The following is a 165,435-nucleotide window of genomic DNA, read 5'->3' on the forward strand; positions in this document are numbered from 1 at the left end:
CAGCGCAAGGGCTTGTGGGTCGCGAGCGGATGCCGCCACGCCGAGGCCACGAAGCGGTCTCCCCACGGCCCGAAAATGCGTTACCATGGCTTCAGCGCGCATCAGTCGTGCATGGTCAAAGGGTGAGGAAACGAGATGAGGAAGACGATCGGTCATGCGATCGCCGGGGTGGCGGCGCTTGCGGTGGCGGGAATGGCTCTGATGGCGGCTTTTGCGCCGACTTGGGCGCATGGCCCAACCCGGCAAAAGGTGCGGGAATCCATCGAGATCAACGCGCCGCCGGCCAAGGTCTGGGCTGTGATCGGCAATTTCCAGGACATGAGCTGGCTCGCGCCCGTGACCAAGACCGCGGGCGAGAAGGGTAACGAGATCGGTGCGACGCGGCGGCTGACGCTGACCGGCGGCGGCATCGTCGACGAGGAACTCTACAAGTTCGACTCGGCCGCCATGACCTATTCCTACCGGATCACCGCCGTCGATGTGAAGGTGCTGCCGGTCAACAACTACTCCTCGACGCTGACGGTGACGCCGAGTGCCGACGGCAAGGGCACGACGCTGGAATGGGCCGGCGCGTTCTATCGCGGCTTCCCCAACAACGATCCGCCGCCGGAGCTGAGCGATGAAGCATCGGTCAAGGCGGTGAAGGGGCTTTATCAGACCGGACTCGAGGCGCTGAAGAAGAAGATCGAGAGCGGAAGCTAAGCGTGCGGATCCTGGTCCTGGCGGCGCTCGCCGCCGGCATCGCGAACGCCTCTGCCGAAGAGGCGTTCGTCACCAACCAGCTCAGCGACGATTTGATTGTCGTGGACCTCGCCACGGCGCGCGCGATCGCAACCATCCCGATCGGCGGCAAGCCGGCAGGCGTGGCCGTCAGCGCGGACGGTCGCTTTGCCTATGTCACGAGCCCGGACGCCAAGGCGGTGACGGTGGTGGACGCCGCGGCGCGGCAGGTCGCCGGCCGCATCGAGGTCGGCGGCGGGCCGCTGGGGATTGCCGTCACGCCCGACGGCAAGACGGTCTATGTTGCCGACTGGTACGCGGCCGCGGTGCGGGTGATCGATGCGGCGTCGCGCAGTGTCACCGCCAGCATCGCGGTCGGCGCCTCGCCGTCGGGCCTCGCGGTGACGCCGGATGGCAAGCTGCTGCTCTCGGCGGACCGCGACGACGACAGCGTCTCGGTGGTGGATACCGCGACGCGCGAGCGCAAGGCGGTCATCAAGGTCGGCACCCGCCCGTTCGGCGTCACCATCGATGCCGACGGCAAGCGCGCCTACACCGCCAATGTCGGCTCCAACGACGTCTCGGTGATCGACATCACCGCCGGCGCCGAGATCGGCCGCGTCCCGGTCGGGATGCGGCCCTATGCGGTGGCGCTGACGCTCGGCCGCGGCTTCGTCACCGACCAGTATGGCGGCACCGTCAGCGTGTTCGATGTCACGACGCTGAAGCCGGTCAAGCGCATCAACGTCGGCGACTATCCCGAAGGCATCAATGCGACCGCCGACGGCAAGCGCATCATCGTCGCCTGCTGGGAGAGCAACACGCTCGATATCATCGATGCCGCCGAGCTGAAGGTGATCGGCGAGGTCAAGACCGGCGACGGCCCGCGCGCGTTCGGGATGTTTTTGCGGAGGACGGAGTAGGGGGCGCTATTTCGTCGCGGCGAAATCCCGCAGCTTCACGAAAAAATCTTTCAGGATCGGGTTGCGATCCACATAGGTCACGTAGCGGATCGGATGCCGCCGGCGGTCGACGCTCCAGGTCATCTGATCGGTGAGAACCGGGGCAGGGATGATCACGCTCGGTGCCCACATCGGATTGAGCAGCCAGCCGATCGGCGCCATGTCCCAGATCTCCTTGGCCCAGCCCATGTGATCCGACGAATACTCCTTGAATCTCTGAGCGAGGAACGCGCCGATGCTGCCGTGCGGCTCGACGTAGCGCTCGATCTCCGGCACCGTCGAGTGAAGGCGCGAGGTGACGCCCCTGCACGGCACGAGGACGAGCGGCACGCCGCAGTCGAGCAGCACCTGCGCGCCGCCGACATCCTGCTTGAGGTTGAACTCGATGGTATCGGGCCATTCCAGCGCATGGCCGCCAAGCCAGACCACGACGATGCGGTCGATGATGTCGGGCGCCCTGAGCAGCGCCGAGGCGACATTGCTGATGGCGCCGATGGCGATGACATAGAGCGGCTTGTCAGGCGAGCCCGCGCGCGCCCGGGCGACGAGGTCGTCGACGGCGGGGGCTGGCTGCGCCGCCTTGGCCGAGCCGACATAGTCGGTGACGCCGCGATGAACCAGGCCCTCGGCTGCGACGTTCAGGCGCTCCAGCAGGCGCAGGATTTCCTGATAGCTCAGCTCCATGCCGTGGCTGGGACTGTCTGCGCGCGCATTAAAGAACGGCGCGGCGTAGATCGCCTCGACGTCAAAACGCTCCGGCGACAGCAGCATCTGCACCAGCGCGAACTGGTCGTCGATCTCGTTGTAGGTGTCGGTGTCGAGCACGACGCGGATCTTGCCGATGGGCGGCTCGAGGAGCTTGAGGCGGGCGGCGTCCGTGAGTGTCATCACCGTCTCCTTGGGGCGGGGCGATTGCGGGATCAGGCTTTTGCCGGCGTGCGGCAAACGGCATCCGCGATCTCATCCATCTGCGTGAACATGTGATCGGGCGCAAGCGCCTGCAACGCGGCCGGTGCCGCATAGCCCCAACTGACTGCGCCGCAGGCGATGCCCACCGCACGCGCCGCCTCGATGTCGCGAACCTCGTCGCCGATGGAAATGACCTTGCTTGGCTCTATGCCGGCGCGCCGGATCACACGGCGGAATTTCGCGGGCTTGCCGAACACCGAAGCCGCGCAGTCGAAATACTGGAACAGCGACGCCGCGTCGCCAAGCTTCGCCCGCGCATTGTCCTCGCTGTCCGATGTCACCAGCGCGAGTTGCACGCCGTTTTCGGTCAGCGTCTGCAGCATCGCCTCGGCGCCCGCAAACAGCGAAATCTCCGCCGCTGCTTCGCCCTTCAGCCGCCGTGCATAGCGCGCGATTGCCGGCAGCCTCCATACGGGCACTTCGAGCCGGCTGAGGATCTCGCGTGTCGAGGCATGCCGCAACCCCTCGACATCCTCGTCGCTGACGCGCCGAAAGCCGAAACGGTCGGCGACGTCGTTGATGGTGCGCAGGAACCACGGAAAACTGTCGACGAGCGTGCCGTCGAGATCGAAGATGGCGAGGGAGTAGGGCATGGAACAGAAATTACGCCGCTAGGCTTTCCAAACGGTCTCTTCGGTCCATCCAAGCTCCGCGAACTCGGCGGCCCTCAGCGGTGCTTCTCCCTCGGCGAAGAACTCATCGAGCTGAGGCGGCGCGACGCTGGTTTCGGACAGCATCGCGTGGGCCTGGCCGCGGTGATGGATTTGGTGCTGGAACAGATGCATCAGCAGCCGGTCGCGGCGTTCGGTCTGGACGCGCGTGTCGCGATTGATGCGGACAACGCCGTCGAGAAGCTCAGGTGTCAGCGCGTCGCAGACGGCGAGCAAGCGTTTGTCGATGGCGGCCTGGGCCGGCTTCAGCTCGGCAAGTGAGGGGTATGGCACCTCGTTGGCCCAGGCGCGTGGTCCGAGCCAGCCGCCCTCCAGCGCATCGATGTAGAAGAGGTCGACGACGTAGATGTGGTTCAGCGTGCGTTGAAGGCTCGGGAAGAAGCCGGTTCGCCGGGCCTCGAACTCGGCCTGGCTGAGACCGGCGCAGGCGGAGAGCAGGCGATGGTTCGCCCAGGCATTGTTGTGGGCGAAGGCGCGGTAGGTTTGCATGATGTCAGCGGACATGTCGGTTCTCCTCCGAGATCAGCGCCAATCCGCCTGCACGTTTTGATCCTACAAGCTCTTGCTGGATCGAAGTAGCCACAAGACCCGGTCACGGTATTGGGCGGGAAACACGATCGAAAGCGGATGTTGCTTCGATTTCGACATCTTGCGGGTGGCGCTGTTCAGTATGGCAACGTAGACAATTGCGTTCCGCACATCGTCAACGAGCGGCAGGTCGTCGTGCTTCACGAGTACCAGCCCGGTTGGCAACCAGGATAGATCACAGATGCACTCCTCGAGCGCATCCCAATTTCCTCCAAAATAATCCGGAAATCTGAGCTGTGCCGCGAGTGTGGCTATAAGCGCCGTCTTGTGCGCGATGTTCCGAGGGACGTTGGCATGTACGGCAGCGTCAGGAGATGCGCCATCACCAAATTCGAAACCGTACTGCATTGCGTCGTCTACTCCGCCGCCTCGCTCGTGCTCCGCCGCTTCGGCTTCCTTGCCTTCTTCAGCACCGGCTCCAAAAACTTGCCCGTATAGCTCCGTTGCGCCTTCACGATGTCTTCCGGCGGGCCCCAGGCGACGATCTCGCCGCCGCCGTCACCGCCTTCGGGGCCGAGGTCGATGACCCAGTCTGCGGTCTTGATGACTTCGAGATTGTGCTCGATGACGACGACCGTGTTGCCCTGCGCGACCAGCTCGTGCAGCACCTCCAAGAGCTTCTTGACGTCGTGGAAGTGCAGGCCGGTCGTCGGCTCGTCCAGGATGTAGAGCGTGCGGCCGGTGGCGCGCTTCGACAGCTCTTTTGCCAGCTTGACGCGTTGCGCTTCGCCGCCGGATAGCGTCGTCGCCTGCTGGCCGACATGGATGTAGTCGAGGCCGACGCGGTGCAGCGTCTGGAAGGTCTCGCGCACGCGCGGCACCGCCTTGAAGAACTCGGCGGCTTCCTCGACGGTCATGTCGAGAACGTCGGCGATGCTCTTGCCCTTGAACAGCACCTCCAGCGTTTCGCGGTTGTAGCGCTTGCCCTTGCAAACGTCGCAGGTGACGTAGACGTCGGGCAGGAAGTGCATCTCGATCTTGATGACGCCGTCGCCCTGGCAGGCTTCGCAGCGACCGCCCTTGACGTTGAAGGAGAAGCGGCCGGGCTCGTAGCCGCGTGCCTTGGCTTCGGGCAGGCCGGCGAACCATTCGCGGATCGGCGTGAAAGCGCCGGTATAGGTCGCCGGATTCGAGCGCGGCGTGCGGCCGATCGGCGACTGGTCGATGTCGATGATCTTGTCGATATGCTCGAGGCCCTCGATGCGATCATGCGGCGCAGCGCCTTCGCTCGCGTTGTTCAGCTTGCGCGCGATCGCCTTGTAGAGCGTGTCGATCAGCAGCGTCGACTTGCCGCCGCCGGAGACGCCGGTGACTGCGGTGAACAGGCCGAGCGGAATCTCGGCCGTGACGTTCTTGAGGTTATTGCCGCGCGCGTTCACCACCTTGATGGTGCGGCGATGGTTCGGCGGACGCCGTTCCGGCACCTCGACCTCGAGCTCGCCGGTGAGATATTTGCCGGTGAGCGATTTCGGGTTGCGCATGATCTCGGCGGGCGTGCCTTCGGCGATGATGTTGCCGCCATGCATGCCGGCGCCGGGGCCGATGTCGAGGACGTGGTCGGCGAGCAGAATGGCGTCCTCGTCATGCTCGACCACGATCACGGTGTTGCCGAGGTCGCGCAGCCGCTTCAGCGTGTCAAGCAGGCGCGCGTTGTCGCGCTGGTGCAGGCCGATCGAGGGCTCGTCCAGCACGTAGAGCACCCCCGTCAGGCCCGAGCCGATCTGCGAGGCCAGGCGGATGCGCTGGCTCTCGCCGCCGGACAGCGTTCCGGAGGAGCGGGAGAGGGTGAGGTAGTTGAGGCCGACGTCGAGCAGGAAGGTGAGGCGTTCGCGGATCTCCTTGAGGATGCGTCCGGCGATCTCGTTCTGCTGCGCGTTCAGCGCCGCCGGCACGGTCTCGAACCACGCGCCGGCATTCTTGACCGACAGCTCCGAGATCTCGCCGATATGCTTGCTGCCGATCTTGACGCAGAGCGCCTCGGGCTTCAGCCGAAAACCGTTGCAGGCGCCGCAGGGCACGTCGTGGAAATATTTTGCGAGCTCCTCGCGCGCCCACTCGCTCTCGGTTTCGCGGTAGCGGCGGTTGATGTTGGTGATGACGCCTTCGAACGGCTTCTTGGTGTCGTAGGAGCGGACGCCGTCCTCGTAGGAGAACTTGATCTCGTCCTCGCCGGAGCCATGGAGGATCGCGTCTCTCGTCTTCTTCGGCAGATCCTTCCACTTGGTGGTCAGCGTGAACTTGTAGTGCTTGCCGAGCGCGGTCAGCGTCTGCACGTAGTAGGGCGACGACGATTTGGCCCAAGGGGCGATCGCGCCCTTGCCGATCGCAAGCTCCTTGTCGGGGATGACGAGGTCTTCGTCGACATGCTGCTCGACGCCGAGGCCGCCGCAGGCCGGGCAGGCGCCGTAGGGATTGTTGAACGAGAACAGGCGCGGCTCGATCTCGGGAATGGTGAAGCCGGAGACCGGGCAGGCGAATTTTTCCGAGAACAGGATGCGCTCTGGCCCGCTCTTGTCGTGGATCTTCGCGGTCTTCTTTTTCTCTTTCTCTTCGGCGGGCGCCGCAGCAGCCGGCGCATCGGCATACTCGACCACGGCCAGGCCTTCGGCGAGCTTCAATGCGGTCTCGAAACTTTCGGCGAGGCGCTGGCCGATGTCGGCGCGCACCACGATGCGGTCGACGACGACGTCGATGTCATGCGGGAATTTCTTGTCGAGCGTCGGGGCTTCCGCGAGCTCGTAGAAGGTGCCGTCGATCTTGACGCGCTGAAAGCCCTTCTTGAGCCATTCGGCGAGCTCTTTCCGATACTCGCCCTTGCGGCCGCGCACCACCGGCGCGAGCAGATAGAGGCGGGTGCCTTCGGGAAGCGCCAGCACGCGGTCGACCATCTGCGAGACGGTCTGGCTTTCGATCGGCAGTCCCGTGGCCGGCGAATAGGGCACGCCGACGCGTGCCCAGAGCAGGCGCATGTAGTCGTAGATTTCGGTCACCGTGCCGACGGTCGAGCGCGGGTTCTTCGACGTCGTCTTCTGCTCGATCGAGATCGCCGGCGACAGGCCGTCGATCTGGTCGACGTCCGGCTTCTGCATCATCTCCAGGAACTGGCGGGCATAGGCCGAGAGCGACTCGACATAGCGGCGCTGGCCTTCCGCGTAGATCGTGTCGAAGGCGAGCGAGGATTTGCCGGAGCCGGACAGGCCGGTGAACACCACGAGCTTGTCGCGGGGAATCTCGACGTCGATGTTCTTGAGGTTGTGCTCGCGTGCGCCACGGATCGTAATTGCGTGCAGGCTGGAGCCCGCGTTCTGCTGTTGGCGCTTCGCCTTGATCACTTCATCCATCCGAGTTGCCCTCAAGGAATCCCAAAGGTACGCGATCGCGCCGACGTAAAGGGCGCGCTTCGCCCGGAACCGGGATCGGCGCCAATGGGGTTGTAAGCGAACGTAGGAAGAACGGGGACGGATTTCCAGTGGGACTTGCGAATCGTCAACGGATTGTTGGCGCGCTGGCGGGACTTGGCAGCAGCCCCCGATCGAGAGCGGCGGAATAACAAAAAGGCCGGCACAAGGCCGGCCTTTCGTAACGCGATGGCGTTGGAGACGAAGCTCCGTACTGAACTCAGTACTTGGCGACGACCGGGCCGCTGAAGTGATAGTTCACGCCGAACTGCACGGTGTGGAAGTTGAGCGTGCCGGTCGGCAGGGCGCCGGCGAAATAGGTCTCGCCGCCGAGGCTGCGATAGAGATACTCACCCTTGATCGACCACTGCGGAGCGATGAAGGCTTCGACGCCCGCACCAACGGTCCAGCCCGAGTGCCACTTGCTGTCCGACGCGGTCAGGCCGAGCGCGGAGAGGGAGATCTTGTTGTCGATCCAGGCGTAGCCGCCCGTGCCGTAGAACAGGACGTTGTTGACGGCGTAGCCGATGCGGCCGCGCACGGTGCCCATCGCATCGGTCTTGGAGGTCGCGGTCGCGGTCAGGACGCCGAAGCCGGGGACGACGGTCGCGCCGGTCACAGAGGCGTTGACGTCAGCCCAGGCGCCATCGGCCTCGACACCGAACACGACATTGCCGGTCTGCCAGTTGTAGCCGGCGGTGCCGCCGACGAAGCCGCCCTGCATCCGCGGGCTGCCCGAGTCTTCCCAGGCGCCGCCGCCGACGATACCGAGGTAGAAGCCGGTCCAGTTGTAGACCGAAGCCACGGCCACCGGAGCCTTGGTGTAGGGGCGAGCCGCCAGGTCGGCAGCCGAAGCGGCGCCAGTGAGGGCGAGCAGACAGGCCGAAGCCAAGAAAATCTTCTTCATATTCAACTAATCCCAGTCCCAGTTTCTGTTTTTGGACTTCCGTGCGTCGGAAGCAGCATCGGACGCTGTGGTCCAACTGACGTCGGCTTACACCACTGAAGCCGCAAGTTGTGTCTCTCAAAAGTCACAACGGACACAAAATGTAATGGTTCCTGACCTATGGTTCCCCCGGGGGAACCCGCAGCAAAAAGGCCGGCGCGAGGCCGGCCTTCGAAAGCGCGCGTCGGCAAGGTCAGTATTTGGCGACGAGAGGAGTACCCCAGTTGAAGTGGTAGTTCACACCGGCCTTGATGGTGTGAATCGTGTCAGTCCACTCAGAGCGATTCGCTGGCACGGGCGAGAACTGGATCGTGCTCTTGCCGAGGTCGATGTAGTTATACTCGACCTTCGCAGACCAGTTCGGGGCGAACATGTACTCGACGCCGGTGCCGAGGGTCCAACCCCAACGCCAGTCGTTCTGCGCGAAAGAGTTCGCGGCGCCGCCATTGAGCGCAGCGTCATAACGATGCTGGATATCGCCGACTGCCGCACCGCCGCTGACAAACCAGAGGGCCGGCCCCCAGGCGTAACCGACGCGGCCCTTGATGTCCCCGAAGCCGCGCAACCTGGTGAAGTAGCTGTCGCCGAGGTTCGGCGGACCGACATTGACCACTGCTGAACGACCGTTGATGTCGGCCCAGTGATAATCGCCCTCAAGGCCAACGACGAAGGCGCCCATCTGCCAATTGTAACCGGCAACGCCGCCGACAAAGCCTCCGCTGGTATCGTACTTCTGCGTTCCTACGAAGGCGGGCGTGTTGGGGAGAAGGAAGAACGTTTCGTTGCTTCGGCCCCAGCCACCGCCACCCTGAATACCAAGATAAAATCCGGTCCAGGTGTAGATCGGTGCGGGCGGCGCAATCGGCGCCTTCGTGTAGGGACGCGCCGCAATATCTGCAGCACTTGCGGGGGCCGACAGGCCCAAAGCAACTGTACCAATCGTAGCAAACAGAATTTTCTTCATTGCAGTCTCCCCAGTGTCGTCCGCTCCAGGGGTCCCCGAGCGGTCAATCAGGCGCGACGCCCATGTGAACCAATTCCGAAGTCAGCCTAGTCCAATCGGGAGGCAGAATCCGTCTCCGGAATGCAACAGTCGCGGGGGAATTGATGCTCATGTAACCTAATGAATGTTAAGGATTTTTCGTTCCAGACGGGAACTCGTTTGGGTTCCAATTCATCGCACAGTGAATAACGGCAAAGATGCCGGAGAGGACGCAAAGTCGCCGTCAAATTGGACCGGAACAAATCTGGAACAAATTCTGGATCGATGCTATATATGGGGATAACCGATGGCGTAGCAGGTCGATCGATGCTCGTAAGCGTATAGGGTCGGCCCAACAGGCGGCCGCGCGGGGGCGCGAGCCCGACCTTTTGAAATTCAGTGGCATTTGGAGTGGAGAGCGGCGATGGCGGGAAGCGTCAACAAGGTCATTCTGGTTGGAAATCTCGGCAAGGATCCGGAAATCCGCCGCACCCAGGACGGGCGGCCGATCGCGAATCTGAGCATCGCCACCTCGGAGACCTGGCGCGACAAGAACAGCGGCGAACGCAAGGAAAAAACCGAGTGGCATCGCGTCGTGATCTTCAATGAAGGGCTCTGCAAGGTCGCCGAGCAGTATCTGAAGAAGGGCGCCAAGGTTTACATCGAGGGCGCGCTCCAGACCCGCAAATGGACCGACCAGCAGGGCGCGGAGAAGTATTCCACCGAGGTTGTGCTGCAGGGCTTCAACTCGACCCTGACGATGCTCGACGGCCGCGGTGGTGGCGGGGGAGGCGGCAGCTTCGGCGACGAGCCGGGCGGCGATTTCGGCTCCTCCGGTCCCGTCAGCAGCGCGCCGCGCCGTGCCGTGCCCGCCGGCGGCAGCGGTGGCCGCAACAACGACATGGACGACGATATTCCGTTCTGAGGCGAGGGCTCGGTCCCGACCTTGCTGGGGTCACCCAAGGCGGCAGGATTTCCTACCAATTGACGGGCCAAGCTCGGCTTTTCGAGGCCGGCCTCATGTGCAATCTCAAGCCTTTGACGGGCTGAGATGTGAATGGTATTAACTTTATGTTAATCCCATTCACATGGTCGGTCCGACCAGAGGACGCGTCACATGAGCCTCGCGCCGCTGCTTGATTCCGCCCCGGCGATCCCGCTGCACGCCTTCGCGGCGATGGCGGCCTTCGTGCTTGGCATCGTCCAGCTCGCTGCGACCAAGGGCACGCTGCCCCATCGGACGGTCGGCTGGATCTGGGTGACGCTGATGGCTGTGGTGGCGGCGTCGTCGTTCTGGATCCACCAGATCCGCATGGTCGGGCCGTTCAGCCCAATCCACCTGCTGTCGATCTTCACGCTGGTGATGCTGCCGCTGGCGGTGTGGCGGGCCCACACGCATCGCGTTGCCGGTCACCGTCGCATCATGATCCTGCTCTTCACGGGTGCGTTGGTCGTGGCGGGACTGTTCACCCTGGTGCCCGGGCGCATCATGCATCAGGTGCTTTTCGGGGCATAATTGGCGGTTCCGGGCAGCTTGTTCCGGTGCCGCCGGCAACAGTGGTGAGAAGCGCGTAAGTCTCTGGAAAAACAAACGGAAAAACCGCTTCCCAAGGGCTTGCAAGGGTGGTTATCAGGACCTCGATGCGCTATATGATTCCCAGATAAAAACTCACCGGATTCCCCCTTGGCCGACGACGACAACAAGAAGCCCGGCGACGAGCCGGAGCGCTCGGATATTCGCCCCGTCTCCATCTTCGAGGAGATGAAGAAGTCGTATCTCGACTACGCCATGAGCGTGATCGTGGCGCGCGCTCTACCCGATGCCCGCGACGGCCTGAAGCCGGTGCATCGCCGCATCCTGTACTCGATGAACGAGCAGGGGCACACGCCGGACAAGAAGTACGTCAAATCCGCCCGCGTGGTTGGCGACGTCATCGGTAAGTATCACCCGCACGGCGACCAGTCGATCTACGACGCCATGGTCCGCATGGCGCAGGACTTCTCGATGCGCGTGCCGCTGATCGACGGCCAGGGCAATTTCGGCTCGGTCGACGGCGATCCCCCGGCGGCCTATCGTTACACCGAAGCGCGCCTGACCAAGGCAGCGCTGGCCTTGCTGGCCGATATCGACAAGGACACCGTCGACTTCCAGCCGAACTACGACAACAACGAGACCGAACCCTCGGTCCTGCCGGCCAAGTTCCCGAACCTTCTCGTCAACGGCGCCGGTGGCATCGCGGTCGGCATGGCGACCAACATCCCGCCGCACAATCTCGGCGAGGTCATCGACGCCTGCGTCGCGTTGATCGACAATCCCGCGCTGACCATCGACGAACTCATCAACATCGTGCCGGGACCGGATTTCCCGACCGGCGGCGTGATCCTCGGGCGCCAGGGTATCCGCAGCGCCTACCACCTCGGCCGCGGCTCGATCGTGATGCGCGGCAAGGTCGAGTTCGAGACCATCCGCAAGGATCGCGAGGCGATCATCGTCAGCGAGATTCCATATCAGGTGAACAAGGCGACGATGGTCGAGCGCATCGCCGAGCTGGTCAAGGAAAAGAAGATCGAAGGCATCGGCGACCTGCGCGATGAATCGGACCGGGATGGCTACCGCGTCGTCATCGAATTGAAGCGCGATGCCGTGCCGGATGTGGTGCTGAACCAGCTGTACAGATTCACGCCGCTGCAGACGAGTTTCGGCGTCAACATGGTGGCGCTCGACAGCGGCCGTCCGCGGATCATGCATCTGAAGGACCTGCTGACCATCTTCGTCGACTTCCGTGAGCGGGTCGTCACCCGGCGCACCAAGTACCTGCTCGCCAAGGCGCGCGATCGCGCGCATGTTTTGGTCGGTCTGGCGATTGCGGTCGCCAATATCGACGAGATGATCCGCGTCATCCGGACCTCGCCCGATCCGACCACCGCGCGCGACACCCTGATGTCGCGCGACTGGCCGGCCCGGGACGTCGAGGACATGCTGACGCTGATCGACGATCCGCGCCACCGCATCAGCGAGGACGGCACGATCCGGCTGTCGATGGAACAGGCGAGGGCCATTCTCGACCTGCGCCTTCAGCGCCTCACCGCACTCGGTCGTGACGAAATCCGCGACGAGCTCGACAAGCTCGCCGGCGAAATCGCCGATTATCTCGACATCCTGCGCTCGCGCGAGCGCGTGCTTGATATCATCAAGACCGAACTCGCCGAGGTGAAGGCCGAATTCGCCACGCCGCGCCGCACCGTGATCATGGAGCAGGAAGGCGAGGTCGAGGACGAGGACCTGATCCAGCGCGAGGACATGGTCGTGACCGTCTCCCACGCCGGCTACGTCAAGCGCGTGCCGCTGTCGGCCTATCGCGCCCAGCGCCGCGGCGGCAAGGGCCGCGCCGGCATGCAGACCCGCGACGAGGATTTCGTCAGCCGCCTGTTCGTGGCCTCCACGCACACGCCGGTCCTGTTCTTCTCGTCACGTGGCCAGGTCTACAAGGAGAAGGTCTGGCGGCTGCCGATGGCCGCGCCGAACGCGCGCGGCAAGGCGCTGATCAACATCCTGCCGCTGGAGCAGGGCGAGCGCATCACCACCATCATGCCGTTGCCCGAGGATGAATCGACCTGGGGCAATCTCGACGTGATGTTCGCGACCACCGGCGGCAACGTCCGGCGCAACAAGCTGTCCGACTTCGTCGATGTCCGCCGCTCAGGCATCATCGCGATGAAGCTCGACGAGAATGAAGCGATCGTCGATGTGCAGATCTGCACCGAGCGCGACGACGTGCTGCTCACCGGCGCCGGCGGCCAGTGCATACGCTTCCCCGTCACCGACGTGCGCGTGTTCACCGGGCGCACCTCGATGGGCGTGCGCGGCATTGCGCTTGGCGAGGGCGACAAGGTGATTTCGCTGGCGATCCTGCGTCACGTCGAGACCAGTTCGGACGAGCGTTCGGCCTATCTGAAGATGCGCCGCGCTGTTGCCGGCGAAGCCGCGGCTGAAGAGCCGGCGGTGGATGCCGAGGCCGAGGAGACCTCCGGCAGCTTCCAGCTCGCGCAGGAGCGCTATGCCGAGATGTCGGCGGCCGAGCAGGTCGTGCTCACCGTCTCGGTCAACGGCTTTGGCAAGCGGACCTCGTCCTACGAGTACCGCACCACGGGCCGCGGCGGCAAAGGCATCGTCGCCATGAGTGTCAACAACCGCAACGGCAACCTGGTGGCGTCGTTCCCGGTCGAGGACGCCGACCAAATCATGCTGGTCACCGACAAGGGCCAGCTGATCCGCTGCCCGGTCGAAGGCATCCGTATCGCCGGCCGCTCAACCCAGGGCGTGATCGTGTTCGACACCGCCGAGGACGAGCACGTCGTCTCGGTCGAGCACATCACGGAAGAGGCCGAGAGCGGGAATGGGGCGAATGGGGAGCAGGCGAATGGCGAATAGGGAGTAGCGAATAGGGTTTGCTGCTCTATTCGCTATTCGCCACTTGCTATTCGCTAGGCAGCGGCAGGGCGTGTCTTGCTGATCTAGGGTGCGGTGGCCCTCATCGCTCAGGACGATGATGACGACGATCTCGCCGGATCGCAGGCGTCCTGCGGCATTCAGTCCGCGCCTAGCGACAAGCCAGTCTTCGCCCGCTACCGCAACACCACCATTCCGCTCCAGAACTGATAGCTGCCACCTGTCTCGACATCATAGGAGCGTGCGAACGCGAGCTTGCCATCGGTACCGACCCGATAGGCGGCGAGCGTGGCCGGCTGCAGTCGCACTTGATCTCCGTCACGCACCGATCGCGGCGTGATGTTGGCGACGACCAGCATGCGTCCGCTCGGGTCAAGGGCGAAAGTCCGCGGATGGAACCCGTGCGAGTCCACGGTCTGAATAAGCGTCGGCTCGCCCGTGCCGGCGTCGATGGCAAATACGGCGATGTTGTTCTCTCCACCGAGGTAAACCTTCCTGCCTTGGAAGTCGGTCATGGCGTCTGAACGATTGGCCACATAGACAGATCGTCCGTCCGGGTGCACATGAACCGTTCCAGCGAGCTGGCGGGGCCGGATATTGCCCGGTTCGGCCAAAGTATCCTTGCTGAAGATTGGCTGCGGATCGAGGCTGTCGTTCTGCAGCTTGAAGACATCGAGCTTGTTCTGGCGCTCGAGCGAGACGTACGCCCAGAGCTGTGCGGGATGAAAGTCGAGATGTCGCGGCCCGAAGCCGTAGCCGCCCCCCGGAGCGATCGACGCCCGGTTCGTGAGCTGGCCGTCCTCGAAACCGAAAATCTTGAGCGCACCGGGATCTTCCGGTTTGCCGGCAGCGGGATCGTTGCCGCGCGTGACGAGAATCGCCGCCTTGCCGGAAGGCATTACGCGGATTTGGTGCGCAAAGATTCCAACGTCCAGAGCCGTTTCCTGTTTCACCTCGTCTCCGATGGTTCCATCCTGATTGATCCGATGTACGGTGATGCCGCTCGGATCGTTGTAGGCGATCAGCGCATACGTGCCGGACCTGTCGATACTGATGTGCAGCGGGCGCGATCGCAGCGTAGGAGAAGGTCCGTGCGGCTGCAGCGCTCCGGTACGGGGGTCGATGCTCAACGCGCTCGCACCGTGCTTGTCGCCGGCCACTCCAGGACCGCCGTCGCTGCGTAGAGAATGTGAGCCGAGGGATGGGGCCAAGCATATTGCACATTCGCGGGCAGCGTTAGCGAACCCTGCTTGGCGAGTTCACTGCCGTCGATGTCTACGTGGTAGAGAGTGAGCAAAGGCCCGACGCTGGCATAGAAAACGGCTGCGCCTGTCCTTGGTTGAGCCCATGAGGCCCGGGGCGCTGCGAGCATGCCAGCGAGGAAGGCACCGAACGTCCGACGATTGATCATGGGGACCTCCCCAATGCTGAGAAGTACGCCACGTCACACCACCATATCATAGATCGTCTGATGCTCACCCCCCAACATCGAGTAACCGCTCAGACACGGCTATCAGCCGCCTGTCGAGGTCCGAATTGGGTCCATTCGCGACTGGGGCGAGCCGGCAGCGAGTCCGGTCAAGTCCGCTGCGCCGCCGAAGCGGGAGTCAATTCAAAGCGTTAGCGACATGGAGACGGGGCATTGCGGGTTGATGGCGCTGCCCAAGACGTAATTCACGCTCCGAACCGGTGCTTCGAATCATGCGCTACGAACTCAGCGACTATGAATGGACCGCCGTCAAACCTATGCTGCCGGACAAGCCGCGTGGTGTTCGGCGTGTAAATGACCGTCGCGTGCTCAATGGCATCTTTTGGGTCCTGCGTTCAGGTGCGCCATGGCGCGACCTGCCGGAGAACTACGGTCCCCGCACCACCTGTTATAATCGCTTCGTTCGGTGGCGACGGGCTGGCGTCTGGGACCACATCGTGGACGGCACTGGCTGCCGGTCATGACGCGGCGGCGCAAATGATCGATACCTCCATTGTGCGCGTGCATCAGCACGGAGCCTGTATCGCGGACAACAATCAGGAAGATATGGGTCGCTCACGAGGTAGCCTGACCAGCAAGATTCACGCGGTGGTGGACACCAACGGCCTGCCGGTCCATCTCGCCCTCACGCCCGGTGAGGCGCATGACGACCGGCTGTGTTCGGTTCTGCTCAGCGCTTTGCTTCCCAAGACGACGTTGCTCGCGGATCGAGGCTGCGACGCCGACTGGATCAGGGAGCTTGCCCGCCAGCAAGGCGCATGGGCGAACATTCCGCCGAAACGGAATCGCAAAGACCCGATCTGCTTCAGTCCGTATCTGTATCGCGCACGCAATTTGATTGAACGGTTCTTCAACAAGATCAAGCAATGTCGGCGTGTCGCGACCCGATACGACAAACTCGCAGCCAACTATCTTGCGTTCGTCAAACTCGCATCAATCGGAATTTGGCTGCGTGCTGATGAGTCCACGCCCTAGGTCAAATCTCCAACTCGGTCCCGAACTCCACGACCTGCTTGGTCGGCACCCCGAAGAAAGCCGCCGAACGTTCGGCGTTGCGCTGGAGGAAGGCGAACAGGCCTTCACGCCAGACCCACATGCCCGGGATGTCTTCGCTCGGGATGATGGTCTCGCGGCCGACGTAATAGGTGATGTCGGAAAGATCGATGCCCGGCAGCTTGCTCTGGCGACAGGCGAGCGTCAGGCCTTCGTAGATCGTCGGGTTCTGCATGAAACCGTAGTGCAGCACCACGCGGGTGATGCCGGGAATGATCTCGATCACCTCGGCTCGGTCCTGGTCGGCAACGTGAGGCAGCTCCTCGATCAGCACGGTGACCAGGATGATGCGTTCGTGCAGCACGTGGTTGTGCTTGACGAATTGCGTCAGCGCCAGCGGCACGCCGTTCGGCGCGGATGCCAGGAACACCGCCGTCCCGGGCAGCCTTGCGCTGCACTTGTTCACCGCCGTCTCGATCAAGTCTTCCTCGGGTTGACGCAGCTTTCCGCGCGCGGCCTCGACCAGCTTCACGCCGCTGCGCCAGGTCAGCATCAGGAAGGCGACGAAGGCGGCGAGCAGCAGCGGAAACCATCCGCCTTCGAACAGCTTGATCGAGTTGGCGGAGAAGAAGATCACGTCGATCACGAAGAAGAATCCATTCACGGCGATCACGATCCACGGCGAATAGCCCCACTGGATCGCGACGAGGGCTGCGAGCAGCGTGGTGATCGCCATCAGCAGCGAGACCGCGATACCGTAGGCGCCGGCCAGCGCGTCCGAGGTGCCGAAGCTCACCACCGCGCCGAGGGTAGCTGCAGCGAGCAGCCAGTTCACCAGCGGTACGTAGATCTGGCCGATCGCATCACTGGTGGTGTGGCGGATCTGCATGCGCGGCAGGAAGCCGAGCTGGATCGATTGCTGGGTCAGCGAGAACACGCCGGAGATGATCGCCTGTGAGGCGATCACGGTCGCAACGGCCGAGAACGCGACCAGTCCGTAATGCAGCACGTCCGGGCAGAGCTGGAAGAACGGATTCTCGATCATGCCGGGATCGGTGATCAAGAGCGCGGCCTGGCCGAAATAATTCAGCACCAGTGCCGGCAGGCAGATCGCGAACCACGCGAGCCGGATCGGCACACGCCCGAAATGCCCCATGTCGGCATACATGGCTTCGCCGCCGGTCACGGCGAGGAAGGCCGCGCCGAGGATCGCGAAGGAGACATGGAAGTCCTGATGGATCAGGAAGTCGAAGGCGTAGAGCGGGCTCAGCGCCGCCAGCACCGCCGGCGCCTTGACGATGCCGTGGATGCCGAGTGCGGCCAGCACGAAGAACCAGGCTAGCATCACCGGTCCGAAGATGCGGCCGATGAAGCCGGTGCCCTGCTTCTGCATCATGAACAGGCCGACCAGGATGACAATGGTGATGGGCACCACTGCCGGCGCGAGCGAAGGGGCGTCGACCTTGAGGCCCTCGATGGCTGACAGCACCGAGATTGCCGGCGTGATCGCGCCATCGCCATAGAGCAGCGCCGCGCCGATCAGGCCGACCACCAGGAGATGCGCGCGCCAGGTGCCCGGCTGGGCGTGGCGGGCATGCAGCAGCGCCAGTAGCGCGACGATGCCGCCTTCGCCGCGGTTATCCGCGCGCAGGATCAGCAGCGCATATTTGAGTGAGATGATCAGTAGCAGCGCCCACAAGATCAGAGAGGCAACGCCCAGGACAGCCTCGGGAGTCACTGTGCCGCCATGTGCGGCCGCCTTGGCGGCTTCCTTCAGGGCGTAGAGGGGGCTGGTGCCGATATCGCCATAGACCACCCCAAGGGCGCCCATGGTCATGGCAATCGGCAGAGGGTTGGGGTGATGGCCGGAAGCGACTGCGGGCGTGCTGGACAAATGCGACCCCTTAATGGGACCGCGCCCATCGGGCCATCCCGAGGGGCGCGAGCGTCACACAGTCTGCGACGAGACGCCGCAAATATCCATGGGGTTTATCGCGAGGTTTATGACGCCGAGCTGACAGGCCGCCTACGGGGTGCGGTCCGCCGTGACGAGGCGCGCGACGCGAACGTCAGCCTTGGTGCCGGCGCGGCGCAGGCAAGACGCCTCGAAATTCGGCCAGGCCTGCTGCGAGCAATCCCGGCCGATGGTCTTGATGTCGAGCCGGTCGCTCTTGGCAAGCGGCTGCGGCACGCTGGCTTCAACGGTGGGAGCAAAGCCGGGCAGGAGGGTGAGGGCGGTAGCAACACACGCAGCAATAGCGATCGCTGAAAGAGCCTTGATCATTGACGGTCCCCTGTGATGCGGCCGCTGCGCCTTGTTTGCGGCCCGTCATTCGTTGGGCGGATTAGTAACCATGGCCAGTTTCCGGACGTCTTCGCCAATGCCCGAAATGGTTTCGTTCGCGCGCCGTTTTGTTTCGTGGACGCCCCGAGGACGAAACAATCCGGGGGCATTTCGACACGGACTGGCGGAAAAACCGGCAGGGAATGGACAAGGAACCTGTCCGGCTTGCCGGACCGCGCCGGGCGCGGTAGGACGGGGCCATGCCGCGCATTGCCTTCTATCCGGGTTCCTTCGACCCCATCACCAACGGCCATCTGGACGTGGTCCGGAACAGTGTTCCGCTGTGCGACCGGCTGGTGGTCGCGATCGGGGTCCATCCGGGCAAGAAGCCGCTGTTCTCGACCGAGGAGCGGCTCAAGATGCTCCACGACGTTTGCGGGCCGGTGGCGGCCCAGGCTGGCTGCACGCTCGAGGCCGTGACCTATGACGATCTCGCGGTCACCGCGGCGCGCAAGCACGGCGCGACCATCATGATTCGGGGGCTGCGCGACGGTACCGACCTCGATTACGAGATGCAGCTCGCCGGCATGAACGGCGCCATGGCGCCCGACGTGCAAACCGTCTTCCTGCCGGCCTCCCCGGTGGTCCGCCCGATTACCGGCACATTGGTGCGCCAGATCGCCGCCATGGGCGGAGACATCTCGGCCTTCGTCCCGCCGCTCGTTGCGTTCCAGCTCAAGGCAAAATTCGCCGGATAACGGCGCGCTTTTTCATCTCACCTGATCCGGAGTTTCCATGATCCGTCGTCTCGCAATTCTTGCCACGATGTTCGTCGCGCTGATTGGCGCAGTCCCGGCAATGGCGCAGCAGCTGCCGGCCAATCTCGACAAGGCCAATGCGCTCGTCATCGACACCACCAAGGGCCGCATCGTCATCAAGCTCAGGACCGACCTTGCGCCGCAGCACGCCGAGCGCCTTAAGCAGCTCGCGCGCGAGGGCTATTACAACAACGTTCCGTTCCACCGCGTGATGGACGGCTTCATGGCGCAGACCGGCGACGGCCAGAACTTCAACGGCACCGGCGGCTCGAAATATCCGAACCTGAAGCAGGAGTTCTCCAAGGTTCATTTCGCCCGCGGCATCGTCGGCATGGCCCGGCGCGGCGACAGCGTCGATACCGCCAACTCGCAGTTCTTCATCATGTTCGCCGACGGTGGCAGTCTCGACAACCAGTATACCGTGGTCGGCGAGGTCGTGCAGGGCATGGACGTGGTCGACAAGCTGAAGAAGGCGCCTGCCGGCTCGCCGAGCGGCACCGTCACCGATCCCGACAAGATGGTGAAGGTGCAGGTCGCCTCCGACATCAAGTAGGAGTGGCTGATGGCGCGCCGCGGCGACAGGCTCCTGTTCGCTGCAGCAGTGCTGCTGCTGTTCGGCATCACCAGTGCGGCCGCCGAGGACGCACAGGTCAACACCATCCAGGACATCTTCCAGCACCTGCGGACCTGCTGGAAGCCGCCGCCACCCAGCAAGGCTCGCCCACTCGACATCACCGTCGTCGTGAGCTTTAACCGGGCCGGAAACATTCTGGGCCATCCGAGGATTACCTATGAATCCGCGGAGGCCTCCGACAGTGACCGGCTGCAATACCGGATCGCGGTGATGGAGGCGTTGCAACGTTGCACGCCGATGCCATTTACCGATGCAATGGCCGGCGCAGCCGCGGGACGTCCATTCGCGATCCAGTTCCGCAACCGCAAAAATTCACCTGACAAGACTTCACCCCCAACGCAAGAGAGACGAGCATGAGTGCCACCGAAAACACATTGATCCTCGAGACCACGCAGGGCCCCGTCACCATCGAGATGCGGCCTGACCTCGCGCCCGGCCATGTCGCGCGCATCAAGGAGCTGGTCCGCGAAGGCTTCTACGACGGCATCGTGTTCCATCGCGTGATCGACGGCTTCATGGCGCAGACCGGCTGCCCGCACGGCACCGGCACCGGCGGCTCGGGCCAGAAGCTGAAGGCCGAGTTCAACAAGGAGCCGCATGTGCGCGGCGTCACCTCGATGGCGCGTGCGGCGAGCCCCGATTCCGCCGACAGCCAGTTCTTCATCGTGTTCGACGATGCCCGCTTCCTCGACAACCAGTACACGGTGTGGGGCAAGGTCACCGAGGGCATGGAGAACGTCGACAAGATCAAGCGCGGCGAGCCGGTGCAGAACCCCGACAAGATCGTCAAGGCGCGGATGGCGGCCGACAAGGAGTAAGCTTCTCATTCCAGGGGCGCGCATTGGCGCGCTCCTGGTGGCAAGCCACGAATGCGCACCGACCTCTTCGATTTCGACCTGCCGCCCGAGCGCATCGCGTTGCGCCCGGCGAGCCCGCGCGACTCCGCCAGGATGCTGGTCGTGGAGAACGGCGCGTTGCGCGACCAGACCATTGCCGATCTGCCGCACTGGCTGAAGCCGGGCGACCAGCTCGTCGTCAACGACACCAAGGTGATTGCGGCGCAACTGAAGGGCCGCCGCATCGGCCGCGAGACCGAGCCGAAGATCGAGGCGACGCTGATCAAGCGGCTCGATGGCTCGCGCTGGCAGGCGCTGGTGAAGCCCGCGAAGAAGCTGGCCGCTGGCGATCGCATCCGTTTCGGCAATGAGGGCAAGGTTTGCCTGCTCGGTCATCTCGATGCCGAGGTCGAGGCCAAAGGTGCGGAAGGCGAGGTGACGCTGTCATTCTCGTTCCACGGGCCGACGCTCGACCAGGCGATCGCCGATCTCGGCAGTCCGCCGCTGCCGCCGTATATCGCCTCAAAGCGCACACCGGACGACCAGGATCTCGCCGACTACCAGACCATGTTCGCGGTCAATGAAGGCGCGGTCGCCGCGCCCACCGCGGGGCTCCACTTCACGCCGGCGCTGGAGCAGGCGCTCGGCGTGCGCGGCGTCGGCATCAACCGCATCACGCTGCATGTCGGGGCAGGGACCTTCCTGCCGGTGAAAGTCGATGACACTGACGGTCACAAGATGCATGCGGAGTGGGGCACGATCTCGTCCGAGACCGCGGACCGGCTCAACGCCGCGCGACAGAATGGCGGCCGCATCATCGCCGTCGGCACCACGTCATTGCGGCTGCTGGAAAGCGCCGCCAGCGAGGACGGCACCATCCAGCCGTTCACGGCCGAGACCTCGATCTTCATTACGCCCGGCTATCGCTTCCGCGCGGTCGATATTTTGATGACGAACTTCCATTTGCCGAAGTCGACGCTCTTCATGCTGGTGTCGGCTTTCGCTGGTCTCGATACGATGAAGCACGCCTATGCGCATGCCATCGCGACCGGGTACCGGTTCTATTCGTACGGGGATGCCTGTTTGCTGTTTCGGGCAGTGCCGTAGGGTGGGCAAAGCGACTTGTCCGCCATAGCTCGAAGAGCGACGGCGGAAGCGTGCCCACCATCTTTCTTGAGCGTGCGGTAAGACTGGTGGGCACGGCGCTTGCGCGCCTTTGCCCACCCTACGCACCATCCGTTACGCCATCACCCGCTGCGGCAACAGCTCCGCGATCTGCACAGCGTTGAGCGCGGCGCCCTTGAGCAGCTGGTCGGCCGCCACGAACATCGAGATCGAATGTCCTGAGGGATCGCTGAGGTCCTTGCGGATGCGGCCGACCAGGACGTCGTCCTGGCCCGAGGCGTCGATCGGCATCGGGAAGTAGTTCTTCACGCGATCGTCGACGACCTTCACGCCCGGGGCCTGCGCCATGATGGCGCGGACCTGGTCCTCGGTAATCTCCCTTTCGCATTCGAAGGTGATGGCCTCGCAATGGGCGCGCAGCACCGGCACGCGGACGCAGGTGACGCCGATTGCGATCTTCTCGTCCTCGAAGATCTTGCGGGTTTCCTTGATGACCTTGGTTTCTTCGTCGTTGTAACCGGTCTCGGGGTCGACGGCGGTGTTGTGGTTGAAGAGGTTGAACGCGTAGGGGTGCGGCATCACCTTGGGCGTATAGACCTGCCCGTTGAGATTGGCGCGGGTGGACTCGACGAGCTCGTCCATTGCAGCGGCGCCGGCGCCGGAGGCTGCCTGATACGTCGAGATGATCACGCGCTTGATGCGGTTCTTCTGATGGATCGGCCAGAGCGGCACCAGCGCGGTGATCGCCGCGCAGTTCGGGTTGGCAATGATGCCCTTGTGGTCGCGGATGCGATTGCCGTTGACCTCGGGGATCACCAGCGGCACGTTCGGGTCCATCCGGAACGCGGAGGAGTTGTCGACGACGACGGCGCCGGCCTTGACCGCGATCGGCGCGAACTTCTTGGAGATGCCGCTGCCGGCCGAGAACAGCGCGATGTCGACGCCCTCGAGGGCGCGCTCGGTCAGCTCCTCGATGACGACATCCTTGCCACGGAACGACACCGTCTTGCCGGCCGAGCGGGCGCTCGCGAGCGCCTTGAGCTTGCCGACGCGAAAGCCGCGCTTATCCATGGTGGCGATGAATTCGGCGCCCACCGCACCGGTGACGCCGACAATCGCGACGACGGGATCGTTACTCACTGTGTCCTCCATTGAGATCGATTTAGACAACAAAAAAGCCCCGGGCCATCTTGGGCGGGGCTTCGGTAGAGCTGATTGCGTTCTAGTCGACGACTATGCGCGCACGCCTCCCCGGGCCCCGAAGGCCGTGGTGGTTTTGCTCGCGCATTTGATGGTCGTGGACATGGCGGCGACTTATGCGGGAGAGTCTGGCGCCCGTCAATGGCTTTTGGGCGGGATTGTGGCCTGCGTTACTTGCCTCGGGCGCCCGGCGGCTCGAGGATGACCTCCTTGAGGTCGTCGCCGCTGATAACGACGATCGCGAAATTGAGCCGGCCGCGTTCGCGCACCAATCCGCCACTGATGGCCTTGCCGGACGCCGCCTGCTCGGCGACGCGCACCGCATCCGCCAGGCGGTGCCTGATGGTGCCGAGCGCGGCGAGATTGCTGCGATCCTCACGGTCCAGCTCCGCCAGGGGCAGGGCGGCTTCGCCGCCCATGAGCTCGCCGGTCGCGGCATTGATGGTGTGCCGCCAGATCCGGTCGTTGTGCAGGGTCTTGACCCGGTACACCGGTACGCCCGCGCCGCCGTCGAAGCTGACATCCGCAGTCGTCGCGCCGGCATGACGGGCTTCCGCAATGGCCATGGCCTGGCTGATCGAGATCGACGAGCTGCGGAAGCGTTCGATCTCGCGACTGACGGCCTGGCGGTCCGCCGCGGCGTCACCATCTGTCTCACCGTGAAGGGCAGTAGGTGTATTGCCGGCCGAGACAATCGCGCGGGCCGGCGCTGCGACAAGCAGGCCCGACAGGGCGATCGCCAGCAACGGCCAGGTGCGTCGTCGTGCTGCCTTCATGTTCGGAACCCTCGCCCGGCGAGTGTGCCGGATAATCGTAAAGAAGTCGCGGCCGACCACGGGCAATGGCCGGCCGCTGATTGTCGCGACGGGCTGTACCCGCCGCGGCGATCAAAGCGGTACGGACCTCTTTTGGGGCTGGTGAAAAAAGCGGCCCGCACCACTCAATAACAAAACAATACCGTATCGTTTTATTTTGGTCAACGGAAACACCCTCGTCCGCAGGGGACAGGCGGGCAGTCTCACGGAAATGTCAGCGTGGCGGGCGGCGTCGTCGAGGTCCCTTGGCGACGCTTGGGACGCGATCGGCAGGTCCGAGCGCGCCGGCCAGGAATAGCTTGATCGCCGCGCGCATCCGCTTCTCGGCGGCCTTGAGTTCCATCGGCGTGCCGAACGTTGCCATGCGGTGAGTGTGGCCAACGACGACATCGAGGAACACTTCGGCCGCGATCGTGGTGTCGTCGACATCGAGCGCGGCTTGCGCCACCAGATGGTCGAAGAAACGTGTGGTAGTGGCGACGGCTTTGAGCCAGCCTTCTTCCTTGCCGAGCTTGGCAATGTCGGGAAAGTTGATGGCCTGTGACGTCATCATACGGCTGAACGCCATGGCGTCGGGCCCGCAGGTGAAATTGAGCATTTCGCGCCCGATCTCCACGAGCCGCTGCTCGACCGAAATGTCGGACGAACTGCCGAGCTGCGTCTCGGCCGCTGCTGACAGCGGCGCAAGCCAGCGCGCGATCTCGCGCCTCAGCACCGCCGTGAACAGCCCGCGCTTGTCGCCGTAACGGGAATAGACCGTCGGCTTGCTCACGCGAGCGGCCTCCGCCACCGCGTCGAGCGAGGTCGCATCGAAACCGCGATCGAGGAACAGGCGGGTGGCGACCTCGATCAGCCGCTGATCGCGCTCGATCGCAGCACTCTTGGTCGGCCGGCCACCGCGCGATTTCGAGGCCTCGCGGCGCGGTGCAGCCGTTCTTGTCTTGGTCGCAGCCAATCCCATGCCCAATGATATGCCCAATGATTCTTGCGCGGTCGTGCCAGGGTGCATTGCTGTATAACGCGCAGCAACCGGGGCGTCATCGCGAATCTGGCCGAATTGGCCGTATCGTCAACGATCCCGGTACGATGCCGTTCCGCAATGCGGACCTCACGGCATCCGCGAGGTCCAGGCCTGGCCGCCGGCCGCTTTCTCATATCCGTATTGGTACAGCGCCCGCATATAGCCGGTGTCGAACCCTTCGGACGTCGGCGCCGGATAGTCGCGCTCGATGTAGGAGAGATGGAAGCCGAGGTGGTTGCGCTGGGCGAAATCATAGGTCGAGAAGATGATCGAGCGTGTCTGCGATTGCGTGATCGAGGACAGGCTGCGTGAGGCGACATCGATCGTGCTGTTGGCGACGAGCTCGAAATTGCGTTCGATCTTCTTGTTGACGAGGATGTAGATGTCCATCTTCGCGTTGCCGGGCAGGCGTCCCTGGAACAGCAGGGCCTCCGGCAGGGTCAGCACGGGCGCCGTCACGCCGCCGTCGACATGCATCTCCTGAAACCTCTGACCCCTGCCTTCAGCCTCGATCAGGATCGGCGGAAACACCAAGGGGATGCTGGCGGACGCCGCCATCACGTCGCGAAACAGCTTGAGCGCCTCGGGCGTACCGACCGCGGCGATCTTGCCCATGTCCCAGATTGCGGTGCGCTGGGTGTCGAGATCGGTGGTGACCACCAGCAGCCGGCGGCCCTTGGCATTCTCGCGGGCGACCTGCGCCATGATCTCCGGTCCGACATAGCGCGCGACGAGCTCGCGCAGCCGCGTATTGCCGAACAGGCCGGAGCCGAACAGCACGCGCATGATGCTGGGATCGTTCAGCAGGCTCTCGGCGATGCCGCTGGTATAGAGCTCCCGCAACGTGTCGTCATATTGCGATCCGAGGAAGGCAAAGGGCGCGATCAGGCCGCCGGTGCTCACGCCCGAGACGACGGAGAAGGTCGGGCGGTTACGAGCCGCGGTCCAGCCGTTCAGTACGCCGACGCCGTAGGCGCCATCGGCACCGCCGCCTGACAGCGCCAGGTAGGTTTTGCTGCCCGTCGCCTTGTCCTGTTCGAAGCTGAACTTGGTGATGGGCTCATCGGCATAGCGCCGCAGGCCGTCGATATCGAGCACGCGCGAGTTGCTCGCATCCGCCGCCGTATAGGGCGTGCGGGGGAGCGAGGTGCAGGCGGCGAGCGCCAGGCTGCACGCGAGTGCCAGCGACCTGAGCAGGCGGGTGCCTGTCCGCTTCGTCCAGCCATCGGGGAGGGCGGACATCTCAGTCGCATAATTGGGAAGGGGCATCGGTCGGCGGCTGACGATCACGCATCTACAGCCGCTGGCAATTTGCCGCGGCGTCTCGTCCGGCCCCCGCTATTAAACTATACTGTATCGTTTTATTTATCAAGCGTGACCGATATCACGTCCGCGTCAGCGGTGTCCCAGTCTGGGGCATCGCGGCCCGGGCGGGTTGATCGACATGTCCCGACACGCAATAAGCACCGCCATGAATCTTCCTGATACCGGTCTACCCAATCATTTCGAACTGCTCGCCAGCGATCGCTCAGCGCGCACCGGCCGCCTGACCACACCTCATGGGGTGGTACGCACGCCCGCTTTCATGCCGGTCGGTACCGCCGGTGCCATGAAGGGCATGCACTGGCGCGAGGTGCGCGACGCCGGCGCCGACATCGTGCTCGGCAATACCTATCATCTGATGCTGCGTCCCGGCGCTGAGCGCATCAACGCACTCGGTGGTCTGCAGAGATTTACCGGATGGAACGGGCCGATGCTGACGGATTCCGGCGGCTTCCAGGTGATGTCGCTGTCGGACCTGCGCAAGATCAGCGAGCACGCTGTCACCTTCCGGTCGCATATCGACGGCGCCAAGATCGAACTGTCGCCGGAGCGCTCGATCGAGGTGCAACGCCTGCTCGGCTCCGACATCGCGATGCAGATGGACGAATGCGTGCGGCTGCCGGCGGAGCGCGACGACATCGACCGCGCGATGCGGCTTTCGCTGCGCTGGGCCGAGCGAAGCAAGCGGGCCTTCGAGAGCGCGCCCGACGGCTACATGCTGTTCGGTATCGTCCAGGGCGGCGACATTCCTCAGCTGCGCCATGCCAGCGCGGAAGGCCTGGTCGCGATCGGCTTCCATGGCTATGCGATCGGCGGCCTTGCTGTTGGCGAGCCGCAGGCGGTGATGCTGGCGATGATCGACGAGACCGCGCCGGCGCTGCCGACTGACCGCCCGCGTTACCTGATGGGCGTCGGCACGCCCGACGACATTCTCGAGGCGGTGAAGCGCGGCATCGACATGTTCGACTGCGTGATGCCGACCCGCAATGGCCGCCACGGCGTCGCCTTCACGCGCTTCGGCCAGGTCAATCTGCGCAACGCGCGCCACTCCGACGATCCACGTCCGCTCGACGAAGAGAGCTCATGGCCGTCGGCGCGCAATTACGCGCGCGCTTACCTGCACCATCTCGTCAAGGCCGGCGAGACGCTGGGGGCGATGCTGCTGTCTGAAATCAATATCGCTTACTACCAGTTCCTGATGCAGGGCATCAGGGACGCGATCGCACACGGAACGTTCGACGAGTTCTACCAGCGCACGCGCGAGGACTGGGCGAGGGGCGATATCGCCCCGCGCTAGTTGCAAACGATCCGTTGCTTGACGGCGTGCTTGGTGACGAAGCCGTAGCCGCAGGTGTCGCAGGTCCAGAGATAGCTGATCACGTGGTCCGAGACGTAGGCGGATGCTTCGGCGGCGACCATGGAGTCGGCGCAAACGGGACAGGTGGGCAACTCGCTGCAACGCGGATCGCGCTTCATCACTACGGTCGACAACACTTCAGCGACTGCTGACATTGTGGTGACCTCCCTGCTTGAGACTTAGGTCTAACATAAGCAGAATCAGTTGACGAGGTCGCAACACAAATGCGTTGATTTTTCGTAATTGCTTCTGCTTGGCACTTTCTCTGCTTTGGTTCCGCCTCTATCGCAATGCAAACAACAGTGTGCGTTGCGACAGGTTGGATGACATTCCGTTGATGGATGTCGTGTCAGGCCGCTCAGGGCGCTTGGACCTGCACCGGTTTTCCAACTTCGGTCATGGAGCCAGGTGCGATGACGAGATAGCGACGCGCGTCTGGTGTGTCGCTCTGCACAATCTGACGGATCGGACCCAGGGCGTTCACGATCGCCGATCCGGCTGGGTTCGTCATGAAGCCGGCCAGGGGGTCGAGCTTGCCGATGCGGTCGGGATACGTGGCGAGCGCCAGCACGTCGGCGTGCTTCGGTTCGAGGCTTGTTGCTGCAGCCTGCCGACCGGAATTGTGGCGACCTTGGTGAAGTCGTCGGTGCGGGAGACCTGGATCTCGTTGAGCCCGCCAACCGTGATGTAGGCGAACTGTCCGTTCGCGTTACGGGCGATGTTCATGCGGAGAGTGGACGACCTTGACGGCGGCGGCGCCGGATCAAACGCAAGGCGCATGACGGCGATCTCCTGCTGCTCATCGACAATCTGCGGTCGCACAGAGGCACCTGAAAAAATGTCTGCAACCGATTGAAAATCCGCGCGAATGTGAAATCGACATCGTTGATGGAAGTCGATCGCGCGTGTTGCTATTGTGATTGCGCAGACGTTGACGGTCATGCGATCCAGACGCACGGGAACGCCGCGAATCGTCGCAACAGGGAGTTGATCATGGACGCATCGTCCAAGACGGGTGCAGGACACCAACCCGGCCGCGGCCGGATCTATGACTCGATCGTCGAGGCTTTCGGCGACACGCCGACCGTGCGCCTGCGCCGGCTGCCCGGCATGCACGGCGTCAACGCGACCATTCTGGCAAAGCTTGAATATTTCAATCCGGCCGCGAGCGTGAAGGACCGCATCGGCGCGGCCATGGTCATCGCCATGGAAAAGGCTGGCATCATCAAGCCCGACACCGTGCTGATCGAGCCGACCTCCGGCAATACCGGCATCGCGCTCGCCTTTGTCGCGGCCTCGCGCGGCTATCGGCTGAAGCTGGTGATGCCGGAGTCCATGTCGATCGAACGGCGCAAGATGCTGGCGTTCCTCGGTGCCGAGCTGGTGCTGACGCCGGCCGCGCAAGGCATGAAAGGCGCGATCGCCGCGGCCGAAGAACTTCTGAAGACGACGCCGAACTCGGTGATGCCGCAGCAGTTCAAGAACCTCGCCAATCCCGAGGTGCATCGCCGCACCACGGCGGAGGAGATCTGGAACGACACCGCGGGTAATATCGACTTCTTCGTCGCCGGCGTTGGCACCGGCGGCACCATCACCGGTGTCGGTCAGGTCCTCAAGCCGCGCAAGGCGTCGTTGCGCGTGGTTGCGGTCGAGCCGGAGGAGAGCCCGGTGCTGTCAGGCGGCCAGCACACGCCGCACAAGATCCAGGGCATCGGCGCTGGCTTCGTGCCCGATATTCTCGACCGCTCCGTGATCGATGAGATCGTGAAGGTCAACTCGACCGCGGCGATAGAGACCTCGCGGGCACTGGCGCGGCACGAGGGTATTCCGGGCGGCATCTCCTCAGGCGCGGCGATCGCCGCAGCGCTTGAGATCGGCAAGCGGCCGGAAGCTGCGGGAAAAACCATCCTGGCTATAGTGCCGTCCTTCTCCGAGCGGTATCTTTCGACAGTTCTGTTTGAAGGAATCTGAGAGATGGCGGATCAACCGAGACGGCCGCGCACACTTGGCGATGCGCGGTCGGAGGCCGAGGCAGCGTTCAAGAAGGTGACCGCCAAGGTCGCCGTGGCGCCGCCGAAGCCGAACGTGGCGCCGGGGATCAAGGAGCAGGTCACCCTGCGCATTGATCAGGACGTGCTGGAGTTCTTCCAGGGGGGCGGTCCGGGCTGGCAGGACCGCATCAACGAGGCGCTGCGCAAGGCGGCGGGGAAGTAGCGCCAGCGCCAGATCGGGGCGCCCAAAACCGGCGCAGCTGCGCATTCAGAGGACCTGCGACAGGAACCGCTGGGTTCGCTCGTCCTTGGCCGCCGTGAACAATGTCTCCGGAGGGCCGTGCTCGACGATCACGCCGCGATCGGTGAAGTAGACGTGGTCGGCGACGTCGCGAGCGAAGTTCATTTCGTGGGTGACGAGGATGCAGGTCATCCCATCCTCGGCCAGCTCCCGGATGGTGACCAGGACCTCCTTGACCGTTTCCGGGTCGAGTGCGGCGGTCACTTCGTCGAACAGCATGATGTCCGGTCGCATCGCCAGTGAGCGGGCAATCGCGACGCGCTGCTGTTGTCCGCCCGAGAGTTCGCCGGGATAGCTGTCCTCCTTCCCTGCGAGCCGGACCTTGGCGAGCAGCGCCCGGGCGCGCGCTTCGACCTCGGCGCGATCCTGGCGGAGAACATGGATCGGCGCCATCATCACGTTCTGCAGCGCAGTCTTGTGCGGGAACAGATTGTACTGCTGAAATACCATCCCGACCTTGCGGCGAAGCGCCAGCTTGTCGAGCCTGGGATCGGTGACCTCGATGCCTTCGATTTGAATGCTGCCGGACGTGATCGGCTGAAGTGCATTGATGCAGCGGATCAGTGTGGATTTCCCCGATCCCGACGGGCCGATGATGCAGATCACCTCGCCCTTCCGGACCGAAAAGCTGATGCCTTTCAGGACTTCGAGCGCGCCAAAGGATTTTCTGACGTCGACGCATTCAACGATGGGCTGATCCGGAGTCCAGCTCGTGGCCATGCTCTTCTCCCTCAGCGCACGCGGAACCGACGCTCGAGACGAGCGGTCCAGAGGTTGATCGGATAACAGTACAGAAAGAAGCACAGCAGCGCGAAACCGTAGAGCGGCGCGAACAGTTCCGGTCTGCCGCCCTCGGCAGCGTGCACCTGCGCCGTCAGCGTCAGCATCTCCGAAACACCGACGATCGATGCGAGGACCGTCGACATCGCGACGAGGGCATAGACATTCATCCAGGGCGGCAGCATTCGCTTGATACATTGCGGCAGCATGATCAGCCACATCGTCTGGCGCCGCGTGAATGAGAGCGATTCCGCCGCCTCCCACTGCGTCGACGGAATGGAGCGAACGGCGCCACGCACGACCTCGGCGACGTTTGCCATGACGGGCAAGGCGAAGCCGACCGTCGCCTTGATCCAGTCCGGCAAGGGGATGGTCGTCTTGAATATGATGATCTGGAAAGGCACCAGAAACATCACGAAGAACAGCAGCACCAGCCAAGGCGCGTTGCGGAAGAATTGGGTGATGAGCCAGCTGACGGCGGCGAGGGGTCGGAACTCCGACAACAAGGCCAGGCCCAGGCCGAGCCCGGCGATGGTCCCCAGCAGCATTGCCAGGAGCGAGATCAGGATGTTGAAGGCGAAACCCCGCAGGAGGAGCGGCGACCATTTCAGGATGACCTGCAGCGGCGACAGCATCGTCGGTCCGCTCTGCGCCCACGCGGTGGATGCAGCCATAATGGCGCAGAAACAGAGGATCGCAGCGGACAGCGGGCCGATCCGAACGGAGAACCGGGTCGGCGCGAGACGATACGGCAGAAGTACGGCAAGCCTGTGCCCGGACTCGGCGTTGCTCATCGCGCATATCCGGGAATGCGCATCGCCCGCTCCCAGCGATGCATCAACCAGACGAGGATGCCGACAAGGATGCCGTAGGTCGCAAGCAGAACCATCATCATCTCGAAGACGTTCTGTGATTCCGACCAGATCTGCTTAACCGCGTACAGTGTTTCGGGAACGGCGATCGCGTAGGCCAGCGTGGTCGTCTTGAGCAGATTGACGAGGTTGTTGTTCAGTGCTGGAAGGCAGACGCGAATAGCCAGCGGGAAGACGATATGAATGTACGCTCTGAAACGCGTGTATCCGAGCGCCTCCGCGGCTTCCAATGTCGTTCTCGGCACCGCCTCGATGCCGGAGCGGAAGATTTCGACGTTGAAGGCGGCCGCAAACAGTGACAGCGAGATGATCGCCCACTGCACGTTGTTCAGCAGTGGAACGCGCATGCCCGCCGTCTCGACGGCCGGGAGCATGGTGCCGAGGCCGAAATAGAAGAAGAAAAGCTGGACCAGCGGCGGCGTGTTGCGGAACACCACGACGAACGCATTGACGCAGAGTCGCAACAACCGGGACGGACTGCCCTGGATCAAGGCGCCGAGAGCGCCGATGATGAGGCTCAGCAGAATGGTCGTGACGCTCAAGAGCAGCGTCATCTTGAGCCCCGCGAAATAGCGGTCCCAGTCGTAGGCGTCGTAGAAGATTGAAAAATTCAGCCCTGTCGTCTCATAGAGCCGCTGAAACCAGTTGCCGATTGCTTGCATGTTGCGCGACACCGAGCTGTTGAGGCGATGCCTCGTATCAGTGCATTGGCTCGAGCTGTTCGGAGCGCCGGACTGATCCGGCGCTCCGCCTCGTCCGTCTATTTGTCCTTGTACTGCTCGTGCATGGAAACCGAATACTCGGTCGGAGCAATGCCCCATTTCTTTTCCGCGTCCACGATGAACCCGGTCTTCATCCAGTCCTTCGTCGTGTCTTCGAGCAGCTTCTGAAGACTGGTGTTATCAAGCGCGACGGCGATCATCCATGGCGAAGGCAGGACACCCTTCAGAGGCAAGGCATAATCCGCCCTCCACTCGTCCTCGAGCAGTTTGCCCTGCAGGAAGGTCTGATCGTAGACATAGCCGATGCAGTTGCCCTGCTTCATCGCGAACAGAGGCTTCTCCGAGCCGTCAAACGCAACAATTTCGGGGCCGTAGGATTTGGCGATATCCTTGTTGTACCAGGCCCCCGAGGTTGCACACACCGGCTTCCCCTTGAGGTCGGCCCAATCCTTAATGCCGGCCTTCTTGTTGACAAGTATGTTCACGTAGTCGGAGTAATAAAGCGGCTCGATGGCTTGAACAACGCGGCGGCGTTCCGGCCTGTCCGACATGGTCGCAATCAGCAGATCAATCTTTCCCTGCTGAAGAAACTCGATTCTGTTCGAGGCCGCGACAGGGACGAGCTCGAGTTTGACGCCGAGGCGCTTGGCAATGTCCGCGGCAAGATCAGGTTCGATGCCGACGATAGTCCCCGTGGGATCGCGGTATCCGAACGGCTTGTAGTCGGCCTTGACGCCGACGTTCAGCGTGCCGCGCTGCTTGATGGCATCGACGCCGTCAGCGGCCTGAGCGCTGCCAAGCATCAGCAGCGTCGCCGCGCCTGTCACCATGGAACGGACCAAATTTCTCATCGGATGACACCTCCAGGATTGCAGTCACGATACGTGTCGCGCGTAGTTCTTTCCCGTTACAAGGTTCGTGCCATGCGTCACGAAAATCGGGATACGGAGAAGGGAGTAGGGTCGATCGAGCTTCGGCCGTCGGTCACCATCCCGGCCACGAGGTTTCCAATCCCCGCTGAGTGCTTGAAGCCATGCCCCGAGCACGCGGAGACCACATGGACCCTGTCTTGCCCGGGATGCCGGTCGATGATGAAGCCCCGATCGGGTGTCACAGTGTAGTGACAGGCGGCTGTGTGCGCGACACGGGGCGTAGCGCCGGCGAGCCGCCCTTTGACGTGCTTGCTGTACATCGTGGCCGACTCGTTCGGATCGACGGTGCGATCGATGGTATCGGCTGTCGTACTGGTCTCATACTGCTCGGTCGCGACCTTGAGGCGACGATCGCCGGGCAGGGGCGGGAAGCCGTAGAGATAGTCAACATCCGTCGCGCCATGCATCCAGATGAACACAGGGGCGTTGGCGCGATACGCGCTGGTATCCTCGAGTTCGTACCAATGGAGCACCTGGCGCTTCACTGTGAGCAGACGATCGAAGGGCGCGCCGAGCAGGTGGGCATTCCAGCCGCCGGCCGTCACGACCACTTGGGCCGCCTCGAATGTACCTGAGGACGTTTCCACCCGAACGACCGAGCCAGTCTGCGCGAGCGAGAGAACTTCGACCCCCGTTCGGATCACCGCTCCAAGCTGCTCCGCGCGCGTCAATTGCGTCTTGATGCAGCGCTCCGGAAAAACGTATCCGCCGCCGGGCTCGTAATAGGCCTTCTCGTTACCGTCGAGATTCAAGAACTGCGGGAAGCGACGAGCCACCTCTTGCCCGTCAATCACCTCGTGCGCGATGCCGAAGTCACGGGCAGCCCCGATCGAACGTGCGACGAAATCCGGCTTGCCGTGGTGCGACGTCTCGCCAACGCCGGGTGCTATGACGACAAGGCCACACGGATTCAGGAGCCGCTCGGGTGTCTCGGCTTCGAGCTCGCGCCAGATCCGATGCGAATCCAGAACCAGAGGTACGTAATCGCGGCCTTCACCGACGGCCTGCCGGGTAATACGGGTTTCGCCGTGGCTGGACCCCATCATGTGGGGAGGGGCAAAGCGATCGAGTCCGACCGCCTTCACCCCTCGCTTGGCCAGTTGATAGAGCGTCGCGCTGCCCATCGCACCGAGGCCGATCACCAGAATGTCCGCTCGCTCGCTCATGACGGAGACTGCTCAATTATTGGAACTGCACGGAGCTTGCCCTTCAGATCGGCGGTCCGACAAGTATAATTCATATAGTGAAGCAGATTTGCATGTTCACATGACTTTTGCTTAAGTTACGGAAATGACGACTGCCCCTCCGGACTTGCGAAGCCTCCAGATTGTTGCCGCTGTCGCGGACTCCGGCAGCATGCTGGAAGCATCTCGCCAATTCGGAATGACGCAATCGGCGGTGTCTCAGGCCGTGCGACGTGCCGAAGCCGCGGTCGGTGTCGCGTTCTTCAATCGTAGCCGCCGGCCACTCACGCCGACCCGGGCGGGACGCATCCTTGCAGATCGCGTTCTTGATTTGAACCGAGACTTTGAAACTCTGCTCAGCACGCTCCGCGCTGCGGCGGAGCAGTCTGAACGTGTTGATCTCCGGCTCGGCCTCGTCGATTCCTACGCGGGCACCGTTGGTGCGCACCTCGTCAAGGAGCTGATGACGGGGTCGATCGCGCTAAGCCTGTCGGCATGGTCGGGTCTTGCCCACTCTCATGCGGAAGCGTTGGTGCGACGCATGATCGATGCGGCGATCACCTGCGATGCCATGGACGATCTGTATGACGTCGAGCGCTTTCCGTTCTACCGCGAGCCGTATCTGCTCGTCGTGCCACGCGGACTGGAAGCCGAATTTGCCGATCTTGATTTGCGAGAAATCCTCGCCCGGCATCGCCTGGTCCGGTACAGCGAGCGCTCCTATGTGGGCGCTCAGGTCGAGCGCCATTTGAGCCGTATGGGAATTCGTCCGCCACGGGCCTTCGAGTTCGACACCTCGGACAGCCTGGTCGCGATGGTCGCGACGGGTATGGGCGTGGCGATCACCACACCGCTGTGTCTGTTGCAGGGGCTGGCTCATGCGGCCCAAGTCAGTGCTCTCCCGCTGCCGGGGCCTGGATTTTTTCGCGAGCTGCTGTTGGTGACCCGCCGCGGAGATATCTCCTCGCTGGCGCCGCGCATCGCGGAGATGGCTCGGACAACCATTACAATGCAGGCGATGCCGCGCATCCGGACGCTCGTGCCCTGGTTCACCCAAGACTATTAGCAAGACTATTAGCAAGACTATTAGCAAGACTATTAGAACGAAAAAGCCCGGCGTGAGCCGGGCTTTTTGTTTACGATCTGGTCTTGCGTCAGCGACGGAACATGCCGCCCATCATGCCGCCGACCACGCCGCCCATGAAGGCCGCGCCGGCATCGCCGCCGCCACCACCGCCACCGCCGCGATGCTGAACCGGTGCGCTCTGCGCCGGAGCAGCACGACGGGCCGGCTTCGGGCTGTCATCGCTGGCGGTTGTCGTCGACGCCACGATCTCCGACAGCAGGGCCTTGTGCTGCAGCTTGTTGAGGAAGCCCGTCGACGGATAGCCGCGGGCCGCCTGCCAGCGCTTGAGCACCGTGCGGGTCTCGTCGGTGAACGCGCCGGTCACCTTGGTGTCGAAGCCGAGCCCGTTGAGGCGGCGCTGCACGTCGCGGCGCTGACCCTTGTCGAGGCCGATCTGGTCCTCGGTGAGCTGGCTGGCGTCATCGGTGAAGGTGGCGGGATCGACCCCGGCATTGAGGTTGCGGGTGGTCGTCGACGGACCGTTCTGAATCGCAGCGAGCCGCGCCAGCGCCAGCGCCTTGAACTGGCCGTTCGGATAAGCGGAGAGGTAAGCGTTGAGCTCTTCCGGCTTGTTGGTTTCCTTCACCGAGCGCCAATATTCGAGCTCGACACCGTCGGAGCTGCTGCTGGCCGAAGCCGCCGGCGCGCTGCTCGAGGCCGTCGGTGCCGCGTTAGCCACCTGCTGGGTCTGCTGCGCCGGATTGAGATAGACGGCGCCGATCAAATTAGTGTGGCCCCAGGGCAGCTGGCCCTTGTGGGTCTCCTCGTTGACCTGGGCGCGCACCGAGGTCATCGCCTGCTGGATCTCGACGCCGGGTTTGGTGATGTTGTCGATCAGTGCGCGGGTGAACGGGCTGTTGTTGCCCTCTTGACCGTCGAGCGCGGTCTGGCCCGGACCGGTCGCGAACGCGATCAGCGTGCCTTCGCCGGATTTCATCTCGGCAAGACCGCTCTGCACGTTCACGCTGCGGGTCGCCGAATTCGACTTGATCTTGGCGGCGAAGGGATTGTCGCGGCAGGCATCGAGGAAGACCAGCTTGACCTTGGCGTCGCCCATGGTCTGGTCGAGCGTCAGGTCGATGTTGATGGCGGCGCCCAACTTGACGTCCATCTCCGACTTGATGTCGGCATCGACGGGCAGGAGATAGTTGCTGCCGCCGACGGCGATGCCGTGACCGGCATAATAGAACACTGCGACGTCGGAGCCCTGCGCCTTCCGGCCGAAATCCAGGAGCTTCTCGGTCATCTGGTCACGGGAGAGATTGGATCCTTCGATCACTTCGAAACCGACATTGCGCAGCGTCGATGCCATCGCCCTGGCGTCGATCGGCGGGTTCGGCAATTGCGCGACGTTCTTGTAGGCGCCGTTGCCGACGACGAAAGCGACGCGGCGGTCGGCCTTGGCGGCGCTGACCGACAGCGCCATGCACATCAGCGAAGCGATGATGGTGAGAGTGCGCATCTGAAATCCCCAACAGAATCGAATGACAGGCAGCAACAAATTGGCGTCGAACCTACACGAAAGCGCCCGGCCTCGCGCTAGCAAAACGACGATTCACCCAACTGACCCAACCTGTTGCCCTGTGACCGAGCGTGCACGATGCAGGTGCTCCCTCAACGTGATCCAAATCACGCTCGACCACTTTGATTTGTCGCCTCAGGCCGTGCGCCGGTTCACTGTGCGCGAGCAGGAACCGGCGCGGCCGGCTTCAAATTCAGGAGATTGCCGAACAGGATCAGGGCCGCGCCGAGTACGGTCCAGGCATCGAGCCGCTCGGAATAGAGCAGCCAGCCGGCGGTGGCGGTGAGGGGGACCCGCAGGAAGTCCATGGGGACCACGATGGTCGCGTCCGCATAACGCAGCGCGCTGGCGAGGCAGTAGTGCGAGAAAGTGCCGCAGACCCCGATGACGAAGAGCCAGCCCCAGAGGGTGGCTGACGGCCAGGTCCAGACATAGAGCGTCGGCAGCAGGCCGACGACCATCTGGACGATGATCATCCAGAACAGGATCGACAAGGGGCTCTCGGTCCGGGTCAGCGATTTCGCCAGGATCATGGAGATGCTGAAGCCGATCGCGGCGCCGAGCGCGATCAATTGGCCTGGGTTGATCTCGCCGGTGGCCGGTCGCACGATCATGGCGACGCCGACGACGCCGAGTGCGACAGCCGCGATCTTCCAGACGGTCATGCGCTCGGCCAGGAACGTTGCAGCCAACAACGCGGTCCAGATTGGCATCGTGAATTCGATCGCGACGACCTGGCCGATCCCGATCAGCGTCAGTGCGTAGAACCAGCCGAGCTGCGCGAAATAATGGACCCCGTTGCGGGCAAGGTGCTGGGGCAAGCGTTTGGTCGCGACCGCCTTGAAGCCGCCGGAGCGATAGATGATCGGCAGCAGCAGCGTGAAGCCGATCAGCGAGCGCACTTCCATGATTTGGAAGACATTCAAATCGCGTGTGGTCTCGCGCCCGGCGACCGCCATGACCAGCATCAGCGACAGCCAGCCGGCCATCCATAGTGCTGCCATCGTTTTTGACGGTGTCGGTGTCATCGGGGCGCGGGAGATCGAATTCGAGGGGAGGCCGGTATCGGCGACATCGTCGCTGTTTGCAACGGCCAAATCTGCCGGTGCAGCGATGCGTGGCGCCGTGCTAAGCCAAGCACAGATCAACAAGAAAATCGGGAGATATCCGCTCATGCGTATCTTGCAGCCGGCTGAATGGAAGAAACCGCGCGGCTTCTCACATGGCGTGGTGGCGGAAGGGCCGGGCCAATGGGTCGTGCTGGCCGGGCAGACCGGCGGCGACGAGGCCGGCAATTACGAGCCCGACATGGCCGCCCAGGTCGCGACTGCGCTGAAGCGGATCATCAAGCTTCTCGCGGAGGCCGGCGCCGGCCCCGAGCACATCGTACGCCTGACCTGGTATCTGACCAGCCGCAGCGAATATGAGGCCGCAGGCGCCGGCATCGGTGCGGCCTGGAAGGAGACGCTCGGGCGCAATTTCCCGCCTTCGACGCTGCTTTACATCGGCGGCCTCGTCGACGATCGGGCCAAGGTGGAGATCGAAGTCACCGCTTTCGTGCCGGGCGCATAAAAAAGATCCGGCGCGAGCGCCGGATCGATCGTCGTGTTACTGCTATGCCTTACTTCGACAGCGAGATGTCGGCGCCGCGGAACTGGCTGTCCGCGCGCATCCTGACGCTCTGCTTGTTGCCGGACGTCCGCAGCGAGATACTGGCATTGAAGCCGGCGGCCGAGGCCACCAGCTCGTAGGTTCCGCCGCTACCCTTGCCCTGCAGCGAACCGCTGATGTTGCGGCTGGTCTCACTCCAGTTGCCGACGATGGCGCCGCCCTCGGCCTTCACGTTGGCGCCGAGGTTGAACTTGTAGGCGTCGCTGGCGCAGGTCAGCGACATCTCTAGGGTCGGGCCGACCGGAGCGTATTTGGCGCGGCAGCGGATCCGCTCGGTCGAGCCGTCGTCCAGGGTGACCGTGCCGACGCCGCTCCAGCTTCCCGCCAGCGGCGCGAAGGGGCCGGACTGAGCCTTGCTCTCCGAGCTGGCAACAGCTGTCACAAACAAAACGGCGGCCGCCACGAGCAGCCGCCGGTTGAGGAGGTTAGTCCCGAATAGTCTATTGGCGCGATGCTTCCCACCGCCCGCTGCACGGTATGCCTGCAGATGCTCCATTCCACTTCCCCGATCCGGCGTTGCCGCTGAGTTGACCGTTGGCATATGCACCATTGATCGAAACTTTCACAAGTCCCCCACTGCCGATGGTGCCGGAAACGTTAGCGCCGGGAGCAGTGATTCTGCCGTCGGCAACCGTCAGCATGGAGCTTGCGGTCGGTTCGCAGGTGCCGGTCTTGGTCACGATCGTAACCTGCCAGTTGCCGTCATAGGGGGTCTGGGCGATGGCGGGGGCGGCGAGGGTGGCAGCAATAATTGAAGCGGCACAGAACGCCGCGATGCGGTCAAAACGCATGAATTCCGTCCTTGAATCTGTCTGATATGCTGTCGTTATTCAGACCAAATGTGACGGAAATTTGATGCGATGCAAGGTCGAAAATTGTTCCTATGGAAACAATGGTTTATTTGCGTTTCCGGTTCCAATTTTCGAAGCAGAATCAATGCGGCTTCGCGTTAATTGTTAACGCGAGGGGGACTCACGAAAGACTCGGTGCCGACGTCGCGAACTGTTCGTCCTGAACTTTCGACGGCAGGGCCTTGTGGACCTTGGCGTAATCGATCACGTCGGCCAGCAGCTTGAGGCCGAGCGGAGCCAGCGCACGCTCCCAGAGCTCGCGTGCGGTCTCGCCCTTCTTGACGAAGCACCAGTCCTGGGCGGCGATGGCGCCGGCGTCCATACGGTCGGCGAGGTGATAGATGGTGCCGCCTGCGATCGGATCGCCTTCCTTGATGGTCCATTCCACTGCGGCCTTGCCGCGATGGCGCGGCAGCAGTGATGGGTGATAGCCGATCCCGCCGAGCTTCGCTGCGGCCAGCGCGTCCTTGCCAATCCGGGCGTGGCTGTGGGCGGTGATGATCAGATCGGTGTCGGGGGCGATCTCGGAGGCCACCACCAGCTTCGGATTGGCCTGCACCGCCACCTCGATGCCGGCGGCCTTGGCGGTCGCGGCCAGACGGTCATCGGCGTCGGCCACCACGACCCGCACGATCCCGACGCCGTGCTCGCGGAGCATGTTCAGGGTGGTCACGCCGAAATGGCGGGAGCCAACGAGGGTAATGCGCATGGGTGTCCGATCCGTCTCGCAGCTGCGTCATCCCCCGATAACACGTCAGGCCGTCCTGTCACCACCCGCGCGGCGTTTGCGCCGGTTATCAACAACGCGCAGGGCACGTGGGGAGGATGAACTCGGCGATTGCGCCGTCGGTCGTTCCGGTGCTTCCATGGGGGATATTGCGACCTGCCCGGAGCGAGCACATGCGGTGCGCTTGGTTTGTCCTTCTCGCTGTCCTGATTGCGGCCGCTCCGGCTCGTGCGGGTGGGCCGTACCCGGCCGTTCCGCCCGAGAACGGGGTGGCGCCCTTCATCGGACCGACCTGGGATGCCTATCGGTGCGCTGAAGGCACGATCTACAATTTCTACCACGACGCCTATTACGGCGAGGAGCCGCCGGCGCTCTACCGCGGCTATGCCTACAGGCCGTATTACCGCTACAGCGCCTATCGCAAATGGCCGCGCAAATATTTCTGCGTCACGGACTAAGCGTTGCCGCTGGGCACCAGCGCGCTGCCATCATCACGAAATCATCAAACGGTAACGTGTTCTCAACCTCGCCGTCGTATCGACGAATCCGTCGCGGATTTGTATTGCGTACCGCGACACCAAAAATGTCCCTCCGGCGTGGGTGCGCCGCGCGGGCATTTTTGCCGGGACCGATTTTCATGCCGAACGCCATTGAGCAGATCGTGGACGCCTATGTGCGGCTGAAGAACCGCCGTGGCCTCGACGAGCTGATGATGCACAGGCAACGGCTCGCGGTCGATCTGAAGAGCAGGTCAGGCCGCTACGATTTCAGCGTGCCGATCAGCAAGATCGACGAAGAGATCGCGGTCATCGAAGCCGGACTGGCGAGGCTCGCGGCGGATGCGCCCGAGCCTGGTTCGACGCGGTTCCGCTAACAGTGCTCAGTCGCGCCGGCCGCCGTCGATGACGGTGAACAGCGGCCGCGCCGGGGTTGGCTCCTCCAACAATTCCTCGACCAGCGCCGTTGCCGCATCGACATATTTGCGCGTCGGCTTGTCGAGCTCGCGCTTCGCCTCGTCGTCGAGTGCGACTTTGGCGGCTTCGACCAGCTTGCGCATGCGCCCCGCGTGGTCGTCGCCGGCCGTCAGCGTCGCGCGCGCCAGCGAGCGCAGCACGAACAGCTCGCCTTCGAGGCGAAGCAGACGGTCGTTGAGCCTGGTGATGACTGCGTTGAGGTCGGCCATAGCTTGCTGTTCGTTGCAGGGGATCCCGACCCGTCTAGCGGTGATCGGTGAACGGAGTGCAAACGCCGAAGGTGCAATTGGGCCGATCTGTCGCGTCCCTGATCACGCCAGTTTCGGCGGCGGCTGCGCTTTACGCCGACGTCCGCGCCAGATAGTCGCGGGCGAAGGCGAGATACCAGTCGAGGCAGGCGGGATTGGCCATCGCCTCCTTGTTGATGACCTTCTCCACGGGCTGGCCGAGCAACAGCTTCTTGATCGGCAGCTCCTGCTTCTTGCCCGACAGCGTGCGCGGAATCTCGGCGACGGCAAAAATCTCATTCGGCAGGAAGCGGCGTGACAGGCCGGCCTCGATCGCCTTGTTGATCCTGGTCTGCATCGCGCCGTCGAAGGCCACGCCCTCGCGCAGCACCACGAACAGCGGCATGTAGCTGTCGCGGCCGAGATATTCGAGGTCGACGACGAGGCTATCGAGCACTTCCGGCAACGCCTCGATCGCGGAATAAAGCTCGCTCGTGCCCATCCGCAGCCCGTGCCGGTTGATGGTGGCATCGCTGCGGCCGTAGATCACGCATGAGCCGTCCGGATTGACCTTGAGCCAGTCGCCGTGCCGCCACACCGGCCCGCGGCCGCTGCCGTCGAAATTGTCCGGATAGGTCTCGAAATAGCTCGCCAGATAGCGCGCGTTGGCCTTGTCGTTCCAGAAATACAGCGGCATCGACGGCATCGGCTCGGTGCAGACGAGCTCGCCGACCTCGTCGATCACGGCGCGGCCTTGTTCGCTGAAGGCTTCGACGGCGGCTCCCAGCAGGCGGCACTGCATCGCGCCCGGCGTCTGCGGCAATTCGCGGTTTCCCCCGATGAAGGCGCCGGCGAAATCGGTGCCGCCGGAGATGTTCGCCCACCAGATGTCGGCCTGCGCTTTGCTGCCGTTGATCTTCGACAAGCCAGCGAAGCGGTCGTTGAACCAGGCTTGCGTGTCGGCGCTGAGCGGCGAGCCGGTCGAGCCGAGGCAGCGCAGTCGTGACAGATCGCCGGCGCCGGTGAGATCGACCTCGGCCTTGGCGCAGTTGGCGAAGAACGCAGCACCGGCGCCGAAGAAGGTCGCTTTCGATTGCGCGACGAAGCGCCACGACGTGGTCCAGTCCGGCTTGTCCTTGGTGCCGCCGGGGCTGCCGTCGAAAATGCAGCAGGTGGTGCCGCTAAGCAGGCCGCCGACCTGCGAATTCCACATGATCCAGCCGGTCGAAGAGTACCAGTGATAGCGTTCGCCGAACGAGTTCTGGTGATACGAGCAGCCGATGTCATTGTGCAGGCCGAGCAGCGCCAGCACCACGATGACGATGCCACCATGGCCGTGCACGATCGGCTTCGGCAGGCCGGTGGTGCCGCTGGAATAGACGATCCAGAGCGGATGATCGAACGGCAGCCACATCGGTTCGAACGCGTCGATCGCAGCGCCCGTCTTCGCGGTGATGTCGGAGAGCAGGCCGTCCGGCGCCGCGGGCGCTGCGGCGTCGCTGTGCAGAATGACATGCTCGACGCTCGGCAGCGATCGCCGCAGCTCGGCAACGACGTCCTTGCGATCATGCCTGCGCCCGGCATAGGTGACGGCATCGCAGGCGATCAGCACCTTTGGCTCGATCTGCTTGAAGCGGTCGATCACGGCGGGCGCGGCCATGTCGGGCGCGCAGACGCTCCAGACCGCGCCGAGGCTGGCGCTGGCGAGAAACGCGATGATGGTCTCGGCGATGTTGGGCAGATAGGCCGCGATGCGGTCGCCGGGCTTGATCCCCTTGTCCTTCAGATGCAGCGCGAGCGCGGCCGCCTTGCGTTTGAGCTCCGGCCAGCTGGTCTCACGAACCTTGCCGTCCTCGCCGCCGCTGACGATCGCGGGCAGGCCGGCGGCATGCGCAGCGTCGACATGCCGGAACACCTGCCGCGCATAGTTCACCTGCGCGCCGGGAAACCAGACCGCGCCAGGCATCTTGCGCTCGGTGATGACGGCCGCAAACGGCGTCGGCGATTGCAGATCGTAATAATCCCAGATGCTGCGCCAGAACCCGTCGAGATCGCGCACTGACCATTGCCGCAGCTCCTCGTAATTCGCGAAGGTGAGGCCGCGCTGCGCGGCGAGCCAGTTGCGATAGAGGGCGATCTGGGGAACGAAGGGAGCGGTCATTGCGTATCGGATTCGGTTGCGGGGAAGGGGAATGTAGCTGGTGTCGCAGCGTAGCAGAAGACGTAGTTCGCGCAGATTGCGTTGACCGAGAGTTGGATCTGCCTGCACTGTAAGGCTTTGGGGACGCGACTATTTCCACGAATTCGTCATTGCGAGCGCAGCGAAGCAATCCAGAGTCCCTCCGCGGAACGATTCTGGATTGCTTCGCTGCGCTCGCAATGACGGTGGATGGAGAGCCGTTGGAGATCATCAACTTACATTTCCGTCGCAAGACACACCTTCGCATTCTCGCGGCGCGTTCGCCCGAGTCTTGCGTCGTCCTTTTGCCCCTGTCGAAACAAGGGCGCAGGGAAGGCCGGGCGCCGGCGGCACCCGCGATCCGTGCGCCATAAAATGCACACGGGGTGGACCACAGGCTCAGCCGAACGCCCGGCCTTCCCTGCGCGATGGTTTACGGCGTACTTCGTGCTCTCCCCGGGGAGCGATGCACTATTGCCCCCGTCGCCCTGCGGATGGCTGATGCGGCTACCCGGTTGGGCCGCACACATCACCACAGGACTTGACGCACAGACTCCGGGCGTCAGGACCACACGACTTGGCCGTCCGCGCACGTCCTCGCTGGGACTTCGAGCGCTGGCGTGTACTCACGCCCGAAGCCATGCGAAGACGCTGTCAGCGTCGTGTCGTGCGCGTGATGGTGGTCGCTCACGGCGAAAGCCGCCCTGCAATTCCGATCAAGCCCGACGCCGTCGCGTCCATCGCTGCCAGTCCCGCGGTTCGTGACGATCGCGATCCGCCCCTTGTCTCGGGTCTGGGTGTTTCGCTTGTACGACAAATCCGAATTTCGGTAAAGTGGAATATATTTGTGCGGGAGGATTGACAAGCAAGGCCGAGAATTTGCGCGAGGTGTTTTGCCTCGACGGGAGGACGGTTCTCTGGACGCAGGTCTTTGCTCCAATCGGTGTCTTAGGCACGATCAGCAAGCAGCATTGCCCCGGCTTTGATGACACGGGATCGTTTGCCCGAGGAACGCCATGCGGCTTGTTCGGCTGTATCGGCTTGATGGCAGTCGGCGAGTTCGTAGCGCATGATTCAAGCCACGGGTATGCGAGCTTGAATCACGGGAGGGCTGGCCAGACGTAACGCTCCTGGCGCTTTTGGACAGAAGCGGACATCGACCAACCGACAAACTAAGCCGAAACGGTCGAGGATGACCCAAAGCGGACATCGTTCGTCCAAGCGTCTTGCGCGACCCGTTAGTGTCACTTCATCGTTTCGATGTCGCCAGGCTTCCAGCTCTTGTTCAAGGCGGCTTCGGTTGGGCCGTAGAGCCTGAGGATGGCGAAGTACCCCCTGCCGGGCACCGTGGCGAGCCAGTTGCCTTGTTTGCCTGCCGGTGCTTGAGGGGAAAGGTAGATATCCGTACTACCGTCAGGATTTTGCGCCGGCTTGTCGCGCGAGCCGAACGAGGGGAAAGGCTGGCCGTTGGCGAGACCCGAGGAGTTCGCTGCATCGTAGAGCGTCACCGACCAGAAGATGGCAGCCGGGATGTTGGCCGGCAGCCTTAGACGATAGTTGCTGCCGCCCGACAAGGGTGTGCCCTCGCCATCGGTAAACGCCATCAAGTAGTTGGCGCCCTTGCCGGGCGTGATGGACACCATGCCAGGGCTAACCGAGTAGTAGTTGGTGAAGAAGTTGATCCGGGCGTCGAGTGCCAGATACTCCCCGGCTGTGTTTATCCAGGACAGGTTCAATGGCCCGAAGGGCTTCGATGGCGTGCCGTCGGCGAAAGGATTGGTCCAGTGACGGTCCGGATAAATCCGGTAGGAGCGGCCGCCTACGACGTCTTCAAAGCCAAGGACCCGGCTCATCTTGTACGCGGTCTTCGCGGCCCGATCGAGAACCTCCCGCGCCTGCGCATCGGGTGTGAACGGCTGGCCCTTGACGATGCCGATCGCCGCCAGCATGCCGAGCCAATCGGGGCCGGCAAGACTGTCGCCCTCGCGGTCCACGAGAAGCTTGAGTTGATCGAAGGCGCCGCCGTCGCTGATCGGCAGCATGTTGACCGGGACACCGGAGGCGTCCGGGAATTTCATCGGCTTGGCGGAAGCCTCCCCATTCAGCGGATATATCTTCGTCAGTTCAAGGTGCGCGACGGCCGGCGTCAGATTTTTCGGGTCTTCATAGAACCCGCGCAGGAAGATGAAGACGTTGTTTGTCCCGGAGCGGTAGACGAAATGTCCTTCCGGCACCGCTCCCTTGTGGTCGGGTGGCAACAGCAGAAACTTTCCGCCCTTGCCAGCGTCCGGTCCAGCAAGGCCGACATCACCCGCGAACTTGCCACCATCAACCGGAATTGGGCGCTGCCAGTAGTCGAGCAGGATGCCTTGCAGCCCAGGCGGCGCTTCCATCACAAGCGGACCATCCTTGCCCAAGTCAACGTAGCTCATGGCATAGAGGACGTCGGAGTTGGGGGTGGTGACTTGGGTCTTTGCGTCGAGGCGCTTTTTCCAGATCGGCAGGACATTGTAGCCAGCGCCGAACGTCTTTTCGGACCCGACCTGCATGCCTAGCGTGTTGATCAAGGGCAACGCCCAGAGATAGGTCTGCGTCGCTCGTTGGAACAGCAACTCGTCGCGCAGGGTCTGCGCGGTCTCCTTCGTGGGCCGGCCTTCCGCGAACGGGAGGTTGGCGAGTTTATCGAAGCCCGTCTCCTGAGCGAGGGCCTGCGTTGCAAGTCCGCCCGTTGCAAGCACGCCAAGGAGTGCAGCGGCCATGAAGCTCTGGGTGCGTTTGGTGTCCATCGTTGCCTCCGCTCTTCGATTTGTCGCCTCACTTCACCTTCTCGACGTTCGGTGGCATCCAGCTTGCGTCGAGGACAGGTTTGTCAGCCCAGTAGGCGCGAAGGTAGAGCGAGAACGTTCCGTTGGGAGCCGGCACCCAGTTGGCTTCCTTGTCTTTGCCGGGAGACGCCGCGCCGAAGTGCAACGTGAGCGAACCGTCCTGGTTGTATTGCAGCGCTTTGTTCTTCGTGCCGAGCGAGTAGCGGTTGAGCGCGTTCGGATGGAACAAGTGGTACTGATCGTATAGCGTCAGCGACCAGAAGCCTTTGACCGGCGGCAGTTGCCCTTTCGGGAAGGTGACTGTGTAGCTGCTCTGACCATCGAGTTGCTGGCCCTGGCTGTCGAAGTCCCGATAGATGTACTTCGTCTCGTTGGGTCTGTTGTCGTACATGTTGGACTTGGCAGTGCCCGTCCGATTAAGATAGTCGGTGCCCCACTGCGCATTGTTCACAGGCGAGTTCCAGCCGTTGCCGGCAGACTTGCCGTTGTAGCGCCAGTGGAAAAACGGAGAAATCAACTCATCCTCCGCAGTGACAGCTGTTTCCTTGAGGGTCTGCTTGAATGTCGGATCTTTGTCGGCGGCCTCCAATACGCTGCCGATCCACCTGTAGAGTGCTTCCTCGCCGGGAAGCGGTGGCACCTCCTTCATCACTTCGGGAAGCTGATCAAAGAAGGCCTCCGGCACGACCCACTTCGTCTCGCCTTTTTCTGACGTGTTCGGCACCGGGAAGTTTGGAATTTTGCTCCAGTCCTTGGTCTTCATCTTCCCGTCGAACTGGCTGATCGGATAAAACATGATCTGGTTAAGCACCGGCTGGATGGCCTTGGTGTCCTCGACGGTGTCGTCCTTGAAAATGCGCGGGGCGGCAAAGGCGAGGTCCGTGGAAGACCGCACCACGGCGTTGATGCCCGCCGGTGTCGCGCCTTTCCAGTTCGGCCCGACGATCAAATAGAAGCCGGGCTTCGTGCCGTAAGCCTTGCCAATTTCGCCGAACTCGTCGGTGCGTCCGTCATAAAGTGCGTACACCCAGAAGCGGTCACCGAAATCCGGCACCTGAAACACGACCGGCTCGTTGTCGAGCGCAAAGTAGCCACCGCCATACACCACGTCCTGATTGGGACAGGTGATGAACGATTGGTCCGGTTTGATGTAATCGGTCAACATCGTGACCTGGCCAATGGGCGCAACGGGCACGACGCCTCCAAGGAGGCCTTGTTCAGGTGCCTTCCCGAAGGCCACACGACGGTTATGCGAATTGACCAGTGGCCATCCCCAGAGGTAGGCCATCCGGCCGACCATCTGAACATACTCCTTGGTCATAGCGGTGCCGGGCGGCGGCCCGGGGACTTCGGCGGCAGTTGTGGGAAGCGGCACCTGCTGCGCCTGAGCACACATGGTCCCCAAGCCGAACGCGAGAGCGACAACGGTTTGGATGGCAACACCGGTGATTTTCATGACCGACCTCCGCAAGATAGTGGATCGAGAAGGTTCCAAAAGCAGACTTGCGGAGTGCTGCGGCAATTAGAGCAACTGTGAAGCGGCCTCGTCCGCGTAGCCACGTCTGCAGCAGAAATCATGAAGGGCTTCGAGACGGGCCTCAATTGATCCAGATCAATAGAAATAGATTGGATCAGCCCGTGGAATAGCGGCTCAAGCCCCCGTTAGTCGGCAAGGGGCCGATTTCCGTTTGTGGCCCCAAGCCGAACAGCATTCAAGCCATTGGGATGTCGGCTGCGGGAGGTAGAGCATCGAGTAGACGCTGGGGCCGCACCGGCGTTCACCGCAGCTTATGACCCAAAGTGGGTGTCTCGAAGTTTTTTGAGCACTGCCGCCCAGGTTGCTGCGATCTTATTCTCAAGAATGCTACATCTAAGAAATCAGCCCAATTTGGGAGAGTTGCCGTGTTGCGACGCACCTTCCTCGGAATAATTTGCGCGGGACCGCTCAGTGCGCCGCGAATTGCTGATGCTCAATCCGGAAAGATTTGGCGAATTCGCTTGGCATAACTTTTACAGATAGCCTGATTGCGCAGGCTGACACGGTCATCGAGTAGGGAAGAGGTCGGCTATCGGCCCATCGCGACATTCGCTGTGGTCGTGCAAAGGCGGTCGGAATGGGAGCAAAAGCGGACATCGCGATGCGCCGAAGAGCTGGGTCATGCCCGAGCTTGATCGAGGGGAAACGGCCAGCGCTTAGCTCTTGCCTTGCCTCGATCTACCACCCGACCCCGGCCCATCGCCGCCCGAACACCGGCGGCTTGGTCTTCACCGCCGACCAGCCGAAGAAATGATGATTGCCGGACCAGCTGTGCACCACGCCGCTGCAGATGCTGCATTTGAACTGGCCTGAATGGGGCTCGGCATGCTCTTCCCTTGTCGCAGTGTAATTCATGCTGCAACCGGGACAGGTGAATTCTTCGATCGTCCAGAGACTGTTGGCCATCGCACCGCAAGTGTTTTTGGGACCTGAAGCAAAGCCTAGGGGTAGGCCTTTGCATCGGCGTAAACCGGCCGGCTGAAATCCGGTTAATCGTCGTTAGCCAAACCGCCTCCGACAGCGGACACTGCAGCATTTTCCCGGTATTCGCAGCGCCGACCAGTCCAAATCGCGCCGCCGGTCGGTCCAAGCGCGCCTTTGATCGGGCAGCTAGATTTCACCCCATCGCCCTGATCGGGGAGGGCAAAGGTCATTGGGGGATGAGATCATGGGCAAGAAACTGATTTTGACGGCTGCGTTGTTGTCGCTGGCAACGCCGGCCTTTGCGGCTGACATCATCAAACCTGCGCCTGTCGTCAAGGCGCCGATCGCGCCGGCTCCGATATTCAGCTGGACCGGCTTCTATATCGGCGCCCATGGCGGTGGCGCCTGGAGCAAGTGGAGCGGCATGGATCCGACCGACCCGGCGGCGGGCTGGAGCTCGGTGACGGCCAGCGGCGGCGTGGTTGGCGGGCAGATCGGCGGCAATTACCAGATCGGCAATTTCGTGGTGGGCCTCGAGGGCACCGGCGCCTGGTCCAGCGTCACGCTCAACGCCGGCGGCCCGTTCGGCGGCGGCGCCGGCTTCAACCTGTCGCTGAAGAACGACTACATCGCAACGGTTGCCGGGCGCTTCGGCGTCGCCTTCGATCGCGTGCTGCTCTACGCCAAGGGCGGCGCGGCCTTCACCCGCGACAAGTACAGCGCCAATAATGGCCTGGCCGGCGCGCTCGCCGGTTCGGCCAACGGCAGCTTCAACCGCACCGGCTGGCTAGCCGGCGGCGGCGCTGAATGGATGTTCATGCCAAACTGGTCGGTGCGGGCCGAATACAACTACATGGGCTTTGCCGCGATCAACGAGCAGCCGGTGACGACGGGCAATCTGGTGGCCTCGCCGGCAAACGTAAAGCTGAACATCCAGACCGGCACGGTGGGCGTCAACTATCACTTCTGAAGGCGCGCGTCCGGGCGCCTTCATCACAGCGGTTTCATCTTGAAGCACGACGCGGCCGGTCCCCGAGGGGCCGGGCGCGCCCGGTCGTCTTGACGCCCGGCTCTTGGCTGGCAATAACCCTAGCCCGCGCAAGTACCGGAACCCGCGTTGATGCCGCAAGGAAAGCCGTGCCTGTGAAAAGTCTGCGTCAGCTTCTGACGGGCGATGACGTCATCCAGCTCGTGATCCGGCTCGGCCTGCTGGCACTCCTGATCCTGTGGACGCTCTACATCATCCGGCCGTTCGTCCCGATCCTGGCCTGGAGCGGCGTGCTCGCGGTCGCGTTCTATCCAGCCTTCAGCTGGGTCGCCAAGATCCTGGGCGGCAGGCCCAAGACCGCGGCTGTAATCCTCACCCTGATCACGCTCGGCATCGTGCTCGGCCCGGCCACGTGGCTCGGCGTGAGTGCCGTGGACGGGGGCAGGGAGCTGGCGCACGAGCTCGGCACCGGCGACCTCGCGCTCCAGACGGCGCCGGAATCGATCAAGTCATGGCCGGTGATCGGCCCGACGCTCTACGAGCTCTGGGATCAGGCCTACACCAATATCCGCGCCGTGCTGCGCGAGGTCGCGCCCTATCTGCAGCCGCTGGCGGGACCGCTGTTGTCGCTCGCGGGTGATGCCAGCCTCGGCACGCTCCAGTTCCTGGTTTCGGTGTTCGTGGCCGGTTTCCTGTTTCCGCACGGGCCCCGGCTGGTTGCGGCCGGACGCGGTTTCCTGTCGCGCATCGTGCCCGAGCAGAGCGAGCATTTTCTCGAGCTGGGCGGCGCCACCATCCGCGCCGTTGCGCAAGGCGTGATCGGCGTCGCCATCGTGCAGGCGCTGCTTGCCGGCATCGGTTTCAAGCTCGCCGCCGTGCCGAGCGCCGGCCTGCTCGCCTTCATCGTGCTGCTGCTGTCGATCGTGCAGATTGGCGCCTTCCTCGTGCTGCTGCCGGTGATCATCTGGATCTGGACCGCCAAGGACGTCACCACTGCGTTGCTGTTCACCGTGTTCTTCGTCCTTGTCGGCTTCCTCGACACCATGCTGAAGCCGCTCGTGATGGGACGCGGTCTCAACACGCCGACCATCGTGATCTTCGTCGGCGTGATCGGCGGCACGCTCGCCCACGGCATCGTCGGCCTGTTCATCGGGCCGATCATCCTGTCGGTGGCGTGGGAGGTGGCGGCGGCGTGGATTCGGACCGAGGACCGAGCCGCGGCTGCGAAGCCGAATGCGCTCCCGCCGGCCGACGAGGTTCGCTAGCCGGGCAGCCCCGGCGGGTTGCCCGGGCGTTCACCGCACCTCGCATGCGTGTGGACAACGATGGACGCCGACGGTATCCGGGGAGGTCGCCGAACTTGTCTAATGAAATAGACAAGTTACCATGGCGCGATTCTGTTTTCAGTTTGCGACAGTTGTAATGGCGAAGTCTTCCAAGCTGGTTGCCGCCAGGCGCGGCAAGGTCCTGTTGGTCAGGCGACGGTCGGATGGCCTGTGGATGTTCCCCGGCGGCCGCAAGCGCGCGCGCGAGTCCGACAAGGACTGTCTGCGCCGAGAGATCAAGGAAGAGCTGCCCAAGCTGAAGCTTGGCCGGATCAGCCTCTGGAAGGAAGTGACGGCCAAGAACAAGCGTTCGGGCCGCAAGATGAGCGACGCGATCTTCATCGCCAAGAGCGCCAAGGGCCGGCTTGCGATCGGCGACAAGAAGGAGCTCGACCGCGCCGCCTGGCAGAAGCCGCGTGGGATCCGCCTGACCGCAACCTCGCGCTACATCCGCGATCGCCTGTTTCCAAGGAAGCCACGCCGGACGTGAGCCGCCATGGTGTGACAAATCGCCCGATCATTCCGCGCGGCATGTGTGAACCAGTTCACAAGCTGCCGCGGAGAGGGCTGCTATAAGGGCGTCATTGCCTTACCAATCCATTTTCCTTGAAACGCCCCAGTGTCTCCGCGCACTGGGGTTTTTCGCGTCGGGCGCCCGTCTGCTCAGCCTTGCCGCCGCAAAAAGCCGGTGATCGTGACCTTCTCCCAGATGCCGGCCGCCGCGAACGGATCGGCGCGATTGAAGGCCTCGACCTCGGCACGGCTGGGCGCCTCGATCAGGAACAGGCTGCCGATCATCGTAGCGCCGTCGTCGGAGACCAGCGGTCCCGACATCACGATCTTGACGCCGACGCGCGAAGTGTCACTGAGAAACGCCTTGTGGGCATCGTAATTGGCAAGCCGCGTCGGCAGTGCGCCGGCGCGGTCGATGGCATGGATGGCAAATAGCATGATGTCTCCGGGAGTTTTCTTGGGGACGGCTGTCATCCCAGCCGTCCCGGTGTTGAATACGCTGAGGTTATTTCGCGCCGAGCTTGCTGGCCTCTTCGAAGGTCGGGCAGGTGCGCTGCTCGAGCGGCTGGTCGAACGGCTGGTAATTGTCCTTGGTGATGACGGTCGGCTTCAGCACGATCTCACTGATGATCGGCTGGTTACGCAGGCTGCGGACCGCCATCATGGTGCCGAGGCAGCCTTGGTAAAAGCCGTTGTAGTCGCCGCTGGCGAGCAGCTTGCCGGACTTGATCGCGTCGATCGCCTCCTTGGTGCCGTTGATACCGATCACCTGGGCCTTGCGGTTGGCGCCGTCGAGCGCCTCGATGGCACCGACCGCCATGGCGTCGTTGGCCGCGAGCACGCCGTCGATCTGCGCATTCGACTGCATCAAATTCTCCATGACCTGGAGCGCCTGGAGCCGCTGATAGTTGCCGGGCTGCGAGGCCAGCAATTTGGCGCCCGGATTTTCCTTCAGCGCGTCGTTGAAGCCGCGGACGCGATCGACATTGGTCAGCGAGCCCTTGACGCCCTCGATGATGACGATGTTGCCCTTGCCGCCGAGCGTCTTGAGCAGGAAACGCGCGGTCTCGAGCCCGAGGCTGTAATCGTCGGCGCCGACGAAGGAGAGGAATTTTCCGCCGGCGGAGCGGTCGGTGATGTTGACGACGGGAATCTTGGCGTCGTTGATCTTCTCGACGCCGGGCACCATCGCCTTGTAGTCGACCGGCGTGAACACGATCGCGCTCGGCTTCTTCACCACGACGTCCTCGATCTGGCTGAGCTGCTCGGGGATCGAGTCCGGCTTGGTCGGAATGTACTGCAGCGTCTTGGCGTTCAGCGTCTTCGCCATGTTGTCGGCGCCGACCCGCACCGTCTGGAAGAACGGGTTGGTCTGATTCTTGGTGAACACGGCGATGGTCTCGCCGTCGGCGCGCGCCTGCGTCGTGAGCGCAGCCGCCATTACGAGCGGCAGTGCGAGATAGCCCAGTCTCTGTTTCATGTCGTCTCCATCCCCATTTTGGTTTGTTGGATTGCTTGAGAACTCATTGCGCGCGGCGGCGGGTCTTCATGTCGAGCCAGACCGCGAGAATGACGATGATGCCGGTAACGAGCGGCTGCCAATTGGCGCTGACCGAGAGCAGGTTCATGCCGTTCAGCACCAGCGTCAGGATCAGCGCGCCGATGAAGGTCCCGAACACGGTGCCGACGCCGCCGAACAGCGAGGTGCCGCCGATCAGCACGGCCGCGATCGCCGGTAGCGTCAGGCTTTCGCCGATGTCGGCTTCGGCGGAGTTGAGCCGGGACAGGAAGATGATCGAGGCGAGCCCCGCCATCGTGCCGGAGACGGCGTAGACGAGCAGAAGCCGCCGCGTGACCGGAATGCCGGAGAGGCGGGCGGCGACCGGATTGGCGCCGATCGCATAGATCTCCTGGCCCCAGATCGTGCGCTGGGCAAACACCGTTCCGATCCCGAGGAACACCAGCAGCAGATAGACCGGGATCGGGAGCCCGAACAGATAGCCGCTGCCGATCTGGCGGAAGCCCGCCGGAAAGCCGTGCAGCGTCTCGCCCGCCATGTACCAATAGGTCAGGCCGTTCAGCACCCACAGCATGCCGTAGGTGGCGATGAAGGAGGGGATGCGCAGCGCCGTCACCATGATGCCGTTGAGGAGGCCGACGACGCCGCCGCAGGCAAGCCCGGTCAGGATGCCGAGAACAGGCGATCCCGTGGTGTGGATCACGGTCCCGGCGACGCACGCGGACAGGGCGACATTGGCGCCAACCGAGAGATCGAGACCGGCGGTGAGCACCACCAGCGTCAGGCCCGAGGCGATGAAGAAGGTGAGGCTTGCCTGGCGCAGCACGTTGAGGATGTTGCCGAGGCTGAGGAAGGAGTCGTTCAGCACCGCCAGCACGGCGCAGATCAGGAACACGGCGAGCAGCCGATAGAACAGCTGGATCGCGTCCTGGGACAGGAACGAACGTGGCGGCGACAGGGTCTCCTTGGTGATGTCGGTCATGTGCGGCTCCGCAAGCCGTCGAGGAACAGCGCGACGATGACGAGGACGCCGACGCTCGCCACCTGCACCGAGGACGGCAGCGAGATCAGGTTCAGCCCGTTGCGCAGCACGCCGACGGCGATGACGCCAAGGAGGGTGCCGAGCAGCCAGCCATTGCCGCGCTCGAACGAGGTGCCGCCGACGGCGACCGCGGCGATCGCATCGAATTCGAGCCCGAGGCCCGCGGTCGGATGGCCCGAATTCATCCGGGCGGTCATCAGCAGGCCGGCGATGCCGGCCATGGTGCCGCCGATCGCGTAGACCGCGATCAGCAGCTTGTTGGGCGAAAGGCCGGCATAGCGGAGTGCCTCGCGATTGCCGCCGAGCGCGAACACGTAGCTGCCGAAGCGGGTGTGATAGAGCAGGCCGTGAAAGGCGGCGTAGGTCACGAGCGCGATCACGATCGGCACGGGAATGCCGAGCAGTGTCGCCGAATAAATGTCGCGGACGCTGTGGGGAATGCCGACCACGCTCTGGCCGTCGGAGACGATCAGCGACAGGCCCTGTGCCATGCCCAGCGTGCCGAGCGTCGCCACGAAGGGCGGAATGCCCAGGATCGCGACCAGCCAACCATTGACGGTGCCGAAGGCCGCGCCGACCAGCACGCCTGCGCCGAGGCCGAGCAGCATCGACTTGGTCGCAAGCGAGACGATGGCGACGCAGAGCGAGGTCAGCGTCAGCACCGCACCCATCGAGAGGTCCAGCCCCTCGGTCATGATGATCAGCGTCATCGGCAGCGCGAGCATGGTCAGGATGGTCGACTGCACCAGCACGTTGGAGAGGTTGGCCGGGGTGAGAAAGCCGGGCGCGATCGCGCCGAACAGCACGATCAGGGCGCCCAGCACGATGGCGACGCCGGGAATGCGCTGCAGCGGATTGGGTTGTGATACGACCGCGGCCTCACGCATGATGCATCCCCAATCGCACGATGTTCTCCTCGGTCAGCTCGTTGCGTGCCAGGTGTCCGGCGACGCGGCCCTCGCGCATCACATAGGCGCGATCGCAGACATGGCAGATCTCGACTTGCTCGGACGAGATCATCAGGGCGGCCGCGCCCTCGGCGACCAGCCGGTCGATCAGCGCGAAGATCTCGGACTTTGCGCCGACATCGATGCCGCGCGTCGGCTCGTCGAAGATGAAAAGTTTTGCGCCGGCGGCGAGCCATTTGCCGATCACGACCTTCTGCTGGTTGCCGCCGGATAACAGGCCGACGGTCTGGCGCGCGCTCGGGGTGGCGATGCGAAGCTGCCGGATCAGGCCATCGGCGGTGCGCTGGCCGCTGCGCGGATCGAACAGCCCGCTCGGGAACAGCTTTCGCAGCGCCGAGACCACGAGATTGTCGCCGACCGAACGCAGCAGCGCGAGCCCCTCGCTCTTGCGGCTCTCGGGGATCAGCGCGATGCCACGCCGGGCGGCCATGTCGGGCTCGCCGGAAATAGCCTTGCCTTCGAACACGATCTCGCCGGAGGCGACCGGGTCGGCGCCGAAGATCGCGCGCGCAACCTCGCTGCGGCCGGATCCGACCAGGCCGCAGAGGCCGACGATCTCGCCCCGGCGCACCTCGATGTTGATGTCGGCGATGCCGCTCGGCGCGGTCAAGCCCTTCACCGCAAGCAGCACCTCGCCGGGCTTGTCGGCGAAATTGCGCGGATAAGTCATGTCGACGGTGCGGCCGACCATCATGCGGACGAGCTGGTCGGGCGTGACATCGGCCGGGCGCACGCCGTCGATGCGGCGGCCGTCGCGCAGGACGGTGATGCGGTCGCCGAGCGCAAACAATTCGGCCATGCGGTGCGAGATGTAGACGATGGAGACGCCGTCGGCCTTCAGCTTCGCGATCAATGCGAACAGCAGCTCGGTCTCGCGGTCGGACAGCGCAGCGGTCGGTTCATCCATCACCAGGATGCGCGCGTTCTGGCTGATGGCCTTGGCGATCTCGACCATCTGCTGCTGGGCGACGCCGAGCGTGTTGACGGTGATGGACGGGTCGATGTCGAAACCGATTGATTCGAGCAGGCGCTTGGCATCGGCCAGGATCTTGCGGCGGTCGATGGTGCCGGGAATCCGGCCCTTCGGCTCGCGGCCGAGGAAGATGTTCTGGGCGATGTCGAGATAGGGGACGAGCGAGAATTCCTGGAAGATCACGGCAATGCCGAGTTTTTGCGCGTCGGCGGTAGAGGCGATCGTGACCCTATCGCCCTTGTAGAAGAATTCCCCGGCATCGGCCTGGTAAGCGCCGCAAAGCACCTTCATCAGGCTCGACTTGCCGGCGCCATTCTCGCCGAGCAGCATATGGACTTCGCTCGCGTAGAGCGCAAAGGACACGTCGTCCAGCGCCTTGACGCCGGGAAACGTCTTGCTGATGCCGCGCAGCTCAAGCAGCGGGGTCGCTGCGGTCTCGCCGGGAACGTTCATGGCTGTGCTGCTCCCGCAAAAATCTTGCCGGGGTTCATCAGCCCGCTCGGATCGAGCGCGGTCTTGATCGACCGCATCACGTCGACGGCGTCGCCGAGCTCGTCGGTGAGATAGCCGATCTTGCCGAGCCCGATGCCGTGCTCTCCGGTGCAGGTGCCGTCCATCGCAATGGCGCGGGCGACCATGCGGGCCTGGAGCGCCTTGGCGCCTTCAATTTCATCGGGCTTGGCGGGATCGACCAGGATCAGCATGTGGAAATTGCCGTCGCCGACATGGCCGACGATGGGGGCGGTGAAGCCGTGTTCGTCGGCGTCGCGGCGCGTGTCGGTCAGGCATTCGGCCAGCCGCGAGATCGGCACGCAGACATCGGTGATGACGGCGCGCGCGCCGGGCCGCAAGCCCAGGCCGGCATAGAGCGTGTTGTCGCGGGCGTGCCAGAGCCGACTGCGGTCCTCCGGTGCCTTGGCCCATTCGAAGCCGCGGCCGCCATGCTCGGCGGCGATCGCCTGTGCCAGCTCGGCCTGCTCGGCAACGGCACTCTCCGAGCCGTGGAATTCGAAGAACAGCGTCGGCGCCTCGCGATAGCCGAGTTTTGCGTACGCATTGATGCCGCGCATCATGACATCGTCGAGCAGCTCGACGCGCGCCACGGGAATCGCTGCCTGGATGATGCCGATCGCGGTATCGACCGCGTTGTGCAGGGTGTCGAAGCTGCAGACTGCCGCCGAAATCGCCTGCGGCAGCGGATGCAGTTTCAACGTGATCTCGGTGATAATTCCGAGCGTGCCTTCGGCGCCCACGAACAGCCGTGTCAGATCGTAGCCGGCCGCAGATTTTCGCGCCCGCCGGGCCGTGCGGATCACGCGTCCATCCGCCAGCACCACCTCCAGCGCCATGACGTTGTCCTTCATGGTGCCGTAGCGCACGGCCATGGTTCCCGATGCGCGCGTCGACGTCATGCCGCCGATCGAGGCATCCGCGCCGGGATCGATCGGGAAGAACAATCCGGTGCCGCGCAGCTCTGCATTGAGCTGCTTGCGGGTTATGCCGGGCTGGACCACGACGTTCATGTCGCTGTCGTGCACAGTCAGCACCTTGTTCATGCGCGCGAAGTCGATGCAAACGCCGCCGGCGACCGCTGATGCGTTGCCCTCGAGCGAGGTGCCGGCGCCGAACGGCACGATCGGCATGTCTGCGCCGGCGCAGAGCTTGACGATCGCTGCGACTTCGTCCGTCGTCTCCGGATAGACGACGATGTCGGGGGGCAGGGCGCGATAATAGGATTCGCTCTGGCCATGCTGGTCGAGCACGCCACGCGCGATGGTCGCGCGCGGACCGATCACGCCCGTGAGGCGTTCAGCCAAAGCAGCACTGCTGACCCGCGGTCCCATCGTCTCTCCCTGTCGTCCGTCCTTGTCGCGGACTGTTGTCAGTCCGTCGATTCTACGTTCGGCTTAGGCCGCCTGCGCGTTGCTTGCGATCTGCTTCAGGCCGAAATCATAGTTGAGGTGATAGTAGGTGGCATCCGCCATGCGACCATCCGGCGCACGGCCGGCCGCACAGCGCACGAAATCGTGGATCAGGCTGTCCTTGACGCCGAACACGACGTCGCTGTCGAGATATTTGTCGCCGGCGACGAACACGTGCGTCACGAGCTGCTCGAAGCCGGGCGCGGAGATCATGAAGTGCACATGCGCCGGGCGCCAGGGATGGCGGCCCTGCGCCTCCAGCATCTCGCCGACCGGGCCGTCATGCGGGATCGGATAGGCCGCGGGCTTGATCGACCAGAAATGGAAGCGGCCGTTGGCGTCGGCGTGGAAGCGGGCGCGCATCGCGAGATCGCCGATCTCGTCGAGCTGCTGCACGTCGTAATAGCCGTCATTGTCGGAATGCCAGACATCGACCACAGCGCCCGCGAGCGGCCGGCCGTCAACGGTTGATACCGATCCGGTGACGATCATGGGATCGCCTTCCATGGTGCCGGAGATGTCGTCGCCATTCTGCTTCTCGGGCGCGGCCTGGACGAAGAACGGACCCAACACGGTGGTCTCGGTGGCGCCTTCCGGCACCGGATGGTTGATCGCGTCGACCAGCATGGAGACGCCGAGCGTGTCCGACAGCAGGATGAACTCCTGGCGCTTGTCATCGCACATGTGGCCGGTGCGGGTCAGAAAGTCGATGCCGTACTCCCATTCCTTCTGGGTCGGCCGGATCTCGCGCACGAAGGCGTGGAGGTGACGCGCCAGCGCTTCGCCGACCTGCTTGATCCGCGGATCGGTCGCGCCGGCGATGCGCTCGAGCACGGCATCGGTGATGTTGGTCTCGCTGAAATTGCGCAAGTGCGCCTCCGTCGATCAGAGTTTGGGCTCACCAAGTTTGGGCTCACCAAGGCCGGACAGCCGTTCGAGATGCTTCACGGTCGCGATGAAGTCGGTCTCGCCATCGCCTTGCGCGACCAGCGCGCCGTAGGTCTCGCGCACCTGGGCTGCGAGCTGCAGCGGCACGCCGACGGCGTGGCCGGCGCCGAGGATGAGGTCGAGGTCCTTGGCCATCTGCTTGCAGGAGAAGCTCGAGACGAAGTCGCGGGTGCGTAGCGGCGCGGTCTTGTATTTCACCATGGGGGAGGCGACCGCACTCTCGTCCAGCACCTTCAGAATGTCCTGCCAGCCGATGCCGCCCTTGCGCGCCAGCGCCAGGCTCTCCGCCATCATCGCGGCCGAAACCGCGATCATGAGATTGACAGCGAGCTTTGCGTAGCGCGCTTCCTCGCTCGCACCTAGATAGGTCTGCGCCCGGGTAAAGCTCGCAAACAGCGGTTTGGCGCTCTCGTAGGCGTCCTTCGGTCCCGACACGAAGCAGCTCAGCGCGCCGGTGTGCACGATGCTGGCATTGCCGGAGACCGGCGCGCGCAGATAGGCGACGCCACGCGCTTGGGCGGCGGCATCGACTTCGGCCGAGGCCTCGGCGCTGACTGTGCTGGTCTCGATCAGCACCGCCTTCGGCGCCATCGCGCCGATCAAGCCGGTCGGCCCGAGCATGACCGCGCGAAGTGCGGCGTCGTCGGGGAGCGACGTGATGGCCACGGCGCAACCGTTGACGGCCTCGGTCGGTGAGCCGGCGACAGCGATGCCGTGCTCGCGCGCCGCGCTGAGACGCGCCGCGCTCTGGTCAAAGGCGGTGACGGCGTAGCCGGCCTTGGCGACCAGCTGTAACATCGGCAGGCCCATCTTGCCGATGCCGATGAAGGCGACCTGTTTGCTTGTTGCGTCAGTCATTTCTTGTTGTCCGTTGGCCGCTATGTTGCGGCGTGCCCTTGTCGTTCGATGTCCCGCACCAGCCGCTGGCCGGATTGCGCGAGTAGCTCTTTCTTCTGCGCGAGCCCCTCGGCCAGCAGTTTTCCGTCCCGCTTCTTCCAGACGCCGCCGATCATCACCGACTCGATGTTGGCGAGGCTCGTCTGCATCACCACGCTGGCGACGGGGTCGTGGACTGGAAACAGATTGAGATCGTCGGCATTGATGATCACGAGATCGGCGAGTTTCCCCGGCGTCAGCGAGCCGATCTGGCTCTCGCGGCCGAGCATGCGGGCGCCCTCGGTGGTGATCCAGGCCAGCGCCTCGCGCGCCGGGATCGTGGTCGTCGCCGGAATGGTGCCCTCGGTCTTGCGCATCTGGGCATTGTCGAGCGCGCGCTGCATCGACAGCGCCACGCGGGCTGCGGAGAAGAGATCGCCTGCCAGCACGGATTCCAGGTCGATGCCGATGGTGGGCCGGACGCCGCGCTTGAGCAGGCGCCCGGTGATGGGAAAGCCATGGCCCTGGATCATCTCGTTCTCGGGCGTCACCGAGAACGTAACCCCGAGATCGATCAGTTTTTGCAGGAGATCGTCGGGCAGATCGTTGCCATGGACGATGTTGACGTTGGGGCCGACGAGGTCGGCCTCGATCAGCTTCTCCCAGCCGCCGGGAGTCTTGGCGGGCCCGCCGCCCTGATGCATCGAGGCGATCAGGCCGAGCTCCCGCGCGAGACGAAAATCGTGCACGGACACGTCGCGCGTCGAATAATGCGGGCCGAGAACGGCGAGCCCGAGCGTGACCAGGCCGTTGCGGTCGGCGAGGGGGCCGGCCAGCAGCCGCTCGACCTCGCGGCGCGGATGCGGGACCTCCGAGAAATGTGGTTCGCCCGGCTTCGGTTCGGGCTTGGGCGAGCCGTGGAAGAAGGCGGCGCGGATGCCGCTCTCGATCAGGCCGCGCACCGCCGCATCGGTATGGGCCGGCGTCGGGTTGTTGTGGCACCAGTCGACCAGCGTAGTCGCGCCGCAATTGATCTGGTTCAGCGCGCCGACGAACGTGGCGATGTAGATGTCATCCGGGGCGAACAGGGTCGCGAGCCCGGCATGCATGCGGCGGAAATATTCGAGCAGCGTCCAGTTCGCAGCATACCCGCGCAAGCCCGTCTGCCAGGTGTGCATATGCGCGTTGATGAGCCCGGGGATGACGATGCGGCCGCGGCCATCGACGATCTCGGCGTCAGCGGCGTCGATGCCGGGACGCACCTCGGCGATCCGCCCGTTCTCCACCAGCACGTCAGCGGCCCGGAGATCGCCGATGCGGTCGTCCATGCTGATGATCGTTGCTGACTGGATGAGAGTTCGCTTCATCAGGGTCACGCCGCTGCTTTGTTTGCAGCCGGTGGCTCGCCGGCCCAGGCGCGCGCAATCAGGTCGCGGATGGCGCCCCGCTCGAGCGGGCGCGGATTCCAGTAGGCGTTGGTGACGGCGAGGTCGGCGGCCTTGTCGATGCCGCTCTCGGGCATACCGATGTCGCGCAGCGCGAGCTTGGCGCCCAATCGCCTGGCGAGATCGTAGAGACCCTGCGCTGCATCGGCCGCACCGATCGCGCGCGCGATCTGCGTCATCGCGTCGGGCACAGCCGGTGCGTTGTAGGCCAGCGCATGCGGCAGCACGATGGTGTGCGTCTCGGCATGCGGCAGGTCAAACGTGCCGCCGAGCGTGTGGCAGAGCTTGTGATGCAGCGCCATGCCGACGGTGCCGAGGCACACGCCGCACAGCCAGGCGCCATAGAGCGCATCGCTGCGCGCGGCACGATCGTCGGGATTGGCGGCAATGGCGGGCAGGGCGCGTGCCAGCGCGCGGATGCCTTCTTCCGCCATCAGCGAGGTTACGGGGTTGGTGTCCCGCGCATAGAGCGCCTCGACTGCATGGGCAATGGCGTTGATGCCGGAGGTCGCGGTGAGGCCGACCGGCAGCGTCATCGTCAGGTCGACGTCGTAGATCACGGTCTCCGGCAGCACGGCAACATCGCGCACCGTGGTCTTCAGCCCGTTTTCGGTCTGGCCGAGGATCGGTGTCATTTCCGAGCCGGCATAGGTGGTGGGAATGCAGAGCTGGTTGACGCCGGTGCGCAAGGCGAGCGCCTTGCCCAACCCGGTGGTCGAGCCGCCGCCGAGCGCGACCACGCAGTCGGCGTCGCAATCCTTCATCGCCGCGATCGCGCGCTCGGTCACCTCGACGGGCGTGTGCATGGTGGCGCCGGCGAAGATGCCGGCATAGAGCGGGCCCAGCGCGGCCCCGAGCGCCTTGCCTTGCGCTTCCTGCTGCGGCGTCGTCAGCACCAGTGCGCGCTTGCCGCCGAGACGCTCGATCTCGGCCTTGGCCGCGGTCAGCGTCCCGCTGCCGAACACGACGCGGCAGGGCTGATTTTCAAAGGTGAACGAACCGATCATGCGCCGGTCTCTTTGACGGGATAATCGACCTGGAAGCGTCCGATCCGCAAGTCGCCAAGCTCCTCGCGCACCCGCAGATGTTCCGGATGGGTGGCGTAGGCCTTCAGAGCCGCGTGATCCGTAAACTCGGAGACGAGCACAACGTCGCAGGCGTAATCGACATCGCTGACATCGACCCCGACCTCGATATGGGTGAGACCGTCGATCCGGCCCTTGAGGCCCTCAAACAGGGTTTTGACCTTCGTTCGGGCTGCCAAGCGCTCCGCGGCCGTCTCCCCGCGCAGCCGCCACATCACGATGTGCTTGATCGGACCCGACATTTCCCAAAATTCCTCGCCTGCGATCTTGTATGTTGGGGCCATCTTGCCTTGCAGAAATCGGAAATAAAGGCCAAAAATCGTAAGTCTCTTTTCCATTATGAGGAAGAATGGATCGGCTTCTCCAGCTCGAGGTGTTCTCCAAGACGGCCGAGCTCGGCAGCCTCTCCAAGGCCGCCGACACCTTGCGGATGTCGAACGCCGCGGCGAGCCGCCATCTCAGCGCACTGGAGGAGCGGCTCGCGGTCCGGCTGATCGAGCGCAACACCCGCCGGCAGTGGCTGACTGAGGCAGGCCAAGAGCTGCTGCAGCGTTGCAGCACGCTGCTGAACGAACTCGCCGAAGCCGAGGACGCCGTCAGTGACCGCGCGCTGTCGCCCAAGGGCATGCTGCGCGTCACGAGCTCGCTGTCCTTTGCGATGATCTACATGGCGCCGATGCTGCCGGCGTTTCGCAAGCTCTATCCCAAGCTCGACGTCCAGATCATCGCCGCCAATCGCTATCCTGATTTCATCGAGGCCGGCATCGACGTCGCGATCCGTACGCGGGAGCAGGAGCCGGATTCCAACATCATCATCCGCCGCATCGGCCAGATGCGCCGCGTGCTGGCGGCCGCACCGTCCTATCTCGCGACGCACGGTATCCCCGAGCATCCCGCCGATCTCGCGCGTCACGACATGCTGGTCTACAACCTCGCCAACGATCCCTATTCACTGCGACTAAGCAAGGGCAGCGCGACGCAGACCGTCCGCATCGCGCCGACACTCGACAGCAATGATGGCCAGATCATCTGCGGCGCCGCGCGCGCGGGGCTCGGCATCCTGATCCAGCCGCTCTACATCGTGCAGAGCGATATCGCGGCCGGCAAACTGGTGCCGGTCCTGACCGACTGGGAATTGCCGCTGCTGACGATGAACGTGGCCTACCAGAACCGCGTCCGGCTGCCGGCGAAGATCAGGGTGTTTTCGGACTTCCTTGTCGAGCACATCCGCGCGCACTCCGATGCCGGGATCTGGATCGAGGCGTAGACGGCCAGCCGGGGCGTTACTCGGATCGTTCCTGCACCCGCGTCCGTCCGATGGACGACCGCGACCGTGGAGCGGCACGCTGTTCCGGCGGGACAGAACGCCTGGCTGCCTCGGCCTCGTGCTGTTCCTTGCGGGCCTTCCGCGCGTTTCGCATTGCGCGCTTGATGAAGGGATGCTGCGAGTCCTCGGCGAAGAACAACACGACTTCGCAACCGGGACATTGCCTGGAATAGCCGTCCTGCAACCGTCCCGCGCGATCGCGAAACATGGTCTTGCAGCGCGTGCACTGGACCTGGACGAAACTCATGCGCCGACAATCAATAATGATCGGAAATCGGCGGCCACGGTGAGCCGAATGTCTGAAGAAAGCCTGAAGGCCGGTTGCGACTTTCACGCACCTTCGGCGGCGCAACCGGCAGCAACCCGCTATTGTTTCGCCGCCATCGCATCCAGGCAGTGATTGAGATAGTCGGTCCGATCTCGCGGCAGCACCTTCTCCAGATCCGCCTTCAGGGCGCATTCGCGCTGACGGATCTGTTCGGCGCGGCGCTTTTCAGCCGCTTCGCGGTATTCGGGAGCAACCTTGCTGGGATCGACCAGGCCCTGGGACCGGGCAGGCGCCGTGGCAAGCAGCGCGACGGCTGCGGCAACAATGAACTGTTTCAAATGAGCCTCCGTAAAAGGGCTCATCCTAGCGCCTGGTTTCGGAAGGCTCAAACGGCAAGTGTGATGGAGCAAGTGTAATGGGGCCGATCAATAGCGCCGGCCGACCGACGCAGGTCGCAGGGGACCGGCCGTCAGGTTCGACGACATCAATTTGGTTGAGTGAAGTCCGTCACTTCGGGACGTGGTCGATCTTGTGCGCCAAATGCCCGGTGTCGTGATCGCGACGCAATTGGCTCAGCGACGTCTCGTTCAACTGCTGCAAGACCTCGCTTAGTGTTGTCGCATCCGGATAGCCGGCCGCAAAACCCTTGCCGTAGATCTTGCGCAATGTGCCAACCAGCGTGTTGCCGTGCTTCTTGCTGATCGCGCCATCCTTGTCCCGATGGCGGCCATCCAGGCCCGATTCCTTCATGTGTCACTCCCTGTGCGGCGTCTGCGCGCCTGAAGTGAGCGTGCTCCCAAAAGAGTTGATTGGCAACGCGGTGGGGCGATCGAGCGCGGATGCGAAATCGCGGACGCGCTTCGCGGTTCCCGGGTGGAGCGATGACGCAACGCAGCTCTGGCTGAACAACGCCTCGTCCGATGTCAGCCGAGGCGGCCAACAAGCGAAGTCGCTTGCGTGGTGGAGGCGACGGAGGCGGTTAGGCTGCCTGCTCCTCAAACGAGGTGTAGATCCGGCCTTGGGGATCGACGATCCGAACGTCCCGGCATCCGTCCGCGATCAGCTCCCTGGCCTTCTTGAGGGCGGCGGCGAGTGACTCCCGCTTCAGGTTGACGACGCCTGCCGTGTCGAAACCGGTGATTTCAAACATGCCGCTCCTCCGTTTGGTCGAATCCTACACCTTTCCAGCCGCTTGTCTTCTGGCTTTTTTCGGCAGGGCGGGTGGAACAGAACTAGGCGCCTGCAACGCAATTCCATGCATCGCCCCGTAGTCGGCCGGGGTGGATGGACAGGCCGGGCGGCCACGTCGCTAACGTGGAATTAATCCGAAAAGTCCACAATTCTAGGCAGTTGTAAGTGGGTGCTGCGTAAGGGAGGCGTCGCGAGGACGTTCCGGCGACGGCCTCCTTTTGCTTGCTCATGAGGTCAATGCGCATGACCACGACATCCGAAACGCCGGGCTTCGCCGAACATCTCGACGCCGCAGCCCTTGCAGCCGCAGCATTCGAAGCGGAAGCCGAACACGAAGCCCCGGAAACCCCGGCACCGGGCAACCGATCCAGCCGCAAATCGGTCGTGGCACTGGCGGTGTGTGCCTTGGCTATCAATGGCGCGGCGGCGATCTACACATCGCCGTTTGATATTCCGTCGCCGAACATCAGCAGCCTGGCTGCGCTGCTTCCGCGCCAGGACGAGTCCATCGCGAAGCCGGATCCCATTGTCGCTGCCCTGAAGGACATCCAGTCGGTCCAGCAGCAGCAGGCCGCCGCGCTGCAGGAGATCAATTCCTCATTGCAGCAAAATGCGGCCCTGCATCAGCAGGATTCGACGACCCTCGCTTCTCTTCGGCAGAGCATCACGGACGAACGGGGCGATGTGAAGAAGATATCGCCGCAGCTTTCCACGCTGATCGCGAAGATCGACTCGTTGCAAAGCACGATGACGTCGGACGTCACGTCGTCCATTCGAAGAGCGCATGCTCGCTACGGACTGTCCCCGGCGATGCGCAAGCGGATGATGGATCGGCCGTCGAAATCGATCGGGCCTGTTTCGATTGGCGGAGCGCCGCTGACTGCGCCCGCTACGGTTGCAGCGCCGGAGAGCTGAAGGCGGGGCCAGGCGGAAGGCCGATACCGTCCCGCGGCTCATTTAGTGCACCGTAACCCCTAATTGGCGGTGCTGCCGCTCTTGGCCTTGGACGACTGCTTCGCAACCGGCCTGGCCGGCGCGGCCAACTTCTTCGACGCATCATCGCCGCGAGCAGTTCCCCACGGGTCGACCGGCTTCTGGTCCGGAACATTGTTGAGGGAGCGTTGATATGCGCGCTCAGCCCGATCATCGCCTGCCTTCTGCGACGCCGTCTTATCCTTGGGCTCTTCGCCAGGCCCTAGAACATGGTCCTGCGCCAGCGCGGGGGCGGCCATCAGGACAAGCAAGACGGCGACGGCGATTTTGCGCATCGAGAAACTCCTCGCTCTGCAACGAGCATAACACCGCGCCGAATGCGGTAGCAATGCAACCAAGCATGAGTTGGGGTATGACGTCGATCGAACGAGGCGCGCGCTTGATCTACCGCTGCGCGTCGTGGGTGTGGAAGACTCGGCCGTTCGGCATCAGCCCGAGAGCCGGCCGCTTCGCCACTGGTCCTGGAGCCACGCCCTTGCTGTCGTGTAATCGAGATTTCCTTCGCCCCTGCAGAGAGAGCAGCGGAATATCTTCCGCCACCATTTCGATCGATGCTGACAGCGCGGGCACGGGACCATTTTGGAAGTTTGCACGGTGTGTGCAGAACTCTTGCCGGAGATTTCCTCCGGATCTTTATTTCCGCATTTAAGTACTTGATTTTGCTTGGTGAGCGCGCTGGGGCTCGAACCCAGGACCCCGTGATTAAAAGTCACGTGCTCTACCGGCTGAGCTACGCGCTCCCATGGCCGCTGATGGCTTTACGATCGATCGCCATCATCTTCGGTCATCTGGAAAAGCATGTCTTGCCGCCGCGTTTGACTGAAGCGCTGCGGGGAAAACCGGCTGTTTCCGGATCATGCTTTCGGCCCGCGCTGTGTAGGGGGATGGGGCGCTGAGGTCAATAGCGCGTGCGGTGGCCGCAGATCGCGCCAGGGGCGGGGATTCGTCCTGCGCTTCCGTGGCTTAGCCCGGGATTCTCAACCTGATTGGGGGCCGTCATCCACGTCGAAGTCAGTTCGCCTCCCGCCGTACCTCGCTGGGCACCGGCTGCGCGTTGCCGGGCGCCGGCAGGGCGACGGGGCGCAGGCCGATCAGCTCGGCGGAGCGGATTGCGCTGTCGTGCCAGAACTGGAACGAGTTGATCCGGCTGAGCTCGAGGATCGCAATCGCGACTGCGGCCAGGAACGGCAGGCTCTGCAGCACCAGGACGCCGGCGAAGATGTAGATCTCTGTGATCTGCCTGAAACTGTTGGAGGCGATCAGCACGCCGCAGCCGATCAGGAGAAGGGCGCCGATCACCGCCTCCCAGAACGCCTGGAACTCGATCGACATCCGGGACAGGCCGCCCTTGGAGGTGCGCGCGAAGGCGATGTGCTCGGTGATCAGTCCTTGCGCGACCGCGCGCGACACCGTCCATTGCACGCTCATCGCCGCGATCATCGCGCCCAGCATCTGGCCGGGTTTGATCGCGACGCGCGCGCGATACATCGACAGGAAGTGCGCGAGCGAGACGATGAAGGCGCCGATGATCGGCAGCGTCAGGATCTTGTCGGGGATGGCGATGTCGGCGAAGGCGACGATCGGCACCCAGACGAGGTTGAGCAGCGCCACGACCACGCCGAGGCTTTCGGCCCCGAGCCAGTTCAGCCAGCCCAGACCATATTCGCGCTTCTGGTCGGGTGTGAGCCGGCTCCGGCCGGGCAGGAACTGCCGCCAGTGCTTCTTGACGATCTGGAGGCCGCCATAGGCCCAGCGATGACGCTGCTTCTTGAAGGCCTCGTAAGTGTCGGGGAGCAGGCCCTGGCCGTAGCGGTAGCGGGTGTAATGGGTGGTCCAGCCGAGCTCCTGGATCGCAAGCCCGAGGTCCGAGTCCTCGCAGATCGTGTCGCTGGACCAGCCGCCGGCCATGTCCATCGCGGCGCGGCGGATCAGGCACATCGTGCCGTGCACGATGACGGCGTTGAGCTCGTTGCGCTGGACCATGCCGATGTCGAAGAAGCCGGCATATTCGCCGTTCATGATGTAGTGCATGATCGACAGATCGCCGTCGCGGTGTTCCTGCGGCGCCTGCACCAGGCCGACGCGCGGGTCGGCGAAGGCGGGCACGAGGTCCTTCAGCCAGTCGGGCTCGACCACATAGTCGGCATCGAGGATGCCGATGATCTCGGCATCGACGGCGGTGCGGTCCATGGCGATGCGCAGTGCGCCGGCCTTGAAACCCTGCACCTTCTCGGCGTTGATGAACTTGAAGCGTTCACCGAGCGCGCGGCAGTGATCCTGGATCGGCTGCCAGAAGGCGGGATCGGGCGTGTTGTTGATGATGACGACGCATTCGTAGTTGGGATAGTCGAGCCGCGACAGCGCATCGAGCGTCTGCTTGAGCATGTCGACCGGCTCGAAATACGCTGGGATATGGATCGAGACCTTCGGGTAGTAATTCTCGGGCACGTTCTCGATCGGCTTGCCCTTGGTGAGCAGCCGCTGCGGCGGCCGGCCGAAGGCGACCGCGGCGATCTCGTCGATGCGGGCCATCGCGATGAGGACGAGGGGAACAAGGAGGATCATGCCGAGCGTCAGCGCGAAGGCCGAGCCGAAGATGAAGTAGTGTCCGTTCCAGAATGCGAACACGGTCGCGGCCCAGGCGCCGACGCCATTGGCCGTGGCTGACAGCAGAAACGCCTGCTTGGCGGTCGGCTGCTCCAGCCGCAGGATCGGCAGCGACAAGAGGATGCCGACCAGCAGCGCGATCGTCATCAGCTTCCAATAATCAGGGTTTTCGACCGGGCCGGTCCAGGCGAATTTGGGCTCGCGGCTGGCGTTGAGGATGCCCCAGTAGGGACCGACGCCGCCCTCAAAATACTTCCAGGGCTGATCGATCGCCTCGACGATGTTGTATTCCATGCCCATGGCTTCGGCACGGCTGACGAAGTTGCGTAAGGTCAACGCTTGCTGGAACGGACCCGGATCGGCCTTGCGCAGATTATAGCCCGCGCTCGGCCAGCCGAACTCGGCGATTACGATGCGCTTGCCGGGAAACAGGTTGCGCAGCAGGTTGTACCGGTCGACGGCCTGGTCGACCGCCTCGTCCGAGTGGAAATTCTCCCAATAGGGCAGCACGTGGGCAGCGATGAAGTCGACGTTGGAGGCGAGGTCGGGGTTGTCGCGCCAGATGTTCCAGATTTCGCCGGTGGTGACGGGCACGCGGACCGCGCTCTTCACCTTCTTGATCATCTCGATGAGGTCTTCGACCTTCTGCTCGCCGCGATAGATCACTTCGTTGCCGACGACGACGCCGTTGACGTTGCTGTTCTTGCGGGCGAGCTCGATCGCGGCCTTGATCTCGCGCTCGTTGCGATCCGGGTCCTTGCCGATCCAGGCGCCGACGGTGACCTTGAGGCCGAATTCGGCGGCGATTGGCGGCACCAGCTCGTTGCCTTCCGTCGCAGAGTAGGAGCGGATGGCACGCGTCATGGTGGAGAGCTTCTTCATGTCGGCGCGAATCTTGTCGGGGTCGACATTGGTGTCGACGACATGCCCTGGTTCGAACGGGGTGTAGGAGAGGCTCGGCAGCAAGCCCTTGAAGTCCGGCGCGGGTTCCTTGTCGCGCAGGACTCCCCAGAGGCCGGCGTGGAGCACGGACACGAGCAACAGAACGGCGGCGACAACGCGCATCGCGGCTAAACCAAAAGGGGCTGAGGGGGCAGGGCAGCGGATCCGACCCCAAGATCCGACCAAGTCCGCGGCAAAGGGAGCATACCTCTGCCGCGCGGTTTCTCAACTGTCATGGCCTCATGTCCTTATCAGGGCATGGCCTTGTCCGGTCCGGTCAACGCGCGGCAGTGCCGTCAGTTGCTATCGCCGATCGTTTCTGAACGGAGGCTGAAACGATCGCGGCTATTTCTGGGGAGCGGGCGTCGGGCTTGCCGCAGGCGCGGGGCTCGCAGCCGGCTGAGGGGCCGGCGGGTTGCCGGTGGCCGGCGCCGCCGGCTGAGAGGCTGCGGCCGCCGCCTGCTGCGGCTGGGAGGCCGGATTGATCCAGCAAGCGTGCACGCGGCTGTCCAGGGTCTCGGCGATCTTGGGATCGATCTGGGCGCCGAAGCGGGTCAGGCAGCGGAACGCCGCCTGGATGTGGCCGCCGGGGCAGCCGAAGCGGTCATAGAGATCGAGATGGCGGAACGCGGTATCGAGGTCATCCCGCCACATCAGCCGCACCACGCGCCGGCCGAGCCAGACGCATTCGGGATTGCCGGCCGGGCCATTGATGACTTGCGCGGCTTCGGCGAATTCGTCGGTGCGACGCTGGTTCTGGGCCGCGTCCTTGGCGGCGTCGGCGGGCTGGCTGGCGGCCTTGCCCTGGTCAGGAGCGGGGGCGCCGCTCTGGGCGAAGGCGGCACCGGGGCCGGCCAGGAGGACAAGGGAAGAGACGGCCAAGGTGGCGGCGAACTGCCGCAGGACCGCATTTCGTGACTCGAACACCCGTCGCCGCATGAATTCCCCAATATCTCAGCCGTCCGCCCACGCGGGAGCACCTCGCGGACGCCGACGTGATGGCGTCCAAATGGGTCCCCAATGCGGCGGAAAAGTCCCGCAAAATCCCATGACCTGAATTTGGATTTTTGTCCAGCAAAGTCACGAGCCTAGGGCCCGGTCGAACGGCCGCAGCCGAATTCGCCGGGGAGAGCGCGGGGCCTGCCCGCATCACCCCCTTGGCAGACGGCGTGCGAGCAGGTAATCGACGGACCCTCGCGGAGGACGGAACCAATTTCATTTCGTACGCCACTGGCGCTTCTGCTCGTCTCGCTGGGTGCGATTGCTGCCGTGTGGTGGTGGCTGGCCACGCCGATCACGCTCGCGCGCGCACCGATCGATCCCAATGACAAGGTTCAATGCGTGTCCTACGCGCCGTTCCGCGGCGAGCAGACGCCGCTGAACGAATGGACCCATATCGAAGCCGACCAGCTCGAGCAGGATTTGCGCCAGCTCAAGCAGATCACCGACTGCGTCCGCACCTATTCGATCGAGAACGGGCTCGACCAGGTGCCCGCGGTCGCGACCAGGATCGGCGGGCTGAAGGTGATCCAGGGCATCTGGCTCGGCAGCAACCGCGCCAAGAATTTTGCGCAAGTGGCGACCGCTGTCCGCCTCACCAAGGAATTTCCCGACACCATCTCCGCCCTCGTGGTCGGCAATGAGGTGTTGCTGCGCGGAGAGATGACGACGTCGGACCTCACCGCGATCATCCGTTCGGTGAAGCCGCAGGTTACGGTGCCCGTGACCTATGCCGACGTCTGGGAATACTGGCTGAAGAACCGCGAGGTCTATGACGCCGTCGACTTCGTCACGATTCATATCCTGCCGTATTGGGAGGATGTGCCGGTGAAGGCGAAGTTCGCGGCGTCCCATGTCGAGGCGATCCGCGAGCGCATGGCGGTGGCATTCCCCGGCAAGGAGATCCTGATCGGCGAGACCGGCTGGCCGAGCGAGGGCCGCATGCGCGAGGGCGCGCTGCCGTCACGCACCAACCAGGCGCGCGTCGTCTCCGAAATCCTGGGGCTCGCGAAGGCGCAGAAGTTTCGCGTCAACCTGATCGAGGCCTATGACCAGCCGTGGAAGCGGCGGCTCGAAGGCACCGTCGGCGGCTATTGGGGCCTGTTCGATTCCGTGCGACGCGAGCTGAAATATCCGCCGGGTGAGCCGATCAGCAATTTTCCGTTCTGGAAATGGTACATGGGCGCCGGCATGGTCCTCAGCGTACTGGTGTTCGCGGTGGCCGGCATCACGCTGCGCCGCCGGCCCTGGACACCGCGCTTCTCGGCCTGGCTCGGCGTTGGCATCTCCGCGACATCGGCGGGCATCCTGCTCGGGATCGCCGTCGACAAGATGTATTACGAGAGCTACGGCTGGGGCGGCTGGCTGCAATGGGGCATGCTGCTGCTCGCCGGCATCCTGTCGCCGATCTTGTGCGCGCAGGCGCTCGTGATCGGCCGCAATTTGCCGAGCTTCCTCGACCTGCTCGGTCCGCGCGAGGGCCGGAAATGGTCAAAGCTCTCCGCCGTGCTGGGCCTGACCCTGGCGGTGACGGCGGTGATCGCGGCCGAGACCGCGCTCGGCTTCGTGTTCGATCCGCGCTACCGCGACTTCCCCTATGCCTCGCTGACGATGGCGGTGGTGCCGTTCGCGCTGTTGATGCTGAACCGCCCGCAGATCGGCGTGCGCCCGATCGCGGAAGCGGTGTTCGCAGGGCTGCTGGCGCTGTCGGCCGTCTATGTGATCCTGAACGAAGGCCGCGACAACTGGCAGGCGATGTGGACCTGCGCGATCTATCTCTTGTTCGCGCTCACGCTGTGGCGGGCGCGGGCCGAGCAAAGCCAAGGATGAGCAGGCCGATCGCCAGGCCCGACAGCACGATGTTGTAGAGCACGATGCCGAGGCCGGCCGCGACCACGCCGAGCGTGAGCAGCACGATCGAAGGCCGCATCAGGTTCAGCGTCGCGATCACCAGCGCGACGATGCCGAACACCGAATTCTTGAACAGCGACGTCGACACCGAGCGCGCCTTGCAGATCATGGTCTGCAAGCCGGCATCGCATGCGAGCGCCACCTGCGAGAACTCGACGGCGAAATAGCGCACATAGAGCGCCCAGCCGACGGTGACGAAACCGACGACGATGAGAAACTGCACCTGATAGGGCGTGAGGCGAAACGGCTTTTTTGTCATGCGGGCAATATGGTCGGGATGGCGGGAGGGAGCAACAGGGCCGGGGCATTTTTACACCGGGGGCGTCGTTCGGCTCGTCGCCCACTTTTGCGCCATCCCGAACGCATCAGAACCGTAGCCATACGGATTTGCGCAGGTTCCGACGTCGCCTAACATTCGACTTGAAGCGTGGACGTGATCTCGGATCCAATCAGGAGCAGATCTCGTCGTTCAAGAGCGCGACTGCGAGGATGCGAGCGAGGTCGGCAATGGTTGAGGCGTTGCAGGTCAATTTTGCGCTTTGGGGCATGATCATTTGCGCGGCGATCAAGATCAGCCAGTTGATGGCCATTCTTTGAGTGGCGCAGTCTCAGGCGAGACGCGCCGGCGCTTCAATCAGAATCCCTGATCCTACCGTCTGAAGAACGACGATATCGTCGAACTCGCCGACGCCGTCTCCGGCTTGGCTTGAGCGGCCGGCTGTGGCGCGGGCGGCGGCGCGGGCTCCTCGCGCTTTGAAGCGCGCTTGGAAGAGTAGCTGCGGCGGTGTTTTTCTGGCTTGGCGGCGGGCGCGGGCGCAGGGGCGGTTTCAGCTTGCGGCACCGAGGCCTGACTCTTTTCTTGGCTCTTCTCCGAACTCTTGTCCTGGTTCTTGTCTGAACTCTGGTCCTGACCCTTATCCTGGCCTTTGTCCGAGCCGCCGCGCATTGACAGGCGCTGGCCGTCGAACACCGTCGTCTCGCAGTGACGGTCGTTCTCGGCGAGGCCGGCGCAGAGCTTTGCGGCGGCGGCGGCATTGATCAGGGGGCCGGCACCCAGACGGAGCTGCATCGCGAGGCCGTTATTGCCTTCCTTGATCATGATGATCGGCCTCAGCGCGGCGACCTCCGGATGGGACTTGCTCAGGCCGCGCCAGAGCGTGCGCAGGCCGTCGACCGAGTTCGCGCCCCCGAGATCGATGGCAAAGCGCGTCTGCTGGACGGCGATTGCGGGAGACTCGGCTTCGGTTGCCTCGGGCGGTTTGGCTGGTGCCGCGGCGATTTCGGTGGGAGTGGGCGCCGCCTCTGGTTTGTTCTCGGAGGCGTCCGGCTGAATCAGTTTCGACGCCGCCGGATCAGGCGGTGCCATGATCGATTTCGAGGGCACCAGCGGCAGGATCGGCACCGCCGACGTCGTCAGCGGAACGAGCGAAGCGGCGGCCGCGGTCTGCGGCGGCGGGCTTGACTGATCCTTCGCAGCCTCTTTCGAACTGTCCTTTGAAGTTTCCTTCGACGCTTCCTTCGATGTTTCCTTCGATATTTCCCTGGGCTCCTTTCCGGCGCCTGCGCGCGGCTTGTCGACCAGCGTTGCCGCGGTCGAGGCGACCGGTGCGACATCCGGAGCCGGGGTCGAGGGCGGCGCGGCGGCGACGGGGGTGTCTTGCGGCTTCGACGCAGGAGCCTGCGGCGATGTCGTGTTCTGCTTGGCGATGGCGCCGGTGACGGAATCGAGCCCTTGCTCGAGCACCGTAACGCGCGAATAGAGTCGGTCGCGATCGGTGTTCAGCGTCTCGATGGCGGAGGCGAGGCGGCGCGCTTCGAGCTGGCTTTCCTTGGTCAGCAGCTGGAGGCGGTCAGCCTGGCGGGCGAGATCGACGGAGGCGACCTGGTCGCGCCGCCAGCCGAGCTGAGCCTGGTTGGCCATCACGGCGATCACGACGGCGCCGACGGCGGCCGCGCCCCACGAGCCCAGTCGCCACATCATACGGCGATCGAACGTACTTTCCTCGGCCAAAAGTCCGGAGAACAGCCCGCCGGTCTCCTTGTCGCCGAAGGCATCCGCCAGTGGGTCGGAATCCTTTGCCATGAACGTTTAGTGCCCAGCCCTGCCTGGCTTCCCCGAATCAATCAGGGAACATTAACAGGAAAACCCACTCGCACTTGAATTCCGGGCGTTTGCGGGGGTAGCAAGGCGACAAGCTCTGGCGACACCGGCTTGTCGCCCGTCGATGTGATGATCGATTTCGGCCGTACTGGACAGGATTGCGATGACCGCCCGCTCAAGCCTCACGATCGTGCTCGCCGCCGGCGAAGGCACGCGCATGCGCTCCAGCCTGCCGAAAGTGCTGCACCCCGTAGCTTCCCAGACGCTGCTTGCCCATGTGCTCGGGGCCGCACCGCGCGGAACCGGCACCGCGCTTGCGGTCGTGATCGGCCCCGATCACCAGGCGGTCGCAGACGAAGCGAAGCGGACCCGCTCCGACGCGCTCATCTTCGTGCAGGCCGAGCGGCTCGGCACCGCGCATGCGGTGCTGGCGGCGCGGGAGGCGATTGCGCGCGGCGTGGACGACGTTCTGATCGCCTTCGGTGACACGCCGCTGATCTCGGCCGAGACGTTTGCGCGGCTCCGTGCGCCGCTCGCGAAAGGTGCTGCCATTGCCGCGCTCGGTTTTCGCGCGGCGGATCCGACCGGCTATGGCCGCTTCATCGTCGAGGGCGACCGCCTGGTCGCGATCCGTGAGCACGCCGACGCCAGCGCGGACGAACGCAAGATCGATCTGTGCAATGCCGGCGTGATGGCGATCGAGGGTCGCCGCGCGCTTGCGATCCTAGACGGAATAGGCAATGCGAATTCCAAGGGCGAGTATTACCTGACCGATGCGGTCGGCGTCGCCCGCGACAATGGATGGGAGTCCGTGGTGATCGAGACCAGCGAGGACGAAGTGCGCGGCATCAACACCAAGGCCCAGCTTGCGGAAGCGGAAGGCGTGATGCAGGTGCGGCTGCGCAAGGCTGCGATGGAGGCCGGCGTCACGCTGATCGCCCCCGAAACGGTCTATCTCGCCGCCGACACAGTGTTCGGCAACGACGTCACCATCGAGCCGTTCGTGGTGATCGGACCGGGTGTCTCGATCGGCGACGGCACCGTGATCCATTCGTTCTCGCATATCGTGCAGACCGCGCTCGGCAAGAACGTCTCGATCGGTCCCTATGCGCGGCTGCGCCCCGGCACCTCGCTCGGCGATGGCGCGCGGATCGGCAATTTCGTGGAGACCAAGGCCGCGACGCTGGAGGCCGGCGTCAAGGTCAACCATCTCTCCTACATTGGCGATGCCACCATCGGCGCCAATTCCAACATCGGCGCCGGCACGATCACCTGCAACTACGACGGCTTCAAGAAGCACAAGACGGTGATCGGGCAGGGCGCCTTCGTCGGCACCAATTCCTCGCTGGTGGCACCCGTGAAGATCGGCAACGGCGCCTATATCGGCTCAGGCTCTGTGATCACGCGGGATGTGCCCGATGATGCGATGGCCCTGGAGCGGAGCCCGCAGACCATCCGCGACGGTGGTGCTGCGCGCTACCGCGAGATGAAGACCAGTGGCAAGAAACCAGAGCAGAAGACCGAGACGTAAACGCTGCTAGTCGGCGACTTCCGAGAACAGCGCTCGCGTCAAGCGCCAGCCGCGCGGCCTGGCGCGCTTTGCCGGTTCACCGGCAGCCTGCGTGACGAGGACAGGCTTGCTTTCCTTGCCTCGCTCCATGGCACGGCGGAGCGGCGGCCAATGCGCGAGGCGCGTGCCGCTGGTCTCGTTGGCGAACAGATACGTGGGTGGCAGACCTTTGCGGTCGGACGTGGCTTTCATGGCCTTGATCTCCCGTGGGGGAATCGTTGGCCAAACTTGTTGACAGCGAGTTAATTCGCGCGGTTAAAGCCGGCCACGTTGACGCAGGCAAACGCATGCCGCCATCCGACGCTGTCGTAATCCGTCATAATTATTGAGTAACTGGTTCCTTAGGAACTTCGCTAAAAGCCGAGCGCGTCGTTTAGGCGATTTTTCGACGATTTGGGGGATATTGATCCGCATGTGCGGGATTGTCGGCATTCTCGGGCGCGAACCGGTTGCAGAGCAATTGGTGGATTCGCTCAAACGTCTCGAATATCGCGGCTACGATTCCGCGGGCGTCGCCACGCTTGAAGGCAAGCATCTCGAGCGCCGCCGCGCCGAGGGCAAGCTGAAGAATCTGGAGAGGCGGCTGGAAGCTGAGCCCTTGAAGGGCACGACCGGCATCGGTCACACCCGCTGGGCCACGCACGGAAAACCCACCGTCAACAATGCCCATCCGCATGCGACGGATCGCGTCGCCGTCGTCCACAACGGCATCATCGAGAATTTCCGCGAGCTGCGCGAGGAGCTCGAAAAGAAGGGCACGGTGTTCCACACCGAGACCGACACCGAGATCGTGCTGCACCTCGTCGACGATCTGCTGACGCGCGGCAACAAGCCGGTGGAAGCCGTGAAGCTGACTCTGGCGCGCTTGCGCGGTGCCTTCGCGCTCGGCTTCATCTTCGCCGGCGACGACGACCTCTTGATCGGTGCCCGCAATGGCCCGCCGCTGGCGATCGGCTATGGCGACGGCGAGATGTATCTCGGCTCGGACGCGATCGCGCTCGGCCCGTTCACCGACACGATCAGCTACCTCGAAGACGGCGACTGGGTGGTCCTGACCCGCAAGAGCGCTGCGATTTTCGACAAGGACGGCCACGCCGTCGAGCGCGACAAGATCAAGCACGCGGCCTCGACCTCGCTGGTCGACAAGGCGAACTACCGCCACTTCATGGCGAAGGAGATTCACGAGCAGCCGGAGGTGGTCGGCCACACGCTGGCGCGCTACGTCGACATGGCGACCGAGCGCGTTTCGCTGCCGGTCAAGCTGCCGTTCGACTTCAAGGACATCCAGCGCATCAACATCACGGCCTGCGGCACCGCAAGCTACGCCGGCATCGTTGCAAAATACTGGTTCGAGCGTTTTGCGCGCGTGCCGGTCGAGGTCGATGTTGCCTCCGAATTCCGCTACCGCGAAGCGCCGTTGCGCAAGGGCGATCTGGCGATCTTCATTTCGCAATCCGGCGAAACCGCCGACACCCTGGCCGCACTGCGTTACGCCAAGGCCGAGGGCGCGCACACCATCGCCGTCGTCAACGTCCCGACCTCGACGATTGCGCGCGAGAGCGAGACCGTGCTGCAGACGCTGGCCGGCCCCGAGATCGGCGTCGCCTCGACCAAGGCCTTCACCTGCCAGCTGATGGTGCTGGCGAACCTCGCCATTGCGGCCGGCAAGGCCCGCGGCGAATTGTCCGCCGAGGATGAGACCAAGCTCGTTCACGGCCTGGTCGAGATTCCGCGCCTGATGTCGGATGCGCTCACCACGGAGCCGCAGATCGAGAAGCTCGCGCACCGGATCGCAAAATCCCGCGACGTGCTCTATCTCGGCCGCGGTACCAGCTTCCCGCTGGCGCTCGAAGGCGCGCTGAAGCTGAAGGAAATCTCCTACATCCACGCCGAGGGCTATGCCGCCGGCGAGCTCAAGCACGGCCCGATCGCCTTGATCGACGAGACCATGCCGGTCGTCGTGATCGCGCCCTACGACCGCGTGTTCGAGAAGACCGTCTCCAACATGCAGGAGGTCGCCGCCCGCGGCGGCAACATCATCCTGATGACCGACGCCAAGGGCGCGGCGGAGGCGACGGTGGATTCGCTCGTGACCATCGTCATGCCTGACATGGCGGCCGCCTTTACGCCGATGGTCTATGCCGTTCCCGTGCAGTTGCTCGCCTACCACACCGCGGTGGTGATGGGCACCGACGTCGACCAGCCACGCAATCTCGCGAAATCCGTGACGGTGGAATAGGCAGAAGGGACCAGGCCGCGCTCTTCCAAAACCTGCTAGAAGCCCCTAGCTTGAGCGAAGCGACCGACCTGGAACCAGAATGACCACCCGCGACGACGTGCCTGCGCCTCTTGATCCCGCCCCGGAGCCGCACACCGGCCTGATGGGCCGGTTTCGCAATTATTTCCTGACCGGGCTGGTCGTCACCGGTCCGATTGCGATCACCCTGTACCTGGTCTGGTGGTTCGTCACCTGGGTCGACGGCGTGGTGCGGCCATTCGTGCCGCTGGCCTATCGGCCGGAAACCTATCTGCCGTACGTCGTCCCGGGCTGGGGACTGGTTGTCGCATTTTTCACGCTGACGCTGGTCGGATTCCTCGCGGCGAACCTGATCGGCCGCACGCTGGTCGATGTCGGCGAGACCTTCCTCGGCCGGATCCCGGCGGTGCGGGCGATCTATCGCGGCCTCAAGCAGGTGTTCGAGACGCTGTTCTCGGGCAAGGGCTCGAGCTTCCGCAAGGTCGGCCTCGTCGAGTTTCCATCGCCCGGCATGTGGTCGATCGTGCTGATCTCGCAATCGCCGAATGAAGAGGTCGCGCGCAGCCTGCCGGGGCAGGAGGAGCACGTCTCGGTGTTTCTGCCGTGCTCGCCGAATCCGACCACCGGCTTCTTCTTCTACGTGCCCAAGAGCAAGATCGTCGAGGTCGACATGAGCACCGAGGATGCCGCGACCCTGATCATGTCGGCCGGCGTGGTGCAGCCGGGCGCGGCGCCGGACGCGAAGAAGGCCGCCGCGCTCGCGGGCATGGCCAACGCTGCGCGCATCGCCAATGCCTCCACGCTCCAGCCCGTGCCTGCGAAGGTGGAGTAGGGCTATTCCCAAGCGGGATGGCCTGGGGTCACGCAGGCGTTCGCGTCCTCTGCTATTGTTCCGGTCGAACCGGGCGTCAACGCTCGGAATTCGAACTGGAGTGCCCCGATGTCGAAAACCATTGCGATCCTCGCGCCCGGCGCCATGGGCAGCGCGGTGGCTCGCCGCCTGAACGAAAACGGTGCGCGCGTGCTGACGTCGTTGAAAGGGCGAAGCGAGGCGACACTGAAACGGGCGGCGGATGCCGGCATGGTCGGCGCCGAGGACGAGGCGATTGCGGGCGCGGACATCATCCTCTCGATCGTGCCGCCGGGCGAGGCGGTGGCGCTGGCTGAGCGGCTCGCCGCATTGATCGTCAAGCGCAGCAAGAAGCCCGTCGTTGTCGACTGCAACGCCGTCAATGTCGACACGGTGAAGCGGATCGAGGAGATCATCGGCTCGGCGCAGGCGCCCCTTGTCGACGGCGGCATCATCGGTTTCCCGCCGCAGCCGGGCGGCAAGAGCCCGGCGTTCTACATGTCAGGCGAACATGCCAGCGATGTCGCGGTGCTCAGGGAATTCGGGCTCGACATGCGCATCGTCGAAGGCCCGGTGGGCGCGGCCTCTGCGCTCAAGATGTCCTATGCCGGCATCGTCAAGGGGCTCGCGGGGATCGGGTCGGCCATGGTGGTCGCGGCGACGAAGGCGGGTGCTGCGGATGCGCTTCGCGACGAACTCGCACTCAGCCAGCCCGCGATCCTGGCGCGGCTCGAGGTCGCGCTGCCCGACATGATCCCGAAGGCCTATCGCTGGGTCGCGGAGATGCAGGAGATTTCCGGCTTCCTCGGGCCGGATCATCCGGCCAGCCAGATCTACGAGGGCTTTGCGCGCTGGTTCGAGCATCTTGCCGAGGATGCGCAAGGCGAGGCGGCGGATGCGGAGCTGCTGAAAGCATTCGCACAAAGGAGCGCGCAGAAAAAATCCTGATCTCCGTGCTCAGCCGGCCCCGATCAGCGGGATCGCCTCGTCCCGCTCGTAGAGATACAGCAGGCAGCGCAGCGCCTCGCCGCGCTCGCCTTTCAGCTTCGGATCGTCCTTCATGATGCGCAGCGCCTCGTCGCGGGCCTGCGTGATGAGCTGGCCGTGGACCTCCGAGCGCGCGATGCGGTAGCCGGGCAGGCCGCTCTGGCGGACGCCGAGCACGTCGCCTTCGCCGCGCAGCTTGAGATCCTCCTCGGCGATGCGAAAGCCGTCGGTGGTCTCGCGGATCACCTTCAGCCGTGCCTTCGACATTTCGCCGAGCGGCTCGCTGTAGAGCAAAATGCAGGTCGAAGCCTCCGAGCCGCGCCCGATGCGGCCGCGAAGCTGGTGCAGCTGAGCGAGGCCGAAGCGCTCGGCATTCTCGATCACCATGATGGTAGCGGCCGGCACGTCGACGCCGACCTCGACCACGGTGGTTGCGACCAGAAGCCCGATCTCGTGAGCCGCGAACTGGCCCATCACGCGGTCCTTTTCCGTGCCCTTCATCTGCCCGTGCACGAGGCCGACGCGATCGCCAAAACGCTTCTGCAGGCTCTCGAAGCGCTTGGTCGCGTTGGTGAGATGCTCGGTGCCTTCGGCCTCGGATTCCTCGACCAACGGGCAGATCCAGTACACCAGCTTGCCGGACTCGAGCGCGCGTCCGACGCCATCCATGACCTCACTGAGCCGGTTCATGGCGACGGCGCGGGTATCGATTGGCTGGCGGCCGGCGGGCTTTTCGCGCAATTCGCTGATGTCCATGTCGCCGAAATAAGTCAGCACCAGCGTGCGCGGGATCGGCGTGGCGCTCAGCACGAGAACATCGACCGCTTCGCCCTTCGAGGTCAGCGCCAGGCGCTCGCGCACGCCAAAGCGGTGCTGCTCGTCGACGATGGCCAGCGCCAGATCGCGGAAGATCACGTCGTCCTGGATCAGCGCATGAGTGCCGACGAGGAGATCGATCTCGCCCTTGGCGAGCTCTGTGATGATCTCACGCCGCTCCTTGCCCTTTTCGCGGCCGGTGAGGATCTCAACCCGTAGGCCGGCGCGCTCGGCGAGCGGCGCGATCGTCTTGATGTGCTGGCGTGCCAAAATCTCGGTCGGGGCCATCAGCGCGGCCTGCTTGCCGACTTCGGCGACGGCGGCGGCAGCGAGCAGCGCCACCACCGTCTTGCCGGAACCGACATCGCCCTGGAGCAGCCGCAGCATGCGCACGGGCTGTTGCAGATCGTTGGCGATCGCTGCGGCTGCGTCGCGCTGGGAGGATGTGAGCGCATAAGGGAGGGCGTCGATGATCTTGCGGCGCAGGTGGCCGTCACCGGCATTGCGCACCCCGGCCGGGCGGCGCAACTGCGCGCGGATCAAGGCGAGCGCGAGTTGGCCGGCGAGCAGCTCGTCGAAAGCAAGGCGGGACCAGAACCGTTGGTCGGGCAGAATGTCGGTGAGCTCGACCGGCTGGTGCACGCGATTGAGCGCCTCCGCGATCGGCGGGAAATTACACCGCCGCAGCACGTCCGGGCTGATCCATTCGGGCAGAGCCGGCAGCTTCTGCAGCGCCTGCGCGACCGCGCGCCGGAGCGAGCCGAGCGCGAGGCCCTCGGTGAGGGGATAGACGGGGTCTATCCCCGAGAGCTTTGAAATCGCCTCCTCGTCGAGCACGCGGTCGGGATGCACGATCTGCGGGATGCCGTCATACATCTGCAGCGTGCCGGAGACGAAGCGCTTCTCGCCCATCGGCAGCAGTTTTTCGACATAGCCGGGCTTGGCGCGGAAGAAGGTCAGCACGACGTCGCCGGTGTCGTCGCTGGCATAGACCAGATACGGCGCGCGTGAGTTGCGCGGCGGGGGCGGGCGGTGGCGATCGACGGTGACCTCCAGCGTCACCATCGTTCCCTGGACCGCATCGCGGATTTTCGGCCGCGCCCGGCGGTCGATGACCTGGCTCGGCAGATGCAGCAGCAGATCGACCAGCCGTGGTGTCTCGTTGCGGCTGAGCAGATATTGCAGCAGCTTGTCCTGCTTCGGACCGACGCCGGGCAGGCTGGTCACGGGAGCAAACAGCGGATTGAGCAGGCTGGGACGCATCAGGCGAATCCAGGATCGTTTCGGCTCGTCATGCCCTGCTTTATGCCGGGCATCCACGTCTTTTTTCGTGTCCCTGCAAGGAAGCCGGCCATGCCAAATCGAGGGCTGACACGGCAGGTTCGAGTGGCTATATCACCCCGGCCCGGCACGTCCGGGCTTTCGGCGTTTGACTGGATCTGAGACATGACGGGAACGACACGATCGAGCAAGGGACTGGACGACCGCCGCAAGCGGTTGTTGTTCCGCTGCTGGCACCGCGGCACGCGCGAGATGGACCTGATCCTCGGCCGCTTCGCGGACGCCGAGATCGCCAATCTCTCCGACGCCGAGCTGACCGAGCTGGAGACCCTGCTCGAAGAATCCGATCCCGATCTCTACGCCGCCATTACCGGTGACAAGGTGCTGCCAACCGATGTCACCGGTGCGCTGTTTGCCCGGATCAAGGCCTATCCGATCGCGGACCGCGACGTATGAAACCGGGGATGAAGTCTCCGGCCGAGCTGCTGACGCCCGGTCGTGCGGTGACGCTTGCCAATGTCGCTGAAGGCGCCGAGGGCCTCGTCGTTTCCGATCTCGCCCGCGCGATCGCGGCGCGGCCGAAGAAGCCGGCCGTCAGCCTTGCGGTGGTCTGCCGCGACGGCGCGCGGATGCAGCAGCTCGAACGCGCGCTGCAATTCTTCGCGCCGGATCTGCCGGTGCTGACCTTCCCGGCCTGGGATTGCCAGCCCTACGACCGCGTCTCGCCGCATGGCGGCATTCTGGCGCAACGCCTGACCACGCTGGCGCGCCTGGCCTCGCTCACCGGCAGCGACAAGCCGCTGATCGTGCTGACCACGGTGAACGCGGTGGTGCAGCGCGTGCCCGCGCGCGAACTGGTCGCGGCGCAGGCGTTGTCGGTCGCGCCCGGCAATGTCGTGCCGATGGACACCATTATCGCCTGGCTCGAGCATAACGGCTACAACCGTTCCTCGACCGTGCGCGAGCCCGGCGAATATGCCGTGCGCGGCGGCATTCTCGATCTGTTTCCGGCCGGCCTCGAGCAGCCGGTCCGGTTCGACTTCTTCGGCGACAGCCTGGAATCGATCCGCACCTTCGACGCCGAGACCCAGCGCACGCTGCTCGACATGCGCGCGCTCGACCTGGTGCCGATCTCGGAATTCCAGCTCGTCACCGACACCATCCGCCGCTTCCGTATGGGCTACGTCGCCGAGTTCGGCGCCCCCGAGCGCGACGATGCGCTGTACGAGGCGGTCAGCGAAGGCCGCCGCCATCCCGGCATGGAGCACTGGCTGCCGCTGTTTCAGGACCGGATGGACACGCTGTTCGATTATCTGCAGGGGGCGGCCGTCGCGATCGAGCCGCAGGCCGAGGACGCCGTCCGCGAGCGCTTCAAGCAGATCCAGGATTATTACGAGGCCCGCCGCGATGCGATGGAGCATCCGGGCGGCGGCGCCATCTACAAGCCGCTGCCGCCTGACAGGCTGTATCTGACCGAGAGCGAGTGGGGCAAGCGGATCAGCGACATTCCGCTGGCGCGGCTGACGGCATTCTCGGTGCCGACCGACGACACCAGCGTCGTCGATGCCGGCGCCCGCAAAGGCCGCGACTTCGCGCCCGAGCGCAACGACAGCACGGTCAACGTGTTCGAATCCGTCGTCGCACATGTCATGGGCTTGCAGGCGAACCGCAAGAAAGTCGTGATCGCGCTCTGGAGCGAAGGCTCGCGCGACCGCATGACGTCGATGCTGCGCGATCACAAGCTGACCCATACCACCAGCGTCAACGCCTGGCGGACGGTGCTGGCGACCCCGCGCAACGAGACCATGCTCGCCGTGCTCGGCCTCGAGAGCGGCTTCGAGACCGACGAGATCGCGCTGATCAGCGAGCAGGACATCCTGGGCGACCGCCTGGTGCGCCCGCGCAAGGCGAGCCGCAAGCTCGACAATTTCATCTCGGAAGTCACGAGCCTCACCGCGGGCGACATCGTCGTCCACGTCGATCACGGTATCGGCCGCTTCATCGGCCTGCAGACGCTGGACGTCGCCGGCGCGCCGCATGACTGTCTCGAGCTGCATTATGCTGCCGAGACAAAGCTGTTCCTCCCGGTCGAGAACATCGAGCTGTTGTCGCGCTACGGCTCCGACCAGACCAGTGTCGAGCTCGATCGTCTCGGCGGCTCCGGCTGGCAGACCCGCAAGGCCAAACTCAAGAACCGCATTCGCGAGATCGCGGGCGAGTTGATCAAGATCGCCGCCGCGCGCCATCTGCACGAGGCACCAAAGTTGATGGTGCAGCCGGGCGTCTACGACGAGTTCTGTGCGCGCTTCCCCTATGACGAGACCGAGGACCAGTTAGGGGCCATCGAATCCACCCTGAAAGACCTCGAGCTCGGCCGTCCGATGGATCGGCTGATCTGCGGCGACGTCGGCTTTGGCAAGACGGAAGTAGCGCTGCGCGCGGCCTTCGCCGTTGCGCTCGACGGCAGACAGGTCGCGGTCGTGGTGCCGACCACACTCTTGGCGCGGCAGCACTACAGGACCTTCACCGAGCGCTTCAAGGGCTTTCCCGTGAACGTGGCGCAGGCCTCGCGCCTGGTCCCGACCAAGCAGCTCAACGAGGTCAAGAAGGGCATCGCCGACGGCTCGGTCGACATCGTCGTCGGCACCCACGCGCTGCTCGGCAAAGCCATCAAGTTCCGCGATCTCGGCCTCGTCATCGTCGACGAGGAGCAGCATTTCGGCGTCACGCACAAGGAGCGGCTGAAGGCGCTTCGCGCCGAGGTGCACGTGCTGACGCTGTCGGCCACGCCGATCCCGCGCACGCTGCAGCTCGCGCTCACCGGCGTCCGCGAGCTCTCGATCATCGCCTCGCCCCCGGTCGACCGTCTCGCGGTCCGCACCTTCGTCGCTCCGCACGATCCGCTAATGATCCGCGAGGCGCTGCTGCGCGAGCGTTATCGCGGCGGCCAGGCGTTCTACGTGGTGCCGCGCATCGACGACCTCGCCGAGGTCAAGGACTTCCTCGACAAGAACGTGCCGGAGATGAAGGTCGCGGTCGCGCACGGGCAGATGCCGCCTGCGGTGATCGAGGACATCATGACTGCGTTCTACGACGGCAAGTTCGACATCCTGCTGTCGACCACCATCGTCGAATCCGGCCTCGACATTCCCAATGCCAACACGCTGATCGTGCACCGCGCCGACATGTTCGGCCTCGCCCAGCTCTACCAGTTGCGTGGTCGCGTCGGCCGCTCCAAGCTGCGGGCCTATGCGCTGTTCACGCTGCCGGCGCAGCAGAAGATCACGACGCAGGCCGAGCGCCGGCTCACCGTGCTGCAATCGCTCGAGACGCTGGGCGCGGGCTTCCAGCTCGCCTCGCACGACCTCGACATCCGCGGCGCCGGCAATCTGCTCGGCGAGGAGCAGTCCGGCCACATCAAGGAGGTCGGCTTCGAGCTCTACCAGTCGATGCTGGAGGAGGCGATCGTCAACCTCAAGGCCGGTGTCTCCGAGCCCGCTGCCGACCGCTGGTCGCCGACGATCACCATCGGCATGCCCGTGCTGATCCCTGAGGATTACGTCAGCGACCTCTCGGTGCGGCTGTCGCTGTACCGGCGCCTGGCCGATCTCGACAGCGAGGAGGAGATCGAGAATTTTGGCGCCGAGATGCGCGACCGCTTCGGCGTGCTGCCGGACGAGGTGCGCTACCTCTTCAAGGTCGCCGCGATCAAGGCGTTCTGCCGCCAGGCCAATGTCGGGAAGATCGACGCCGGTCCGAAGGGCGCTGTCATCACCTTCCGCGACAATTCATTCGCCTATCCCGATCGCCTCGTGACCTTCATCCGCAGCTACGGCCAGGCCGCCAAGGTCCGCCCCGACATGAAGGTCGTGTTCCTGCAGGACTGGGAGACGCCCGAAGAGCGTCTCGCCGGTACGACGGAGATCATGCGGCAATTGGCGCAGCTCGCGCAGAAAAAGAAGGCGGCGTAGGGTTCCGCTCTCGCCACGTCATTGCGAGGAGCCCTTGCGACGAAGCAATCCAGAATGTTTCCGCCGAGACAGTCTGGATTGCTTCGCTACGCTCGCAATGACAGATGTTTTGTTGCCGCAGCGCGCCAGAAAACTACGACGCTGCCCGTGACGCGTCCGCCGACAGCCGTCCCAACAGCGACCTCGCCGTATCCGACGGCGACAGCGAATCCACGCTGACCACGGGATCGCTGCGCATCTCGTGCTTGCCATTGGAGGTGTGCTTCATCACCGCGGAGAGGCGGCGGGCGATCATATGCGCGGTGCGGAAGTCGGTCTCGGCGAACACCACGATCACCGAGCCGTCCTTCTGCGCGGCGCCAAAGTCCATCTGCCGCATCAGGCGGCTGAGGATGCGCGCGGCATCGAGTTGCGCACGGGGATTACCAGGGTCGAAGGCGAAGCGCGCCACCGACAGTCCGCCGCCGCGGGCGAGCGTCTGCTCGACCGCCTTGGAAAAATCGCGAGCGAAGGCTTCGACCGTCAACAGACCGCTGCGTGGATCGAGCCAGCCGCCGGCGTCGATCGAGCGCAGCGTGCGGCTCAGTTGCGCTTCCATCGCGTGCTGGCGGATCAGCGGCAGCGCGTTGGCGGCGACCTTGGCGGGCTCGCCTGCAATCAGCTCGAGATTGGGCAGGTCGTAGCTCTGGGTGAGCTGGTGCGCGGTGACGACCACGGGCAAATTGCGGAAGCGCGTATCCTCCGCGAGCACGGTGAGAAAAGCATCGGTGACGCGCGGCGTGAAACCGTCCGAGAGCACGACGCCGTCGATGTCGCGGGTGTTGAGATGCTTTGCCGCGGCCTCGATCGAGAGCGCGCCGATCACGCCCGTGCGCTCGCCGAGTGCGACGGAGAGCGCAGGATAAGCCGCGCCGCGGCCGATCAAGAGCACGATGGCGTCGCGCACCGGATCGGCCTCCGGCAGCGGCACCTTCGTCTCCGGCAGCCGACGCAGCACCGTGGCATGCAGCGTGCGGATGCGGATCGCGGCGCGCACGCGCGCGATCAGGCGTTCGGCAGCGTTGCCGCGCGTGGCGAAGGGCAGGGCGTTGTGGGGCAGCGAAGCTTGCGCGTCCAGCGCGACCAGCGGGAGATAAAGCGGCTGATCGGCGATCTTCCTGGCGAGCAAAGCCATATGCGGCTCGTGCCCGCCGGACATCGCGGCGAGGACCGCGGCCGGCTGCACCTGCTCGACGGCGCGCGCCGCGTTCGCCCAATCGCTGTCGACGACGGGAAAGAGACGGGCCTCGTCCAGCGCCGCAATGAAGGCGGGGCGCTCGGCATTGGACACAAACAGGATCGGGCCCGCCTGGGACATGGGATACTCTGATCACGCAATCGATGCTGCGCAATCTAGTCCGGCTGCCTTAATGCAGCGTCAATGGTTCAGGCGAAACTGCACTCAAGCCGGCCCCGAGCGGTCGCGAAAAGCCTCGACCATCAGGGGGTTAAGGCCAAGCTCGCTGAGCGCCTCCCGGGCGCGGGTATTGTCCTGGGCCCGGCCGGCGAGCCGATGGCCCGAGAGGCGGTCGGGCAGGGCCGTCAGCAGCGCGCCCTGGCCGAGCCGGCGTGCCCACTCCTGGAGGTCGTTGGAGAGGAAGCGATAGCCGCCGACGGCCATGATGCCGGAGGGCGGCGCGGTGATGCAGATCGCGCCGCTGGCGCGGTCGATCCGCGCGGCATAGCCGGTATCGACATAGTCGCGTGGCGGCTGCGCCGTCAGCGTCTCGCCGACCGGCTGGGGCGGCGCGTAGGCCGCGATCGGCACCATCGGGCCGCGCAGGCCGAGCGTGCCCTTCGGGGTCAGCAGGATATCGCCCGCGATCGAGGAGCCGGATTGCTCGCGCGGGGCACCATGCGGTCCTGGCATCACCGCCACCGGCATGCCGTTCTCGCCGCGCCGGGCGCCGAACAGCCCGGCCTCGCCGAACAGATAGACATCCGTGAGCGGCGCATGCGGCGCGATCCAGGCTTCGCTTGCGGCCACCTGCTCCGGCGCGCGCCAGAGCCCGATGACATTGCGCAAGGTCGGCATCCGCGCCGCGAGACCGGAATCGCCAAGCCGCAAAGCGAGCTGGGCCGGCGCGATCAGCACGTCGCATGCGTGCTCATTGATCTGCTGCTCCAGCACCTCGCTCTCGAACGGATGATGCAGCGCCAGCGTGCCGCCGCAAAGCAGCCACGCTGCAAGCGAGGAGGCGAGGCCCGCGAACGACATCGGCGTGAACGCCGCCATCACGGTCGCGCCCTGCTTGATGTCGGCTTCCAGCGACATCGCGAGCCCACCTGCGATCAGGCTGAAATGCGGCCGCGGCACCGGGCGGAAGCCTTCGGCCGTGACATCGAAGGAGATCATCGCCGCCTTGCGGCCGTCCTGGATCACCGCGCGCGTGGTGCCCGGCGGACGCGCCAGCACCTCGTCGAGCGAGGCCATGCCCTCGGGCAGATCAGCGCCGAAGCCAAAGACGTGGCGGATCGAGAAGGCCTCGGCGGCTGCGTGCATCGCGAGGTCCGAATAGCTGACGCCGTCGACCTTGCTCATGGTGACGATGGCGCGCGCCGCAGTGCGGTTGAGTGCGGCCGCGAGTTCCGCTTGCCGCCACAGCAGCGGCAGCACGGCGACGACGAGGCCGGCGCGATGGGCGGCGAGCACCGTCAGCACGAACTCGACCGTGGAAGGCAACTGGATCGCGATCACAGAATTGGCCGGCAGGCCCGATTCGACGAAATGCGCCGACAGCGCCTCGATGGCCGTGTCGGCCTCCGCGTAGGTCAGCCGCCGCGGCTGGTGTCCGGTGATGCGGGATTTGTTGAGGGGATCGAGCAGGGCGGCCGCATGCGGCTGCCGCATCAGCGTCCGCTGGAACAGCGTGTCGAGCGTCGGCGATACGGCTGGCTGGTTCACGGCGTCACTTCGCTGGACTGGCTTGAGGCTCACCCTTCGACCACCAGGTCTCCGGCAGATAGCCGGACAACGCAGTGGTCGATGGTCGTTCTATCCGATTCCAGCGCGCGATCCATTGCTCGGATACGTTAAACAGGGGGATTGTGTAGAAGCCCGCGATCAAAGCGCGATCGAGCGCCCGCACGGCCGATACAAAATCCGTATGATCACGGGCCTCCAAAAGGGCCCTGATCATCGCGTCGATGGCGGGATCCCTGGCGCCCATGTAGTTGCGGGTGCCCGGATTGTCGGCGGCAGCGCTTCCCCAATAGAAATACTGCTCGTTGCCGGGCGACAGCGACTGGTCCCAGCGATTCTGGATCATGTCGAACTCGTAGGCCAGCCGGCGCTGATCGAACTGCACGGGATCGACCGAACGCACGCTCGGCGCGATGCCGGCGCGCTTGAGGTCGCGCTGGAAGGCGAGCGCGATGCGCTCCTGGTCGCGGGTCGTCACCAGCATCTCGAAGGTGAAGGGCGCCTTGGTCGCGCGGTTGCGCAGCACGGTGCCGTCGAGATCGTAGCCGGCGTCGGACAGGAGTTTCAGCGCAGCGCGCAGCGTCGTGCGGTCGCGCCCCGAGCCGTCGGTGACGGGAAGCCGATAGCTGCCGTCCATGATGTCCGGCGGAATCTGCGCGGCAAAGGGCTTCAGGAGCTCGCGCTCGCGCGCATCCGCAGGGCGCGCATAGGCCGACAGGTCGGAGCCTGCAAAGTAGCCGGCGACGCGCGAATAGAGCGAGAAGAAATAGTTGCGATTGACCAGCTCGAAATCGAACAGCAGCGTCAGCGCCTGGCGCACGCGGATATCGGCGAAGATCGGACGGCGGGTGTTGAACACCAGGAATTCCGAGGGCCACGGCACGCCGGGCTTGATGGTGTCGCGGATCACGTCGCCGTTCCTGGCGGCGGGAAAATCGTAGCCGTCGTGCCAGCGCAACGGCTCGTTCTCGATGCGGAAATCATAGAGGCCGCGCTTGAAGGCTTCGAACTGGCCGTTGGCCTCGCGATAATAGTCGAGCCGGATCTCGTCGAAATTGAACAGCCCCCGATTGATCGGGAGATCGCGGCCCCAATAATCGGGATTCCGCGAGAGCGTCACGCTGGCGCCGGGCTTGACCGCCGTGACGCGGTAAGGACCCGAGGCAATGGGCCCGGTCAGCGTCGTCTCCTCGAAGGTCGCGACGTCGATGGCGTGCTTCGGCAGAATCGGCATCAAGCCGAGGATCAGCGGCAGCTCGCGGTCGTTGGCGCCGGTGAGATCGAAGCGGATCGTGAGGGGATCGGGCGCCTCGGCCTTGGTGACCTTGGCGTAATATTGCCGGAGGTTGGGACGGCCATGGTCGCGCAACAGCTGCCAGGAGAACAGCACGTCCTCGCTGCGGACCGGCTTGCCGTCGGAGAAGCGCGCGCGGGGATCGAGACGGAATGTGACGTAGCTCCGCTCGTCGTCGGTCTCGACGGATTTGGCGAGCAGGCCATAGAGCGTGAACGGCTCGTCCTGGCCGCGCGCCAGCAGGCTTTCGACGACGTAGTTCCGGATCGGCTGCACGGGCAGTCCCTTGACGATGAAGGGGTTGAGGCTGTCGAAGCTGCCGAGGAGGCCCCAGGTCAGCCGGCCGCCCTTGGGGGCATCAGGGTTGGCATAGGGCATGTGGGTGAAGTCGGCCGGCAGCGCCGGCTTGCCGTGCATGGCGATTGCGTGGGCCTCCTCGGCCCGACCAGTGCTCGCCGACAGGCAGAGGGTCAGGGCTAAGGCGAGACTGCAAACGCGGACACCGGGGCCCTCGAGCAGGCGCTGGAACATGAACATTCGGACACGTTGATTCGAGGGCCGTCGGCAGCTGAATCCTATCACAGGGATTTCACTGAGCGCCTGGCCGGAAGTGGCCAAAGCCGCTTGTCGGCATTGATCTTTCCGTCGACCGCGTTAAGAAGGCACGCAATCGCGCACGAGCGCCGAGCCCGTCACTTATCTGCCTCAATTGACGGGGAGAGAGCCGCGCCCAAGGCGGCTTGGTTCGGTGCTTCGGAGCGGTTCGGGCACTTCCCGTTCAGAAAGGGTTTTCTGCAATGAATTTCCGTTATTTGGCCGCGTCCGTCCGGCCGCGCGGGCGAGTTCTCGCCCTGTTGACGGCGACGGCATTGGTCGTCCCGTTTGCTGCTGAGGCCCAGGCGCCGGCCCCGGGCGCGCCCGCGCCGAAGGCAGCCCCGAAGGCCGCTCCCAAGGCTGCCCCCAAGGCGCCGGCTGCGGCTCCCGCGCCGGCTCCCCAGGCCCAGCAGGCTCCGGCCCAGCAGGGCGCTCCGGCGGCGCAGGGCGGCCAGCCCGCGGATCAGCAGATCCAGCTGATCTACGCCCCCTGGACCAAGTTCTGCCTCAAGGGCCAGGACGCCAACGCCAAGCAGGTCTGCTTCACCGGCAAGGACGGCCGCATCGAATCGGGCCAGCCGGTCATCGCGGCCGTCATCATTGAGCCGGAAGGCGAGCCGAAGAAGATCCTGCGTGTGACGCTGCCGCTCGGCATGCAGCTCGTGCACGGCACCCGCATCATCGTCGACAACAACCCGCCGCTGCAGAGCCCGTATGTGATCTGCTTCCAGAACGGCTGCATGTCGGACTACGAGGCGACCCCCGAGCTCCTCGCCAACTTGAAGAAGGGCCAGAACCTCGTGGTGCAGGCGATCAACGCCAACGGCGCGCCGCTGACCCTGCCGCTGCCGCTCGCCGGCGAATTCCAGAAGGCCTATGACGGTCCGCCGACCGATCCGAAGGTGTTCGAGGAAACCCAGAAGAAGCTCCAGGAGGAGCTGCAGAAGAAGGCTGACGAGCAGCGCAAGAAGCTCGAGCAGCAGCAGGGCACGCCTCCGGCAGCACCGGCCGCCGGCCAGAAGTAATCGGGCTCAGATCCCGGACATGAAAAAGGCGCTCGGTTCGAGCGCCTTTTTTGCTGGCCGCCTCATGCGGCAAAAAATGGGGCTGGGACGGAGCGTTCAATTCAGCGAGGGATTGCGCGGGCGGTAGCCGCCATCCTTGTTCTTGATGAAGATCTCGGCGACCTGCGAATGCCGGATCGGCTCGCCGGACTCGTCGGCCAGCAGGTTCTGCTCGGACACGTAGGCGACGTACTCGGACTCCGCGTTCTCCGCGAGCAGATGATAGAACGGTTGATCCTTGTGAGGCCGCACCTCCTCGGGGATCGACAGCCACCACTCCTCGGTGTTGTTGAATTCCGGATCGATGTCGAAAATCACCCCCCGGAACGAGAAGATCCGGTGGCGAACGACCTGTCCGATCTGGAATTTGGCGGTCCGCGTTTTAATCATTCCCCGTCGATAGACCAGGATTGTGGCCGATGCTAGTGCCCTCGGTTGCAATTAACGTCCGGTTAAGGGGCGGATAGCCCCCAGGTCTTCAGAAAACACTTCATCAATGGTCGATATCCTCAATCTGGCACTACCTTATTTTGGCTTGATCTTCGTCGGATTCGCGTGTGGCAAGGCCAAGTCGCTACCGGAATCGGGCCTCGCCTGGATGAACTTCTTCCTGCTCTACGTATCGCTGCCGGCGCTGCTGTTTGCGATCATGTCGAAGACGCCGTTCTCGGAATTGAACAACCCGCCGTTCCTGGTCGCGACCACGCTGTCGACGGTCGCGGCGTTCACGCTGGCGCTGCTCGTCGGCAAGGTGCTCGGCGGCTTGACGCTGCGCGAAGCGACACTTGCGGGCCTCTCCGGCGGTTACGGCAACATAGGCTACATGGGGCCGGGGCTGGCGCTGGCCGTGCTCGGGCCGAAGGCGTCGGCGCCGACGGCGCTGATCTTCTGCTGCGACAGCATCTTCCTGTTCACGATCGTGCCGCTGCTGATCGAGCTGTCCGACCGCGACCATCCCTCGCTGGTCCATGCCTTCGGTGTCGTGCTGAAGCAGATCGTGCTTAACCCGCTGATCATGTCGGCCTGCTTTGGCGCAGCCGTCGCCGCGCTCCATATCGAGCTGCCGGTGGCGCTCGACCGCACCATCACCTTCCTGCAGAACGCGGCCGCTCCGACTGCGCTGTTCGTGCTCGGCGTGACCGTGGCGCTGCGCCCGTTCGACCGGGTGCCCTGGGAAGTGCCGGGCGTGATCGCGGTCAAACTCCTGATCCATCCGCTCGCGGCGTTCGGCCTGATGCTGGCGTTCGGTCCGTTCGCACAGCCCTGGGCCGCGACCGCCATCCTGATGGCCTCGCTGCCGCCGGCGCTGAATGTGTTCGTGATCGCCCGTCAGAACGATGCCTGGATCGAATCTGCCTCCGTCGCGGTGCTGCTTGGAACGTTCGCATCCGTGATCACGCTGACCAGCGTGATGTGGTTGCTCCAGACCGGCCGGCTGGTGTTTCCGTAAATGTGAGTTGCGACAAATTATTTGCGCCAGGTCGGCGTCAGCCCCTCGCGCATCGCAAACCGACGGAGCGGGCCGATGGCGCCGAGCAGGTGCATGCCGACGGCGCGGACCGGCTGCAGCGGCAGGAAGTCGTTGAGCAGCGAGCGATTGGCGATATCGATCGCAAAGGTCCGGCTCAGAATGTCCGGACGCCGCGCCCGGTCGTAGCGCTTGAGCACGTCGACCGCGCCGGGATCGTGGCCGGCGGCGACGGCTTCGCCAGCTAGCCTCGCAATGTCGGCAGCGTCCCGCAGACCGAGATTGAGGCCCTGGGCACCGATCGGAGGAACCACGTGGGCGGCTTCGCCGACCAGCGCGATGCGGTCGCGCGCGAAGGAGTGCGGGCGTTCGATCGCCAGCGGGAACAAATTGCGGCCGGGCTCGACCGTCATCCGGCCGAGGATGGAATGCGACTGCTTCTCGATCGCGGCGGAGAGCTCTTCGTCGCTCAAGCCGCGAAGCCGCTCGGCCTCCGCGGGCGCCGAGACCCAGACGATGCTGGAGCGGTTGCCGGGCAGGGGCACGAACACGCAGGGGCCGTGAGGTGTGTGGAACTCGGTCGAAACGTTGCGGTGCGGGCGGGCATGGCTGACGTTGAAGGTCAGCGCCGTCTGCGTCAGGTCGCGCCGCGTCACAGCAATGCCGGCGGCCTCCCGGCACAGCGAGTGCCGGCCGTCGGCGCCGACCACGAGCCGCGCGGTCAGGAATTGTCCGGACGCCGTGCGGATTGCGACGTCATCGGCTTCGATGACGACGTTCTCGGCCTCGTCGTCGAAACGGACGAGGTTGGGAAGCTCGGCCGCGCGCGCCTCGAGCGCCAGCATCAGCGAGCGGTTGTCGATGTTGTAGCCGAACGCGTCGAGCGCGATCTCATGACAGGAGAACCGGACCTCCGGTGCGCGGAACAGCCGCCCGGTGTCGTCGACGAGGCGCATGACCTCGAGCGCTGCCGCCTTGTCCTTGCAGCGGGTCCAGACGCCGAGGTTTTCCAGGAGCTCGACGGAGGCACCCAACAGCGCGGTGGTGCGATTGTCGGCATAGGGCAGGCGCCGCGCCAGCAGCGCGGTCCGCGCGCCGGCCTGGGCCAGTGCAATTGCTGCCGCAAGGCCTGCCGGTCCGCCGCCGATAACACTGCCGTCAAAGAGTGTGGATGCGTCTGTCATGGAACGACATTTGACACGCCCGGCGGCAAATTCAAGCCCACCTATTTTGCCTGCTTTTATGACGAATTGCGCCACCCAATGCTGCGACGGCGGATGTGCAAACCGGTCCCGTTCTGGTAGCAGAAGCCATGGAAACCCAGATGGACAGCCAAGAGGATTCCCTCAAGCCGAAACCAGCGATCCGAGCCGCGGCGTTTTCGGTGCACATCTTCACCGCCTTCGGCGCCGCGATCGCGCTATTGGCGATGCTGGAGGCGGTGCGCGAGCACTGGGCGGCGATGTTCGGCTGGCTGGGCGTCGCCCTGATCATCGACGCGATCGACGGGCCGATCGCGCGCCGGCTCGACGTCAAGAACGTGCAGCCGAACTGGTCGGGCGACGTGCTCGACCTCGTCGTCGACTTCGTTACCTATGTCTTCGTGCCGGCCTATGCGATCGTGGCGAGCGGTCTGTTGCTGCCGGTGGCGGCGCCCTTGCTCGGCATCGCCATCATCGTCACCAGCGCATTATACTTCGCCGATCTGCGCATGAAGGCGGATGACAATCATTTCCGCGGCTTTCCGGCGCTGTGGAATGCGGCGGCGTTCTATTTGTTCCTGCTGCACTGGCCGCCGCTGTCGTCGACGCTGCTGGTCGCGGCGCTGGTGGTGCTGACCTTCGTGCCGTTCCACGTCCTGCATCCGGTTCGGGTCGTGCGGCTTCGCTGGCTGACGATGTCGCTGATTGCGGTGTGGTCGTTGCTCGGGCTCTATGCGCTGGAGATGGATTTTCGCGTCGGCACCGGCGTGACGATTGCGCTCTGCGCGATCGCGCTCTGGATTGCGTTCAGCGACGCGTTGATTCGCCTGGCAAGGTCCCTCGCATGATGCATTTGCTGACCAGCCCCGAGGCCTGGGCCGCCCTGCTGACCTTGACCTCGCTCGAGATCGTGCTTGGCATCGACAACGTCATCTTCCTGTCGGTGATCGTCTCGCGCATCCCCGAGCCGCGGGCCCAGCGCGCCCGCCAGATCGGGCTGGCGCTGGCGCTGGTGTTCCGCATCATCCTGCTCAGCGTGCTGGTCTGGCTGATCGGCCTGACCGCGCCGGTGTTTTCGTTTGCGGGATACGGCTTCGCGTGGCGCGACCTGATCCTGATCGGCGGCGGCCTGTTCCTGATCGCGAAGGCGACGCACGAGATTCACGCCGAGGTCGAGGTCGATGACGGCGAGGAGAACGATCAATCCGGCGGCAGCGCCTTCTTCTGGGTGATCGTCCAGATCATCGTCATCGACATCGTGTTCTCGCTGGACTCGATCATCACCGCGATCGGCATGGCACAGGACATCGAGATCATGATCGCGGCTGTCGTGATCGCCTGCCTGATCATGTACATTTCGTCGGGACCGGTGGCGCGATTCGTCGCAGAACATCCGACCACGAAAATGCTGGCGCTGGCGTTCCTGGTGCTGATCGGCGTCGCCCTGGTTGCGGACGGATTCAAATTCCACATTCCGCGCGGCTATATCTACTTCGCGATTGCGTTCTCGGCGGCGGTGGAGTTCTTCAACGTGCTGGCGAAGAGCAACCGCAAGAAGGCCAGTCAACCGTCCGTCTAGCCGCTCCAATTTGGGTCGAGTTGACAAGGCGGGCGCTATGTCTTTCGCTGGCCTTGGAGAAGAGGAGGTCAGGTGATGACCAAAGCCGTCCGTGTGCACAAGGTCGGAGGCCCCGAAGCGCTGGTCTATGAGAGCGTCGAGGTCCCGGCGCCGGGACCAGGCGAAGTGCGCATCCGCCAGCACGCGGTCGGCCTCAACTTCATCGACGTCTATTACCGCACCGGCCTCTACAAGGCGCCGGGCCTGCCCTTCATTGCCGGCAACGAGGCCTCGGGCGAGGTCTTGGCCGTCGGGCCTGGCGTGACGAATTTCCATCCCGGCGACCGCGTCGCCTACTACCACAATCTCGGTGCGTATACGAGCGAGCGCAACATCCCCTGGGAGAAGCTGGTCAAGCTGCCCGACCACATCACCCACGAGCAGGGCGCGGTGCTGATGCTCAAGGGGCTGACCGTCTGGTATCTCCTGCACAAGACCTTCAAGGTCGAGCCGCATCATCGCGTGCTGATTCACGCCGCTGCCGGCGGTATCGGCCTGCTCGCCTGCCAATGGGCGAGGGCGCTGGGGGCCCACGTCATCGGAACCGTCGGTTCGCGCGAGAAGGCCGAGCTTGCAGAAGCCAATGGCTGCGACCACGTCATCCTCTACAACGAGGAAGACTTCGTCGCGCGCGTCAAACAAATCAGCCGCAACGAGGGCTGCGACGTCGTCTATGACGGCGTCGGCAAGGCTACCTTCCCGGGCTCGCTGTCGTGCCTGAAGCCGCGCGGCATGTTCGTTTCTTTTGGTAACGCCTCGGGGCCCGTGCCGCCGTTCTCGATCGCCGAGCTGAACAATCACGGTTCGCTGTTTGCGACGCGGCCGAAACTCAACGATTATGTCGGCACCCGCAAGGAACTGCTGGAAGGCGCCGACACGCTGTTTTCCGCCGTCATCAACGGCAAGCTGCACGTGCCGATCAACCACGCCTATGCCCTCAAGGACGCCGCCAAGGCCCATATCGATCTCGAAAGCCGCAACACGACCGGCGCGTCGATTTTGAAGCCGTAGCTCTGCCGTCATTGCGAGCGAAGCGAAGCAATCCAGAAATCCCTCCTCGGAGGCAGTCTGGATTGCTTCGTCGCTTCGCTCCTCGCAATGACGGGTCCTAGGCCACCCGTCTCGCCGCGCCGGCCTTGGTCAAGATACCGTCGAGACAATCGATCATCTCGGCGATCTCTGCCCTCGTGACGTTCAGCGCCGGCATGAAGCGCAGCGTGTCGAGTTGCGGGGCGTTGAGGAGAACGCCGGCCTCGAACGCTTGCGCGACGATGCCGGGCGCGATCGGCAGCTTGAGGTCGAGCGCGAGCAGCAGCCCGCGTCCCCGCACGCCGCCGAGGCCGTGTCGCGCCGAGACCTTTTGCAGCTCGCTTTCGAGCAGCAGGCCGGTCTCGGTGACCGCCTTCAGGAACTCGGGCTTGCCAACCTCCTCGAGCACCGCAAGGCCAGCCGCGCACATCACCGGGTTGCCGTTAAACGTGCCGCCCTGGTCGCCGTGCTCGAAGCAGGAGGCGCGTTCGGTCGCGAGCAGCGCTGCGAGCGGCACGCCGCCGCCGATGCCCTTGCCGAGCGTCATGATGTCGGGCGCGATGCCAGCGTGCTCATAGTGGAAGAGCTTTCCGGTCCGGCCCATGCCGGTCTGGATCTCGTCGAAAATGAGCAGCAGGCCGTGCGTTTCGGTGAGCGTGCGCAGCTCCCGGAGGAACGCGTCGGTCGCCGGCCACACACCGGACTCGCCCTGGATCGGCTCGAGCATCACCGCGACGGTGTTGCTGCCGATCAGCGTCTCGACCGAGGCGATGTCGTTGAGCTTTGCCTTCTTGAAGCCGGCGACCTTCGGCTCGAACAGCGGCTCGAACGCCTTCTTGCCCGAGGCGGACATCGTCGCCAGCGTCCGTCCGTGGAAGCCGCCCTCGAGCGTGATGATCTCGAACGCGCCGTTCTTGTGCAGGCAGCCGTATTTGCGCGCGAGCTTGATCGCGCCCTCGTTGGCCTCAGCGCCGGAATTGGCGAAGAACACCTGGTCGAACGCGCTGTTGGTGACGAGGGCCTGCGCGAGCTTGAGGCTCGGCTCGTTGTAAAAGGCCGGGCTCGGTGTGAGCAACCGCTTGGCCTGCGACGTCAACGCATCCGCAATCGCCGGCGGGGAGTGGCCGAGGCAGTTCACGGCCCAGCCCTGCACGAAATCGAGATAGCGCTTGCGGCTGTCGTCCCAGAGGTATGAGCCGGCGCCACGGACGAACACGGCCTTGGGCCGTGCGGTGATGTCCATCAGCGCGTCATACGGATGGGTGGCGGTGGTCATGTCGGACTCCTCGTGAGGCAGGGGCGGGTGAAAAAGGAACGCGAAATGCAAGAAGGCCGCACTTTGCGGGTGCGGCCTTCTCGAAAACTGTGCTGAATTTACTGGTTCAGCGGCGTCGTCGGACATGGCGCAACCCATCATCGTCGCGGGAGCGACGACGCATGGCCTGGCGCAGATGGGTCCGAGAATTGATCATGGGACGGGTCCGTACAGCTGAATGGCAGGGCTTGTCAAGCGGGCGTTTTGCAGAACACCCGCTCGGCGTGCATCGGTCAGGCGGCATCGCGCGACAGACACGAGGATGCACCATGATTTCACACATCATCGTTAGTCTGCGGGAGCGCTGCGTGATGACGTTGTGCTAAAGCGAGACCCGAGCATCCCTATGGAAACCATCACGCCTCTAGCGCGTTTGTGATGTCGGAGCGTGAATTGGTTCGAACCGGACATGTTACCGGGGAGACCAACCGGCACGGGACCAACCAGACAGTTTTCAGCCTTGTCCGAAACGCCTTATCCGATCGACCTCGACAGCATTCGCGGCGCGTTTCCGCCGGGCATCGAGGCGCCGCCTTTGCTGCTGGATTTTGCCGGCTGGCTGAATGGGCGCGCCTGGGGCAGCGTCGGCTGTTTCTCGCTGCAAGGCCAGTTCTCCGACCACGCCCCGATCTTCGACGGCAGTCCCTTGCGCGACCGCTTCGCGTTGTTCATGCGCCTGCCGGACGGTTCGGCCGTCGGCGGCTGGTACGGCGCCGGGCTCGATCGCGACGATCCTCCGATCGTGGGATTGGGCTCGGAGGGCGACTACGAACTGCTCGCGCCGTCCCTTGACGCGTTGCTTGCTAAACTGACGGCGCAGCAATTCGACAAGGCCTGGCACGATCTGCGGCCGCACGACGAGGTCGAGCCTCAGACCGTCGAGCTTGCGCAATGGCTCGCCCGACGGCCGGCGGGCGAACCGGTGCTATCAGAGGATGGCGTATTCGAGCTGCCCGACTTCCGTGGCTTCGTCGAGAAGTGGAGCCGGGATCGCGAGGAATTCTGGGCCAATCACCGCCTGATGGCCGAGCTCGGCTGGCGGCTTGCCGCGCATCTGCCGAAGGGCAAGAACGCCTGGGACAAGACGCATTTCGAGGTCGCGATCGTCGGCAAGCAGTACGAGGCGCGCGTCCTGTCGCGCGGACCGCAGCCGTTCGAGGAGGCCGCTTCGATCGAATCCCTGCTGCGCGACCTGCGTGACGAGATGCGCCGCGCGCAGCCGGAGCTCGGGCTGTGGTACGCGATGAAATTCGGCCTCTATGCCGACGGCCGCGTCATGCCGAACTTCGAATACGATGTGCGCCCGACCATCGAGGGCGAGCCGGCAAAGCTGGCCGAAGCTCAGTCCGATCTCGCCCGCGCCCCGCGCCCGGAGCGCTGGGTGCCGAAATGGCTGGCGGAGGCGTAGACCAGCGACGCTACGCGCTCGCTTGTGAGCTGGATGATCTCACGTGTACATTCGCAAAAGGCCGTCATGCCCGGGCTTGTCCCGGGCATCCACGTTCTTCGAACTGCGCGTTAAGGCATGGATGGCCGGGACGAGCCCGGCCATGACGCTGCGGGGAATTGGGGTGCGTGAACGACTTCAGAACCCAGCGACGCTGCCGTGCAGATCGTACTGGTCCGCGCGCTCGATCTTCGCCGTGACGATCTCGCCGACGCGCAGCGGGCGGCGGCTGGTGAGATAGACTGCGCCGTCGATCTCGGGCGCATCGGCCTTGGAGCGGCCCTTGGCCACCGTCGGGCCGACCTCGTCGATGATGATCTGCTGGCGCGTGCCGACCTTGCGCTTCAGCCTGCGCGCCGAGATCTTCTGCTGGCGGGCCATCAGCGCGTTGTAGCGTTCCTGCTTGATCTCGGCGGGCACTGCACCTTCGAGCGCATTCGACGTCGCACCCGCAACCGGCTCGTATTTGAAGCAGCCGAGCCGATCGATCTCGGCCTCGTCGAGCCAATCGAGCAGATAGGCGAAGTCGGCATCGGTCTCGCCGGGGAAGCCGACGATGAAGGTCGAGCGCAGCGCGAGATCGGGACATTCCTCACGCCAGCGCTTGATGCGCGCCAGCGTCTTGTCCTGGGCGGCCGGGCGCTTCATCGCCTTCAGCACGTCTGGGCTCGCATGCTGGAACGGGATGTCGAGATAGGGCAGCACCTTGCCCTCGTTCATCAGCGCGATGACCTCGTCGACATGCGGGTAGGGATAGACATATTGCAGCCGGACCCAGGCGCCGAGTTCGCCGAGCTCGCGGGCGAGGTCGAGGAATTTGGCGCGGACCTGGCGATCCTTCCACGGGCTCTCGGCGTATTTGAGATCGACGCCATAGGCCGAAGTGTCCTGCGAGATCACCAGCAGCTCCTTGACGCCGGCGCCGACCAGGCGCTCGGCCTCGCGCAGAACGTCGTCGGCCGGACGCGAGACCAGGTCGCCACGCAGCTTCGGGATGATGCAGAAGGTGCAGCGGTTGTTGCAGCCCTCGGAGATCTTCAGATAGGCGTAGTGGCGCGGCGTGAGCTTGATGCCCTGCGGCGGCACCAGGTCGAGATGCGGATTGTGGGCGGGCGGCAGCGCACGATGCACGGCATCCAGCACGCTCTCATATTGCTGCGGGCCGGTGATCGAGAGCACGCCGGGATAGGCCTCTTCGATCTGCTCGGGCTCGGCGCCCATGCAGCCGGTCACGATCACCTTGCCGTTCTCGGCCATGGCCTCGCCGATCGCCGAGAGCGATTCCTGCTTGGCACTGTCGAGGAAGCCGCAGGTGTTGACGATGACGATGTCGGCTCCGTCATGCTTGCGGGCGAGCTCATAGCCCTCGGCGCGCAGGCGCGTGATGATGCGCTCGGAATCCACCAATGCCTTGGGGCAACCGAGTGACACGAAGCTGACCTTGGGCGCAGCCGTCTGATCCATATCCAAATCTGCCTGATTGACGGGCTTGAGCTAGTCCCAATTGCTCATAATTACAACCCTTTGCATCGGCGTCCGGCATGCTATGGATGAATCGCCGGGTTGCGAGTGAGCTATGAGCGCCGAACAGTCGCCCAAAATCGTGATTGTCGACGAAAGCCCGATCCGGGCCGCGATCCTCGAGGAGGGGCTGCGCGAGGCCGGATTCACGCAAATCGTCCATATCCGCGAGATGCAGAGTCTGCTCGCCCGTATTTATGCGGTGGACCCTGACATCATCCTGATCGATCTGGAGAACCCCAGCCGCGACGTGCTGGAGGCGATGTTCCAGGTCAGCCGCGCCGTGAAGCGGCCGATCGCGATGTTCGTCGATCAGAGCGATTCATCTTCGATTCAGGCCTCCGTGGAGGCAGGGGTGTCCGCCTACATCGTCGACGGGTTGAAGAAGGAGCGCATCAAGCCGATCCTCGACCTCTGCGTGTCGCGCTTCAACGCTTTCGCCAAACTCCAGGAGGAGCTGGAGCGGACCAAGTCGCAGCTCGAGGACCGCAAGATCATCGAGAAGGCCAAGGGCATCCTGATGAGGGTCAAGGGCCTCAACGAGGACGAAGCCTATGTGCTGCTGCGCTCCACCGCCATGCGCGAGAAGAAGAAAATCGGCGAGATCGCGCAGTCGATCATTACCGCGTCGGAGATGCTGAAATGACCGCTCCGCTTCGCATTGGATTCATCCCGCTGGTCGATGCCGCCGCCCTGATCGTCGCCGTCGACAAGGGCTTTGCCGCGGCCGAAGGGCTCGAGGTCGAGCTAGTGCGCGAGGTGTCCTGGTCCAACGTGCGCGACAAGCTCAACATCGGCCTGTTCGACGCCGCGCATCTGCTCGCGCCCGTGGCGATTGCGTCCTCGCTCGGGCTCGGTCACGTCAAGGTGCCGATCGCAGCGCCCTTCAATCTCGGCATCAACGGCAACGCGATCACGGTGTCGCCGGCGCTGCACGCCGCGCTGATGGAGGAGATCGACGGCGACCGTTTTGATCCGCTCGCGACCGCAAAGGCGCTGGCGAAGGTGGTGGCCAAGCGGCGCAAGGCGGGCGCCGATCCGCTCACCTTCGGCATGACCTTTCCGTTCTCGACCCACAATTACCAGTTGCGGTTCTGGATGGCGGCGGCCGGCGTCGACCCCGACGAGGACGTGCGTCTCGTCGTGCTGCCGCCGCCCTTTATGGTCGACAGTCTCGCCAACGGTCATGTCGATGCGTTCTGTGTCGGCGCGCCCTGGAATTCGGTCGCGGTCGATCTCGGCATCGGCCACATCCTGCATTTCGTTTCCGACATCCTGGTGCGCGCGGCTGAGAAGGTGCTGGCTGTGCGCCAGGTCTGGGCCGACAAGCACCCGGACGTCGTCGCGAGCCTGGTGCGCGCGGCCGTGAAGGGGGCCGAGTTCATCGAGCAGCCCGCAAATCTCGCGGAGGCCACGCAGCTGCTCGCGCGGTCCGAGCGGATCGGTGTCGATGCCGAAGTGATCCAGCGCTCGCTTACCGGGCGCCTGAAGATCTCGCCTGACGGCGCGGTGCGCGAGAGCGGCCGCTATCTTTTGGTGGGACGCGAAGGGGCAGGGCGTCCGGATCCTGTCCAGGCCGCGTGGCTCTACGCCCAGATGGTGCGCTGGGGACAGACGGCGCTCAGCCCGGAGGCGCTCAGGACGGCCATGGCCGTGTTCCGGTCGGACCTCTATGACGCCGCCTTGGGACGGAACGGAGAAGGTCAACCCAGCACGCCGTTTGGCGCCTTTGCCGGACCGGCCTTCGACCCCAGGGACATCAGCGGCTATCTGGCCTCTTTCGAGGTCGGACGGCGGACGCTTTAGTGTCTGCCTAAAAAATAAGCATCTTGATTCGAAGCTTATTCTTTGGGCCATTGCTGCCCGAAGCAGCATGAATTTTGATCCACTTCATGCGCTGCACACAAACCTAACGCACTGATTCCACGTCGCTTTGCAGTTTATGCTGCGTTGGCACACGTCTTGAATAGGAGTTTCCGAGCTGCCCGGCGTGGGCGCCGGCGGCTCCAGATCCATGGTGGATTTCCGCAGCAACGAAGCTGATCGGATCGTTCCGGGTTCCGGCTGGGCGCTTAGGCGCCTTCAACCGGCTCCCAGCGATCGACGTCCGTTCAACCCGTTGACGCCGCCTGCGCGCGGCAAGCTGGAGCTTCGATATGGATTACGCGAAACCCTCTGATGTCGTGACCGCGATGGTCGATGCCAGCCTGAAGAAGTTGGCGCTCGCCCCGCGCGACATCATGATCCGCGGCGCGATTTCAGGCGCGCTGCTCGGCGCCGCCACAACGCTCGCCTTCTCCGGCGCCCTCACTACTGGCCAGCCTCTCGTCGGCGCGCTGATCTTTCCCGTCAGCCTCGTGATGATCGTGCTGCTGGGCCTCGAGCTCGTCACGGGCAGCTTCGCCATCGTTCCGCTCGCGCACCTCGAAGGCAAGGCGAGCTGGAATGCGGTGATCGCCAACTGGTCCTGGGTCTTCGTCGCCAATCTGCTCGGCAGCCTCGCCTTCGGCGCGCTGATCGCGATTGCGCTCACGAACATGGGCAAGGTCGAAGTCGCCGGCGTCGCCGCCCGCATCGTTGCGGTGGCCGAAGCCAAGACCATCGGAAACGCAGCGATCGGCACCGCCGGCATGGTCTCGGTCTTCGTCAAGGCGATCCTCTGCAACTGGCTGGTCTGCCTCGGCGTCGTCATGGCGATGACCTCGACCTCCACGGTCGGCAAGATCGCGGCGACCTGGCTGCCGATCTTCCTGTTCTTCGCGCTCGGCTTCGAGCACGCGGTCGTCAACATGTTCGTCATCCCGACCGGCATGCTGCTCGGTGCCAAGGTCAGTCTCTCGGATTGGTGGCTGTGGAATCAGATCCCGGTGACGCTCGGCAATCTCGTCGGCGGCTTCGTCTTCACCGGCCTCGCACTCTACGCGACGTACAAGCCCGCCGAGCCCGCGGCCGATGTGGCGCAGGTCGCGGTCCAGGCAGCAGAGTAGGTCCATTCAGCCCATGAAACTCGATACAGCACCCACGGCCGATTTCTCCGACGAGCAGAAGCGCTATCTCGAAGGTTTCATGTCCGGCATGCAGGTCGGACGTGTCGGGCGCGCCTTTGCTAACGGCGGTGCGCCTGCGGCCAACGCTCCTTCCGAGCCGACGGGGCCGGACGCTGCGGCGATCAAGGCGCAGGACAAGCTCACGGCGGCGGGCAAGAAGCTCGCCGACCAGGAGAAGTTCAAGCGCGAGATGCATCCGTTCGATGCCTATGACCGCTTGAAGGACCAGGCGCGCAACAACGCCAATCCGACGCCGGCGGACAATTTCCGCTGGCGCTATTACGGCATCTTCTGGGTGGCGCCGGCGCAGACCTCCTACATGGCGCGCCTGCGTATTCCCAACGGCATCCTGAAGCACTGGCAGATGTCGGGCTTGGCCGACCTCGCCGAAAGCTGCGGCGGCGGCTACACCCACGTCACCACCCGCGCCAACTTCCAGATCCGCGAGATCGAGCCGAAGAACGCAGTCGCGCTGATCGAGGGCGTCCAGGACATCGGCCTGTGCTCGCGCGGTGCAGGCGCCGACAACATCCGCAACGTCACGGGCACGCCGACGGCCGGCATCGATCCGCAGGAGCTGCTCGACACGCGTCCCTATGCGCGCGAGTGGCACTACCACATCCTCAACGACCGCTCGCTGTTCGGCTTGCCGCGCAAGTTCAACGTTGCCTTCGACGGCGCCGGCAAGATCGCCGCGCTGGAGGAGACCAACGACATCGCTTTCACCGCGGTCGAGGTGAAGGACGGCTTTGGCGTCGAACCCGGAATCTGGTTCAAGCTCGGCCTCGGCGGCATCACCGGCCACAAGGATTTTGCGAAATACTCCGGCATCGTCGTTCGTCCTGACGAGGCGACCGCTGTTGCCGATGCCATCGTGCGCGTCTTCATCGAGCATGGCGACCGCACCAACCGCAACAAGGCGCGGCTGAAATATGTGCTCGACAACATGGGACACGATAGCTTCCTCAAGCTGGTCGAGGAGCAGCTCAAGAAGCCGTTCACGCGCGTGCCCGCCGAGGCGCTGGCGCCGCGGCCCTTGTCGGATCGCATGGCCCATATCGGCGTCCACAAGCAGAAGCAGGCCGGGCTCAATTGGGTGGGCGTGGCGCTACCGGTCGGCAAGCTCACCTGCGAGCAGATGCGAGGGCTGGCCAGAATCGCGCAGGATCTCGGCGACGGCGATATCCGCCTGACGGTCTGGCAGAACCTGCTGATCTCGGGCGTGCGCGACGAGAATGTCGCGCTCGTCACCGCCGCGGTCGAGAAGCTTGGTCTCGCCACGCAGGTTTCGAATGTCCGCGCCGGCCTGATTGCCTGCACCGGTAATGCCGGCTGCAAGTTCGCGGCCTCCGACACCAAGCGCCATGCCGCCGCGATCGGCGACTGGTGCGACGAGCGTGTCAATCTCGATACGCCGCTCAACATCCATCTGACCGGCTGCCATCACTCCTGCGCGCAGCACTACATCTCCGACATCGGCCTGATCGCGGCCAAGGTGCCGGGTGCGACGGAGGATGACCAGGTCGAGGGCTATCACCTCTTTACCGGCGGCGGCTTCGGTCCCGACGCCGATATCGGGCAGGAGGTTTTTCACGACGTGAAGGCCGAGGATGTGCCGAAGACCGTCGAAGGCCTGCTCAAGGCCTATCTGGCCAACCGCGCCTCGCCCGAAGAGACGTTCCTGACCTTCTCCCGTCGCCATGACGGTGAAGCCCTGCGCAAACTCGCCGATGCGGAAGTAGCAGCATGACCCAGATGTCCGTGCCTCCCAAGATCGAGATCATTCCGGCCAATGCGCCGTTCAGCGAAGGCCAGCGGCTGTGGCTGAACGGCTTTCTCGTCGGCATGCTCGGCCTCGACGGCTCGACGGCGCTGTCGCCGATCGAGAACGGCGTCATGCTGGCGCCGCAGGGCGACGGCGATGACGGCGAGGCACCCTGGCACGATCCGGCGATGGCGATCGCCGACCGCATGAAGCTGGCGGAGGGGCGTCCGCTCCGCCGCCGCATGATGGCCGCGATGGCGCAGCAGGATTGCGGTCAGTGCGGCTACAATTGCGCCGACTATTCGGACTCGATCGCCAACAAGAGCGAAGCGCGCCTCAACCTCTGCGCCCCCGGCGGCAAGGAGACGGCGCGGATGCTCAAGCAGCTGTTCGAGGAGGTCGACAAGGCGCCGGCCGCGAAGCCTGCGGCAGGGGCGACTGAGGCCACGGGTGCACCGGCTGCGCCGGAGGTGAAGGCCGAACTCGGCCGCGCCCGCGAGAATCCGGCCGACGCCACCTTCCTGTCGCGGCGCCTTCTCAACAAAGGCGGCTCGGAGAAGGAGACCTATCACGTCGAGTTCGATCTCTCGGAGAGCAAGCTCGACTACGTCGTGGGCGACAGCTTTGGCGTGTTCGCGCGCAACGATCTCGGCCTCGTCGACCAGATCATCGCGCTGCTCGGGGCGTCCCACACCACCAAGGTCAACAACAAGACGCTGCGCGAGGCGCTGGTCGAGGACGTTTCCCTTTCACCCGCGCCCGATAAGCTGTTCGAGCTGCTCTCCTTCATCACCGGTGGTGCGCAGCGCGAGAAGGCCAGGGCGCTGGCGCAGGGCGAGGATCCCGATGGCGATGCGGCAACGCTCGACGTGATGGCGGCGCTGCAGAAGTTTTCGGGTACGCGACCGCATCCGGAAGCCTTTGTCGAGGCGCTGGAACCGCTGCAGCCGCGGCTCTACTCGATCTCGTCGTCGCACAATGCGACGCCCGGAAAGCTGTCGCTGACGGTGGATTCCGTGCGTTATGTCATCGGCAAACGCAAGCGCCTCGGCGTCGCCTCGACCTTCCTCGGTGAACGCATCAACGAGGGCGACAAGCTCAAGGTCTATGTGCAGAAGGCGCACGGTTTCGGTCTGCCGGAGGATCCGAAGATTCCGGTCATCATGATCGGCCCGGGCACCGGCATTGCGCCGTTCCGCGCTTTCCTGCTCGACCGTAAGGCGACCGGCGCGCAAGGCAAGAACTGGCTGTTCTTCGGCCATCAGCGCAGCGATTGCGATTTCTTCTACCGCGACGAGCTCAACGCGATGAAGACCTCGGGCCTTCTGACGCGCCTGTCGCTCGCCTGGTCGCGTGACGGCGAGAAGAAGTTTTACGTGCAGGACCGCATGCGCGAGCTCGGCCGCGAGGTCTGGACATGGCTCGCCGAGGGTGCCCATCTCTATATCTGCGGCGATGCCAAGCGCATGGCCAAGGACGTCGAGCGTGCGCTGGTCGACATCGTCGCGCAGTTCGGTGCGCGCTCGACCGACGAGGCCGTCAGTTTTGTCGCCGATCTCAAGAAGAAGGGCCGCTTCCAGGCTGACGTCTACTAAGCCGCGGTGGAAGCTCCATGAATCGCCGGCGCCGCGCAGGGGGCCGGCGGCCGCGTTCTACTGTGCATGGGGTTGTTTTCGCGATTTGGGTTCGATGGGGCTGACGCGCTGTCATCCCGGCGTCATCCGGCCGGTTCCAACCGGCGTGAATCTTAACGAATAAGATTCTCGGAACTCGGGCCGGAAAAGAATTTGCACCTGCGATGGGCGGTCACGAGAGAAGGTTCATCGCTATTTGCGTGGCCGTCTTGCCCGCCACCCCGGTCGACCCCTCATAATCCCGCGAATGGGGCGTTGGAGATCGACCATGCGCGAACTATCGGCGGAGGCCAGGCTGCACTTCTATGCGCGCTCGCTCTCGCGTCGGACCGCGGCGAACGCCCATCACATCGGGCTCTACAGCGCCTTCGCCGTCATCGCCGCGATCGTGTTCGGCACGCTGTCGGTGCACCCGTTCTGATCACGCCCCGCGCTTGAACGGCGCGACCTCGATGCCGGCATCCTTCAATGCCTGACGCAAGGTGCGTGCGATCTCGACCGCGCCGTGCGTATCGCCATGGATGCACACGGTGTCCGTGCGCATCTTGATGACCTTGCCCGTCACCGACACCACGGCGCCGTCCTGCACCATGCGCACCACGCGATCGGCGATCGCCTTGGCATCGTGCAGCACCGCGCCGGGCTTCTTGCGCGAGACCAGATTGCCGTCGTCCTCATAGGCGCGGTCGGCGAACACCTCGTGCACCATCGGCAGGTTCGCGTCTTCGCCGGCCTTCACCAGCTTCGAGTTGGCAAGCACCACGAAGATCAGGCTGGGGTCGACCGCCCTGATGCCGGCGGCAATCGCCTTCGCTGTCATGTCGTCCTCGCAGGCGACGTTGGAGAGCGCGCCATGCGCCTTCACATGTGTCACCTTGTGGCCGGCCGCCGTCGCGATCGCCTGCAGCGCGCCGATCTGGTAGGCGACGAGGTTCTCGATCTCGGATGACTTCAGGCCGGCGATCGGATGCCGGCCAAAACCGTGCAGGTCGCGATATCCAGGGTGCGCGCCGACCGAGACGCCGCGCGCTTTCGCGAGCTCGACCGTCCGCCGCATGATATCGGGGTCGCCGGCGTGGAAGCCGCAGGCGACGTTGACCGAGCTCGCGAGGTCGATCATGGCGGCGTCGTTGCCCATCTCCCATGCGCCAAAACCTTCGCCGAGGTCGCAATTGAGATCGATCGTCTTCATGGTTGCTCTCCGCATTTGGTCTTGTTGTTTACGGCTCGGCCGTCACCTGCCAGGTCCCGGCATCGATCGCGCTGACCGCGTAGCCCGCGACGTTGGCGTCGCTGAGCGCCTCGATGTTGAGCTCGACCGTGTCGGAGGAGCGCAGGCGATCGGGCAGGGTGCGGATCAGCTGTTGAAATTTGCGTGCCTCGTCCTGCGCCTCGGCGATGGTGACGGCCTTGAAGCGGAACCCGGTGCCGGCCGAGGTCTGGGCGAGACGGCCGACATCGGCCGTGATCACGGTTGCGATCTTGGGATAGCCGCCGGAGGTGCCACGATCCATCATCAGCGCGATCGGCGCGCCGTTGCCGGGCACCTGGATGCTGCCGTTGACCGTGCCGTCGGAGACGATGTTGTGGCCGTGAAGATGCTTGATGGCGGGGCCCTCGAGCCGATAGCCCATGCGGTCGGAAGTCGCCGAGATCTTCCACTCGCTGTCGAGGAACAGTGCCTTGTTGGCGTCGTCGAACTCGTCGTCCTGTGGTCCCAGCACGACGCGGATCGGACCGCTCGCGGGCTTCGGCAATTCAATCCGCAACTCCGGTGCACCGCTCGCGGCATCGACCGTGAATTCGTCACCAGTCTGAAGCGGGCGCGGGTAGGGGCTGCCGAGACCCGCGCGGGCATTGACCGCAAGGCTGCCGAACACCAACTCGCCCTTGATAGCGCCTTCGATCGCCAGATAGGTGAACGCACCGCCACGAGCAAAGCCCAGCGTCAGCGTCTCGCCGTCCTTCAGCGTGACGGATGTGTCCATCGCCACCGGCCGCCCGGCGATGTCGGCATTGCGCGGCGCGCCCGCGATGGCGACGCGCACCGCGCCGTCCCTCGCCGTGAAGGTGGCGCCGAACGGACCGATCTCGACCACGGCCGCGAACGGCTCGTTGCCGACCAGCGTGTTCGCCGCCGCGAGCGCCAGCCGGTCCATCGCGCCGCTGACAGTCAGGCCATAGCGCTGCGCGCCGTGGCGACCGCCGTCCTGGACGGAGCTCGCAGGCCCGATGCTGGCGACGATAAGCCGGCTCATGCGACCACTTGCTCGGCAATGATCTCGCCGGCTTCGGCGGCGCGGTCCTGCTCCACAAAGGTCTTGTGGTCGATGGCAAAAAACGTCACGCGGTCACCGGGTTCGGTGAGGAAGGTGGGATTTCGGTGGAGCTGATAAGTTCGCACCGGCGTGCGGCCAAGCAGGTGCCAGCCGCTCGGCGCGGCCAGGCACTGGATCCCGGCCTGGATGCCGCCGATCGAGATCGTGCCGGCGGGCGTGAACAGCCGCGGGCTCTGCCGTCGCGACATGTGCAGCGATTTGTCGAGGCCGCTGAGATAGGACCAGCCCGGCGTGAAGCCGATCATGGCGACGCGATAGTCGCCGCCGGCGTGACGGGCGACGATATCGTCGGGCGTGGTGTTCAGTGCCTTCGCGACATCTTCGAGGTCGATGCCATGCTCGCCGCCATAGGCGACGGGAATGCGCCAGCGCCGCGTCTTGGTCGACGGCGGCAGCGGCTGGCAGGAGATCGGGAGCAACTTTTCGCAGAGCGCGTCAAACCCGATCTTGCCGGGATCGTAATGCACCAGCAGCGAGCGGTAGGTCGGGATGGTCTCGGAGATGCCCTCGATTGGCGCGGCTGCAAGAGCCTTGTCGAGCGCGAGCACGCGCTCGTTTGCGGCGTCGTCGATCGTGCGGCTGAACTCGACCGTGACGGCGCTGTCGCCACTGGGCAGAAGGCGGGGCGGGGGGAGCGTCGCGGCCATGAGATGTCGAAATCGGGCCTTTGGAAAAGCGCGGGCTCGGCCTTGAGTTCCGCGTCCTCCTGCTTCGCGTAAATGCGCCCGCAAGTCCAATAAATTAATGCTGGGGGTGGCGATAAAGCCTTGTTATCGCGTCGCATAACAGCCCGGCTGGGCCGCGTTCTTGTCAGAGCTTTGGGCCTTGACGGCAAGCCCCCGGCTCGCAAGATGCGCGCGTTCTTTCCCGCCCATCCGGAGCTCGTCTGTTTCCATGTCGCTGTCCCCCGAAGCCCGCAAGACCCTCGCCGGCATCACCACTGCCACCATCACCACGGTCCTGCTGAAGAAGGGCCTGCGCAATGTGTGGATGCGCGGCGCGCGTCCGCTGCGCCCGGGCCTGCCGCGCCTGGTCGGACCGGCCTTCACGCTGCGCTTCGTGCCGGCGCGCGAGGATCTGGCGACGCCGGAATCCTGGTCGTCGCCGATCTCGACCCGCACCGCGATCGAGGCGATGCCGGAAGGCTGCATCGCCGTGGTCGACGCCATGGGCATTACCGACGCCGGCATCTTCGGCGACATCCTCTGCGCCCGCATGATGAAGCGCGGCGTCACCGCGCTCGTCACCGACGGCGTGGTGCGTGACGTCGAGGGCACGCTCGGCACCAACCTGCCGGTGTGGTGCGACGGCTATGCCGCGCCGCCGTCGGTCGCGGGCCTGACCTTCGTTGGCTGGGGCGAGCCGATCGGCTGCGGCGGCGTCGCCGTGTTCCCGAACGACATCGTGGTCGCCGACCAGGACGGCTGCGTGCTGATCCCGCAGGCGATGCTCGAGCACGTGCTCAATGAGGGCGTCGAGCAGGAGCGGATGGAGGCCTGGATCGTCAACGAGGTGAACAACGGCGCTGCGTTGCCCGGCCTCTATCCCATGAATGCCGAGACCAAGGCGCGCTACGCCGCCAGCAAGAAGTAACAGGAAACGAGGACCCCATGGACATCACGCTCGCAGGCACGCGGCCGACCCGCCGCGCGCCCAAGGAACACTTTACCGGCACCGTGTTGCAGGATCCCATCAACATGGCGCCCGCACCGGCGCGGCTGAACGTCTCGCGCGTCTCGTTCGAGCCGGGCGCCCGGACCAACTGGCACCATCATCCGCTCGGGCAGACGCTCTACGTGATTTCAGGCGTCGGCCGCGTCCAGACCAAGGGCGGTGCGGTCAAGGAAATCCGTCCCGGCGACACCGTCTGGATCCCGCCGGGTGAAGTGCACTGGCACGGTGCCTCGCCGGGCAACAGCATGTGCCACATCGCCATGCAGGAAGCGCTCGACGGCGTGTTCTCGACCTGGCTCGAGCCGGTGACAGAGGCCGAATATTCGGCGCCGCTCGGCTAAGGCAGGCCCCTTACATCCGCTCCGCAGTCCACGTTCCCGAGCACATGGCGCCACGCCATGTGCCGGAGCCTGAGGCGCCGCTGAGCCGGCCGGAGCCGACGGCGCTCTTGATGCCCGTGCTCAAGGTGACGTTGATGCTGCCCGCATCGGCGACGTGCCCTGACGCAGTCACTGCGGCGCTGCTCGCGGCGATGTGACCGTTGCTGATACCGATCGCGACGGTTGAGCCGTTGCCGCAGGTCTGGCTCGACGAGGAGATGCGCACGTTCCATGTGCCGTCGAATGTCGAGCCCGCAGCATCCGCATGCGCGAGCGGGAAAGCGATGGCGATAATCGTAGCAAAAAGACCTTTGCGAAAGCCGTTCATGACACGCCCCTGTGGTTGACTGTGCGGGGATCGTGTCACGGGCGCGGAACCGGCGATGTGAGAGCTGTCACGCGCGCCGGGTTCTCGTGAGGTGGGGCACATCGCAACGACACCGCAGGCAAAAGCAAAGGGGCCCGGATCACGGGCCCCCTGTCTCTCTCGAAAATTGCGGACGGGACCCTAGTTCACGCGCGTCCAGGTCTGGCCGCCGCAGAACATGCCGCCGAAGGCGCAGCCTTGCACGCGCAGGCGGTCGCCGCTCTTGAGTGAAATCGTGGAATCGTAGGTCGAGCCAGTATTGGGATCGAGGATGCGGCCGGACCATTTCTGGTCTTTGGCGGGCTTCATGTTGATCAAGACCTGCTCGCCATTCTGGTTCGATTTGCTGTCGACCGAATAGCCGCAAAGGTTATTGCCGCACTGCTCGATGCGGACCTTGCCTTCCTTTTCCTCGGTAAGCCAGATGCCAAGCGGTGAATTGGGATCGCGCGCCGGCGCAACGACGGGGGCCGCCGGGGCGACGGCTGCGGATTGAACGGGAGCGGGGGCAGTTGTCGGAGCCGCAGCAGGTGGCGGCTCCGGTGGTGCGGCAGCCACGGTAGGAGCAGGCGGCGGAGGCGCCGCAGGTGGTACCGGCGGTGCCGCAGCCGCCGTCGGGGCCGCGTTTGGAGCCGGTTGAGGCGGCGGCACCATCAGATCTTCGGCGGGAGCGGTGCTGGCGGTCGCTGCCGGAGGCGGCGCGGGTGGAGGCGGTGGAGCCGGAGGCTGTGCTGCGGCTGCGGGGGCAGGCGCCGCAGGCGCTTGCTGTGCCGCGAGCGGCGCCGCAACAGGAGCGGGTGCCGCCGCTGCCGGCGTTTGTGGATCGACCTTGGCCTGTTGCGGGGTCTGCTGGCCCGGGGGCGTCTCGTTCTTCTTGGCCTTCTTGGCCTTGCCTTGACCGGTGTTGTCGTAGACGCCGGGAATCTGCACGGTGCCGCGGTCCGGATCGATGCGGATGGTGCGCCCGCCGTACTCGAAGGTGTACTGCGCTTGCGCTGCGGTGCTCGCCAAAAGGAATGCGGCCGTGGCCAACAACTTCCTCATTTCCATCTCCCGAACAGGTGGTCCCCGTACCGACGCTTACGCCCCGGTTCGATCGCGAAAAGTGATCTAGATCACTGTTTCTCGGTATGAGTCGCCTTCTGGCGGTTCCGGGTTCAATAGATCCGGAGCCAGCCCAAAGTTTGACCGGGGCAAGCGACAACGGGACGCGGGTCAATCGAACCAGGCGGCGTAGATCTTTTTGTAACTGCCGTCTTCCATCGAGATGTGCAGCCACTGGTCGACGAAAGCCTTCAACGCCATGTCACGCTGGAGCCAGTAGGCCTTCTCCGAGAAGTCGAATGGTTTTTCGGGATGTACTGCGCAGAGCACGCCCGAATGCTGCTTCTGCTGATAGCGTGTCTCGGAGGCGTCCGTCATCATCAGGTCGGCATTGCCCCTCGCGATCTCGTCGAAGATCGCGGTATTGTCGGGGAAGACGGTGATGTCGGCGTCCTTGACATTGGCGCGCGCGAAACGCTCATTGGTCCCGCCGGGATTGACGATGACGCGGGTGCCTTTCTTGTCGATATCGGAAATGCTCTGGTACTTGCCGACATCGGCGCAGCGCGCGATCGGCGTCTTGCCCTCGCGCATGATCGGCATTGTGAAGTAGCCCTTCTTCTGGCGGTCGAGTGTGACCGAGACGCCGCCCATCGCGATGTCGAACTGGTCGGCCTCGAAATCCTTCATCAGCTTGGGCCAGGCCGTGGCGACGTACTCGACCTTGACGCCGAGCGCCTTGCCCAGCGCCTCGGCCATGTCGACGTCGAACCCGGAGAACTGCTGGGTGGCCTTGTCGAGATAGGTGAAGGGCTTGTAGTCGCCGGTCATGCCGACGCGCAACGTGCCGCGCTTGATGATCTCGTCGAGTCGCGAGGGCGCTGGCTGCTGCGCCTGCGCCGAGAGGTTTGCCAGCAACATCACGGCCAAAGCCGCAAGGATTCGAATGCTTATTCGAACGGTCATCTCTTTTCCATCCATGCCCAAGCTGTCATTGTGCAGTCTTGAACGTGGATTTAGACCAGATGCCAGTTTCTGGCGAGACGGAATTGAAGGGAATCTCGAAGTGACGATCTCGATGTACGAGGCCTCGGTCGGCCTGTTCGTGCCTTACCTGCGCAATCTGTCCGTGCTGCTCGACAAGGGCGTTGCCTATGCCGAGACCCGCAAGTTCAATCCGGCGGTCCTGCTCGGCATGCGGATGGCACCGAACATGTACGATCTGGCACAGCAGATCGGCGAGGCCTGCCGCCACGCCACCGTCGCTCCGGCCTTGCTGGCGCAATGCGAACCGGTCGCGCTGCCGCCGCTGGAGCACGACATGGCCGGGCTTCAGGCGCGGATCGCCACCTCAATCGAATTCATTGAAAGCCTGCCGCGCGCCGAGATCGATGCCGCCGCGGAGCTGAAGGTCTTCTTCCGACTGAAGAATGGGACCGAGCTGCCCTTTACCGGGCGGACGCTGCTGCTCACCAACAGCGTCCCGCAATTCTTCTTTCACGTCACGACGGCCTACGATCTCTTGCGGCACGCAGGCGTCGAGCTTGTGAAGAAGGATTATCTTGGAAGGAAGTGAGCGGCATGCAGATCAGAGACGAACGGGTCGAGGATGGCGTCGCCATCAGCCGGATCACGACGGCAGCATTCGCAATGGCGCCCCACAGCAGCGGGACTGAATCCCGCATCATCGAGGCGCTACGCCAAGCTGGCGCACTGACCGTCTCGCTGGTGGCGACATCCGACGAGGGAAGTATTGTCGGGCACGTCGCCTTCTCGCCGGTCCGGATCGATCAGGATACTGCTCATTGGTATGGCCTCGGACCCGTCTCGGTTGCGCCGCAGATGCAACGACAGGGAATCGGCCGCTCGCTGATCCGCGAGGGATTAGCGCGGCTTGCGGCGCGAGATGCCGATGGCTGCGTCGTGTTCGGCGATCCCGCCTATTATGGCCGCTTCGGCTTTGTCAGTGATCCTCTGTTGACCTATGGAGGCGAGCCAAGCATGTACTTCCAGCGGCTTGTCCTGAGGGGTGAGCCGCCGAAGGGGAACGTAAGCTACCACACGGCTTTCTCCGTGCGAGCATGAGAGCTAACTAGGCTTCGCCCTTGCGCTCGTAGTCGGCGAGCGAGCTGCGGCCGGCGATCTCGCTGCGCAGCAGCTCGAAGCGCCGATGCGCCTCGTTCTCGTGTTCGTCGACGAAATGCACGGCGGCCTCGCTCGTCATCGGGCCGCTGACCACCGGGGCGGATTGCTCGCCGATGGTCTCGTGCACGTAGTATTGGCCGTCGTCGCCGCGATGGACGGTCCATTTCAGACGGATCGCCACCATCGGCCCGGGACCGACCTTGCTGTAGCCATCGGCGTCGGTGTGGTCCGGCACCAGCGGTTGCTCCTCGACCACCGGATGTTCGTCGGAGGCATGATGCTCGTCGGAGGTATGATGCTCGTCTGCGACCGCGTATTCATCGACAGCCACCGCTTCCGTCTCGGTGTCGCGGATGACGAGAACGGGTTCGGGGTGCTCCAAAATGCTGGCGATGGTCGCCAGCGCGTGGTCGGTCGGGTCGATTTCTGACAAGGGTCCATCCTCCAGCTCGACGCGGCCGGCAAGTCTGTCCCACTGCCGCCGCGGCCGGATACATTACGCGGGTTTGATTAAGGCTGAGTTGGGGCCCGATCTGCACCAAAATGGGACGCATTCTGGCCGTCCGAAGGCGGGCGCGACTGGCCGGCCGCCTTCGGTTTTTCAGCCCAGCACATCCTGATTGATGATGTTCTGCCGAATCGGATCGCCGTCCAGCACACTCAGGATGTTGCGCGCGGTCTGCTCGCTCATGCGGCTCACTGCCTCGACGGTGACGCCGGCCACATGCGGGGCCATGATGACGTTGGGCAGTGCGAACAGCGCATTGCTGACCGGCGGCGGTTCGACTTCGAACACGTCGATGCCGGCGCCGGCGAGCTTGCCGGAGACCAGCGCGTCGTACAGCGCGGCCTCCTTCACGATGCCGCCGCGCGCGGTGTTGATGAGATAGGACTTTGGCTTCATCCGGCCGATCCGCGCCGCATCGAACAGGCCGACCGTTTCCGGCGTCTTCGGGCAGTGGATGGTGACGAAGTCGGCGTTGGGCAGCGCCGCGTCGAGATCGGCGACCGGCTCGCAGCCGGCAGCCTTGATGTCGGCAGCGGGCTTGTAGGGATCATAGACCTGCACCTTCATTTCCATCGCCTGGCAGCGCTTGGCGGTGCGGGTGCCGATGCGGCCGAAGCCGATGACCAGCACGGTCTTGCCGTAGAGATCGAACGGCAGCATGCCGAGGCGGTTGGCCCATTGGCCGTCCTTGACGCAAGCGTGCATTTCATTCGCGCGTTTTGCCAGAGTCAGCATCATGAACAGCGCCTGCTCGGCGACCGAGGGCGAATTCGCGCTGCCCGCGACCATCAGCGGCACCTTGCGGCGGGAGAGGGCGGATACGTCGACGGCGTCGTAGCCGACGCCGATGCGGGTCACTACTTTCATGTCCTTGGACGCTTCCAGCTCGGTCTCGCCGAATGCGGTTGCCCCCAGCGCCACGCCGTGAACCGGCGCATGGCCCTTCAGCAGGGCCTCGAAATCCTTGGCCGAGATCAGGTTGGGAAACTCGACGAGCTCGATATCGTCCCGCTGGGTGAGGAGGGCGCGTGCCCCTTGCGACAAAGTCTGTGTAACGAAAATCTTCTTCTTGTTGGTCGCCATCGCTCCCTGCCTGCTAGCGTTTCTTAACCCGTTTTCTTGGGCCGGCGTCACAGCACGACGCCGGTTTCCTCGTTTAGCAGGTGCATGTTGTTGAGGTCCATCGCCAAACGCATGGGAGCCCCGTCCTTGGCGCCGGCATTGGGGTTGACGCGGCCGCAGACCGGCGTGCCTTCGAGTCCGAAATAGACCAGGGTCTCCATACCCATCGGTTCGGTGACATCGAGCACGGTGTCGAATGGTTCGACGCCGGGCTCCAGATGCGCATTCGATTCCGTGAGGTGTTCAGGACGGATGCCAAGCAGCAGCTTGTCGGTGCGAGGCAGCGCGTTGTAGCGCGCGGCACGCGCTGGCGGCAGCGCAAAGCCGATGCGGTCCGTGAGGCGGATTTGCAGCGCGCCGCCGGCATCCTCCAGCCGGCACGGGATGAAGTTCATTGCGGGCGAGCCGATGAAGCCCGCGACAAAGCGCGTCGCCGGCTTGTGGTAGAGCTCGTTCGGCGTGCCGATCTGCTCGATGCGGCCCTTGTTCATCACCACCACGCGATCGGCCAGCGTCATCGCCTCGACCTGGTCGTGGGTGACGTAGACGGTGGTGGTGCGCACCTTCTGATGCACCTTCTTGATTTCGATCCGCATCTGTACCCGCAGCTTGGCGTCGAGATTGGACAGCGGCTCGTCGAACAGGAAGACCTTTGGATTGCGCACGATGGCGCGCCCCATGGCGACGCGCTGGCGCTGGCCACCGGAGAGCTGCTTCGGCTTGCGGTCGATCAGATCGGTGATGTCGAGCAGGCGGGCTGCCTCCGTCACCCGCGCCTTGATCTCGGCCTTGGGGTAGTGCTTCAGCCGCAGCCCGAACGACATGTTCTCGGCGACCGTCATGTGCGGGTAGAGCGCGTAGTTCTGGAACACCATGGCGATGTCGCGATCCTTCGGCGGCACGTCGTTGACGACGTCGCCCCCGATCATGATATCGCCGTCGCTGATGTCCTCGAGCCCCGCGATCATGCGCAACGTGGTCGACTTGCCGCAGCCGGAGGGGCCGACGAGGACGATGAACTCATGGTCGGCGATGTCGAGATCGATGCCGCGCACGGCTTCGACATCGTCGTAACGCTTGACCACCTTCCGCAATGCAACGTCAGCCATGAAACCTCGACCTTTCAACATCAACCCTTTGTCGCGCCGGCAGTCAGGCCGGCAATGTAGTAGTCCATCAGGAAGGCGTAGATGATCAGTGGCGGTGCTGCGCCGAGCAGCGCGCCGGTCATGATCTGCCCCCAGTTGAAGACGTCGCCCTTGATCAGCGTGGTGGTGATGCCGACCGGAAGCACGAGCTGGTCGATGGATGTCGTGAACACGAGGGGGTAGAGGAATTGGGCCCAGGACACCGTGAAGGCGAAGATCGTCGCGGCGATCAGCCCGGGCAGCGCCACCGGAATGAAGATCCGCAGCAAGGTCTGTAGCCAGGAGGCGCCGTCGATGATCGCGGCCTCGTCGAGCTCCTTGGGGATCGAAGCGAAATATCCGATCATGATCCAGGTGCAGAACGGCACGGTCAGCGTCGGATAGATGAACACCAGCACATACCAGCGGTTCAGGAGCGTAATGCCGGTGAAGTCCTGGATCACCGCCAGCATCTTGAACAATGGAATGAACAGCAAGCTGTCCGGGATCAAATAGGTGAGAAACACGCCGGTCGCGAGCGTCGCCGAGCCCCAGAACTTCATTCGCGCCAGCGCGAACGCCGCGGGGATGCTGATCAGCATGGTGACGATCACGACCACGATCGAGATGATCGACGAGTTCCAGAAAAAGCGCAGGAACTGGTTCGAGGTCAGGAGTTCGACGTAATTGGACAGCGTCGGATGAAATACCCACCAGGGATTGGTCGCCGCCGAAATCTCCGCGCTGCTCTTGAGCGAGGTGATGAGCATGTAAACCGGCGGCGTCAGGAAGAAGATCGCAAACAGCACCAGGAAGAAATAGGACCAGCGCAATGCCCAGGTGCGGTCCCGGCTCATGCTGCCGAGTTTGACCTTGCGGGACGGGCCGGCCTTGTCGATCGCGAGCGTGCTCATCAGGCCTCATTCCCACGTTTGTTGACATCGCGCAGGATGAAGACCGCGGCGACGGCGAGGATCGGCACCATGAACAGCGTGACGCAGGCGCCGAGCGGAATGTCGCTGCTCTGGATGCCGACCTGGAACGCCCAGGTGGCGAACAGATGCGTCGTGTCCAGCGGTCCGCCGGAGGTCAGGATGCGAACGATGTCGAAATTGGCGAAGGTGACGATCAGCGAGAACAGCGTGGTGATGGCGATAATGTTGCGCATCATCGGCAGGGTGATGTGCCAGATCTTCTGCCACCAATTGGCGCCGTCGATCGACGCCGCCTCGTAGAGCTGGTCCGGCACCGATTTCAGCGCCGCAAGGTACATGATCAGGAAGAACGGCGCGCCGTACCAGACGTTGACGAGGATGACGGAGAAGCGTGCCCAGAAGGTGTCGCCGAGCCAGGGGATCGGACCGACGCCGAAGAAGGACAGCGTGTAGTTGAAGGCGCTGTAGGAGGGATCGAACAGCCAGAGCCAGGCGAGCGTACTCATCGCCGGCGGGATCACCCAGGGCACCAGCAGCATGCCGCGCCATTTGCGCTGCTTCTTGCCGGGAATGTTGTGGACGAAATGCGCGACAATGAAGCCGATCAGCGCCTTGAAGAACACGGCGGTCACCGCGAAGATGCAGGACTGCTTCACCACCATCCAGAATGTTTCGCGCTTGAACAGGAAGGTGAAGTTGCCGAAGCCGACGAACTTCGTCATCGCCTTGTTCAGAGTAGCCAGATAAATCGAGTAGAAGGCCGGGTAGAGCACGAGCAGCAGGATCAGCAAGATCAGCGGCAGCGTCAGGACGAACGCCACCGTCGATTTACGTCCCAGCGCATTGCGCAGGCTCGCCCGTTTGCGCGTGCCGGTGGGGCGGGCGACGCGACCTTGCTCAACGACGATATCGGCCATGTCAGCTTCCTCAAGTCAGCTTCTTTGGGCCTGCTTCCTTGCAAACCGAAGCCGGCCGCACGTATCGGCCGCTGGTCACGCGGATCGGACGACGGGCGGGCGGCTCACGCGCGAGGCGTGAACCGCCATGCCCCCCGGCTCAGCTCCGCATGAAGCCTTCACACTCGCCCTCGGCCCAGGCGAGCGCCTGTTCCATCTTCTCGCCCTGCGCATAACGCAGCGCCAACTTGGTCAGCGTCGCCTGATTATAGATTTGCTCCGCAATCTTTGGCGGCGCCGGCGCGGCGGCAATCGACAATGTCTGATGATTGTAGGGGTTCGGATAGTGATAGAGCGTGCCCTTCGGCGGTCCTTCCTCGGCCCAGGTCTTCAGCGTCGTCATGCTTGCGTACGCCGGCAGATCGTACCCGCCGCTCACCTGAACGAACTTTTCGATCGACGACGGCTGCGACAGGTGACTAAGCAGGCTCTTGGCCGCTTCCTTGTTCTTGGAGAATTTCCAGATGCTCCAGAAGAACGGCTGGAAAGGCGCAAAACGGCCCTTCGGTCCGGCCGGGAAGCCATGCGTCCAGCATTGCTCCGCGACCTGCGGCGCATCGCGCTTGGCGACCGCCCAAGCGCTCGGCGGGTTCATGATCAGGGCGCCCTTGCCGGAAATCAGCCATTTGTTGTTCGAGGCGTCGTCCCAGGAGGGCGCGTCCGGCGGCAACACCGCGATCAGCTTCTTGTAGAATTCGAGCGCCTGCCGTACCTCGTCTGTCTTGACGGTGATGTCGCCCTTGGCGTTGACGAGCTCGGCACCGAAGGACTGGAAGATCGCGCCCGCGGTGTCGATGTTGTCCGGGGTCGTGCCGAGGCCGATGCCGAAGGCGAAGCCGCCCTTTTGGCAGGCTTCGGCCGCCTTGAGGAACGTATCCATCGTCCAGTTGTCGGCCTTGGGCGGTGAACCGGCCGGATACATTTCCTGGACATCGATATTCGCGTATTTCTTCATCAGATCGATACGCGAGCAGGGCCCTTTTATCTGACTGCCAGCGGTCGCCGGCACGGCGAGCCATTTGCCGCCGGCCTGGCCGAGATACTTGACCGTGCCGTTCACCTCGCCGTTCTGCTTGATGACCGGCTCCATGACGTCATTGACCGGTTCAAGCAAGTTGTCATAGGCGTGCGGCTGCCAGCCGATTTGAGACGACAGGATATCGTGCCCGGACTTTGCCTGCGCCTCGGCTGCCATCGTCAAAAGGAGCTTGTTGCCCTGGCTGGTGATGTAGTCGATGGAAACCTCGACCTTCTCCTTGGCAGCCCATTCATTGATCAGGTCGGTGGAGGCAGCGTTGGCGCCGGGTACCCAGTGGTCCCACAGGCCGATCGAGAGCTTACCGGCGGCGTAAGCGCCTCGGACGTAGGGCGCTGCGATGAGCGCCGTGGAGGACATTGCAGTGGCAGCCACAAATTGACGTCGCGTCAGTGTCTTGCGTGACATCGCGTTTCCTCACCTTGGTGTGTTTTATCGTTCTGTCGTTTCCTCTGACTTTCCTGAGTTTGTTTTTTGATTTTGTTGTTTTGCGTTTCTTATTGGCGCCGTCATCTCCGGCGGCAAATCACGCGGAGGACACGGCAAATTGGTAGCGCGATCAGATCATGATTGATTGCGTCTGTCGAGAAAGCCGAATGCCTCGCTCTCTAGAACTAACGTTGTGTGCCGAATGATCGCGGCCAGTGTCGGCGATGAGCTGCGGCTGCGGTTGCTCTTATTGCGACGCACACTGCGGCGTGCGACGGCTGGAGACAATCCGTGCGCAATTACGCCGCAGTTCCGAATGAGCCTGCACAACCGCTTCGCGCCAAAGGCCTTCCAAACGGGGACAGCGTTGGTCCGCGCCTAGACCTCGGCGCCGCGAAAACGATAGAGTTGCAACCGGCAGGAGGCCTGCCGTTTCCGAGAGGGCAAGCAGATCGACATGAAGACCCAAATGATCACCCCGGCGCCGCCTGCGCGGCTTCGCCTGCGACGATGGCTCGCGCTCGGGTCCGTTGTGACAGTGCTGATCGGCGCGGCTGCGGTTGCGAATGCACAAGGTTTGGTCAAGGGCGTTCAGGACGGCGCTGCGGCCGGTAACAAGGCGGCAGGTCCGGTCGGTGGCGTTCTCGGCGGCGCTATTGGCGGCGTAGTCGGCGTCTTCACCGGTGTGCTCGGCGTCGGGAATAACAATGGCCAGGCGCCGGCTGCCAAGGACGCATCCAAGGATGCGAAGGACTCCAAGCAGCCGGGCGCCGCAAAGGACAAGGATGCCAAGAGCGCCAAGGAGAGCGCGAAAGCCGGCAAGGGTGCCAAGGCGAGCAAGGAGGCCAAGAACGCTCCGGCGGATGCGGATACCAAGGACAAGGACGTCACGGTCCTGACCCAGCCCGGCGCACCGCAACTGACCGCCGACCAGATCGTCTCCAACAGCGATTCTTATATCGAGCGGATCAAGACCGAGCTGAATCTCACGCCCGACCAGGAGAAGCACTGGTTCGGCTTCTCCAGCGCGATGCACTATCTCGGGCATAATGGCGCCGAGCGGCTCAATCTGAGAATCGAGCGCGCCAAGCGGGATCCGCCCGACGACATCATCGAGCAGATGCGCAATGAGGCGCAATTCCTGATCGACCGCGCCTCCGATCAGCGCAACGTCGCCGATGCCGCCGAACCCTTGTTCTCGAGCCTCGACGACAAACAGAAGCAGGTGTTCATCCAGGAGATGGTTCACCTCAGCCATGAGCGCGGCCTGGATTGATCAAGCTTGAGTTGGATTGCAGGGATTCGTGGAATTTTATTCGTGGAATTTAAAGGCCACGAATTCGTGAATCCTTCTCGCAAATCGGGTATGCTTAGCTTCGCAAGGTGGCTGCGAGGTTGATAATGGCGGACGGGCTCTCCGTTTTCCTGGTCGAAGACGAGGCGTTGATCCGGATGATGATGGCTGACATGGTGGCCGAGCTTGGCCATCATGTCGTCGCGGAAGCGGACAATGTGCGCGATGCGAGCGCCTTTGCGATGACCGCGCAGTACGATTTCGCGATCCTCGACATCAACCTGATGGGCGTTTATGTCGATCCGGTCGCCGATTTGATCGAGCGCCGCGGCAAGCCGTTCCTGTTCGCGACGGGCTACGGGCCGGAATTGCTGCCGTCCTTGCTCCGCCGCAGGCCGATCCTGCGCAAACCGATTGCGCTCGACCAGCTCAAGATCATGATCGACTCGCTGTTTCCGGATGCGCCGGCCAAAGCTTCGCACTGAGCCAAGGCGGCCAAACTGACATTGTCAACGATCGAGACATCGTCAACGAAAATGGCCGCCCGACAGGGGCGGCCATTTGGTGACGGAAGATCGTCAGTGTTTCACATCAGGCCGGCGCTCAGGTCGACGCCGTGTGCCATCAGGCTGAACGAGGCAATGAGCCCCAGGCCGCAGAAGATGATAATGGCTTTAAAGGAATAGTCGGTCGACCGGGTCTGGATTGCAGCCGGCATTTCGGCGAGCGAAATCATGCTCATGTTCATTCCCCCCTGTGTTGATCCTGAATTGCATCAGGTGAGGGAACTCCTAGAGCAAAAAGTTTGATGCGAGGTTGCGAGGGATCCTTAACGGAATCGCAATCGATCGCGGACTCGTCTCCGGACGAGGCGAAGTGTTGCAGCCTCAGTTGCGGCCGGCCTTCAGCACCTTGGCGATGGTGTGGGCCGTCATGGCGGCGCGGTCCGAGGCACGCTGGGCCGCCAACCGGTCCCGGGCCTTTTCCTCGATCAGCAGCTCGATCAGCGCCCTGCGCTTGCCGTCATCGTCTGCCTCGGTCAGCAGCCGGTGATAGCGGTGATAGTCGAAGCCCACATCCTGCTTACGCATGTCACGCCCCCGCATCTACGCCACACACCGGCGCGAATTGTTTCCCATCGGAAACCACGGGGCAAGCACGATCCTGCGTGGAACCGCGCGTGCGCTGCAATCAGCTGTGAATTGCTTAACGGAAGGTGCAAGGGCGGACGCGCTTCAATCCAGATTGTGGTCGGCGAACATCTTCAGGCCGACGAAGCTTGCATCGGGCTTCATGACGAGGCGCGTCGGGATGTTGCGCAAATAGTCCTGGAAGCGCCCTTTGGCTTCGAAACGCGCGCGAAATGCTGAAGCCGAAAGGAATTCCGGAAAGCGCGGCGCGATTCCGCCGGCAATGTAGACGCCGCCTCTGGCGCCGAAGGTCACCGCGAGATTGCCGGCAACCGAGCCGAGGATGTCGCAAAACATCGCCAGTGTTGCGCGGCTGAGTTCGCATGTGCCGTCCAGCGCCGCCTTCGTGATCGCTGCCGCATCGCGTTGCGGCACCTGGGCTCCGTCGACCTCGGCCATCGCCTCGTAGAGGGATTGCAGCCCGGAGCCGGAGAGGGCGCCGCGCTCGATGGAGACGTGGCCGAAGCGCCGGCGCATGGCGGCGATTACCCGCTCCTCGCGCTCGTTCTCCGCCGGAAGCGTCGCGTGGCCGGCCTCCGTGACGACAGCCAGCCGGGAGCCATGGCGCTCGACCAGGCAGGAGACGCCGAAGCCGGTCCCGGGGCCGACCACCAGCAGCGGCTCTCCGGGCATGCCGTCCTGGCCGCCGAGCGGAATCAGGTCGGCCGGCTGCAAGGCCGGCAGGGACCAGGCCACCACTTCGAAATCGTTGAGCACATGGACGCTGTCGAAGCCGAGCGCCGGCTGGAGCTCGTTGCCGTCGATCACCCACGGGCTGTTGGTCATGACGCAGCGATTGTTGGTGACGGGACCGGCGACGGCGAGGACGGCCCTGGCCGGCTTCTCGCTGTCGGCCCGCCGCAGCACGTCAGTGATGGCCTCGCGCACCGTCGGATGGTCGGCGACCTTCACGTAGTCGATCGGTCCGATCTGCTCGCCATTGCTCAGCGCGAAGCGCGCGTTGGTACCGCCGATATCGGCGAGAAGAATATTGCCTGTCTTGCCGATACTCATGACCATTTGGCTGCCTTAGCCTTGCAGGCTTTGGGAACCCTTTTCCTCCACGCCTTCGCCGCGATCCGCACGCCGCGGATATCAGAGATTCCGCCCTCGGGTACAGCTAGTCAACACGGACGAGGCCAAAGCGTTGCATCCGGGGGGATCAGCCGGCCGATCGCGCGACATCGTTGCACGTGGCCGCAGGTTGCGAAGCCGCGCGGGAAGATCGACATTGATGACAGCGGCCGACGCCGATTGCGCCGGACCGACGAAATAGGACCTGCGATGAAGATAACCGACCGCGACGTGCTGCTGGTGATCGACGTGCAGAACGATTTCTGCACCGGCGGAGCGCTCGCCGTTCCGGGCGGCGAGAAGGTCGTCCCCGCCATCAATCGGATTGCCCAGAAATTCACCAATGTGGTGCTGACGCAGGACTGGCATCCGGGCGACCACGTCTCCTTCGCCCCGAACCATGCGGGCCGTCAGCCGTTCCAGACCATCGAGCTCGACTACGGCACCCAGGTGCTCTGGCCGACGCATTGCGTCCAGGGCACGGCCGGCGCCGAATTCCATCGGGAGCTCGAGGCCACCCGCGCGAACCTTGTGGTGCGCAAGGGTTTCCGCCGCGGCATCGATTCCTATTCGGCGCTGTTCGAGAACGACCACAAGACGCCGACCGGCCTGCTCGGCTATTTGCGCGAGCGCGAGCTGAAGACCGTTTTCGTCGCCGGCCTGGCGCTCGATTTCTGCGTCCGCTTTTCCGCGGAGGATGCGCGCAAGGCGGGGTTCGAAATTGTCGTGATCGAAGACGCCTGCCGCGGCATCGACCTCGACGGCTCGATTGCGGCGACCCATCATAGCTTCAGGGAGCTCGGCATTTCCGTCGTCAGCCTGGAGGCATTCCTGTGAGGATCGCGCGATAATGGCGGAAAAGACCGGCCATCAGCCCGGCGGATCGGGCCACGTCCCCGACGACCCCATGCTGTGGCCGTTTGCGGCGGCACGGCTCGCCGTGAACGCCTGTTTCTGGTGGCTGGAGCGCGGCCCCCCGGCGAAGCAGGGCGAGGGCGATCTCCCCTGGACCACGCCCGGCACCACGGCCCTTGAGCTCGCCACCATGCGGCTGCGCGATTGTTCGCGGACGCGATCCGGTCAGCCGGCGCTGGTCTGCGCGCCCTATGCGCTGCACCGGGCGCTGATCGCGGATTTCGCACCGGGCCACAGCGTGGTGCAGTCGCTGCAACAGGGCGGGATCGATCGAATCTATCTCACCGACTGGCGCTCGGCCACGCCGGACATGCGCTATCTCTCGATCGACAGCTATCTCGGCGATCTCAACGTCGCCGTCGACGAGATCGGCGTGCCGGTCGATCTGGTCGGCCTGTGCCAGGGTGGCTGGCTGTCATTGCTCTATGCGGCGCGGTTTCCGGCTAAGGTGCGGCGGCTGGTGCTAGCAGGTGCGCCGGTCGACCTCGCGGTCGAGTCCAGGCTGTCGCAACTCGCCCGCAACGCGCCGGAGATGGTCTACGACCAGCTCGTCGCGCGCGGCGGCGGCAATGTCAGCGGCGAGGAGATGCTGCGTGTCTGGTCGAAGGCGCCAGGCCCCGACGACATCGCGGCGGCGTTGCAGAGAGACTTCTCGGACGAGGAGGGCGCGGCCCTGCTCGCGCGCTTCGACCGCTGGAACAGCGAGCCGCTGAATCTGCCGGGCACCTACTATCTCCAGATCGTCAACTGGATCTTTCGGGAGAACCGCATCGCCAGCGGCAATTTCACGGCGCTCGGCCGCACGATCGACCTGAAGGACGTCAAGTCGCCCATCTTCCTGCTGGCCGGGCTCGACGATGATGTCGTGCCGGCCATGCAAGCGCTTGCGACCGCCAGCCTCATCGGTACGCCGCCGGCTTTCGTTGCAGCAAGCTCCGAGCCGAGCAACCATCTCGGTCTGTTCATGGGCGCGCGGACTCACGCCCATGCCTGGCCCCGGATCGCGGAATGGCTGCGCAACGACCTCTCTGGCGTGCTCGCGCGCAGCGCCTGACGGTGCCTCAAGCCAAGGCCTGCAAGTCAAGGCCTGCGAAGCTGCAAATCCGTTATGCATGATCGCGGATGGCCTGCACTGGGCCCGGTCGATGGGCTAAATAGAGTCCAGGGCCGGCGACCGGCCCCGCAAGATTTAAGGGTTCTTTGCTCGATGAGCTTCCACTCGATCTACGCCCACGGGTTTGCGCGCGTTGCGGCCTGCGTCACCACCTCCCATGTGGCTGATCCCGCGGCCAATGCGAAGGCGGTCATGGCGGCGGCGAAAAATTGCGATGCGCAGTCGGTCGCGGTGGCCGTGTTTCCCGAGCTGTGCCTGTCCGGCTACGCCATCGAGGACCTCGTCAAGCAGGATCCGCTGCTCGACGCCGTCGAGCGCGGGCTCGCCGCCATCGTCGAAACTTCCTCGGCCCTGATGACCGTGCTGATCGTCGGCGCGCCGCTGCGCTTCGGCCATCGCATCTACAATTGCGCCGCCGTCATTCACCGCGGCAGCATTTTGGGCGTCGTGCCCAAGAGCTATCTGCCGACCTATCGGGAATTCTACGAGGGCCGCCATTTCGCTTCCGGCGCCGGGATCGCCGGCGAGACGATTGCCATCGGCAAGCACCACGCGCCGTTCGGGACCGACCTGCTGTTTGCCGCCGAGGATGTCCCCGGCCTCACCATCGGGGTCGAGATCTGCGAGGACATGTGGATCCCGGTGACGCCGGCGTCCGAGCTGGCGCTGGCCGGCGCGAGCGTGCTGATCAATCTGTCGGGCAGTCCCATCACGATCGGCCGGGCCCGCTCGCGTGCTCTGCTGTGCCAGTCGACCTCGGCGCGCTGCCTTGCGGCCTATGTCTATTCCGCCGCGGGGGCAGGGGAATCCACCACCGACCTCGCCTGGGACGGCCAGACCTCGATCCACGAGAACGGCGTGCTGCTGGCTGAGGGCGAGCGGTTCCGGCAGGACGGCCAGATCACGCTCGCGGACGTCGATCTCGACCTGCTCAGGCAGGAACGCGCCCTGATGGGCACGTTCGACGACAACCGCCGGCAGCGCGAGGGTCGCTTCCGCAAGGTGACATTCGCCCTGAAGCCGCCGGCCGCCGACATCGGCTTCCTGCGCAAGGTCGAGCGCTTCCCGTTCGTGCCGAGCGACGAGAGCCTGCTCGAACAGGATTGCTACGAGGCCTACAACATCCAGGTCGCAGGCCTCGTGCAGCGCATGCGCGCGACTGGCACCAAGCGTGTCGTCATCGGCGTATCAGGCGGTCTCGATTCCACCCATGCCCTGATCGTCGCCGCCAAGGCGGTCGATCTCTTGGGGCTGCCGCGCGAAAACATCCTCGCCTACACCATGCCGGGCTTTGCCACCGGCAGCGAGAGCAAGACCAATGCGCTGGCGCTGATGAAGGCGCTGCAGACCAATTGGCAGGAACTCGACATCCGCACCACGGCCACGCAGATGCTCAAAGACATCGGCCATCCCTTCGGCAAGGGCGAGAAGGTCTACGACGTCACCTTCGAGAACGTGCAGGCGGGCCTTCGCACCGACTATCTGTTCCGTCTCGCCAACCACCATGGCGGCATCGTCATCGGCACCGGCGACCTCTCCGAGCTCGCGCTCGGCTGGTGCACCTACGGCGTCGGCGACCAGATGGCGCATTATAACGTCAATGCCGGCGTGCCGAAGACGCTGATCCAGCATCTGATCCGCTGGGTGATCGCGTCGAAGCAGTTCAGCGGCGATGTGAACGGGACGCTGGCCTCGATCCTGTCGGCCGAAATCTCGCCGGAGCTCGTTCCGGTCAAGCCGGGCGAGAAGCCGCAGAGCACGGAGGCCTCAATCGGGCCCTACGAGCTGCAGGATTTCAACCTGTTCTACACGCTGCGCTTCGGTCTGCGGCCGTCCAAGATCGCCTTCATGGCGCTCCAGGCCTGGAAGGACGTCGCCGAGGGCGAGTGGCCGCCGGCATTCCCGGCCGACAAGCGCCGCGCCTACGATCTCCCGGAAATTCGGCGCTGGCTCGAGGTGTTCCTGCGCCGCTTCTTCGCCTTCAGCCAGTTCAAGCGCTCGGCGATGCCGAACGGACCGAAGGTCTCGGCCGGCGGCTCGCTGTCGCCGCGCGGCGACTGGCGTGCGCCGTCGGATTCGAGCGCTGCGGCATGGCTCGAGGATCTCGAGCGGAACGTGCCGAAATAAACGAAGAGGGCCGCCCAAAACGACTTCGCGCCGCGCGGCTGATCAAGCCGGCGGCGCGAAATTGCGTTCAGTCTAGAAAGTACCGAGGTCCGGAGTGCCTAGGAGTCCGGACCTCGTCACCTTGCCCCAGCCTTTGATCCCCCGCCCCAGATGGTCCCCCAACCCCGTGGTGCGCGATCAGAGGGTGATGCCCTTGAAGGCCGCCGATCGATGTCCGCGATGTACGGGAGATCGGCATAGGATACCATTCCGGTTCACTACGGACTTAATCCCGCTTGATTTCGCGCGCGGATGCATGCGCCTGCACGCGCTGCGCTCGCGCTGCCCGAAATCGATGCAAGCGCGCTGCAGGATGTCCACATCTCCCGAATCCGCATTTCACCGGCCTGTCATTGAACTGGTCTAGCGCTGCTCCCCGTCATCGTTGACGATCAAGGGAGCAAGCCATGTCGAAGCCGGTGTTGGGCGCCGCACTGTCCATCAAATCGATCCCCGCGCATCGTGACTGGCTTCTGGAGCGACAACGCGATCTCGAAATCCAGGACTTCTTTCGCGCCGATCTGCTCGACGGCGACTGGCGCAGTGCCGCAACCGACATCAAGCAGATGCTCGCAGGCCATACCGGCCGTCTCGGCATCCACGGCCCGTTCTGGGGCTTCAAGATCGACAGCCACGATTCCTTGATCCGTCAGGCCGTGACCAAGCGCCTGCTGCAGGGGCTTGATGCCGCTGAATTCCTCGGCGCGACGCAGATGGTGGTGCATTCGCCGTTCACGACCTGGGACCACAACAATCTCGATCTCTATCCCGACAACCGCGCCAACATCGTCGAGCGCGTGAAAGCGACGCTGGCCGAGGTCATCGCCCGCGCGGAGACCATCGGCTGCGAGATCGTCATCGAGAACATCGAGGACAAGGACCCGCGCGACCGCGTACGTCTCGCCAAGGCGCTCGAAAGCAGCAAGGTCCGCGTCTCCCTCGACACCGGCCACGCCAATTACGCCCACATCTCTACCGGTGCGCCGCCGGCCGACTATTACGTCGAAACCGCCGGTGACATGTTGACGCATGTGCACCTCCAGGACACCGACGGCTTTGCAGATCGGCACTGGGCGCCGGGTGAAGGCAACATTGCGTGGGTGGCCGTGTTCCGCGCGCTGGGCCGGTTGAATTCCAATCCGCGGCTGATCCTCGAGCTGCGCAATCACGACGATGTTCGCAAGGGCGCAGCCCATCTCGCCGCGCTCGGTCTCGCCGAATAACCGACAATCACCAGAGGGTAGGGGTCACCGTTATGAGCAAGCTCACCCGTCGCACCATCCTGAAATCCGGCACCGCTGCCGCCGGCACGCTGCTGCTGCCGCGCTTTGCGATCGGGCAAGGCGACAACCGTCCGTCGGTGACCATCGCCGTGCAGAAGGTAACGAACGCCAACGTGCTCGACGTGCTGCGCGAGCAGTCCAATGTCGGCGAGCGTGTGTTCTTCTCCTCGATCTGGGAAGGGCTGATCTCGAAGGATTTCCGCGGCAATCTCGAAGCCGTGCCGGGCCTCGCCACCGAATGGCGCCGCATCGACGACCAGACCGTCGAGGTGAAGCTGCGCCAGGGCGTGAAATTCCACAATGGCGACGAGCTGACCGCCGAAGACGTCGTCTTCACCTTCAGTCGCGAGCGCATGTTCGGCGAGACCGAAGCCAAAAGCCGCTCCACCATCCAGGCTTTCGAGAAGATCCCGATGCCGAAGCCCGGCAAGGAGCTGCCGCCTGATGTGCCCGCGGTTGCGCGCCGCATCTGGCCCGACCTCGTGCGCGTCGATGCCGTCGACAAGTACACGGTGCGCTTCTACAACGCGACGCCCGACGTCACCATCGAGGGCCGGCTGTCGCGCTACGGCTCCGACATCGCCAACCGCCGTGCCTGGGATGAATCCGCGAGCTATCTCGACTGGGCGCGCAAGCCGGTTACCACCGGTCCCTACAAGGTCGTCGAGCTCAAGCCCGACGTCTCGCTGACGCTCGAAGCCCACGACGAATATTGGGGCGGCCGCCCGCCGCTCAAGCGCATCCGCTTCCTCGAAGTGCCCGAGGTCGCGAGCCGCATCAACGGGCTGTTGTCGGGCGAATACCAGTTCGCCTGCGACATCCCGCCGGACCAGATCGCCGGCATCGAGAAGAACGCGGCGTTCGAAGTGCAGGGCGGCACTATTCTCAATCACCGCCTAACCGTGTTCGACAAGAACCACGCCCGGCTGGCCAATCCCCTGGTGCGCCGTGCCTTCACGCACGCGATCGACCGCCAGGCCATCGTCGACAGCCTGTGGGCCGGCCGCACCCGCGTGCCAAAGGGCCTGCAGTGGGAGTTCTACGGCGACATGTTCAACGCCGACTGGAGCGTGCCGGCTTATGATCCGAAGCTCGCGCAGGACCTGTTGAAGCAGGCGAACTACAAGGGCGATCCGATCCCGTACCGCCTGCTCAACAACTACTACACCAACCAGGTCGCGACCGCGCAGGTGCTGGTCGAGATGTGGAAGTCGGTCGGCCTCAACGTCGAGATCGAGACCAAGGAGAACTGGTCGCAGATCATGGAGCGCGCGCCGAACCGCGCGGTGCGCGATTGGTCGAATTCCGCCGCCTTCAACGATCCGGTGTCATCGCTGGTCGCGCAACATGGCCCGAATGGCCAGCAGCAGCAGATCGGCGAATGGACCAATGTCGAGCTGAACAAGCTCTCGGAGTTTCTGGAGACCTCGACCGACCGCGCCGCGCGCAAGAAGGCGTTCCACCGCATGCTGGAGATCGCCGAGCGCGAAGACCCCGCCTATACGGTGCTGCATCAGAACGCGACCTTCACGGCCAAGCCGAAATCGATCAAGTGGAAGGCATCGCCGGCATTCGCGATGGACTTCCGCGCCGGCAATTTCGAGGTCTAGGCCGTGGCGTCGCTGATCAGCATCCAGGCCCTCAGTGTTGCCTTCAACGGCGTGCCGGTCCTGCACGGCGTCGATCTTACCTTGCAAAAAGGCGAGGCCCTCGGCCTCGTCGGCGAGTCCGGCTCGGGCAAGTCGGTGACGTGGCTCGCCGCGCTTGGCCTGTTGCCGCGGCACGCGATGGTCTCGGGTTCCGTCCGTATCGACGGCCGCGAAATTCTCGGTGCGCCGGCCTCGGAGCTCGACCGGGTGCGGGGCGGGCGGGTGGCCATGATCTTCCAGGATCCGGCGAGCGCGCTCAATCCGGTGCTGACCATCCGCAAGCAGCTCTGCGAGGCGCTGGCCTTGCATCGCGATCTCTCGGGCGATGCCGTGAAGGCCGAGGCACTCCGGCTCCTCAATCTCGTCGGCATTCCCGACGCGGCGCGGCGGATGTCCGCCTATCCGCATGAATTCTCCGGCGGCCAGGTCCAGCGCATCATGATCGCGATGGCGCTGGCCGGAAATCCTGATCTGCTGATCGCGGACGAACCGACGACTGCGCTCGACGCCACCATCCAGGCGCAGATTCTGGAGCTGCTCTCCACCATCCGCCGCGAGATGAGCATGGCGATGGTCCTGATCAGCCACGATCTCGGCGTCGTTGCCGAGAACTGCGACCGCGTCGCGGTGATGTATGCCGGCCGCATCGTCGAGCAGGCGCCCGCCAACCAGCTCTTCGCCGATCCCGTGCACCCCTATGCGCAGGGCCTCATCGGCGCGCTGCCGCCACTCGATGGGCCGCGCCGCCGTCTCACCGCCATTCCCGGCACCGTGCCGGATCCCGCGCACATGCCTGATGGATGCGCCTTCGCGCCACGCTGTGCGCTGGTGGCCGAGCCCTGCGGCCTCGCCGCGCCGACCCTTGCGCCGATCGCAAACGACCGTGCTGTTGCCTGCATTTGCGCCGCGGCCTCGCGCCGCGCGCTGCTCGGGATCGCCGCCGAATGAGCGCGCCGCTCGTCGAGGTGTCCTCGATCTCGCGCAGCTACAGCATGCGCTCCGGGATGTTCGGCCGCAGCACGGCCGTGCATGCTGTCGACGGCGTCTCGCTGAGCCTTCCCAGGGGCGAAACGCTCGGTCTCGTCGGCGAGTCCGGCTCGGGCAAGTCCACGACGGGGCGCATCGTGCTCGGCCTCGAGCCGCCCGATCGCGGCGAGGTCCGCTTCGGCGGCAAGCCGATGGCCACGCCGGGGACACAGTCGTGGCGCGCACAGCGCGCCCGCATGCAGATGATCTTTCAGGATCCGCTCGGCGCGCTGGACCGACGCTTGCCGGCGGCGACCCAGATCCGCGAGCCCCTCGACATTCACGGTCTCGGCACGCCGGCCGAGCGCGAGGATCGCGTCCGCGAGTTGCTGCGCGCCGTCGAACTGACGCCGGCACATGGCGCACGCTATCCGGGCGCGCTGTCGGGCGGCCAGCGCCAGCGCATCGTGCTGGCGCGGGCGCTGGCGACAAAACCCGATTTCCTCGTCTGCGACGAGCCGGTCAGCGCGCTCGACGTCTCGATCCAGGCCCAGGTGGTGAATTTGCTTTGCGATCTCCAGGCACAGCTTGGGCTGACGCTGCTGTTCATCAGCCACGATCTGCGGGTCGTCCGGCAGATCAGCAATGTCGTCGCCGTGATGTATCTCGGCCGCATCGTCGAGATCGGCAGCGCCGACGATCTCTTTGCCCGGCCCGAACATCCGTACACGCAGGCGCTGGTCTCGGCTTCGCCCGCACCGGGCCGCCGCAGCGCAGGCCGCATCGTGCTTTCCGGCGATCCGCCGAACCCGGCCGCCCGTCCGAACGGCTGCGCGTTCCATCCCCGTTGCCCGCGCGCCGTTGCGCGCTGCGCGAGCGAGGTGCCGGCGCTCTCGGCCGTCGGCGGTGATCGCCAGGTGGCCTGCCATCTCGTGACCGGGCCGCAGGCCGCGACGCGGGACGCCGCGTGATGGGACGTTATTTCGCCATCCGCAGTGGACGCGCGGCGCTGACGATCGTGCTCGTCGTCACCTTCGCCTTCGTCGTGCTGCGGCTATCAGGCGATCCCGCGCTGATGATTTTGGGACCGGAAGCGCCGCCTGAGGTCCTCGCGGCCTTCCGCAAGGCGTGGGGCCTCGATGATCCCATCTGGTTCCAGTATCTCGATTACTTCGGCGCCATCGCCAAGGGCGAGCTCGGCCGTTCCATGCGTGACGGACGGCCGGCGATCCAGCTCGTGTTGGAGCGGATTCCGGCCACGCTGGCGCTGACGCTGCCGGCCTTCTTCTTCAAGGTCGCGCTCGGCATTCCCGCCGGCATCTACGCCGCGCTGCATCGCGGTTCTGGGATCGACCGCGCCGTGATGATGACGGCGGTCGCCGGCTTCACTGTGCCGAGCTTTGTGCTCGCGCTGCTGCTTGTGCTCATCTTCGCCGTGCAGCTCGGCTGGCTCCCCTCAGGCGGGCAAGACAGCTGGCGTCACGCCATCCTGCCGATCGTGACGCTCAGCCTCGGTGGCGCCGCCGTGCTGGCGCGGTTCACCCGCAGCGCCATGCTGGAGGTGCTGGGCCAGCCCTATATCCGCACGGCGTCGGCGAAAGGCGTGCCCTGGCATCGCGTTGTGATCTCGCATGCGCTGCCTAACGCGGCGATCCCGACCGTCACCATTCTGGGCTTCATGGTTGGCTCGCTGATCGCGGGCGCGGTGGTGGTCGAAAGCGTGTTCTCGTGGCCGGGAGTAGGGCGCTTGCTCGTCGTCGCCGTCGCCAACCGCGACCTGGCCGTCGTGCAATGCATCCTGCTGCTGGTCGCACTGACCATGGTCACGTCGAACCTGGTCGTCGATTTCCTCTACGGCTTCCTCGACCCGCGCCTCCGGGCCAAAGGGGCTCATGCATGAAGCGAGTGCAGGCATGACCGACGCGACCTTGAAGGACAGCACCGTCCGCCGCCGCATCAGCCTGCCGGCGATCCCGGTGTCCGTCGCGCTGGCGGTCGGCTGGATCATCGCCATGCTGGTGATCGCCGCGCTGGCCGAGAAGATCGCGCCCTATGGTTACACCCAATTCGATCTGCGCAATCGCCTGGCTGCGCCCGGCAATGTCGCGCACTGGCTCGGCACCGACGAGCTCGGCCGCGACGTGCTGTCGCGGCTCCTCGTCTCGATCCGCATCTCGCTGCTGATCGCGTTCGGCGCGACCGCGATCTCGGCCGTGGCCGGCACCACGCTGGGCTTCCTCGCCGCGCATTTTCGCGGGGCCGTCGAGCAGTTCGTGCTGATGCTGACCGACTTCCAGGCCAGCATGCCGTTCCTGATCATGGCGCTCGCCGTGCTCGCTTTCTTCGGCAATTCGCTGCCGCTGCTGATCGGCCTGATGGGCCTGTTCGGTTGGGAACGCTATGCCCGCATCGCCCGCGGCCTCGCCATCTCAGCCAATGCGCAGGGCTACGCCGCCGCCGTCCGCCAGTTGGGCGCGAGGCCGGCGCGGATCTATTTGCGACACATCCTGCCCAACATTGCCTCGACCCTGATCGTCTCGACCACGCTGGTCTTCCCCGAGGTGATCCTGATGGAATCGGGCCTGTCCTTCCTCGGCCTCGGCGTGCAGCCGCCGATGACCAGCCTCGGCAACATGGTCGGCTATGGCCGCGAGTATTTGACCCGGGCGCCCTGGATCATGCTCGCACCGGCAACCACGATCGTCGTGACCACGCTGGCCGTCTCCGTGATCGGCGACTGGCTGCGGGATCGGCTGGACCCGACACTGTAGCCCGCGCCGGGAGCAGGGGAGGCCTGCATGGGGCCAATCCGGCCCTGTCCAGCCCAAGTTCCCGTTGCGCCGACCGACCCCGTGCGCTATCCGGCCACAAAGGCCTGAGGCGGCTTCGATATTTCCCGCCCGGCCGGCCAAACCCGAGGACGGAAACCGCCATGCCAGCCTATCGCTCCCGCACCACCACCCACGGCCGTAACATGGCGGGCGCCCGCGGCCTTTGGCGCGCGACGGGCATGAAGGACGGCGATTTCGGCAAGCCGATCATAGCGGTCGTCAATTCCTTCACCCAGTTCGTGCCCGGCCACGTCCATCTGAAGGACCTCGGCCAGCTCGTCGCCCGCGAGATCGAGCAGGCCGGCGGCGTGGCCAAGGAATTCAACACCATCGCGGTCGACGACGGCATCGCCATGGGCCATGACGGCATGCTCTACAGCCTGCCGTCGCGTGAGCTGATCGCTGACAGCGTCGAGTACATGGCCAACGCGCATTGCGCCGACGGCCTCGTCTGCATCTCCAACTGCGACAAGATCACGCCCGGCATGCTGATGGCCGCGCTGCGGCTCAACATCCCCGCCGTGTTCATCTCGGGCGGCCCGATGGAGGCCGGCAAGGTCAAGCTCGCCGGCAAGACCAAGGCGGTCGACCTCATCGACGCCATGGTGGCGGCTGCCGACTCCAAGGTCAGCGACGAGGACGTCAAGGTGATCGAGCGCTCGGCGTGCCCGACCTGCGGCTCCTGCTCGGGCATGTTCACCGCCAACTCGATGAACTGCCTGACCGAGGCGCTTGGCCTGGCGCTGCCCGGCAACGGCACCGTGGTCGCCACCCATGCCGACCGCAAGCGGCTGTTCGTCGAGGCCGGCCACACCATTGTCGATCTGGTCCGCCGCTACTACGAGCAGGACGATGCCTCCGTGCTGCCGCGCAACGTCGCCAACTTCAAGGCGTTCGAGAACGCGATGACCCTCGACATCGCGATGGGCGGCTCGACCAACACCGTGCTGCATCTGCTGGCCGCCGCCCATGAGGGCGAGGTCGCGTTCACCATGCAGGACATCGACCGCCTGTCACGCCGCGTGCCCGTGCTCTGCAAGGTCGCACCATCGGTCGCCGACGTTCACGTCGAGGACGTGCATCGCGCCGGCGGCATCATGGGCATCCTGGGCGAACTCGACCGCGCCGGCCTGATCGACACTTCGGTCTCGACCGTGCATGCGCCGACCATGAACGAGGCGCTGGAGCGCTGGGACATCAAGCGCTCGAAGAGCGAGTCCGTCCGTACTTTCTTCCGTGCTTCGCCGGGCGGCATCCCGACGCAGGTCGCCTTCAGCCAGGAGCGCCGTTACGACGAGCTCGATGCCGACCGCGAGAAGGGCGTGGTGCGCAACCTCGCGCACGCCTTCAGCAAGGACGGCGGCCTCGCCGTGCTCTACGGCAACCTCGCGCAGGACGGCTGCATCGTGAAGACCGCGGGCGTCGATGCCTCGATCCTGAAATTCTCCGGCCCCGCACGGGTGTTCGAGAGCCAGGACGCGGCCGTCGAAGGCATTCTGGGCGGCAAGGTCACGGCCGGTGAGATCGTCGTCATCATCTACGAAGGCCCGCGTGGTGGCCCCGGCATGCAGGAAATGCTGTATCCGACCAGCTATCTGAAATCGATGGGCCTCGGCAAGGCTTGCGCGCTCGTCACCGACGGACGCTTCTCCGGCGGCTCCTCGGGTCTCTCGATCGGCCATCTCTCGCCGGAAGCGGCCGAGGGCGGCAATATCGGTCTGGTGCGGACCGGCGATCGTATCGCCATCGACATTCCGAACCGCAGCATCAACCTCGAAGTCTCCGACGAGGAGCTCGCCGATCGCCGCGCGGCGGAGGAGGCGAAGGGCGATGCCGCCTGGCAGCCTGCACCGCGCAGGCGCAACGTCTCGACCGCGCTGCAGGCCTACGCTGCGCTCACCACCAGCGCTGCGCGCGGCGCGGTGCGTGAAGTGAAGCGGCGCACGAAGTAAGCGCGTCTTGCGCGTGCGTGACCGCGAACGTCGCGGTCACGCCGGCGCGCATGGTCAACAAGTTCTGAACGGCCGGTGAAAACCGGCCGTTCGCGTTAAGGATGCCCCGACGAACTTCGGCAGCTTTGGATTTTGCGGCGTATACTGCACGCGACCTTCGCAAATCCATTTTGGGCAACTGGGGCACCAACCTAATGTCTCGTACTCTTGCTGTCGTTTTCTCCGCGGCCGTCGCTGCGATTGCCATGACGACCGCGGCCTCCGCCGGCTGCTACAATTGCTACGCGCCGCCGCAGCCGTGCACGACCTGCTATCAGCAGCAATACGTCGCGCCGCAATACCGCACCGTCGATGAGACCGTGATGGTGTCGCCCGGTGCGACCGTCGCGCATCGCACGCCGGCGCAGTACCGCACCGTGATGGTTCCGCAAACCGTGATGGTGGCGCCGCCGAGCGTTCAGTACGAGCGCATTCCACCGCAGTACGCCACGCGCCAGCGCACCGAGATGGTCTCGCCGGGCTATTCCTATTACGCGCCAGTGGTGCCGAGCTGCAGCAATTGCGGCTACTGAGCCAACGCAACAGAAGACGAACGCAACAAACGGCCTTCGCGCGGTGCCCCAAAAAGGGCGCCGCGTTTTCTTTTGCGGGCTTAAGTTAAACGAGGCCCGGAAATGGAGGCGAATCCAACCGGGCCTCGCGACCGGCGACGCCCTGGGAGATGTCGCCGGTCCTGACCGAGGCTAGAGGACCAAACTGACGCGCGCCTGACAGATCCCGTTCCCGCCCTGGGAAAAGCGGGCAGGCGGCGTGAGCAGTCCAACTTCGCGTTGCCTTGCGCGGCCGACTACGTTAAGCGACAGCCATTCCGGACGTGCAGTCCAGGCTTGGAAGGGTGGCCGAGTGGTTTAAGGCACCGGTCTTGAAAACCGGCGTGCCCGCAAGGGTACCGTGGGTTCGAATCCCACCCCTTCCGCCAGTATATTGTTCGCCACTGTTCGTGGTCGTTCGAACTCCACAGCAAATTCAGTGACTTACGCCGAAAGACTGTACTTCGCAGTTCGTCGGTGTTCTTCCTAATCGGGTCGCTGACCGTAGCTGAAGACCGTGGGTTCGGAGGACGATTCTCTCGGAGGAACAATGGCTGGACGGCTCAAACCACTCGACGTAGAGCGCCTCATAAAGCCCGGCAAATACGCCGACGGCGGCGGCCTCTACTTGATCGTTACGGGACCAACGTCGAAAAGCTGGTCATATAGATATTGGAAAGACGGCAAAGAGCGGTGGCACGGTCTCGGCTCGCTGAAGGAAGTGTCGCTGAAGGACGCGCGGCTCGCTCGGGATGCGGCCCGGCTGCGCGTCAAAGGTGATCGCAGCACAGCCGGGATCGATATCGTTCGGGAACGACGAAAAGCACGCGAAGAGGCGAAAGCTCTCGTGGCGAAGGTGGTCCTGCCGACCTTCGAAGAATGCGCCGAAGCGTACATTCGTGCGAACTGGTCGACCTGGAGTGAGAAGCATCGAGATCAGTGGCCGTCCTCCCTCAAGGGCTATGCCTACGCCACCATCGGCAAACTGACGATCCCAGAGATCAAGCCAAGCCATATCCACGATCTGCTGGAGCCGATTTGGGTGGAGAAGCGGGAGACTGCGAACCGCGTCCGCGGCCGAATTGAAACGATCATCGCAAAGAACGTTGATATCGATGATCCGGACTTCCGCAATCCAGCCGAACTTACACGGCAGATGCGCGAGAAACTGCCAAAGCGTTCCAAGCGAGTCGTTCGGCATCATCCCGCCTTGTCTTATGCCGAAGCACCGGCATTCTTGAAGCTTCTTTCTAGTGCTCCGGGCAGAGCTGCAGCCATGTTGCGCTTCCTAATCTTCACGGCTTGCCGCACTAACGAGGCAGTCGACGGGCATTGGTCCGAGATCGATCGGCCAAACTCGACTTGGAAAATTCCGGGCGAGCGAATGAAGATGGACCAGGACCATTACGTCCCCTTGTCCGAACCTGCACTGGCGGTACTTGATGAGTTGCGAGATGGACGACAAGACGAACTGATCTTCACCAGTCCTGATGGCGGAGCATTTTCGGAGAACGCAATGCTCGCAGTGCTTGATCGTCTCGGCTACGGACACGTGACGGTGCATGGCTTCCGGTCAACCTTCGCAACTTGGGCGGAGGAATGCACCGATTATCCGGACGGCGTACGCGAAGCCGCGCTGGCCCACAAATACAAGAGCGAGACCACCGCAGCCTATCAGCGAGGCCAAAAGTTGGAAAAGCGACGGGCTCTAATGAAGGATTGGGCCGCATTCCTCACTGGCAGCAATGTGTTCCAGCTGCAAGACCGCAGGATGGGATAGCCATGGCGGGCACCATGGCAGGTGAGGCCGCGTAGGCCGATCGCGGCGACATCGGCGCCCAACAGCGATAGTGGGATCATCATTGTGCCGTTCGGTGATCACCTCGGCAATGACCGCTCCGTCCCGCTCGGAACAGGTGCCGAGATGCGCGAAGGGAAACCAACGGAACACAGAAGAAGAATAGACGGCTCGGATCTGAGCTGACTGTGCCAAAAGCGCCTCTAGCCCGGGCGGTCGGCTATCAAGCATCCTCAACTTCGATCACGGTCGAGAGCAAGTCAGCTGTTACAACAAGGCTGTTGCGTATCTCGGCAAGCCGTTGCTTGGAAAGCAACACCGGTCTGTGAGATAGTTTTAGAACGAACTCAAACACTCGATCCGAATGACGCATGAGCTGTAACAGGTGCTCGCCGCTCGGGCCGTTCGATCCCGATAGCCAATTCTTGGCTGTACGTTCGTTGGCGCCGGTCCACCGCATCAAAGTTTTATGAGCTTGATGACTGTTACCAAGCTCTGATTTGAGAATTTCTGCGATCAACGCCGCATAGTTGGACGTAGCGGACCTTTGGCCAATTGGAAACTTCTTGCCCGTTTTTGGAAACATGTTTCCCCCCGAGCCGCGTTATAATTTCACTCAGCCCATCATGCATTCTTGACGGTAGTGGGGCGATGATGTTGCCAGTTGCGTCCGACACAACCTCAAAATCGCTACCCAATAACACGCTGATGTCGGCCGCCGAATACGTGCGGATGTCGACCGACCATCAGCAGTATTCAACAGCTAATCAAGCTCAGGCAATTCGCGAGTACGCGGCACGTCACGGTTTTCGCATCGAGAAGACCTATGAGGACAGCGGCAAAAGCGGTTTGAACCTCGATGATAGGGATGCGCTGAAGCAGCTTATCGACGATGTGCAAAGCGGCTTGGCGGACTTCTCGACTATCCTGGTCTACGATGTTAGTCGCTGGGGCCGCTTCCAGGACGCCGACGAAAGCGCTTATTACGAGTACATCTGCAAAAGAGCGGGGATCTCCGTCCGCTATTGTGCCGAGCAATTTGAGAATGATGGCAGTCCGGTTTCAACCATCGTCAAAGGGGTCAAACGTGCGATGGCCGGCGAGTACAGCCGTGAGCTTTCGGTCAAAGTTTTTGCCGGGCAGCGACGTCTAATAGAGCTTGGATACCGGCAAGGTGGGCCTGCCGGATACGGATTACGACGACAACTGATTGATCAAAATGGAGCTGCAAAGTCAGCATTGGCTCGTGGCGAACACAAAAGTATCCAAACTGACCCGATCGTGCTGATTCCTGGTCCCGAAGAAGAAGTCGAAACGGTTCGCTTTGTCTATGAAGCATTCTGCCAAGGTAAATGCGAGAGCGATATTGCGGACATCCTCAACGGCAGAGGAATCGTTACTGATCTCGGCCGCCCTTGGTCTCGGGCGACTGTGCATCAGATCCTTATCAACGAGAAATATGTTGGCAATAATGTTTGGAATAGGTGTTCGTGCAAGCTGAAGGGGCGTAGGGTCCACAATCCCCCGGAGCGGTGGATAAGACACGATCAAGCGTTTTCTCCAATCGTGGATGAGGACACCTTCCAGGCCGCTCAGACGATCATTTCCGAGCGCTGCCGGCGCTATTCTGACGAAGAGCTTCTGGATGTGCTGCGGGGCCTGCTGGAGCAACACGGCTACCTTTCCGGTATCATCATCGACGAACTTGAGTTTGGCCCTTCGAGCAGCGCCTACCGGAATCGCTTTGGCAGTCTGGTCCGCGCTTATGAACTGATCGGCTTCACGCCAGATCGCGATTATCGCTACATCGAGATCAATCGCGTGTTGCGTCGTATGTATCCAGACCTGATCACCTCGACCATCCGCGGGATCGAGGCGATCGGCGGCACCACTCATGAAAATCCCGACACGGATCTTCTGACTGTGAACGATGAATTCACGGCCTCGCTTTGTATGGTTCGTTCTCAGGAGACGGCGGCTGGGTCTCATCGATGGAAGATTCGGTTTGATGCAGGTCTACGCCCAGACATCACCGTTGCTATTCGCATGAACCAGATGAATACAAACATCCTCGACTACTACTTGCTACCAAGGTTTGAGATGGAAGCGTCGAGGTTAGCGCTCGCTGAAAACAATGGCGTAGCGATTGATGCCTATCGTTTCGAGACACTCGATATGCTCTTCGAGCTCGCCGCACGCTCGCAATTGATGGAGGTCGCCTATGGGCTCGGCTCAGGTTGAGATTATTCCGATCAATGCGATTGACGTCGTAAATCCGCGCGCGCGTAACCGCCGAATCTTCAAGGAGATTGTCACCAGCGTCGCTGAACTTGGGCTGAAGCGCCCAATCACGGTCAAGAAAAGGCAAGGGGAGGGCGAGCCACGCTATGATCTGGTTTGCGGTCAGGGGAGGCTAGAAGCCTATCAGGCGCTTGGCCAGCGTGAAATCCCGGCCATTATCGTAGATGCGAGCAACGAAGACAGCGCGATCATGAGCTTGGTCGAGAACTGTGCTAGGCGACAGCATCGTTCGATCGATCTGTTACATGACATCGAAGGCATGCGCCAACGAGGCTATGAGTTCGATGAGATCGCTCGCAAGACTGGTCTGACCGTTGAATATGTCAGGGGTATCGTTGGCTTGCTGGAGGGTGGCGAGCACCGCTTGCTTCGCGCCGTCGAAGCTGGCCAGATGCCCGTCAGCGTAGCAGTGCTAATTTCTCAAGCGGAAGACAACGACATTCAGAATGTGCTGCAGCAGGCATATCAGGAGAAGCTTTTGCGCGGGCAACGCCTGCTAGCTGCCAAGAAACTAATAGAGCAGCGACGGCGACGCGGAAAAGGCTATAAGACAGGCCCGCGCCGGGTGGACGGCATTCCGCTCAGCTCCAACGCGCTGTTGCGCGCCTATCGACAAGACGTCGACCGTAAGAAGGTGTTGATCCGCAAGTCGAACGGCACGAGGGCCCGTCTCGTGTTCATTCTGGAGGCGCTGCGCAAGCTGCTGTGCGAGCCCGAATTCATAGCGATTTTGGAGAGCGAAAAGCTCGATACCCTACCGAAGAACCTCGCTCTTCGCCTGCAGGGCCACGTCTGAGCCGTGGCGCGCCGGCCTCACATCGCGGTCCGGATGGGTTTTGAGCAGCGGACGCTCGTGGTCAAGCTCGCAGATATACAGCCGCTCAAGATTGTGTCCGAGGAAGTAAAGCGGTCACCCAAGTATCGCCAGATCACCGCCTCAGTCGGAGAGATTGGGCTGGTCGAGCCGCCGGTCGTTACCCGTAGTCGCGATAGCAGCGGCAAGTTTCTGCTGCTCGATGGCCATTTGCGATTGGAAATTCTAAAGGACCGTGGAATGTCTGAGGTCGAATGCCTCGTATCCACCGAGGACGAGGCTTTCACCTACAACAAGCGAGTGAACCGCATTGCTATCATCCAAGAGCATCGGATGATCCTGAAAGCCGTCGAGAACGGCGTTTCGGAGGCGCGGATTGCCAAAGCGCTAAACGTAGATGTCGCCAGTATCCGCCGGCGTCGAAAACTCCTCGACGGCATTTGCCCGGAAGCCGTCGAGCTCCTGAAGGAGAAGCACCTGACGCTGCATACCTTCTCGGAACTTCGAAAGCTCGGTCCGATCCGGCAGATCGAGGCGGCGGAGTTGATGGTCGCGATGAACAACTACTCAAACAGCTATGTCCGTTCTTTGGTGGCTGCGACCGCGCGCAATCAGCTTGCTGCTGGGTTTACACCAAGGCAGCACAAAGGATTGTCAGACGAGCAGCTTGCTTTGATGGAACGAGAGTCTGCTTCACTTGCGCGCGAGTTCAAGGTGGCTGAGCAGACCTACGGCGTGGACCATCTCGACCTGGTGCTCGCCACTGGCTATCTAGCGAAGCTTCTGCGCAACGGCAAAGTGGTCGGCTATCTCGCCAAACATTTCCAGGAGCTGCTCTTCGAGTTTCAAAAAATCACGGAAGCCGAGACTACTGCTGCCTAAGTAATTTCGCCCGTTAGGAATGGTTTTCGGGCTTGATCTCGTAGCTTTAAACCGTGGCTATGAAGCTGAGTGCCAAAGAAGAAAGCACGATCAAGCCAGTATGGAGGATGGAGTATCTTCCAAGAACGTATTACGCGGTGGAGTTACCCTACTAGCTTTGCTCGAAAACACTCAACGCCTTCAATGTCTTGCTCGGCAAGAGTAAATTCTATTTTAGCGAAGCTCGAAAACACTTTGATCTTCAACAACTTAGTCGACTTTATTTCGCCCGCAGGTCGCGCGCATTGGCGCAGGGCCTGTTACCAAGCCGAATAACGTTGACTGCATTAAAGAGTAGCTGCGCCCAGCTCCCTAGCAATGTTCAGTGGTCGAATGCTGAACGTCTGGGAACAAACTGATGATTTCTACGAAACCTGAAGGCGAGCGTGCCGTAGTCGCGACCGTTAACGAGACCATGTTTGCGCTCAAGATCGGCCGCGCGAAGCTCTACGAGTTGTTAAATTCGAGCGCGTTGGAGAGTTATCGCGAAGGTGCTTCTCGAAAAATCACCTGGAGCAGCATCGACGCATATGTCGAGCGCCGCTTGACGGAGGAATCTAAGCGGCGGGGCAGCGAGTAGTTTCATGCACGCCGCGACCGAATCTCGAGCAGCGATGGCGTCCTTAAACGGGCGCAAAGACGCCATGCCGACGCAGCTGCCACTCCCTAGCGAAGGGAGGAATTATCGCTCTTCCAAGAGCTTAGGCCCGAGCTTGGGGAATACTCGCTTCATTGAAACTCAACGTGTTTCAAGTCCGGTCCCCAAAAACTGGTTTGCGTTTGCAGGCGATTCGTCGACTAGCCGCAAATTCGCCGAAGGCATTGCCGAAGCGGACCCGCCAGACAAAAGACGACGCCCCCCGAGGGCAAATCGGAGGGCGCTTGTTTTCGTCGGTACTTGGGCAGCTGCTAATCCTGAATACGCTAATGCGGCGCTTCATTCAAGCGCCCCCCTCAACGGGAGGCGCGCATGAGCGACGACGTCGATTGGGACGACGTGCAAGTCGTTGCGGAGCAAGGCGCGATTGGTGTCTACACCAGTCTGGCTGGCTACATCGTCGTGCGGGAGCGCGATCCAAGTTACGTGATCCCCGGTGTCGTCTTTCATCCGCAAAATGCGGAAGCGATCATCCGCGCCATCATCAAAGAGGCTGAGCTGCCCTTTGTCTTGACGAGGAGATTTGAGGAAGATCTTGACCCCAACCGAAGGGTGAAGGACGCCACCGCCGCTGAGCGCCAGCGGCGGCGGCGCGAGAAGCTGCGCAAGAGCCGTGACTCGGACCGTGACAACTGCGTTGTCACTGAAGTCACGGCCGCTCAGCCGGCGATCCCCTCGGATCACGCCCAACTCGTCCTCCTGCGCTCTCCTGCTGTCCAAGGCGAGGAGGAGGTCCAAAAAACGGCGCTTACGCGCTGACCGAACCGCCGCGTTCGGTTGGCCGTGGGCTCCGCGATTGCGGGTCTGAATTTTTCTTTCGGTGGCTCCCGCCGCAATCGAGGTACTTCGGCCGACCGTCGCGAGAATAGCGACGAGTCGAGATCGGCCATGATCTCGTCGCCGGGGAGGGAAGAGCACACCTCTTTCTCCCGCCGATGAATGACCGCAGCGCCGCTTGGGCGCTCAATTCCGAGCTAGAGCCGGCTACACCGGCAATCTCGCGGGCTCTCACCCTGGCGGAACGGACGACGAAGCCGCATGTCAGGTTCTCCGGCCCCGCGCGCAGTATCACGATCGGCGCGCGATATACCGAGGCAACTCATATCCCCCTGTCGAATGGGTCCGACCCCCATTCGGAGGACCGACTGATCGCACGACACGCGATGCCCGGATAAAGCGAGTGGAAATCGTGGTCCGAGACCGTGTCTCTTCCCTGGTGGCGGGGAGGGGAGGACGACGGAGGAGGAGCTATGTCCTGAATTCACGGGCAGCCTGACCGGCGATCACAGCAAGACAACGGTCACAAGTCGCTCGCCTCAACCCGGTTCGCGAGCATTCAAGGTGCAAATGCCACAATCGAGCGCCCTGAGTCACCGGGCCACTTCACCTGTCTCATGAGACATTCGCGGAAGGGCCGACGAGCAATTTAGCTCTGATTTCTGTAACTTACGCCGGATTTGCCTCCGTGAGACAGGAGATGAGACATGCAAACCCAAGCACTGACCCGGCGGCCAAGCTGGTGGCGACAAATGGCCGGGCCACTGGCCTGGCCTGGATGGGACCGGATTGCGGTGGCGCCCCGAGATGCGCCCGGAGTGCCTGTCCGGCTGACCGGCACTGCCGGGCCACTGCGGGTCAAGGGCCAAGGAGCGGGCCAGGCGCTGTCGATCTGAGACGCACTCGTGACGGCGCAGGAGCTAATGCGAGCTCAGCCATATCGGGCGGTGGGAATACCCTGTGGGCGCCGGCGCACATTCCCGGCGCCTCGCTTGGGGCGGCACCAATTACGTCCATCCCTTGTCCGGCATCCCGATCATGCTCACAGGTCAATACGGCAAGGGCGCGCGTAACACCGCCCGACTCGTCATCGAGATGAGACAGGGCGCGGACGAGACACCGGAGCCGTGGGACCGCGGCGACATCTGATCCGTAACGCATTCCGCCACGCATCCGTGACGGAGTCCGTCCGGCATCCGCAACAGAGGAGACGACATGGCCCACATGCGAGGCGGCGGCATCGGCAACATGGCCCGCAGCTACGACCACATCCGCCAAGAGGTGATCGACGACATCCGTCAGCGCTTGGTGACCGGCGGCGGCCTTGCCCACATCACAGAGGACGAGCTCACCCGGCTGATCGGCAAGGCCAGCTTCAAGCGCGAGGAGGGCGCGCTCGACCGCAAACTCCTGCTCTAGTGCCTTCAATGGTGGCCAACACCAACCCCGCCGGCGATGGGGCCGGTATTGCCGGCTTCCGACCCGGTACGAGCTTGGGGGCAGCGAGTCACCGCGCGTTCTCGGATGAGACAGGTGTCTCAGGCACGTCCAGACGGAAATTCGATGCGAGAGAAAAGACTTAGAGCGAGACACCCCGCCGAGCGGCCGTTGAGACACCCGCAGTGCCACGTCTATTTGCGTGCTTCGCGACCAGGTTTGCTCGTCGGCAACCTGAGCAGCTCGGCAGGTTCGACCCGGAGGACCGCAGCGAGCTTGCCCACGATCTTCAAGCTCGCGTAGAACGCGCCCTTTTCGAGCTGACTTAGATAGCTTCGGCTTATCTCTGCTTCATACGCAAGATCGTCCTGCGAAAGTCCTTGGGCGTTTCGCAGCCGGCGAAGATTCGTTGCAAACACCTCTCGCAAGTCCATGCGAGAAGCGAAAACATCTGTTCAAAATATACACCTCGATATATAGAACAAAATGCCAAATCGCCAAAACTGAATGGCCTTAAAGCTAATTCTAGACGCCCGCAAAGAGGAAAGGCCGAGATGAAGGCGTTAGTGACTATGCTTGGATTCATGGGCGGAGCGTTTGTTGCCGCACTCGGTTTCGTCATTGTAGGTTTACTGGCATTCGGAGACGGCCCCTACAGAGGGCCCACATGGTTTGTTTACGCGGGCCCAGGTGCGGTTCTTGGGGTAGGTTGGGGTGTCGCGGAGTGGGCTCGTAACCGCTTCGCCTCTTCGAACCTTTCTCAGAAGAAAACGATCTCAAGCATCATTGGCTTGGTCATTCTGATGGGCGGCGCGGTGGTGGCTGGCAAATATGCAGGAAAATGGGCGGCCGAACTTGATCTGAAGCCGCAAGGCATCTCTCAGATCGATCGGAACGACATCATCAACCTCGTCAAGCAGCAGTGCGAGAGGGAGGCCCCGCGAAAGGCGGTATTCAAAGGCGCTAACGCTTCTCGTGTTGTGGTCTTCTGCCAATGTTTCGGAGACACTGCCGGCTCGATACTGACCCGTGCAGATGCAGATTTCATGATCCAGAACGTCTCAATGCCCACTTCGCTGGAAAAGCGCGTCCAGGATCTCGGCGTCGATTGCCTTAAGAAATCCGGGGTGCTCTGAAATGACCTCGACTGCGCACGACGAACGGTGCCCCGTACGCTTGGCGTCCTCGTTGCTATCGCAATGATGGAGTAGCCGTAATGAGCACTGAGCTCGACGAGCTCTCATACTGTTGGCAAGCGAACGCCAATCTGTCTCAGCGGAATGAGGAGCTGGAGCAAAAAGTCAGGGATCATCGCTCTTTCTGGATTATGGCCGCCACGATCGTTCCGTCTGTGATTTTGATCTTGTTTTCCAGCATTCCGAAAAGAGACGTGTTCGAAGGAGCAAATCGCTGCCAAACCCTGAGGTGGATGGCTCGCGCAGCCCGCTCGAATCTTAGCCATGAAACTGACGAAAAGGCGATCGCTGCGATGTCGTCAGTGGAAGCCGCGCTTGCAGAGTGCAGCCCTTACGATTTCGGCGACGATCCTCCTCAAGAGGAGTGAGCGTCGGCCCGTCCAAGGTCAGAAAAGCATATGAGATTCAAGCCCGAACAGCACTTCAGAATGGCGGACCGGTTGAGTGAGTTGGCGCTGAATCAGACCGATCTGAAGAGAATTGCTGAGCTGGAGGCGCTGGCTCGGGTTTTCCGCAGACTTGCCGTCAGGGCTTACATGTCGACAGATCCTAGTATGAAGCGGCGCGATTGGAGCGAGTTCACGGATGAAACGACGCTCGTGGGCTTGATCGATCCACCGACACTTTGGGGTCCATTGGAGGAATGGGAAAGCTTTTTGAAGGACCTAGAAAGCATGCCTCCCTCGAAGCAGTTGAGGCTCCTCATTGAACAAGCTGAAGAGGCGATCGTTCGAAGGAAGCTGGGATTGGTTCTCTAGTGTTGATAGCGCGCTACTTTCAGCTGAATGGGACCTTCGCATGCACGCGCCTGATTTCGACGAATCGTTCGATTCCGACTCCTTTTTTAAGGAGCGGTGGGCAGAGGTCCCGGAGCAGATCCGGAAGGACGTTGAGCGGCATGTGTTAGCCCACTTGCCAGCCGACGCGCTGGCAAAGTTGCGCGAGCTGCACGCCTGCGGAATCCCTCTCAGTTCTGATCCGGCGTTCTTTCATTTCGGCGGCGGGATGGCTGTCCGAAACCTTTGCCGAGAACGGCTTAGTGACGACGAGCTCGTGGCCTGCGGCGGGTTCGGCGCCGATTGGGACAACTGTTACATCGGGGTTCTCGCGGCGATCGCTGCGACGCGCCAGTAGCTCGGACCGGGCGAGTCGCGGGAAAGACCATGATCCAAGCTGAGCAGCGCAACCGGCCCGCGCCGCCCGCCGGCTGAGGCAATGAAGACGACGCCCGCCCGTTCACGCTGGCGGTCCTCTACTCCGTGTGATCTCATGTATCAAAAATGAATAGACCGAGCACGTAGCCAGTCGGCTTCTGGCCGATTTGCGAAGTTGCAGCGCGTCTGACGCAGGTCTGCTCATCGCGGCAGACCGGACCAGATTTGCTCAACCCGAGTTCTTCGCATTTTGACCCAGAGCCGACATGGTTGGGCCGCTTGGTCACGCGCTTTTCCGTACCAAACCCGACAATGCCCAGGCGATCGCTAAACCGAGCAGCTGCACGACAGATCTTGCCACCTCAGCTCTTACTTCTTATCGCTCTACCTTAGCGAGAACAGGGTGAAAATCTTGACTAGCGATAATGCCCTGATGGCATCGAAACTATTCGAGCCAGGGAGTGACCATGTCCCACCACCTCGCATCAGAAGTCGATGGCCCGATCCGTGCAGCGCAATACTTGCGCATGTCGTCGGAAAACCAACGATACTCGACTGAAAATCAGCGGGACGCGATTGCAGAATATGCTCAACATCATGGATTCAGCATCGTCGCCACGTACATCGACGCTGGAAAAAGCGGACTTTCCCTGAAAGGCCGTGGCGCATTGAAGCAACTTCTCAGCGATGCGCTCGCAGCTAAGCGAAACTTTGATGTCGTCCTAGTTCTTGATGTCAGCCGCTGGGGGCGGTTTCAGGACCCTGATCAAGCCGCACACTACGAGTTTCTATGCCGGGAAGCTGGAGTTCGGATCGTGTACTGCGCCGAGCCGTTCGGTGATGACATTACTCCTAGCACGACCATCGTTAAGCATCTGAAACGGGTGATGGCTGGTGAATATAGCCGCGATCTTTCTGTAAAGCTCGCTCGCGCACATCTTCAACAAGCGCGATTGGGCTTTCGCCAAGGCGGCAGTTTGCTCTACGGATTTCGGCGGCTTCTGGTCGATGCTGATCGAAATCCCAAGCAACTGTTGAACAGCGGAGACAAAAAAGCACTTAGCGATGACAAAGTAATCGTTGTTCCCGGACCGTCGGAAGAGCTCGATGTGATCCGACGCATATTCAGCCTATTCGTTCAGCGTCGCTTGACTGCGACCGAGATAGCCCAGCGTTTCGCCAACGAAGGCGTGAAGGGCATTGGGGGCGGCCCGCTAAGCGCCGTGACCATTCGGCATATTCTTTCCAGTGAACTCTGCATCGGGAAAATGACTTACAATCTGAGTACTAGCAGGTTGCAGGGTCGCACATCGAAGAACCCGGAAGCGCTGTGGGTACGATTTTCGGCTTTCGAGCCGATAGTGTCACTTTCGCAGTTTCGGAAGGCTCAGGAGCTTCGCCAAGCTGCAAATCGACGTTGGAGCAAGGAAACCCTCACGAAAAAATTGCAGTCGCTGCTGGCTAAGGAAGGCCACCTTTCGCAGAAGATACTAAATAACTCTGCGGGCGCTCCAGCTGCGGAAACCGTCGTCAGCCACTTTGGCTCGCTTAAGGCCGCATATGCAGCGATAGGCTACGACCCGCCTGACATTCCTCCCTTTGGAAATAACGGGAAGCACTGGAGCAAGCAGGCTGTTCTGATCGGATTACGGAAGCTTTACGCCGCTAACGGATACATATCCAATCGGCTCATAGATGGCTTTAGCGAACTGCCTTCCCAGTGCCATATCCGGCGTCACTTCGGCTCAATCGCTCAAGCGATGAAACAGGCAGGGGTGCCTCTCTCATCTCACAGTGAAAGACAGCGTTATAGCTGGAAACGAAGAAAGGCGTCTGGCTGCGATGATTATTTCCACGGTGTGCGCTGGACAAACACGCAGCTTCTTCGCGCACTACGCCGTCTCCACAGGGGGTACGGCTATATTTCTGCTGATCTTCTCGACTGGAATGGAGCTTCGCCCACCGCGTACTATTACATAAAACGGTTTGGCTCGCTCACCAAAGCGAGACGTTTGGCGAAGCTACCCGTCCCAACGCACTCGCAAATTATGGCAGCGGCTTTGAAGCGGAAAAAAGAGGGGACGAAAATCGAACGACCCGCGAGCGGTCATGTAGGGCGCTCCAGCCTGCGATACCGATCAGAGAAGATTTTGGCGGGTCTACAACGCCTTGCCAAACGGAAAAGGATGATTTCAGCTCGTCTGATTGATGAGGATGCCAGCTTACCTTCGTCGGCCACTGTCGTTTGTCATTTTGGTTCGTTATCAGCCGCTTACAAGCTGGCCGGTCTAGGTTCTGTACCCATAAACGGTTGAGCCTTTTCGGCGGTCGTGATTCAAGGTCTGGGGAGGACCTTGGTCATGGCTCGTTACGACGTTTCGGAAGCCGAGTGGCGTCTGATTGCGCCGCTTTTGCCCAACAAGCCGCGTGGCGTTGCGCGAGTGGATGATCGGCGCATCATCAACGCGATCTTCTACGTTTTGCGGACCGGCTCGCCCTGGCGAGATCTGCCGAGCCGTTACGGCCCGTATACGACGGCCTACAATCGCTACAACCGCTGGTCCAAGGCCGGGATCTGGCTGCGGATATTCGAGACGCTTGCGGCCCAATCGCCCCAATCCTTACACTTGATCGACTCGTCGATCATTCGCGCTCACCAGCACGCCGCCGGCGGAAAAAAGGGGGCCCGGATCACGCCATCGGTCGTTCTCGTGGAGGACTGAGCACCAAGCTCAATGCCGTCGTGGACGAAAAAGGCTTGCCCTTGCGGATCGTGCTCTCGGCCGGCCAAGCCTCCGACAAGGCCGCCGTCGCAGCCCTGCTGGCAGGGTTGCCTCCGGCACAAGCCCTCATCGCCGACCGCGGCTACGACGCCCAAGCCATTGTCGAAATGGTCCGCCAGCGCGGCGGCGAGGCGCACATTCCGACCCAACGCGATCGCAAAACTCAGCGCTCGGTCGATCCGGTCCTCTACCGCCAACGCAACCTGATCGAACGCTTCTTCTGTAAACTCAAACATTTCCGCCGTGTCGCCACGCGCTTCGACAAGCTCGCCAGAAACTTCCTCGCCGCTGTCCTGCTGGCATCAACAAGACTTTGGCTCAGGGCTTATGAGTCCACGACCTAGTTCGCCTTGAAGGAAAGCTCGTGCGGTTCGGCCCGTCTGCCAGATAGCGACCGCGAATTATTCCGTTTTGGCCCTTCCGCTAATGGCCCGATTCGGATCTCCGAGGATGTCCGGTTTCGCGCCGCTGCTAGGGGTATAGCAGACATCACGCTACGAACCGCGTAGGCAAGTGTGCACGCCCTAGGACAACATCGATTGCACTGATGACGGTGAGAACGGCACTCCGCGTTCGTTCACATATCCCAGCCGGGCAAGCTCCTCAGCAACGGCGCGCAATGAACGCTGGCCTCCCTTAGGCGAGCGACGTCTGAGCCGCCGAGCTTCCTTCACCAGTTCGGGGTTAATCTCAGCCCATGACTTGCGACCCTCAACCTTGCCGACGAGCTCTCGTTTGCGCTGGCGAGCCGCTTTCAACTTTGCGACCAGCCTAGCCTTCTCGTACTGGTGAAACGCGCCGGCAATCTGCCGCATCATCACGCGCGATGGGTCGCTGCTGTCGGTCAGATCGTCTCCGTTCGCCGTCAGCACGCGGACACCACGGTTGATTAACGCCAGAATGCCAAGCTCCTGGGTCATGAGCTCGCGGGCGAAGCGGCTTGCGTCCTCGACGAGGACCGTTCTGACGCCGTTGCCCTCAATGCGATCCAGCAGGGCTGTGAAGCCCGCCCGGCTCTCGATGGGGTCAGCCCCCGATACAGCCGCGTCATTGAACTCGCCGACCAGTTCGAACCCGGCACGTTTGGCAAAACCCTCAATCGCAGCCCGCTGCCGCTTGTCGCTATCTTTATCGGCTCCGACGTTGGCGGCGGACGAGGTTCGGATATAGGCGACTGCCGCCCGTTTTGCTCTTCCTGCCATAGACTTGCGCTCCAGATCTGTACGGATTTCTTTGAGAATCGCGGCCACGCTGAGGAATCGCGTCTCCCAAGTCAGGGATGACACGGGCAGGGACCTACGCGAGGCGATCAGCGGAACGGGGCTCCTCCAAACTCGATTTATCAGCGTATTGAATTCTTGATCAAATTTCGACTAGCGGCGAGGTTCTTAGCGACCTGCTACGGTGCTAACCTACGTATCGCGAACCGGAAGTTCATGACCTCCTGGAGACGTGTTAGCCGTGTACAAGCACGTAGCTACACGTATATTGCCTCAAACATTTGGCGGAGTTTGCTCATCAAAGCCCCCAAAAGTCGCACCTCGCATTTCGTCGAACAAAACTTCCTGATATCGGTGTTCGGAGTTTCCCACGACTAGGTGTTGCTCACGCAAGGGGGCATTCGGTCTTCATCGTGCCACCAGCGACAACCGGTCGTCGCTGCAGTCGGTCCAGCATCCCGCTTCGCGGCACTATGCTGATGCTCTTGGTGCTGCTTTCCGGCCGGCCTTCATCGCCACTCCGGCCTTTTCGACACTCCGGTCACATCAATGCCTGGATAATCGGCGTAAGCGATTGCCCTAAGGGACATCGGATGCCAAAATGTCAAAAATCGACACAAGCTGATTCGGGGGTCCAATGACACTGCGACGCGCTCAAAAAAGAACAGAATTCAAGATTTTGCGCGAACAGGCCGGCTTGACTTTCCCTGAGGCGATGGAGCTTCTCAAGCTTGAGTATCGTACTGCACACCGCTACGAGCGGGGCGAAACGAAGCCCACGAGGCTTGTGCTGGATGTCCTTCGCCAGGAAGCCGACAAGCGTTTGGCGGCGGAGGATGCGGCAACAGGATTCCGGTTCATTGACCTCTTTGCCGGCATTGGCGGTTTGCGCTTCGGCTTCCAGGCGATCGGCGGCCGGTGTGTATTCACTTCCGAATGGGACCTGAAGAGTCAGCAGACCTACGCGCTGAACTTTCCCGATAATCATCCTGTCGCAGGCGATATCCGTGAATACTCTGCGACTCCGGAAAAAATTCCCGAACATGACCTTCTCCTGGCGGGATTTCCCTGCCAGCCGTTTTCGATTGCTGGCGTGTCGAAGAAGAATGCCCTGGGCCGCCCTCACGGCTTTCTCTGTGATACCCAAGGTACACTGTTCTTCGACACGGCGCAGATCATCGCTCATCACCGGCCGGCGGCATTCCTGCTTGAGAACGTCAAGAACCTCGAGCGTCACGACCAGGGCAGGACTTTCGCAACCATCATCAATGTGCTTCGCAATGAACTCGGCTACCATGTCCAGCACCGGGTGATCAGTTCGGAACCTTGGGTGCCGCAGAAGCGCGAGCGCATTTTCATCGTTGGCTTCCGTGAACCGACCGATTTTGACCTAGAGAAGCTGAAGCTGCCGCCCAAGGAAAAAGGGCCAAGGCTGGGCGACATTCTGCTGCCGCCTGAGGAAGTCGATGCAAAGTATACGCTTACGCCGCATCTCTGGAAGTATCTGCAGGACTACAAGGCCAAGCACAATGCCGCGGGCAACGGATTCGGGTACAGCCTCTTCGGACCTGACGACGTGACACGCACGCTCTCGGCTCGCTACTACAAGGACGGATCGGAAATACTTGTGGCGCAGCCGGGCAACCGGCCGCGTCGCCTGACGCCCATGGAATGCGCGCGCCTTATGGGCTTTGAGACCAAGAAGCGCAAATTCCGTATCCCGGTGTCGGATACCCAAGCCTACAAACAATTCGGCAACGCGGTGGTTGTGCCGGTAGTAGAATTTATTGCGCGAGCCATGAAACCGCATATCGAGAAAGCACTGTTGGCCAGTGCCGGTGCACCGGCCAGACCGAAGGAGCCCGCGCGGACCGTGACTCGTCCCGACCGTCAGGCAACCGCCGCACATGGCTGATGTTGTCTCGCCCGAGGTGCGCAGCCGGATGATGGCGGGCATCCGGGGGACCAACACGAAGCCTGAGTTGCTCTTGCGAAAAGGGCTGCATGCTGAGGGCTTCCGGTACAAGCTGCACGATCGAGGCTTGCCGGGACGACCGGACATGGTTTTCCCCCGCTACGACGCTGTGATATTCGCCCATGGCTGCTTCTGGCACGGGCACGACTGCCATCTGTTCAAATGGCCGACCAGCAGACCTGATTTCTGGCGTGCCAAAATTGCGCGTAACCGAGAGAACGACCGGCGCAACGAGTTGGCGCTTGCCGAGCTTGGCTGGCGCCAGGCCGTTGTCTGGGAATGCGCACTGAAGGGCAGAACCCGTCTCGATTTTTCCGACGTCATGCGCCTTTGCGACAGGTGGCTACGCTCCAGGCAATCGTGCCTCGAAATCCGGGGTGTGTCGTGATCGACTACAAGCGCGGAATACTTTCCGACCTGTTCGTGGCCGTCGTCGCCAAGAAGCTCACGCTTGTCGAGACCATCACTCCAAAGTCCAATCAGCACGAGATCCAAGGCACGCGCCCGTTACGCCGCATGTTCGGCGACGACGATCGCAAGCAGATTCCAGCAAAGTTTGTCTGGCTGGGCGAGGAGCAGGACGGCTTCACCGAGGACGGCTTCGTCAGCTGGTCCAACGTGCGCAAAGGCAAGCCGCGGGCACCCGAATATCACCTGTATTACTCCGGCAACAGCGTCACGGAGGCGATGAAGCCTGGTGATGGTATGTTCCTGGCGTTGCGCCGTGACGGCTCAGCCATGATGATCATCGCGCCGGCCGAAAGTACGATCCAGAACCAGCTGGTCTGGCTGTTCGGTCTCGATCACCGGCCCGATCTGCAGCTGACGTTTCACGAAATCAGCGCCGCCGATTCTGCGCAGCTTGATTTTGCCGCGCGCTACGTGCTCGATGAACTAGGCATCGAACCTGCAGAGCCCGAGGTCGATGTCCTGGATCCGCTCATAGCGAAGTTCGGCTCGAAATTTCCGACCACGCGGATCTTTTCAGAGTTTGCCCGTTTGAGCCTGCCTGACGTTTCCGCGCTGGATGATCCTGATGCGGCGTTGTTTGCGTGGATGGAGCGCGAGGAGCTGCTGTTCCGGAGACTTGAACGCCATATCGTCGCTGACCGCATTTCGGCTGGCTTCGCCGGTGATGGCTCAGGCGCCGACGTTGATGGCTTCCTGTCATTCTCGCTGAGCGTCCAGCAACGGCGAAAGTCGCGCGTGGGGCACGCGCTGGAGAACCATCTGGAAGCACTGTTTACGGCACACGGTGTCCGGTATGCCCGCGGTGCGGAAACAGAAAACCGCAACAAGCCCGACTTCATGTTTCCGGGGAAGGGTGAATACCGTGATGCAACGTTTGCGCCGGAGAGGTTGACCATGCTCGGCGCCAAATCGACCTGCAAGGACCGGTGGCGGCAGGTGCTCTCCGAGGCGCACCGGATACTGAACAAGCATCTGCTTACGCTTGAACCCGGCATTTCAGAAAACCAGACGGACGAAATGCAAGCCAAGCAGCTGCAGCTTGTCCTGCCGGCGCGGCTGCACGAAACCTATCGTGAAAAGCAACAGGCATGGCTGTTCACCGTTCAGGATTTTCTGGCCTTGGTCAAGGAAAGGCAGCGCAGCTAGAACTTAGGTTGCAAGCGCGTACGTTGCAATTGCCGACTCAGTCTCGCACGGCATACGATCGTATCGATGCAGTTTGAGAGCCTGTCAGTCCGAACCGAGATAGCCATACCGGATTTTCCCTCCGAATGGCTCCCGCTGACTAATCTCTACGATCCGGATCTTCCGCTGTTTCCGATCCTCTATTTTCACGCCCTTGATCCGTTGCTGCCTGAGAACCAGCGGCCAACTTACAGGGACCGCGTATTCGGTTTCGTCCAGTATCTCAATCTGACACCGGCGGGAGCTGTCGCAGGAGTAGTACTCAACAAGGACCTGTCCCTTCCGGAAAACGAAAAATACAAGGCTGTTGTCCGGCAACTTGTGCGTGAGCGGCTGGGCGTGAACGAGCGGATTTCGCTGTCCGACCTGGGTGGTGGCCTTGGCGGCGCGCTTGCATCCGCTAACGGGGTCATACAGGAACTGTGGCACAAGATCGTTGCGCCTGCGTTTGGCAATGTGCTGCCGTTCGGAAGATGCTGGGACGGCGTGTTTGGTCTGGCGCGTTTCATTGCCAGCTTTAATTCGGATGGCGGGCGCAAGGGCGAGCTTATCCAGACCCATTATTTCTGCAGCGCCTTCGGCGAGCGTGTTGCCACCGGCAACACAATCAACGTTGACTTTTACCTGCTGCCGACGTTTGAGGAGCTTCAGGACGAAACGAATCCGCTGAATATCTTTCCGAAGTTTGGAAACCTGCTGAGAGCAGCCAAGAGTTTCGCCGGAAAGTATTGTGACGATGTCGAGATTGAGGGGCACACGTTCAGCGGTTTCAGAATGGACAAGGCTGACGTCGGCTCAAAACTCAGGACAGAACTGGTAGTTGCCCTGATGAGTAAGGAAGTCGAGCCAGCGCGAACGGCCCTTTTCGAGAATTTCAACGCTTTCAACCGGGGGCCTCACAGATCGATCATATCGCTGATGATGCTCTACGACCTTCACCGGCAGGGTTGGACCCCAGAAGCATTGTCGCCGTCTGTGTGCGCCAAAATGTACACACATCTGAAAGGGACCTACCAGACGCCCAAGGTGATGCAGCTCTACGCGCAGCAATGTTTCGGAGCAAAATCTGCACTTCCTATCGATAACTGGGTCAAGACGTTTATAGAATGGCCTCTGGGGTTTCATCTGTCGAACGAGGCAAGTCATTCGGAGCTTTTTGCTTCCAGTGACGTACTTGGAAAGCTTGAGCGACTCATCTGGGTTGCTGCGCAGGGGCGAAAGGTCCATTCATCATCCTGCGCCGAGATCTTGTGGTGCATTCGCTACGGCGGCCCGGAGAAGGAATTGCGCGGCGCAAACCCGCTGGCATGCAAGATCTGCCTTCCGCAGATCCGCAGCGTCTGTCCTGCGTTTGCAGCGATCTCGGCGTTGCCCGTACGTTTCAACAAAAGATCGGCAGCCGGCTTTACGATCTTCACCTCCGACAGGAAGGATAAAACAGCGGTCAACCAGCGTTTTCTCCACGTGGAAGGCGAGGGAATCTACGACGAATACTCGCCACGTGACCGACCTGGCGGGTTTCTGGCTTACCCGCAAAGTCATCCGGCCAATCCGATGACCGTAGCCAATTTCATCGAAACATACTGAGGCAACGCTCCGGCCGAAAGGGCAGGGCTTCCGGTGATGGCTGCCTTGTCTGCTTTTACGGCTGCCAGGATTCGCCTAAAGTTCTGACCGGGTGCTCTTTCCAACGTCGTCTGATCCTGTTTATGGTGGCCAACAGGTTGCCGCAAGCCGGCGCCACAACTGTCCCGCGCCTTCTAGGCCGGAGCCTATGATCCGTGGGGGAAGAAATGCCTGAGTGGGAATTTGAGGAGATCAACCCAAGGTACATCGAGCAGGAGCTAACCCAGCGGGACCAGTTCAACAACGATGAAGTAACCCTTGCCGAAGCGATCGTCCGGGAAGTGATCCAGAATTCGGCTGATGCCGCTGCGGATGGCGCGCCTGTCAAGGTGAGGTTCAACAGTCATCAGGTTGCCGCGTCCAACGCAAAGCGCTTCCGGCAGATATTTGAAACATTGAGGCCGCACCTCAGGGCTTGCGGTATCAGCCCGCTTGAAGCGATCGACGAAAACGCCCCGCGCGTTCTCGTCGTTGAGGATTTCGCCACAAAAGGGCTCACAGGAGATCCAGGCGCCCCCGACGGAGGAAACTTCCACAGTTTCTGGAGAAGACATGGCAAGTCCGGAAAATCCGGAAAGGCAGGGGGCCGGTGGGGTCTTGGCAAGCTCGTCTACTCAACGTCATCCGATATCCGCTGCTTCTTCGGACTTACGGTCAGGGCGGGTGATGAGGCTCCCCTTCTGATGGGACAGGCTGTGCTCGCCAATCACGAGCTCAACAACAAGCGGTACGTAGCTCACGGCTTCTGGTTCGGCAGCAGAAATGCAATCGGCATGCAAATGCCGGTTGCCGACGCTGCTTTTACAAAAGATTTTGCCGAACTTGCTGGGATCGCTAGGACAACGCAAAGCGGCCTGTCCATCGTCATCCCCTTCATCAACGCGAAGATTACCGATGACGTAATCATCCGCGGGGTCATCGAGAACTATTACTTTCCGATTCTGGCAGGTCGTCTGATCGTTGAGGTTGGGTCGACAGTCATTGATGCGGGCAGCTTTTTCGATGTTGCCAGACGCATGATGAAGGGTCCGAACGATAATCCGGAGCGTTACGCCTTCGTTCAGCAGGTAAGCGAGAGATTGTCCGCCAAGCCGATGTTTGAAACGCAACTGCCCGCTGCAGTGAAGCCGCTCTCTGCTGAGCTCTTCGCTGACACCTCGATTGCAACGATGAAAGCCATGTACGGCAAAGGGGAGCTCGTTCATGTTCGCATGCCGATACGGCTTCGGCGCAAATCCGGCGAGGAAAAGATAAGTAATGTCGACCTGTTTCTCAGGGCTCCCCCCGAGAACAGTCGTCCGTTTTCCCTGTTCGCGCGCGGTTCAATAACTGTGCCTGGCGAAACGCGGTATTTCAGCGGCGCGAATGCCTATGGTGCATTTGTTGCCCTGCACGAGGATGTTGTAAGTTTTCTGGGGGACGCGGAAAATCCGGCGCACACGACCTGGAGCGGCAGCGCTGAAAAGCTGAATGCGAACTGGCGCAGTCCAGGGCAGGCCCTGAAGATTCTGCGGTACGCCCTGTGGGAGCTCTACACGATCGTCAGCGATCAGGGGGACCGCAAGGACGAAGATGCGCTAATCGACTTTTTCTCACTTGCCGACCCGGCCAAATCCGAGAGCAGAAAGAAGGGGAAGACGACGGGGGTGCCGCCTAACCTCCCTCCTGCCGAAAAAGCATACCGGATCCAGAAGCGCGGCCAGGGAGGCTTTGCAATCGTGCCGGGGCCGGGTGCCGCTGCATGGACGTATCCCAAATCGATCAGGGTGCGGGTCGCGTATGATCTGATCGGTGCGAATCCCTTCAACAGGCACAGTCCCCTCGACTTTGACCTCGCCGGAAGCGCGATCAAGATCGAGGCGAGGAATATCAACGTCACGACTCCGGAAGCCAATGTCCTGGAACTGTCAGTCGCGGCCCCGGACTTTATTCTCGACGCAAAGGGCTTCGATCTTAACCGCGATCTCGTCGTTGACGCCAAGGCCCGGCCATGAGCAGCGCCAAGCGAAGGATTAATTCAACCGGCAGGAAGAGAATTCCGCAGGACAAGATCGATCTTCGAATCCTGACGACCGTCCATGGAGAACCGCTGAAGGCCAAGCTGGCGATTGATCTGGACGCCCTGGGCTTGCCCCCGACCGCAGCACTTTCGGTAGAGGCATATCATCGCAGTTCGGCCATGCGGTTCGATTGCGGTACGATCGGATCCAAGAGAATTCCCGAAGTCCTTACCCTGAACGAGATTGACCAGTCGGGTGGAGTGCTTTTCCGGATCAAGGTCATCGATCAGGAGAGGGACAAGGGCAAGATTCTCGCCTCCGCTGACAGGGTAAGGCCGTCTGTCGATGGAGAGCACATCGGCAGAAAGAGCATTTTTCCTGTCGAATATCGCGACCTCGGACAGGAAATCTGGCGCGTCGAGATCGACGACGACGCAGGCCCGTCGATGTTGCTCAACAGCAAGGTGCCGGGATTGATGACACGCATCCACGACAATCCGCTGGTTGCCGGGGCGCTTCTGCCGGCAGCGTTTCGCATTGTGCTGCTTTACCTCGCGTATAACCCCGCCGAGGAGGACGATGGCGATGGTACGGGCTGGAAGGCCGAATGGAAGCGGTTCTGTGTCCAGGGACTGAACCTGGAAGACGATCCCGATGACTTGGAAGACGACGAGGCGCGGGATGCGTGGGTCGATCAGGCTGTCAGCAAGTACTGTGAAAGCCGCGCGTTTGTCGAAAAATCAAAGCAGCTGATTCTGGAGCAGACTCATGGCTGAGTACTTTCGTAAACTGAATGACGAAGGCATGAGCCGTTTTTCGGAATACCTTACCAGCGGTGCCAACGGGTCAGCACCGGTTGAGTTGCTCAATGACCCGTCGACATCCGATCTTGTCGATGCTCCGGTCAAGATGAGTCAAAGGCAGTTTCCGAACAGGTACGAATTCGGTCGTGAACTTTCGATGCGCCTTGGCGCGCTTGATCCAGTCCGAATTTCCGGAGACAGGGGATTATGGACCGGTCTAGCCCTGTTCTGGTTTGACCAGCTCTGTCCGGCTGGTGCCGATGGGAAGCGAGCGCTCGACAAGGAATATCGTTACATTCTCAGCGTTGACTACCGTCACTACTATCGGCATCTCGTCCGGACTCCATGGCAGCTTTTCAAGGAACACGGACCAAATTCCCGTTTTCTGTTGATGTCGGCAACCGACAGTACTGATAGCCTTCGAAGGCATGGAGATATCCTTGAGCAGCTCGGAGGTACGCAAAGTATCATTCGGAGCAAGGCGATAATTGCGGAAGCTGCAAGCCTTTATTCTGATCCAATTACCGGTCGACCAAAGAAGGGCGCCGCCGGGAAGGGCGGCGGAAGCATCCGGCGCTTCGCCCGTGTGCTGCGGCAACTTGATCTCACTTTTGATCCGGAACTGCTCCCGGCTGGGGGGCTCAGCAGGATTCTGCCTGACGAATTCAGCAGCTGGAAAAGGAAGCCTTTGACCTTGGAGACGAGCGTATCCGGAAAGTCCTCGACTGCAACGATCTAGTTGCGGGGCGCCTAACTGAGGTGTGTTGTCACCGCCGTTGGTTGGTTCGATAAACAGCCCGGTTACCACTTGGAACAACCCTCAATACATTGATCCCGGCCCGCTTCTCAACGAGCGATGCCTAGTACTAGGGCGTGTACTCATAAACAGTCGATGTCTGCTTTCTGAAGCAAAGCGGAAATGCGCCCAAGGTGCCGGGATTTCGCCTTTTGACCCGAAGCCGCACTCGAACGGTGGATCGATATTATTCAGGCCGCCCTGCTTTCCGCAGCGCGGCCGCCATCTTTTAGCGGAACGAGAGGTCGAGGCAGTACGTCCGAAAGAAGCTGTCGGCCTCTCGTATCGAGAACCCTGGTTCAGTTTCAATAGCTTACTGCTGAGGTGCAGCTGATGCTTCCAATCCCCGAAGCTGTGTTGTGACCGTCAGATCTCCGATCTTCTTGCCCATGTCCTTCCCCACTACTGTTGAGAACCGGTAGTGGAATCCAGCGTAAATCCGTGCGTTAGCCACTTCCTCGCTGTAATCTTGCAGGCTGGCCCATTTGCGGACAACACCGGGTACGGCCGGGCTCGTAAGCGAAAACCCCCCGAACTCATCACCGACAATTGTGCGGAGTACAGTCGAGACGGCAGCTGAGGTGATGCAGTGCGCGCAGGGATATTCTGGATGCATAGGCGTATCGCCCAGCGGCAGCCATGACTCATCTCGGGGCGTATCCGCGTTCTGAGCGATGTCGGCGTTCCGAATTGCTGTAATTGGCCGCCAGAAATTATAGTGATACTTGGCATCGAACACCGCGACGAGAGCGTCATTGCCAGCGATAGAAGTCAGCGCAAATAGGCGAGCACAGTCGACTACATCCATGCTCTTGGCCATTGCGGCTTGTCTGACGATTGGATTGTAGGAGCGAGGCCCGACCAAGAACCAGAACCTGCCAATTTCGGTTTGCTCTGCTGTCCTAGCGGAGCTGTCGCGAGCGCCAATTACGCGAATCTCATTCAGGTCCCGGGTCCATGTCTCGGAATCAAGTGGTGGAGGCGGAGCCGGTCGAAATTGAGAGCCGGTTAACATTACCCAGGGAGATGACGATCCAATATTGGAGAATAGCGGCACGGTAGTGGGCACGTAAACGCCGGCCGTCGTGTAGGGCCGATAGGTCTCCTTTGCGGCGGTCCCATCGTTGGCACGGAATGCGATCACGCCTTCAGCGGCTTCCCTCCCCAAGGCAATACCCCTGATCTTTCCCTCACCATCACGAACATCTGCGAGTGACTTATCGAGGGCTGTGTCGAGCATGGATTTTTGATCTGGATAGATCGACACGAGAATGTCGTGAGCCGCCGTGGCTGCGGCTGCTTCCTTGGAGACAGAGCGATCCGCAGAGAGTGTCAGCTTGTAAGGCGCATATCTTCGTTCGATCGCGTTCACCGCTTCGAACATGGCGATGTGAAGCATCGACATCGCGCGAGATTGCTGCGCCGGTAAGACCAGCTTCTCTGCGGCGATTGCATCTCCTTTGGCATTCCAGTCCATAATCACATCGGCATGAGCGCCACAGACAAAAGCTGCGGCAAATGCAATCACGACCAACGAGCTGACCGTATTCGCAAGAAAGTTCTTCATCGTTGAACTCCCAGGTTTGCGGCTGAAGCGCCGGCTAGAGACCACAACGCGAACAATGCGGGAAAAGGCAGGTTAGCAAAACTAGCCGACCTGCCGTGTGAAGCAGCTTACATCTTTTGCGCGGCTACAACGGAAGGATAGGTGCAAACCTGCCCAATTCGTCCAAATGCGTAAGAGGCTATGACCTGAAGCCGCATAAAAACTGGTCAACGATGTTCTCGCAAAATCACTTCCGCTCATGATGCTGTGGACGGCTCCTCCACCGGCACGAGATCGCCAAGGAGTGGGCGCCGTTTTGAGGCTCCT

158 protein-coding genes, 2 tRNA genes and 1 pseudogene are annotated in these 165,435 nt (G+C 63.2%); 82 read left to right on the forward strand and 79 right to left on the reverse strand.

Annotation, left to right across the window (positions count from 1 at the left end; translation table 11 throughout):
* Positions 1 to 135 precede the first annotated feature (135 nt).
* Both K3F49_RS35750 and K3F49_RS35755 read left to right on the forward strand, forming a co-directional pair.
* On the forward strand, positions 136 to 702 hold the full coding sequence (locus K3F49_RS35750; protein ID WP_234685561.1) for an SRPBCC family protein: 567 nt from the start codon (positions 136 to 138) through the stop codon (positions 700 to 702).
* Between the two features lie 2 nt (positions 703 to 704).
* Positions 705 to 1,643, forward strand: coding sequence for a YVTN family beta-propeller repeat protein (locus K3F49_RS35755; protein ID WP_234685562.1), 939 nt, complete (start codon positions 705 to 707; stop codon positions 1,641 to 1,643).
* 6 nt (positions 1,644 to 1,649) lie between these two features.
* On the opposite strand, the gene K3F49_RS35760 is transcribed toward K3F49_RS35755, so the two are convergent.
* The 7 genes from K3F49_RS35760 to K3F49_RS35790 all read right to left on the reverse strand — a co-directional run bounded on the left by K3F49_RS35760 (position 1,650) and on the right by K3F49_RS35790 (position 9,218).
* Complete coding sequence (locus K3F49_RS35760) at positions 1,650 to 2,570, reverse strand: nucleoside hydrolase (RefSeq protein WP_234685563.1); 921 nt, start codon at positions 2,568 to 2,570, stop codon at positions 1,650 to 1,652.
* A 32-nt stretch (positions 2,571 to 2,602) separates the two neighbouring features.
* A complete protein-coding gene (locus K3F49_RS35765; RefSeq protein ID WP_234685564.1) occupies positions 2,603 to 3,244 on the reverse strand; it encodes an HAD-IA family hydrolase in 642 nt (213 codons plus the stop codon).
* Between the two features lie 18 nt (positions 3,245 to 3,262).
* A complete protein-coding gene (locus K3F49_RS35770) occupies positions 3,263 to 3,826 on the reverse strand; it encodes a DinB family protein (RefSeq protein ID WP_234685565.1) in 564 nt (187 codons plus the stop codon).
* Positions 3,827 to 3,874: 48 nt separating this feature from the next.
* Positions 3,875 to 4,258: a barstar family protein gene (locus K3F49_RS35775; protein WP_234685566.1), complete on the reverse strand. Its 384-nt coding sequence runs from the start codon at positions 4,256 to 4,258 to the stop codon at positions 3,875 to 3,877.
* Positions 4,259 to 4,266: 8 nt separating this feature from the next.
* Positions 4,267 to 7,251, reverse strand: coding sequence for an excinuclease ABC subunit UvrA (uvrA, locus tag K3F49_RS35780; RefSeq protein WP_234685567.1), 2,985 nt, complete (start codon positions 7,249 to 7,251; stop codon positions 4,267 to 4,269).
* A gap of 277 nt (positions 7,252 to 7,528) precedes the next feature.
* Positions 7,529 to 8,215: an outer membrane protein gene (locus tag K3F49_RS35785; RefSeq protein WP_234685568.1), complete on the reverse strand. Its 687-nt coding sequence runs from the start codon at positions 8,213 to 8,215 to the stop codon at positions 7,529 to 7,531.
* 232 nt (positions 8,216 to 8,447) lie between these two features.
* On the reverse strand, positions 8,448 to 9,218 hold the full coding sequence (locus tag K3F49_RS35790) for an outer membrane protein (protein WP_234685569.1): 771 nt from the start codon (positions 9,216 to 9,218) through the stop codon (positions 8,448 to 8,450).
* A 442-nt stretch (positions 9,219 to 9,660) separates the two neighbouring features.
* Between K3F49_RS35790 and K3F49_RS35795 the strand changes: the two genes are divergently transcribed.
* The 3 genes from K3F49_RS35795 to gyrA all read left to right on the forward strand — a co-directional run bounded on the left by K3F49_RS35795 (position 9,661) and on the right by gyrA (position 13,668).
* Positions 9,661 to 10,161 (forward strand): single-stranded DNA-binding protein, encoded by a 501-nt coding sequence (locus tag K3F49_RS35795; RefSeq protein ID WP_234685570.1) that lies wholly within the window; start codon positions 9,661 to 9,663, stop codon positions 10,159 to 10,161.
* A 192-nt stretch (positions 10,162 to 10,353) separates the two neighbouring features.
* The gene (locus K3F49_RS35800; protein ID WP_234685571.1) at positions 10,354 to 10,752 is read left to right on the forward strand and encodes a DUF2306 domain-containing protein; all 399 of its coding nucleotides are present in this window, start codon (positions 10,354 to 10,356) and stop codon (positions 10,750 to 10,752) included.
* A gap of 168 nt (positions 10,753 to 10,920) precedes the next feature.
* Positions 10,921 to 13,668, forward strand: coding sequence for a DNA gyrase subunit A (gene gyrA / locus K3F49_RS35805; RefSeq protein ID WP_234685572.1), 2,748 nt, complete (start codon positions 10,921 to 10,923; stop codon positions 13,666 to 13,668).
* A 194-nt stretch (positions 13,669 to 13,862) separates the two neighbouring features.
* On the opposite strand, the gene K3F49_RS35810 is transcribed toward gyrA, so the two are convergent.
* A complete protein-coding gene (locus tag K3F49_RS35810) occupies positions 13,863 to 14,846 on the reverse strand; it encodes a lactonase family protein (RefSeq protein WP_234685573.1) in 984 nt (327 codons plus the stop codon).
* 586 nt (positions 14,847 to 15,432) lie between these two features.
* Here K3F49_RS35810 and K3F49_RS35815 point away from each other — a divergent pair.
* Positions 15,433 to 16,150 (forward strand): IS5 family transposase gene (locus K3F49_RS35815; RefSeq protein ID WP_452101154.1). Its coding sequence is split into 2 segments (ribosomal slippage): positions 15,433 to 15,615 and positions 15,617 to 16,150, totalling 717 coding nucleotides; the frame shifts between segments, so codons are not numbered across the junction.
* A gap of 1 nt (position 16,151) precedes the next feature.
* Here K3F49_RS35815 and K3F49_RS35820 read toward each other — a convergent pair.
* Complete coding sequence (locus K3F49_RS35820) at positions 16,152 to 18,005, reverse strand: potassium transporter Kup (RefSeq protein ID WP_234685706.1); 1,854 nt, start codon at positions 18,003 to 18,005, stop codon at positions 16,152 to 16,154.
* Between the two features lie 189 nt (positions 18,006 to 18,194).
* A complete protein-coding gene (locus tag K3F49_RS35825; protein ID WP_200467711.1) occupies positions 18,195 to 18,452 on the reverse strand; it encodes a hypothetical protein in 258 nt (85 codons plus the stop codon).
* Between the two features lie 260 nt (positions 18,453 to 18,712).
* On the opposite strand from K3F49_RS35825, the gene coaD reads away from it, so the two are divergent.
* From coaD to queA, 5 genes are read left to right on the forward strand one after another with little or no spacing between them, the layout of a single operon-like run.
* Positions 18,713 to 19,210, forward strand: a complete 498-nt coding sequence (gene coaD / locus K3F49_RS35830; protein WP_234685575.1) for a pantetheine-phosphate adenylyltransferase — start codon at positions 18,713 to 18,715, stop codon at positions 19,208 to 19,210.
* A 37-nt stretch (positions 19,211 to 19,247) separates the two neighbouring features.
* On the forward strand, positions 19,248 to 19,823 hold the full coding sequence (locus K3F49_RS35835) for a peptidylprolyl isomerase (protein ID WP_234685576.1): 576 nt from the start codon (positions 19,248 to 19,250) through the stop codon (positions 19,821 to 19,823).
* A 9-nt stretch (positions 19,824 to 19,832) separates the two neighbouring features.
* A complete protein-coding gene (locus K3F49_RS35840) occupies positions 19,833 to 20,261 on the forward strand; it encodes a hypothetical protein (protein WP_234685577.1) in 429 nt (142 codons plus the stop codon).
* Positions 20,258 to 20,722 carry a peptidylprolyl isomerase gene (locus K3F49_RS35845; RefSeq protein ID WP_234685578.1) on the forward strand — a complete coding sequence of 155 codons (465 nt, stop codon included), beginning with the start codon at positions 20,258 to 20,260 and terminating at the stop codon, positions 20,720 to 20,722. The genes K3F49_RS35840 and K3F49_RS35845 overlap by 4 nt, the downstream gene beginning before the upstream one ends.
* A 51-nt stretch (positions 20,723 to 20,773) precedes the next feature.
* Positions 20,774 to 21,847 carry a tRNA preQ1(34) S-adenosylmethionine ribosyltransferase-isomerase QueA gene (gene queA / locus K3F49_RS35850; protein WP_234685579.1) on the forward strand — a complete coding sequence of 358 codons (1,074 nt, stop codon included), beginning with the start codon at positions 20,774 to 20,776 and terminating at the stop codon, positions 21,845 to 21,847.
* Between the two features lie 132 nt (positions 21,848 to 21,979).
* On the opposite strand, the gene K3F49_RS35855 is transcribed toward queA, so the two are convergent.
* From K3F49_RS35855 to K3F49_RS35870, 4 genes are all read right to left on the reverse strand, one after another.
* The gene (locus K3F49_RS35855; RefSeq protein WP_234685580.1) at positions 21,980 to 23,017 is read right to left on the reverse strand and encodes an aspartate-semialdehyde dehydrogenase; all 1,038 of its coding nucleotides are present in this window, start codon (positions 23,015 to 23,017) and stop codon (positions 21,980 to 21,982) included.
* 218 nt (positions 23,018 to 23,235) lie between these two features.
* Positions 23,236 to 23,841 carry a PepSY domain-containing protein gene (locus tag K3F49_RS35860; RefSeq protein ID WP_234685581.1) on the reverse strand — a complete coding sequence of 202 codons (606 nt, stop codon included), beginning with the start codon at positions 23,839 to 23,841 and terminating at the stop codon, positions 23,236 to 23,238.
* Positions 23,842 to 24,094: 253 nt separating this feature from the next.
* Entirely contained in the window at positions 24,095 to 24,841 is a 747-nt protein-coding gene (locus K3F49_RS35865; RefSeq protein ID WP_234685582.1) for a TetR/AcrR family transcriptional regulator, read from the reverse strand.
* 147 nt (positions 24,842 to 24,988) lie between these two features.
* Complete coding sequence (locus K3F49_RS35870) at positions 24,989 to 26,143, reverse strand: patatin-like phospholipase family protein (protein WP_234685583.1); 1,155 nt, start codon at positions 26,141 to 26,143, stop codon at positions 24,989 to 24,991.
* A 229-nt stretch (positions 26,144 to 26,372) separates the two neighbouring features.
* Between K3F49_RS35870 and tgt the strand changes: the two genes are divergently transcribed.
* A complete protein-coding gene (gene tgt / locus K3F49_RS35875; RefSeq protein ID WP_234685584.1) occupies positions 26,373 to 27,521 on the forward strand; it encodes a tRNA guanosine(34) transglycosylase Tgt in 1,149 nt (382 codons plus the stop codon).
* On the opposite strand, the gene K3F49_RS35880 is transcribed toward tgt, so the two are convergent.
* Together K3F49_RS35880 and K3F49_RS39765 are read right to left on the reverse strand one after the other, a co-directional pair.
* Positions 27,518 to 27,736, reverse strand: a complete 219-nt coding sequence (locus tag K3F49_RS35880; RefSeq protein WP_234685585.1) for a hypothetical protein — start codon at positions 27,734 to 27,736, stop codon at positions 27,518 to 27,520. The genes tgt and K3F49_RS35880 overlap by 4 nt on opposite strands.
* 352 nt (positions 27,737 to 28,088) lie before the next feature.
* Complete coding sequence (locus K3F49_RS39765) at positions 28,089 to 28,523, reverse strand: hypothetical protein (protein WP_452101152.1); 435 nt, start codon at positions 28,521 to 28,523, stop codon at positions 28,089 to 28,091.
* A gap of 51 nt (positions 28,524 to 28,574) precedes the next feature.
* On the opposite strand from K3F49_RS39765, the gene cysK reads away from it, so the two are divergent.
* A complete protein-coding gene (cysK, locus tag K3F49_RS35890; RefSeq protein ID WP_234685586.1) occupies positions 28,575 to 29,552 on the forward strand; it encodes a cysteine synthase A in 978 nt (325 codons plus the stop codon).
* Positions 29,553 to 29,555: 3 nt separating this feature from the next.
* Positions 29,556 to 29,795 (forward strand): BrnA antitoxin family protein, encoded by a 240-nt coding sequence (locus tag K3F49_RS35895; protein WP_234685587.1) that lies wholly within the window; start codon positions 29,556 to 29,558, stop codon positions 29,793 to 29,795.
* Positions 29,796 to 29,840: 45 nt separating this feature from the next.
* Here K3F49_RS35895 and K3F49_RS35900 read toward each other — a convergent pair whose 3' ends face one another.
* The 5 genes from K3F49_RS35900 to solA form a co-directional block, all read right to left on the reverse strand.
* Complete coding sequence (locus K3F49_RS35900) at positions 29,841 to 30,593, reverse strand: amino acid ABC transporter ATP-binding protein (protein ID WP_234685588.1); 753 nt, start codon at positions 30,591 to 30,593, stop codon at positions 29,841 to 29,843.
* Between the two features lie 11 nt (positions 30,594 to 30,604).
* Positions 30,605 to 31,447 carry an amino acid ABC transporter permease gene (locus tag K3F49_RS35905; protein ID WP_234685589.1) on the reverse strand — a complete coding sequence of 281 codons (843 nt, stop codon included), beginning with the start codon at positions 31,445 to 31,447 and terminating at the stop codon, positions 30,605 to 30,607.
* On the reverse strand, positions 31,444 to 32,187 hold the full coding sequence (locus K3F49_RS35910; RefSeq protein ID WP_234685590.1) for an amino acid ABC transporter permease: 744 nt from the start codon (positions 32,185 to 32,187) through the stop codon (positions 31,444 to 31,446). The genes K3F49_RS35905 and K3F49_RS35910 overlap by 4 nt, the downstream gene beginning before the upstream one ends.
* A gap of 98 nt (positions 32,188 to 32,285) precedes the next feature.
* Complete coding sequence (locus K3F49_RS35915) at positions 32,286 to 33,098, reverse strand: transporter substrate-binding domain-containing protein (protein WP_234685591.1); 813 nt, start codon at positions 33,096 to 33,098, stop codon at positions 32,286 to 32,288.
* Positions 33,099 to 33,175: 77 nt separating this feature from the next.
* The gene (solA, locus tag K3F49_RS35920; RefSeq protein WP_234685592.1) at positions 33,176 to 34,345 is read right to left on the reverse strand and encodes an N-methyl-L-tryptophan oxidase; all 1,170 of its coding nucleotides are present in this window, start codon (positions 34,343 to 34,345) and stop codon (positions 33,176 to 33,178) included.
* Between the two features lie 124 nt (positions 34,346 to 34,469).
* On the opposite strand from solA, the gene K3F49_RS35925 reads away from it, so the two are divergent.
* Entirely contained in the window at positions 34,470 to 35,429 is a 960-nt protein-coding gene (locus K3F49_RS35925; RefSeq protein WP_276575452.1) for a LysR family transcriptional regulator, read from the forward strand.
* Positions 35,430 to 35,517: 88 nt separating this feature from the next.
* Here the strand turns inward: K3F49_RS35925 and K3F49_RS35930 are convergent, their stop codons facing one another.
* Together K3F49_RS35930 and K3F49_RS35935 are read right to left on the reverse strand one after the other, a co-directional pair.
* On the reverse strand, positions 35,518 to 36,951 hold the full coding sequence (locus K3F49_RS35930; protein WP_234685594.1) for a caspase family protein: 1,434 nt from the start codon (positions 36,949 to 36,951) through the stop codon (positions 35,518 to 35,520).
* Between the two features lie 212 nt (positions 36,952 to 37,163).
* A complete protein-coding gene (locus K3F49_RS35935) occupies positions 37,164 to 38,039 on the reverse strand; it encodes a DMT family transporter (protein ID WP_234685707.1) in 876 nt (291 codons plus the stop codon).
* A 145-nt stretch (positions 38,040 to 38,184) separates the two neighbouring features.
* On the opposite strand from K3F49_RS35935, the gene K3F49_RS35940 reads away from it, so the two are divergent.
* Entirely contained in the window at positions 38,185 to 38,583 is a 399-nt protein-coding gene (locus K3F49_RS35940) for a RidA family protein (RefSeq protein ID WP_234685595.1), read from the forward strand.
* 49 nt (positions 38,584 to 38,632) lie between these two features.
* Here K3F49_RS35940 and K3F49_RS35945 read toward each other — a convergent pair whose 3' ends face one another.
* From K3F49_RS35945 to K3F49_RS35955, 3 genes are all read right to left on the reverse strand, one after another.
* The gene (locus K3F49_RS35945) at positions 38,633 to 39,178 is read right to left on the reverse strand and encodes a hypothetical protein (RefSeq protein WP_234685596.1); all 546 of its coding nucleotides are present in this window, start codon (positions 39,176 to 39,178) and stop codon (positions 38,633 to 38,635) included.
* Positions 39,123 to 39,473 (reverse strand): hypothetical protein, encoded by a 351-nt coding sequence (locus K3F49_RS35950; protein ID WP_234685597.1) that lies wholly within the window; start codon positions 39,471 to 39,473, stop codon positions 39,123 to 39,125. Before K3F49_RS35950 ends, K3F49_RS35945 begins: the two co-directional genes overlap by 56 nt.
* Before the next feature lie 181 nt (positions 39,474 to 39,654).
* Positions 39,655 to 40,242 carry a formyltransferase family protein gene (locus tag K3F49_RS35955; protein ID WP_234685598.1) on the reverse strand — a complete coding sequence of 196 codons (588 nt, stop codon included), beginning with the start codon at positions 40,240 to 40,242 and terminating at the stop codon, positions 39,655 to 39,657.
* Positions 40,243 to 40,529: 287 nt separating this feature from the next.
* Here K3F49_RS35955 and K3F49_RS35960 point away from each other — a divergent pair, with 287 nt between their 5' ends.
* A complete protein-coding gene (locus tag K3F49_RS35960) occupies positions 40,530 to 40,718 on the forward strand; it encodes a hypothetical protein (protein WP_234685599.1) in 189 nt (62 codons plus the stop codon).
* Between the two features lie 179 nt (positions 40,719 to 40,897).
* Positions 40,898 to 41,134, forward strand: a complete 237-nt coding sequence (locus K3F49_RS35965; RefSeq protein ID WP_234685600.1) for a hypothetical protein — start codon at positions 40,898 to 40,900, stop codon at positions 41,132 to 41,134.
* A gap of 6 nt (positions 41,135 to 41,140) precedes the next feature.
* Here the strand turns inward: K3F49_RS35965 and K3F49_RS35970 are convergent, their stop codons facing one another.
* The 5 genes from K3F49_RS35970 to K3F49_RS35990 form a co-directional block, all read right to left on the reverse strand.
* On the reverse strand, positions 41,141 to 41,443 hold the full coding sequence (locus tag K3F49_RS35970; RefSeq protein WP_234685601.1) for a hypothetical protein: 303 nt from the start codon (positions 41,441 to 41,443) through the stop codon (positions 41,141 to 41,143).
* A 130-nt stretch (positions 41,444 to 41,573) separates the two neighbouring features.
* Positions 41,574 to 43,622, reverse strand: coding sequence for an acetoacetate--CoA ligase (locus K3F49_RS35975; RefSeq protein ID WP_234685602.1), 2,049 nt, complete (start codon positions 43,620 to 43,622; stop codon positions 41,574 to 41,576).
* A gap of 1,262 nt (positions 43,623 to 44,884) precedes the next feature.
* Positions 44,885 to 46,399: a DUF1254 domain-containing protein gene (locus K3F49_RS35980; protein WP_452101155.1), complete on the reverse strand. Its 1,515-nt coding sequence runs from the start codon at positions 46,397 to 46,399 to the stop codon at positions 44,885 to 44,887.
* Positions 46,400 to 46,454: 55 nt separating this feature from the next.
* Entirely contained in the window at positions 46,455 to 47,921 is a 1,467-nt protein-coding gene (locus tag K3F49_RS35985; RefSeq protein WP_234685604.1) for a DUF1254 domain-containing protein, read from the reverse strand.
* Positions 47,922 to 48,680: 759 nt separating this feature from the next.
* Positions 48,681 to 48,908: a hypothetical protein gene (locus tag K3F49_RS35990; RefSeq protein ID WP_234685605.1), complete on the reverse strand. Its 228-nt coding sequence runs from the start codon at positions 48,906 to 48,908 to the stop codon at positions 48,681 to 48,683.
* Positions 48,909 to 49,170: 262 nt separating this feature from the next.
* On the opposite strand from K3F49_RS35990, the gene K3F49_RS35995 reads away from it, so the two are divergent.
* The 3 genes from K3F49_RS35995 (at position 49,171) to K3F49_RS36005 (ending at position 51,729) form a co-directional block, all read left to right on the forward strand.
* Positions 49,171 to 49,896, forward strand: a complete 726-nt coding sequence (locus K3F49_RS35995; RefSeq protein ID WP_234685606.1) for an outer membrane protein — start codon at positions 49,171 to 49,173, stop codon at positions 49,894 to 49,896.
* A gap of 167 nt (positions 49,897 to 50,063) precedes the next feature.
* On the forward strand, positions 50,064 to 51,179 hold the full coding sequence (locus K3F49_RS36000) for an AI-2E family transporter (RefSeq protein WP_234685607.1): 1,116 nt from the start codon (positions 50,064 to 50,066) through the stop codon (positions 51,177 to 51,179).
* Between the two features lie 157 nt (positions 51,180 to 51,336).
* Positions 51,337 to 51,729 (forward strand): NUDIX hydrolase, encoded by a 393-nt coding sequence (locus tag K3F49_RS36005; RefSeq protein ID WP_234685608.1) that lies wholly within the window; start codon positions 51,337 to 51,339, stop codon positions 51,727 to 51,729.
* Between the two features lie 173 nt (positions 51,730 to 51,902).
* Here the strand turns inward: K3F49_RS36005 and K3F49_RS36010 are convergent, their stop codons facing one another.
* The 11 genes from K3F49_RS36010 to K3F49_RS36060 all read right to left on the reverse strand — a co-directional run bounded on the left by K3F49_RS36010 (position 51,903) and on the right by K3F49_RS36060 (position 62,772).
* Positions 51,903 to 52,190: a YciI family protein gene (locus K3F49_RS36010; protein WP_234685609.1), complete on the reverse strand. Its 288-nt coding sequence runs from the start codon at positions 52,188 to 52,190 to the stop codon at positions 51,903 to 51,905.
* Between the two features lie 67 nt (positions 52,191 to 52,257).
* Positions 52,258 to 53,232, reverse strand: a complete 975-nt coding sequence (locus K3F49_RS36015) for a sugar ABC transporter substrate-binding protein (protein ID WP_234685610.1) — start codon at positions 53,230 to 53,232, stop codon at positions 52,258 to 52,260.
* 43 nt (positions 53,233 to 53,275) lie between these two features.
* Positions 53,276 to 54,253, reverse strand: a complete 978-nt coding sequence (locus K3F49_RS36020; RefSeq protein ID WP_234685611.1) for an ABC transporter permease — start codon at positions 54,251 to 54,253, stop codon at positions 53,276 to 53,278.
* A complete protein-coding gene (locus K3F49_RS36025) occupies positions 54,250 to 55,200 on the reverse strand; it encodes an ABC transporter permease (RefSeq protein WP_234685612.1) in 951 nt (316 codons plus the stop codon). Before K3F49_RS36025 ends, K3F49_RS36020 begins: the two co-directional genes overlap by 4 nt.
* The gene (locus tag K3F49_RS36030) at positions 55,193 to 56,707 is read right to left on the reverse strand and encodes a sugar ABC transporter ATP-binding protein (protein WP_234685613.1); all 1,515 of its coding nucleotides are present in this window, start codon (positions 56,705 to 56,707) and stop codon (positions 55,193 to 55,195) included. The genes K3F49_RS36025 and K3F49_RS36030 overlap by 8 nt, the downstream gene beginning before the upstream one ends.
* The gene (locus K3F49_RS36035; RefSeq protein WP_234685614.1) at positions 56,704 to 58,098 is read right to left on the reverse strand and encodes an FAD-linked oxidase C-terminal domain-containing protein; all 1,395 of its coding nucleotides are present in this window, start codon (positions 58,096 to 58,098) and stop codon (positions 56,704 to 56,706) included. Before K3F49_RS36035 ends, K3F49_RS36030 begins: the two co-directional genes overlap by 4 nt.
* A 63-nt stretch (positions 58,099 to 58,161) precedes the next feature.
* Complete coding sequence (locus tag K3F49_RS36040; RefSeq protein ID WP_234685615.1) at positions 58,162 to 59,046, reverse strand: intradiol ring-cleavage dioxygenase; 885 nt, start codon at positions 59,044 to 59,046, stop codon at positions 58,162 to 58,164.
* Positions 59,047 to 59,061: 15 nt separating this feature from the next.
* Positions 59,062 to 59,982 (reverse strand): NAD(P)-dependent oxidoreductase, encoded by a 921-nt coding sequence (locus K3F49_RS36045; protein WP_234685616.1) that lies wholly within the window; start codon positions 59,980 to 59,982, stop codon positions 59,062 to 59,064.
* 20 nt (positions 59,983 to 60,002) lie between these two features.
* Positions 60,003 to 61,367, reverse strand: coding sequence for an amidohydrolase family protein (locus K3F49_RS36050; RefSeq protein ID WP_234685617.1), 1,365 nt, complete (start codon positions 61,365 to 61,367; stop codon positions 60,003 to 60,005).
* Positions 61,368 to 61,372: 5 nt separating this feature from the next.
* Positions 61,373 to 62,452 carry a maleylacetate reductase gene (locus K3F49_RS36055; RefSeq protein WP_234685618.1) on the reverse strand — a complete coding sequence of 360 codons (1,080 nt, stop codon included), beginning with the start codon at positions 62,450 to 62,452 and terminating at the stop codon, positions 61,373 to 61,375.
* Positions 62,449 to 62,772: a Dabb family protein gene (locus K3F49_RS36060; RefSeq protein ID WP_234685619.1), complete on the reverse strand. Its 324-nt coding sequence runs from the start codon at positions 62,770 to 62,772 to the stop codon at positions 62,449 to 62,451. Before K3F49_RS36060 ends, K3F49_RS36055 begins: the two co-directional genes overlap by 4 nt.
* 107 nt (positions 62,773 to 62,879) lie before the next feature.
* On the opposite strand from K3F49_RS36060, the gene K3F49_RS36065 reads away from it, so the two are divergent.
* Positions 62,880 to 63,797 (forward strand): LysR family transcriptional regulator, encoded by a 918-nt coding sequence (locus tag K3F49_RS36065; protein ID WP_234685620.1) that lies wholly within the window; start codon positions 62,880 to 62,882, stop codon positions 63,795 to 63,797.
* A gap of 172 nt (positions 63,798 to 63,969) precedes the next feature.
* Positions 63,970 to 64,257 (forward strand): hypothetical protein, encoded by a 288-nt coding sequence (locus tag K3F49_RS36070; RefSeq protein WP_234685621.1) that lies wholly within the window; start codon positions 63,970 to 63,972, stop codon positions 64,255 to 64,257.
* Here K3F49_RS36070 and K3F49_RS36075 read toward each other — a convergent pair.
* From K3F49_RS36075 to K3F49_RS36085, 3 genes are all read right to left on the reverse strand, one after another.
* A complete protein-coding gene (locus tag K3F49_RS36075; protein WP_452101153.1) occupies positions 64,224 to 64,463 on the reverse strand; it encodes a hypothetical protein in 240 nt (79 codons plus the stop codon). The genes K3F49_RS36070 and K3F49_RS36075 overlap by 34 nt on opposite strands.
* Positions 64,464 to 64,632: 169 nt before the next feature.
* On the reverse strand, positions 64,633 to 64,875 hold the full coding sequence (locus tag K3F49_RS36080; RefSeq protein WP_234685623.1) for a hypothetical protein: 243 nt from the start codon (positions 64,873 to 64,875) through the stop codon (positions 64,633 to 64,635).
* Between the two features lie 229 nt (positions 64,876 to 65,104).
* Entirely contained in the window at positions 65,105 to 65,275 is a 171-nt protein-coding gene (locus K3F49_RS36085) for a hypothetical protein (RefSeq protein ID WP_234685624.1), read from the reverse strand.
* Between the two features lie 278 nt (positions 65,276 to 65,553).
* On the opposite strand from K3F49_RS36085, the gene K3F49_RS36090 reads away from it, so the two are divergent.
* Positions 65,554 to 66,231 carry a hypothetical protein gene (locus K3F49_RS36090; protein WP_234685625.1) on the forward strand — a complete coding sequence of 226 codons (678 nt, stop codon included), beginning with the start codon at positions 65,554 to 65,556 and terminating at the stop codon, positions 66,229 to 66,231.
* A gap of 59 nt (positions 66,232 to 66,290) precedes the next feature.
* On the opposite strand, the gene K3F49_RS36095 is transcribed toward K3F49_RS36090, so the two are convergent.
* The 4 genes from K3F49_RS36095 to K3F49_RS36110 all read right to left on the reverse strand — a co-directional run bounded on the left by K3F49_RS36095 (position 66,291) and on the right by K3F49_RS36110 (position 70,797).
* Entirely contained in the window at positions 66,291 to 66,584 is a 294-nt protein-coding gene (locus tag K3F49_RS36095) for a hypothetical protein (protein WP_234685626.1), read from the reverse strand.
* Between the two features lie 389 nt (positions 66,585 to 66,973).
* Positions 66,974 to 67,049, reverse strand: a tRNA-Lys gene (locus tag K3F49_RS36100).
* A 271-nt stretch (positions 67,050 to 67,320) separates the two neighbouring features.
* Positions 67,321 to 69,981, reverse strand: coding sequence for a glycosyltransferase (locus K3F49_RS36105; RefSeq protein WP_234685627.1), 2,661 nt, complete (start codon positions 69,979 to 69,981; stop codon positions 67,321 to 67,323).
* 222 nt (positions 69,982 to 70,203) lie between these two features.
* Entirely contained in the window at positions 70,204 to 70,797 is a 594-nt protein-coding gene (locus K3F49_RS36110; RefSeq protein ID WP_234685628.1) for a beta-1-3, beta-1-6-glucan biosynthesis protein, read from the reverse strand.
* Positions 70,798 to 71,127: 330 nt separating this feature from the next.
* Between K3F49_RS36110 and K3F49_RS36115 the strand changes: the two genes are divergently transcribed.
* On the forward strand, positions 71,128 to 72,687 hold the full coding sequence (locus K3F49_RS36115; RefSeq protein ID WP_234685629.1) for a glycoside hydrolase family 17 protein: 1,560 nt from the start codon (positions 71,128 to 71,130) through the stop codon (positions 72,685 to 72,687).
* On the opposite strand, the gene K3F49_RS36120 is transcribed toward K3F49_RS36115, so the two are convergent.
* A complete protein-coding gene (locus K3F49_RS36120; protein ID WP_234685630.1) occupies positions 72,647 to 73,027 on the reverse strand; it encodes a hypothetical protein in 381 nt (126 codons plus the stop codon). The genes K3F49_RS36115 and K3F49_RS36120 overlap by 41 nt on opposite strands.
* A 390-nt stretch (positions 73,028 to 73,417) precedes the next feature.
* Entirely contained in the window at positions 73,418 to 74,851 is a 1,434-nt protein-coding gene (locus K3F49_RS36125) for a hypothetical protein (RefSeq protein ID WP_234685631.1), read from the reverse strand.
* 181 nt (positions 74,852 to 75,032) lie between these two features.
* Between K3F49_RS36125 and glmU the strand changes: the two genes are divergently transcribed.
* Entirely contained in the window at positions 75,033 to 76,400 is a 1,368-nt protein-coding gene (glmU, locus tag K3F49_RS36130; protein ID WP_234685632.1) for a bifunctional UDP-N-acetylglucosamine diphosphorylase/glucosamine-1-phosphate N-acetyltransferase GlmU, read from the forward strand.
* A gap of 6 nt (positions 76,401 to 76,406) precedes the next feature.
* Here glmU and K3F49_RS36135 read toward each other — a convergent pair whose 3' ends face one another.
* A complete protein-coding gene (locus tag K3F49_RS36135; RefSeq protein ID WP_234685633.1) occupies positions 76,407 to 76,631 on the reverse strand; it encodes a hypothetical protein in 225 nt (74 codons plus the stop codon).
* Between the two features lie 220 nt (positions 76,632 to 76,851).
* On the opposite strand from K3F49_RS36135, the gene glmS reads away from it, so the two are divergent.
* The 3 genes from glmS (at position 76,852) to K3F49_RS36150 (ending at position 80,494) form a co-directional block, all read left to right on the forward strand.
* On the forward strand, positions 76,852 to 78,678 hold the full coding sequence (glmS, locus tag K3F49_RS36140) for a glutamine--fructose-6-phosphate transaminase (isomerizing) (protein ID WP_234685634.1): 1,827 nt from the start codon (positions 76,852 to 76,854) through the stop codon (positions 78,676 to 78,678).
* A gap of 79 nt (positions 78,679 to 78,757) precedes the next feature.
* Positions 78,758 to 79,528, forward strand: coding sequence for a DUF502 domain-containing protein (locus tag K3F49_RS36145; protein WP_234685635.1), 771 nt, complete (start codon positions 78,758 to 78,760; stop codon positions 79,526 to 79,528).
* A 108-nt stretch (positions 79,529 to 79,636) separates the two neighbouring features.
* Positions 79,637 to 80,494, forward strand: a complete 858-nt coding sequence (locus tag K3F49_RS36150; RefSeq protein ID WP_234685636.1) for an NAD(P)-dependent oxidoreductase — start codon at positions 79,637 to 79,639, stop codon at positions 80,492 to 80,494.
* A gap of 9 nt (positions 80,495 to 80,503) precedes the next feature.
* On the opposite strand, the gene recG is transcribed toward K3F49_RS36150, so the two are convergent.
* Complete coding sequence (gene recG / locus K3F49_RS36155; protein WP_234685637.1) at positions 80,504 to 82,612, reverse strand: ATP-dependent DNA helicase RecG; 2,109 nt, start codon at positions 82,610 to 82,612, stop codon at positions 80,504 to 80,506.
* A 183-nt stretch (positions 82,613 to 82,795) separates the two neighbouring features.
* On the opposite strand from recG, the gene K3F49_RS36160 reads away from it, so the two are divergent.
* Both K3F49_RS36160 and mfd read left to right on the forward strand, forming a co-directional pair.
* Positions 82,796 to 83,086: an FAD assembly factor SdhE gene (locus K3F49_RS36160; RefSeq protein WP_234685638.1), complete on the forward strand. Its 291-nt coding sequence runs from the start codon at positions 82,796 to 82,798 to the stop codon at positions 83,084 to 83,086.
* Positions 83,083 to 86,601: a transcription-repair coupling factor gene (gene mfd, locus K3F49_RS36165; RefSeq protein ID WP_234685639.1), complete on the forward strand. Its 3,519-nt coding sequence runs from the start codon at positions 83,083 to 83,085 to the stop codon at positions 86,599 to 86,601. The genes K3F49_RS36160 and mfd overlap by 4 nt, the downstream gene beginning before the upstream one ends.
* Before the next feature lie 133 nt (positions 86,602 to 86,734).
* Here the strand turns inward: mfd and K3F49_RS36170 are convergent, their stop codons facing one another.
* The 3 genes from K3F49_RS36170 to K3F49_RS36180 all read right to left on the reverse strand — a co-directional run bounded on the left by K3F49_RS36170 (position 86,735) and on the right by K3F49_RS36180 (position 91,394).
* A complete protein-coding gene (locus K3F49_RS36170; protein WP_234685640.1) occupies positions 86,735 to 87,958 on the reverse strand; it encodes a GGDEF domain-containing protein in 1,224 nt (407 codons plus the stop codon).
* Between the two features lie 84 nt (positions 87,959 to 88,042).
* The gene (locus K3F49_RS36175; RefSeq protein WP_234685641.1) at positions 88,043 to 89,545 is read right to left on the reverse strand and encodes an AMP-binding protein; all 1,503 of its coding nucleotides are present in this window, start codon (positions 89,543 to 89,545) and stop codon (positions 88,043 to 88,045) included.
* Positions 89,546 to 89,549: 4 nt separating this feature from the next.
* On the reverse strand, positions 89,550 to 91,394 hold the full coding sequence (locus K3F49_RS36180) for an extracellular solute-binding protein (RefSeq protein ID WP_234685642.1): 1,845 nt from the start codon (positions 91,392 to 91,394) through the stop codon (positions 89,550 to 89,552).
* Positions 91,395 to 91,654: 260 nt separating this feature from the next.
* Here K3F49_RS36180 and K3F49_RS36185 point away from each other — a divergent pair, with 260 nt between their 5' ends.
* Positions 91,655 to 92,476: an invasion associated locus B family protein gene (locus tag K3F49_RS36185; protein WP_234685643.1), complete on the forward strand. Its 822-nt coding sequence runs from the start codon at positions 91,655 to 91,657 to the stop codon at positions 92,474 to 92,476.
* 96 nt (positions 92,477 to 92,572) lie between these two features.
* Here K3F49_RS36185 and hspQ read toward each other — a convergent pair whose 3' ends face one another.
* The gene (hspQ, locus tag K3F49_RS36190; RefSeq protein ID WP_234685644.1) at positions 92,573 to 92,905 is read right to left on the reverse strand and encodes a heat shock protein HspQ; all 333 of its coding nucleotides are present in this window, start codon (positions 92,903 to 92,905) and stop codon (positions 92,573 to 92,575) included.
* Positions 92,906 to 93,011: 106 nt separating this feature from the next.
* Between hspQ and K3F49_RS36195 the strand changes: the two genes are divergently transcribed.
* The gene (locus K3F49_RS36195) at positions 93,012 to 93,965 is read left to right on the forward strand and encodes an AEC family transporter (RefSeq protein WP_234685645.1); all 954 of its coding nucleotides are present in this window, start codon (positions 93,012 to 93,014) and stop codon (positions 93,963 to 93,965) included.
* Positions 93,966 to 93,982: 17 nt separating this feature from the next.
* On the opposite strand, the gene K3F49_RS36200 is transcribed toward K3F49_RS36195, so the two are convergent.
* Positions 93,983 to 95,167 carry a UbiH/UbiF family hydroxylase gene (locus K3F49_RS36200; protein WP_234685646.1) on the reverse strand — a complete coding sequence of 395 codons (1,185 nt, stop codon included), beginning with the start codon at positions 95,165 to 95,167 and terminating at the stop codon, positions 93,983 to 93,985.
* A 140-nt stretch (positions 95,168 to 95,307) separates the two neighbouring features.
* Between K3F49_RS36200 and pcsA the strand changes: the two genes are divergently transcribed.
* From pcsA to K3F49_RS36215, 3 genes are all read left to right on the forward strand, one after another.
* Positions 95,308 to 96,033 carry a phosphatidylcholine synthase gene (pcsA, locus tag K3F49_RS36205; protein WP_234685647.1) on the forward strand — a complete coding sequence of 242 codons (726 nt, stop codon included), beginning with the start codon at positions 95,308 to 95,310 and terminating at the stop codon, positions 96,031 to 96,033.
* A complete protein-coding gene (locus K3F49_RS36210; RefSeq protein ID WP_234685648.1) occupies positions 96,030 to 96,764 on the forward strand; it encodes a TerC family protein in 735 nt (244 codons plus the stop codon). The genes pcsA and K3F49_RS36210 overlap by 4 nt, the downstream gene beginning before the upstream one ends.
* Positions 96,765 to 96,839: 75 nt before the next feature.
* Entirely contained in the window at positions 96,840 to 97,814 is a 975-nt protein-coding gene (locus tag K3F49_RS36215; RefSeq protein ID WP_234685649.1) for a quinone oxidoreductase family protein, read from the forward strand.
* A gap of 97 nt (positions 97,815 to 97,911) precedes the next feature.
* Here K3F49_RS36215 and K3F49_RS36220 read toward each other — a convergent pair whose 3' ends face one another.
* Positions 97,912 to 99,108, reverse strand: a complete 1,197-nt coding sequence (locus tag K3F49_RS36220; RefSeq protein ID WP_234685650.1) for an acetylornithine transaminase — start codon at positions 99,106 to 99,108, stop codon at positions 97,912 to 97,914.
* Positions 99,109 to 99,607: 499 nt separating this feature from the next.
* Between K3F49_RS36220 and K3F49_RS36225 the strand changes: the two genes are divergently transcribed.
* Positions 99,608 to 100,555 carry a hypothetical protein gene (locus K3F49_RS36225; protein ID WP_234685651.1) on the forward strand — a complete coding sequence of 316 codons (948 nt, stop codon included), beginning with the start codon at positions 99,608 to 99,610 and terminating at the stop codon, positions 100,553 to 100,555.
* Positions 100,556 to 100,732: 177 nt separating this feature from the next.
* On the opposite strand, the gene rimO is transcribed toward K3F49_RS36225, so the two are convergent.
* Entirely contained in the window at positions 100,733 to 102,058 is a 1,326-nt protein-coding gene (gene rimO, locus K3F49_RS36230) for a 30S ribosomal protein S12 methylthiotransferase RimO (RefSeq protein ID WP_234685652.1), read from the reverse strand.
* Positions 102,059 to 102,170: 112 nt separating this feature from the next.
* On the opposite strand from rimO, the gene K3F49_RS36235 reads away from it, so the two are divergent.
* From K3F49_RS36235 to K3F49_RS36260, 6 genes are all read left to right on the forward strand, one after another.
* A complete protein-coding gene (locus K3F49_RS36235; RefSeq protein WP_234685653.1) occupies positions 102,171 to 102,761 on the forward strand; it encodes an ANTAR domain-containing response regulator in 591 nt (196 codons plus the stop codon).
* A complete protein-coding gene (locus K3F49_RS36240) occupies positions 102,758 to 103,921 on the forward strand; it encodes a CmpA/NrtA family ABC transporter substrate-binding protein (protein ID WP_234685654.1) in 1,164 nt (387 codons plus the stop codon). The genes K3F49_RS36235 and K3F49_RS36240 overlap by 4 nt, the downstream gene beginning before the upstream one ends.
* A gap of 350 nt (positions 103,922 to 104,271) precedes the next feature.
* Positions 104,272 to 105,102: a formate/nitrite transporter family protein gene (locus tag K3F49_RS36245; protein WP_234685655.1), complete on the forward strand. Its 831-nt coding sequence runs from the start codon at positions 104,272 to 104,274 to the stop codon at positions 105,100 to 105,102.
* Positions 105,103 to 105,115: 13 nt separating this feature from the next.
* On the forward strand, positions 105,116 to 106,912 hold the full coding sequence (locus K3F49_RS36250) for a NirA family protein (RefSeq protein ID WP_234685656.1): 1,797 nt from the start codon (positions 105,116 to 105,118) through the stop codon (positions 106,910 to 106,912).
* Positions 106,909 to 108,522, forward strand: coding sequence for a sulfite reductase subunit alpha (locus K3F49_RS36255; RefSeq protein WP_234685657.1), 1,614 nt, complete (start codon positions 106,909 to 106,911; stop codon positions 108,520 to 108,522). The genes K3F49_RS36250 and K3F49_RS36255 overlap by 4 nt, the downstream gene beginning before the upstream one ends.
* Before the next feature lie 307 nt (positions 108,523 to 108,829).
* Positions 108,830 to 108,982, forward strand: coding sequence for a hypothetical protein (locus tag K3F49_RS36260; protein ID WP_187434626.1), 153 nt, complete (start codon positions 108,830 to 108,832; stop codon positions 108,980 to 108,982).
* On the opposite strand, the gene K3F49_RS36265 is transcribed toward K3F49_RS36260, so the two are convergent.
* From K3F49_RS36265 to pxpB, 3 genes are read right to left on the reverse strand one after another with little or no spacing between them, the layout of a single operon-like run.
* Positions 108,983 to 109,753, reverse strand: a complete 771-nt coding sequence (locus tag K3F49_RS36265) for a LamB/YcsF family protein (protein ID WP_234685658.1) — start codon at positions 109,751 to 109,753, stop codon at positions 108,983 to 108,985.
* 28 nt (positions 109,754 to 109,781) lie between these two features.
* Positions 109,782 to 110,819, reverse strand: coding sequence for a 5-oxoprolinase subunit C family protein (locus K3F49_RS36270; protein ID WP_234685659.1), 1,038 nt, complete (start codon positions 110,817 to 110,819; stop codon positions 109,782 to 109,784).
* On the reverse strand, positions 110,816 to 111,547 hold the full coding sequence (gene pxpB / locus K3F49_RS36275) for a 5-oxoprolinase subunit PxpB (RefSeq protein ID WP_234685660.1): 732 nt from the start codon (positions 111,545 to 111,547) through the stop codon (positions 110,816 to 110,818). Before pxpB ends, K3F49_RS36270 begins: the two co-directional genes overlap by 4 nt.
* Before the next feature lie 247 nt (positions 111,548 to 111,794).
* Between pxpB and K3F49_RS36280 the strand changes: the two genes are divergently transcribed.
* Complete coding sequence (locus tag K3F49_RS36280; RefSeq protein ID WP_234685661.1) at positions 111,795 to 112,493, forward strand: ribonuclease activity regulator RraA; 699 nt, start codon at positions 111,795 to 111,797, stop codon at positions 112,491 to 112,493.
* Between the two features lie 17 nt (positions 112,494 to 112,510).
* Positions 112,511 to 112,915 carry a (R)-mandelonitrile lyase gene (locus K3F49_RS36285; protein WP_234685662.1) on the forward strand — a complete coding sequence of 135 codons (405 nt, stop codon included), beginning with the start codon at positions 112,511 to 112,513 and terminating at the stop codon, positions 112,913 to 112,915.
* Between the two features lie 10 nt (positions 112,916 to 112,925).
* Here K3F49_RS36285 and K3F49_RS36290 read toward each other — a convergent pair whose 3' ends face one another.
* From K3F49_RS36290 to K3F49_RS36300, 3 genes are all read right to left on the reverse strand, one after another.
* Positions 112,926 to 113,282 carry a hypothetical protein gene (locus K3F49_RS36290; protein WP_234685663.1) on the reverse strand — a complete coding sequence of 119 codons (357 nt, stop codon included), beginning with the start codon at positions 113,280 to 113,282 and terminating at the stop codon, positions 112,926 to 112,928.
* Between the two features lie 180 nt (positions 113,283 to 113,462).
* Positions 113,463 to 114,365, reverse strand: coding sequence for a DUF2147 domain-containing protein (locus tag K3F49_RS36295; RefSeq protein WP_234685664.1), 903 nt, complete (start codon positions 114,363 to 114,365; stop codon positions 113,463 to 113,465).
* 171 nt (positions 114,366 to 114,536) lie between these two features.
* On the reverse strand, positions 114,537 to 115,331 hold the full coding sequence (locus tag K3F49_RS36300) for a transporter substrate-binding domain-containing protein (RefSeq protein WP_234685665.1): 795 nt from the start codon (positions 115,329 to 115,331) through the stop codon (positions 114,537 to 114,539).
* A gap of 112 nt (positions 115,332 to 115,443) precedes the next feature.
* Here K3F49_RS36300 and K3F49_RS36305 point away from each other — a divergent pair, with 112 nt between their 5' ends.
* Both K3F49_RS36305 and K3F49_RS36310 read left to right on the forward strand, forming a co-directional pair.
* On the forward strand, positions 115,444 to 115,941 hold the full coding sequence (locus K3F49_RS36305) for a DUF1993 domain-containing protein (protein ID WP_234685708.1): 498 nt from the start codon (positions 115,444 to 115,446) through the stop codon (positions 115,939 to 115,941).
* Positions 115,942 to 115,946: 5 nt separating this feature from the next.
* Complete coding sequence (locus K3F49_RS36310) at positions 115,947 to 116,450, forward strand: GNAT family N-acetyltransferase (RefSeq protein WP_234685709.1); 504 nt, start codon at positions 115,947 to 115,949, stop codon at positions 116,448 to 116,450.
* A gap of 7 nt (positions 116,451 to 116,457) precedes the next feature.
* On the opposite strand, the gene K3F49_RS36315 is transcribed toward K3F49_RS36310, so the two are convergent.
* The 6 genes from K3F49_RS36315 to K3F49_RS36340 form a co-directional block, all read right to left on the reverse strand.
* Entirely contained in the window at positions 116,458 to 116,943 is a 486-nt protein-coding gene (locus K3F49_RS36315; RefSeq protein WP_234685666.1) for a hypothetical protein, read from the reverse strand.
* Positions 116,944 to 117,111: 168 nt separating this feature from the next.
* Positions 117,112 to 118,101 (reverse strand): hydroxyacid dehydrogenase, encoded by a 990-nt coding sequence (locus tag K3F49_RS36320; protein WP_234685667.1) that lies wholly within the window; start codon positions 118,099 to 118,101, stop codon positions 117,112 to 117,114.
* Positions 118,102 to 118,148: 47 nt separating this feature from the next.
* Positions 118,149 to 119,249 carry an ABC transporter ATP-binding protein gene (locus K3F49_RS36325; RefSeq protein WP_234685668.1) on the reverse strand — a complete coding sequence of 367 codons (1,101 nt, stop codon included), beginning with the start codon at positions 119,247 to 119,249 and terminating at the stop codon, positions 118,149 to 118,151.
* A gap of 20 nt (positions 119,250 to 119,269) precedes the next feature.
* Positions 119,270 to 120,181, reverse strand: a complete 912-nt coding sequence (locus tag K3F49_RS36330; RefSeq protein ID WP_234685669.1) for a carbohydrate ABC transporter permease — start codon at positions 120,179 to 120,181, stop codon at positions 119,270 to 119,272.
* A complete protein-coding gene (locus tag K3F49_RS36335; protein ID WP_234685670.1) occupies positions 120,181 to 121,119 on the reverse strand; it encodes a carbohydrate ABC transporter permease in 939 nt (312 codons plus the stop codon). Before K3F49_RS36335 ends, K3F49_RS36330 begins: the two co-directional genes overlap by 1 nt.
* Before the next feature lie 139 nt (positions 121,120 to 121,258).
* Complete coding sequence (locus K3F49_RS36340; protein ID WP_234685671.1) at positions 121,259 to 122,602, reverse strand: ABC transporter substrate-binding protein; 1,344 nt, start codon at positions 122,600 to 122,602, stop codon at positions 121,259 to 121,261.
* 490 nt (positions 122,603 to 123,092) lie between these two features.
* On the opposite strand from K3F49_RS36340, the gene K3F49_RS36345 reads away from it, so the two are divergent.
* Both K3F49_RS36345 and K3F49_RS36350 read left to right on the forward strand, forming a co-directional pair.
* Positions 123,093 to 123,899, forward strand: a complete 807-nt coding sequence (locus tag K3F49_RS36345) for a Spy/CpxP family protein refolding chaperone (protein ID WP_234685710.1) — start codon at positions 123,093 to 123,095, stop codon at positions 123,897 to 123,899.
* Between the two features lie 125 nt (positions 123,900 to 124,024).
* Positions 124,025 to 124,402, forward strand: a complete 378-nt coding sequence (locus tag K3F49_RS36350) for a response regulator (RefSeq protein WP_234685672.1) — start codon at positions 124,025 to 124,027, stop codon at positions 124,400 to 124,402.
* 101 nt (positions 124,403 to 124,503) lie between these two features.
* On the opposite strand, the gene K3F49_RS36355 is transcribed toward K3F49_RS36350, so the two are convergent.
* The 3 genes from K3F49_RS36355 to glk form a co-directional block, all read right to left on the reverse strand.
* The gene (locus K3F49_RS36355; RefSeq protein ID WP_187436860.1) at positions 124,504 to 124,659 is read right to left on the reverse strand and encodes a hypothetical protein; all 156 of its coding nucleotides are present in this window, start codon (positions 124,657 to 124,659) and stop codon (positions 124,504 to 124,506) included.
* Positions 124,660 to 124,804: 145 nt separating this feature from the next.
* The gene (locus tag K3F49_RS36360; RefSeq protein ID WP_234685673.1) at positions 124,805 to 125,008 is read right to left on the reverse strand and encodes a hypothetical protein; all 204 of its coding nucleotides are present in this window, start codon (positions 125,006 to 125,008) and stop codon (positions 124,805 to 124,807) included.
* A 144-nt stretch (positions 125,009 to 125,152) separates the two neighbouring features.
* Positions 125,153 to 126,121, reverse strand: coding sequence for a glucokinase (gene glk / locus K3F49_RS36365; RefSeq protein ID WP_234685711.1), 969 nt, complete (start codon positions 126,119 to 126,121; stop codon positions 125,153 to 125,155).
* A gap of 270 nt (positions 126,122 to 126,391) precedes the next feature.
* On the opposite strand from glk, the gene pncA reads away from it, so the two are divergent.
* From pncA to K3F49_RS36430, 13 genes are all read left to right on the forward strand, one after another.
* The gene (gene pncA / locus K3F49_RS36370) at positions 126,392 to 127,018 is read left to right on the forward strand and encodes a bifunctional nicotinamidase/pyrazinamidase (protein WP_234685674.1); all 627 of its coding nucleotides are present in this window, start codon (positions 126,392 to 126,394) and stop codon (positions 127,016 to 127,018) included.
* Positions 127,019 to 127,031: 13 nt separating this feature from the next.
* Positions 127,032 to 128,150 (forward strand): alpha/beta fold hydrolase, encoded by a 1,119-nt coding sequence (locus tag K3F49_RS36375; RefSeq protein ID WP_234685675.1) that lies wholly within the window; start codon positions 127,032 to 127,034, stop codon positions 128,148 to 128,150.
* 153 nt (positions 128,151 to 128,303) lie between these two features.
* The gene (locus K3F49_RS36380) at positions 128,304 to 130,337 is read left to right on the forward strand and encodes an NAD(+) synthase (RefSeq protein WP_234685676.1); all 2,034 of its coding nucleotides are present in this window, start codon (positions 128,304 to 128,306) and stop codon (positions 130,335 to 130,337) included.
* Positions 130,338 to 130,783: 446 nt separating this feature from the next.
* On the forward strand, positions 130,784 to 131,599 hold the full coding sequence (locus K3F49_RS36385; protein ID WP_234685677.1) for a sugar phosphate isomerase/epimerase family protein: 816 nt from the start codon (positions 130,784 to 130,786) through the stop codon (positions 131,597 to 131,599).
* A 32-nt stretch (positions 131,600 to 131,631) separates the two neighbouring features.
* Positions 131,632 to 133,269: an ABC transporter substrate-binding protein gene (locus tag K3F49_RS36390; protein ID WP_234685678.1), complete on the forward strand. Its 1,638-nt coding sequence runs from the start codon at positions 131,632 to 131,634 to the stop codon at positions 133,267 to 133,269.
* 3 nt (positions 133,270 to 133,272) lie between these two features.
* Positions 133,273 to 134,256, forward strand: coding sequence for an ABC transporter ATP-binding protein (locus K3F49_RS36395; RefSeq protein WP_234685679.1), 984 nt, complete (start codon positions 133,273 to 133,275; stop codon positions 134,254 to 134,256).
* Positions 134,253 to 135,245 (forward strand): ABC transporter ATP-binding protein, encoded by a 993-nt coding sequence (locus K3F49_RS36400; protein WP_234685680.1) that lies wholly within the window; start codon positions 134,253 to 134,255, stop codon positions 135,243 to 135,245. Before K3F49_RS36395 ends, K3F49_RS36400 begins: the two co-directional genes overlap by 4 nt.
* Complete coding sequence (locus K3F49_RS36405) at positions 135,245 to 136,174, forward strand: ABC transporter permease (RefSeq protein WP_234685681.1); 930 nt, start codon at positions 135,245 to 135,247, stop codon at positions 136,172 to 136,174. Before K3F49_RS36400 ends, K3F49_RS36405 begins: the two co-directional genes overlap by 1 nt.
* A 13-nt stretch (positions 136,175 to 136,187) precedes the next feature.
* The gene (locus tag K3F49_RS36410; protein ID WP_234685682.1) at positions 136,188 to 137,045 is read left to right on the forward strand and encodes an ABC transporter permease; all 858 of its coding nucleotides are present in this window, start codon (positions 136,188 to 136,190) and stop codon (positions 137,043 to 137,045) included.
* 161 nt (positions 137,046 to 137,206) lie between these two features.
* On the forward strand, positions 137,207 to 139,057 hold the full coding sequence (gene ilvD, locus K3F49_RS36415; protein WP_234685683.1) for a dihydroxy-acid dehydratase: 1,851 nt from the start codon (positions 137,207 to 137,209) through the stop codon (positions 139,055 to 139,057).
* 245 nt (positions 139,058 to 139,302) lie between these two features.
* Positions 139,303 to 139,629, forward strand: coding sequence for a hypothetical protein (locus tag K3F49_RS36420; protein WP_234685712.1), 327 nt, complete (start codon positions 139,303 to 139,305; stop codon positions 139,627 to 139,629).
* A gap of 317 nt (positions 139,630 to 139,946) precedes the next feature.
* A tRNA-Ser gene (locus tag K3F49_RS36425) sits at positions 139,947 to 140,036 on the forward strand.
* A 161-nt stretch (positions 140,037 to 140,197) separates the two neighbouring features.
* On the forward strand, positions 140,198 to 141,427 hold the full coding sequence (locus tag K3F49_RS36430) for a tyrosine-type recombinase/integrase (RefSeq protein ID WP_234685684.1): 1,230 nt from the start codon (positions 140,198 to 140,200) through the stop codon (positions 141,425 to 141,427).
* 241 nt (positions 141,428 to 141,668) lie between these two features.
* Here K3F49_RS36430 and K3F49_RS36435 read toward each other — a convergent pair whose 3' ends face one another.
* Positions 141,669 to 142,031 (reverse strand): hypothetical protein, encoded by a 363-nt coding sequence (locus tag K3F49_RS36435; protein ID WP_234685685.1) that lies wholly within the window; start codon positions 142,029 to 142,031, stop codon positions 141,669 to 141,671.
* Positions 142,032 to 142,096: 65 nt separating this feature from the next.
* Between K3F49_RS36435 and K3F49_RS36440 the strand changes: the two genes are divergently transcribed.
* The 7 genes from K3F49_RS36440 to K3F49_RS36470 all read left to right on the forward strand — a co-directional run bounded on the left by K3F49_RS36440 (position 142,097) and on the right by K3F49_RS36470 (position 148,335).
* Positions 142,097 to 143,686, forward strand: coding sequence for a recombinase family protein (locus K3F49_RS36440; protein ID WP_346657394.1), 1,590 nt, complete (start codon positions 142,097 to 142,099; stop codon positions 143,684 to 143,686).
* A complete protein-coding gene (locus K3F49_RS36445; protein ID WP_234685686.1) occupies positions 143,667 to 144,542 on the forward strand; it encodes a plasmid partitioning protein RepB C-terminal domain-containing protein in 876 nt (291 codons plus the stop codon). Before K3F49_RS36440 ends, K3F49_RS36445 begins: the two co-directional genes overlap by 20 nt.
* A gap of 33 nt (positions 144,543 to 144,575) precedes the next feature.
* Positions 144,576 to 145,442, forward strand: coding sequence for a plasmid partitioning protein RepB C-terminal domain-containing protein (locus K3F49_RS36450; RefSeq protein ID WP_234685687.1), 867 nt, complete (start codon positions 144,576 to 144,578; stop codon positions 145,440 to 145,442).
* A gap of 397 nt (positions 145,443 to 145,839) precedes the next feature.
* Entirely contained in the window at positions 145,840 to 146,061 is a 222-nt protein-coding gene (locus K3F49_RS36455; protein ID WP_234685688.1) for a helix-turn-helix domain-containing protein, read from the forward strand.
* 390 nt (positions 146,062 to 146,451) lie between these two features.
* Complete coding sequence (locus K3F49_RS36460) at positions 146,452 to 146,898, forward strand: hypothetical protein (protein ID WP_234685689.1); 447 nt, start codon at positions 146,452 to 146,454, stop codon at positions 146,896 to 146,898.
* Between the two features lie 978 nt (positions 146,899 to 147,876).
* The gene (locus K3F49_RS36465; RefSeq protein WP_234685690.1) at positions 147,877 to 148,065 is read left to right on the forward strand and encodes a hypothetical protein; all 189 of its coding nucleotides are present in this window, start codon (positions 147,877 to 147,879) and stop codon (positions 148,063 to 148,065) included.
* 66 nt (positions 148,066 to 148,131) lie between these two features.
* Complete coding sequence (locus K3F49_RS36470; RefSeq protein WP_234685691.1) at positions 148,132 to 148,335, forward strand: hypothetical protein; 204 nt, start codon at positions 148,132 to 148,134, stop codon at positions 148,333 to 148,335.
* Between the two features lie 212 nt (positions 148,336 to 148,547).
* Here the strand turns inward: K3F49_RS36470 and K3F49_RS36475 are convergent, their stop codons facing one another.
* Positions 148,548 to 148,787 carry a helix-turn-helix domain-containing protein gene (locus K3F49_RS36475; RefSeq protein WP_234685692.1) on the reverse strand — a complete coding sequence of 80 codons (240 nt, stop codon included), beginning with the start codon at positions 148,785 to 148,787 and terminating at the stop codon, positions 148,548 to 148,550.
* 120 nt (positions 148,788 to 148,907) lie between these two features.
* On the opposite strand from K3F49_RS36475, the gene K3F49_RS36480 reads away from it, so the two are divergent.
* The 6 genes and pseudogenes from K3F49_RS36480 to K3F49_RS36505 all read left to right on the forward strand — a co-directional run bounded on the left by K3F49_RS36480 (position 148,908) and on the right by K3F49_RS36505 (position 153,830).
* Positions 148,908 to 149,489, forward strand: coding sequence for a hypothetical protein (locus K3F49_RS36480; protein ID WP_234685693.1), 582 nt, complete (start codon positions 148,908 to 148,910; stop codon positions 149,487 to 149,489).
* Positions 149,490 to 149,569: 80 nt separating this feature from the next.
* Positions 149,570 to 149,917, forward strand: coding sequence for a hypothetical protein (locus K3F49_RS36485; RefSeq protein ID WP_234685694.1), 348 nt, complete (start codon positions 149,570 to 149,572; stop codon positions 149,915 to 149,917).
* A gap of 30 nt (positions 149,918 to 149,947) precedes the next feature.
* Entirely contained in the window at positions 149,948 to 150,307 is a 360-nt protein-coding gene (locus K3F49_RS36490; protein ID WP_234685695.1) for a hypothetical protein, read from the forward strand.
* Positions 150,308 to 150,347: 40 nt separating this feature from the next.
* On the forward strand, positions 150,348 to 150,683 hold the full coding sequence (locus tag K3F49_RS36495) for a hypothetical protein (RefSeq protein ID WP_234685696.1): 336 nt from the start codon (positions 150,348 to 150,350) through the stop codon (positions 150,681 to 150,683).
* Positions 150,684 to 151,170: 487 nt separating this feature from the next.
* Positions 151,171 to 153,018 carry a recombinase family protein gene (locus K3F49_RS36500; protein ID WP_234685697.1) on the forward strand — a complete coding sequence of 616 codons (1,848 nt, stop codon included), beginning with the start codon at positions 151,171 to 151,173 and terminating at the stop codon, positions 153,016 to 153,018.
* A 45-nt stretch (positions 153,019 to 153,063) separates the two neighbouring features.
* Positions 153,064 to 153,830, forward strand: a pseudogene (locus K3F49_RS36505) (IS5 family transposase).
* A gap of 180 nt (positions 153,831 to 154,010) precedes the next feature.
* On the opposite strand, the gene K3F49_RS36510 reads toward K3F49_RS36505, so the two are convergent.
* Positions 154,011 to 154,736: a recombinase family protein gene (locus K3F49_RS36510; RefSeq protein ID WP_234685698.1), complete on the reverse strand. Its 726-nt coding sequence runs from the start codon at positions 154,734 to 154,736 to the stop codon at positions 154,011 to 154,013.
* 607 nt (positions 154,737 to 155,343) lie between these two features.
* Between K3F49_RS36510 and dcm the strand changes: the two genes are divergently transcribed.
* The 7 genes from dcm to K3F49_RS36545 all read left to right on the forward strand — a co-directional run bounded on the left by dcm (position 155,344) and on the right by K3F49_RS36545 (position 163,505).
* Entirely contained in the window at positions 155,344 to 156,621 is a 1,278-nt protein-coding gene (gene dcm / locus K3F49_RS36515; protein WP_276575453.1) for a DNA (cytosine-5-)-methyltransferase, read from the forward strand.
* Positions 156,614 to 157,069 carry a very short patch repair endonuclease gene (locus K3F49_RS36520; protein WP_234685699.1) on the forward strand — a complete coding sequence of 152 codons (456 nt, stop codon included), beginning with the start codon at positions 156,614 to 156,616 and terminating at the stop codon, positions 157,067 to 157,069. The genes dcm and K3F49_RS36520 overlap by 8 nt, the downstream gene beginning before the upstream one ends.
* The gene (locus K3F49_RS39560) at positions 157,066 to 158,298 is read left to right on the forward strand and encodes a type II restriction endonuclease (protein ID WP_234685700.1); all 1,233 of its coding nucleotides are present in this window, start codon (positions 157,066 to 157,068) and stop codon (positions 158,296 to 158,298) included. Before K3F49_RS36520 ends, K3F49_RS39560 begins: the two co-directional genes overlap by 4 nt.
* A 66-nt stretch (positions 158,299 to 158,364) precedes the next feature.
* A complete protein-coding gene (locus tag K3F49_RS36530) occupies positions 158,365 to 159,924 on the forward strand; it encodes a hypothetical protein (protein WP_234685701.1) in 1,560 nt (519 codons plus the stop codon).
* A 206-nt stretch (positions 159,925 to 160,130) separates the two neighbouring features.
* The gene (locus tag K3F49_RS36535; RefSeq protein WP_234685702.1) at positions 160,131 to 161,957 is read left to right on the forward strand and encodes a hypothetical protein; all 1,827 of its coding nucleotides are present in this window, start codon (positions 160,131 to 160,133) and stop codon (positions 161,955 to 161,957) included.
* Positions 161,954 to 162,739, forward strand: coding sequence for a hypothetical protein (locus K3F49_RS36540; RefSeq protein ID WP_234685703.1), 786 nt, complete (start codon positions 161,954 to 161,956; stop codon positions 162,737 to 162,739). The genes K3F49_RS36535 and K3F49_RS36540 overlap by 4 nt, the downstream gene beginning before the upstream one ends.
* Positions 162,732 to 163,505 carry a hypothetical protein gene (locus K3F49_RS36545; protein ID WP_234685704.1) on the forward strand — a complete coding sequence of 258 codons (774 nt, stop codon included), beginning with the start codon at positions 162,732 to 162,734 and terminating at the stop codon, positions 163,503 to 163,505. The genes K3F49_RS36540 and K3F49_RS36545 overlap by 8 nt, the downstream gene beginning before the upstream one ends.
* A gap of 370 nt (positions 163,506 to 163,875) precedes the next feature.
* Here the strand turns inward: K3F49_RS36545 and K3F49_RS36550 are convergent, their stop codons facing one another.
* Complete coding sequence (locus tag K3F49_RS36550) at positions 163,876 to 165,129, reverse strand: vanadium-dependent haloperoxidase (protein WP_234685705.1); 1,254 nt, start codon at positions 165,127 to 165,129, stop codon at positions 163,876 to 163,878.
* Positions 165,130 to 165,435: the final 306 nt, after the last annotated feature.

It is taken from the genome of Bradyrhizobium monzae, from assembly GCF_021458635.1.
Lineage (GTDB): Bacteria > Pseudomonadota > Alphaproteobacteria > Rhizobiales > Xanthobacteraceae > Bradyrhizobium.

Excerpts from the sequence above, each read along its gene's own strand:
- K3F49_RS35750 (WP_234685561.1), top strand. The coding sequence starts at position 136 with ATGAGGAAGACGATCGGTCATGCGATCGCCGGGGTGGCGGCGCTTGCG.
- K3F49_RS35760 (WP_234685563.1), bottom strand. The coding sequence starts at position 2,570 with ATGACACTCACGGACGCCGCCCGCCTCAAGCTCCTCGAGCCGCCCATC.
- K3F49_RS35765 (WP_234685564.1), bottom strand. The coding sequence starts at position 3,244 with ATGCCCTACTCCCTCGCCATCTTCGATCTCGACGGCACGCTCGTCGAC.
- K3F49_RS35770 (WP_234685565.1), bottom strand. The coding sequence starts at position 3,826 with ATGTCCGCTGACATCATGCAAACCTACCGCGCCTTCGCCCACAACAAT.
- K3F49_RS35775 (WP_234685566.1), bottom strand. The coding sequence starts at position 4,258 with ATGCAGTACGGTTTCGAATTTGGTGATGGCGCATCTCCTGACGCTGCC.
- uvrA (WP_234685567.1), bottom strand. The coding sequence starts at position 7,251 with ATGGATGAAGTGATCAAGGCGAAGCGCCAACAGCAGAACGCGGGCTCC.
- K3F49_RS35785 (WP_234685568.1), bottom strand. The coding sequence starts at position 8,215 with ATGAAGAAGATTTTCTTGGCTTCGGCCTGTCTGCTCGCCCTCACTGGC.
- K3F49_RS35790 (WP_234685569.1), bottom strand. The coding sequence starts at position 9,218 with ATGAAGAAAATTCTGTTTGCTACGATTGGTACAGTTGCTTTGGGCCTG.
- K3F49_RS35795 (WP_234685570.1), top strand. The coding sequence starts at position 9,661 with ATGGCGGGAAGCGTCAACAAGGTCATTCTGGTTGGAAATCTCGGCAAG.
- K3F49_RS35800 (WP_234685571.1), top strand. The coding sequence starts at position 10,354 with ATGAGCCTCGCGCCGCTGCTTGATTCCGCCCCGGCGATCCCGCTGCAC.
- K3F49_RS35820 (WP_234685706.1), bottom strand. The coding sequence starts at position 18,005 with ATGACCATGGGCGCCCTTGGGGTGGTCTATGGCGATATCGGCACCAGC.
- K3F49_RS35825 (WP_200467711.1), bottom strand. The coding sequence starts at position 18,452 with ATGATCAAGGCTCTTTCAGCGATCGCTATTGCTGCGTGTGTTGCTACC.
- coaD (WP_234685575.1), top strand. The coding sequence starts at position 18,713 with ATGCCGCGCATTGCCTTCTATCCGGGTTCCTTCGACCCCATCACCAAC.
- K3F49_RS35835 (WP_234685576.1), top strand. The coding sequence starts at position 19,248 with ATGATCCGTCGTCTCGCAATTCTTGCCACGATGTTCGTCGCGCTGATT.
- K3F49_RS35840 (WP_234685577.1), top strand. The coding sequence starts at position 19,833 with ATGGCGCGCCGCGGCGACAGGCTCCTGTTCGCTGCAGCAGTGCTGCTG.
- K3F49_RS35845 (WP_234685578.1), top strand. The coding sequence starts at position 20,258 with ATGAGTGCCACCGAAAACACATTGATCCTCGAGACCACGCAGGGCCCC.
- queA (WP_234685579.1), top strand. The coding sequence starts at position 20,774 with ATGCGCACCGACCTCTTCGATTTCGACCTGCCGCCCGAGCGCATCGCG.
- K3F49_RS35855 (WP_234685580.1), bottom strand. The coding sequence starts at position 23,017 with ATGGAGGACACAGTGAGTAACGATCCCGTCGTCGCGATTGTCGGCGTC.
- K3F49_RS35860 (WP_234685581.1), bottom strand. The coding sequence starts at position 23,841 with ATGAAGGCAGCACGACGACGCACCTGGCCGTTGCTGGCGATCGCCCTG.
- K3F49_RS35865 (WP_234685582.1), bottom strand. The coding sequence starts at position 24,841 with ATGGGATTGGCTGCGACCAAGACAAGAACGGCTGCACCGCGCCGCGAG.
- K3F49_RS35870 (WP_234685583.1), bottom strand. The coding sequence starts at position 26,143 with ATGTCCGCCCTCCCCGATGGCTGGACGAAGCGGACAGGCACCCGCCTG.
- tgt (WP_234685584.1), top strand. The coding sequence starts at position 26,373 with ATGAATCTTCCTGATACCGGTCTACCCAATCATTTCGAACTGCTCGCC.
- K3F49_RS35880 (WP_234685585.1), bottom strand. The coding sequence starts at position 27,736 with ATGTCAGCAGTCGCTGAAGTGTTGTCGACCGTAGTGATGAAGCGCGAT.
- K3F49_RS39765 (WP_452101152.1), bottom strand. The coding sequence starts at position 28,523 with ATGACCGTCAACGTCTGCGCAATCACAATAGCAACACGCGCGATCGAC.
- cysK (WP_234685586.1), top strand. The coding sequence starts at position 28,575 with ATGGACGCATCGTCCAAGACGGGTGCAGGACACCAACCCGGCCGCGGC.
- K3F49_RS35895 (WP_234685587.1), top strand. The coding sequence starts at position 29,556 with ATGGCGGATCAACCGAGACGGCCGCGCACACTTGGCGATGCGCGGTCG.
- K3F49_RS35900 (WP_234685588.1), bottom strand. The coding sequence starts at position 30,593 with ATGGCCACGAGCTGGACTCCGGATCAGCCCATCGTTGAATGCGTCGAC.
- K3F49_RS35905 (WP_234685589.1), bottom strand. The coding sequence starts at position 31,447 with ATGAGCAACGCCGAGTCCGGGCACAGGCTTGCCGTACTTCTGCCGTAT.
- K3F49_RS35910 (WP_234685590.1), bottom strand. The coding sequence starts at position 32,187 with ATGCAAGCAATCGGCAACTGGTTTCAGCGGCTCTATGAGACGACAGGG.
- K3F49_RS35915 (WP_234685591.1), bottom strand. The coding sequence starts at position 33,098 with ATGAGAAATTTGGTCCGTTCCATGGTGACAGGCGCGGCGACGCTGCTG.
- solA (WP_234685592.1), bottom strand. The coding sequence starts at position 34,345 with ATGAGCGAGCGAGCGGACATTCTGGTGATCGGCCTCGGTGCGATGGGC.
- K3F49_RS35925 (WP_276575452.1), top strand. The coding sequence starts at position 34,470 with ATGACGACTGCCCCTCCGGACTTGCGAAGCCTCCAGATTGTTGCCGCT.
- K3F49_RS35930 (WP_234685594.1), bottom strand. The coding sequence starts at position 36,951 with ATGCGCACTCTCACCATCATCGCTTCGCTGATGTGCATGGCGCTGTCG.
- K3F49_RS35935 (WP_234685707.1), bottom strand. The coding sequence starts at position 38,039 with ATGACACCGACACCGTCAAAAACGATGGCAGCACTATGGATGGCCGGC.
- K3F49_RS35940 (WP_234685595.1), top strand. The coding sequence starts at position 38,185 with ATGCGTATCTTGCAGCCGGCTGAATGGAAGAAACCGCGCGGCTTCTCA.
- K3F49_RS35945 (WP_234685596.1), bottom strand. The coding sequence starts at position 39,178 with ATGGAGCATCTGCAGGCATACCGTGCAGCGGGCGGTGGGAAGCATCGC.
- K3F49_RS35950 (WP_234685597.1), bottom strand. The coding sequence starts at position 39,473 with ATGCGTTTTGACCGCATCGCGGCGTTCTGTGCCGCTTCAATTATTGCT.
- K3F49_RS35955 (WP_234685598.1), bottom strand. The coding sequence starts at position 40,242 with ATGCGCATTACCCTCGTTGGCTCCCGCCATTTCGGCGTGACCACCCTG.
- K3F49_RS35965 (WP_234685600.1), top strand. The coding sequence starts at position 40,898 with ATGCCGAACGCCATTGAGCAGATCGTGGACGCCTATGTGCGGCTGAAG.
- K3F49_RS35970 (WP_234685601.1), bottom strand. The coding sequence starts at position 41,443 with ATGGCCGACCTCAACGCAGTCATCACCAGGCTCAACGACCGTCTGCTT.
- K3F49_RS35975 (WP_234685602.1), bottom strand. The coding sequence starts at position 43,622 with ATGACCGCTCCCTTCGTTCCCCAGATCGCCCTCTATCGCAACTGGCTC.
- K3F49_RS35980 (WP_452101155.1), bottom strand. The coding sequence starts at position 46,399 with ATGGCCGCTGCACTCCTTGGCGTGCTTGCAACGGGCGGACTTGCAACG.
- K3F49_RS35985 (WP_234685604.1), bottom strand. The coding sequence starts at position 47,921 with ATGAAAATCACCGGTGTTGCCATCCAAACCGTTGTCGCTCTCGCGTTC.
- K3F49_RS35990 (WP_234685605.1), bottom strand. The coding sequence starts at position 48,908 with ATGGCCAACAGTCTCTGGACGATCGAAGAATTCACCTGTCCCGGTTGC.
- K3F49_RS35995 (WP_234685606.1), top strand. The coding sequence starts at position 49,171 with ATGGGCAAGAAACTGATTTTGACGGCTGCGTTGTTGTCGCTGGCAACG.
- K3F49_RS36005 (WP_234685608.1), top strand. The coding sequence starts at position 51,337 with ATGGCGAAGTCTTCCAAGCTGGTTGCCGCCAGGCGCGGCAAGGTCCTG.
- K3F49_RS36010 (WP_234685609.1), bottom strand. The coding sequence starts at position 52,190 with ATGCTATTTGCCATCCATGCCATCGACCGCGCCGGCGCACTGCCGACG.
- K3F49_RS36015 (WP_234685610.1), bottom strand. The coding sequence starts at position 53,232 with ATGAAACAGAGACTGGGCTATCTCGCACTGCCGCTCGTAATGGCGGCT.
- K3F49_RS36020 (WP_234685611.1), bottom strand. The coding sequence starts at position 54,253 with ATGACCGACATCACCAAGGAGACCCTGTCGCCGCCACGTTCGTTCCTG.
- K3F49_RS36025 (WP_234685612.1), bottom strand. The coding sequence starts at position 55,200 with ATGCGTGAGGCCGCGGTCGTATCACAACCCAATCCGCTGCAGCGCATT.
- K3F49_RS36030 (WP_234685613.1), bottom strand. The coding sequence starts at position 56,707 with ATGAACGTTCCCGGCGAGACCGCAGCGACCCCGCTGCTTGAGCTGCGC.
- K3F49_RS36035 (WP_234685614.1), bottom strand. The coding sequence starts at position 58,098 with ATGGGACCGCGGGTCAGCAGTGCTGCTTTGGCTGAACGCCTCACGGGC.
- K3F49_RS36045 (WP_234685616.1), bottom strand. The coding sequence starts at position 59,982 with ATGACTGACGCAACAAGCAAACAGGTCGCCTTCATCGGCATCGGCAAG.
- K3F49_RS36050 (WP_234685617.1), bottom strand. The coding sequence starts at position 61,367 with ATGAAGCGAACTCTCATCCAGTCAGCAACGATCATCAGCATGGACGAC.
- K3F49_RS36055 (WP_234685618.1), bottom strand. The coding sequence starts at position 62,452 with ATGATCGGTTCGTTCACCTTTGAAAATCAGCCCTGCCGCGTCGTGTTC.
- K3F49_RS36060 (WP_234685619.1), bottom strand. The coding sequence starts at position 62,772 with ATGTCGGGTCCGATCAAGCACATCGTGATGTGGCGGCTGCGCGGGGAG.
- K3F49_RS36065 (WP_234685620.1), top strand. The coding sequence starts at position 62,880 with ATGGATCGGCTTCTCCAGCTCGAGGTGTTCTCCAAGACGGCCGAGCTC.
- K3F49_RS36070 (WP_234685621.1), top strand. The coding sequence starts at position 63,970 with ATGCTGCGAGTCCTCGGCGAAGAACAACACGACTTCGCAACCGGGACA.
- K3F49_RS36080 (WP_234685623.1), bottom strand. The coding sequence starts at position 64,875 with ATGAAGGAATCGGGCCTGGATGGCCGCCATCGGGACAAGGATGGCGCG.
- K3F49_RS36085 (WP_234685624.1), bottom strand. The coding sequence starts at position 65,275 with ATGTTTGAAATCACCGGTTTCGACACGGCAGGCGTCGTCAACCTGAAG.
- K3F49_RS36090 (WP_234685625.1), top strand. The coding sequence starts at position 65,554 with ATGCGCATGACCACGACATCCGAAACGCCGGGCTTCGCCGAACATCTC.
- K3F49_RS36095 (WP_234685626.1), bottom strand. The coding sequence starts at position 66,584 with ATGCGCAAAATCGCCGTCGCCGTCTTGCTTGTCCTGATGGCCGCCCCC.
- K3F49_RS36105 (WP_234685627.1), bottom strand. The coding sequence starts at position 69,981 with ATGCGCGTTGTCGCCGCCGTTCTGTTGCTCGTGTCCGTGCTCCACGCC.
- K3F49_RS36110 (WP_234685628.1), bottom strand. The coding sequence starts at position 70,797 with ATGCGGCGACGGGTGTTCGAGTCACGAAATGCGGTCCTGCGGCAGTTC.
- K3F49_RS36120 (WP_234685630.1), bottom strand. The coding sequence starts at position 73,027 with ATGACAAAAAAGCCGTTTCGCCTCACGCCCTATCAGGTGCAGTTTCTC.
- K3F49_RS36125 (WP_234685631.1), bottom strand. The coding sequence starts at position 74,851 with ATGGCAAAGGATTCCGACCCACTGGCGGATGCCTTCGGCGACAAGGAG.
- glmU (WP_234685632.1), top strand. The coding sequence starts at position 75,033 with ATGACCGCCCGCTCAAGCCTCACGATCGTGCTCGCCGCCGGCGAAGGC.
- K3F49_RS36135 (WP_234685633.1), bottom strand. The coding sequence starts at position 76,631 with ATGAAAGCCACGTCCGACCGCAAAGGTCTGCCACCCACGTATCTGTTC.
- glmS (WP_234685634.1), top strand. The coding sequence starts at position 76,852 with ATGTGCGGGATTGTCGGCATTCTCGGGCGCGAACCGGTTGCAGAGCAA.
- K3F49_RS36145 (WP_234685635.1), top strand. The coding sequence starts at position 78,758 with ATGACCACCCGCGACGACGTGCCTGCGCCTCTTGATCCCGCCCCGGAG.
- K3F49_RS36150 (WP_234685636.1), top strand. The coding sequence starts at position 79,637 with ATGTCGAAAACCATTGCGATCCTCGCGCCCGGCGCCATGGGCAGCGCG.
- recG (WP_234685637.1), bottom strand. The coding sequence starts at position 82,612 with ATGCGTCCCAGCCTGCTCAATCCGCTGTTTGCTCCCGTGACCAGCCTG.
- K3F49_RS36160 (WP_234685638.1), top strand. The coding sequence starts at position 82,796 with ATGACGGGAACGACACGATCGAGCAAGGGACTGGACGACCGCCGCAAG.
- mfd (WP_234685639.1), top strand. The coding sequence starts at position 83,083 with ATGAAACCGGGGATGAAGTCTCCGGCCGAGCTGCTGACGCCCGGTCGT.
- K3F49_RS36170 (WP_234685640.1), bottom strand. The coding sequence starts at position 87,958 with ATGTCCCAGGCGGGCCCGATCCTGTTTGTGTCCAATGCCGAGCGCCCC.
- K3F49_RS36180 (WP_234685642.1), bottom strand. The coding sequence starts at position 91,394 with ATGTTCATGTTCCAGCGCCTGCTCGAGGGCCCCGGTGTCCGCGTTTGC.
- K3F49_RS36185 (WP_234685643.1), top strand. The coding sequence starts at position 91,655 with ATGAATTTCCGTTATTTGGCCGCGTCCGTCCGGCCGCGCGGGCGAGTT.
- hspQ (WP_234685644.1), bottom strand. The coding sequence starts at position 92,905 with ATGATTAAAACGCGGACCGCCAAATTCCAGATCGGACAGGTCGTTCGC.
- K3F49_RS36195 (WP_234685645.1), top strand. The coding sequence starts at position 93,012 with ATGGTCGATATCCTCAATCTGGCACTACCTTATTTTGGCTTGATCTTC.
- K3F49_RS36200 (WP_234685646.1), bottom strand. The coding sequence starts at position 95,167 with ATGACAGACGCATCCACACTCTTTGACGGCAGTGTTATCGGCGGCGGA.
- pcsA (WP_234685647.1), top strand. The coding sequence starts at position 95,308 with ATGGACAGCCAAGAGGATTCCCTCAAGCCGAAACCAGCGATCCGAGCC.
- K3F49_RS36210 (WP_234685648.1), top strand. The coding sequence starts at position 96,030 with ATGATGCATTTGCTGACCAGCCCCGAGGCCTGGGCCGCCCTGCTGACC.
- K3F49_RS36215 (WP_234685649.1), top strand. The coding sequence starts at position 96,840 with ATGACCAAAGCCGTCCGTGTGCACAAGGTCGGAGGCCCCGAAGCGCTG.
- K3F49_RS36220 (WP_234685650.1), bottom strand. The coding sequence starts at position 99,108 with ATGACCACCGCCACCCATCCGTATGACGCGCTGATGGACATCACCGCA.
- rimO (WP_234685652.1), bottom strand. The coding sequence starts at position 102,058 with ATGGATCAGACGGCTGCGCCCAAGGTCAGCTTCGTGTCACTCGGTTGC.
- K3F49_RS36235 (WP_234685653.1), top strand. The coding sequence starts at position 102,171 with ATGAGCGCCGAACAGTCGCCCAAAATCGTGATTGTCGACGAAAGCCCG.
- K3F49_RS36240 (WP_234685654.1), top strand. The coding sequence starts at position 102,758 with ATGACCGCTCCGCTTCGCATTGGATTCATCCCGCTGGTCGATGCCGCC.
- K3F49_RS36245 (WP_234685655.1), top strand. The coding sequence starts at position 104,272 with ATGGATTACGCGAAACCCTCTGATGTCGTGACCGCGATGGTCGATGCC.
- K3F49_RS36250 (WP_234685656.1), top strand. The coding sequence starts at position 105,116 with ATGAAACTCGATACAGCACCCACGGCCGATTTCTCCGACGAGCAGAAG.
- K3F49_RS36255 (WP_234685657.1), top strand. The coding sequence starts at position 106,909 with ATGACCCAGATGTCCGTGCCTCCCAAGATCGAGATCATTCCGGCCAAT.
- K3F49_RS36260 (WP_187434626.1), top strand. The coding sequence starts at position 108,830 with ATGCGCGAACTATCGGCGGAGGCCAGGCTGCACTTCTATGCGCGCTCG.
- K3F49_RS36265 (WP_234685658.1), bottom strand. The coding sequence starts at position 109,753 with ATGAAGACGATCGATCTCAATTGCGACCTCGGCGAAGGTTTTGGCGCA.
- K3F49_RS36270 (WP_234685659.1), bottom strand. The coding sequence starts at position 110,819 with ATGAGCCGGCTTATCGTCGCCAGCATCGGGCCTGCGAGCTCCGTCCAG.
- pxpB (WP_234685660.1), bottom strand. The coding sequence starts at position 111,547 with ATGGCCGCGACGCTCCCCCCGCCCCGCCTTCTGCCCAGTGGCGACAGC.
- K3F49_RS36280 (WP_234685661.1), top strand. The coding sequence starts at position 111,795 with ATGTCGCTGTCCCCCGAAGCCCGCAAGACCCTCGCCGGCATCACCACT.
- K3F49_RS36285 (WP_234685662.1), top strand. The coding sequence starts at position 112,511 with ATGGACATCACGCTCGCAGGCACGCGGCCGACCCGCCGCGCGCCCAAG.
- K3F49_RS36290 (WP_234685663.1), bottom strand. The coding sequence starts at position 113,282 with ATGAACGGCTTTCGCAAAGGTCTTTTTGCTACGATTATCGCCATCGCT.
- K3F49_RS36295 (WP_234685664.1), bottom strand. The coding sequence starts at position 114,365 with ATGAGGAAGTTGTTGGCCACGGCCGCATTCCTTTTGGCGAGCACCGCA.
- K3F49_RS36300 (WP_234685665.1), bottom strand. The coding sequence starts at position 115,331 with ATGACCGTTCGAATAAGCATTCGAATCCTTGCGGCTTTGGCCGTGATG.
- K3F49_RS36305 (WP_234685708.1), top strand. The coding sequence starts at position 115,444 with ATGTACGAGGCCTCGGTCGGCCTGTTCGTGCCTTACCTGCGCAATCTG.
- K3F49_RS36310 (WP_234685709.1), top strand. The coding sequence starts at position 115,947 with ATGCAGATCAGAGACGAACGGGTCGAGGATGGCGTCGCCATCAGCCGG.
- K3F49_RS36320 (WP_234685667.1), bottom strand. The coding sequence starts at position 118,101 with ATGGCGACCAACAAGAAGAAGATTTTCGTTACACAGACTTTGTCGCAA.
- K3F49_RS36325 (WP_234685668.1), bottom strand. The coding sequence starts at position 119,249 with ATGGCTGACGTTGCATTGCGGAAGGTGGTCAAGCGTTACGACGATGTC.
- K3F49_RS36330 (WP_234685669.1), bottom strand. The coding sequence starts at position 120,181 with ATGAGCACGCTCGCGATCGACAAGGCCGGCCCGTCCCGCAAGGTCAAA.
- K3F49_RS36335 (WP_234685670.1), bottom strand. The coding sequence starts at position 121,119 with ATGGCCGATATCGTCGTTGAGCAAGGTCGCGTCGCCCGCCCCACCGGC.
- K3F49_RS36340 (WP_234685671.1), bottom strand. The coding sequence starts at position 122,602 with ATGTCACGCAAGACACTGACGCGACGTCAATTTGTGGCTGCCACTGCA.
- K3F49_RS36345 (WP_234685710.1), top strand. The coding sequence starts at position 123,093 with ATGATCACCCCGGCGCCGCCTGCGCGGCTTCGCCTGCGACGATGGCTC.
- K3F49_RS36350 (WP_234685672.1), top strand. The coding sequence starts at position 124,025 with ATGGCGGACGGGCTCTCCGTTTTCCTGGTCGAAGACGAGGCGTTGATC.
- K3F49_RS36355 (WP_187436860.1), bottom strand. The coding sequence starts at position 124,659 with ATGAGCATGATTTCGCTCGCCGAAATGCCGGCTGCAATCCAGACCCGG.
- K3F49_RS36360 (WP_234685673.1), bottom strand. The coding sequence starts at position 125,008 with ATGCGTAAGCAGGATGTGGGCTTCGACTATCACCGCTATCACCGGCTG.
- glk (WP_234685711.1), bottom strand. The coding sequence starts at position 126,121 with ATGAGTATCGGCAAGACAGGCAATATTCTTCTCGCCGATATCGGCGGT.
- pncA (WP_234685674.1), top strand. The coding sequence starts at position 126,392 with ATGAAGATAACCGACCGCGACGTGCTGCTGGTGATCGACGTGCAGAAC.
- K3F49_RS36375 (WP_234685675.1), top strand. The coding sequence starts at position 127,032 with ATGGCGGAAAAGACCGGCCATCAGCCCGGCGGATCGGGCCACGTCCCC.
- K3F49_RS36380 (WP_234685676.1), top strand. The coding sequence starts at position 128,304 with ATGAGCTTCCACTCGATCTACGCCCACGGGTTTGCGCGCGTTGCGGCC.
- K3F49_RS36385 (WP_234685677.1), top strand. The coding sequence starts at position 130,784 with ATGTCGAAGCCGGTGTTGGGCGCCGCACTGTCCATCAAATCGATCCCC.
- K3F49_RS36390 (WP_234685678.1), top strand. The coding sequence starts at position 131,632 with ATGAGCAAGCTCACCCGTCGCACCATCCTGAAATCCGGCACCGCTGCC.
- K3F49_RS36400 (WP_234685680.1), top strand. The coding sequence starts at position 134,253 with ATGAGCGCGCCGCTCGTCGAGGTGTCCTCGATCTCGCGCAGCTACAGC.
- K3F49_RS36405 (WP_234685681.1), top strand. The coding sequence starts at position 135,245 with ATGGGACGTTATTTCGCCATCCGCAGTGGACGCGCGGCGCTGACGATC.
- K3F49_RS36410 (WP_234685682.1), top strand. The coding sequence starts at position 136,188 with ATGACCGACGCGACCTTGAAGGACAGCACCGTCCGCCGCCGCATCAGC.
- ilvD (WP_234685683.1), top strand. The coding sequence starts at position 137,207 with ATGCCAGCCTATCGCTCCCGCACCACCACCCACGGCCGTAACATGGCG.
- K3F49_RS36420 (WP_234685712.1), top strand. The coding sequence starts at position 139,303 with ATGACGACCGCGGCCTCCGCCGGCTGCTACAATTGCTACGCGCCGCCG.
- K3F49_RS36430 (WP_234685684.1), top strand. The coding sequence starts at position 140,198 with ATGGCTGGACGGCTCAAACCACTCGACGTAGAGCGCCTCATAAAGCCC.
- K3F49_RS36435 (WP_234685685.1), bottom strand. The coding sequence starts at position 142,031 with ATGTTTCCAAAAACGGGCAAGAAGTTTCCAATTGGCCAAAGGTCCGCT.
- K3F49_RS36440 (WP_346657394.1), top strand. The coding sequence starts at position 142,097 with ATGATGTTGCCAGTTGCGTCCGACACAACCTCAAAATCGCTACCCAAT.
- K3F49_RS36445 (WP_234685686.1), top strand. The coding sequence starts at position 143,667 with ATGGGCTCGGCTCAGGTTGAGATTATTCCGATCAATGCGATTGACGTC.
- K3F49_RS36450 (WP_234685687.1), top strand. The coding sequence starts at position 144,576 with ATGGGTTTTGAGCAGCGGACGCTCGTGGTCAAGCTCGCAGATATACAG.
- K3F49_RS36455 (WP_234685688.1), top strand. The coding sequence starts at position 145,840 with ATGATTTCTACGAAACCTGAAGGCGAGCGTGCCGTAGTCGCGACCGTT.
- K3F49_RS36460 (WP_234685689.1), top strand. The coding sequence starts at position 146,452 with ATGAGCGACGACGTCGATTGGGACGACGTGCAAGTCGTTGCGGAGCAA.
- K3F49_RS36470 (WP_234685691.1), top strand. The coding sequence starts at position 148,132 with ATGGCCCACATGCGAGGCGGCGGCATCGGCAACATGGCCCGCAGCTAC.
- K3F49_RS36475 (WP_234685692.1), bottom strand. The coding sequence starts at position 148,787 with ATGGACTTGCGAGAGGTGTTTGCAACGAATCTTCGCCGGCTGCGAAAC.
- K3F49_RS36480 (WP_234685693.1), top strand. The coding sequence starts at position 148,908 with ATGAAGGCGTTAGTGACTATGCTTGGATTCATGGGCGGAGCGTTTGTT.
- K3F49_RS36485 (WP_234685694.1), top strand. The coding sequence starts at position 149,570 with ATGAGCACTGAGCTCGACGAGCTCTCATACTGTTGGCAAGCGAACGCC.
- K3F49_RS36490 (WP_234685695.1), top strand. The coding sequence starts at position 149,948 with ATGAGATTCAAGCCCGAACAGCACTTCAGAATGGCGGACCGGTTGAGT.
- K3F49_RS36495 (WP_234685696.1), top strand. The coding sequence starts at position 150,348 with ATGCACGCGCCTGATTTCGACGAATCGTTCGATTCCGACTCCTTTTTT.
- K3F49_RS36500 (WP_234685697.1), top strand. The coding sequence starts at position 151,171 with ATGTCCCACCACCTCGCATCAGAAGTCGATGGCCCGATCCGTGCAGCG.
- dcm (WP_276575453.1), top strand. The coding sequence starts at position 155,344 with ATGACACTGCGACGCGCTCAAAAAAGAACAGAATTCAAGATTTTGCGC.
- K3F49_RS36520 (WP_234685699.1), top strand. The coding sequence starts at position 156,614 with ATGGCTGATGTTGTCTCGCCCGAGGTGCGCAGCCGGATGATGGCGGGC.
- K3F49_RS36530 (WP_234685701.1), top strand. The coding sequence starts at position 158,365 with ATGCAGTTTGAGAGCCTGTCAGTCCGAACCGAGATAGCCATACCGGAT.
- K3F49_RS36535 (WP_234685702.1), top strand. The coding sequence starts at position 160,131 with ATGCCTGAGTGGGAATTTGAGGAGATCAACCCAAGGTACATCGAGCAG.
- K3F49_RS36540 (WP_234685703.1), top strand. The coding sequence starts at position 161,954 with ATGAGCAGCGCCAAGCGAAGGATTAATTCAACCGGCAGGAAGAGAATT.
- K3F49_RS36545 (WP_234685704.1), top strand. The coding sequence starts at position 162,732 with ATGGCTGAGTACTTTCGTAAACTGAATGACGAAGGCATGAGCCGTTTT.
- K3F49_RS36550 (WP_234685705.1), bottom strand. The coding sequence starts at position 165,129 with ATGAAGAACTTTCTTGCGAATACGGTCAGCTCGTTGGTCGTGATTGCA.